The 230686-nt window shown below is 64.1% G+C and carries 215 protein-coding genes, 3 tRNA genes, 1 other RNA gene, 8 pseudogenes and 1 riboswitch (2 of these 228 running past the window's edge); of the genes and pseudogenes, 108 read left to right on the top strand and 119 right to left on the bottom strand.

The features are described from left to right. The 12 genes from IPK65_01425 to IPK65_01480 all read right to left on the bottom strand — a co-directional run. On the bottom strand, positions 1 to 430 hold the 5' portion of the coding sequence (locus IPK65_01425; GenBank protein ID MBK8161842.1) for an ABC transporter ATP-binding protein. 377 nt of this gene lie to the left of the window's left edge; 430 of the gene's 807 nt are visible here — the first part of the coding sequence; it begins with the start codon at positions 428 to 430; the stop codon falls past the left edge of the window. 30 nt (positions 431 to 460) lie between these two features. Further along, positions 461 to 1309, bottom strand: coding sequence for a carbon-nitrogen hydrolase family protein (locus IPK65_01430; GenBank protein MBK8161843.1), 849 nt, complete (start codon positions 1307 to 1309; stop codon positions 461 to 463). A 54-nt stretch (positions 1310 to 1363) separates the two neighbouring features. Beyond that, positions 1364 to 5215, bottom strand: a complete 3852-nt coding sequence (locus tag IPK65_01435) for a TIGR02099 family protein (protein ID MBK8161844.1) — start codon at positions 5213 to 5215, stop codon at positions 1364 to 1366. Between the two features lie 52 nt (positions 5216 to 5267). Beyond that, entirely contained in the window at positions 5268 to 6740 is a 1473-nt protein-coding gene (gene rng / locus IPK65_01440; GenBank protein MBK8161845.1) for a ribonuclease G, read from the bottom strand. Positions 6741 to 6844: 104 nt separating this feature from the next. Continuing rightward, positions 6845 to 7438 (bottom strand): septum formation inhibitor Maf, encoded by a 594-nt coding sequence (gene maf / locus IPK65_01445; protein ID MBK8161846.1) that lies wholly within the window; start codon positions 7436 to 7438, stop codon positions 6845 to 6847. Positions 7439 to 7591: 153 nt separating this feature from the next. Beyond that, positions 7592 to 8062 carry a 23S rRNA (pseudouridine(1915)-N(3))-methyltransferase RlmH gene (gene rlmH / locus IPK65_01450; GenBank protein ID MBK8161847.1) on the bottom strand — a complete coding sequence of 157 codons (471 nt, stop codon included), beginning with the start codon at positions 8060 to 8062 and terminating at the stop codon, positions 7592 to 7594. Positions 8063 to 8097: 35 nt separating this feature from the next. Further along, positions 8098 to 8439, bottom strand: a complete 342-nt coding sequence (gene rsfS / locus IPK65_01455) for a ribosome silencing factor (protein MBK8161848.1) — start codon at positions 8437 to 8439, stop codon at positions 8098 to 8100. Next, positions 8436 to 9089: a nicotinate-nucleotide adenylyltransferase gene (gene nadD, locus IPK65_01460; protein ID MBK8161849.1), complete on the bottom strand. Its 654-nt coding sequence runs from the start codon at positions 9087 to 9089 to the stop codon at positions 8436 to 8438. The genes rsfS and nadD overlap by 4 nt, the downstream gene beginning before the upstream one ends. Positions 9090 to 9183: 94 nt before the next feature. Continuing rightward, the gene (locus tag IPK65_01465; protein MBK8161850.1) at positions 9184 to 10440 is read right to left on the bottom strand and encodes a glutamate-5-semialdehyde dehydrogenase; all 1257 of its coding nucleotides are present in this window, start codon (positions 10438 to 10440) and stop codon (positions 9184 to 9186) included. Then, positions 10440 to 11477 (bottom strand): DNA polymerase III subunit delta, encoded by a 1038-nt coding sequence (locus tag IPK65_01470; protein MBK8161851.1) that lies wholly within the window; start codon positions 11475 to 11477, stop codon positions 10440 to 10442. Before IPK65_01470 ends, IPK65_01465 begins: the two co-directional genes overlap by 1 nt. Next, positions 11474 to 12016 carry a hypothetical protein gene (locus IPK65_01475; protein ID MBK8161852.1) on the bottom strand — a complete coding sequence of 181 codons (543 nt, stop codon included), beginning with the start codon at positions 12014 to 12016 and terminating at the stop codon, positions 11474 to 11476. Before IPK65_01475 ends, IPK65_01470 begins: the two co-directional genes overlap by 4 nt. A gap of 10 nt (positions 12017 to 12026) precedes the next feature. After that, positions 12027 to 14669: a leucine--tRNA ligase gene (locus tag IPK65_01480; GenBank protein MBK8161853.1), complete on the bottom strand. Its 2643-nt coding sequence runs from the start codon at positions 14667 to 14669 to the stop codon at positions 12027 to 12029. Positions 14670 to 14779: 110 nt separating this feature from the next. Here IPK65_01480 and IPK65_01485 point away from each other — a divergent pair, with 110 nt between their 5' ends. After that, positions 14780 to 15310: a zinc ribbon-containing protein gene (locus IPK65_01485; GenBank protein ID MBK8161854.1), complete on the top strand. Its 531-nt coding sequence runs from the start codon at positions 14780 to 14782 to the stop codon at positions 15308 to 15310. Between the two features lie 101 nt (positions 15311 to 15411). On the opposite strand, the gene lnt is transcribed toward IPK65_01485, so the two are convergent. The 6 genes and pseudogenes from lnt to IPK65_01515 form a co-directional block, all read right to left on the bottom strand. Beyond that, positions 15412 to 16929: an apolipoprotein N-acyltransferase gene (gene lnt, locus IPK65_01490; protein ID MBK8161855.1), complete on the bottom strand. Its 1518-nt coding sequence runs from the start codon at positions 16927 to 16929 to the stop codon at positions 15412 to 15414. Positions 16930 to 16942: 13 nt separating this feature from the next. Next, the gene (locus IPK65_01495; GenBank protein ID MBK8161856.1) at positions 16943 to 17833 is read right to left on the bottom strand and encodes a CBS domain-containing protein; all 891 of its coding nucleotides are present in this window, start codon (positions 17831 to 17833) and stop codon (positions 16943 to 16945) included. Next, positions 17830 to 18348, bottom strand: a complete 519-nt coding sequence (gene ybeY, locus IPK65_01500; protein MBK8161857.1) for an rRNA maturation RNase YbeY — start codon at positions 18346 to 18348, stop codon at positions 17830 to 17832. Before ybeY ends, IPK65_01495 begins: the two co-directional genes overlap by 4 nt. Before the next feature lie 16 nt (positions 18349 to 18364). Continuing rightward, complete coding sequence (locus IPK65_01505) at positions 18365 to 19369, bottom strand: PhoH family protein (GenBank protein MBK8161858.1); 1005 nt, start codon at positions 19367 to 19369, stop codon at positions 18365 to 18367. 21 nt (positions 19370 to 19390) lie between these two features. After that, positions 19391 to 20764: a tRNA (N6-isopentenyl adenosine(37)-C2)-methylthiotransferase MiaB gene (gene miaB / locus IPK65_01510; GenBank protein MBK8161859.1), complete on the bottom strand. Its 1374-nt coding sequence runs from the start codon at positions 20762 to 20764 to the stop codon at positions 19391 to 19393. 111 nt (positions 20765 to 20875) lie between these two features. Next, positions 20876 to 22071, bottom strand: a pseudogene (locus IPK65_01515) (ammonium transporter). Positions 22072 to 22461: 390 nt separating this feature from the next. Between IPK65_01515 and IPK65_01520 the strand changes: the two are divergent. The 5 genes and pseudogenes from IPK65_01520 (at position 22462) to IPK65_01540 (ending at position 28150) form a co-directional block, all read left to right on the top strand. Further along, on the top strand, positions 22462 to 23541 hold the full coding sequence (locus tag IPK65_01520; GenBank protein ID MBK8161860.1) for a porin: 1080 nt from the start codon (positions 22462 to 22464) through the stop codon (positions 23539 to 23541). A gap of 99 nt (positions 23542 to 23640) precedes the next feature. Further along, positions 23641 to 24517, top strand: a pseudogene (locus IPK65_01525) (ATP-binding protein). A gap of 135 nt (positions 24518 to 24652) precedes the next feature. After that, a riboswitch (cobalamin riboswitch) is annotated at positions 24653 to 24881 on the top strand. A 114-nt stretch (positions 24882 to 24995) separates the two neighbouring features. Further along, entirely contained in the window at positions 24996 to 26795 is a 1800-nt protein-coding gene (locus tag IPK65_01530; protein ID MBK8161861.1) for a TonB-dependent receptor, read from the top strand. Beyond that, entirely contained in the window at positions 26792 to 27505 is a 714-nt protein-coding gene (locus IPK65_01535) for an energy transducer TonB (GenBank protein ID MBK8161862.1), read from the top strand. The genes IPK65_01530 and IPK65_01535 overlap by 4 nt, the downstream gene beginning before the upstream one ends. A gap of 81 nt (positions 27506 to 27586) precedes the next feature. Further along, positions 27587 to 28150, top strand: a complete 564-nt coding sequence (locus IPK65_01540; protein MBK8161863.1) for a cob(I)yrinic acid a,c-diamide adenosyltransferase — start codon at positions 27587 to 27589, stop codon at positions 28148 to 28150. A gap of 298 nt (positions 28151 to 28448) precedes the next feature. On the opposite strand, the gene IPK65_01545 is transcribed toward IPK65_01540, so the two are convergent. The 5 genes from IPK65_01545 to IPK65_01565 all read right to left on the bottom strand — a co-directional run bounded on the left by IPK65_01545 (position 28449) and on the right by IPK65_01565 (position 32407). Then, on the bottom strand, positions 28449 to 29309 hold the full coding sequence (locus IPK65_01545; GenBank protein ID MBK8161864.1) for a cobalamin-binding protein: 861 nt from the start codon (positions 29307 to 29309) through the stop codon (positions 28449 to 28451). 29 nt (positions 29310 to 29338) lie between these two features. Next, entirely contained in the window at positions 29339 to 29923 is a 585-nt protein-coding gene (locus tag IPK65_01550) for an alpha-ribazole phosphatase family protein (GenBank protein ID MBK8161865.1), read from the bottom strand. A 10-nt stretch (positions 29924 to 29933) separates the two neighbouring features. After that, complete coding sequence (gene ampE, locus IPK65_01555; GenBank protein MBK8161866.1) at positions 29934 to 30833, bottom strand: regulatory signaling modulator protein AmpE; 900 nt, start codon at positions 30831 to 30833, stop codon at positions 29934 to 29936. Positions 30834 to 30842: 9 nt separating this feature from the next. Next, positions 30843 to 31415: a 1,6-anhydro-N-acetylmuramyl-L-alanine amidase AmpD gene (ampD, locus tag IPK65_01560; GenBank protein MBK8161867.1), complete on the bottom strand. Its 573-nt coding sequence runs from the start codon at positions 31413 to 31415 to the stop codon at positions 30843 to 30845. Positions 31416 to 31504: 89 nt separating this feature from the next. Continuing rightward, positions 31505 to 32407, bottom strand: coding sequence for a hypothetical protein (locus IPK65_01565; GenBank protein MBK8161868.1), 903 nt, complete (start codon positions 32405 to 32407; stop codon positions 31505 to 31507). 178 nt (positions 32408 to 32585) lie between these two features. Here IPK65_01565 and IPK65_01570 point away from each other — a divergent pair, with 178 nt between their 5' ends. Next, positions 32586 to 32843, top strand: coding sequence for a hypothetical protein (locus IPK65_01570; GenBank protein ID MBK8161869.1), 258 nt, complete (start codon positions 32586 to 32588; stop codon positions 32841 to 32843). Between the two features lie 190 nt (positions 32844 to 33033). Beyond that, complete coding sequence (locus IPK65_01575; protein ID MBK8161870.1) at positions 33034 to 34242, top strand: sodium:proton antiporter; 1209 nt, start codon at positions 33034 to 33036, stop codon at positions 34240 to 34242. A gap of 73 nt (positions 34243 to 34315) precedes the next feature. Here IPK65_01575 and IPK65_01580 read toward each other — a convergent pair. Continuing rightward, positions 34316 to 34391, bottom strand: a tRNA-Thr gene (locus IPK65_01580). A 121-nt stretch (positions 34392 to 34512) separates the two neighbouring features. After that, complete coding sequence (locus IPK65_01585; protein MBK8161871.1) at positions 34513 to 34932, bottom strand: transcriptional repressor; 420 nt, start codon at positions 34930 to 34932, stop codon at positions 34513 to 34515. A 316-nt stretch (positions 34933 to 35248) separates the two neighbouring features. Here IPK65_01585 and IPK65_01590 point away from each other — a divergent pair, with 316 nt between their 5' ends. Further along, positions 35249 to 35473, top strand: a complete 225-nt coding sequence (locus tag IPK65_01590) for a hypothetical protein (GenBank protein MBK8161872.1) — start codon at positions 35249 to 35251, stop codon at positions 35471 to 35473. 152 nt (positions 35474 to 35625) lie between these two features. After that, complete coding sequence (locus IPK65_01595) at positions 35626 to 36789, top strand: hypothetical protein (protein ID MBK8161873.1); 1164 nt, start codon at positions 35626 to 35628, stop codon at positions 36787 to 36789. 28 nt (positions 36790 to 36817) lie between these two features. Here the strand turns inward: IPK65_01595 and IPK65_01600 are convergent, their stop codons facing one another. From IPK65_01600 to thiO, 4 genes are all read right to left on the bottom strand, one after another. Continuing rightward, positions 36818 to 37102 (bottom strand): hypothetical protein, encoded by a 285-nt coding sequence (locus IPK65_01600; GenBank protein ID MBK8161874.1) that lies wholly within the window; start codon positions 37100 to 37102, stop codon positions 36818 to 36820. A gap of 1275 nt (positions 37103 to 38377) precedes the next feature. Next, positions 38378 to 38869 carry a hypothetical protein gene (locus IPK65_01605; GenBank protein MBK8161875.1) on the bottom strand — a complete coding sequence of 164 codons (492 nt, stop codon included), beginning with the start codon at positions 38867 to 38869 and terminating at the stop codon, positions 38378 to 38380. Positions 38870 to 38906: 37 nt separating this feature from the next. Further along, positions 38907 to 47156: a hypothetical protein gene (locus IPK65_01610; GenBank protein MBK8161876.1), complete on the bottom strand. Its 8250-nt coding sequence runs from the start codon at positions 47154 to 47156 to the stop codon at positions 38907 to 38909. A gap of 564 nt (positions 47157 to 47720) precedes the next feature. Continuing rightward, positions 47721 to 48800 carry a glycine oxidase ThiO gene (gene thiO, locus IPK65_01615; protein ID MBK8161877.1) on the bottom strand — a complete coding sequence of 360 codons (1080 nt, stop codon included), beginning with the start codon at positions 48798 to 48800 and terminating at the stop codon, positions 47721 to 47723. A gap of 208 nt (positions 48801 to 49008) precedes the next feature. Here thiO and IPK65_01620 point away from each other — a divergent pair, with 208 nt between their 5' ends. The 7 genes from IPK65_01620 to IPK65_01650 are packed head-to-tail and all read left to right on the top strand — an operon-like array spanning position 49009 to position 55947. Continuing rightward, positions 49009 to 49494 carry a GspH/FimT family pseudopilin gene (locus IPK65_01620; protein MBK8161878.1) on the top strand — a complete coding sequence of 162 codons (486 nt, stop codon included), beginning with the start codon at positions 49009 to 49011 and terminating at the stop codon, positions 49492 to 49494. Between the two features lie 14 nt (positions 49495 to 49508). After that, positions 49509 to 49985 (top strand): type IV pilus modification protein PilV, encoded by a 477-nt coding sequence (gene pilV, locus IPK65_01625; GenBank protein MBK8161879.1) that lies wholly within the window; start codon positions 49509 to 49511, stop codon positions 49983 to 49985. Positions 49986 to 49999: 14 nt separating this feature from the next. Next, positions 50000 to 51019 (top strand): PilW family protein, encoded by a 1020-nt coding sequence (locus IPK65_01630; protein MBK8161880.1) that lies wholly within the window; start codon positions 50000 to 50002, stop codon positions 51017 to 51019. Between the two features lie 23 nt (positions 51020 to 51042). After that, positions 51043 to 51555, top strand: a complete 513-nt coding sequence (locus tag IPK65_01635) for a pilus assembly protein PilX (GenBank protein MBK8161881.1) — start codon at positions 51043 to 51045, stop codon at positions 51553 to 51555. A 51-nt stretch (positions 51556 to 51606) separates the two neighbouring features. Next, a complete protein-coding gene (locus tag IPK65_01640; protein MBK8161882.1) occupies positions 51607 to 55137 on the top strand; it encodes a hypothetical protein in 3531 nt (1176 codons plus the stop codon). 50 nt (positions 55138 to 55187) lie between these two features. Then, positions 55188 to 55568, top strand: a complete 381-nt coding sequence (locus tag IPK65_01645; protein MBK8161883.1) for a hypothetical protein — start codon at positions 55188 to 55190, stop codon at positions 55566 to 55568. A 37-nt stretch (positions 55569 to 55605) separates the two neighbouring features. Then, the gene (locus IPK65_01650; GenBank protein ID MBK8161884.1) at positions 55606 to 55947 is read left to right on the top strand and encodes a type IV pilin protein; all 342 of its coding nucleotides are present in this window, start codon (positions 55606 to 55608) and stop codon (positions 55945 to 55947) included. Between the two features lie 103 nt (positions 55948 to 56050). Here IPK65_01650 and ispH read toward each other — a convergent pair whose 3' ends face one another. From ispH to murJ, 5 genes and pseudogenes are all read right to left on the bottom strand, one after another. Further along, positions 56051 to 56995, bottom strand: coding sequence for a 4-hydroxy-3-methylbut-2-enyl diphosphate reductase (ispH, locus tag IPK65_01655; protein ID MBK8161885.1), 945 nt, complete (start codon positions 56993 to 56995; stop codon positions 56051 to 56053). Positions 56996 to 57056: 61 nt separating this feature from the next. Then, positions 57057 to 57551: a signal peptidase II gene (lspA, locus tag IPK65_01660; GenBank protein MBK8161886.1), complete on the bottom strand. Its 495-nt coding sequence runs from the start codon at positions 57549 to 57551 to the stop codon at positions 57057 to 57059. Between the two features lie 35 nt (positions 57552 to 57586). After that, positions 57587 to 60461, bottom strand: a pseudogene (gene ileS, locus IPK65_01665) (isoleucine--tRNA ligase). Between the two features lie 51 nt (positions 60462 to 60512). Beyond that, positions 60513 to 61487, bottom strand: coding sequence for a bifunctional riboflavin kinase/FAD synthetase (ribF, locus tag IPK65_01670; protein MBK8161887.1), 975 nt, complete (start codon positions 61485 to 61487; stop codon positions 60513 to 60515). Between the two features lie 82 nt (positions 61488 to 61569). Beyond that, positions 61570 to 63156 carry a murein biosynthesis integral membrane protein MurJ gene (gene murJ / locus IPK65_01675; protein ID MBK8161888.1) on the bottom strand — a complete coding sequence of 529 codons (1587 nt, stop codon included), beginning with the start codon at positions 63154 to 63156 and terminating at the stop codon, positions 61570 to 61572. A 202-nt stretch (positions 63157 to 63358) separates the two neighbouring features. On the opposite strand from murJ, the gene rpsT reads away from it, so the two are divergent. Then, positions 63359 to 63625 (top strand): 30S ribosomal protein S20, encoded by a 267-nt coding sequence (gene rpsT / locus IPK65_01680; protein MBK8161889.1) that lies wholly within the window; start codon positions 63359 to 63361, stop codon positions 63623 to 63625. A gap of 75 nt (positions 63626 to 63700) precedes the next feature. Here the strand turns inward: rpsT and IPK65_01685 are convergent, their stop codons facing one another. The 4 genes from IPK65_01685 to rplU form a co-directional block, all read right to left on the bottom strand. Beyond that, complete coding sequence (locus IPK65_01685; protein MBK8161890.1) at positions 63701 to 64828, bottom strand: glutamate 5-kinase; 1128 nt, start codon at positions 64826 to 64828, stop codon at positions 63701 to 63703. A gap of 149 nt (positions 64829 to 64977) precedes the next feature. After that, entirely contained in the window at positions 64978 to 65997 is a 1020-nt protein-coding gene (cgtA, locus tag IPK65_01690; GenBank protein ID MBK8161891.1) for an Obg family GTPase CgtA, read from the bottom strand. Positions 65998 to 66162: 165 nt separating this feature from the next. Continuing rightward, positions 66163 to 66420, bottom strand: coding sequence for a 50S ribosomal protein L27 (gene rpmA / locus IPK65_01695; GenBank protein MBK8161892.1), 258 nt, complete (start codon positions 66418 to 66420; stop codon positions 66163 to 66165). A 21-nt stretch (positions 66421 to 66441) separates the two neighbouring features. Further along, complete coding sequence (gene rplU / locus IPK65_01700) at positions 66442 to 66756, bottom strand: 50S ribosomal protein L21 (GenBank protein MBK8161893.1); 315 nt, start codon at positions 66754 to 66756, stop codon at positions 66442 to 66444. A gap of 225 nt (positions 66757 to 66981) precedes the next feature. Between rplU and ispB the strand changes: the two genes are divergently transcribed. Together ispB and IPK65_01710 are read left to right on the top strand one after the other, a co-directional pair. Further along, the gene (gene ispB / locus IPK65_01705; GenBank protein MBK8161894.1) at positions 66982 to 67950 is read left to right on the top strand and encodes an octaprenyl diphosphate synthase; all 969 of its coding nucleotides are present in this window, start codon (positions 66982 to 66984) and stop codon (positions 67948 to 67950) included. 12 nt (positions 67951 to 67962) lie between these two features. Continuing rightward, positions 67963 to 68039 (top strand) — tRNA-Pro (locus IPK65_01710). Positions 68040 to 68265: 226 nt separating this feature from the next. Here IPK65_01710 and IPK65_01715 read toward each other — a convergent pair. Then, on the bottom strand, positions 68266 to 68475 hold the full coding sequence (locus IPK65_01715) for a hypothetical protein (GenBank protein ID MBK8161895.1): 210 nt from the start codon (positions 68473 to 68475) through the stop codon (positions 68266 to 68268). Between the two features lie 654 nt (positions 68476 to 69129). Here IPK65_01715 and IPK65_01720 point away from each other — a divergent pair. From IPK65_01720 to IPK65_01760, 9 genes are all read left to right on the top strand, one after another. After that, positions 69130 to 70569 carry a histidine kinase gene (locus IPK65_01720; GenBank protein ID MBK8161896.1) on the top strand — a complete coding sequence of 480 codons (1440 nt, stop codon included), beginning with the start codon at positions 69130 to 69132 and terminating at the stop codon, positions 70567 to 70569. A 2-nt stretch (positions 70570 to 70571) separates the two neighbouring features. After that, positions 70572 to 71903: a sigma-54-dependent Fis family transcriptional regulator gene (locus tag IPK65_01725; protein ID MBK8161897.1), complete on the top strand. Its 1332-nt coding sequence runs from the start codon at positions 70572 to 70574 to the stop codon at positions 71901 to 71903. Positions 71904 to 72321: 418 nt separating this feature from the next. Continuing rightward, positions 72322 to 72753: a pilin gene (locus tag IPK65_01730; protein MBK8161898.1), complete on the top strand. Its 432-nt coding sequence runs from the start codon at positions 72322 to 72324 to the stop codon at positions 72751 to 72753. A gap of 186 nt (positions 72754 to 72939) precedes the next feature. After that, positions 72940 to 74655: a type IV-A pilus assembly ATPase PilB gene (pilB, locus tag IPK65_01735; GenBank protein ID MBK8161899.1), complete on the top strand. Its 1716-nt coding sequence runs from the start codon at positions 72940 to 72942 to the stop codon at positions 74653 to 74655. 4 nt (positions 74656 to 74659) lie between these two features. Further along, a complete protein-coding gene (locus IPK65_01740; GenBank protein ID MBK8161900.1) occupies positions 74660 to 75883 on the top strand; it encodes a type II secretion system F family protein in 1224 nt (407 codons plus the stop codon). Positions 75884 to 75958: 75 nt separating this feature from the next. Further along, entirely contained in the window at positions 75959 to 76855 is an 897-nt protein-coding gene (locus IPK65_01745; protein MBK8161901.1) for a prepilin peptidase, read from the top strand. Positions 76856 to 76977: 122 nt separating this feature from the next. Next, positions 76978 to 77583 carry a dephospho-CoA kinase gene (locus tag IPK65_01750; protein MBK8161902.1) on the top strand — a complete coding sequence of 202 codons (606 nt, stop codon included), beginning with the start codon at positions 76978 to 76980 and terminating at the stop codon, positions 77581 to 77583. A 133-nt stretch (positions 77584 to 77716) separates the two neighbouring features. Beyond that, complete coding sequence (gene zapD / locus IPK65_01755; protein ID MBK8161903.1) at positions 77717 to 78481, top strand: cell division protein ZapD; 765 nt, start codon at positions 77717 to 77719, stop codon at positions 78479 to 78481. Further along, positions 78478 to 78675: a DNA gyrase inhibitor YacG gene (locus IPK65_01760; GenBank protein ID MBK8161904.1), complete on the top strand. Its 198-nt coding sequence runs from the start codon at positions 78478 to 78480 to the stop codon at positions 78673 to 78675. The genes zapD and IPK65_01760 overlap by 4 nt, the downstream gene beginning before the upstream one ends. 6 nt (positions 78676 to 78681) lie before the next feature. Here the strand turns inward: IPK65_01760 and IPK65_01765 are convergent, their stop codons facing one another. The 4 genes from IPK65_01765 to IPK65_01780 all read right to left on the bottom strand — a co-directional run bounded on the left by IPK65_01765 (position 78682) and on the right by IPK65_01780 (position 81556). After that, on the bottom strand, positions 78682 to 79698 hold the full coding sequence (locus IPK65_01765) for a Nudix family hydrolase (protein MBK8161905.1): 1017 nt from the start codon (positions 79696 to 79698) through the stop codon (positions 78682 to 78684). Positions 79699 to 79736: 38 nt separating this feature from the next. Next, complete coding sequence (locus IPK65_01770) at positions 79737 to 79961, bottom strand: hypothetical protein (GenBank protein MBK8161906.1); 225 nt, start codon at positions 79959 to 79961, stop codon at positions 79737 to 79739. A 154-nt stretch (positions 79962 to 80115) separates the two neighbouring features. Continuing rightward, positions 80116 to 80715, bottom strand: coding sequence for a hypothetical protein (locus tag IPK65_01775; protein MBK8161907.1), 600 nt, complete (start codon positions 80713 to 80715; stop codon positions 80116 to 80118). A gap of 139 nt (positions 80716 to 80854) precedes the next feature. Continuing rightward, complete coding sequence (locus tag IPK65_01780) at positions 80855 to 81556, bottom strand: ComF family protein (GenBank protein ID MBK8161908.1); 702 nt, start codon at positions 81554 to 81556, stop codon at positions 80855 to 80857. Positions 81557 to 81681: 125 nt separating this feature from the next. Here IPK65_01780 and bioB point away from each other — a divergent pair, with 125 nt between their 5' ends. From bioB to bioD, 5 genes are read left to right on the top strand one after another with little or no spacing between them, the layout of a single operon-like run. Beyond that, positions 81682 to 82716, top strand: coding sequence for a biotin synthase BioB (gene bioB / locus IPK65_01785; GenBank protein ID MBK8161909.1), 1035 nt, complete (start codon positions 81682 to 81684; stop codon positions 82714 to 82716). After that, positions 82713 to 83882: an 8-amino-7-oxononanoate synthase gene (gene bioF, locus IPK65_01790; protein ID MBK8161910.1), complete on the top strand. Its 1170-nt coding sequence runs from the start codon at positions 82713 to 82715 to the stop codon at positions 83880 to 83882. Before bioB ends, bioF begins: the two co-directional genes overlap by 4 nt. Further along, positions 83879 to 84646, top strand: a complete 768-nt coding sequence (gene bioH, locus IPK65_01795; protein ID MBK8161911.1) for a pimeloyl-ACP methyl ester esterase BioH — start codon at positions 83879 to 83881, stop codon at positions 84644 to 84646. Before bioF ends, bioH begins: the two co-directional genes overlap by 4 nt. Further along, the gene (gene bioC, locus IPK65_01800) at positions 84639 to 85556 is read left to right on the top strand and encodes a malonyl-ACP O-methyltransferase BioC (GenBank protein ID MBK8161912.1); all 918 of its coding nucleotides are present in this window, start codon (positions 84639 to 84641) and stop codon (positions 85554 to 85556) included. The genes bioH and bioC overlap by 8 nt, the downstream gene beginning before the upstream one ends. Further along, entirely contained in the window at positions 85553 to 86263 is a 711-nt protein-coding gene (bioD, locus tag IPK65_01805) for a dethiobiotin synthase (GenBank protein ID MBK8161913.1), read from the top strand. Before bioC ends, bioD begins: the two co-directional genes overlap by 4 nt. Before the next feature lie 54 nt (positions 86264 to 86317). Here bioD and rpoH read toward each other — a convergent pair whose 3' ends face one another. The 4 genes from rpoH to ftsY all read right to left on the bottom strand — a co-directional run bounded on the left by rpoH (position 86318) and on the right by ftsY (position 90112). Continuing rightward, positions 86318 to 87172 (bottom strand): RNA polymerase sigma factor RpoH, encoded by an 855-nt coding sequence (rpoH, locus tag IPK65_01810; GenBank protein ID MBK8161914.1) that lies wholly within the window; start codon positions 87170 to 87172, stop codon positions 86318 to 86320. Between the two features lie 171 nt (positions 87173 to 87343). After that, positions 87344 to 88402, bottom strand: a complete 1059-nt coding sequence (gene ftsX / locus IPK65_01815; GenBank protein MBK8161915.1) for a cell division protein FtsX — start codon at positions 88400 to 88402, stop codon at positions 87344 to 87346. Continuing rightward, a complete protein-coding gene (gene ftsE / locus IPK65_01820; protein ID MBK8161916.1) occupies positions 88399 to 89073 on the bottom strand; it encodes a cell division ATP-binding protein FtsE in 675 nt (224 codons plus the stop codon). Before ftsE ends, ftsX begins: the two co-directional genes overlap by 4 nt. A 76-nt stretch (positions 89074 to 89149) precedes the next feature. Next, positions 89150 to 90112, bottom strand: a complete 963-nt coding sequence (gene ftsY, locus IPK65_01825; protein ID MBK8161917.1) for a signal recognition particle-docking protein FtsY — start codon at positions 90110 to 90112, stop codon at positions 89150 to 89152. Positions 90113 to 90297: 185 nt separating this feature from the next. Between ftsY and IPK65_01830 the strand changes: the two genes are divergently transcribed. From IPK65_01830 to ggt, 6 genes are all read left to right on the top strand, one after another. Further along, a complete protein-coding gene (locus tag IPK65_01830) occupies positions 90298 to 91623 on the top strand; it encodes an insulinase family protein (protein ID MBK8161918.1) in 1326 nt (441 codons plus the stop codon). 46 nt (positions 91624 to 91669) lie between these two features. After that, on the top strand, positions 91670 to 93022 hold the full coding sequence (locus tag IPK65_01835) for an insulinase family protein (protein ID MBK8161919.1): 1353 nt from the start codon (positions 91670 to 91672) through the stop codon (positions 93020 to 93022). Beyond that, a complete protein-coding gene (rsmD, locus tag IPK65_01840) occupies positions 93003 to 93608 on the top strand; it encodes a 16S rRNA (guanine(966)-N(2))-methyltransferase RsmD (GenBank protein ID MBK8161920.1) in 606 nt (201 codons plus the stop codon). Before IPK65_01835 ends, rsmD begins: the two co-directional genes overlap by 20 nt. A 67-nt stretch (positions 93609 to 93675) precedes the next feature. Next, entirely contained in the window at positions 93676 to 94155 is a 480-nt protein-coding gene (gene coaD / locus IPK65_01845) for a pantetheine-phosphate adenylyltransferase (GenBank protein ID MBK8161921.1), read from the top strand. Between the two features lie 46 nt (positions 94156 to 94201). Beyond that, positions 94202 to 94456, top strand: a complete 255-nt coding sequence (locus IPK65_01850) for a YfhL family 4Fe-4S dicluster ferredoxin (protein MBK8161922.1) — start codon at positions 94202 to 94204, stop codon at positions 94454 to 94456. Between the two features lie 127 nt (positions 94457 to 94583). After that, positions 94584 to 96233 (top strand): gamma-glutamyltransferase, encoded by a 1650-nt coding sequence (ggt, locus tag IPK65_01855; GenBank protein ID MBK8161923.1) that lies wholly within the window; start codon positions 94584 to 94586, stop codon positions 96231 to 96233. 15 nt (positions 96234 to 96248) lie between these two features. On the opposite strand, the gene xth is transcribed toward ggt, so the two are convergent. Further along, entirely contained in the window at positions 96249 to 97022 is a 774-nt protein-coding gene (gene xth, locus IPK65_01860; GenBank protein MBK8161924.1) for an exodeoxyribonuclease III, read from the bottom strand. A 691-nt stretch (positions 97023 to 97713) separates the two neighbouring features. Between xth and IPK65_01865 the strand changes: the two genes are divergently transcribed. From IPK65_01865 to pyrE, 4 genes are all read left to right on the top strand, one after another. Next, positions 97714 to 98853 (top strand): AAA family ATPase, encoded by a 1140-nt coding sequence (locus IPK65_01865; protein ID MBK8161925.1) that lies wholly within the window; start codon positions 97714 to 97716, stop codon positions 98851 to 98853. Positions 98854 to 98899: 46 nt separating this feature from the next. Beyond that, positions 98900 to 99592: a hypothetical protein gene (locus tag IPK65_01870; protein ID MBK8161926.1), complete on the top strand. Its 693-nt coding sequence runs from the start codon at positions 98900 to 98902 to the stop codon at positions 99590 to 99592. Continuing rightward, on the top strand, positions 99577 to 100164 hold the full coding sequence (locus IPK65_01875) for a hypothetical protein (GenBank protein MBK8161927.1): 588 nt from the start codon (positions 99577 to 99579) through the stop codon (positions 100162 to 100164). The genes IPK65_01870 and IPK65_01875 overlap by 16 nt, the downstream gene beginning before the upstream one ends. A 94-nt stretch (positions 100165 to 100258) precedes the next feature. Further along, complete coding sequence (pyrE, locus tag IPK65_01880) at positions 100259 to 100912, top strand: orotate phosphoribosyltransferase (protein MBK8161928.1); 654 nt, start codon at positions 100259 to 100261, stop codon at positions 100910 to 100912. A gap of 618 nt (positions 100913 to 101530) precedes the next feature. On the opposite strand, the gene IPK65_01885 is transcribed toward pyrE, so the two are convergent. Beyond that, complete coding sequence (locus IPK65_01885; protein ID MBK8161929.1) at positions 101531 to 102286, bottom strand: sulfite exporter TauE/SafE family protein; 756 nt, start codon at positions 102284 to 102286, stop codon at positions 101531 to 101533. A 124-nt stretch (positions 102287 to 102410) separates the two neighbouring features. Here IPK65_01885 and IPK65_01890 point away from each other — a divergent pair, with 124 nt between their 5' ends. Next, entirely contained in the window at positions 102411 to 103019 is a 609-nt protein-coding gene (locus tag IPK65_01890) for a DUF4124 domain-containing protein (GenBank protein ID MBK8161930.1), read from the top strand. Between the two features lie 13 nt (positions 103020 to 103032). Here the strand turns inward: IPK65_01890 and argB are convergent, their stop codons facing one another. From argB to coaBC, 4 genes and pseudogenes are all read right to left on the bottom strand, one after another. Further along, a complete protein-coding gene (gene argB, locus IPK65_01895; GenBank protein ID MBK8161931.1) occupies positions 103033 to 103926 on the bottom strand; it encodes an acetylglutamate kinase in 894 nt (297 codons plus the stop codon). 91 nt (positions 103927 to 104017) lie between these two features. Further along, positions 104018 to 105450: pseudogene (locus IPK65_01900) on the bottom strand (phosphomannomutase/phosphoglucomutase). A 1079-nt stretch (positions 105451 to 106529) separates the two neighbouring features. Beyond that, entirely contained in the window at positions 106530 to 106985 is a 456-nt protein-coding gene (gene dut, locus IPK65_01905) for a dUTP diphosphatase (protein ID MBK8161932.1), read from the bottom strand. Beyond that, positions 106957 to 108168, bottom strand: a complete 1212-nt coding sequence (coaBC, locus tag IPK65_01910) for a bifunctional phosphopantothenoylcysteine decarboxylase/phosphopantothenate--cysteine ligase CoaBC (protein MBK8161933.1) — start codon at positions 108166 to 108168, stop codon at positions 106957 to 106959. The genes dut and coaBC overlap by 29 nt, the downstream gene beginning before the upstream one ends. A 147-nt stretch (positions 108169 to 108315) precedes the next feature. Here coaBC and radC point away from each other — a divergent pair, with 147 nt between their 5' ends. The 3 genes from radC (at position 108316) to rpmG (ending at position 109524) form a co-directional block, all read left to right on the top strand. Further along, entirely contained in the window at positions 108316 to 108990 is a 675-nt protein-coding gene (radC, locus tag IPK65_01915) for a DNA repair protein RadC (protein ID MBK8161934.1), read from the top strand. Positions 108991 to 109120: 130 nt separating this feature from the next. Continuing rightward, on the top strand, positions 109121 to 109357 hold the full coding sequence (rpmB, locus tag IPK65_01920; GenBank protein MBK8161935.1) for a 50S ribosomal protein L28: 237 nt from the start codon (positions 109121 to 109123) through the stop codon (positions 109355 to 109357). An 11-nt stretch (positions 109358 to 109368) separates the two neighbouring features. Beyond that, entirely contained in the window at positions 109369 to 109524 is a 156-nt protein-coding gene (gene rpmG, locus IPK65_01925; GenBank protein ID MBK8161936.1) for a 50S ribosomal protein L33, read from the top strand. A 75-nt stretch (positions 109525 to 109599) separates the two neighbouring features. On the opposite strand, the gene IPK65_01930 is transcribed toward rpmG, so the two are convergent. The 4 genes from IPK65_01930 to IPK65_01945 form a co-directional block, all read right to left on the bottom strand. After that, positions 109600 to 110781, bottom strand: a complete 1182-nt coding sequence (locus IPK65_01930; protein ID MBK8161937.1) for a transposase — start codon at positions 110779 to 110781, stop codon at positions 109600 to 109602. 143 nt (positions 110782 to 110924) lie between these two features. Then, complete coding sequence (argJ, locus tag IPK65_01935) at positions 110925 to 112148, bottom strand: bifunctional glutamate N-acetyltransferase/amino-acid acetyltransferase ArgJ (protein ID MBK8161938.1); 1224 nt, start codon at positions 112146 to 112148, stop codon at positions 110925 to 110927. Positions 112149 to 112261: 113 nt separating this feature from the next. Beyond that, a complete protein-coding gene (gene secA / locus IPK65_01940; GenBank protein ID MBK8161939.1) occupies positions 112262 to 114988 on the bottom strand; it encodes a preprotein translocase subunit SecA in 2727 nt (908 codons plus the stop codon). Between the two features lie 56 nt (positions 114989 to 115044). Next, positions 115045 to 115968: a M23 family metallopeptidase gene (locus IPK65_01945; GenBank protein MBK8161940.1), complete on the bottom strand. Its 924-nt coding sequence runs from the start codon at positions 115966 to 115968 to the stop codon at positions 115045 to 115047. A gap of 50 nt (positions 115969 to 116018) precedes the next feature. Here IPK65_01945 and IPK65_01950 point away from each other — a divergent pair, with 50 nt between their 5' ends. After that, positions 116019 to 116486 (top strand): DUF721 domain-containing protein, encoded by a 468-nt coding sequence (locus tag IPK65_01950; GenBank protein ID MBK8161941.1) that lies wholly within the window; start codon positions 116019 to 116021, stop codon positions 116484 to 116486. A 51-nt stretch (positions 116487 to 116537) separates the two neighbouring features. Here the strand turns inward: IPK65_01950 and IPK65_01955 are convergent, their stop codons facing one another. The 19 genes from IPK65_01955 to rsmI form a co-directional block, all read right to left on the bottom strand. Continuing rightward, positions 116538 to 117449, bottom strand: coding sequence for a UDP-3-O-acyl-N-acetylglucosamine deacetylase (locus IPK65_01955; protein MBK8161942.1), 912 nt, complete (start codon positions 117447 to 117449; stop codon positions 116538 to 116540). 189 nt (positions 117450 to 117638) lie between these two features. Continuing rightward, on the bottom strand, positions 117639 to 118802 hold the full coding sequence (gene ftsZ / locus IPK65_01960; GenBank protein MBK8161943.1) for a cell division protein FtsZ: 1164 nt from the start codon (positions 118800 to 118802) through the stop codon (positions 117639 to 117641). Between the two features lie 44 nt (positions 118803 to 118846). Further along, positions 118847 to 120082, bottom strand: coding sequence for a cell division protein FtsA (gene ftsA / locus IPK65_01965; GenBank protein MBK8161944.1), 1236 nt, complete (start codon positions 120080 to 120082; stop codon positions 118847 to 118849). After that, complete coding sequence (locus IPK65_01970; protein MBK8161945.1) at positions 120083 to 120889, bottom strand: cell division protein FtsQ/DivIB; 807 nt, start codon at positions 120887 to 120889, stop codon at positions 120083 to 120085. Beyond that, positions 120886 to 121863 carry a D-alanine--D-alanine ligase gene (locus tag IPK65_01975; GenBank protein MBK8161946.1) on the bottom strand — a complete coding sequence of 326 codons (978 nt, stop codon included), beginning with the start codon at positions 121861 to 121863 and terminating at the stop codon, positions 120886 to 120888. The genes IPK65_01970 and IPK65_01975 overlap by 4 nt, the downstream gene beginning before the upstream one ends. 4 nt (positions 121864 to 121867) lie before the next feature. After that, positions 121868 to 122794: a UDP-N-acetylmuramate dehydrogenase gene (murB, locus tag IPK65_01980; GenBank protein ID MBK8161947.1), complete on the bottom strand. Its 927-nt coding sequence runs from the start codon at positions 122792 to 122794 to the stop codon at positions 121868 to 121870. Beyond that, positions 122791 to 124191 (bottom strand): UDP-N-acetylmuramate--L-alanine ligase, encoded by a 1401-nt coding sequence (gene murC, locus IPK65_01985; protein MBK8161948.1) that lies wholly within the window; start codon positions 124189 to 124191, stop codon positions 122791 to 122793. The genes murB and murC overlap by 4 nt, the downstream gene beginning before the upstream one ends. A gap of 58 nt (positions 124192 to 124249) precedes the next feature. Then, on the bottom strand, positions 124250 to 125347 hold the full coding sequence (murG, locus tag IPK65_01990; protein ID MBK8161949.1) for an undecaprenyldiphospho-muramoylpentapeptide beta-N-acetylglucosaminyltransferase: 1098 nt from the start codon (positions 125345 to 125347) through the stop codon (positions 124250 to 124252). 1 nt (position 125348) lies between these two features. Beyond that, complete coding sequence (ftsW, locus tag IPK65_01995) at positions 125349 to 126509, bottom strand: putative lipid II flippase FtsW (GenBank protein ID MBK8161950.1); 1161 nt, start codon at positions 126507 to 126509, stop codon at positions 125349 to 125351. 14 nt (positions 126510 to 126523) lie between these two features. Further along, the gene (locus IPK65_02000) at positions 126524 to 127867 is read right to left on the bottom strand and encodes a UDP-N-acetylmuramoyl-L-alanine--D-glutamate ligase (GenBank protein ID MBK8161951.1); all 1344 of its coding nucleotides are present in this window, start codon (positions 127865 to 127867) and stop codon (positions 126524 to 126526) included. Between the two features lie 68 nt (positions 127868 to 127935). Next, positions 127936 to 129018: a phospho-N-acetylmuramoyl-pentapeptide-transferase gene (locus IPK65_02005; protein MBK8161952.1), complete on the bottom strand. Its 1083-nt coding sequence runs from the start codon at positions 129016 to 129018 to the stop codon at positions 127936 to 127938. A gap of 1 nt (position 129019) precedes the next feature. Next, entirely contained in the window at positions 129020 to 130444 is a 1425-nt protein-coding gene (locus tag IPK65_02010) for a UDP-N-acetylmuramoyl-tripeptide--D-alanyl-D-alanine ligase (protein ID MBK8161953.1), read from the bottom strand. Positions 130445 to 130476: 32 nt separating this feature from the next. Then, complete coding sequence (locus tag IPK65_02015) at positions 130477 to 132012, bottom strand: UDP-N-acetylmuramoyl-L-alanyl-D-glutamate--2,6-diaminopimelate ligase (GenBank protein ID MBK8161954.1); 1536 nt, start codon at positions 132010 to 132012, stop codon at positions 130477 to 130479. After that, positions 132012 to 133805: a penicillin-binding protein 2 gene (locus IPK65_02020; protein MBK8161955.1), complete on the bottom strand. Its 1794-nt coding sequence runs from the start codon at positions 133803 to 133805 to the stop codon at positions 132012 to 132014. The genes IPK65_02015 and IPK65_02020 overlap by 1 nt, the downstream gene beginning before the upstream one ends. Beyond that, complete coding sequence (ftsL, locus tag IPK65_02025) at positions 133802 to 134065, bottom strand: cell division protein FtsL (GenBank protein ID MBK8161956.1); 264 nt, start codon at positions 134063 to 134065, stop codon at positions 133802 to 133804. The genes IPK65_02020 and ftsL overlap by 4 nt, the downstream gene beginning before the upstream one ends. A 5-nt stretch (positions 134066 to 134070) precedes the next feature. Next, positions 134071 to 135012, bottom strand: a complete 942-nt coding sequence (gene rsmH / locus IPK65_02030; protein ID MBK8161957.1) for a 16S rRNA (cytosine(1402)-N(4))-methyltransferase RsmH — start codon at positions 135010 to 135012, stop codon at positions 134071 to 134073. 1 nt (position 135013) lies between these two features. Beyond that, positions 135014 to 135490 (bottom strand): division/cell wall cluster transcriptional repressor MraZ, encoded by a 477-nt coding sequence (mraZ, locus tag IPK65_02035; GenBank protein ID MBK8161958.1) that lies wholly within the window; start codon positions 135488 to 135490, stop codon positions 135014 to 135016. A gap of 360 nt (positions 135491 to 135850) precedes the next feature. Next, an RNA gene (gene rnpB, locus IPK65_02040) (RNase P RNA component class A) lies at positions 135851 to 136250 on the bottom strand. A gap of 118 nt (positions 136251 to 136368) precedes the next feature. After that, a complete protein-coding gene (gene rsmI / locus IPK65_02045; protein ID MBK8161959.1) occupies positions 136369 to 137229 on the bottom strand; it encodes a 16S rRNA (cytidine(1402)-2'-O)-methyltransferase in 861 nt (286 codons plus the stop codon). A 104-nt stretch (positions 137230 to 137333) separates the two neighbouring features. On the opposite strand from rsmI, the gene IPK65_02050 reads away from it, so the two are divergent. From IPK65_02050 to IPK65_02065, 4 genes are read left to right on the top strand one after another with little or no spacing between them, the layout of a single operon-like run. Then, complete coding sequence (locus IPK65_02050; protein MBK8161960.1) at positions 137334 to 139163, top strand: penicillin-binding protein activator; 1830 nt, start codon at positions 137334 to 137336, stop codon at positions 139161 to 139163. An 18-nt stretch (positions 139164 to 139181) separates the two neighbouring features. Then, positions 139182 to 139562 carry a YraN family protein gene (locus IPK65_02055; GenBank protein ID MBK8161961.1) on the top strand — a complete coding sequence of 127 codons (381 nt, stop codon included), beginning with the start codon at positions 139182 to 139184 and terminating at the stop codon, positions 139560 to 139562. A gap of 38 nt (positions 139563 to 139600) precedes the next feature. Next, the gene (locus tag IPK65_02060; GenBank protein MBK8161962.1) at positions 139601 to 140179 is read left to right on the top strand and encodes a BON domain-containing protein; all 579 of its coding nucleotides are present in this window, start codon (positions 139601 to 139603) and stop codon (positions 140177 to 140179) included. A gap of 4 nt (positions 140180 to 140183) precedes the next feature. Next, complete coding sequence (locus tag IPK65_02065; GenBank protein MBK8161963.1) at positions 140184 to 141587, top strand: FAD-binding protein; 1404 nt, start codon at positions 140184 to 140186, stop codon at positions 141585 to 141587. A gap of 61 nt (positions 141588 to 141648) precedes the next feature. Here the strand turns inward: IPK65_02065 and IPK65_02070 are convergent, their stop codons facing one another. From IPK65_02070 to IPK65_02085, 4 genes are all read right to left on the bottom strand, one after another. Next, positions 141649 to 142041 carry a ClpXP protease specificity-enhancing factor gene (locus IPK65_02070; protein MBK8161964.1) on the bottom strand — a complete coding sequence of 131 codons (393 nt, stop codon included), beginning with the start codon at positions 142039 to 142041 and terminating at the stop codon, positions 141649 to 141651. A gap of 36 nt (positions 142042 to 142077) precedes the next feature. Beyond that, entirely contained in the window at positions 142078 to 142704 is a 627-nt protein-coding gene (locus IPK65_02075) for a glutathione S-transferase N-terminal domain-containing protein (GenBank protein MBK8161965.1), read from the bottom strand. A gap of 133 nt (positions 142705 to 142837) precedes the next feature. Next, positions 142838 to 143608, bottom strand: a complete 771-nt coding sequence (djlA, locus tag IPK65_02080; GenBank protein MBK8161966.1) for a co-chaperone DjlA — start codon at positions 143606 to 143608, stop codon at positions 142838 to 142840. A gap of 70 nt (positions 143609 to 143678) precedes the next feature. After that, entirely contained in the window at positions 143679 to 144617 is a 939-nt protein-coding gene (locus tag IPK65_02085; protein ID MBK8161967.1) for a LysR family transcriptional regulator, read from the bottom strand. A gap of 219 nt (positions 144618 to 144836) precedes the next feature. Between IPK65_02085 and IPK65_02090 the strand changes: the two genes are divergently transcribed. The 5 genes from IPK65_02090 to IPK65_02110 all read left to right on the top strand — a co-directional run bounded on the left by IPK65_02090 (position 144837) and on the right by IPK65_02110 (position 151416). Beyond that, entirely contained in the window at positions 144837 to 146258 is a 1422-nt protein-coding gene (locus IPK65_02090; GenBank protein ID MBK8161968.1) for a form I ribulose bisphosphate carboxylase large subunit, read from the top strand. A gap of 98 nt (positions 146259 to 146356) precedes the next feature. Then, positions 146357 to 146713 carry a ribulose bisphosphate carboxylase small subunit gene (locus tag IPK65_02095; protein MBK8161969.1) on the top strand — a complete coding sequence of 119 codons (357 nt, stop codon included), beginning with the start codon at positions 146357 to 146359 and terminating at the stop codon, positions 146711 to 146713. A gap of 163 nt (positions 146714 to 146876) precedes the next feature. Next, a complete protein-coding gene (locus IPK65_02100; protein MBK8161970.1) occupies positions 146877 to 147686 on the top strand; it encodes a CbbQ/NirQ/NorQ/GpvN family protein in 810 nt (269 codons plus the stop codon). 32 nt (positions 147687 to 147718) lie between these two features. After that, the gene (locus IPK65_02105) at positions 147719 to 150049 is read left to right on the top strand and encodes a nitric oxide reductase activation protein NorD (GenBank protein MBK8161971.1); all 2331 of its coding nucleotides are present in this window, start codon (positions 147719 to 147721) and stop codon (positions 150047 to 150049) included. A gap of 134 nt (positions 150050 to 150183) precedes the next feature. Further along, complete coding sequence (locus IPK65_02110) at positions 150184 to 151416, top strand: TraB/GumN family protein (GenBank protein ID MBK8161972.1); 1233 nt, start codon at positions 150184 to 150186, stop codon at positions 151414 to 151416. A gap of 13 nt (positions 151417 to 151429) precedes the next feature. Here the strand turns inward: IPK65_02110 and IPK65_02115 are convergent, their stop codons facing one another. Both IPK65_02115 and IPK65_02120 read right to left on the bottom strand, forming a co-directional pair. Continuing rightward, complete coding sequence (locus tag IPK65_02115) at positions 151430 to 152152, bottom strand: pirin family protein (protein MBK8161973.1); 723 nt, start codon at positions 152150 to 152152, stop codon at positions 151430 to 151432. Between the two features lie 95 nt (positions 152153 to 152247). Beyond that, entirely contained in the window at positions 152248 to 152622 is a 375-nt protein-coding gene (locus IPK65_02120) for a DoxX family protein (GenBank protein ID MBK8161974.1), read from the bottom strand. Positions 152623 to 152813: 191 nt separating this feature from the next. Here IPK65_02120 and IPK65_02125 point away from each other — a divergent pair, with 191 nt between their 5' ends. Next, positions 152814 to 153566, top strand: a complete 753-nt coding sequence (locus tag IPK65_02125; GenBank protein ID MBK8161975.1) for a pentapeptide repeat-containing protein — start codon at positions 152814 to 152816, stop codon at positions 153564 to 153566. Positions 153567 to 153572: 6 nt separating this feature from the next. Here the strand turns inward: IPK65_02125 and IPK65_02130 are convergent, their stop codons facing one another. Next, the gene (locus tag IPK65_02130; protein MBK8161976.1) at positions 153573 to 154718 is read right to left on the bottom strand and encodes an FAD-dependent oxidoreductase; all 1146 of its coding nucleotides are present in this window, start codon (positions 154716 to 154718) and stop codon (positions 153573 to 153575) included. Between the two features lie 255 nt (positions 154719 to 154973). Between IPK65_02130 and IPK65_02135 the strand changes: the two genes are divergently transcribed. From IPK65_02135 to IPK65_02150, 4 genes are all read left to right on the top strand, one after another. Then, entirely contained in the window at positions 154974 to 155717 is a 744-nt protein-coding gene (locus IPK65_02135) for a ferredoxin--NADP reductase (GenBank protein MBK8161977.1), read from the top strand. Positions 155718 to 155727: 10 nt separating this feature from the next. Further along, positions 155728 to 156036, top strand: a complete 309-nt coding sequence (locus IPK65_02140) for a hypothetical protein (GenBank protein ID MBK8161978.1) — start codon at positions 155728 to 155730, stop codon at positions 156034 to 156036. A 55-nt stretch (positions 156037 to 156091) separates the two neighbouring features. Next, a complete protein-coding gene (locus tag IPK65_02145; protein MBK8161979.1) occupies positions 156092 to 156451 on the top strand; it encodes a hypothetical protein in 360 nt (119 codons plus the stop codon). 98 nt (positions 156452 to 156549) lie between these two features. Then, positions 156550 to 157089 (top strand): disulfide bond formation protein B, encoded by a 540-nt coding sequence (locus IPK65_02150; GenBank protein MBK8161980.1) that lies wholly within the window; start codon positions 156550 to 156552, stop codon positions 157087 to 157089. Between the two features lie 12 nt (positions 157090 to 157101). On the opposite strand, the gene IPK65_02155 is transcribed toward IPK65_02150, so the two are convergent. Continuing rightward, positions 157102 to 157902, bottom strand: a complete 801-nt coding sequence (locus tag IPK65_02155; GenBank protein ID MBK8161981.1) for a VacJ family lipoprotein — start codon at positions 157900 to 157902, stop codon at positions 157102 to 157104. 212 nt (positions 157903 to 158114) lie between these two features. On the opposite strand from IPK65_02155, the gene IPK65_02160 reads away from it, so the two are divergent. After that, entirely contained in the window at positions 158115 to 158465 is a 351-nt protein-coding gene (locus IPK65_02160; protein MBK8161982.1) for a hypothetical protein, read from the top strand. Positions 158466 to 158495: 30 nt separating this feature from the next. Here IPK65_02160 and IPK65_02165 read toward each other — a convergent pair whose 3' ends face one another. Together IPK65_02165 and IPK65_02170 are read right to left on the bottom strand one after the other, a co-directional pair. Next, entirely contained in the window at positions 158496 to 159737 is a 1242-nt protein-coding gene (locus IPK65_02165) for a L,D-transpeptidase family protein (protein MBK8161983.1), read from the bottom strand. Positions 159738 to 159744: 7 nt separating this feature from the next. Beyond that, complete coding sequence (locus IPK65_02170) at positions 159745 to 160170, bottom strand: rhodanese-like domain-containing protein (protein MBK8161984.1); 426 nt, start codon at positions 160168 to 160170, stop codon at positions 159745 to 159747. Positions 160171 to 160334: 164 nt separating this feature from the next. On the opposite strand from IPK65_02170, the gene IPK65_02175 reads away from it, so the two are divergent. Then, positions 160335 to 161105 carry a hypothetical protein gene (locus tag IPK65_02175; protein ID MBK8161985.1) on the top strand — a complete coding sequence of 257 codons (771 nt, stop codon included), beginning with the start codon at positions 160335 to 160337 and terminating at the stop codon, positions 161103 to 161105. On the opposite strand, the gene IPK65_02180 is transcribed toward IPK65_02175, so the two are convergent. Further along, positions 161102 to 161341, bottom strand: coding sequence for a hypothetical protein (locus IPK65_02180; protein MBK8161986.1), 240 nt, complete (start codon positions 161339 to 161341; stop codon positions 161102 to 161104). The genes IPK65_02175 and IPK65_02180 overlap by 4 nt on opposite strands. Before the next feature lie 104 nt (positions 161342 to 161445). Between IPK65_02180 and IPK65_02185 the strand changes: the two genes are divergently transcribed. From IPK65_02185 to rnd, 5 genes are all read left to right on the top strand, one after another. Beyond that, positions 161446 to 162339: an HDOD domain-containing protein gene (locus tag IPK65_02185; protein ID MBK8161987.1), complete on the top strand. Its 894-nt coding sequence runs from the start codon at positions 161446 to 161448 to the stop codon at positions 162337 to 162339. A 166-nt stretch (positions 162340 to 162505) separates the two neighbouring features. After that, a complete protein-coding gene (locus tag IPK65_02190) occupies positions 162506 to 165481 on the top strand; it encodes an insulinase family protein (GenBank protein ID MBK8161988.1) in 2976 nt (991 codons plus the stop codon). A gap of 30 nt (positions 165482 to 165511) precedes the next feature. Then, positions 165512 to 166339 carry a hypothetical protein gene (locus IPK65_02195; GenBank protein ID MBK8161989.1) on the top strand — a complete coding sequence of 276 codons (828 nt, stop codon included), beginning with the start codon at positions 165512 to 165514 and terminating at the stop codon, positions 166337 to 166339. Positions 166340 to 166373: 34 nt separating this feature from the next. Beyond that, a complete protein-coding gene (locus IPK65_02200; GenBank protein MBK8161990.1) occupies positions 166374 to 167009 on the top strand; it encodes a class I SAM-dependent methyltransferase in 636 nt (211 codons plus the stop codon). Between the two features lie 40 nt (positions 167010 to 167049). Next, entirely contained in the window at positions 167050 to 168219 is a 1170-nt protein-coding gene (gene rnd / locus IPK65_02205) for a ribonuclease D (protein MBK8161991.1), read from the top strand. A gap of 8 nt (positions 168220 to 168227) precedes the next feature. On the opposite strand, the gene IPK65_02210 is transcribed toward rnd, so the two are convergent. Beyond that, entirely contained in the window at positions 168228 to 170210 is a 1983-nt protein-coding gene (locus IPK65_02210; GenBank protein MBK8161992.1) for a cation:proton antiporter, read from the bottom strand. An 85-nt stretch (positions 170211 to 170295) separates the two neighbouring features. Then, a complete protein-coding gene (purT, locus tag IPK65_02215; GenBank protein ID MBK8161993.1) occupies positions 170296 to 171507 on the bottom strand; it encodes a formate-dependent phosphoribosylglycinamide formyltransferase in 1212 nt (403 codons plus the stop codon). A gap of 248 nt (positions 171508 to 171755) precedes the next feature. Between purT and IPK65_02220 the strand changes: the two genes are divergently transcribed. After that, positions 171756 to 172166: a hypothetical protein gene (locus tag IPK65_02220; GenBank protein MBK8161994.1), complete on the top strand. Its 411-nt coding sequence runs from the start codon at positions 171756 to 171758 to the stop codon at positions 172164 to 172166. A 7-nt stretch (positions 172167 to 172173) separates the two neighbouring features. Here the strand turns inward: IPK65_02220 and IPK65_02225 are convergent, their stop codons facing one another. The 5 genes from IPK65_02225 to IPK65_02245 all read right to left on the bottom strand — a co-directional run bounded on the left by IPK65_02225 (position 172174) and on the right by IPK65_02245 (position 177328). Beyond that, positions 172174 to 173541, bottom strand: coding sequence for a sensor histidine kinase N-terminal domain-containing protein (locus tag IPK65_02225; protein ID MBK8161995.1), 1368 nt, complete (start codon positions 173539 to 173541; stop codon positions 172174 to 172176). After that, entirely contained in the window at positions 173538 to 174200 is a 663-nt protein-coding gene (locus tag IPK65_02230; GenBank protein MBK8161996.1) for a response regulator, read from the bottom strand. Before IPK65_02230 ends, IPK65_02225 begins: the two co-directional genes overlap by 4 nt. A gap of 201 nt (positions 174201 to 174401) precedes the next feature. Beyond that, positions 174402 to 175709, bottom strand: a complete 1308-nt coding sequence (locus IPK65_02235) for an EAL domain-containing protein (protein MBK8161997.1) — start codon at positions 175707 to 175709, stop codon at positions 174402 to 174404. Positions 175710 to 175847: 138 nt separating this feature from the next. After that, positions 175848 to 176888 (bottom strand): tetratricopeptide repeat protein, encoded by a 1041-nt coding sequence (locus IPK65_02240; protein MBK8161998.1) that lies wholly within the window; start codon positions 176886 to 176888, stop codon positions 175848 to 175850. Beyond that, the gene (locus IPK65_02245) at positions 176825 to 177328 is read right to left on the bottom strand and encodes a response regulator (protein ID MBK8161999.1); all 504 of its coding nucleotides are present in this window, start codon (positions 177326 to 177328) and stop codon (positions 176825 to 176827) included. The genes IPK65_02240 and IPK65_02245 overlap by 64 nt, the downstream gene beginning before the upstream one ends. Positions 177329 to 177484: 156 nt before the next feature. On the opposite strand from IPK65_02245, the gene IPK65_02250 reads away from it, so the two are divergent. Next, positions 177485 to 178120 (top strand): TerC family protein, encoded by a 636-nt coding sequence (locus IPK65_02250; protein ID MBK8162000.1) that lies wholly within the window; start codon positions 177485 to 177487, stop codon positions 178118 to 178120. Here IPK65_02250 and IPK65_02255 read toward each other — a convergent pair. Further along, positions 178117 to 178587 carry an FkbM family methyltransferase gene (locus IPK65_02255; GenBank protein ID MBK8162001.1) on the bottom strand — a complete coding sequence of 157 codons (471 nt, stop codon included), beginning with the start codon at positions 178585 to 178587 and terminating at the stop codon, positions 178117 to 178119. The genes IPK65_02250 and IPK65_02255 overlap by 4 nt on opposite strands. Positions 178588 to 178706: 119 nt before the next feature. On the opposite strand from IPK65_02255, the gene IPK65_02260 reads away from it, so the two are divergent. The 4 genes from IPK65_02260 (at position 178707) to IPK65_02275 (ending at position 181046) form a co-directional block, all read left to right on the top strand. Further along, positions 178707 to 178940 (top strand): hypothetical protein, encoded by a 234-nt coding sequence (locus tag IPK65_02260; protein ID MBK8162002.1) that lies wholly within the window; start codon positions 178707 to 178709, stop codon positions 178938 to 178940. 373 nt (positions 178941 to 179313) lie between these two features. Further along, positions 179314 to 179508, top strand: a complete 195-nt coding sequence (locus IPK65_02265; protein MBK8162003.1) for a DUF4102 domain-containing protein — start codon at positions 179314 to 179316, stop codon at positions 179506 to 179508. Between the two features lie 82 nt (positions 179509 to 179590). Further along, entirely contained in the window at positions 179591 to 180640 is a 1050-nt protein-coding gene (locus IPK65_02270; protein ID MBK8162004.1) for a tyrosine-type recombinase/integrase, read from the top strand. Next, a complete protein-coding gene (locus IPK65_02275) occupies positions 180612 to 181046 on the top strand; it encodes a hypothetical protein (GenBank protein ID MBK8162005.1) in 435 nt (144 codons plus the stop codon). Before IPK65_02270 ends, IPK65_02275 begins: the two co-directional genes overlap by 29 nt. A 393-nt stretch (positions 181047 to 181439) precedes the next feature. Here the strand turns inward: IPK65_02275 and IPK65_02280 are convergent, their stop codons facing one another. The 3 genes and pseudogenes from IPK65_02280 to IPK65_02290 form a co-directional block, all read right to left on the bottom strand. Further along, positions 181440 to 182015: a DUF3883 domain-containing protein gene (locus tag IPK65_02280; GenBank protein ID MBK8162006.1), complete on the bottom strand. Its 576-nt coding sequence runs from the start codon at positions 182013 to 182015 to the stop codon at positions 181440 to 181442. A 238-nt stretch (positions 182016 to 182253) separates the two neighbouring features. Further along, positions 182254 to 182454 carry a hypothetical protein gene (locus IPK65_02285; protein MBK8162007.1) on the bottom strand — a complete coding sequence of 67 codons (201 nt, stop codon included), beginning with the start codon at positions 182452 to 182454 and terminating at the stop codon, positions 182254 to 182256. 3 nt (positions 182455 to 182457) lie between these two features. Beyond that, a pseudogene (locus IPK65_02290) lies at positions 182458 to 182839 on the bottom strand (HIT family protein). A gap of 208 nt (positions 182840 to 183047) precedes the next feature. Here IPK65_02290 and IPK65_02295 point away from each other — a divergent pair. Together IPK65_02295 and IPK65_02300 are read left to right on the top strand one after the other, a co-directional pair. Beyond that, positions 183048 to 183257 (top strand): helix-turn-helix domain-containing protein, encoded by a 210-nt coding sequence (locus IPK65_02295; protein ID MBK8162008.1) that lies wholly within the window; start codon positions 183048 to 183050, stop codon positions 183255 to 183257. A 466-nt stretch (positions 183258 to 183723) separates the two neighbouring features. Further along, complete coding sequence (locus IPK65_02300; GenBank protein ID MBK8162009.1) at positions 183724 to 184608, top strand: replication endonuclease; 885 nt, start codon at positions 183724 to 183726, stop codon at positions 184606 to 184608. 579 nt (positions 184609 to 185187) lie between these two features. On the opposite strand, the pseudogene IPK65_02305 reads toward IPK65_02300, so the two are convergent. The 9 genes and pseudogenes from IPK65_02305 to birA form a co-directional block, all read right to left on the bottom strand. Next, positions 185188 to 186128: pseudogene (locus IPK65_02305) on the bottom strand (protein kinase). A gap of 71 nt (positions 186129 to 186199) precedes the next feature. Further along, positions 186200 to 187252: pseudogene (locus IPK65_02310) on the bottom strand (serine/threonine protein kinase). A gap of 220 nt (positions 187253 to 187472) precedes the next feature. Next, positions 187473 to 187913 (bottom strand): hypothetical protein, encoded by a 441-nt coding sequence (locus IPK65_02315; GenBank protein ID MBK8162010.1) that lies wholly within the window; start codon positions 187911 to 187913, stop codon positions 187473 to 187475. Then, positions 187868 to 188506 carry a protein phosphatase 2C domain-containing protein gene (locus IPK65_02320; protein ID MBK8162011.1) on the bottom strand — a complete coding sequence of 213 codons (639 nt, stop codon included), beginning with the start codon at positions 188504 to 188506 and terminating at the stop codon, positions 187868 to 187870. The genes IPK65_02315 and IPK65_02320 overlap by 46 nt, the downstream gene beginning before the upstream one ends. A 222-nt stretch (positions 188507 to 188728) precedes the next feature. After that, positions 188729 to 188804 (bottom strand) — tRNA-Thr (locus tag IPK65_02325). A gap of 67 nt (positions 188805 to 188871) precedes the next feature. Next, positions 188872 to 189033: a hypothetical protein gene (locus IPK65_02330; GenBank protein ID MBK8162012.1), complete on the bottom strand. Its 162-nt coding sequence runs from the start codon at positions 189031 to 189033 to the stop codon at positions 188872 to 188874. Beyond that, complete coding sequence (locus tag IPK65_02335; GenBank protein MBK8162013.1) at positions 189024 to 189713, bottom strand: hypothetical protein; 690 nt, start codon at positions 189711 to 189713, stop codon at positions 189024 to 189026. The genes IPK65_02330 and IPK65_02335 overlap by 10 nt, the downstream gene beginning before the upstream one ends. Continuing rightward, on the bottom strand, positions 189710 to 190468 hold the full coding sequence (locus IPK65_02340; protein MBK8162014.1) for a type III pantothenate kinase: 759 nt from the start codon (positions 190466 to 190468) through the stop codon (positions 189710 to 189712). Before IPK65_02340 ends, IPK65_02335 begins: the two co-directional genes overlap by 4 nt. Further along, complete coding sequence (gene birA / locus IPK65_02345; GenBank protein ID MBK8162015.1) at positions 190465 to 191487, bottom strand: bifunctional biotin--[acetyl-CoA-carboxylase] ligase/biotin operon repressor BirA; 1023 nt, start codon at positions 191485 to 191487, stop codon at positions 190465 to 190467. Before birA ends, IPK65_02340 begins: the two co-directional genes overlap by 4 nt. 553 nt (positions 191488 to 192040) lie before the next feature. Between birA and IPK65_02350 the strand changes: the two genes are divergently transcribed. Next, positions 192041 to 192310, top strand: coding sequence for a hypothetical protein (locus IPK65_02350; GenBank protein MBK8162016.1), 270 nt, complete (start codon positions 192041 to 192043; stop codon positions 192308 to 192310). 412 nt (positions 192311 to 192722) lie between these two features. Here the strand turns inward: IPK65_02350 and IPK65_02355 are convergent, their stop codons facing one another. Continuing rightward, positions 192723 to 193151 (bottom strand): polymer-forming cytoskeletal protein, encoded by a 429-nt coding sequence (locus IPK65_02355; GenBank protein ID MBK8162017.1) that lies wholly within the window; start codon positions 193149 to 193151, stop codon positions 192723 to 192725. Positions 193152 to 193306: 155 nt separating this feature from the next. On the opposite strand from IPK65_02355, the gene IPK65_02360 reads away from it, so the two are divergent. Further along, entirely contained in the window at positions 193307 to 195442 is a 2136-nt protein-coding gene (locus IPK65_02360) for a VWA domain-containing protein (protein MBK8162018.1), read from the top strand. A gap of 67 nt (positions 195443 to 195509) precedes the next feature. Here the strand turns inward: IPK65_02360 and IPK65_02365 are convergent, their stop codons facing one another. Next, positions 195510 to 196109 (bottom strand): peroxiredoxin, encoded by a 600-nt coding sequence (locus IPK65_02365; protein ID MBK8162019.1) that lies wholly within the window; start codon positions 196107 to 196109, stop codon positions 195510 to 195512. A gap of 198 nt (positions 196110 to 196307) precedes the next feature. Between IPK65_02365 and IPK65_02370 the strand changes: the two genes are divergently transcribed. From IPK65_02370 to IPK65_02445, 16 genes are all read left to right on the top strand, one after another. Further along, on the top strand, positions 196308 to 197687 hold the full coding sequence (locus IPK65_02370; protein MBK8162020.1) for an adenosylmethionine--8-amino-7-oxononanoate transaminase: 1380 nt from the start codon (positions 196308 to 196310) through the stop codon (positions 197685 to 197687). 2 nt (positions 197688 to 197689) lie between these two features. Next, positions 197690 to 198433: a 16S rRNA (uracil(1498)-N(3))-methyltransferase gene (locus IPK65_02375; GenBank protein ID MBK8162021.1), complete on the top strand. Its 744-nt coding sequence runs from the start codon at positions 197690 to 197692 to the stop codon at positions 198431 to 198433. An 89-nt stretch (positions 198434 to 198522) separates the two neighbouring features. Beyond that, entirely contained in the window at positions 198523 to 199842 is a 1320-nt protein-coding gene (gshA, locus tag IPK65_02380; GenBank protein ID MBK8162022.1) for a glutamate--cysteine ligase, read from the top strand. 37 nt (positions 199843 to 199879) lie between these two features. Continuing rightward, positions 199880 to 200824: a glutathione synthase gene (gshB, locus tag IPK65_02385; protein MBK8162023.1), complete on the top strand. Its 945-nt coding sequence runs from the start codon at positions 199880 to 199882 to the stop codon at positions 200822 to 200824. Further along, positions 200821 to 201870 carry an FAD:protein FMN transferase gene (locus tag IPK65_02390; GenBank protein ID MBK8162024.1) on the top strand — a complete coding sequence of 350 codons (1050 nt, stop codon included), beginning with the start codon at positions 200821 to 200823 and terminating at the stop codon, positions 201868 to 201870. The genes gshB and IPK65_02390 overlap by 4 nt, the downstream gene beginning before the upstream one ends. Further along, entirely contained in the window at positions 201867 to 202226 is a 360-nt protein-coding gene (locus IPK65_02395) for a NusG domain II-containing protein (GenBank protein MBK8162025.1), read from the top strand. The genes IPK65_02390 and IPK65_02395 overlap by 4 nt, the downstream gene beginning before the upstream one ends. Before the next feature lie 7 nt (positions 202227 to 202233). Further along, positions 202234 to 202791, top strand: coding sequence for a Gx transporter family protein (locus IPK65_02400; GenBank protein MBK8162026.1), 558 nt, complete (start codon positions 202234 to 202236; stop codon positions 202789 to 202791). Then, positions 202763 to 203662 carry an energy transducer TonB gene (locus tag IPK65_02405; protein MBK8162027.1) on the top strand — a complete coding sequence of 300 codons (900 nt, stop codon included), beginning with the start codon at positions 202763 to 202765 and terminating at the stop codon, positions 203660 to 203662. The genes IPK65_02400 and IPK65_02405 overlap by 29 nt, the downstream gene beginning before the upstream one ends. A 54-nt stretch (positions 203663 to 203716) precedes the next feature. Next, positions 203717 to 204280, top strand: coding sequence for a YqgE/AlgH family protein (locus IPK65_02410; protein MBK8162028.1), 564 nt, complete (start codon positions 203717 to 203719; stop codon positions 204278 to 204280). Continuing rightward, complete coding sequence (gene ruvX / locus IPK65_02415) at positions 204277 to 204753, top strand: Holliday junction resolvase RuvX (GenBank protein ID MBK8162029.1); 477 nt, start codon at positions 204277 to 204279, stop codon at positions 204751 to 204753. The genes IPK65_02410 and ruvX overlap by 4 nt, the downstream gene beginning before the upstream one ends. A gap of 74 nt (positions 204754 to 204827) precedes the next feature. Beyond that, a complete protein-coding gene (pyrR, locus tag IPK65_02420) occupies positions 204828 to 205307 on the top strand; it encodes a bifunctional pyr operon transcriptional regulator/uracil phosphoribosyltransferase PyrR (protein ID MBK8162030.1) in 480 nt (159 codons plus the stop codon). An 8-nt stretch (positions 205308 to 205315) separates the two neighbouring features. Then, on the top strand, positions 205316 to 206299 hold the full coding sequence (locus IPK65_02425; GenBank protein ID MBK8162031.1) for an aspartate carbamoyltransferase catalytic subunit: 984 nt from the start codon (positions 205316 to 205318) through the stop codon (positions 206297 to 206299). Next, entirely contained in the window at positions 206299 to 207585 is a 1287-nt protein-coding gene (locus tag IPK65_02430; protein MBK8162032.1) for a dihydroorotase, read from the top strand. The genes IPK65_02425 and IPK65_02430 overlap by 1 nt, the downstream gene beginning before the upstream one ends. Before the next feature lie 57 nt (positions 207586 to 207642). Beyond that, complete coding sequence (locus IPK65_02435; GenBank protein MBK8162033.1) at positions 207643 to 208509, top strand: dihydroorotate dehydrogenase electron transfer subunit; 867 nt, start codon at positions 207643 to 207645, stop codon at positions 208507 to 208509. A gap of 13 nt (positions 208510 to 208522) precedes the next feature. Beyond that, positions 208523 to 209098 carry a sigma-70 family RNA polymerase sigma factor gene (locus tag IPK65_02440; protein MBK8162034.1) on the top strand — a complete coding sequence of 192 codons (576 nt, stop codon included), beginning with the start codon at positions 208523 to 208525 and terminating at the stop codon, positions 209096 to 209098. Continuing rightward, a complete protein-coding gene (locus IPK65_02445) occupies positions 209095 to 209364 on the top strand; it encodes a zf-HC2 domain-containing protein (GenBank protein ID MBK8162035.1) in 270 nt (89 codons plus the stop codon). The genes IPK65_02440 and IPK65_02445 overlap by 4 nt, the downstream gene beginning before the upstream one ends. 20 nt (positions 209365 to 209384) lie before the next feature. Here IPK65_02445 and IPK65_02450 read toward each other — a convergent pair whose 3' ends face one another. From IPK65_02450 to IPK65_02460, 3 genes are read right to left on the bottom strand one after another with little or no spacing between them, the layout of a single operon-like run. Continuing rightward, positions 209385 to 210755, bottom strand: a complete 1371-nt coding sequence (locus tag IPK65_02450; protein MBK8162036.1) for an NAD(P)(+) transhydrogenase (Re/Si-specific) subunit beta — start codon at positions 210753 to 210755, stop codon at positions 209385 to 209387. 1 nt (position 210756) lies between these two features. Next, positions 210757 to 211056 (bottom strand): NAD(P) transhydrogenase subunit alpha, encoded by a 300-nt coding sequence (locus IPK65_02455; GenBank protein MBK8162037.1) that lies wholly within the window; start codon positions 211054 to 211056, stop codon positions 210757 to 210759. Beyond that, on the bottom strand, positions 211053 to 212195 hold the full coding sequence (locus IPK65_02460; protein MBK8162038.1) for a Re/Si-specific NAD(P)(+) transhydrogenase subunit alpha: 1143 nt from the start codon (positions 212193 to 212195) through the stop codon (positions 211053 to 211055). The genes IPK65_02455 and IPK65_02460 overlap by 4 nt, the downstream gene beginning before the upstream one ends. A 267-nt stretch (positions 212196 to 212462) precedes the next feature. Here IPK65_02460 and galE point away from each other — a divergent pair. The 3 genes and pseudogenes from galE (at position 212463) to IPK65_02475 (ending at position 215904) form a co-directional block, all read left to right on the top strand. Then, positions 212463 to 213452 (top strand): annotated as a pseudogene (gene galE, locus IPK65_02465) (UDP-glucose 4-epimerase GalE). A gap of 76 nt (positions 213453 to 213528) precedes the next feature. Continuing rightward, on the top strand, positions 213529 to 215247 hold the full coding sequence (locus tag IPK65_02470; protein MBK8162039.1) for a proline--tRNA ligase: 1719 nt from the start codon (positions 213529 to 213531) through the stop codon (positions 215245 to 215247). A gap of 78 nt (positions 215248 to 215325) precedes the next feature. Next, entirely contained in the window at positions 215326 to 215904 is a 579-nt protein-coding gene (locus tag IPK65_02475; GenBank protein MBK8162040.1) for a lytic transglycosylase domain-containing protein, read from the top strand. 105 nt (positions 215905 to 216009) lie between these two features. Here IPK65_02475 and ilvD read toward each other — a convergent pair whose 3' ends face one another. Beyond that, positions 216010 to 217689 carry a dihydroxy-acid dehydratase gene (ilvD, locus tag IPK65_02480; protein MBK8162041.1) on the bottom strand — a complete coding sequence of 560 codons (1680 nt, stop codon included), beginning with the start codon at positions 217687 to 217689 and terminating at the stop codon, positions 216010 to 216012. A gap of 172 nt (positions 217690 to 217861) precedes the next feature. On the opposite strand from ilvD, the gene ttcA reads away from it, so the two are divergent. The 6 genes from ttcA to argA all read left to right on the top strand — a co-directional run bounded on the left by ttcA (position 217862) and on the right by argA (position 223421). After that, complete coding sequence (gene ttcA / locus IPK65_02485) at positions 217862 to 218698, top strand: tRNA 2-thiocytidine(32) synthetase TtcA (protein ID MBK8162042.1); 837 nt, start codon at positions 217862 to 217864, stop codon at positions 218696 to 218698. 240 nt (positions 218699 to 218938) lie between these two features. Further along, a complete protein-coding gene (locus IPK65_02490; GenBank protein ID MBK8162043.1) occupies positions 218939 to 219238 on the top strand; it encodes a DUF2282 domain-containing protein in 300 nt (99 codons plus the stop codon). Continuing rightward, on the top strand, positions 219235 to 220086 hold the full coding sequence (locus tag IPK65_02495) for a DUF692 domain-containing protein (protein MBK8162044.1): 852 nt from the start codon (positions 219235 to 219237) through the stop codon (positions 220084 to 220086). The genes IPK65_02490 and IPK65_02495 overlap by 4 nt, the downstream gene beginning before the upstream one ends. Then, the gene (locus tag IPK65_02500) at positions 220070 to 220855 is read left to right on the top strand and encodes a putative DNA-binding domain-containing protein (GenBank protein ID MBK8162045.1); all 786 of its coding nucleotides are present in this window, start codon (positions 220070 to 220072) and stop codon (positions 220853 to 220855) included. The genes IPK65_02495 and IPK65_02500 overlap by 17 nt, the downstream gene beginning before the upstream one ends. A gap of 2 nt (positions 220856 to 220857) precedes the next feature. Continuing rightward, complete coding sequence (locus IPK65_02505; protein MBK8162046.1) at positions 220858 to 221319, top strand: DoxX family membrane protein; 462 nt, start codon at positions 220858 to 220860, stop codon at positions 221317 to 221319. A 785-nt stretch (positions 221320 to 222104) separates the two neighbouring features. Continuing rightward, complete coding sequence (argA, locus tag IPK65_02510; protein MBK8162047.1) at positions 222105 to 223421, top strand: amino-acid N-acetyltransferase; 1317 nt, start codon at positions 222105 to 222107, stop codon at positions 223419 to 223421. A gap of 27 nt (positions 223422 to 223448) precedes the next feature. Here argA and accC read toward each other — a convergent pair whose 3' ends face one another. The 6 genes from accC to IPK65_02540 all read right to left on the bottom strand — a co-directional run bounded on the left by accC (position 223449) and on the right by IPK65_02540 (position 228985). Continuing rightward, positions 223449 to 224807: an acetyl-CoA carboxylase biotin carboxylase subunit gene (accC, locus tag IPK65_02515; protein ID MBK8162048.1), complete on the bottom strand. Its 1359-nt coding sequence runs from the start codon at positions 224805 to 224807 to the stop codon at positions 223449 to 223451. Positions 224808 to 224819: 12 nt separating this feature from the next. Continuing rightward, positions 224820 to 225281, bottom strand: coding sequence for an acetyl-CoA carboxylase biotin carboxyl carrier protein (locus tag IPK65_02520; protein ID MBK8162049.1), 462 nt, complete (start codon positions 225279 to 225281; stop codon positions 224820 to 224822). Between the two features lie 8 nt (positions 225282 to 225289). Next, positions 225290 to 225742 (bottom strand): type II 3-dehydroquinate dehydratase, encoded by a 453-nt coding sequence (aroQ, locus tag IPK65_02525; GenBank protein ID MBK8162050.1) that lies wholly within the window; start codon positions 225740 to 225742, stop codon positions 225290 to 225292. Positions 225743 to 225945: 203 nt separating this feature from the next. Continuing rightward, complete coding sequence (locus IPK65_02530) at positions 225946 to 226521, bottom strand: TlpA family protein disulfide reductase (GenBank protein ID MBK8162051.1); 576 nt, start codon at positions 226519 to 226521, stop codon at positions 225946 to 225948. Between the two features lie 16 nt (positions 226522 to 226537). Beyond that, the gene (locus IPK65_02535; GenBank protein ID MBK8162052.1) at positions 226538 to 228397 is read right to left on the bottom strand and encodes a protein-disulfide reductase DsbD; all 1860 of its coding nucleotides are present in this window, start codon (positions 228395 to 228397) and stop codon (positions 226538 to 226540) included. A 261-nt stretch (positions 228398 to 228658) separates the two neighbouring features. Further along, positions 228659 to 228985 (bottom strand): divalent-cation tolerance protein CutA, encoded by a 327-nt coding sequence (locus tag IPK65_02540; protein MBK8162053.1) that lies wholly within the window; start codon positions 228983 to 228985, stop codon positions 228659 to 228661. 55 nt (positions 228986 to 229040) lie between these two features. Between IPK65_02540 and IPK65_02545 the strand changes: the two genes are divergently transcribed. From IPK65_02545 to groL, 3 genes are all read left to right on the top strand, one after another. Further along, a complete protein-coding gene (locus IPK65_02545) occupies positions 229041 to 229478 on the top strand; it encodes an FxsA family protein (protein ID MBK8162054.1) in 438 nt (145 codons plus the stop codon). A 170-nt stretch (positions 229479 to 229648) separates the two neighbouring features. After that, positions 229649 to 229939: a co-chaperone GroES gene (locus tag IPK65_02550; protein MBK8162055.1), complete on the top strand. Its 291-nt coding sequence runs from the start codon at positions 229649 to 229651 to the stop codon at positions 229937 to 229939. Between the two features lie 48 nt (positions 229940 to 229987). Further along, positions 229988 to 230686: the 5' portion of a chaperonin GroEL gene (groL, locus tag IPK65_02555; GenBank protein MBK8162056.1), read on the top strand. The gene runs 933 nt beyond the window's last position; the window shows 699 of its 1632 coding nt (coding positions 1-699); the start codon lies at positions 229988 to 229990; its stop codon lies off the right edge, out of view.

Here is a 230686-nt window from a genome sequence, read left to right on the forward strand (position 1 = left end):
CGGAGGGCATCAGGTCGCGCGCCCCGCGCAGGCCCACCGCCTGCAGCTTGAGCAGGACCAGGTCGCGGATGAGCGACTCCGGCAGACGGGTGTGCTCGCGGAGCGGAAACGCAACATTGTTGAACACGCTGAGCGAGGTGAACAGGGCGCCGGTCTGGAACATCATGCCCATGCGTTTGCGCAGCTCGAACAGCGCCTTGCGGCGCAGTGTCGGCACCTCGGCCCCGTCCACACTGACGCTGCCGGAGTCGGGGCGCAGCTGGCCTCCGATCAGGCGCAGCAGCGTGGTCTTGCCGGTGCCGCTCGGCCCCATGATGGCGGTGACCGCGCCGCGCCGGATGTCGATGTCGACGTCGTCGAAGATCACGCGCCGCCCGAACCGGAACACCAGATTGCGCACGCTGACCAGGTTATCCGCGCCGCCGGTCATCGCCATGAAGGAAACCGCCGCATCGGGCTATTATCGACCCGGCTCGCCCGGCATGCCAGCGGCGATTTCCCGGCGCCGGTGCTGCAGGGCGGGAAAATTGCGGCGGATCCGCGCGAGGTAGGTGAGATCGATGTCGGCGCTGATCACGCCGGCGCCGCGCGGCAGGCGCTCGAGCACCGCGCCCCACGGGTCCACGATCATGCTGTCGCCGTAGGTCTCGCGCCCGCTGAGGTGATAGCCCCCCTGCGCGGCCGCGATCATGTAGCACTGGTTCTCGATCGCGCGCACGCGCACCAGCGATTCCCAGTGCGCCTTGCCGGTCAGCGCGGTGAAGGCGGACGGCAGGGCGATGATCTCCACCTTCTGATCCGACATGCGCCGGAACAGCTCGGGAAAGCGCAGGTCGTAGCATACCGCGAGACCGAGGCGGCCGAACGGCGTATCCGCCACCACCACCCGGTCGCCGGGCACGATGGTCTGCGACTCGGCGTAGCGCTCGCCGCTCTGTTCGAGCATGACGTCGAACAGGTGCACCTTGTCGTAGCGCGCCACCCGGTTCCCGCCCGCGTCGAACAACAGGCAGGAGGCGTACACCTTGTCGGACGCCGCGGCCGCGAGCGGCAGCGTGCCGCCGACGATCCAGATCCCGTGTTCACGCGCCTGCGCGGCGAGAAAATCCTGGATCGGCCCGCTCCCCTCCGCCTCGCGCGCCTGCACCTTGTCGCGCTCGGTCATGCCCATCAGCGCGAAATTCTCCGGCAGCACCACCAGCTCGGCGCCGGCGGCGGCGGCACGCGCGAGCAGGCGCCCGGCCTCCATCAGGTTGGTGGTGACGCTCGGCCCCGAGGCCATCTGTACCGCAGCGACTCGACTGTGCATCCCGTCTTCTCTCTGGTGATTCGGACGCCGGGGGAACACTCCGGCGCGCAAATATTACCTGTTATCGGAGCGCTCCGCATCCTGCAGGCGTTCGATCACCGGATCGCTCCAGCTCCCGGTGACGCGGTAGGTGATCCGCGTGAGCCGCTCGATGTTCGGCTTGAGCATCCTTTCCATCAGCAGGATCACGGCGCCGACCCCCACGCCGCCGGCGACGGCGCCGGCGACCGGCAGCCCCGAGGTGACGCTCGGCGTCACCACCACGGTCTGGTCGTAGGTCCTCCCGGCGAGGTCGATGCCGCCGTCGACCGCGATCTTCGCCGCCGGCCCGTCCATGGTGAGATCCTGCGTCTGCGCGCGGCCGTCCTTGACCATGAAGTTTCCCCGGATGCGGTCGAAACTGAATCCCTTGCGGAAAAAGTCGCTGAAATCGAGGCTCAGCCGGCGCGGCAGGTACTGCAGGCTGAGCAGGCCGAAGATGCGCCCCGCGCCCGGCTCGACGTCGAGCAGGCGGCCGTCCTCGACGGTCATGCGCATCGAGCCGTCCAGCTTTTCCAGCGCGAAGGCGGTGGGCGGGCCGTCCCAGCGCGCATTGATGTCGAAATGACCCTTGCCCTCGTCGATGGTATCGGCATATCCCAGGCGGGCGAGCGCCGCGCCGAAATCGCCGCTGTCGAACTCGATGGTGAACGCCGAGCTCTGGTCCTCGCCGGCCACCGTCCAGTCTCCCTTGGCCTCGATGCGCATGTGCCGGGAGGAGAGCAGCATCCGGTCGAGGTGCAGGCCGGCCTCCTGGCGCGAGGCGGTGAGGTCCATGCTGTCGAACGCGATATCGTCGTATTTGAAATCGCGGCTCCGGATCCGCACCGCCGGAAGCTGGCGCGGGTCCGGCGCGCGCGCGGGCGCGCCCTCCGCTTCCGCCTCCGCGGCGGGCGCCGCCAGGTGCAGCCGATCGAGATCCATGGTCCATGGCAGCCGCGGATCCGTCGGGACGACGATCTGGCCCTGCAGCTCGTCGCTGGACACCTGGAGCTCCCAGCCGGGCGGCTTGCGCGCCGCCGCGATGCGCGCCTGGTGGTAGGCGCGGCCGTAGAACTCCGCCTCGCCGGCGGACAGATCGAAGCTGCCGATGCGCGGCTGCCCGTCGGCGGCCGCGCCCTCAGCCGCCGGGCCGGCGGCGAATGCGTCCGCCCATTCCGCATACGACAGCCGTTCGACCCGCCCCGCGATGCGCAGGCCCTCGCCCTCCGGCAGGACCGCCTCGCCGCCGCCGACGCGCAGCTCGCCGCGGCGCAGTCGCAGGTCGTCGTCCACTTCGAGCACGCCGGACAGGCGGTCACCCAGCCGCATCCGCACCGGGCGTTCTCCGGCGTGCGGCACCGCGGCGTCGATCAGAAGGGCGAGCGGCTCGCCCTGCGGCTTGCCCAGCGGCGGCGGAAAATCCAGGTCCGCCTCGGTGAGATCGACGGCGATCGATAATGCGGGCAGGGCGTCCGCCTCGTCGCGCCCGGGGATGCGCAGCTCCGCGACCCAGGGCAAGGCGCCGCGGATGCGGGCGAGCGCCGGCGCGCGCGACCAGCGCGCGAGCGCGGCGGCGTCGGCCCGGCCCGCCGCGCTCACTCGCGTCGCCATGCCGTCCACGGCCTCTTCCGTCCGGACATCGACGGTGGCCGGCAGACCGAGGATCTCCGCCTCGATGTCCCGCGCGTGCAGCCCGGCCTCGGTGAACTGCAGTTCGCCGCGGATGTTCGTCATGTCGAATCCCCCGCCGGCGGTCGCCAGGCGGCTGCCGTCGAGGCTCAGGCGGCCGTCCACGCGCGTCGCGGACGCGTCGTTGAGCGGGACGGTGAGCTTGAGGTGGAGCCGGCTGTCGCCCTGCGCCGCCACACCCGCGACATACGGCCCGAAGCGTTTCCGCAGCGGGCTCTCGCCCAGGTAGCGCAGCACATCGTGCATCGGCCCCTGGATCCTGCCGTCCACCTCGAGCACGGCGGGGTGCCCGTTCATGTCTTCGATACTGATCACGGCCTCCGTCACCGTGGAGGCGAGACTGCGCCCGTCGGCGGCAAGGATCTCCATGCGGCGGCCGTCGAAGACCACGTTCGCCTCGATCTGGTCGAGCGGCGGCCAGTCGACGGCGTAGTCGAGCGTCCCCCCGCGCACATCGAAGTCGATGTGGAACCTGCCATCCCCGTGATCGAACGGAAACGACGCGGGCGGACCATAAAACAGCAGCGTCCCGCGCGGCACCGATCCGCCCGCGATCGCGCGGTCCAGCCAGCGCACCGTGCCCGGCGGCATCACGCCCACCGGCAGGTAGCGCGAGGTGTGTTCCGCCGCTTCCGCCCGGAAGCTGCCGAACACGGCAAGGGTCGGCGCCGCACCATCGCCGGGCGCCTCGAAGCCCCCCCACACCTGCATCTCCAGGTCCTGGTTGCGCAGGGCCAGTTGCGGCGCGGACACGCGCCAGCCGCCGGCGTCGTCACGCTCCCAGACCAACCCGCCCTGCAGCGCATCCACCGGCAGCGGGGCGCGGAACAGGCGCGGGAACGTCACCTCGGCCGCGGCGGTGTCCAGCTCGATGCGCCCGCCGCGTGCGTCGGCCGCGAGGCGGCCGTCGATGCCCGCCACGCCGGGCACGCGCTCCCAGGGCGAGGTGGTCAGGTCCTCGAAGCCCGCCCGCACCAGTGCAGGCCCGGCGCCCGCCCCGATGTCGAGCACGAGATCGAGATCGCGCAGGCGGCCGCGCGGATCGAGCCCTGCCAGCAGTTCCGACTGTCGCGGCGAGGGCAGGTCGCTCGCCGCGATCAATTCGGCCGCATCGCCCAGCTCGAGATACCCGGCGTGCAGGCGCAGGCTGGCCGGCCTCCCGGCCCCGGCGCCGAGGTACTGCAGGCCGATCGCGTCCGCGGGCCACGACCGGCCGGCGCGGGTGAGCGTGAAATCGTTGACATCGGCGCGCCACCCGTCCGCCTGCCGGCGCCAGGCGAAACGGCCGCCGACCGCTTCGATCTCCATGCGCCGGGCGTCCCCGCGCGCGCCGGCCAGTACGATATCGTAGGCGGAGACTTCGCCCTCCAGCCGCGTCATGCGGCCGCGTTCCCATTCCCCCCACAGGCGGACCCCGGCATCGCCGTGCAGCAGCTTCACGCCGGCGACGCTGGCGTCCTGCAGCAGTTCGGCCAGGCGCAGGCCGACGCCGTCGAGATAGACGCGCGCGTCCCAGTCCTGCAACCCGAGCAGGGCACCGCGCACGTCGATCGCGAAGGAGAAGCGCTGCCCGATCAGCCTGGGCAGGAAGGCCGATCCGGTGAGCTGGTGGCGCGCGCCGGCGTTACGCATCTCCAGGCTCACCCCGCTGAAGCGGAGCTCCGCCGGCTGCGGCCCGAGCCGGTCGATCCAGGTCACCTCGGCATCGTCCACCGCGAGGCGGCCTTGCGCGAGCAGCCAGGCCAGCAGCGGGTCGGAGCCTCCCGCGGGCGCATCCGGCGGCACGACCGGCACGCCGATCCCCGCGACGGTGAGGCCGCCGTCCTCGGCGCGGATCACTGTCAGATTCACCCCGGACACGGTGAGCCGGTCGACAAACCAGCCGCCCCGCAGCAGCGAGCGCAGCAGGTCGACGCCGAGCTCGCCGCGGGCGAAGCGCACCAGCTCGCGGCCGTTTTCCGTCTCGTACAGACGGATGTCGGTCATCTGCAGGCGTGGCCCGAATCCGCGCCAGGCGGCGCTGACGGCGCCGATCTCCACGCGCTGGCCGATCAGTTCCCCGACCTTCCGCTCGATGTCTCCGTGGTAGTCGGATGCGTAGGGCGCCAGCAGGCGCGCGACGGACAGCAGCACGGCGAGCAGGATGACCAGCCCCGCGCCGAACAACCACAGCCTGCTGTACAGAAGGCGGATCAAGGGGTCTCACCGCGTGCGGGATTACGGAGGCAATGCATGACGAAGGACCGCCTCACAGCATGACTACGTCGAACTGCTCCTGGGTGTACAGCGACTCGACCTGCAGCTTGATCGATTTGCCGATGAACGCCTCGAGCTCGGCCAGGCTGGTCGATTCCTCGTCCAGCAGCATGTCCGCCACGCCCTGGGAGGCCAGCACCAGGAACTGTTTGGCCTCGAACTGGCGCGATTCGCGCAGGATCTCGCGAAAGATCTCGTAGCACACGGTCTCGCGCGTCTTGATCAGCCCGCGGCCTTCGCACGCCGGGCAGGGTTCGCACAGCACGTGCTCCAGGCTCTCGCGGGTGCGCTCGCGCGTCATCTCCACCAGGCCGAGCGGCGACACCTCGGAGATGTAGCGCTTCGCGCGGTCCGATTCCATCGCCTTCTCGAGCGCGCGCAGTACCTGGCGCTTGTGATCCTCGGCGACCATGTCGATGAAATCGATGATGATGATGCCGCCGAGGTTGCGCAGGCGCAGCTGGCGCGCGATCGCCTGCGCAGCCTCGAGGTTGGTCTTGAAGATGGTCTCCTCGAGATTGCGGTGCCCGACGAAGGCGCCGGTGTTGACGTCGATGGTGGTCATCGACTCGGTCTGGTCGATGATCAGGTAGCCGCCCGACTTGAGCTGCACCTTGCGCCTGAGCGCCTTCAGGATCTCGTCCTCGACCGAGTAGAGGTCGAAGATCGGGCGCTGCCCGGGATAATGCTCGATGCGCGCCACCAGTTCGGGGATGAAATTGCGCGCGAACTCGAGCACCGCCTGACAGGTCTCGCGCGAATCGACGCGCACGGTCTCGATGCGGTTGCCGGGGCAGTCGCGCAGGATGCGCATCACCAGCGGCAGGGCCTGGTACACCAGCCCGCCCTCCCCGTGCTCCAGCGTGCGCTGGCCGATCGACGCCCACAGCTTGGCGAGGAAATCCATGTCCTCCAGGAGCTCGCCCCGCGCCGCCCCCTCCGCCGCGGTGCGCACGATGTATCCGCCGCGGGCGCCCTCGCCGCGCAGTTCGAGCAGCAGGTCGCGCAGGCGGGCGCGCTCCTCCTCGCGCTCGATCTTCTGGGAAACGCCGACGCCGTTCATGTCGGGCACGTACACCAGGTAGCGCGAGGGGATGGTGATATGCATGGTCAGGCGCGCGCCCTTGGTGCCGAGCGGATCCTTGATCACCTGCACCAGCACCCGCTGTCCTTCATGCAGCAGGCTGGCGATGTTCTCCGGGGGCTTGCGCGCCGCGCCTTCCTCGCCGGCCTCCCCCTCGGACTGGATGTCCGCAGCGTGCAGGAACGCGGTGCGCTCGAGGCCGATGTCCACAAACGCGGCCTGCATCCCGGGCAGGATGCGGCTGACCTCGCCGCGATAGATGTTGCCGACCAGCCCGCGCTTGCTGGCCCGCTCGACGTGCACCTCCTGCAGCAGCCCGTTCTCGACGATCGCGACACGGGTTTCACGCGGCGTCACATTGACCAGGACTTCGTCGCTCACGCTGTGGACCTTGCTCGGCTTGGCTCGGAATCGGACGGACGGACGCCCCGATTATGACACACGCCGCCGTCCCGGGTTCCGCGCGGCGCGGACCGGGCGACGCCTCATCCCGCCCGCAGGCGACAGATGTCCACGCCGCACAGCGCGAGCATCTCGGCCGTCTCGCCCAGGGGCAGCCCGACCACCCCGCTGTAGCTCCCCTCCAGGCGGGTGACGAACACCGCGCCGACGCCCTGGATGGCGTAGGCGCCGGCCTTGTCCGCCGGCTCGCCGGTCTCCCAGTAGGCCTCGCGTTCGCGCGCGTCGATCGTCCGGAAGGTCACCCGCGATTCACTCAGGCGCGTGAGCTCGCGGCGGCCCGCGACGGCGACGCCGCTCAGTACCCGGTGGGTGCGGCCGGACAGGCGCGCGAGCATGGCCAGGGCCTCTGCGCGCCCGGACGGTTTCAGCAGGACATCGCCGTCCAGCACGACCACGGTGTCGGCACCGAGTGCGAGCCGCGCATCCGGCCGCCCGGCCGCCGCCGCGCCGGCACGCGCCTTCTCCAGCGCCAGCCGGACCACGTAGTCCTCCGGCGCCTCGTCCGCACGAAGCCCCTCGTCGACCTCCACCGCAACGACCTCGAAGGGCACGCCGATCTGCGCCAGCAGTTCGCGGCGGCGGGGGGAGGTGGAGGCTAGCAGAACAGGCTCGATCATGGGGTGGTCAGGGGTGTGGCGTGAGGAGTGATGCGTGATAGATACATGATGCGGAGAACAACCCGGGCATATCCGCCCGATGCGAGGACATGACCTCGGTCTGTTGCTGGTGTTCTTTTCTCACCTCACGCCTCACGCCTGACGTCTGACCTGTCACGCCCTATGGTACGGATGCCCCTTATAAAGCGTCCACGCACGATAGATCTGTTCGGCGACGATGACGCGCACCAGGGCGTGCGGCAGGGTCAGCGCGGAGAGCGACCAGAGCGCATCGGCGCGCTGCAGGCATTCCGGCGCGAGGCCGTCGGGACCGCCGACCAGCAGGGCCACGTCCCGCCCGCCCTGCATCCATGCGGCGAGGCGGGCCGCCAGTTGCGCGGTGCTCCATGCGGCGCCGCCCACGTCCAGCGCGACGGTATAGGCGCCGCGCGGCAGGGCCGCCAGCAGGCGCTCACCTTCCGTACCGCGCAAACGGTCCGCATCCGCGCCCTTGGTGCGCCGGGCGGCGGCGATCTCCGTCAGGTGCAGCCGGCATTCGGGGGGCAGCCGGCGCGCGAAATCCTGATAGCCCCGTTCCACCCAGTCCGGAACGCGTTGACCGACCGCGAGAAAGTGGATGCGCATCGACTATCCGGCGCGGGAGCCTGGCCGCGCCACCTTCAGATCCGCTTCTCCTGGACGTCGAAACTCCACAGCTTTTCCAGCTGGTAGAAGTCGCGCGCCTCCGGCAGCATGACATGCACGACCACGTCGCCCAGGTCGACAAGCCCCCATTGGGCGTACTGCTCGCCCTCGATGCCGAGCGGTGTGACGCCATGTTCCTTCGCGCTGACCGCCACGGCATCCACCAGGGAGCGCACGTGGCGCGACGAGGTGCCTCCCGCGATGATCATGAAATCGGTGACACCGGTCATCGCGCTGACGTTCAGGACGCGGATATCGACCGCCTTCAGATCCTCGAGCGCCGCCACGACGAGGTTTTTCAGTGCCTCGGGCTTCATCGTTCCGCCTCCGCCGCCAGTGGTTCCCGGTACAGGCCCGCCTGCCGGATGTAATCCAGCACGCGATCGGGTGCCAGGTAACGCGCGCTCATGCCCTGCGCCACCAGCGCGCGGATCCGGGTGGCGGAAATCTCCAGGCGGGTGACCGGGCACAGGACGATGCGGCCCGCCGGCGCATCGTGCAGCGCCTGCGGATCCTCCACCTGGCGCCGCTCCAGCAGCGCGGCCACCTCGCCACCCGGCGCCTCGCGCAGCCCGGGCCGGGTCATCACCGCGATATGGGCCAGTTCGATCAGGCGTTCCCAGCGGTTCCAGGTGTGCAGCTGCACGAAGGCGTCGAGGCCGATGATCAGGCACATGGGCTGTGCGGGCAGTTCGCGGCGCAGGGAATCCAGGGTATCCACCATATAGGAAGGGCCCGCACGGTGCAGTTCACGTTCATCGATGGTGAATCCGGCCTGTCCCTCCAGCGCGAGGCGCAGCATCGCGAGCCGTTGCGCGGGGTCTGCCGCCGGGGCGGGGCGGTGCGGCGGCTGGCGGCATGGAACGAAGCGGACCTCCGCCAGGCGCAGGGCCTGCTGTACCTCCAGGGCACAGCGCAGATGCGCGCTGTGAATCGGATCGAAGGTGCCGCCGAGGATGCCGATCATGCGGATCGGGCGGGGCGTAAGGCGTGAGGGGTGAGGCGCCGCGTCGGCATGCAGATATGTCACTCAGTCCTGGCAGGGGCCGATCATCGTCGCCCTACGTCCGCACGTGCCCGTCGCCGAGGACGACGTACTTCTGCGAGGTCAGTCCCTCGAGCCCGACCGGGCCGCGCGCGTGCAGCTTGTCGGTGCTGATGCCGATCTCGGCGCCGAGGCCGTATTCGTAACCGTCGGCGAAACGGGTGGAGGCATTCACCATCACCGAGCTCGAATCGACCTCGCGCAGGAAGCGGCGCGCGCGCGCGACGTCCTCGGTGAGGATGGCGTCGGTATGGCCGGAGCCGTAGCGGAAGATATGGTCCATCGCCTCGTCCAGGCCGGCGACGACGCGGATCGCGAGGATCGGCGCCAGGTATTCCGTGGTCCAGTCCTCCTCCGTCGCCGCGGCGATGCCGGGCAGGATCGCCCGCGTGGCGCCGCAGCCGCGCAGCTCGACGCCCTTGTCCCGGTACAGGCGCGCGAGCGGCGGCAGCACCTGCGCGGCGACGCCCTGCGCCACCAGCAGCGTCTCCATGGTATTGCAGGTGCCGTAGCGCTGGGTCTTCGCGTTGAAGGCCACCGCGACCGCCTTGTCGAGGTCGGCGCGGTCGTCGATGTAGACGTGGCAGATGCCGTGGTGGTGCTTGATCACGGGGACCAGCGACTCGCGCATCACGCGATCGATCAGCCCCTGCCCGCCGCGCGGGACGATGATGTCGACATAGTCCTTCATCCGCAGCAGTTCGCCCACCGCCGCGCGGTCGGCGACCTCGACGACCTGCACCGCATCCTGCGTCAGGCCCGCCGCGCCGAGGCCGGCACGGATGCAGGCGGCGAGCGCCTGGTTCGAGTGCAGCGCCTCCGAGCCGCCGCGCAGAATCGCCGCGTTGCCCGACTTCAGGCACAGCGCGGCGGCATCGGCGGTGACGTTGGGGCGCGACTCGTAGATGATGCCGATCACGCCCAGCGGGACGCGCATGCGGCCGACCTGGATCCCCGACGGCCGGTAGGCCAGGTGGCTGATCTCGCCGATCGGATCCGCCAGCGCCATGACCTGGCGCAGGCCGTCGGCGATGGCGTCGATGCGCGCGTCGTCGAGCGCCAGGCGGTCGAGCAGCGCGGCGTCCAGCCCGGCGGCGCGCCCCGCATCGAGGTCGGCCGCGTTGGCGCGCCTGATCTCGGCGCGCGCGCGGTCGATGGCCGCCGCGATCTCCGCCAGCGCGCGGTTCTTCTCCGCCGTGCCGGCGCGCGCCATGGCACGCGCCGCCCCGCGCGCGCGCTGCCCCACCCCGATCATGTATGCCTGGATATCCATCACTGCATCGCCGGCTGCGCCAGCGCCTCGATCCGCACTCCCGCCGTAAGGAGGCACAATTGTAGCAATTCGTCCCATACATTGCCCGCGGCCTGCCCCTTGGTCACGCGGTCGAGGCGCGCGCAGAACCGCAGCAGTGCGCGCCAGCGCGCCAGGTCGTGCCGCTTCAGCGCCTGCTCCAGCAGGGGCTGGCGCTTCTCCCACACCCGGTGCTGCTGGTAGAGCGCAAAGGCCTTTTTGCCCTGCGCCAGGCCCTGGGACAGGGCGGCGAGCAGGCGGATCTCGCGCGTCAGCGCCCAGCCGACCAGCACCGGCTCCACTCCCTCCCCCTCCAGCCCGCGCAGGATGCGCGCGCAGCGTGCGGCGTCGCCGGCGAGCGCGCCGTCGACCAGGGTGAAGACGTCGTACCGGGCGCTGTCGGCCACCGCTTCCATGACGTCCGCCTCGTCGACCGCCCCCGGCCCGCGCAGCAGCAGCATCTTTTCGATCTCCTGCATGCAGGCGAGGAGGTTGCCCTCCACGCGCCCCGCCAGCGCCGCCGCCGCCGCGGGCGTCGGCTGCATGCCGCGCGCGCGCATGCGCTGGGTAATCCAGCCGGGCAACTGCGCAGGCGCGGGCGGCCAGAGCTGGAGCAGGACGCCGCGGCGCTCCAGGGCGGCGAACCACTTGGCGGACTGGGTCGCCTTGTCCGCGCGCGGCAGGCTGATCAACAGCAGATTCCCCTCCACCGGCCGTTCGGCGTACTCGGCCAGCGTCCGCGCGCCCGCCTCGCCGGGCTTGCCGCCCGGCATGCGCAGCTCGATGAGCCGCTGCGCCGCGAACAGCGACATCCCCGCCGCCGTCTGCGCCAGTTCGCCCCAGTCGAAACCGGGCTCGACGCTGAATGTCACGCGTTCGCCATAGCCCTGCGCGCGCGCCGCGGCGCGGATGGCGTCGCCGGCCTCCTGCAGCAGCAGCGGCTCGTCCCCGCTTATCAGGTAGATCGGGGCCAGCCGGCCGGCGAGGTGGCCGTCCAGTTGTTCCGGCCTGAGTTTCACGGCGCCGCCCCGGCGTCGACCGGGCCCGGGGCATCCGGACGGATCGCCTGCAGGCGCATCAGGACCTGGCGCATGACGTCATACTCCATGTCACGATAGAGATCGGCCTCCTCGTTGCTCTTGGCGTTGACGTCGGTGCCGTCGAAGGCATAGCTGCGCTGCACGGCGACGGACTGCTCCGGCGCGAGGCTCACCCCGGCGGGATCGTCGACGCGGAAGCGCACGGCATAATTGAGCTCGTATTCCTGCGCCCTTCCCGTGGTTCCCACCGCGGAGGCGCGGCGGTCGCGCCGGGCATCGATGATCGTCACGATGAGCCGGGCCTGGGAGGCGTCCCCGACCACCGGCGTGCCCCCGCTGCGCAGCGCGCGCGTCAGTTCCGCCGCCGCGTCGCTGTCGCCCCTCACCAGTACGGGCGGCAGCGCCGCCAGCTCGCCGTGCGAACCGCGCAGATGGAAGCCGCAGCCGCCGGCGGACAGCAGGAACAGCGCCGCCAGCAAGCCTTGCGCGATCCATCTTCCGTCCGCCTCACGCCTCACGCTTCACGCCTCACACAACGATATTGACCAGCTTGCCCGGCACCACGATGACCTTCTTCACCGCCTTCCCGTCGATGAAGCGCCGCACGTTCTCCTCGCCCAGCGCGGCTCGCTCGACCGTCTCCCGGCTCGCATCCACCGCCACGCTGACCTGCCCGCGCAGCTTGCCGTTGACCTGCACCACGATCTCCAGGGTGTCCCTGGCCAGCGCCGCCGCGTCCACTTGCGGCCAGGCGGCGTCGACCACGGAGCCTTCCCGGCCCAGGTCCTCCCACAGCACCTCGCAGACATGCGGCACCACCGGCGCCAGCAGCAGGACCGCGGCCTCCACAGCCTCGCGCATCACCGCGCGTCCGGCCGGCGAGGCGTCGTCGAAGCGGCCCATGGCGTTGACCAGCTCCATCACGGCGGCGATCGCCGTGTTGAAGGTGTAGCGACGTCCGATGTCGTCGCTCACCTTGGCGATGGCCTGATGCACCTGGCGGCGCAGCTCGCGCTGGGCGTCGGTCAGCGCGCCCGGGGAGACCGGCGCGGGCGCAGCGCCCTCCTCGATGTGCGCGGCGGCGAGCTTCCACAGCCGCTTCAGAAAACGCGCCGCGCCCTCGACGCCGGCGTCCGACCATTCGAGCGTCTGCTCGGGCGGCGCGGCGAAGATGATGAACAGGCGCACCGTGTCGGCGCCGTAGCGGCGCACCAGTTCCTGGGGATCGACGCCGTTCTTCTTCGACTTCGACATCGTGCCCATGCCGCCGTACTCGACCGGCTGGCCGTCCTTCTTCGCGACAGCGGACACGATGCGCCCCTGCTCGTCGCGCGCCACCTCCACCTCGTCGGGCGCGTAGTAGCTGATGCCGGAGGCGGCGCCCTTGCGGGAGAAGATGTGGTTCAGCACCATCCCCTGGGTGAGCAGCCGGCGGAACGGCTCGCGCACCGCGGTCAGGCCGAGGTCGCGCATCGCCTTGGTCCAGAAGCGCGAATAGAGCAGGTGCAGGATCGCGTGCTCGATGCCGCCGATGTACTGGTCCACCGGCATCCAGTAGTCGGCGCGTGAGTCCACCATCGTCTTGCCGTCGAAGCTGGCGTAGCGCAGGAAATACCAGGACGAATCGACGAAGGTGTCCATGGTATCGGTCTCGCGCCGGGCCGCGCCGCCGCAGCTCGGGCAGGCGCAATTCAGGAACGCCGCGGACTTCGCCAGCGGATTGCCGGAGCCGTCCGGCACCAGATCCTCCGGCAGCACCACCGGCAATTGTTCATCCGGCACCGGCACGTCGCCGCAGGCGGGACATTTGATCAGCGGGATCGGCGTGCCCCAGTAGCGCTGGCGCGAGATGCCCCAGTCGCGCAGGCGCCAGGTCACCTTCTTCTCGCCGAGATTCTTCGCGGCGAGATCGGCGGCGATGGCGTCGACCGCCTGGTCGAAATCAAGGCCGTCGTACTTGCCTGAGTTGGCGCAGACACCGTGCTCGGTCATGGCCTCGTGAGGCGTGAGGTGTGTGGCGTGTGGCGCACCGGCTGCGTCTTTACTCCTCACGCCTGACTCCTCACGCTTCACGATTACCGACCTGATCGGCAGCCCATACTTCGTCGCGAACTCGAAGTCCCGCTCATCATGCGCCGGCACCGCCATCACCGCGCCCTCGCCGTAGCCCATCAGCACATAATTCGCCACCCACAGCGGCAGTTGCTCGCCGGTGAGCGGGTGGGTAACGGTCAGGCCGGTCGCCATGCCCTTCTTCTCCTGGGTGGCGAGTTCGGCCTCGGTGACGCCGCCTCGCCTGCACTCCTCGATGAAGGCGGCGAGCGCGGGATCGGTCTTGGCCGCATGCAGCGCGAGCGGGTGCTCGGCGGCGACCGCGACGTAGGTCGCGCCCATCAGGGTATCCGCCCGCGTGGTGAACACCCACAACACGCCGCCGCCTTCGATCGCATGCGGGAAGCCGATGCGCACGCCGAAGCTCTTGCCGATCCAGTTCTGCTGCATCAGCCGCACCTGCTCGGGCCAGTCGCCCAGCGTGTCGAGGTCAGCCAGCAGCTCCTCCGCATACCGCGTGATCGCCATGTAGTACATCGGGATCTCGCGCTTCTCCACCACCGCGCCGGTGCGCCAGCCGCGGCCGTCGATCACCTGCTCGTTGGCGAGCACGGTCTGGTCGACCGGGTCCCAGTTCACCACCCCGGTCCTGCGGTAGACGATGCCCTTTTCGAGTAGGCGCAGGAACAGCCACTGGTTCCAGCGGTAATACTCGGGCCGGCAGGTGGCGAGCTCGCGCCGCCAGTCGATGGCGAAGCCGAGCGACTTGAGCTGGCCGCGCATGTAATCGATGTTCTCGTAGGTCCAGCGCGCCGGCGGCACGCCGTTGTTCATCGCCGCGTTTTCCGCCGGCAGCCCGAAGGCGTCCCAGCCCATGGGCTGCAGCACGTTCCTGCCCTGCATGCGCTGGTAACGCGCGATCACGTCGCCGATGGTGTAGTTGCGCACATGGCCCATGTGCAGGCGCCCGCTCGGATAGGGAAACATCGACAGGCAATAGTATTTCTCGCGCGCGGGATCCTCGGCGGCGCGATAGACGCCCGCCTCATCCCAGGCGCGCTGGACGCGCCCCTCGAATTCCGCCGGGAGGTAATCCCCGCGTGGAGTTACTTGCTTCATCGGCACTGACGGTCAGGGGAAAATATGGATGAACTAAATGGTGTTAGCATACCGTAGCGCGGGTAGAATGAACAACACGGACCCGATTGGCGAGGACGAGAGGCACGACCATGAGCGAGAGCGGCAGACACGGCGGCGGCGAACACCATATCCACGCCTACAACCGCATGCTGGAACACATCAAGCACCTCGGCGACCGGGCGGAAAGGCACGCGCGGCCCGCACTCCGTCACCTGATCGATGCCGCCGAGCTCAAGATGATCGAACTCAACGAGCTGACGCGCGAGGAGGCCGTGAAGATCGGCGCCTTCATCGAACGCGACATCGGGCACGCCGCCGCCTACCTGAACCGTCCGGAGAACCGCGAACTGATCGACTGGCTCAAGTTCGACGTCGGACTGATCGAGGCGCGCCTGCTCGAACTGTTCACCGGCGTCGCCGACCGGACCCGGGTCGAACTCCTCGCGCTGGAACAGCAGGCGCGCCGCGCCTCCGAATACCACACCGGCGAGATCACCGGCATCGGCACGCTGCGCTGCACCGCCTGCGGCGAGCTGCTGCATTTCCACGCCACCTCGCATATTCCGCCGTGCCCGAAGTGCCGGGAAACCGTATTTGTGAGGAGTGAGGAGGAGGAGTGAGGAGTGAGGAGTGAGGAGTGAGGAGTGAGGAGTCAAAAGCATACCCGCCCCACATCCCTTATCAAGCACTTTATGCCCTGATATTTTTTACCCCTAACGCCTCACCCCTCACGCCTCACCCTTAAGACCCCCAGCGCTACCATCACCCCCGCCAGCACCAGAAACGCCCAGTTCCCCACCCGCACGTAGGGCGTGGCGCCCTGGCGCGGCTGGACCTCGCCGCTCAGGACATGGACCTCGAACTGGGGCGAGGTGCCGAGCAGTTCGCCGCGGTGGCCAATCAGCGCCGAGACGCCGGTATTGGTGGAACGCAGCAGCGGACGGCCGGTCTCCAGCGCGCGCATGCGGGCAATCTGCAGGTGCTGAAAAGGGGCCAGCGAGCGGCCGAACCAGGCGTCGTTGCTGACATTGACCAGCAGCGTGGCGCGCGGCAGCATGCGGATCATCTCCTCGCCGAAGGCGTCCTCGTAGCAGATCGACATCCCGACCTGCTGGCCCGCCACCGCGAACGGCGCCTGCCGTGCGGGACCGGCGCTGAAATCGGACATCGGGACGTTCATGATGTCGACCAGGCCGGCCAGCGCCGCCTTCATCGGCAGATACTCGGTGAAAGGCACCAGGTGGTGCTTGTGATAGACCTGCCGGGGACCGGCCGCGCCGCCCACGCTGACCATGCTGTTGTAGTAATTGTCGGTGGCGGGATCCAGATAGATCAGGCCCACCAGCAGCTCGGTCCCGTGCGCGCGCGCCTCCTCGCCCAGCTCGTCCAGGTAGGGGACGGCCTGCAGGTAATACATCGGCATCGCGGTCTCCGGCCAGACAATCAGGTCGCTGCCCCAGTGCGCGCGCGACAATTCGCGGTACAGCGCGACGGTCGGCTCCATCATCCCCGGCAGCCATTTCATGTCCTGCGATACGTTGCCCTGCACCAGGCTGACGCGCAGCGGCCGGCCATCCGGCTGTGTCCACTCGACCGCCCCGGCCAGCGCAGCGCCCAGCCACAGCGCCGCCAGGACGACCAGGTGGCGCAGGCGGAAGCGGACAGTCCCGCGCCGCTCGAACGCGCCCAGCAGCAGCGCCCCGCTCAGCGCCACCGCGAGCGAAACGCCGTAGACCCCGACGAGCGGGGCGAGCCCCGCCAGCGGGGCCTCGACCTGGCTGTAGCCGAAGTTCAGCCAGGGGAACCCGGTCAGGAACCAGCCGCGCACCCATTCGAAGAGGGTCCACGAGGCGGGATAGATCAACAGCAGCGCGGGTGCCGGCCCGATGCCAGGCCGCCGCGACAGGCGCACCGCGGCGCAGGCGGCCAGCGCCGGGAATACGGCCAGCACAACCACGAGCAGGGCGGTCACGGCCACGGACTGCACCGCGCTCATGCCGCCGAAGTCATGCATGCTCACATACACCCAGTTCACGCCGAGGCCGAACAGCGCGAGGCCGGACAGGTAGCCGCGCCACAGTGCCTGGCGCGGCTCCGCGTCGCGCCAGGAGGCGAACAGCAGGGCGGCGCACACGACCGCGAGCGGATAGAAGTCGAACGGGGCGAACGCGAGCGGCAGCGCCGCGCCGGCGGCCAGGGCCAGCACGCTACCCCGCCAGCGGGACGACGCCAGGGTCATGGAGGGGCTGGGGTCAGCGCGGCTGCGCCGTGGCCGTGTCCGCCGCGGTCTCGCCGGCCTCGAGATCGACCAGCGTCAACTGCAGCAGGTGGATCCTGCGACTGTCGGCGTGCAGCACCTTGAAACGGAACTGGTCGATGTCGCGCACCTCGCCGCGCCGGGGCAGGCGGCCGAATTCGCGCATCACGAGCCCGCCGATGGTGTCGTATTCCTCATCGCTGAAATGGGTGTTGAAATACGCGTTGAAATCGCCGACCGGGGTGAGCGCCTTCACGGTGTAGCGCTTCTCGCTGTGCTTCATGATGTAGAGGTTGTCGTCGATGTCGTGCTCGTCGACGATCTCGCCGACGATCTGCTCCAGCACGTCCTCGATGGTCACCAGGCCATCGATGCCGCCATACTCGTCCACCACCAGCGCGATGTGGTTGCGCATCGAGCGGAACTCCTTCAGCAGCATGTTCAGCCGCTTGCTCTCCGGGATGAACACCGCCGGGCGCAGGATGTCGCGCACGTTGAACTCGTCTTCGCGCTCGCCGATCAGGTAGGGCAGCAGGTCCTTCGCCAGCAGGATGCCGACGACCTCGTCCTTGCTCTCGCCGATGACCGGGAAGCGCGAGTGGGCCGACTCGGTGATGATCGGCAGGATCTGCTGGAGGGTGGCGTCGCGCTCGACCACCACCATCTGCGCACGCGGGATCATGATGTCGCGCACGCGCATCTCGGAGACCTGCAGCACCCCCTCGATCATCGCCAGCGCGTCAATGTCCAGCAACCCGCGCTGCTGCGCGTCGCGCAGCATCTCGATCAGATCCTCCAGGCTGTGCGGCTCCCCGGTGAGCGCCTTGCTGAGCTTCGCCAGCCAGGAGCGGGGCGCCGCCTCGGAACCCGTATCCACTTCGCTCATTGTTCTCTGCCTGCTCCAGTGTGAATTGAGGTGCGGCGGCGGGCGGGCGCCGGCGGGCGCTCCGATGCATAGGGATCGGGATAGCCCAGCGTCGCCAGTATCTTCGTTTCCAGTCCTTCCATGCGCGCCGCCTCGCGCGCGTCCTCGTGGTCGTGGCCGAGCAGATGCAGCACGCCGTGCACGACGAGATGCGCCCAGTGCGCGCGCGGCGCCTTGCCCTGCGCGGCCGCCTCGCGCTGCACCACCGGGGCGCACAGCACGATGTCCCCGAGCAGCGGCGGCCGCATGCGGCCCGGATGTTCGAACGGGAAGGACAGCACGTTGGTCGGCCCGGCGCGGCGCCGGTAGCGTTCGTTCAGCGCGCGCCCCTCGTCCTCCGCGACGATGCGCACCGCGAGCTGCGCCCCGCGCCTGCGTCCGGCGAGCGCCGCCCGCACCCAGGATTCGATGCTGCGCCGCGCCGGCAGGCCGGCCGCGGAACCGGTCGCGTACTGCACATCCAGTTCGAGCGCCATGGGTTCCCCGCCGGACCTAGCCGCCATCCTGCCTGCCCTCGGCCCTGTCGTAGGCCGCGACGATGCTCTGCACCAGGGGATGGCGCACCACGTCGCGCGCCAGGAAAAACACGAAACTGATACCTTCGACGTCCTTCAGGATCTCGACCGCGTGGCGCAGGCCCGAGGCGCGGTCGCGCGGCAGGTCGATCTGGGTGACGTCTCCGGTCACCACCACGGTGGATCCGAAACCGATGCGCGTCAGGAACATCTTCATCTGCTCGGTGGTGGTGTTCTGGGCCTCGTCGAGGATGATGAAGGATTCGTTCAGCGTGCGCCCGCGCATGAAGGCGAGCGGCGCCACCTCGATCACATTGCGCTCGATCAGCTTGGAGACGCGCTCGAAACCGAGCATCTCATAGAGGGCGTCGTACAGCGGCCGCAGGTAGGGATCGATCTTCTGCGCCATGTCGCCGGGCAGGAAGCCGAGGCGCTCGCCCGCCTCCACCGCCGGACGCACCAGCAGGATGCGGCGCACCTCCTCGCGCTCGAGCGCCGCGACGGCGCAGGCGACGGCCAGATACGTCTTGCCCGTTCCCGCCGGACCGATGCCGAAGTTGATGTCGAAGCTGCGTATGTTCTCCACGTAGCGGCGCTGGTTCACCCCGCGCGGGGTGATGTAGGCGTGCCGCGTGGTGATGTCCTGCGGCTGCGCCGCGGGTTCCCCCGCCGCCGCCTCGGAGTCCGCCGACTGCAGCAGCAGATGCACGCGCGCGGGCGTCAGCGGCGGCGTCTTCGCGGTCTCGTCATAGAGCTGTTTCAGCAGGCGGCGCGCGGCCTGCGCGGGCGCCGCGGGGCCGCTGATGCGGAACATATTGCCGCGGTTGCTGATCTCCACGCCGAGTCCGCGCTCGACCTGCTTGATGTGCTCGTCGAGCTGGCCGCACAGATTGGCCAGGCGCTGGTTGTCGACGGGCTCCAGCACCAGGTCATTGGCCTGGGCGTGTACGCTCACGGGGCCGGTCGCGGGAGCAGGGTCCATCTCTGGAAGTCGTCGCGCCATTCAGATCCAGTTGGCCGCGGCCCGGCCCTTCGCCGCGGCGGGAAGCGGCGCCGCGAGTTCGCCGCGCAGGGAGCTGCCGGCGTCTGCGCTGATCAGGACGTCGGTCATGCCGCCGATCAGTTGCTCCGGCCCGGTGAAGTTGACCGTATTGTTGTTCGAGGTCTTGCCGGACAGCTGCGACCCGGAGCGGCGCGACCGGCCTTCGACCAGCACGCGCTGCACGCTTCCGACCATCGCCGCGCGGTAACCGGCGGACAGCCCGTTGATCCTGTCCTGCAGGCGCCGCAGGCGCTCCTGCTTCACGGCGGGCGGCACGTCGTCGGCACAGGCGGCCGCCGGGGTGCCCGGGCGCGGACTATATATAAAACTGTAGGAATGATCGAATCGCACCGCCTCGATCAGGTCCAGCGTGGCCTCGAAGTCGGCGTCGGTCTCGCCCGGGAAGCCGACGATGAAATCCGAGGAGATGCTGATGTCCGGGCGCACGGCGCGCAGGCGGCGCACGATGGACCGGTACTCGAGCGCGGTGTGTCCCCGCTTCATCAGGGCGAGGACGCGGTCCGATCCGCTCTGTACCGGCAGGTGCACATGATCCGCCAGCTTGGGCACCTCGGCGTAGGCCTGGATCAGGCTGGCGTTGAACTCGAGCGGGTGCGAGGTGGTGAAACGGATGCGTTCAATGCCCTCGATCGCCGCAACGTAGTGGATCAGCAGGGCCAGGTCGGCCTCGGCGCCGCCATCCATTGCACCGCGGTAGGCATTGACGTTCTGTCCGAGGAGGGTCACCTCGCGTGCGCCGCGCGCGGCGTGCAGGGCGACCTCGGCTAGTACGCCATCGAAGGGGCGGCTCACCTCCTCCCCGCGGGTGTAGGGCACGACGCAGAAGCTGCAGTACTTGCTGCAGCCCTCCATGATGGAGACGAAGACGCTCGGACCGGACACGGACGGCGCCGGCAGGCGGTCGAATTTCTCGATCTCCGGGAAGGAGATGTCGACGACCGGGGCGGCGGTCCGGGCGCGCGCCGCATCGAGTAGCTGCGGGAGCCGGTGCAGGGTCTGGGGTCCAAAGACCAGATCGACGTAGGGAGACCTCTGATGGATCGCGGCGCCCTCCTGGCTGGCGACGCACCCGCCCACGCCGAGGATCCGGCCGGGTCTCCCGCCTTTCCATTCCCGCCAGCGGCCCAGCTCGGAAAACACCTTCTCCTGGGCCTTGTCGCGCACGGAGCAGGTGTTCAACAGGAGGACATCCGCCTCTTCGGGGCGGGAGGTGAGTTCCAGTCCGTGAGACTCCGCCAGCATGTCAGCCATGCGGGCGGAATCATATTCGTTCATCTGACAGCCGAAGGTCTTGATGTATAACTTGCGTCCCATACCCCAATTAAAGTACTTGCCGACGGACTTCTTAAACTACTACGTTGGCGGCGTCTTTCCACTGAACGAATGTGACAACGGGGGCGGACTCCCCCGAGAATAACGCCTAAGCTATTCATTATAGGGAGATTCCGACTTTATCTTGTGGATGCTGAGATCCGCCCCCTGATACTCCTCCTCGGCGCCCAGCCGGATGCCGACCACGGCCTTCATTCCCCCATAGACCACGGCGCCGCCGATCAGGGCGATCGCGATGCCGAGGCCGGTCCCGATCAGCTGCGAGGACAGCGCGACCCCGCCCAGGCCGCCGAGCGCCGCCTGCCCGAAGATCCCGGCCGCGATACCGCCCCAGGCCCCGCACAGACCGTGCAGCGGCCACACCCCGAGGACATCGTCGATGCGCCAGCGGTTCTGCGTCAGGGTGAAGGTCCACACGAACAACACCCCCGCGATGACGCCGGTCACCAGCGCCCCGACCGGGTGCATCACGTCCGAACCGGCGCACACCGCCACGAGGCCCGCGAGCGGGCCGTTATGGACGAAGCCGGGGTCGTTCCTGCCCATGACGAGCGCCGCCAGCACGCCGCCGACCATCGCCATCAGCGAGTTCAGCGCGACCAGTCCGCTGACCGCCTGCACGCTCTGCGCGGACATGACATTGAACCCGAACCAGCCCACCGTGAGCACCCACGCGCCCAGCGCCAGGAACGGGATGCTGGACGGCGGATGCGCGCTCACGCTGCCGTCCTTGCCGTAACGCCCGCGCCGCGCGCCCAGCATCAGCACGGCGGCGAGAGCGAGCCAGCCGCCCATGGCGTGCACCACCACCGACCCGGCGAAGTCATGGAATCTGGCGCCGAACTGCGACTCCAGCCAGTCCTGGATCCCGAACAGCCCGTTCCAGCTGATCCCTTCGAACAGCGGATATATAAGAGCCACGAGCAGGAAGCTGGCGGCAAGCTGCGGATAGAAGCGGGCGCGCTCGGCGATGCCGCCCGAGATGATCGCGGGGATCGCCGCGGCGAAGGTCAGCAGGAAGAAAACTTCACCAGTTCATACCCGTTTTTCTCGGTCAGGGCACTCGCGCCCTGCATGAAATCGATGCCGTAGGCGATGCCGTATCCGATGAAAAAATAGGCGATGGTGGAGATGGAAAAATCGCTGATGATCTTCACCAGGGCGTTGACCTGGTTCTTGCGCCGCACCGTCCCGACCTCCAGGAACGCGAATCCGGCGTGCATCGCGAGCACCATGACGGCGCCCATCAACAGAAACAGGACATCACTGCCGGTCTGCAGGCTCTCCATCGTTCTCTCCTTTTTATATATGCTGCATCAAAATGGTGAGTTTTCAGCAAGAACCGCACCAGAACAGAAAACCATATAAGATACATATGCATAATGATTTTTTCGGCCGATAATGCGGGCCAAATGCGCACCATATTAGTGAATATGTCTTCAGACAGGCACTTTAATGGTGCCAAATATCGAGGCATCGGATCGGCATGCCCCATAACGCCCGGCAGGCGCGCGAAGCGGCAATGCATGCCAGGATCCCGGACCCGCACCGGATACATCCGCATGCAGAGCAGGCGCCCGACCCGCCCCTGATTCGCGAATGCAATCAGAATGATGGATTTCAGTTCGGACAACCGCACCGCTATAATGCCGGCATCGTCAACCGAAGGAAGCGCACTGATGAATGCACACCCTGCGAAAATCACCATCCCGGCCCTCGTTGCGGGCGCGGCGCTTGCCGTCTCGCCGTTCGCCGGCGCCGCCGTCCCGCTGGCCGGCCAGGCGCTCGAGGCCTATGGCAAGATCGACGTGTCACTCGATCTCAGCGACACCGACGCCCCCGGCGATTCCAGCAACCTGAGCCTGTCGAGCAATGAATCCGCGCTGGGCCTGAAAGGCCGGCACGACATCAATCCCGGGCTTTCACTGGTCTGGCAGCTGGAGCAGGAATACCGCACCGACGAGGGCGGCGGCGAATTCGCCACCCGCAACACGTTCGCCGGCTTCCAGGGGAACAACTTCGGCACCGTCCTGTTCGGCTATCACGACACGCCGTTCAAGAGCGTCGGCACGCGCTGGGGCGTGCTCGGCAATACGGTCGGCGAGCGCCGCTCCATACTCGGTGCGAGCGCCGTCGACGGCGACGTGATGAACCAGCGCGCCCGCAATGCCCTGCTGTACATGAACACCTTCCAGGCGCTGGAAGTCCAGGCCATGTACGCGACCGACGCGCAGGACGGCACCGGCGACAATGTCGACGACAATGACAACGACATGTTCAGCGCCGCCGCCTGGTACACCCTCGGGCTGCTCAGGCTATCGTTCGGCTACGAGGACTGGTCCAACCTGCAGGGCGGCGGCAACGTCGACGGTATCCGTCTCGCGGCGAGCCACCAGGTCACCCGCGACGGCCAGGTCGGGCTGATCTTCGAGACCATCAGCGCGGACGACATGCCCGACCTCGACCGCAACGTGGTCGGCGTCAACGGCAGCTACCGCATGGGCGCCTACACCTACGAGGCGCAGGTGCTGATCGCCGACAGCCATGACGGCCAGGGCGACTCCGGCGCGCTCAAGATCGGACTCGGTGTCACGCGCCAGCTCGATGAGCAGACGCAGCTCTATGCCGCCTTCGGCATGACCGACAACGAGGAAAACGCCCAGTACCGCGCCGTCGACGGCGGACATGGCGACGAGGTCGCCACCGTCCCGGGCGGCACGCCGAACGCGATATCCGCCGGTTTCAGCTTCGCGTTCTGACTTCCGGTCGTTTCTTCAATCTGAAGGCCAGGGGCGTGAACCGCCCCCGGCCTTCAGCCGAGTCTGCCCCGGGGCAGACATGCCCGGGACGGAGTTTCCATGCAGGAACCGGATCAGTTATTTGCCCGCATCGAACGCCTGGTCGAGCGACTCGATGCGCTGTATACGCCCCGATCCGCGACCATCGACTGGGAGAAATCCATCGCGTGCCTGTGGCGCCATCGACATGGACGCGGCGATCTCGAAGCCGTCCGGCATCCCCACCGTATCCGCCTTGCCGACCTGCACAAAATCGACGAACAGAAAAACGAGATCGATCGCAACACGCGCCAGTTCCTCGCGGGCCTGCCGGCCAACAACGCGCTGCTGTGGGGCTCGCGCGGCACCGGGAAAGTCATCGCTCATCAATACACTGCTGACTGAATATGCGGCGCGCGGGCTGCGCGTGATCGAGGTAGAGCCGCGCCATCTTGCGGATCTGCCTGATATCGTAAACCTTGTTCACGACCGCCCAGAGCGCTTCATCCTGTTTTGCGACGACCTGTCGTTCGAGGCGGACGACCCGAGTTACAAGGCGCTGAAGGCGGTGCTCGACGGCTCGCTGGCCGGGACGGCGGACAACGTGCTGGTCTACGCGACCTCGAACCGCCGCCACCTGCTGCCCGAGTACATGGACGAGAACGAACAGGCGCGCCTGCTCGGCGGTGAGATCCATCACGGCGAGGCGATGGAGGAGAAGATTTCACTGTCGGAACGCTTCGGCCTGTGGCTGTCGTTCTACCCGTTCAGCCAGGACCACTATCTCGACATCTGTTTCAGCTGGCTGCGGGGATTGGGCGCTCCATTGGACGAGGCCGAGGACATCCGCCGCGAGGCACTGCGCTACGCGCTGGCGCGCGGTTCGCGCAGCGGCCGCGTCGCCTGGCAGTTCGCACGCGACCGGGCGGGGAAGGCTGGACTGAGTGCCGAGGACTGAGTAAATACCAAAACATCCAGTCAAGGCAGACACGGCTTTTTCCTTTCACGCTGTCCTCGGCCCTGTGTTTTAACCCCGCCACACCCCTCGCCGCTACTCCCCTCAAACCGTTTGCCCTTGCACGGCTTCTCTTGTATCTTTGGGGCTCGTTCAGGTGTCCCGACGGCAAATCGCACTAGGGATGAAACGGGAAATCGGTGAGTCCGGACCAACGCGTCCACGACAATCCCGATGCTGCCCCCGCAACGGTAAGCAAGACAAGGGCTGACATCAGGCCACTGTGCGCAAGCACGGGAAGGCGTCAGTCCAGGATCGGAAGATCCGCTTGCGAGCCCGGAGACCGGCCCGAACGAAGCGATGCAGTGTCGCGGCGGGCGGCATGGTCAGGTCTCCATACTCCTGCCCGTAGTTCCGCCACGCACTGCCGGTCGACAACAAAAATCCGCGCGCGGGTGTGCGCGAACACCGGGAGTGTCACATGAAAAAATCCTTGCTCCGCTTCTGCGGCGGGCTGCTCGCCTGCCTGTCATCCCCTTTCATCATCGCCGCCGAGCAGTCTCCGCCGGTCATCGTTTCAGCGACTCGCACGGCGCAGATCGCCGACGAGGCGCTCGCGCCGGTGATCGTCATCACGCGCGCGGACATCGAGCGCAGCCAGGCGACGGATGTCGCCGACCTGCTGCGCTTCCACGCCGGGCTCGACATCGGCCGCAACGGCGGACCGGGTCAGCCCGCCTCGCTGTTCCTGCGCGGCACCGACAGCAACCACACGCTGGTCCTGATCGACGGCGTGCGCATGAACCCCGGCACCATCGGCGGAGCGGCGATCAACAACCTGACACCGGCCCTGATCGAACGCATCGAGATCGTGAAGGGCCCGCGCTCCGCACTGTACGGCTCGGACGCCATCGGCGGCGTCATCAACATCATCACCCGCGGCGCGCCTGAAGGTACACGCCTGGACGCGGCGGCCGGCGCGGGAAGCTTCGGCACACGCGAACTGAGCGGCGGCGCCTCGCATCGCGACGGGGACCGGCGCATCGGCCTCGCGATCGCGGCGCGCGACACCGACGGTTACGCCGCCCGCACCACTTCCGAGATCGAAAGCGGATACGACAACACCAGCATCAAGGCCTTTGCCGGGACGCGCCTTGGCGCACTCGACGCCGAGCTCAGCCATTTCCAGGCCGCCGGCAACGTCGAATACCTCGACTTCTTCCTCACCCCGATCGACCAGGATTACGAGAACGCCGTCACCGCGCTGAACCTGCGCGCCGAGCCCGCCGCCGGCTGGGCGAGCCACCTGCAAGCGGGCCGCGCGACCGACGAGATCGACCAGAACCAGGATGATGACCATGCGCACACCGAGCGGCTGACGCTCGACTGGCAGAACGACGTGCAGCTCGGCGCGGCGCAACTGCTCACCGCCGGCGTGCTGCTGTCTCAGGAGGACGTCAGCGCGCTCAGCTTCGGCACGCTGTTCGACGAGACGACCGACGTCAACGCACTCTACCTGCAGGATGCGATCGAGCTCGGCGCGCACCGCTGGCTGTTCGCCGCGCGCCACACCGACCATGAGACCTTCGGCGGCAATACCACCTGGGATGTGGAGTACGGTTTCCACATATCCGATGCAACGCGCGTGACCGCGGCGGCCGGCACCGCGTTTCGCGCCCCGGATGGCACCGACCGCTTCGGCTTCGGCGGCAACCCGGACCTCGACCCCGAGGAGGCGCGCAACCTCGAGCTCGGCCTGCGCCACAGGCTGACGCCGCGGCAGACCATGACGCTGAGCGCGTTCCAGAATGACATCGAGGACCTGATCGAGTTCGATTTCGGCGCCTCGCAGACGATCAACATCGGCGAGGCGAGGATACGCGGCGTCGAGGCCGGCTATGCCTTCGCCGGAGAGCGCTGGCACGCGCGTGTCGAGGCGATCGCGCAGGATCCGGAGAACCAGGTCACCGGCGACCCCCTGCCGCGGCGCGCACGCCACAGCCTGACGTCATCCGCCACGTACGACCTCGGCCGCTACCAGCTTGGCGCCGACCTGCTGTTGACCGACGAACGCAAGGATTCCGACTTCACCGACATCGTCATGAGCGGATACGGCCTGATGAACCTCACCGCCGCCGCGCGCCTCGGCGCGGACTGGACGCTGCGCGGGCGTATCGAGAACCTGTTCGACAAGGAGTACGTGATCGCCGACGGTTACAATACCGCCGAGCGCTCGGTCTTCGTGCAGCTTGCCTGGCAAGCGGCCGGAGCCGGCGAATGATGGATCGCGGCGGCGTTCCCGGGTTTGCCATCGCGGCCTCGCTCGCGCTGCACGCGGGCGTATTCGCGCTCGCCTGGCAACCGCCGTCACCGTTCCGGCCTGCGCAGCCGGCGCCGATCCAGGTCACCCTGCTCGCGCCGGCGCCAGTCGCGGCGCCTGCGAAAACCGCCGCCCTCACTGCCCCACTTCCGGAACAGGGAAATTCTGCATCCGGTTCCGAATCCACAGCAATGAATCCCGCGATGGATCCGGCCCAGCCAACGAAAGGCCAGTCCAGGGTTCCTGAGGCCGCAACAGAGACACAGGAGAAGAGCCTGGCGGACGCCTCATCCGGCCCCGAGTCATTCGAGACGGCATCGGCGGAGAGCACTCCGCACGCCGCACCGGATTCCATGTCTACCTCCGCTCACTACACCAGCGGGCAGGTGATGGACTCGCTGAAGGAGGCCTTCACCGTCCACTTCTATTATCCGATGCTCGCGCGGCGCAAGGGCTGGGAGGGCGAGGTCACCCTCGCCCTGCGCGTGGAGACGGACGGACGCCTGACCGGCATCCACATCGTCGGCAGCTCCGGCCACAGGGTGCTGGACAACGCCGCGATCGACAGCCTGTCACGCGCACGCGCTCTGCAGCTCCCCGGCGGCGCATTGGACGGCAGCGTGGACATGCTGCTGCCGGTTCACTACCGCCTGCTCGACGTCCGGGTCTGAACTTTCCGCATCCGCCCCGGCGTATCGGAGCGGCGCGGCGAATGGTTACAATAGATCACCGTTCATGAAGGACAAGGCGCCATGGGACATCGTCTCTCCAGAATTTTTACCCGCAAGGGCGACAAGGGCACGACCGGCCTCGGCGATGGCACGCAGGTCGGCAAGGACCATCCCCGCATCGAGGCCATCGGCGACATCGACGAACTGAACAGCATGATCGGCCTGCTGCTCAACAGCCAGGAGATGCCGAAGGACCTGCACCACAGCCTGACCGAGATCCAGCAGACACTGTTCGACATCGGCGGTGAACTCAGCCTGCCCGGCACCAGCGCCTTCAAGGCGAAGCCGGTCACCGGCCTGGAGAAACAGCTCGAGATGTACAACGCGACGCTGACGCCGCTGCGCGAGTTCATCCTGCCCGGCGGCAACGAGACCTCGGCGCGCTGCCACCTCGCGCGCGCGGTGTGCCGCCGCGCCGAGCGCCACGTCTATGCGCTCAGCCGCATCCAGCCGGTCAATGAACACATCCTCGCCTACCTGAACCGCCTGTCGGACCTGCTGTTCGTGATCTCGCGCGTGCTGACCCGGCTCGGCAACGGCCGCGAGACCTACTGGCGTTCGCCGCGCATCAAATCCGATTCGTGAGTCTGCCGGTGCGGCACGGCCATCCGCTGTCGCGTGCGGCGTATGGGGACAGATTTTTGATCCGGTGCATGGGGACAGATTTCAAATCTGTCCCCTTCCTGGCGCGGACATAAAGCTTGCCCTCGCGAAGGCGATGGCGGGAATCCGGTGATTCAAGGGCCTGGATGCCCGCCTGCGCGGGCATGACGGATTCGGTGTGCGGGGGCTGATTTTAGATCCGGTGTATGGGGACAGATTTGAAATCTGTCCCCTTCCTGGCGAAATCTGTCCCCGTACGACGCGTCGCCTGCCCAGGCAGCTATTGCCGGGTGTCGTTGCTGAGGCGGATGCGGGCGGTGTTGAGGATGTCGCACAACTGCTCCATGCCGTCGAGCAGGCGCGAGGTCGGGCGCGATATCAGGTCGTCGTGAATGATGAAGATATTGCCCAGGCGGGCCGCGGTGACAGTCGGCCAGCGGCGCCAGTTGTCGGGATCGCCGGCCGAGGCGTTGATCAGGATTGCCTGCGGGTCGGTCGCGATGACCGCCTCGAGATCCACCGCGGGCGCGAGCAGGGGCAGCGAATCAAAGACATTCCTGCCGCCGCACTGGCGCAGCACGTCGCTGATGAAGTGCGCGCCGTTGATGGTCATCAGCGGCCGCTCCCAGATCTGGTAGAACACCGACACCGGCGTGCGGCCGGCGTAACGCCGCTGCAGGTCGGCATACCTCCCGCGGAAGGCATCGGCGGCGCGGTCCGCGACGTCCCCCGTCCCCGTCAGGCGGCCGAGATCCTCGATGATGTTCGGGATGCGCGCGATCCTGTCAGGCTCGAGGACATATACCTTGAGCCCCACCCGCTCGAGTTTTTCATAGTCCTCGCGATTGTTGCCGGACATCCACGCGACAACCAGATCGGGCTTCATCGCCAGGATCTCCTCAATGTTCAGGCGCGAGGCCTCCCCGATGCGCGGCACGCGCCGCGCCGCATCCGGAAAGTCGCTGTAGGCCACCGCGCCGATCAGGCGGTCGCCGGCACCGGCCTCGAACAGCAGCTCGGTCAGGTTCGGTGCGAGACTGACGATGCGCGCGACCGGCTGCTCCAGCGTGAGTTCCTTGCCGCGGTCGTCCGTCAGCGTGACGGCCTGTGCCGCCCCGCACACCAGCGCCAGAACGAACATCACGGCGCGGATATGGAAAAGCTGTCTCATCAGTCAATCCCTTCTATGACCAGTGCAGGCGGGCGGTCGCCCTCGCTGCGGATGCGGATCCTCGCCGCATAGCCGATATTGATCCGGAACATGTTCTGCAGCGGCATCCCGAGCACCTGCCCGAGCACGGCGCGCAGCGTACCGGCGTGCGCGACCAGCAACACCTGCTCATTGGCGCACGCCTGCAGGATGTCCCGCCATCCCGCGAGCACGCGCCGCTGGAAATCCGCGAGCGGTTCGGCGCCGGCGGGCTGATGCGCGAGCGGATCGTTGAAGAAGCGCGCCAGCTGCCCGGGGTCCTGCCGGCGGATCTCCTCCGGCGTCAGCCCTTCCCACGCGCCGTAGCCGAGCTCCTGCAGGCGCGCATCCTCGTGCACCGGCACCTCCATGCGCGCGCCGAGCGCGCGGGCGAACTCGCTGCAGCGCCGCAGCGGCGAGGTGTAGATCCGCTGCCAGGGCGATGCGCCCGCCACGGCGGCCTCCATCTGGCGCCAGCCTTCCGCGGTGAGCGGATCGTCGGTCGCACCGCGGTAACGCCGCCCGCCTTCCGGTTCGCCGTGCCGGATCAGATCGATGATCGCCATCGCAGCTCCGTCAGCTCATCCAGCCGGCGATGGTGAGCAGTGCAAACGCCGTCAGCCACACGATCACGGTGCGGTTGACGAGCGCCTCGGTGTCGATGATGTCCTCGCGCAGCGCGTCGTGCTCGCGTCCTGACTCGAGATTGAACAGGCGCAGCGCGCCAAGCCCGCTGTTGATCAGCACCAGGCGGTTTCCGGCGTAGATGTCTCCGCCCCACTCCCTCATGCCCGCGCGCCATTGCTGCATCGACTCGACGAAGCTGCCGATGATGGCGTAACAGATGCCGGTGATGCGTGCCGGTATCCAGTCGAAGACTGCGTGGACGCGCAGCACGGCGCCGTGGAAGCCCGGGCTCGTCACGTTTCCGCTCTGCCGCACGCCCTTGAGCTGGCAGACGGAGCGGTACAGGACGGAGCCGACCGGACCGGCGAGGGCGAACCAGAACAGGATTGCGAGCAGGCGTTCGTTGTTGCGGATCAGCATGACCTCGATCAGCCTGCGGTTCATCTCGTCGGCATTCGCCGGCGGGCCCTCCGGCAGCAGATGGCGCACGTGCAGGTAGGCCGCCTCGGTGTCGTTCCGTTCGAGCGCGCTCCGGTAATTATCCAGCTCCGGTTGCAGGCCGCGCACGCCGATGCTGACGATCAGTACCGCCACCGCGAAGGCCAGCTTGATGATCCAGATGATGAATCCCTCGCCGCTCCACAGGACGAGCTGGATCAGGCCGACGGCGAGCACCCCGGGGGCGAGCGCGAGCGCCACACCGTACGAGCTTCCGAACCAGCGCTCCATGCCCATGCGCTGCCACAGCCAGGCGGCATAGTCGATCAGCCACTGGTAAGGACGCACGGCGCTGAAGGATTTCCACAGGCTTTCCGTACCCAGGACGATGAGCATGGCGATAAGATTCATGACGAGTCTCTAGGCTGGTCTCTGGTCCGCGCGGTCGAGCAGAGTATACAACCGTTTCCAGTCGAAATGGGGTCCGGGATCGGTCTTGCGTCCGGGGGCGATGGCGCTGTGTCCGACGATATTCCCGCGCGTGATTCCCGGAAAATACCGCATCAGGACGCGCACGATGTCGGCCAGGCCTTCGTACTGGACCGCCTCGTACGGATCGTCGTCCGATCCTTCGAGCTCGATGCCGATGGAGAAATCGTTGCACGCCGTCCTGCCCTGGAACGAGGACTCGCCGGCATGCCAGGCGCGCCGGTGGAACGGCACATACTGCGTCACGAAGCCGTCGCGCGCGATCAGCACATGGGCCGACACGCGCTTGTCATGGATACCGCCGAAGTACGGATGCGCGTGCGGATCGAGCGTATTGGTGAACAGGGCATCGATCCAGTGCCCGCTGCCGTATTCGCGCGGCGGCAGGCTGATGCCGTGCACCACCAGCAGGTCGATCCCGCAGCCGGCGGGCCGCTCATCCGAATTGGGCGAGAGCACGCGCCGTGCGGGGACCAGCCAGCCGTCGTTCAGGGAGTATTCCATCGGGCGCCCGTCCTGCCTGTATCGTCGATCAAGATACCGTAAAACCGCGGGGAAGTCCGTGGCGGGGAGCTCCGCCGCGACGCGCATGTTCAGGCCAGCGTGGCCGGATGCTGCAGCAGGGTGGCCTTGAGGTCGAAGGCGTCGATCAGTTCAAAGTCGCGCACATGGCCGTCCTTGATCTTGCCGTTCAGCGCGACGACGAAGTGGCCGGCATCGCGCCGCAGCACCTTGCCGGTCAGCGCGAAGCGGCGCGCCTGCGCAGGAAGATCGAGGGTGACGATCATCGTGCGCCGTTCGATGAGCGGTACCACGCTGGTCCCGCCCGATTCGTCCAGGCGGATGCGCAGTGCGGTTTCGGTGAAATCGACCAGCGTGCAGGGATAGTGCGGTGAATCCTCGGAGAACTGCATGCTCGCGGGGATGGACGTCCTTACCCGGCGCTGCTGGCGCTGGTCGATGTGATTCAGGGTGTCGAGCAGGACATCGAGCTGGATGACGGCGTGGTTGGCGTAATAGCCCTCGCGCATCAGGACACGCTTGCGCACCATGGTGTTGACATGCGGGATGCCCTTATCATTGAAGATCGACATCAGCGTCAAAATATCGCCGCGCCGGAAGCGGCCGTCCTGCGGCTTGTCCATCTGGCGGCGGTAATCCCGCGCATCGCCGACGGAAACGTCCGGGATCATCAGGCTGAAGTGACGCACCTGGCTGATCGGCCGGTCTCTCCAGCTTTCCTCGAGCACGAACACCGGCATGTCGCGTTCGGTGTCGATGCGGATGTCGCGCTGCGTATAGACGAAGTGGTGATTGATGCCGTAGCCGATAATGATGGATTCGAAGGTGATTTCCTTGTGATATTCCGGGTAGTAGCGGAACTTGCTGCCGATAGGAAAACAGCGCATCAACTCCACCAGGCGCTGCGTATCAAGCGCCGGCTCCATTTCGGCGGCTTTCCGCGCCGAACGGCCCGATCCCAGCATATTGGACATGAATCTCATCATGGCAGGCGAATCTGTGCAAAATCAGTGCCTACTTTTCGGGCTGGACACCGTCCTGGGCCGGAGCCGGCCAACGATGCGCCGATTCCAGCCCGCTCCGACCCCGGCGGCGGCGGTTACATCGTGCAGGAAATCTTGCACAATAGCGGGACGAGGCAGGAGGGCCGATATGAACAAGACCAAACGAGCCATTTCCTCTATATATATTGCCGCGATGTTCACCCTCGCCGGCTGCGCGGGGTCTGGCGCCATGAATAACGATGATTCATCGCCCGCATCCGGCGGGAACACCGCAGCCGCCAATGCCGAGATGCCGGCGTGCCGCTCGGCCATCGACGATGTCACGCGCCTTTGCACGGGCGACGACGCCAGCACCGGCAAGTGCAACGACGCCAAGGCGCGCACGCGGGAGCACTGCATCGATTAGTCCGGCCCGCGGAGACAATCCCCGCGCACACGCGGCCCGAATGCGTGCGCGCGCCGTCCGCCTCAGTCCGCCGCCGCTTTCCATACGCCAGCACTTCATACCGAATGTGTGTTGCCGTTCGCCGTCATCCGCGTTCGCCCGACTGTGAGACAATGGCGCATCGCGTACTTTGCGCCGCCATGAAGCCGCCATGACCTACCAGACCATCTTCGCCGCCTCGAGCTTTCTCCTGATCGCCTTCGCCATCGAGCAGGTGTGCCGCCAGCGCGGCATACCGTCCGTGATCGTGCTGGTGCTGGGCGGCCTGCTCGCCAGGCCGGTGCTCAATTACTACGGCTTCGAGCCGGACGGGATCAACACGCTGGTCCCGATCGTCGGCGCCGTCGGGCTCGTGCTCATCGTGCTTGAAGGCGCGCTCGACATCGATCTCCGCCGGGACCATCTCCGGGTACTGGCCACCACGAGCACCACGGCGATCCTGAGCATCGCGCTGTGCATCCTGCTTATCTATCCCTTCGCCGTCACGCTGCTGTCGCTGACCTTCGTGCAGGCCCTGCTGATCGCGACGCCGTTCGCGGTCATCAGCAGTGCGGTCGCGATTTCGGGCAGTTCTGTCCTGAACAAGGACGACCAGGAGTTCGTCGTCTACGAAAGCTCGATTTCCGACATCCTCGGCGTGCTGCTGTTCTTCGCCCTGCTCGGCTCGAACGGCACATTCAGCGGCATCCTGCTCAGCCTCGTCGGCGGCGGGCTGATCTCGATACTGCTCTCCATCATCAGCGCGGTCGTCCTCGTGCTGCTGCTCCTGCGCACCGACAGCCACATCCGCTTCACACCGCTGCTCGCCGGGCTGTTCGCCCTCTACGCGCTGGGCGAACTGCTGCACTTCTCTCCGCTGATCATGGTGCTGATGCTCGGCCTGCTGCTCAACAAGCCAACCGTCATCACGCGCTTCAAGGTCTTCCGCCACTGGGTACCCGCCGACTACAGCCTGACCCTGTCCGAATTCCGCACCCTCGTCCTCGAGCTGACCTTCGTCGTGCGCGGCTTCTTCTTCGTGCTGCTCGGCTACTGGACGGACCCGCGCGACTTCCTCTCCATCAAGGCCTGGCTCGCCACCATCATCGGCCTGGCGATCATCTACGCGGTGCGCGTCGTGCTACTGCGGCTGATCGTCGGGAAGGAACGCACCAAGGTACTGCTGTGGTTCGCGCCGCGCGGACTCATCACGGTGCTGCTATTCATCTACGCCAAGGAGTCCTTCGCACTGCCGCAGTATCTGACCGGGTCGGTGATGCTGATCGTGCTGATCAGTTCGTTCCTGATGATGCTGTCGAAGAGGTTTGTGCGGGAGGAAACTCAGGGACAGAAGGCCGATGTTCAAACTCAAAACACATAATGATCAACCGATCATCGCCATAGCGCGCACCGATTAATCACACTGGGCTAATAACGGTACAGATGCAGTCTCTTGGTGCCGGCGAGAGGAATCGAACCTCCGACCTACTGATTACGAATCAGTTGCTCTACCGACTGAGCTACACCGGCTAGGTGGGACTGATGGCGAGGGAAACACAAACCCGCGTGGGCGGGGGCAGTATAAAAGATCGCTCCGCGAGCGACAAGCGCGCCGCCCGCAAGAGCCGATTCAGAGGAATTACGCCGGACCTCAGTCGTTCGGGCGCACCCGGATCACGACGTCCACGCCGTCGATGCGCGTCCCCGCCGGCGGCGTCGGCAGGCCACCGATGTTGATCTCGTCGGCGTCGAGGTCTGTCAGCATCCCGGTGTCCACGTTGTAGATGTGGTGGTGGGGATGGGTGGTCGAGTCGTAGAACACCTTGGTCGAATTGATGATCACTTCGCGAATCAGCCCCTTGCGCGTGAACAGCCCGAGTGTGTTGTAGACCGTGGCCTTGGACACATAGGCACCGTGGAGAGTGTTGACCTGATCGAGGATCTGGTCTGCGGACAGGTGCTGCGGCTTGGCGAACAGCACGCCCGCGATCTGCATGCGCTGCTGCGTCGGTTTAATATCATGCTCATGGAGCATCTGGATCAGTTCGGCATTCGTTTGCGGATAAGTCATGTAGCACCACTGCGTTGGTATCGTAGTTTCAGCGTCCTGCCGCCGTAACTCATATATATAGAGTCATAAACAATAGCGTCCTACCGGTAGATTTTATGAAATCAACCGGCAGGTTTCATCTATTTTATTCGCGATCCAACTCCTGTCAACGATTAACTTTTTGATCGCTCAGTAAAAATATGGTTTATCCACATTGGCAGACCGCACCGCCGGGTGCCAATCCGCGTCCGGCTAAGGTTTGACCGCCAAAAAGCCGTTAACACGCACAGAGACGATTGTGACGGCCGTCACAGTTCTGAGCGCAGGGAGACAGGGCATGGAGATGAATCTGGTCGGCGCCGAGGCGGGTGGAGGCAGGGCGTTTTTCCGCAGCAAGCGCATCTTTTATCACAACACGCTGGATGCCAATTCCAGCGGATGGTGCTTCACGGTGCGCGGCGGCCTGGTCTACGGGCCGTTCGAGAGCCAGAGCTTCGCGGAACGGATGCTGTCGGGGCTGATCGAGAAGTTCAAACGGAGCGGCGACACCGGGGGACGCTGAGCCGGACCCCGCCGGACCGCCACCCCGCCCCGGTCAACTTTCAGGATGGCCGGCCGTTAACCAAGTGAGTTCAATAAGATAGGCCCAGACCCGCAGGTCAGGGTCTGCGCTGTTTCAACCCCACGCAACATTGGCGCACGAGGATGGAAAACTTGCCGCCCATACTCACCATCGTGCTGGCCCAGGTCACCATGATCCTGCTGGCCGCCCTCGGCATCGGGGCATACTTCCACCTGCGCAGGACCCGGCGCCACCGGAACGAGTTCAAGGCCGTGATGGACATCGCGCGCCACGTGGGCCTGTCGTCACCGCCGCGCCACAACGGCGAACACCCGGAAACAGATGCCGGCCACATGCAGTCCGACTCCCTCTCCATGCTTGTCGACGATGACTTCACCGAGCGCACCAACCGCAGCATCGGCGAGATCCGCGAGGCCATCGCGCGGCTGGACGTGAAGTTCGGCCAGTTCCACCTTGAGGACGAGCTGCGCGACCAGGACATCGACCACAAGATCGAGGAAGAGAACAGCCAGATACTCGGGATGCGCAAGGAACTGGGCGAGGTCACCGCGGCGCTGCACGAGCTCAGGACACACCAGGCGACGCTCAACCAGGAGCTGCAGTCCCTGCGGGTCGAGGCCGAACGGCGCGCGGCGCATGACGCAGAGACAGGGGCAAAGCCCGCGCCGGCGGTGAAGCCGGGGCACTTTGACGGCGAGGTGACGCTGATTGACGATTTCTCCCTGCCCGACTCCGTCCTCGATGAACTGGAGGAAGTGGTAAAGACCGCCGCCGAGGCACCGGCCACGCGCAAGGCGGCGCCGCGACACGTCACGGCGGTCAACTCCGCGCCCGCGCGGATGAAACCCAAAGTGCCGCGCACCACCTCAACACCCGCGCACAAGGCCGCGGCGATGTCGTCGCATGCGCCCGCCGCCAAATCCGCCGCCGTGGCGCAGGCGGTCGACGAACCGCAGTTCGCCTTCGATCCCGCGAAGATCGACGACCTGTTCAATGCGCCGTATTTCATTCCAGGCGCCGCGAACGCCGGCATCAATGTCGAAGAGCTCAACTACGAAGATTTCAATCTGGACCAGCCGACCGGAGAGGCGGACGGTCCGCAGGAGCAGCCGCACTACGACGCGGATCGCGTGTTCTATCAGTCCTCACCGCAGACCGGCCTCAAGGCGGGCTGGTATTTCTCCCTCCGCGGCGGCAAGACGCACGGGCCGTTCGGCACCAAGGAGGCGGGCGAGCGCGTGCTCCGGGAGATGATCGAGCATTTCAAACGCAGCGGCGACACCGGCGGTCGCTAGCCGGCACGCGCGCCTGACAATCCTTCTTCTACTGACCTTCCGCAGGCAGGTACTCGTCCCGGCACGCATCGCGCAGCATCTCTGCCGCGGCGTCGCTGCCGACCTGCGGCAGGAAACTGAACAGACAGCTGCGATAGTTGCGCTCCCTCTCCTCGTGCGACACGACGCCCGTCGCGGGCGCAGTGCGCAACATCCGTATGCGCTCGTCGAATGAACTGTCCGCGGCCACGCCCTCGCGCCCGGCCAACAGCGCCACGGCCAGCACCGCCGCAAGCGAGCCTGCCCCCAGTACAACAATTCGGTTCCTGTTCATCACTCCCCCTTTCAAGCCTGGTTCAGCACATGGGCGCGGCGACGCCACCTGAATGCCCGCGCGGCATCAGGATGACAAAGAACCGGGAAAAAAAGTACCCCGACGGACTCGTTTGGAGGGGGAGGGAGGAGGATTGAGCCGTCGGGGCAAAGCTTAAGGGGTCGGTGACATGAACGAGTTCACTATCACCATCTACAGTAGAACACTGCCGGCTTAATCCGGGCTTAATGCGGCAGGCCAGGGCGCCAGCGGGCAATTCCACAAAAAAAAGCCCACGATTCTGAAGAGGAAGTCGTGGGCCAATGATCAGGCAGGAGACAAATTGTTAACTAATGAGACCGGCCGGCACGGGAAAGGTTCCATGCGCGGGAAAAATCTCTGATGTGACTGATTTAAAGACAAAAAAAACCCCGCAGGGGGTGCGGGGCGAATGAGGGGATGTTGCCAGGAGAGAAACTATGAAGACCCATCCATAGGGGTACTGCTCCCTAACGCTAAAACCTTACTAAGCCCTTGATTTCAGGCATCCTTGAATCTCGCGATCGCCCAGGGGCCGCAGATACATGGCCGGGATATGCACCGTCCTGGCCGGGGCGCTGGCCCGCGGGTGCTCGATAACCTGTCCCCCTGCAAGCGTCTCCCGCAGGGAACCGGATTTACTAACCTTTGCGTGGCGTACCATATTCAGTCCTCCAAATTTCCGTTCGTCGCCAGTGTGCAGACTCACCTTATGTCTTGCATCACCCGTGCCAATAGCTGGAATATCAAGATATTTAATATATAAACAATGAGTTAGATCTACTCTCCAACACACTACCGAGTTTCGAAACCGCCAGAGAATGGTGCAGCCACCGATTAAGGGCCAATTAAACCAGCCCTTACGGTGCAAAAAACTGATCTGGGGCAAGATTCGGGAAGAAAGTGCGCAGGGATGGCGGAGGTGGGTCTCAATTCGGGTGTGATATGGCTATCAGTGGACAATATCAGGCCAGATGTGGAACTACGGTTGGCGAGGTTTCGCAACGCAATGCGGCTTGGACACAAGCTTGATTAAACGAAGAGGAGGAATAGCTCTGAGTGCAGTTGATCCGAATGACATAATGAAACTACGACCATCATTACACGATTGATGGAGTTCGCAGCCAGCAACATTCATCTCATTGCACGCTAGACTCGACGTATTTTCCACAGCCGTTCAATTCCGATGTATGTGCTCAGCCTAATCAACGATTTCTGCCGCTAGGTATTCGTATTTTATATGGACGATATTCTGCATTATCTCGACTCTGAAATTAACTCTTTAGCGGTATTTTCGTAGAACTGCGGATTCAGTCCTGCATTCCCTCCCTCATTGCCCCGAGTCAGCTCTATTCTTATTTGGGTACCTTGAGGCAAACCCGACCCATGCATCGAAACTTGATAGAAAACTCCACCAGACAATGCGCCTCTCTCTTGCCAAGCGCTCAATATTTTGATCTTTTGCCCCTTTGTGATCTGCCTCTTGAATGCGATCTCTGGGCCTGAAATTCCAACGCCAGGAAGTACAGTGATGTAGGCAACAGAATCTCGATTCATATCCTCATAAACCCCATATGCATAAAGATCAGTTGTGGTACGGAATTCTGCGCCTACGATGCTGGAATACGGGGCCGAATAACTTAATTCGTCTAATTTATTCTCGACACAAGCACTAGATACTACAGCCCAAAGGAAGAAGACGAGCCTAATAGAAAGATAACTTCCTTCACATCGCCTCTTGATGCCCATTATTTTTTTCCTATTTATAGGGAGGGGCTGAAAGCTGTTAATCACACATAAGCAATGGCTTCTTACCCACCAGCTTTAAGATGCTATTGTCAACTTCAGTAGCGACCGCGAGCACATACATACCCGGCATAGTAGGTATGTTAATGAGCCAATCAGGCAAACCAGCGGTAAGCCCAATATCTACAAGTGCATCATGGAGTATCCCAAAGGTATGACCTGCCGGGACATAATCGTCGATCAACTTTCCGATCCCTTTTCCTGGTTCAACGAGATTACTATTCTCTCTGCCAACAACGTACGGATTTGTATCGGGCCTGAACCAATCGAGGCCCGCTGGGTCAACACGATTAACAGGATTTTCCCCAACATAACCATAGAGATTCATATCCCCACTATTAAATAAGATTGGATCCTTCGCCATCCATCTCCCTAGCTTCGGGTCGTAGTCTCTAGCACCAAATCGTACGAGGCCTGTCTGTCGATCATGAATTCCACCAGCAAACCCAAACGGCTGAAAACCTGGATTGGTGTCATTCATGATATTGCCCCAGACGTCATAGTCGATGCGCTGGGCGATCGATCCGTCCTCGGTATTCACGATCAATCGCGGGCTCCCCAGATGATCAGAGAGGATGCGGTAGGCGGTACCGTTCTTGATCATATAGGACGGTGCGTTCGACTTTTCGGCGTAGACGAACCGGGACAGGACGTTGCCGGATTCGTCGAGTTCGGCAACAGGGTTTAGCTGGTCCTGGTAGAGAAGCCCCTGAACCAGATCACCGTTTACCTTCTTACCGATGCGGCGGTTCTGGCCGTCGATGAGATAGTCGATACCGGTACCGTCCGGCATTACCACCTGGCGCAGATTTCCGAATACATCGTAGTTGTAGGTAGTCACGCCCGTCGCATCCGTCCGGGTTAGGAGTTCCCCATTGGCTGTATAGGTAAAGCTGGCGGTTCCATCGCTGAGCAAGCGGTCCTGGGCGTCGTAGACTCCGCCGCTGCGATTCCCATTGGCGTCATAGCTGTAGGTGGCCGTAATCTGGCCGTCCTGTCTGACTTCGTTCAAGCGGCCGGCCATATCATATGTGTAGTCGTAAAGAATGGCCGATCCTTCAATCGTTTCTGACTTTCGAGTGATGCGCCCCAGAGCGTCACGAGTGTAGGCAACCGAGTAGAACGCCCCGCCCAAGGTACCGGAGAGGAGTAACTCTCCCTGTACGGGCGTCGTTGTCACGTCGATGAGGGAGGCGGCGCCGCCTGCCGCCCAGCGGTTAATATTGCCGCCTGAGTCTCCATGGTAGATAGCGCCGTCATCGCCGAGCACGAGTGATAGGGCATTGAAGGGCATGGCGATGATCGTTCCGTCCACCTGGCGGCAGTTTACGGGCATGGCAAGATCTGTCCAACAGATAGTGCCGTCATCATCGATCCCTACGGATCCTGCCTGACGCAGGCGGGTGCTGGTTTGAAACAGAGTGATGGCCGTGTCATCCGGCAGAATCCTGTCGAAGTAACTGCGATCTGTGCGAACAATCATCCCCCACGCCGAACTTGCCAGTATTCCTGCGCTGGCAATTGCGTCGTTTTCGCGGGGGAGAGGTATATTCACAAGTGTCGCATTTCCAGTTACCCGGAAAACCGCCGCCTGCCCGGGTCCTGTGGAACCCGTGACATAAACCGCGCCGTCGCTGCTTACTTCCATATCATTCACGAACATCAAACCGGCCGAGGCGAGGTCGGCAACCGGCGTTTCGCCCGTGCCGTCATAGATGGATATATTCATGTCCTTGAGCAGGTAAATACTCCCATTGGATCCCACAGCAACGTCCGCGGCCTCTGCCAGCCAGGCCGGCTGCTGTACAAGACCACTGCCTGCAGGGACCACCCAGGCGCCGCTCACATTTCCGTCATTGCCGAAGAAGTACACATCCCCTGAAGGCGACACCGACAGGACACGGTCCACTATGTATGGAGAACCGAGGGCATGACGATCAATCGCCGCAATGTCCTGCACGGCAAGTTGATCGCCGTCATAGACGTCTACCGTTACTGTGTTGATCCCGAGATTGGGCAATATAATTTCCCCGCTGACATCACCGTTCGGCGCCACAGTCATGGCCACGCCATTGACGGCTACCGCGCTCGCGCCGGCGAAATTTCCACGGATCAGCAGGATGTCGGAGGTAATGTTCTGACCGAGCACAGTCAGATCCAGGGCAACGTTACCCTCTGTATCCATCGAGATCAATTCACCGAATTCGTTATAACCATTCGCAGTAGACACGCTGCCCAGCATGCTCCCGGTCATGAGGCCATTCCGGATGTCCCGACTTAGGGAGAGCGCGCCTGCCGTCGTGACCAGGCCATCATCGTCGTAGCCATAGGCCACGGAATCGCCGTTGACATCGAGACTGGCGATCTGGAAATCGTCATTGAATTCACGGCTGACCGAGCCATTGATGTCGCCCGACCAGGTCTGCCCCGTCGGCAGAAACCCGGCATAGTCGAAACTCAGATTATTGCCATCGGGAGCGGTAATCTCATTATTCCTGCCCACGATGTCATAACCGTATAGATAACTGCCGCCGAGCGTAGCAATGCCTTGCAGACGGCCGCTCAGCGCATCATATATATAATCCACGCTTTGACCATCCGGGCGCTGGATCCTCATCGGCTGCCGGTCGAGGTTGTAACTGTATTGGGTGATAGTATTTCCCGTGGCAACATCCGGCGGTGTATAAACTCTTTCCTCATCCCTCGCGGTGTAATCGAACACATGGGCCGAGCCACCTGGCGGCGTGATTCCTGTCAGATTGCCATTGGCGTCATAACTCAGGTGAATTACCCGGTCATCGGGCAATATTTGTTCTATCACTCGTCCGGCGGCATCGTACCGGTACCGGTTCTGACGACCTGCGGCATCGGTGATTCCGGCGAGATAACCCGCCTGAATTCCGTTGTCGTGGTAACTGAAGGTTGTCGTACGCGACCCGGCCCCTTCGCCCTGGACCAGGGCGGTCACGCGACCATGTGTATCGTAGTTCAGGGAACTCGTGGCAAGGTTCCCGGCCTGCATCTCGATCGGGCGGGACAATGAATCAATTACTGTCGTTGCAACACGTCCGGCCGGCGTGGTCGCCGTCCAGGTCCGATCGGAAGCATCATATTCCTGGATGGTAGTTCTTCCGTTGCGAGTTGATGATTCATACCAATCGCCGAGACTGAGCAGGTCCGCAGGATCGGACAGACGGACTGTACGTGAAATGTTCGTGCTGGATATGATGCCCTGCGGAAGGGTGATGGTTGATTGCGTCGTCCGCGGGCTCAGCAGTCCAAATCTCGGATCAGGACCTTCCACTGTCTGCGATACCGTACCATCCTGAGCTGTCGTCGTCTGTGTCGTATCGGAGAAATCGCTCAGGGTAACGGTTCCATCCGCGCCAGTGTTGATCTGCCGGCGGATGCCGTTCGGGCGGTACTCGGTTCCGAACAGGATGACTCTGCCTTCTCCGCTTGTCATGGAAACAACTTGATTATTGGTGCTGGCGGTTCTGTGCAACTGCCAGCCGCCGCCGACCGGGTCGACGTCGCGCCTGAGACGGCCATCCGCCTCAAAGGCATACTCGGTACGGTTGCCGTTGCGATCCGTATAGGCGCTCATGAGAGCGCCCGGCGCATATTCCATCCGCCAGGCGTGCGCGGCCGGGTCGATGACCGTCTGCAGTTGGCCGCTCATATCAACGCCCAGTTCGGTGGTCTGCCCAAAGGGTGCGGTAATACGCTGTGGCCTGCCCGAGCTGTCGCGCGCAATCGCGGTCAGATCGCCGTCCACATCCTCGATGCCGACTAGCCGTCCACTACCGTCGTAATGGAATCGATAGACCACGGAGCCACTAACAGCATCGAGTGTCCGCAGATGCCGGCCATCGACTGAGAACTGAAATAACTGACTGCCATCCGTCGATGGAACCAGAAACTGGTCCTCACTGACGGAGGCGGAGGCGCGCCCGATCATTCGAATACGGTTGTTCCCTTCGTCTACAACGTACAGATCGCCGTTAGGGGCAAGCGCCGCACCTGCTGGAAAACGCAATTGTGCGAGCGCAACCGGCCCGTTGTCGCCGGATAATCCGATGTTGCCTGTACCTGCAATTGTAGTGATGAATCCATCGGAATGGACCATACGAACACGGTGATTGTCCGTGTCGGCGATGTACAGTCCACCTTCGGCCGCCAGCGCGATCTTCGCCGGTTCGTTGAGCTGCGACTGGGTCGCCAGCATCCCATCACCGTTATATCCTGCCGTCCCGGTACCCGCATAGGTTCTGATATTCCCGTCGACGTCCACTTTCCGGATGCGGTGATTATCACGGTCCGCTATATAGAATGAACCATCTTTACCTGGAATCACCGCCGAGGGACGATTCAGCCTCACGCTCCTGGCCGGCACACCTTCTCCAGGCTGGAAGCCATTTGCGCCATTACCCGCCACCGTGATCAGCCGGCCATCCGGAGTCAGTTGCCGGATTAAACCATTCCCCGTGTCGGCGATATAGAGGACACCATCCGTACCGATGCCGATCCCGGAGGGTGAGCTCAACTGTATGAGTCCTGCATCACCGTCGAATCCATTGAATCCCGCGGTACCTGTCCCGGCAACCGTCGTGATGATGCCGTTCGTGTCGATCCTCCGTATGCGGTGGTTATTCGTATCCGCGACATACACGGAACCTTCCGGAGAAAGCGCGATCCCGGCGGGACCACTCAATTGCGCCTGGGCAGCGGGTCCGTTGTCGCCGCTGAAACCGGCGGCACCGGTACCGGCGATGGTCGTGATCACCCCGTCAGGGGTGACGCGGCGAATGCGGTGGGAGCCGGTATCGGCGATATATATGGATCCGTCAGGTCCTGCTACAGCATCGAACGGCGAGGAGAGCCGCGCGGACACTGCTGGTCCACCATCCCCCGCGCCGGCTACCGATCCCCCACCGACTGCCGTAGTGATGACGCGGCTGGCATCCGACGCCGACAGTCTCGCCCCATCACCAAGCCAAAGCGACTTCGCCGCCGGATCGTAAGCGTGGTGAACATCCAGCGTCCATCCACCCAGGCCCGCCTGAGATATCAATGCAGGTGTATTGAGCAGCAAGCGAGTCCACTCGCGGCGCATACGAACCGGACCTGCGTTATAAGCGCCGACAATAGATATCGCGCCTCCCGTCATCATGCGTGCGAAGGCCCTGCTGCCCTTATACGGCCCCATGTAGATCAACTTATACAGATAATCAATCGCGACGTGTGCCGTTGCGGAGTTGATCGGCCGGCCGTAAACGTCAAGCCCATCCCAGACAAACGTGTATTGCTGGTGTGGTATCGGCAGAAATATCCGCCTGAAAATACGGCCCGCAATCTGTATCGTGACTTCTACAGGCAGCAGGCTTCCAGGCACGGTCGCACCGGTAACGGGAATCTGCAAGGTGGTCTTCGCGGTATAGCCCGGCATGTGTTTGCTCTGGTAGTAGAGCTGATAGGGCGTTCCCACAACCGGAATCCGCTCTCCGAGTGACTGACTCTGAGGCTGGATATCGCAGCCCGCACAGGAATCCTGGTCATCATCCGGCGGAGGGATGTCTTTCGGCTCGTGAGGAGGATTGATCGCATCGGGCGGAGGCCCCCACGGGAAATTGCAATCGAATGGTGTGAAATGAGTGATGGGCGCACGGAACAGACTGGTTCCTGGTGAATACATCATGCCCAGCTGGACACGTTCTGCCGCAGTGATGCCCAAGCCTGCGAGTTCGGCGGCTTCCGCCGGTTCTCCGCTGCCGTCCAGATCGATGTCGGCCATGCCCCCGGTCACTCCCAGGACCTCAATCACCTGGCCATCGTCCGAGGGTACCCAGATCGCCCGTGTTCGGTCATACCAACCGACGGGGACGATCTCACCCACCGGGAATTGCCGGACGTTTTCGACGTAGAACAAGACAGGCTGATTGAAATCCACACGCACGGCGCCTGCGGAGATCGCTTCGTCGGCACTCAGCTCCACGGCATAAGTGTAGGCGCTCGCGGGTGGCAGATCCGCAGGCATGGCGGCCGGACCCGATTGACCTACGGTATACTCTGTCGCCCGTACATGTATCACTTCAAGTCCATGTATGGTCCCATCCGGCAGCGCCATAGTTGCCGTGGTGCCCTGGGGGAACAGTATTGTTGCCTGTCGCGAACCGAGCTCATCCAAACTTACACTACCGCGAGCAACCTGCATCGGCGCCTCCGGAGCAAGGCTGATCTCGGTTACCCGCGTGTCGATGGGAATCATCACAACGTCAGGCAGCCATGCATAATCCTGCCATGGCGCATTCATAGTGCGTTGCACGCCGAGATAGCCGGCCTTGTTATACTCGACCGTGATCGGCCCGCCGCCGTTGACAGCCATGTCGAAGGCCCCATCGACTCGGGTCAGGGTCTGACCGTACTCCCCGTGATCGTGAATCGTGACTGTCACACCGGGCAACGGCCGGCCATTGCGTCCGGTGACGACACCGCGCAGCACCGCGACACGCTCCGGGACGATGATGTTCGGGATCACGCCAGTCTGAATCGGATTTGCGCCTGAATACAGGAAGCGAGTAGCGTCCGCGAAGGAGACGCTGACCGTAGAATCGAGTGGCGGGGCCACGGAGGCCGGATCCGGGGGCAACGAACCGGCCGGGGTGTCATTCTGTTGATTCGGGTCGCTACCGGCCTCCACCTCGGCTCCGTCATTGAAACCGTCCCCATCTGTATCAGCCAGGCGCGGATTGGTCAGGTGCTGATTAACCTCATCACCGTCAGAAAGACCGTCTCTATCCGAATCCGGATCGATCGGATCGGTATGATAGAGATTGACCTCGTCGCCGTCACCGAGCCCGTCGCCATCGGTGTCCGGAGAATTCGGATCGGTTCCAAGCTGATGTTCATTTTCATCTGAAAGCCCGTCTCCATCGGAATCCGGCGGAACATAGACGCTGATACTGATCTGCGAGGTGTCCGGGTCGCTTTCGAGCAGGTCATCGCTGACAATCAACTGAACAACATAAGTGCCCGCCAGGTCTGGAACAAAGGTCGGTGAAGTCGTCGCGTCACCCAGCAAGACCGCATTGCTGTCCGTCGGGATGCTGACAAGCGACCACTGAAAACTCAAGGGATCATAATCTGCATCGCTGGAAGCACTTCCATCCAGCACCACAATGTTGCCGATATATGCATCGAAATCGTCTCCTGCGTGAGCAACAGGTCGTGAATTCTGTGTGGTGATCACGACGCGATCAGGAGCACTGACAAGATTTCCGTCATCCACGATAAGATCGAATTCATATGTCCCCGGCCGGTCGACATAGAATGCGGGTCGATTCGTGAAGGCGTTATCCAGCGCGGCGGCGCTCTGTTCCGGCCTTGCAGCGAGTACCCACAGATAGCCCAGAGGATCGCCATCCGCGTCCTCCGATCCGGTTCCATCGAGCAGGACGGTATCGCCGACAAACACGGTCTGGTCCGGACCGGCATGGGCTGTTGGCGCGGAGTTCAACGTAGAGATTCGTATCGTATCCGGAACGCTGTCTGCCTGACCGTCACTGACAATGAGCTCGACGACATAACTTCCAGGGAGATCAACGACAAAGCTGGGTCTCAGCCCATTACTTTCCTGCAGTTCCGCCGAGCTCCCTGCCGGGACTGACTGGAAGCGCCATCGGTACGACAAGGTTTCTCCGTCCACGTCCGTTGAACCCGCGCCGTCCAGCACAACCGTCTCACTTACGTAAGCCGTGAGATCCGTCCCCGCATTGGCCACCGGAGGTGAGTTATGGGACTCGACCACCGGCAGGTAAAGTCTCGGCGTAAACGTCAGCACCGTGTTCCGTCTCGGTTTCTTGAATATAACAACTCGCGCGCGCTTCTCTCCTGGCGACAGCACGGGGTCCACAATGTGATGAAATGGTATACCCTCCGTACTTGCTGTCCCCGGCCAGATGACTGACACGGATGCAGGCGAAACATTCTCTACAGCGAGGTACATGGGACCGGACAATGGAACGTTCCCCGTGTTGGTGAATGTCACCACATAGGTTTCATAATTGTTAAATGGATTGAAATCGGTCTTTATGGATTTGAATGTTACGTGGCTCGGTATCCGGAGCAATTCAAGTGAAACAGCCGCGAAGGCATGGGATACCGTGACCAGCATTCCAAAGCATACGGCTATCCATGACCGCGCGATGACGATACGACTCTGTACGCTCATCTTACCCCCCGACCTGGACCTTCCTGAATCGTTGATAGCCATACGAGTCTTGGACCGATCACCCGAATCGATTCAGGGAATCCTTCCATGCGCACGATCGTGATCGATTCTGAATAATCTCCAAACGGACGATGCTGCAGCGCAATGCAGGACTTCCTGCTACGCCTGAAATCACGCTGCGGTGGACATTGAGTGGATGCGCCGCTCATGTCGACGCAAGCGGGATAAGCCAGGCTTATGAGCCTGGGGTACTGCGCAAAACGCGGGCGTGGTATTCCGCAAGTCCGGATGTGATTCATCAGATGACGCTCCTTCGTCTGCTCATCCTCATTCCTTGAGGATGGATTCGCACACAATCGTACCAGTGGTAATCAGGGGTTATTTATGCCGCGATTCCGCCCCAGGATCTATCCCCTATGCGTGCTAACCTTGATGATCTAGCGAATTAAGGGCAATGCCGCAGATGCCAGGACCGGCGCCACTGAGGTAATAACTGGGATTCGAGCGTATACGCCTCCCATTGAGGGGGACGGGTCAATGTTGAGACTCCGACTATGTCGAGGCTTATCGGTCGACCTTGTAGGCCGAGGGATCCACTTCACTGTCACGCCCCAGAATCAGATCCACCATCAGCCGCGCGCTCGCCGGCGCGAGCAGAAGTCCATTGCGAAAGTGCCCGGCGTTGAGGAACAGGCCCTGCACTCCAGGCACTGGACCTATATAAGGAATCTCGTTCGCCGCGCCGGGGCGCAGGCCGGACCAGTGTTGCTCGATCTCACAGCGCGCGAGTCCGGGGACCAGGGCTTCCGCCGCCTGCCGCAGTTCCTCGCGCGCATCCGGCGTGGTCTCCTTGTCGAAGCCGGTGTCCTCCACCGTGCTGCCGACCAGCACACGACCGTCGCGGCGCGGGATCGCGTAATGCCCAGCCTCGATCAGGATGTGCCGGATGAATCCTGGCTGGGCGAGATAGAGCAGCATCTGCCCGCGCACGGGCCTGACCTCGATGCGGATGTCGAGCATACCCAGCACTCGTGCGCTCCAGGCACCGGCGGCGACGATGACGGTGTCGGCGCGCAAGGTGTCGTGTTCGGTGCGCACGCCGACGATGCGGCCGTCGCGCTGCAGGACGTCGGTCACGGGACATTGCTCGCTCAGCAGCACACCACGGCGAACCAGATCGTCGCGCAGGGCGCGGATCAGGCGCGGGTTGCGGATCTGCGCCACCCCGGGAAACCAGAGTGCGCGCTTCGTCACCCTGCACGCGGGTTCGAGCGCGGAGATCCGGGCCGGATCCTCGATCTGTTCCAGCGCGACCTGATGCTGCACCGACCAGTTCGTCGCCGCATCGGCGTCCGCGGCGTCAAGCACGAGCAGTCCGCTGGGGTCCCACTCCGGATCGATGCCGGTATCGGAGATCAGTTCCCGCGCGAGCCCTGGATAATGACGCTGCCCCCAGTCAGCGAGAACCGTAACCGCCTCGGGCGACCGCCACGGATAAAGCGGCGAGAGGATGCCGCCGCCCGCCCAGGAGGACTCACCGCCGAGGGCGCCGCGCTCGACGATGCGCACGCGGCACCCCGCCCGCGCCAGCTCGCGAGCGCACAACATGCCGATGATCCCGCCCCCGACAACGATACATTCCATCGAAACTGACGCCTTCTGATCCTCTGGTCCGGGTACCGGACCGGAATATGAAATATTTCACAAATGCGGCCGATATGAAAGGGACGGAAGTTCCCGGTCTCCGTAGTTTTCATTGGAGATTCAAGCAATAAGGCCGTTTATCCGGCCGCCGGGACCGCCCGTCTGAATTCACATGACCCGATGCGGCGCGAGTGTTATCACTGTAACCATGAAAAAAGCACATACAGGTTTCACCCTGATCGAGCTGTTGATCGCACTGACGATCGGCGGGTTGTTGCTGGGGTTGGCGGTGCCGTCCTTCACCAACATGATGCGCAACAACCGACTGACCACCGAGGCGAATAACCTGGTGACCGCATTCAATATTGCGCGCTCCGAGGCCATCAACCGCCGCGGGACGATCACAGTCTGTCCCAGCACGAACCAGACGAGCTGCAACGGGGACAGCTGGGACGATGGCTGGATCGTTCTGGTCGACGCCACGGATGATGTGGTCCAGGTCTTTTCGGCGATGAAAGGCCATCCGACGATCGACAGTACGGCGGACAGCGTCCAGTACACGGCGGGCGGCTTCCTGAACGGAGGCGCTGCGGTATCCATCGGTATCTGCATGGAAGGAGTCGATCAGGGCCGCCAGATCAACATCACCGCCACCGGCCGGCCGAACAACGTGACGCCGTACCCGGAGTGTTAAGGAGGAACGCGAGGATGCTCTCACTGCGACTTCACAAACCCGCCGCGGGCAAGCAGCGCGGCTTCACCCTGATCGAGGTCCTGGTTACCGTGATCATACTCGCGATCGGCCTGCTGGGACTCGCCGGCCTGCAACTGGGAGGCTTGCGCTACAGCTTCAGCGCCTACCAGCGCTCGCAGGCGACGATCATGGCGAATGACATCGTCGACCGTATGCGGGCCAACCGCACCGTTGCCGAGGCGGGCGCCTATGACATCGATATCGGTGACGATCCCGACGATCAGGACTGCAGCGGCGTCGGCGCGAACTGCACCACGGCCGACATGGCGGACGCCGATCTGTTTGAATGGAAACAGGCGCTGGCAGATATCCTGCCCGCCGGCGACGGCTCGATAGTCAACAACGGCGGTACATTCACGATCACGATCCAGTGGGATGACACCCGCGGTGAGGAAGCGCCGAAGACCCTGGCCATGGAGACCGTGTTATGACGCCGGTTAAGTTCATGTCAGGATCGCCGCGATTCCAGCAGGGCCTGAGCATTGTCGAGCTAATGGTGGCGATCGCCATCAGCCTGATCCTGCTGACCGGGGTGGTACAGATCTTCCTCAGCAGCAAGACCTCCTACCGCCTGCTGGAGGCCACCTCCCGGGTTCAGGAGAACGGCCGCTTCGCCGTCGGATTCATCGGCGAGGACGTGCGCATGGCCGGCTATCGCGGCTGCTACCGGGACACCCCGGCGAACATCGAAGCGGGGATTAACACCCCCACATTATTCAACTGGGATTACGCGACCGGAATCCAGGGCAACGAATGGACCGGAGCGGGATGGACCCCGGGACTGAACGCCCTGATCGCGGGGCAGGTTGTCAATGGAACCGATGTGCTGGTCACTCGCGGGCTCGCGGACGACGGCGTCAACCTGACCAGCACATCGACCACGGCCCAGATATTTGCTGTCGATGCAGACAACTTTACCAACGGCGACATCATGATCGTCAGCGACTGCTCGCAATCGTCGATCTTCCAGGTCACCAGCCAGGCCAGCGCCGCCGGCATCGTGACCCTCGACCACGCCTCCGGCGGGGCATGGGTCCCGGGTAACATCAACACCAACCTGGCCAGGGTCTACGGCACCGATGCCCAGGTGGGCCGACTGGTCACCAACATCTATTACATCGGCACCGGGGCCAGCGGCTCGCCGGCGCTGTTCCGCCAGTCGACGCAGCCGGGCGGCGCCATGCAGGCGCAGGAACTGGCCGATGACGTGGAGAACATGCAGGTGCTTTACGGCGAGGACACCGACAATGACGGTGTCGCCAACCGCTACGTCACCGCCAACAACATCGGATCATTGAATAACGTAGTGAGCGTGCGCGTCAGCCTGCTGATCCGTAGCGAAGACAATATCGCCTCCGCTGAGCAGACCTATACCTACGACGGCGAAGACATCGAGGCGGGTGATCTGCGCGTGCGCCGAATTTTCAACACCACCATCAAGATCAGAAATAGAGGCGAGCTGTGATTATTAAGCAGACGGGGAGTGCCATGAAGAGTAGCCGTGATCGTCAACGAGGATCCACCCTGGTCATCAGCCTGATGATCCTGGTCGTGATGACCTTGATCGGCGTGACAGGCATCGCCTCCTCCACCCTGGAGGAAAAGATGGCCGGTAATACGCGCGACCAGGCGCTCGCCTTCCAGGCAGCGGAGGCCGCACTGCGGGACGGAGAGCAATACTGGACCAATATCGTATCGCTCGCGGCCGCCTTCAATGGAACCAATGCGGGACTCTATCCCGCTGACGAGCGCCCCGACGTGCTGGATGAGGACACCTGGGACAACTCCAGGGCGTATTCCGGTGCGATCGACGGTGTCAAACAGCAGCCGCGCTATATCATTGAACTTCTGGGCCAGATACAGACGGACACGGATGACCTGAACCTCGGCGGTTACGGCGAGACCAGTGGCTTGTCCACTCCATTCGTAGCGCGCGTCACCGCACGCGCTGTCGGAGGCACGAACAACACTATCGTCATCCTTCAATCAAATGTCCTTTAAGGTTATTGCCACACCCATGCGATACCGTCACTTCCTTTCAGGAGTCACGTCATGAACAAGATCAGACACACAATGCAGCGCTATCTGTCCGCCTTCAGCGTACTGGCCTTGACGTTCGCGCCAGGGATCCAGCAGGCCATGGCCGCACCGGGCACGATCTCGCAAGTCCCGCTCTATGTCGGCCCCTCGGTTGAGCCCAACGTGGTGTTCCTGGCCGATGACTCGGGCAGCATGGACTGGGGCCTAATGACGCCAGAGAGCGACGGCATCATGTATCTCGGCAGCCTGGATTACTACTACACCCATCCGGCGGCCAGTAACGACTGGACATGGGTGCTCCCTGCGGAAGAGTACATGATCAACGTTAAGGGTGTAGCCGCGCCCGTGCTCGGCGTCTGGCGCGCATGGAACCATAACTACAATACGATCTATTACAACCCGGGGGTGACCTACACACCGTGGGCAGGACTCAACAGCAGCGGTGTCGCGTACGGCAATGCCGACCCTACGGCCGCGCGCGTCAACCCCTATACATCGAGCGAAGGCACCGTTAACCTGACCAACAAAAATACGTCCTACGCGACCGACTATCCATCGATGGCCGCTTTCACGGTCACCAATTTCTATCCAGCGCGCTACTACACCTGGACCGACAGTGACAGCGACGGTGTCGTCGATCCTGCGGACGCACATACCCTGGTAGAGATCACCAATGTCACCACCAACATGACGGCCTCACCGCCTTCGAGTTATACCGGCAGCGCCAATCGCACCGACTGTGCCGCCGCACCCGTATGCACGTATGCGGAAGAGATCCAGAACTTCGCCAACTGGTTTTCCTACTACCGCAAGCGCGAGCTGACCAATAAGGCCGCGATCAGCCTGTCCGCCGCCGGAATCACGGGCGTGCGCATGGGCTACGCCACCATCAACAATAATAACAGCGTCAAGATCAAGGTCGCATCGATGAACCTTGATCCTACGACAGGAAATAAGAAAAAGCTGTACGAGAAGCTCTTCAAGTCGAATGCCAGCGGCGGCACACCTTTGCAGACGGAACTGCGCGACACGGGCAAGTACTTTGAATGCAAATCCGGCAATATCATGGGGGTCAGCGGCTCGAATTGCCCGATACTGCCCTCTGCCCAGGGTGGCCAGTGTCAGAAGAACTTTGCAATCCTGATGACGGACGGCTTTTATAACGGCAGCTCGCCGAGTCTGAGCCCGTCCAATACTGACGGCGACGACAACACCGACTTCGACGGCGATTCGTATGGCGACAGCGAAAGCAACTCGCTGGCCGACGTCGCCATGCACTACTATGAGCGCGACCTCTCCACCTCACTCGCGAATGACGTCCCGGTCTGGGAGGACTCCGAGGACCAGGCCCGGCATCAGCACATGAACACCTTCACCGTCGCCTTCGGCGTCAACGGCACGCTGGACCCCTTCGACACCAAGACCCCAGGTGATGCCACCGATACCGATCCGACCGCTGCGGGCTTCGAATGGCCCGATCCGGACGATGGCGATGCCGAGAAGATCGACGACCTCTGGCATACAGCGTACAACGGCCGCGGACAGTTCTACAGCGCGCAGGACTCGACAACCCTTGCATCGGGTCTGGCAGACGCCTTCGCCAGCGTCACACGCGGCACCAGTTCTTCTTCGGCCGTGGCTTTCAATACCACAACCCTCGACACCGGCAGCCGGGTCTACCAGGCGACCTTCAACCCGTCCGACAACTGGCACGGCGACCTGCTCGCCTTTGAACTTTCCATGGACGGCTCTATCGGAGACACCCCCGCATGGCACGCTTCGGACGTACTCGATGCCATGGTACCGTCGGAACGGGTAATATTCACCTACAATGAGACAAGCGAGCAGGGCATCGCGTTCAAGACCCTGTCTGATCTTTCTACCAAGCAGCAGAACGACCTGAACACGAGCCCCGCCGGCACTGCCGATGGGCTTGGGCAGGCGCGTCTGGATTATCTGCGGGGTATACGCACCGACGAGGATGCGGGTAACTTCTTCCGCGAACGCACCAATGTCCTCGGCGACATCGTCTACTCAAATCCGGTCTACGTCGGCCCGCCACAATCGGGCTACAGCGACGATCCGGCCTTCGGAGGCGGATCCTATGGCAGCTTCAATCCGTCGCGCGCCCCGGTCATTTATGTAGGGTCGAACGACGGCATGCTGCACGGATTCCGGGAATCCGACGGCCAGGAGGTCTTCGCCTACGTTCCGAACATGCTCTTCTCCAGCGCCGCCAGTGAAGGCCTGCACTACCTGACAGACCCGGCGTATGAGCATCGCTATTACGTCGATCTCAGCCCGACGGTGGCAGACGTATATCTTAACAGCAGCTGGAAAACGGTCCTGATCGGCGGATATCGGGCGGGCGCTCGCGGCCTGTTCGCTCTCGACGTCACCGATCCTGACGGAATCGAGGACGCTGATGCTAACTCCACCGTGTTATGGGAGTTCACCAGCGACGATGACAACAGCCTCGGTCATTCCTTCAGCAAGCCCACCATGGCGCTGATGGAAAATGACAAATGGGCGGCCGTAATCGGTAACGGTTATAACGATTTGGGCGACGGGCAGGCCAAACTGTTCATTCTCTACATGGATGAAGGTATGGATCGCACCTGGAGCAGCGGCGACTACAAGGTCATCACGACCGGCGTCGGCAGCTCTGGCGACCGCAACGGATTGTCCACGCCAGCCCTGGTCGACACCGACGGCAACGGAAAGGCCGACCGTGTTTACGCCGGCGACCTGAAAGGCAACCTCTGGGCCTTCGACTTGTCGGATCCCGACAACGACTCTACCTGGAGCGTCGCCTACGGCAAAGCGCTGTTTAATGCAACGGCAGGTTCGGCGCAACCGATCACCTCGAAGCCCGTGGTCGCACGCAATCCGGCGACCTCGCTCACCATCGACAACACTCCCAACATCCTGGTCTTCTTCGGCACTGGTCAGTACATGGTCAACGGAGACAAGACCAGCACCAGTACACAGACCTTCTACGGCGTATGGGACAACAACGACGTGGGCAGTGGATCGACCCTGACCCGCGCCAGCCTGGTCGAACAGGAGCTGGACGGCGACTCGACCGCGGACATCCGCGTCGTAACGGATCACGATGTCAGCTACAGCTCGCAGTATGGCTGGTATTTCGACCTGCCGACTTCGGGCGAGCGCGTCGTCGTCGATCCCAAGATCCGCGGCGAATATGTCTTCTTCAATACCCTGATTCCGGATCCCAACACCTGCAATACACAGGGCTATGGCTGGCTGATGGCGCTCAGGATGGTGAACGGAGGCGAACCGAACAGCCCCGTCTTCGACATCAATAATGATGGCGAAGTCGATGAGAACGACCAGGTTGGCGAGGACGACAACTTGAAGAACCCGAGCGGCGTGCGGCTCGACGGCATCCCAGCCGGTTCGAACTTCCTCGAGGACTACATGTATACGCCGGATGACGACGGTGACATCGACGTGCGTAAGATTGACGCCGGAGACAGCACTGACCGTGGTCGCCTGTCCTGGCGTGAGGTCAGCCAGTGACCGGCGCCGGCCCTGAGCCTGCATATCGGAATTGTAACGGAGACACCATTATGAAAAGCAAACTCCACATACTCATACTGCTGGCCGGTGCACTTTTTCTCTGCTTCCCGGCCTTCGCCGCCAGCCTGCCGGATTACTACCCGGAGAGATTCGACCGCTGGGGTGTGATCGACCAGATCAATCTTGACAAGCAGATCATCGTAGTTAACGACGTCAATGTCCGCGTCACGCGCGACCTGCGGATATATACGGTGAACACCCGCTTTGCCACGCTGCAGTCACTGAAACCGGGCATGAAGATCGGCTTCGGAACGACGGGCAGCCGCTCGCTCAGCGGCGCCGTCTCAGAGGTATGGATACTTCCCGCCGACTACACACCGCCACAGGTCAGCAACTCGGTGGCGAACGAAAGGAGAAAAGGCCGTGAATAAAAATGGAACCCGGGGGTTTACGCTGATCGAGCTTGTCATGGTAATCGCCATCGTCGGCATCCTGATGGCAATCGCGATTCCGTCCTATAACAACAGCACCACGAAGGCACGCCGCGCCGACGGCCAGACAGCGCTGATGGACGTCATGGTGCGGCAGGAGCGGTTTTATACCGAAAACAACACCTATTCGACGAACCTGGCCGCACTTCCGGCCCAAGCCGCCTCGCCCGAAGGCTACTACACGATTACGGCAGCCGCTTGTGGCACCGGCATCGACAGCTGCGTGATACTGACGGCGACGCCGGGAGCCGCTCAAACGAGCGATGGCGCCCTCACACTGAACTCACGCGGGCAGAAACTGCCGGCGGACAAATGGTGATGCAAAAGACAGGACTGAGAACTCAGGACTTAGGGCTGAGTACAAACAACATAAAGACTAGTATTAATCGAGGATAGATTCAAAAGCTGTCCCCGCCTTATTGTTAACCGTGCGCCGTTTGCAACTCGCGGGGCAGTGCGAAGATAACATGCTCCGGGTTGCCGTCGATGTTCTCGACCGTATCCGCACCCCACTCCCGCAGGCGCGCTATCACCTGATCGACCAGGATCTCCGGCACGGAAGCACCGGCGGTGACGCCGATTGCCTTCCTCCCGGCCAGCCACTCGCGCTGGATCTCACCCGCAGCATCAATCAGATACGCGGGCACACCGCATTTCTCGGCGATCTCGCGCAGCCTGTTCGAGTTCGAGCTGTTCCGCGAGCCGACGACGAGCATTAAATCGCAGTGGCGGACCAGCAGCTTGACCGCGTCCTGGCGGTTCTGCGTGGCATAGCAGATATCGTCCTTGCGTGGCCCGTGGATGGCGGGAAAGCGTGCGCGCAGGATGGCGATGATCTCTGCCGTATCGTCCATGGAAAGTGTGGTCTGCGTAACGAAGGCGAGGTCGGCGGGATTCTGCACCTGCAGGCGCCGGGCATCCTGCGCTGATTCCACCAGATAGATGCGCGCGCGCTGGCTGTCTGTGTATTGCCCGAGCGTGCCCTCGACTTCGGGGTGGCCTGCATGGCCGATCAGGATGCACTCGCGTGCCGCCTGGGCATGGCGCACCACCTCGAGATGGACCTTGGTGACCAGCGGGCAGGTGGCATCGAAAATCTTCAGGCCACGCCGCGCCGCCTCGTTGCGCACTGCCTGCGAAACACCGTGGGCCGAAAAGATCACAGTGGCGCCGTCGGGCACTTCATGCAGCTCCTCGACGAAGACGGCGCCCTTCTCGTGCAGGTCCTGCACCACGAAGCGGTTATGCACCACCTCGTGGCGCACGTACACCGGCGCGCCGAAGATCTCCAGCACGCGCTCGACGATTTCGATGGCGCGGTTGACGCCGGCGCAGAAACCGCGCGGATTGGCAAGGATAACCTGCATGAAAGACCGTGACCTCAAGTTGGCCGGCACAAAACGCGCTGCCGGAAAGCCGGAACGCTGATTATACCCCGCCCCTATTCCTGGCCACCAGCGCGTCCAGGATCAGCAGCGCGGCTCCGATGGTGATCGCGGAATCAGCGACGTTGAACGCCGGCCAGTGCCAGTTTCCATAGTAGACGTCGATAAAATCGACCACGTAGCCGAATTGCAGGCGATCCCACAGATTTCCGAGAGCCCCGCCCAGCACGAGCGCAAGGCCGGCGGCAAGTCTCTGCTGGCCGGCTGGCAGCCGCCGCAGCCAGAACAGGATCATCGCGCTGACGGCAAGCGCCAGCGCGGTGAAAAACCAGCGCTGCCATCCCGAGGCGGTACTCAGGAAACTGAAGGCGGCACCGCGGTTATGCACGCGCGTAATGTCCAGGAACGGCAGCAGATTGATGCGTTCATAGAGACTCAGGTTCGCTGCGATCCAGAACTTGGTGAGCTGGTCGAGGATCAGCACTGCGCCTGTCAGCCACAGCCAGCGCAGCCCGCCCGCCAGGTGGCGGCCGTTCATCACATCCCGGCCGGATCGCTCGCCTGTTGATTCACTCATGCGTAGCGGCGCTCCTCACCCGGACCCGCGACGTTTTCGATGCATCGGCCGCACAGCTCGGGGTGTTCTGCGTCATTCCCGACGTCCGCGCGGTGGTGCCAGCAGCGCACGCACTTGGGATGGGATGAAGCCAGCACCTTGATCCAGAACGGCTCGCCCCCGGCCGCCGCCTCGACGGCGTCGGCCGGCCGGTCTCCATCGGTGTGCACGCGCGCATAGGAGGTGATCAGCACGAAGCGCAACTCATCGCCCAGCCCGGCGAGGTGCGTATGGAGCCTGTCGCCGCAATACAGGTCCACCTCGGCATCGAGTGAGGAACCGATGGCACCACTGACGCGCAGCTTCTCCAATTCCTTACTGACTGCCATACGCGCTTCTATGATCTGTTCCCAGATTTGGTCCCAATCCATATGCTCTCCTACCCGCAGACCTGATTCATCAAAACCAAGTTTGTCAGTGCCGATTTTAATCTCGGCATGCCACCTGATACCATTCCGCCAGAAACACCGACTCGCCACGCGCGCCGGGTATATATTGCCAGATATCCTCGGCGGTAAAGCTCAGGATCGGTGCGATCCAGCGCACCAAGGCCTCGACCAGATGATGCAGCGCCGTCTGCGCCGAGCGCGCGCGCGGCTGTCGGTCTGGGTGGTGTACTGGCGGTCCTTGATGATGTCGAGGTAGAAGGCGCCGAGATCCATCGCGCAGAAGTTGTGCGCCTTTTGGTAGATGATGTGAAACTCGTAATTCTGATAGGCCTGACGTATCTCATTCTGTAATCGTCCAGCGCGTAGCACAATCCGTCGATCCAGACTAAGCATATCCCCCCAACCCACACGGTGCGCCGCCGGATCGAAGCCGTTAAGGATTGGCGAGCAGGAAGCGCGCGGTGTTGCGGATACGCCGGTAGGCGTCGGCCGTGCGCTTGAGAATCTCGTCGGAGACGTTCATCTCGCCGCGGTAATCGGTCGCCGCAACCCACAGGCGCAGTATGTCGGCGCCGAGGTTGTTCACCACCTTCTGCGGTGCGATCACGTTGCCGAGCGACTTCGACATCTTGCGCCCCTGCGCGTCCACCGTGAAACCATGGGTCAGGACTGCCTTATAGGGTGCGACACCGCGCATCGCGACCGAGGTGAGCAGGGAGGACTGGAACCAGCCTCGATGCTGGTCGGAACCCTCCAGGTAGAGGTCGGCCGGAAAAGGCATGTCTGTGCCCAGCACACAGAAATGCGTCACGCCGGAGTCGAACCAGACATCAAGAATATTGGTGACCTTGTCGTAGTCGCGCACCTCGACACCGAGCAGCTCCTCGGCCTTCAGGTCAAACCAGGCGTCGATGCCGCCCTGCGCGACGCGCTGCGCCACCTGCTCGATCAGCTCCGCCGTGCGCGGATGCAGCTCGCCGCTCTGGCGATGGACGAACACCGTGATCGGCACACCCCAGGTACGCTGGCGCGAGATGCACCAGTCCGGGCGCTTCTCGATCATCCCGTCGATGCGCGCCTGCCCCCACTGCGGGATCCAGTTCACCTGGCGGATGGCGTCCAGCGCCTGGCCGCGCAACCCGCTCTGTTCCATGTTGATGAACCACTGCGGGGTGGCGCGGAAGATGATCGGCGTCTTGTGGCGCCAGCAGTGCGGATAGCTGTGGCGGATCGCCTCGGCGTGCATCAACGCGCCGCGCGCCTTGATCTCCTCGATGATGTGGCCGTTGGCGTCGAACACGTGCTGGCCGGCGAACAGCGGCGTATCCGGCAGGAAGCAGCCGCGCGCATCCACCGGGTTGTCGATCTGCAGTCCGTAACGCAGGCCGACCACGTAGTCCTCCTGGCCGTGCCCGGGCGCGGTATGGACCGCGCCGGTGCCGGCCTCGGCGGTGACGTGATCGCCCAGTATCAGCGGCACTTCCCGTTCGTAGAATGGATGCCTGAGCTTGATACCCTCGAGATCGACGCCCTTGCAATAGGCGATGACGCGGTAGTCTTCAATGCCGTAGCGGACCATGGCATTCTTGAGCAGCTGGTCCGCCAATAGCAGGCGTTCGCCGCCCCGGGCCGTCTCGCACTGAACCAGTACGTAATCGAAATCGGGATTCAGCGCCACGGCCTGGTTGGCGGGCAGTGTCCACGGCGTGGTGGTCCAGATCAGCACCGAGACGGGGCCGCGTCCTTCATGCCCCGGAACATGACGGCAGCGCTCCAGCAGTGATTCCTCGTCGAGCACCTCGAAGCGCACGTCAATCGCCGGAGAGGTGCGCTCCTCATACTCCACCTCCGCCTCGGCCAGCGCCGAGCCGCAGTCGCTGCACCAGTGCACCGGCTTGAATCCCTTGTTGACGTGTCCGGCCGCGATGATGCGCCCGAGCGCGCGGATGATGTTGGCCTCGAAGGCATAATCCATCGTCAGATACGGCCGTTCCCAGTCGCCCAGGATGCCGAGACGTTTGAAGTCGGCGCGCTGCTGGTCCACCTGCTTCGCGGCATAGTCGCGGCACGCCTGGCGGAAGGCGCGCGCGTCCACCTTCTGTCCCGCCTTGCCGACCTTTTTTTCGACATTCAGCTCGATCGGCAGGCCGTGACAATCCCAGCCCGGAACATAGGGGGCGTCGTATCCGTCCAGGGTTTTTGACTTGACGATGATATCCTTCAACACCTTGTTGACGGCATGGCCGATGTGGATCTCCCCGTTGGCGTAGGGCGGACCGTCGTGCAGGACGAACTGCGGCCGCCCCTTGCGCGTCTCGCGCAGGCGCGCGTAGAGGTCCATGCGCTCCCACTCGGCGATGAATTCCGGTTCGCGCGCGGCCAGGTTCGCCTTCATTGCGAACTCGGTCTGGGGGAGATTCAGGGTGTCTTTGTAATCGGACATTCGGTAACCGCCGTTGGATATGATGCGTCAGTTTCTATAAAGCGCGGGCGCTCAGTTTATGCCGGCCAGGCGTCTCTGCTCGAGCATCCGGCGCTCGAAAAACTCGCGCGCGCGCGCCTCGTCGCGCCGGATCTGCTGCTTGAGCGCCTCCAGCGAGTCAAAGCGGGCCTCGTCGCGCAGCCGTATAAGAAATTCCACCTGGAGATGGCGGCCGTAGAGGTCGCCCTCGAAATCCAGCAGATGAACCTCGAGACGGCATTGGGCGCCGCCGACGGTGGGACGCGTACCGATATTCGCGATCCCGGGCAGCGGCTCACGCTCGAGACCGAAGACCTGCACCGCGAACACGCCGACGACGGGCGCGCTACGCGTTCCGCAGTGCGCGAGGGCGCGCCGGTTCATATGGATGTTCGCCGTCGGATAGCCAAGCTCGCGCCCGCGCCGGTCGCCCTCCACCACCCGTCCCGAAAGGCGGTAACAGCGTCCCAGCAGTTTCTCCGCAGCCGCGAGATCGCCCTGCTGCAATGCCGCGCGGATGCGCGTGCTGCTGACCCGCTCGCCGCCAATCTCGAAGGCACGCATCACCAGCACCTGGAAACCCGACTGCTGCAGCATGGCCACGTCTCCCTGGCGGTCGCGGCCGAAGCGGAAATCGCCCCCGATAACCAGGCAGCGCACGCCGAGCGAATTGACCAGCACCTCGCGGATGAAATCCCGCGCAGGCATGTCCGCCAGAGCCCGGTCGAAACGCAGGCACAGCACATGGTCGACCGCATAGCGGCGCAGTGTCTGCATTTTTTCGCGAAAGCCGGTCAGCCGCATCGGGGCGTTATCCGACCGGAAGAACTCTTGGGGATGTGGCTCGAAGGTAATCACCACGGAAGGCAGTCCAAGCTCGGACGCCTTCTCCGCCACCTGGCCAAGCACTGCCTGGTGTCCGAGATGGATACCGTCGAAGTTACCTATGGTGGCAACGCATCCGCTGTGGCGGAAATGCCGTTGCCGGAATCCTCGTATCAAATGCATGTCAGTACGCGCGCCTGGACCGTGACCCATCAATCAGGAATGGTCCATTATAAACAAGGTGATGCGGATTAACACGGCATCCTCAGGCCGCGCCCGGCGGATGCGCGATGTGGCGCCAGCGCAGTCCCAGCAGCCACAGGCTGATGAAATAGATGGCCATCCCGGCCGACGTGCAGATCCCCAGGCGAAGCGCGCGCGCCCGCCACTCCAGCCCCGTCCACGCGGCCGTGTCCGCCTGGATCAGCACGAGCGCAATCAGCATCACCGCTGTGGCGGCACCCACCTGCAGGAGGAGGCGACTCCAGCCGGGTGCCGGGCGGTACCATTGCACCCGGTACAGATGTGCATACAGCAGGGCCGCATTGAGAAACGCCGCCAGCGTCGTCGCCAGCGCCAGCCCCGCGTGCGGCGCGGGAAACTCCCATATCACCATCGGCACCACGAAGGCGACGTTCATGACGATATTGGCCAGCATCGCAACGATCCCGATACGAACCGGTGTCACCGCATCCTGCCGCGCGTAGAAAGCCGGCGCCAGCACCTTCACCAGGATGAAACCCAGCAGGCCGAGGGCGTAGGCCTGCAGACTCAGGGTGGCCATGCGCGCGTCGTGCTGTCCGAACTCGCCGTATTGGAACAAGCTGGCGAGCAGTGGACCAGCGAGCATGAACAGCCCGGCCGCTGCCGGCGTGCCGATCACGATCACCATGCGCAGGGCCCAGTCGAGCGTACGGGAGTAGTCGGCGGTCGCGTCCGCGGCGTGATGCCGGGACAGGCGCGGCAGTATCACCGTCGCAAGCGCGATGCCGAATACGCCGAGCGGGAATTCCATCAGACGGTCGGAATAATACAGCCAGCTCACGCTGCCGGTGACGAGGAACGATGCTGCCAGCGTATCGATCAGGAGATTGATCTGCACCACGGACGAACCGAAGATGCCCGGCAGCATCAGACCCAGGATGCGCCGTACTCCGGGATGGTCGCGCCGCCAGCGCGGGCGCGGAAGCATACGGACGGCGCGCAAAAAGGGCAGTTGGAATAGCAGCTGCACGATACCCGCGATGAGGACGCCCCATGCGAGCGCAGTCACCGGCTCCTCCAGCTGCGGAGCCAACCACAGCGTTGCGGCGATCAGGCACAGGTTGAGCAGCACCGGCGTGAAGGCCGGCACGGCGAAGCGCCCGAAGCTGTTCAGAATGCCGCCCGCCAGCGCGGTCAGCGAGATGAACAGGATGTACGGAAAGGTCAGGCGCACCATCTGTACAGTGAGGTCGTATTTCGCCGTGTCCGCCAGAAACCCCGGGGCGAACGCCAGCACGAGCAGCGGCGCCGCCAGGATGCCCAGCACGGTAACCGCAAGCAACAAGACGCCCAAGACTCCGGACGCGCCGGCGGCGAGATCACGCACCTCCTCCGGCGTATGCCGCGCGCGGTACTCCGCCAGCACTGGAACGAAGGCCTGCGAAAATGACCCTTCGGCGAACAGGCGACGCAGGAAATTCGGTATCTTGAAGGCGACGAAGAAGGCGTCCGCCGCGCTTCCCGCGCCGAACACGCGCGCGATGACGACGTCCCGCGCCAGCCCGAGCACGCGTGAAAACAGCGTCATCCCGCCCACGACTGTGGTCGACCTCAACAGGTCGTGACTCACTGCCTCCGCTCCGCCCATGTTCCGCGCGGCGCCACGCAAACCATCTTGATTGAATACATTTATTTATTATTATCAATCAGATATACACTTTCTTCCGCCCAGGCACACCGCCCAAACCACCTCCACGGCGGAGGACGGAAGTCGTCTTTCCGATTGACAAGGCAGGTAAAAATCAGCATAGTTGTGCGCCTTCCGGACAGTTAATCACAGGAGTCGATCGTTGGCTAACACAGCACAGGCCAGAAAGCGGGCACGCCAGGCCGAGAAGCACCGCACCCACAACACCGCGCTCCGCTCGTCGTTGCGCACGGTGTGCAAGAACGTTGTCAAGGCGCTCGGCGCCAAGGACAAGACCCAGGCCGTCGCCGCCTACGAAAAGGCCGTACCACTGCTAGACAAGATGGCGCGCAAGGGTTTCATCGACAAGAACAAGGCCGCCCGCCAGAAGAGCCGCCTCAACGCCCAGCTCAAGGCCCTGCAGGCCTGACCGTACCCGATTTTCTACTACTGCTGCTTGCAAGCCGGCTCATGCCGGCTTAATTTTGTCCGCCAGCCCGGCTGATCAGATCAGCACCAGATTGTCCCGGTGCACCAGCTCCGGCTCGTCCTCGTAGCCGAGCAGTTCCTTGATCCGCTCACTCGGCTGTCGCATGATCCTGCGTGCCTCATCCGCACTGTAATTGACCAGCCCGCGCGCGACCTCGCGCCCAAGCGGATCAATGCAGGCCACCAGCTCGCCGCGCTCAAAATCTCCCCTGACATCCACCACACCGACCGGCAGCAGACTGCGGCCGGATTCACGCAGTACGCGCGCGGCGCCGTCGTCGATCACCAGCTGACCACGCACCTGCAGCTGCCCAGCCAGCCATTGCTTGCGTGCGAGCAGCGGCTCCTGTGCCGGACGGATCAGTGTGCCGACCTCCTCGCCGCGCCGGATGCCGGAGAGTATCCCGGGCTCGCGGCCCCAGGCGATGAGGGTGGCCGCCCCGGAACGCGCGGCACGCGCCGCGGCGCGCACCTTGGTCACCATCCCGCCCCGGCCCCAGGTGCCGATGCCGCCGCCTGTGGCCATGCGTTCAAGCTCGGGATCGCCGGCCCGGCCTTCGCTGATCAGGCGCGCCTCCGGATGATGCCTGGGATCCAGGTCATACATCCCGGGCTGGTCGGTGAGCAGCACGAGTAGCTCCGCCTCGACCAGATTCGCCACCAGGGCGGCCAGCGTGTCGTTGTCGCCGAAACGGATCTCTTCCACTGCCACGGTGTCGTTCTCATTGACGATCGGCACCACGCCCAGTCCGAGCAGGGTGCGCAGCGTGCTGCGCGCATTGAGGTAGCGCCTGCGGTCGGCCAGGTCGTCGTGGGTCAGCAGCACCTGCGCCGTGTGCAGGCCGAATCGCTGGAAGCAGTTCTCATAGGCCTCGATCAGGCCCATCTGACCCACTGCGGCCGCGGCCTGCAATTCATGGAGGGCCTGCGGGCGGCGCGCCCAGCCCAGGCGTTTCACGCCCTCGGAAACTGCGCCGGAGGAGACCAGTACGACCTCGACGCCTTCACCACGCAGCGCGGCGATCTGCTCCACCCACTGCGCCATCAGGACACGGTCCAGCCCCCGGCCCTCGTTCGTCAGCAGTGAACTGCCCACCTTCACCACCCAGCGCTGGGAATGACCGAGTTGTACACGGGATTTCATCGAAATAGTTTCAAGTGTCTGACGTGAAGTTGCAAGCAGCAGAGACAGCAACAGGAGAACGATGCGCCCATCAAATGGAAGTGTGCTTCATGGCGCACGCTTCGATCAGTGTCATCGGCAGCCTCAGTTCCGCCGCCGCCCATGCATCGTCATTCATCAACCTTCCGCTCAAGTCGCGCCATCACCCGCTCGCAGAGCTCCCTCACCCCGAGACCGGACAGGGCAGAGATCATGAAATAGGGGCCTTGCCAGTCGAGCCTGCGGAGGACATCCTGGCATACCGCCGTGCTCACTTCCTCCGGCATCAGATCAACCTTGTTCAGAACCAGCCAGCGTTCCCGCGCTTCGAGTTCGGCGCTGAACTCGCGGAGTTCCCGCTCAATGCTGCGCACTGCGCGCACCGGTTCGTCGGCGGAATCGAGCGGGGCGATATCGACTATATGCAGCAGCAGGCGTGTACGCGCGAGGTGTTTGAGGAAACGCACCCCCAGCCCGGCGCCGCCTGATGCACCTTCGATCAATCCGGGGATGTCCGCCACCACGAAACTGCGGTGCGGCCCCACTGAAACGACTCCGAGATGCGGATAGAGCGTGGTGAAAGGGTAATCCGCGACCTTCGGCCGTGCGCCGGAGACGGCACGGATCAATGTGGACTTGCCCGCATTGGGTAGCCCCAGCAGGCCGACGTCGGCCAATACCTTCAATTCGAGGCGGAGCCGGCGGTTCTCGCCGGGCGTGCCCGCCGTGGCCTTGCGCGGCGCACGGTTGGTGCTGCTCTTGAAGCGGGCGTTGCCGAGTCCGTGGTAACCACCCTGCGCGACCCGCAGTTGCTGCCCCGGCGCGAGCAACTCGCCAATGCACTCGCCGGTCTCCTCATCGGTCACAATGGTGCCGACCGGCACCCGGATCAGCAGGTCTTCGCCGCTGCGCCCCGTGCAGTTCGCGCCACTGCCATTACCGCCCCGAGGGGCGCTGAAGGAACGCGCATGGCGGAAATCGGCCAGGGTGTTGATATTGGCGTCGCCGAGCAGAAAGACACTGGCGCCGTCGCCCCCGTCGCCGCCGTCCGGACCGCCCATTGGGGCGAACTTCTCGCGCCGGAAGCTCACGCAACCATTGCCGCCGTCGCCAGCCTTGGTCTGTATGGTGACTTCGTCGACGAATTTCATTTTTCAACCCGGATACAGGAGGCAAGAAGGGATTATGAGGATCACGATATCCCGGTAAAGGAATGACATTGGGCATCCAGCCCCATGTCGCGCCATATTTGCCTGTCCCCTAAACAAAAAACCCCGTCCTGGGACGGGGTCTCGTGCGCTACTTCAGCGCCAAGCTCAAGCCGGTATTACGCTGACATACCGGCGACTGTGCGGACCCTTGGTCTCGAACTGCACGGTACCGTCGGCGACTGCGAACAGGGTATGGTCGCGACCCATGGCCACGTGCCTGCCTGCATGGAAACGAGTGCCGCGCTGCCGGATGATGATATTGCCGGATATCACGCTCTCGCCGCCGAAGCGCTTCACGCCCAGGCGTTTCGACTCCGAATCACGTCCGTTGCGGCTGCTGCCGCCTGCCTTTTTATGTGCCATGGTGACCTGCCCCTAATTATTTCAGCTCGCCGATATCCCGGTGATCTGCAATTCGGTGTAGTGCTGGCGGTGACCCATCTCGCGATGGTAATGCTTGCGCCGGCGATGCTTGATGATGCGGATCTTGTCACCGCGGCCATGCGCCTTGACGGTGGCATTTACCTTGCCTCCGGCGACATAGGGCGTGCCGATCCGGATCGAGTCCCCGTCCGAGACCATCAGCACCTTGTCGATAGCTATCGAGGCCCCTTCACCCGCCTCAAGCTTCTCGACCCGGATGATATCGCCTTCCTGGGCCCGGTACTGCTTACCGCCTGTCTCGAAAACCGCGTACATATCCAGCTCCAGCCGTCAAAATGTGTCAGTAACCAACGGGAAGTGCGCAAAGCAGGGCATTCTAACCAATACCCCGGGACAGGTCAACGCCGCAATACCCGCTACTTGCCACTCCTGCGCGCGCGCTCTAAACTGGGTCGCTTCCCCTTGATTATCAACCACCATGCCATGCGTACGGGATCCTGACCGCCTGTGAACTCGCCGCTGAAAATCGCTCCGATCTCGATGGGCCTCGATGAGATCCAGTCCTGCGTCGCTGCGGACATGGAGGCCGTGAACGCGCTGATCCACGAGCGCCTGCAGACCCAGGTCGCTCTGATAAATCAACTGAGTTTTTATATAGTTAACAGCGGCGGGAAGAGGCTGCGCCCGATCCTGGTGCTGCTCAGCGCGCATGCCTTGGGGTACCGTGGATCGAGACACATCGATCTGGCTGCGATCATTGAATTCATCCATACCGCAACGCTGCTGCACGACGACGTCGTGGATGCCTCGGAGCTGCGTCGCGGCAAGGAAACTGCCAACGCGGTCTGGGGGAACGAGGCGAGCGTGCTGGTCGGGGATTTCCTCTATTCGCGCGCCTTCGAGATGATGGTGACCGTGAAGAACATGCGCGTCATGGAGATCATGGCCAGCGCCACCAACGTCATCGCCGAAGGCGAGGTCATGCAGCTGCTGAACAGCAATGACGCGGAAACCACGGAGGAGCGCTACCTGGACGTGATCCGCTGCAAGACCGCGAAGCTGTTCGAGGCGGCGGCCCAGGTGGGTGCCGTCGTCAGCGGCGCTACGGCCCAGGTGGAAGACGCCATGGCTGCGTACGGAAGACATCTGGGAACGGCTTTTCAACTGATCGATGACATGCTGGACTACTCAGCGAATTCCCAGCACATCGGCAAGAACGTGGGTGACGACCTCGCCGCCGGCAAACCCACGCTGCCCTTGATCCACGCCCTGCGCCGCGGCAACCCGCGGGAGGCGGAGATCATCCGGGACGCCATCGAACATGGCGGCCGGGAAAAGATCGCCGAGGTGCTGAAAGCCATTGAATCCACCGGAGCGTTGGCTTACACTGCGCGCTCGGCCCGGGATGAGGCTGCCAAGGCAGCTGCCGCGCTCGCGGTCCTCCCGGCGTCTCCCTATCGGGAGGCCTTGTACGCCCTGGCCGAATTTTCCGTCAATCGATCATATTGACCGATCCCGCCGCGGGGTGTAGCTCAGCCTGGTAGAGCACTGCCTTCGGGAGGCAGGTGTCGCACGTTCGAATCGTGTCACCCCGACCACTGTACTGTTGAAATCCTAGCCCCGAATTCCGAGCGGCGCTCTCCGCAACCATCACCCCAGCCATACTGCAATGAGCAGGCACACATCAGCACTGGCGGAGTGCGGTGTGTAATCATGACTACCCGGGAATTCTTGCTGCGGGCAGACTGCTCGGAACAGTCTTGCGATACTGAAAAAACCAGGGCCCTGCAAGAGGGCCCTTTGTGCGTGCATTTATTAAGCGTGTTACCTGTGACCGCCGCGATTCCTGTCTTTATCCTTTCCGCGATATTTGTCCTTGTTGTCCTTCTTGCGGCCTTTATTTTTATCGCGATCCTTGTGGTGAGAACCCTGGCCTGCAAGCGCCGGAGTGGCGCTCAAGGTCAGTACTACAGGCACAACGTATGTCGTCTTCTTCAGAAACTCGCGTCTTGAGCTGTCTTTCAACCCGTTCATGTCTAATACCCCATTAGCCTCTTCCCACATCCTGTGGCATTAGTAAATTAACCCGTTGCATACACCGACAACGCAAACCCATTCTAGCTCGCCGCCAATATTCCGGCAATCACTGGCGCGAAACCGATTTTGAATTGATCTAAATATCGCAACGACCGCCACGAGTCGTTCTCGAACGTGGGAATTATAACCAGTTGTTAATCCAACATAAATATACTTAACGGCCTGATGGCCCGGCATTAATTACCCACCTGCACCGTCAGATCGAGCCGGGGGCACGATCCAGATCAGAATCGAATCGCCCGGGCACCGAGCCGGCTTATTGACGCTGAATGCGCCAATTCATGCCTGATCAGTAGCAGCCCTAAACTTCACCCCCCTTTGTCCGAATACTTATCGATACCATCCCTATCGGTCAACGACACGCAAGATCCGTTTATGAAGGCTTCCGCCGATACTTCGGCTCAGCTTGGCCCCTCCCGGCCGAGCGATGTCTCCATTCAGCCGCGCGCCAGCGACTCGGACTGGAAACAGCTGCTCTATCTGAACTACTTCCGGGTGGCCCTTGCCGGCCTGTTCGTCATGCTCAGCCTCATCGACCGCCCGCGTCTGCCTGCGGTCGAATACAGCGGTACGCTCTTTTCGATGACCAGCATGGCGTATGCCCTGCTCGCCGTGTGCGCACTGTTCACGATCAAGTGGCGACGTCCCGGCTTCAACGCCCAGGCCTACGTGCAGATCATGTCCGATATTCTCGCGATCACCTTGCTGATGCACGCCAGTGGTGGCGTGCGCAGCGGCCTGGGTATGCTGCTGATCATCTCGATCGCCGGCGGCAGCCTGATCATGGCGGGCCGCACCTCGCGCCTGTTCGCCGCCATCGCAAGCCTGGCGGTGCTGATCGAACAGGTATATTCCTGGCTGGAAGGCGCGACGCTCACCACCAGCTACACCCACGCAGGCCTGCTCGGCGCAAGCTTTTTTGCCACGGCGATCCTGGCCCACGTGCTTGCGCGCCGGCTGCGCGAGAGCCAGGCGCTGGCGGAGCGGCGCGGCGTGGACCTTGCCAACATGGCACAACTCACCGAGTATGTCATCCAGCGCATGCAGACCGGCATCCTCGTGGTAGACGACAATTTCTCCATACGCCTGATCAACGCGTCGGCCACCCGCCTGCTCGAGCTTGCGTCCAGGACGGAAGGCAGGCCGATCAAGCAGGTCTCCACCGAACTTGACCGCCAGCTGCGCGAGTGGTGGAACAATTCGATCTATGAGCCGCAGAGTTTCCGCCCCACGGAGGCGGCGCCGGAAATCCTGCCGAAATTCGCCCGCCTCGGCATGGATCCCTCCGCCGGCACGCTGATCTTTCTCGAGGACATGGCGGCGCTGACCCAGCAGGCGCAACAGCTCAAGCTCGCCTCGCTGGGACGTCTGACCGCGAGCATCGCGCACGAGGTGCGTAATCCGCTCGGCGCGATCAGCCACGCCAGCCAGCTGCTGGCCGAATCGCCACACCTCGATTCCGGCGATGCACGCCTGACGGAGATCATCCAGGAGCATTCCGAGCGGGTGAACGCGATCATCGAGAACATCATGCAGCTCAGCCGCCGCCAGCGCGCCAGCCCGGAGGAACTGTTGCTCAAGCCGTGGCTCAATCAGTTCATCAACGAATTCACCAGCAGCGAGGAGCTCACCCCGGGCGAGATCCGGCTGGAGGTGACGCCCGGAGACACGCGTGTGCAGATGGATCCCGGGCAATTGCACCAGATCCTGTGGAACCTCTGCCATAATGGCGTCAAGCATGGCGCCGCCAACGGCCGCAACGGGCTGACCCTGCGCGTCGGCATCGTGGCGGACACGAACAATCCCTATCTGGACGTGGTGGACAACGGCCCCGGAATCGATCCGAAACTGCAGCAGCAGATCTTCGAACCGTTCTTCACCACCGCAGCGGATGGCACCGGCATGGGGCTGTATATCGCGCGCGAACTCTGCGCCAGCAACCAGGCGCGGCTGAACTATCTGCCGAACCCGGTCGGCGGCGGGCGGTTCCGCATCACCTTCGCCGATCCCCGGCGAAGACAGGTCGCCTGACCATGACGCGGGCGCTGGCATTGATCGTCGACGACGAGCCTGATATCAGGGAGCTGCTGGCCCTGACGCTCGGCCGCATGGAGATCGACTGCCGTTGCGCCGCGGATGTCACCCAGGCCAAAGACTTGCTCGGCCGCGAACACTTCGACCTCTGCCTGACCGACATGCGCCTGCCGGACGGCAACGGCATCGATCTGGTGGAATACATCCAGAATGCTTATGCCGACATCCCCGTCGCGGTCATCACCGCCCATGGAAACGTCGAATCGGCGGTACAGGCCCTGAAGGCGGGCGCATTCGATTTTGTCTCCAAGCCGGTGGACCTGCAGGCCCTGCGTGCCCTGGTCAATACCGCCCTCAAGCTGCGGCACAGAAACAAACCGGAGCGCTCGGCGCTCGCGCTGCTGGGCGACTCGGCGGCGATGCGGAACACCCGCGCCACGATTGCGAAGCTGGCGCGCAGCCAGGCGCCCGTCTATATCAGCGGTGAGTCCGGCACCGGCAAGGAACTCGCGGCACGCCTGATACACGAGCAGGGCCCGCGCTCGGACAAGACGTTCGTGCCGGTCAACTGCGGGGCCATCCCCGAGGCATTGATGGAAAGCGAATTCTTCGGCCACAGAAAGGGCAGTTTCACCGGCGCAGTGCAAAACAAAGAGGGCCTGTTCCAGGCCGCGCACGGCGGTACGCTGTTCCTCGACGAGGTCGCGGACCTGCCGCTGCACATGCAGGTGAAGCTGCTCCGGGCGATCCAGGAGAAGGCCGTCCGTCCGGTGGGCGAGCAGAAGGAGACCTCCATCGACGTGCGCATCCTGAGCGCGACCCACAAGGATCTTGCCGCACTGGTCAGGGACAACGCCTTCCGCCAGGATCTGTTCTACCGCATCAACGTGATCGAACTCCCCATGCCGTCGCTGCGCGAGCGGACCGAAGACATACCGCTGCTCGTCGAACATATCCTGCGGAAACTCTCGGCGCACGGCGAAATGGAATTCCCGCGCCTGGCCGAGTCCGCGCTCGCGGCGCTGACGCGCTACCCCTTCCCCGGCAACGTGCGGGAACTGGAGAATATCCTTGAACGCGCGATGACACTGTGCGAACAAGGGACCATCCGGGAAGAAGACCTGCAGCTCATCGCGGCCAGAGGGAATACAAACATCGCGCCGTCAACGGCCGGGGAGATACCGCTGGAGCCGTATCTGGGGAACATCGAAAAAGAAACCATCCTGCGCGCCCTGGAACAGGCGAAACACAACAAGACCGCCGCCGCCCGCCTGCTCGGCATCAGCTTCGGCGCCCTGCGCTACCGATTGAAGAAACTCGGGATGGAATAGCATAGATATCGGGGACAGATTTAAATCTGTCCCCGGATTTCCGGATTTCTGTAACCCTTGCTTCTTTCCTAGTACTTAGTCCTTATTTATCTGCGGTACACAATGTGCTGAAAATCAGCAACACCTGCTCAAGATCCGCAGGTCTTCAGCCGTAATCCAGGGAGGGAGCGCGGCGGTGAATGCGTATTCTCATGTACCGGTGACACATCGGCGGATCGTATTTGTGACACGGATCACGTTTCCGACCCGGCAGCCCCGGTATCCCTCCCGATTTTGCGCGCGGACTCCAACTTGGCATGCTTCATGCAAACTTTTGCGCAAGGCATGCATATAGCCCCCAGTTCGAATCAAACAGCAAAGTCATAAATAGTTTTCAGTGGCACGAGACACCGATCCCAATCTTTAGGAGAGATTCCCAATGAAGAAGATGCAAAAAGGCTTTACCCTGATCGAACTGATGATCGTCGTCGCGATCATCGGCATCCTGGCCGCGGTCGCAATCCCGGCGTATCAGGATTACACCGTTCGTGCGCGCGTTACCGAAGGTCTGAACCTGGCGGCTGCGGCGAAAGCCACAGTAGCCGAGAACGCTGCTTCTGGCGCGGCTACCTTGGATGCTGGTTGGACTGCTCCGTCCGCGACTAATAGCGTAACTTCTGTTGCCGTCACTGCCGCGACGGGTGTGATCACGATCACCTATACGGCCGCTGGTGGCAATGGCACTCTCCTCATGACTCCAAGTGCTGGTGGCGCCGCCCTTGCAGCCGGCACCATCCCGACCGACGCCATCACGTGGGATTGCACAGGTGGAACCTTGGTTGACAAGTACCGCCCGAGTAATTGCCGTTAATAACAAATACATTTCAAGCATTAATTACGAGGCACCCTACAGGGTGCCTCGTTTTTTTCATCCATAGTCGCCAGAGCAGGCCATGTGACAGAGATCACGAAGTGATATTCGTCCTAAAACCATCGAGATACAGGCCGATACTTTAGCTGTCAGGAAAAGGACTTAAGGGATCTGTAGATAATGAGCATGCCGGCCAGTCACACCTCCGTCCAGTTGAGCGGTCTCGCGCGCCGGCTGGTCGAGGAAAACCTTCTGTCCGCCGAGAAGGCCGCCTTGGCGTTTGAGGAGGCCGCCGGCAGCAAGGTACCGCTGGTCCGCCACCTGGTCGACAATAACGTCCTGGACAGCCGCGCCATTGCCTCCGCCGCCTCGCGCGAATTCGGCATCCCGCTGTTCGACCTCGACGCGATGGACCTCGACGTCTGCGCCTTCAAGCTGGTCAGCGAGAAGCTCATCACCAAACACAATGTGCTACCACTGTTCAAGCGCGGCAACCGCCTGTTCGTCGGCATGTCCGACCCGACCAACCTGCAGGCGCTGGACGAAATAAAGTTTCATGCCGGCGCCACCACCGAGCCGATCCTGGTCGAGGACAAAAAACTCGGACAGATCATCGCCCGGCTCGTAGAGGCGCACGACACCACCCTGGGAGGACTGCAGGACTCCGACCTGGACGATCTAGACATATCGTCCGGAGAGGAGGACAACGCCGGCACCGGCGATGGCGACTTCGAGGTCGACGACACCCCGATCGTGCGCTTCGTCAACAAGGTGCTGCTCGACGCCATCAACAAGGGCGCCTCCGACCTGCATTTCGAACCCTATGAGAAGACCTATCGCGTGCGCTTCCGCATGGACGGCATACTGAAGGAGGTCGCCGCGCCGCCGCAGACGCTGGCGCCCAAGATCGCGGCCCGCATCAAGGTGATGTCCCAGCTCGACATCTCCGAGCGCCGGGTGCCGCAGGACGGGCGCATGAAGATGAAGCTGTCGAAGAACCGCGCCATCGATTTCCGCGTCAGCACCTGCCCGACGCTGTTCGGGGAAAAGGTCGTGATGCGCATCCTGGACCCGAGCAGCGCCAAGCTCGGCATCGACGCCCTCGGTTACGAACCCGACCAGAAACAGCTCTATCTCGCTGCGCTCGCAAAACCCTACGGCATGATCCTGGTCACCGGCCCCACGGGCAGTGGTAAAACCGTGTCGCTGTACACCGGCCTCAATATCCTGAACACGGAAGACCGCAACATCTCGACGGCGGAGGACCCGGCGGAAATCAACCTGCCGGGCGTCAATCAGGTCAACGTCAATCCCAAAGCGGGGCTGACCTTCTCCAGCGCACTCAAGTCCTTCCTGCGTCAGGATCCCGATGTCATCATGGTCGGCGAGATCCGCGACAAGGAGACCGGCGACATTGCCATCAAGGCGGCGCAGACCGGCCACCTGGTCCTGTCCACCCTGCACACCAACGACGCGCCGAAGACCCTGACGCGCATGGTCAACATGGGCATCGCGCCGTTCAACATCGCCTCCGCCGTCTCGCTGATCATCGCGCAGCGTCTCGGGCGGCGCCTGTGCCCGCACTGCAAACAACCCGTGGACCTGCCCAAGGAAGCCCTGCTGGACGAAGGCTTCGCGGAGGACGAGCTGGGCAGCTTCACCATTTACAGGGCGGTCGGCTGCGACCAGTGCAACGACGGCTACAAGGGGCGGGTCGGCATCTACCAGGTCATGCCGATCTCGGGCGACATGGGCAGGATCATCATGGAAGGCGGCAATTCGATCGATCTGGCGGACCAGGCCCGGAAGGAAGGCATATCCGACCTGCATCACTCAGGACTCAAAAAGGTCAAGGCCGGTATCCTGGGCCTTGAAGAACTGCACCGCGTCATTACGGAGTAGAGACATGGCGGAAAAGGCACAGAAACTCTCCCTCTTCGCGTGGGAAGGCACCAACAAGAGCGGCAACAGGGTGCGCGGCGAGACGCGCAGTTCGAGCCTGTCCCTGGCCAAGGCCGAGCTGAGGCGCCAGGGCATCAACCCGACCCGCGTGAAAAAGAAGGCCCAGTCGCTGTTCGGCGGCAAGCGCAAGAAGAAGATCACCCAGGGCGATATCGCGATCTTCAGCCGCCAGATGGCCACCATGATGTCCTCGGGCGTGCCGCTGGTGCAGTCCTTCGAGATCATAGGCCGCGGCCACGAGAACCCCGCCATGGCTGAGCTGATCCTCGCCATCAAGGGCGACGTGGAAGCTGGTAACCCGCTGGCAGACGCCCTCGGCAGACACCCGTTCCAGTTCGATGACCTCTATTGCAATCTGGTCAACGCCGGCGAGCAGGCGGGCATCCTGGAGAATCTGCTCGACAAGATCGCCACCTACAAGGAAAAGACCGAGGCGATGAAGAGCAAGATCAAGAAGGCGATGTTCTACCCCCTCGCCGTCATCGTCGTGGCCTTCATCGTCACCACCATCCTGCTGCTGTTCGTGATCCCGCAGTTCCAGGATATGTTTTCCGGCTTCGGCGCCGATCTGCCGGCGATGACCATGTTCGTGGTCAATCTGTCCATCCTGTTCCAGAACTGGTGGTGGGCGATCTTCGGTGCCATCGGCGGCGGTATCTATGCCTTCTTCGAGGCCAAGAAGCGCTCGCGCAAATTCAGGCACATATTAGATCGACTCATGCTCAAGGTGCCCGTTTTCGGCGACCTGTTGACCAAGGCCGCCATCGCCCGCTTCGCCCGCACACTATCAACCATGTTTGCCGCCGGAGTGCCGCTGGTGGAGGCGATGGCGACCGTCTCCGGCGCCGCCGGCAACATCGTCTACAGCGAGGCCATCCTGCGCATCCGCGACGAGATTGCCACCGGTTCTCCGCTCAATCAGAGCATGAAACAGACCGAGCTGTTCCCCAACATGGTGGTACAGATGGTAGCGATCGGCGAAGAGGCCGGCTCGATCGACGCCATGCTCAGCAAGGTCGCGGACTTCTATGAACAGGAGGTTGACGACGCCGTTGACGGCCTGAGCAGCCTGCTCGAACCGATCATCATGGCATTCCTGGGTGTTGTGATCGGCGGGCTGGTCGTGGCAATGTATCTGCCGATCTTCAAGATGGGCCAGGTGGTTTAACTGCGCCCGACAAGGGGACGGATCTGAAATCCGTCCCCGCAACCGGCAACCCGTCCCCGACGGTGCGATTCCGAGATGGATCTTCTTTCACTACTAAAGGACAGCCCGCCCGCCCTCATTGCCGTCGTCGGCCTGTTCAGCCTGATGATCGGCAGTTTCCTCAACGTGCTCATCCTGCGCCTCCCGGTAATGATGGAACGCCAGTGGCGCACGCACTGCGCGGAATATCTCACGGACGCGCAGCAACCACATGCCGCCCCCACCTCAAAGGAGGCGGAACCGTTCAATCTCGCGACACCGCGCTCGCGCTGCCCGCACTGCGGGCATGCCATCACGGCGCTGGAAAACATTCCGATCCTGAGTTATCTGATACTGCGGGGGCGGTGCTCCTCCTGCGGGGCGAGCATCTCGGCGCGCTACCCGCTGATCGAGGCTGTGACCGCCGTCCTCTCCATGGTCGTCGCCTGGCAGTTCGGGTTTTCCTGGGAAACCGCGGCGGCACTGATCCTGACCTGGGCGCTGATCGCCCTCAGCGTGATCGACTTCGACCATCAGCTGCTGCCCGACGGCATCACGCTGCCGCTGCTGTGGCTCGGCCTCGCCCTCAGCCTGTTCGGGGTTTTCGCCGACAGCCCTGACGCCGTCATCGGCGCGCTTGCCGGCTATCTCAGCCTGTGGGGCGTGTACTGGCTGTTCAAGCTGCTCACCGGCAAGGAGGGCATGGGATACGGCGACTTCAAGCTGCTCGCCATGCTGGGGGCCTGGATGGGATGGACCTATCTGCTGCCGATCGTCCTGCTCTCCTCCCTGGTCGGCGCAGTCGTCGGTATCACTCTGGTGGTGCTGCGCGGCCGCGACCGCAATATACCCATTCCCTTCGGCCCCTATCTTGCCACGGCCGGCTGGATCACCCTGCTGTGGGGACGCGATATACTCGACGCGTACTGGGGCTGGATGGTCTTTCCGCCTTGAGACAAGGCATGCTGGCAGTTTAGCCAGGCCCCCGTCTTCCGTCCCCATCCAGGGGCCACCACGTGCTGACATCCCGCTGTTCCTCGGCGTATCATCCCGATCATGAGCGAGGCGCCCCCACCATGCTGGTCGTCGGGCTGACCGGCGGCATCGGCAGCGGCAAATCCACCGTCGCGGACTGCTTCGTGGCGCTCGGAGTCCCGCTGATCGACGCCGACGAAATCGCGCGCGAACTGGTCGCATCCGGCGGGGAGGCGCTGGACGAAATAGTCGACTGTTTCGGACCGGACATCCTCGACAGCCGCGGCGGCCTGGATCGCAATCGCCTGCGTCACCGGGTCTTCACCGACGACATACAGCGCCGCCGGCTCGAGGCGATCCTGCACCCTCGCATCCGCGCCGAGATCACGACCCGGATCCGGGGGCTGGATGCTCCCTATTGCCTCGTCTCCATACCGCTGATGATCGAAACCGCGCAAACCGACCTGGTCGACCGCGTGCTCGTCGTCGACAGTCCGCCCGAGCTGCAACGCGAGCGCATTGCGCGGCGCGACGGCTGGCCCGAGGAAGAAATCGACGGAGTCCTGCGGGTACAGGCGACGCGTGCGCAGCGCCTCCAGGCTGCCGACGACGTCATCGCCAACGACGGCGGCCTGGAGGCGCTGCGTCGCTCGGTGGCGACACTGCACCGGAATTACCTCGCGCTGTCCGACGCTGCGCCGCGCTGACCGCTGCGGGCGCACGTCGATTTGCCATCCACCCCGCCGTTATGGACAATGTGCCGGATTACGACCGCGAAGCCCGCGCAACGCGCGGCGCACGGGCGCATCCGTCACGAGGCAGCGCTTGACAGCAGCAGCGATGAACATCATCACGTACGAACAGCCCCTGAATGAGAGGATCCGGACCTTTCTGCGACTCGAATTCCTGTTCCAGCAGGCGAACCACGGCCTGCAGCATCGCTCGCCCTGGGACACGCGCGCGAGCCTGACCAACCTGATCGAGATCCTCAACGTCTTCGGCCGCACCGACCTCAAGACCGAGGTCATCAAGGAACTGGAACGGCTGACCGCCATCCTCTCCCGCCTGGAGGCGAACCCGGACGTCGACTCCACGAAGCTCAATGTGATCATGGACAAGATCGACCTCCTGGTCGACCGCCTGCACAGCTACCAGGGCCAGGTGGGACAGGAATTGAAGGACAACGAATTCCTCACGGCGATCAAGCAGCGCAGCAGCATCCCGGGCGGCACCTGCGACTTCGACCTGCCGGTCTATCACTACTGGCTGAAACACGCGGCCGAGGAACGGGATGCGCAGATGCGGCGCTGGCTGTCAGCCTTCGACACCTTCCGCACTGCCATCGATCTCGTCCTCAGGCTCGTGCGCGAAAGCGCCTCCACCAAACAGGAGACGGCGAGCGGCGGATTCTATCAGCAGTCCCTCGATACCGGGACGCCGTATCAGCTCATCCGCGTGAGCCTTCCCGTCGATGTCGACTGCTTCGCCGAGATCAGCGGCGGCAAGCACCGTTTCACCGTACGCTTCATGGAGATGAACGGATTCGACCGCCCGTTCCAGACCAACCGGGATGTCGCCTTCACGCTGAACTGCTGCGCGATATGAAGATGGTGCGCTGTCCACACTGCCAGCGGGAGATTGAATGGTCGACACGCTGGCCGCAGCGGCCCTTCTGCAGCGAGCGCTGTCGGTTGATCGATCTCGGCGCATGGGCGAGCGAGGAATACCGCATCGCCGGCAAGGACAACGCACCCGATCACGGGGAGAACGAATCCGGGACGCCCGCCCGGACGAACTGACCCGGCTCACCCCAGAGCGTCGACGGCCCGGATCAGGCCCGCGGGATCCGGCGCATCCCACAAGGCGCTGATCGCGGCTACCCCCTGCGCCCCCGCCTCCCAGGCCGTGCGGAGATCGGCGGGGCCGAGCCCGCCCAGCGCATACGCCGGCACGACGGCCGGCTCCAGCAGGTCACGCAACCCACCCCAGCCGAGCGGCGTCGCATCCGGATGACTCCGCGTCGCACGCACCGGCGCCACCGCGATGAAATCCGCCCCGATGCGCGCGGCGTGGTCGATCTGGCGCCGGTCGTGACATGAGGCCGCGACCCAACGGCCCGCCGGCAGGGGGCGCCCGGACAGACTCTGCAGGCGCTCCCCAGTCAAATGCACACCGTCCGCGTCCACGGCATGGCACAGATCAGGATCGGCGTTGAGCAGGATCCCGGCCCCGCGCGCCCGGCACAGCGTGACCACCTCGCCGGCGAGCCGGCGGTATTCATCCTTGCCCAGCGACTTCGCGCGCAGTTGTACCAGCCGGATGCCCGCTTCGAGCAGGCACTCCAGCCGGGAGAGGAAGGCTGTATACGGCGGCTTCGGTTCCGGCGTGATCAGATACAGGGAAGGCAGCCGCAGCGCCGTAATGATCGGCGGATTGGCCGCCGGGAAGTCCGCCGGATCCAGTAACCGCGGCGCCCGCCAGGCCAGTCGCTGGCCTTCGCGCCCGCGGGCCTGCCCGCGATACGCGGTCACCAGCCACACATCGAGCAGCACGGAGCGGGAAGGATAAGCATGCCGCAGGCGAATGAGCGGTCGGGCGGATTCTATGTGAAGACCCACCTCCTCCTCGATCTCGCGCTCCAGGGCCCGGCGCACGTCCTCGCCGGGTTCAACCTTGCCGCCGGGGAACTCCCACCGGTCGCCCTGGTCCGCGTGCGGCGGGCGCAAGGTAACCAGCACCTCGCCCGCGGCATTGCAGATCACGGCCACGGCGACATGAACTGCCGCGCGCCCGGAGGCGTCGGACTCTGCATGCTCAAACATACGGTACCGCGTCAGTGGAAACCAGGCGAAGGACGGGATCAGGCGTAGAGATCGACCGCGGCGCGGGCTTCTGTCCGCGCCGCGCTGATGAAGGCGGTATCGAGATAGCGGCTGATGGCCGCATGCGCGCGCGAGCTGTACAGATCACCGGCGCCGGCCGCGCCCTGGCGCTGCGCGTTGCCGAGCAGCCAGCGCCGCGCCGCATCGGTGTCTACCGCCCCGGAACGCTTGTCGAGCAACTCGCCTTCGATCACCCGCTCCACGGGCACCCTCCCGGCAGAATTTGCTTCATGATATGGGTGCACGCCGCCGGCGGGCCCGCGCGCCTCTCCCGCCGGAACGGACGGCAGGTTACCTGACGCCCCCAGCGGATTGACGCGCATCCCCGACCACCCTGCTGAAGTAATATCCAACAGCTCAGAACTCGAGCTGGAAACCGAGGTGACCGCCGCTCTCCACCGTCACGTTGCCCCCTTCCTCGAGCCCGGCGCGCATCTTGCGGTAGCCCAGGTAGACCATGGCCTGGGGCAGTACGCGGTACTCCAGCGCGGAGCTCAGGTAGGCGAACTTGTCTGCGTCGCCGAAGGTAACCACGTCCGGCGAAAAGAATCCCTCCAGCGATACTCCGATACGCGGCCACGGCGGAGGCACGAACCGGAGCTGTCCGCCCAGCGTCAGCGCGAACAGGCTGACGTCGTCCCGCCCGTCCACGTCGGCGTTGGCACCGAACAGTTTCAGGCCGAGACCGGCGTCGAGGCCCGGCGTACGGCTGCCCGCCTCCGCCACCAGCTGCGCCCCGAACATCCCTACGATAGCATCATCGGTGGTATAGACCAATCCCAGGTCGACTTCCTTGCTGCCGAATCCGCTGCTGTCGCGGTCCAGAATGATGTATCTGAACTGCGCGCTGTCATTACTGACGTTGAGATCGAGCGTCTGCGCCGGGACGGCCGCGGCGCAGGTCAGCAGCACGGCGGCAACCACGCTGCGCATAAGGGATGAAGCTGTTCCGTTCATTAAGTCGACCTTGGTTGGTGTTGCGCCTCGAGATGAGTAAACCTCTGCCCGAGCGCATGAATTTTCCCGACAAGCGCGCAATTTATCACAAGGTGCGGCGCATTCCAAAGCGCGCGGCCACCATCCGGGTGTTCCGGAATCAGCCGCGGATCGATGCCGCTCGCGCGCAGACCCACGCCGCCACGCGCCGCGCACCGGCGCGCCTCAATGCCAGCGCCAGCGCCTCAAGCGTGCTGCCGGTGGTCATCACGTCGTCGATCAGCGCAACATCCGCGCCGGCCAGTGCGGATGACACGCTGAACGCCCGCCTGACGTTCCGGCGCCGCTCGTCCGCCTTCAAACCGGTCTGTTCCGCAGTCGCACGCGTGCGCAGGCAACTGCTGCGATCGAGCGGGATCCCGAAATGCGCCGCCAGCGGTCGCGCAAGTTCCACCGCCTGATTGAATCCACGCTCGGCCAGGCGGCGAGGATGGAGTGGCACCGGAAGGATCACGTGTGGAAGACGAATCCTGCGCCGCTCGAGCTCAATCGCCATGATTTTCCCCAGGGTACGCGCGTAAGCCAGGTGGCCGTCAAATTTCAGGCGCCTGATCATGACGCCGGCCGGCTCCCTGTAGTCGAAGATCGCCACCGCCTCTTCATACGGTGGCGACGCCTCCAGGCAGTGGCCGCAAATCCCGTCCGACGACAGCGGTATCGCGCAGCGCGTACAGGCTGCACCCTGATACGGCAGGTCCGCAAGACAGCCCGGACACAGCCCGAGATCACCGCAGCCCTGGCCGCAGAGCGCACACCGGGACCGCCCGGAACCGGTGACGGCCCGCATCCATCCGTAAACCATCAGACTCCTCCCTGAGTTGACAGCCGGTGAATCTGCTCGCATATTCGCACTGCGCCGGGGCCGAGGCAAGCGGCATGCTGGACACACTTCAGACGGCATTACCTGAATCTTTGAGAGGGCATACGATGAACGAAGCCACCTATCAGCGCATCGACGAGATCACGCGACGCATCCTCGACGGCGGCGAGGCCGGCGCGGACGACGGCCGCTGGCTGATCCGGCTCGAGGACGACTACCTCTCCTGGCTGATGGCCGGCGCCGACCGCATCCGCCGTACGTTCCGCGGCGAGGCCATCGAGATCTGCGCGATCTCCAACGTGCGTTCGGGCAACTGTTCGGAGAACTGCAGCTTCTGCGCCCAGAGCGGACACTTTCGCACCAGCGCGCCGAAATACGATTACATCACCAGCGAACAACTGACCGCCCAAGCGCAACGCGCCCGCGAATGGGGGGCCAGCGACTTCGGCGTCGTGTCCAAGGGATGGGGCGTGCGTTCCGCCCGGGAACGCGGGCAACTGGCGGAATATTTCACCGCCATGCAGGGGGCGAGCGACATCGGCCGCTGCGCCAGCCTCGGCGTGCTGGACGAGCAGACCGCGCGTGAACTCAAGGCCATGGGCTTGGAGAATTACCATCACAACCTGGAAACCGCGGAGAGCCACTTCGCCCGCGTCTGTACCACCCATACCTACCAGGAAAACATCGACACCGTGCGGAACGCCGTGAACGCCGGCCTGCGCGTGTGCTCCGGCGGCATCCTCGGCATGGGCGAGAGCCTGGACCAGCGCATCGAACTGGCACTGACGCTGCGCGAACTCGGCGTCGAGTCGGTACCGCTCAACTTCCTCTCGCCGCAGGAAGGCACGCCGTTCGGCCAGCTCGAACCGCTGACGCCGCTGGAGATCCTGAAAAACATCGCCGTGTTCCGCTACCTGCTGCCGCGGGCGGAGATCCGCATCGCCGGCGGCCGCCAGTTCCTGCGCGACCTGCAGTCCATGATCTTCATGGCCGGTGCCTCCGGTATCATGATCGGCGACTACCTGACCACCAAGGGCCGCCAGGTGGAAGACGACCTCCAGATGCTGCGCGACCTGCAGCTGGCCCCGCGCGAGGATACCCAGCATCGCCGCCAGTCTGCGCCCGACGCCATGACGGCATGATCGATCTCGGCAGCCGCCTGCAGCAGCGACGGCTCGACCGGCTGTATCGCACCCGCCCCGTCCTCGACGGTCCGCAGGCCGCGCAGGTATCGATCGACGGGCGGCAGTACGTCGCCTTCTGCAGCAACGACTATCTCGGCCTCGCCAATCACCCGGCGGTGATCGCGGCGCTGGCGCGCGGCGCGGAACGCTACGGCGCCGGCAGCGGCGCCTCGCACCTGATCAGCGGACACAGTCGCGCCCACCAGGAACTCGAAGCGCAGCTCGCGGCCTACACCGGGCGACCGCGCGCGCTGCTGTTCTCGACCGGCTACATGGCGAATCTCGGCGTGCTGGGTGCGCTCGCGCAGCGCGGCGACCGTATCTACGCCGACCGCCTGAGTCACGCCTCGCTGATCGACGCCGCCCAGCTCGCCGGCGGGCGCCTGCGCCGTTATCCCCATAACGATGCCGCGCAACTGCAAACCTGGCTGCAGCGTGCGACCGACCGCGGGCAGCGATTCGTCGTCACCGATGGCGTCTTCAGCATGGACGGCGACCTCGCCCCGCTCGACCGCCTCGCAGCGCTCGCCCGCGAACGGCATGCCTGGCTCATGGTCGACGACGCCCATGGCCTCGGCGTCATCGGCCCCGGCGGCCGGGGTTCGCTCGCGCACTACGGGCTCGGCGTCGAGGCGGCGCCCATCCTGGTCGGTACGCTGGGCAAGGCCTTCGGCACCTTCGGCGCCTTCGTCGCCGGCGGCGAGGAACTGATCGAGACCCTGATCCAGTTCGCGCGCACCTACATCTACACCACCGCGCTGCCGCCCGCGATCGCCTGCGCCACGTCCGCCGCCGTGCAATTGGCGCAGACCGAAAGCTGGCGCCGTGAGCAGCTCTCAGCCCTGATCCAACGCTTCCATCAAGGAGCGCGCCAGCTCGGGCTCCCCGTGCAGATTCCGGTGGGTGATTCCCCGCTGACTCCCATCGTACCGCTCATCGTCGGCGAATCGGCGGCCGCGCTCGCCGCCAGCGCCGCGCTGCAGCAGCGCGGCCTGCTGATCAGCGCGATCCGGCCGCCGACGGTGCCGCGCGGCAGTGCGCGCCTGCGCATCACCTTCAGCGCCTCCCATACCGAAGAGCAGATCGACCGCCTGCTCGACGCCCTGGCGGAGATCCTGGCGTGACCGTGCATACGGATGCCCTGGGGACGGGGATGGCGTGCGCGCTGCTGCACGGCTGGGGCCTGCACGGCGGCGTCTGGTCGGATACGGCGCAGGCCCTGGCCGCGGACCATCACGTGATCAACGTCGACCTGCCCGGTCACGGTCGCAGCGCACCGTTGCCGCGCGCGTACACACTGCATGAACTCGCCGCCGCGGTCGCCGCTATCCTGCCGCCGCATTGCCGCGTGATCGGCTGGTCGCTGGGCGGCATGGTGGCGCTGCAGCTCGCGGCCCAGTATCCCGATCGCGTCGGGCAGCTGATCCTCGTCGCCGCGACGCCGCAATTCGTCGCGGGTCCGGCCTGGGAACATGGGCTCGCCCCGGAGGTACTGGAGGGATTTGCCACGCGTCTGCGCGCCGATCCGGCCGGCACCGTGCGGCAATTCCTTGCGCTGCAGGTCATGGGTAGTGAACAGGAGCGTCGCACGCTGGCCCGCCTGCGCACCCTGTTGTCCGCCGCCCCGCCACCGCATCCCGCCGCGCTCGAGGGCGGGCTCGGCATCCTGCGCGCGGCCTCGCTGCTGCCGCTGCTGGACCGGATCACCCAGCCCGTCACGCTGATCCACGGCCGCCGCGACACCCTGATTCCGTGGACGGCCGCCCAGGCCTTGCAGGAACGGCTGCCGCAGGCGCGGCTGCAGATCCTGCCGGGCGCGGCGCATGCGCCGTTTCTGTCGCATGCGGATGATTTTCTGCGCATCACGCGGGCGGCGCTCGATGGATAACTCCGGCTCCCCGGACAGCGAGGGCTTCCACGTCGACAAGGCGCAGGTGCGCGCGGCCTTCGACCGCTCGGCGCCGGACTATGACAAGGTCGCCGTGCTGCAGCACGAGATCGGCCGCCGCCTGCTCGAGCGCCTCGAGCTGATACGCCTCGCACCCAAGGTCGTGCTCGACATCGGTGCCGGGACCGGCCGGTTGAGCGCGGCGCTGGGCCAGCGCTACGGCGCAGCACGCGTGATATCTTTCGACCTCTCGCCGCGCATGCTGCGGCTGGCACGCCGCCGCGCCGGGTTGCTCAGACGACTGCGGCGACGCTGCGGTTTCGTATGCGCTGACGCTGAACGCATGCCGTGCGCGGACGCCAGCGCGGACCTCGTCGTCTCCAACCTGATGCTGCAGTGGTGCAACGACATCGACGGCGCACTGGCCGAGTTCCGCCGCGTACTGCGCCCGGGTGGCCTGCTGATGTTCACCACCTTCGGGCCCGATACCCTGCGCGAGCTGCGCGCGAGCTGGGCGGGCATCGACGGCCGTATCCACGTCAACCGCTTCATCGACATGCACGACCTCGGCGATGCACTGCTGCGCGTCGGCCTGAGCGAACCGGTGATGGACCGCGAGGACTTCACCCTGACCTATCCCGACGTCGCAGGATTGATGCGCGACCTCAAGGCGCTCGGCGCGCACAACAGCACCCTCGGGAGGCCGCGCGGCCTGACCGGGCGCGGGCGTCTCGCGCGGGTCATCGCCGCGTATGAACGCTTTCGCAGCCAGGGCCGCCTTCCCGCAACCTACGAGGTGGTCTACGGTCACTGCTGGTCGGGGCCGGAATCCGCACCGCACCACCCGCAACAAGGCGGAAAGATCGTGACGGTCCCGCTGTCGCAGCTAGTGCGGAAGCGGCCGCGATGACGCGCACCCGCGGCTTTTTCATCACTGGCACGGATACCGGCGTCGGCAAGACCTGGTGCGCAGCCGCGCTGGTCTTTGCCCTGCGCCGGCACGGCCATACGACCTTCGGCATGAAACCGGTGGCCAGCGGCTGCGCGCAGACTGCGAGCGGACCGCGCTCGGACGATGCGCTCCTGTTGCAGGAGTACGGTTCGCAACCCGCTCCACCCTATGAACAGATCAATCCCTACGCACTACCCCGGCCGATCGCCCCCCATCTGGCGGCCCGGCATGCGGGAGTGGATATATGTCTTGAGCGCATCATGGATGCCGTCAATCGCGTGCGGGAGCAGGCCGATTTCGTCATCGTCGAAGGGGTGGGCGGGTGGTGCGTGCCGCTCAACGCGCGGGAGACGATCGACGACCTGGCGCGGGCCCTCGGACTGCCGGTCATCCTGGTCGTCGGCATCCGTCTCGGCTGTCTCAACCACGCCCTGCTGACCGCCGCCGCCATCGAGCGCGGCGGGAACACGCTGGCCGGCTGGATCGCCAACCGGGTCGATGCGACCACCGAATGCGCGGAGGAGAACATTGCCAGCCTGCAAGAGCGGCTGTCCGCCCCGTTGCTCGGGGTATTTCCGCATCTTGCAGGATTCGAAGCGGAGCGGCTGGCGGGTGAGATCGATCTTGCGCAGCTGCCGGAATTTACGCGCGAAACCGTCCCCTGAAAACACGCGGGCCCGGAAATTCCGGGCCCGCGTCGAACTGCTTGGAATCAACCATCAGGCTTCGAGGCTGCTGCGCAATTTTTTGATCGCGCTCTTCTCGAGCTGGCGGATGCGCTCGGCGGAGACCTGGTACTTGTCGGCCAGGTCCTGCAGGGTCATCTTGTCGTCAGCCAGCCAGCGCTGCTGCAGAATGTCGCGGCTGCGCTCGTCGAGCCCGTCGAGGGCATGGTGCAGGCGTTCTTCGTTGTGCGACTCCCATTCGCTCTGTTCCAGCTGTACCGTCGGGTCGTTGCGCGTGTCTGTGAGATACGCCGCCGGCGCCAGGTTTCGCTCCGATTCCTCGTCGCGGTCGCCGTAGGGATCGAAGGAGGTGTCGTAGCCGCTGATGCGCGCCTCCATCTCGATCACGTCCTCGGGACGCACGCCGAGATCCTGGGCAACGGCGTTGACCTCCTCGCGCCCGAACCACGCCAGGCGCTTCTTGGCGCTGCGCAGGTTGAAGAAGAGCTTGCGCTGGGCCTTGGTCGTCGCCACCTTGACGATGCGCCAGTTGCGCAGGATGAATTCGTGGATCTCGGCACGGATCCAGTGCACCGCGTAAGACACCAGGCGCACGTTCATGTCGGGATCGAAGCGCTTGACCGCCTTCATGAGGCCGATGTTGCCCTCCTGTACCAGGTCCGATTGGGACAGGCCATAACCGCTGTAACCGCGGGCGATGTGCACGACGAAGCGCAGGTTCGACATGACCAGCTGCCGCGCGGCGCCCAGATCGTTTTCCAGCCGGTACTGCAGGGCGAGGCGGCGTTCCTCCTCGACGCTCAGGACGGGTATCGCACCGACGCTCTGGACATAGGCCTCCAGGCTGCCGCTGTGCAACACCAGTCCCATTTCATTAGCCTTCGACATTACGTGTACCCTCCCATGGACGCTCGAGGTCTTTAAAAATACTAGCACTCAGAGAGTATGAGTGCCAGAAAGCCTGGAAAGTTCCCGGACAGGAATAGTATTCCTTATTTCTTACATTGATAATCAATGGCTTATGATTCTAAGGTCCAAAACCAGGGGTATTACCCTGTCTCACGTCGGCTCAATGGTACGCAAATGGCGGTCAACCGCCAGCCAGGCCCCGATAAAGCCCAGCAAGACCCCGAACAGCATCAGGTAGAAGGTCGCCTCCAGTCCGAGGCCGCCCAGCTCAAAGCGACTGTCGTACAGTGCGGAGAGACGCTCCACGGGGGCGCTCAGGACCCACAGTGAGACATTGACCAGCAGCCATGCAATCATCGCGCCCAGCAAGCCGTGCCAGAACCCGCTGTAGAGGAAGGGTCGGCGGATAAAGGCGTCGGTCGCGCCGATGAGCTTCTGCACCTCGATCTCGTCACGCCGGTTCTGGATCGCCAGCCGGATGGTGTTGCCGACGATGAGGAGTACGGCCAGCGCCAGCACGCTGGCCAGCACCGCCACACCCCGCCTGGCGATCTCCATCATGGCATAGAGACGCTTGACCCATTCCATATCGAGCTGGGCGAATTCAACATCGGGATGGTTCCGGAGCCGGTTGAGCAGGGCCTCGACCGTGGCCGGCGCGCTCGCCGTAAGGCCGGGCTGCACGATCAACACCCCCGGAAGCGGATTCTGCTGCAGGGCGTCCACTGCCTCGCCGAAACCCGACATGCGCTGAAATTCCTCCAGGGCCTCGTCCGGCGAAACATAGGTCACGACCGCGACCTCGGGCATCACCTTCAGCTCTACGATCAATTTCTGGAGTCGATCCTCGCGCAGGTTCTTGCGCAGAAAAAGGGAAATCTGCGCGGCGTTCTCCCAGTCGGCGCTGACTGCCTGGACATTTTTCAGGACCACGTGCAGGCCCGTGGGCAGGGCGAGTGCGATACCGATTACCGCCACCGTCATCGCACTCGCCACCGGGTTTCGCGCCAGCCGCCCCAGGCTGTCCAGCAGGGACTGCAGATGGTGCTCGCCGTAGGCCTTGCAGCGCCGCAGCAGTCCCAGCCGGCGCGACCCGGAACGGGAACGCGGCGGCCCGGACGGCGGCTGCAGCGCGGTTTCCGCCGCATCCGGGCGGGCCTCGGCCGCGCCCGGCGGAAACAGGTCCGCCTCTTCTCCGCTATGCCTCATGCGGCGACCGGATCGCTGTCCGCCTGCATGCGCCCGCCATCCAGGGTCAGCATGCGGTAACCCATGCTTGAGATGAGATCGAGGTCGTGGCTGGCGATCAGCACTGTCACACCGACCCGGTTGAACTCCTCGAACAGGTGCATGATTTCCTCGGAAAGCTGCGGGTCAAGGTTGCCGGTCGGTTCATCGGCCAGCAGCAGCGGAGGTTTGTTGACCACGGCACGCGCGATGCCGACGCGCTGCTGCTCGCCGCCCGACAGCATGATCGGGTAGCGCCGCTCCTTGTCGAGCAGGCCGACCTTGTCGAGCGCGGCGCGAACGCGGCGCTGGATCTCGCGGTGTTCGTGTCCCGCGATGACCAGCGGCAGGGCGACGTTGTCGAACACGGTGCGGTCGTAGAGCAGCTTGAAGTTCTGGAATATGATGCCGATTTCGCGGCGCAGGTACGGGATGCCGCGGCGTCCGATGCCGGCGTAACTGCGGCCGCTGAAGAGTATCTGGCCGTAGCTCGGACGTTCGATCAGGGCGATCAGCTTGAGCAGTGTGCTCTTGCCGGCGCCGGAGTGACCGGTCAGGAACGCCATTTCCTGCACGCGCAGATGGAAGTTGATGCCGCTCAGGGCATCCTGGCCTCCGGGATAGCGCTTGCCCACATTAATGAACTGAAGCATAGCCCTCAGGACCGCCGCATGTCAGCCGCTCAGGTTAGCAAAGTTTGCCGCCTGCATGAATAGGCGCCGGTTCCGCTCAGGCCTCGAACAGGGCATTGACGAACTCCGCCGCATCGAACACGCGCAGGTCCTCGATGCCCTCGCCCACCCCGATGAAACGGATGGGGATGCCCGTCTTCTTGGCGATGGCGAAGATCACCCCGCCCCTGGCGGTGCCGTCGAGCTTGGTAAGCGTAATGCCGGTCAGGCCCACGGCCCCGTGAAACTGCAGCGCCTGCGTCACGGCATTCTGTCCGGTGCCCGCATCAACCACGAGCATGGTTTCGTGGGGTGCGGCCGGATCCGCCTTGGCGATGACACGCCTGATCTTGCCCAGTTCCGCCATCAGGTTGGCCTGCGTATGCAGGCGCCCCGCAGTATCGACTATGAGGACGTCCATCCCGCGCGCCCGCGCTGCCTGCATCGCATCGAACACCACGGAGGCCGGATCTGCGCTGCGCGCCTGCGCGATCACGGGTATCCCGTTGCGTTCGCCCCAGGCCTGGAGCTGCTCGACAGCGGCGGCACGGAAGGTGTCGCCGGCCGCGAGCATAACCTTGCGCCCCTCATCCTGCAGCCGGCGGGCCAGCTTGCCGATGGTTGTGGTCTTGCCCGCGCCGTTGATGCCGACCATCATGATTACGTAGGGAGCCGGCGCGGCGGCTGACACGGTCAGCGGCCGGGCGCAAGGCGCGAGCACGGCCTGAAGATCCTCGCGCAGCGCTGCGAACAGCGCCGGCGCGTCGTCGAGCTGATTGCGCGAGATTCGCGCTGCGAGGTCCGCGACGATCGCCTCGGTCGCCTCAACCCCGACGTCCGCCCGCAACAGCACGGTTTCGATCTCATCCAGCAGTTCCGCATCGATCTTCTTGCGGCCGAGTACGAGATTGGCCACACCCTCGACGATGCCGCTGCGCGTGCGGCTCAGGCGCTCCTTGAGACGGCCGAAAAACCCTGTCGCGCGGCCGGAAACTTTCTCGGGATTTTCCGATCCAATCATGGGTTTGAATTCGTGTACAATCGGGGAATTTTAACCACATCCCAATCCGGCAGGAGTGAAGCGTGAATCCAGGCAGGTATCCTACCATATCGAATCTGGCGCAACGAATCCGCCGCAGGTCCAAGCCGTCCGCCCGTCATGCGGTATCCATTGCCCTGCTCGCCTGCGCGCTGCTCGTTGCCTCAATGGCGCATGCGGCGCCCGGGGTTCACGAGTACATGCTCGACAACGGCATGAAGCTGCTGGTCAAGGAGGATCACCGTGCGCCCGTCGTCGTGTCGCAGGTGTGGTACAAGGTCGGCAGCAGTTACGAGCACGACGGCATCACCGGCATTTCTCACGCCCTCGAGCACATGATGTTCAAAGGCACGAAAAAACACCCGGGAGGTGAGTTCTCGCGCATCGTGAGCGAGAACGGCGGCCGCGAGAACGCATTCACCGGCCGCGACTACACCAGCTACTACCAGCAGCTGGAGCGCAGCCGCCTCGCCATCAGCATCGAACTGGAGGCCGACCGCATGCGGAACCTCACCCTGCCGCCGGAAGAGTTCACCAAGGAACTGAAGGTGGTGCAGGAAGAGCGCCGGCTGCGCACGGAAGACAACCCCGAGTCGATGACCCATGAACAGTTCAGCGCCGCCGCCTTTGTCACCAGCCCGTACCACCACCCGGTCATCGGCTGGATGAGCGACCTCGAGGCAATGGAGGTCGATGACCTCAAGCGCTGGTACCGGTCCTGGTATGCGCCCAACAATGCCACCCTGGTCGTAGTGGGTGATGTCGATCCCGCGGCGGTGCACAAGCTGGCGCGGAAACACTTCGGCGCGCTCAAGCCGGGCGACGTGCCCGCACTGAAACCGCGCCGGGAAATCACACAGACCGGTGAGCGCCGCGTCACGGTAAAGGCTCCGGCCCAGCTGCCCTATGTCGTCATGGGCTACAAGGTCCCGGCCTTGCGCACGGCGGACGATCCGGAAGAGGCTTACGCGCTTGAAGTGCTGGCCGGCGTGCTGGACGGCGGCGACAGCGCGCGTATCCCGACGCGGCTGATCCGGGACGCGAGCATCGCTGCGAGCGCGGGGGCAGGCTACAGCCTGTATGCCCGCCTCGATGACCTGTTCATTCTGGACGGCACTCCCGCACCGGGCCATGACGTCGCCGAACTGGAACAGTCCCTGCGCCGTGAGGTGCAGCGCCTGCACGACGAACCGGTCACCGCGGAGGAACTCGACCGCATCAAGACCCAGGTCATCGCCGCAGACGTATATCAGCGCGACTCGGTTTTCTACCAGGCCATGCAGATCGGCATGCTCGAGACCGTCGGCCTCGACTGGCGCCTGGCGGATGCCTATGTCGATCGCATCCGGGCCGTCACGGCGGAACAGATACGGGCCGTGGCGCGCAAGTACCTCACCCCCGACCGCCTGACGGTCGCGGTACTGGATCCGCTGCCCATCGATCCGTCCCGCCCCGCACCGGCCATAAACGGCGGCGGCCATGACATCCGCTGAGATGAGGCCGACTGTCCCCGGGACAACAAACAGAGTGACGCCAGCCATGACAGCCTACGCCGAGAATTCCGCCCCCACCCTCACCGCGCCGCGCCGTCTGGCGGCGCTCGCGCTGTGGGCCACATGTTTCGCGTTCACGCACAACGCCGCCGCCGCCCCGCAGATACAGCAGTGGGACACCGCGAACGGCGCGCGCGTCTATTTCGTTCAGGCGATGGAACTGCCCATGGTCGATATCCAGCTGGTGTTCGACGCGGGCAGCGCGCGCGACGGAGGCAGGCCGGGCCTGGCGCTGCTGGCCAACACCCTGCTCGACGACGGCGCCGGTGAGCTCGACGCCGACGACATCGCGGCGGGTTTCGAGGATCTCGGTGCGCAATTCGGCACCAGCTCCCTGCGCGACATGGGCTCCCTCACCCTGCGCAGCCTGAGCGACCACAGGTATCTGGATCCGGCGCTCGACCTGTTCGCCCTGATCCTGCGCTCTCCGACCTTCCCCGCCGACGCCCTCGAGCGCGAGCGCAACCGCATGCTGGTCGCGCTGCAGTCGCAGGAGCAATCGCCGGAGGATATCGCGGACAATGCGTTCTTCCGGGCGATCTACCGCGATCACCCCTATGCCTCCGATCCGCTCGGTACGCCGGAATCTCTGCAGACGCTCGACCGCAAGGATATCGAGAACTTCTATCGCGAATACTACGTCGCGCGCAACGCGGTCATCTCCCTGGTCGGCGCGCTGGAACGCAAGGATGCCGAACGCGTCGCGCAGCGCCTCGCCGACGGCCTCGCCGCGGGCAGCCGGGCCGCCCCGCTGCCCGCGGTCACTCCGCTCGAAGAAGCGGTGACGGTGCACGTCGAATATCCGTCTTCGCAGACCCATGTGCAGGTTGGTGCGGCCGGTATGACGCGCGACGACCCCGATTACTATGCCCTGTACGTCGGCAACCATGTGCTCGGAGGCAGCGGCCTGGTTTCGCGCATCAGCACGGAGATCCGCGAGAAGCGCGGTCTCGCCTACAGCGCCTACAGCTACTTCAGCCCGATGCGCGCCGCCGGCCCGTACACCCTGGGTCTGCAGACACGCGGGGACCAGGCGGCGCAGGCCGTGGATATCCTGGGCAGCACGCTCGCCGGCTTCATCAAGGACGGCCCCACCGCCGCGGAAATCACCGCCTCGAAGCGGAACATCACCGGCGGCTTTCCGCTGCGCATCGCCAGCAACAGCGGGATCGCGGGCAACCTCGCGATGATCGGTTTCTATGACCTGCCTCTCGATTATCTAGACCGCTTCAATGAACGCGTCGAGGCCGTCACGGCCGAGCAGATCCGGGATGCCTTCCAGCGCCGCGTGCATCCCGGCCGGATGGTGACGGTGACGGTTGGCACCAGCGCGCCCTAAACCAGGCGCCGCCGCAGGCGGCAGCGGGCGGCTGCGCATCATCGGCGGCCGGTGGCGCAGCCGGCGCATCGAATTCGCGGCCGCCGCGGGCGTGCGCCCGACCGCGGACCGCATCCGCGAGACCCTGTTCAACTGGCTGCGCGACATCATCCCGGGCGCGCGCTGCCTCGATCTTTATGCGGGCAGCGGCGCGCTCGGCTTCGAGGCGCTCTCGCGCGGCGCGCATCGAGTCGTCTTCGTCGATCAGGACGTGCGCGTCATCCAGCAATTGCAGGCCAACGCCGAATTGCTCGGGACGCAGGACGCGGAAATCGTCTGGTCCGATGCGCTGGAATACCTCGCGGCCTGCAGGAGCGGTCCGTTCGACGTGGTGTTCCTCGACCCCCCCTTCCGCGACGACGTGATCAAGGAAGCCTGCCTGAGCCTGGAACGTTACGGCCTGCTGTCCAGCCCGGCCTGGGTCTACCTGGAAACGGACCATCGGCTCCCGCCCCCCGGGTTGCCGGACAACTGGCGGCGGCTGCACGACAAATCCGCCGGGCAGGTCGCCTATCGCATGGCGCGCCGCGACGCCAAGGCCGGCTGAGGACGCACGCGCCGCGCGGATTTGCTGCTACACTTGCGATCAGCCGCCGCCAGTCCGCAGGGGAATCATGCAGCAGACCGCCATCTATCCGGGTACCTTCGACCCCATCACCCACGGCCATACCGATCTCGTCGAGCGGGCCACCCGCGTGTTCAACCGCGTGATCGTGGCCGTCGCCGCCAATCCGGTCAAGGCGCCGACCTTCACCCTGGCGGAGCGCATCGCCATGGCCGAGGCCGCGCTCGCCGGGCTCGGCGGAGTGGAGGTATGCGGTTTCGACCGCCTGCTGGTGGAATTCGCGCGCGAACGCCAGGCGTCGATCATCCTGCGCGGCCTGCGCGTGGTATCAGACTTCGAGTATGAATTCCAGCTGGCGGGCATGAACCGCAAGCTGGCGCCGGGCATCGAGACCCTGTACCTGATACCGGCGGAGCAGTACGCCTTCATCTCGTCCAGCCTGGTCAAGGAGATCGCCTCCCTCGGCGGCGACGTCTCCGCCTTCGTGCACGCCGATATCATGGCTGCGCTGTATAAAAAGATACGTTAAGCTGTCCCGTTCACCCCGCTGTCCAGTGTCATGAGGTTGCAGGATCATGTCATTAATCATCACCCATGAATGCATCAACTGCGATGTATGCGAACCCGAGTGCCCCAACGGCGCCATCTCGCAGGGTCCCGAGATCTATGTCATCGACCCCGCGCTGTGCACCGAGTGCATCGGTCACTTCGACAAGCCGCAGTGCGTCGAGGTCTGCCCGGTCGACTGCATCCCCAAGGATCCCGACCACGAAGAGACCCACGACCAGCTCCACCAGAAGTACCTCAAGCTGACCGGCAAGTCGGAATAACGCCGGCGTGACGTTGCCCGCCGCAGTTCCGCGCCTGCCAGTCCACGGAGGGGCGAAACGGTCCGGCGGCCCGGTGCCGCGCGGGCGCACTGCGCCTTGGTACGCACTTGCCGGCGTCCTTCTGTACATCGTGTCCGGCACCGGCGGACTGCCCGCCCGGGCCGCGGATACTTCCGTCCCGCCCGCGGCCGCCGTCGCCTCAGCCCATCCGCTCGCCACGCAAGCCGGCCACGAGATCCTGCAGGCCGGCGGCAACGCCTTCGATGCCGCAGTGGCGGTCGGCGCCATGCTGGCGGTGGTCGAGCCGACCGGCTCGGGTCTCGGCGGCGGCGGTTTCTGGCTGCTGCACCGGGCCGCCGACGGACGGGAAACCATGCTCGACGGCCGCGAGCGCGCGCCGATGGCCGCCGACCCCGCGATGTATCTGGGTGCCGACGGCGCGGTCATCCCCTCCGCGTCGATCGACGGCGCACTGGCGGCGGCCATACCCGGCACGCCGGCCGCGCTCGAGCATCTCGCCCGGCATTACGGGCGCCTGCCCCTGGTGCGGAGCCTGGCGCCCGCCATCCGCGCCGCCCGCGAGGGGTTCGCCGTCGATGCGCACTACCTCCGGCTGGCGCGCTTCCGAATCGAGGCGCTGCGCCGATCGCCCGCCGCCGCGGCCGTCTTTCTCGACCGTAACGAGGTGCCGGCGGAAGGCTTCGTCCTGCGTCAGCCGGATCTGGCCCAAGCGCTCGAGGCGATCGCCGAACACGGCCGCGAAGGCTTCTATGGCGGCGCGGTGGCGCGGCGCCTGGTCGAGGGCGTGCGCGCGGCAGGGGGGATCTGGACCCTGCGCGACCTTGCCGACTACCGTGTCGTCGAACGCGAACCGGTACGGGGCGAATACCGCGGCGTGCGCATCACCGCTGCGGCCCCGCCGTCCTCGGGCGGGATTGCGCTCGTCACCATGCTGAACATCCTCGCGGGATATCCGCTGGAGGAGCTCGCCGCCGCGGAGCGCAGCCACTTCGTCATTGAGGCCATGCGGCGGGCCTACCGCGACCGCGCCGTTTACCTCGGCGACCCGGACTTCGTCGAGATCCCGGCCGCGCAGCTGCTGAACCCGGCATACGCCGCCGGCCTGCGCAACGCCATACACCCCGAACGTGCCACGCCGAGCGCCCTGCTCCCTGGCATCGAGGCCGACGCAGCAGGGACGGACACCACCCACTTCTCCATCCTCGACCGCGCCGGCAACCGCGTCGCCGCGACGCTGTCGATCAATCTTCCCTTCGGCGCCGCGTTCGTCCCGCCCGGCACCGGCGTGCTGCTCAACGACGAGATGGACGATTTTTCCGTCAAGCCGGGGGTGGGAAACTCCTACGGCCTGATCGGCGCGCAGCCCAATGCCATCGCCGCGGGCAAACGCCCGCTCTCCAGCATGACGCCGACCTTCCTCGACGACGGCCGGAGGGTCGCCATCCTGGGCACGCCGGGCGGCAGCCGCATCATCACCATGGTGCTGCTGGCCGCCCTCGATTTCCAGCAGGGCGGCTCCCCGGAAGAATGGGTGAGCCGCAGGCGTTATCACCACCAGTATCTGCCGGACGCCGTCAGCTACGAGCCGGGCGCCTTCAGCGCGGACGAGGCCGCCGCCCTGGCTGCGCTCGGCCACCACCTCGAGGAGCGCACGCGCCCCTACGGCAACATGCAGGCGATCCTGTGGGACCGCGCGGGCAACCGCGTCAGCGCCGCGAGCGACCCGCGCGGCGGCGGGGCCGCCGAAACGCGCTGACACACATCCCCGGCGTCACAGTTCGTAGTCGTAGTCGATGGTGAGGGGGGCGTGGTCGGAGAAGCGCTCGTCCTTGTAGATGGAAACCTGCCGCACCCGCTCCTTCAGCCCGGGGGAGATCACCTGGTAATCGATGCGCCAGCCCACGTTCTTCGCCCAGGCCTGCCCGCGGTTGGACCACCAGGTGTACTGGTCCGCCTGCTGATTGACGACGCGGAAGGCGTCGACGAATCCGAGCGGGCCGAACAGCGCGTCCATCCAGGCGCGCTCTTCGGGCAGGAAACCTGAGTTCTTCTGGTTGCCGCGCCAGTTCCTGATGTCCAGCCTGGTGTGCGCGATGTTCCAGTCCCCGCAAATCACATACTCGCGTTTGCGGCGGCGGAATCCCTTCAGCACCGGAACGAAACGTTCCAGGAAATCGAACTTCACCGCCTGGCGCTCCTCGCTGCTGGAGCCGGAGGGCAGATAGAGCGTGATCACGCTGAGCGGACCGAAATCGGCCTGGAGAAAGCGCCCCTCGCGATCCATGTCCGGCCATCCCAGCCCCATGGTCACCCGGTCCGGCTCGCGCCGGCTGTAGAGGGCCACGCCGCTGTAGCCCTTTTTCTCCGCGTCGTGGTAATAGGCGAAATAGCCTGCCGGCCGCAGCACCTCATCGCTCAGCTGATGCTCCTGCGACTTGGTCTCCTGCAGGCAGACCACGTCCGCCCCTTGCCCGGCCAGCCATGCGAAGAATCCCTTGCGGGCCGCCGAGCGGATACCGTTGGCATTCAGAGTAATGATGCGCATCACTGTCACCCGTTCCGTGTGTCGAAGACATCGATGATACTGGAGCCCGCGCGCGCGGTGAATTTGGCTGAGCCGCGGTTATTCACCCGCCCACTTGACATCCACGGATTTCACCCCACACTAGGCACATCAGCGCTCCCGTCGCGGGAGCAGGGGGATGGAAACGGTCGGCAACAACCGTCAAGCATCCGCATCATCGGGACTGACCCGGCAACAGCGCTCACATCGCTGCAGCACGGATCAGAACTCCCGGGGACGATCTACCCTCCGCGCGCGCCTCTTCAGCGCCGGTATCTCACCGCAACTCTCCTTTCACGCACATGCATGCGTCGCCGGCGTGTACCGCCGCGCGCAACAACCGGCGTTTATCCCCGGGCAGGGATGTCCCGCGGGAAAACCGGCGCCGCCCGCCGGATATGATGCGGGCGGCACCGCGGTCCTTCCGATCAGGCGGGACGCACGCGACACACCGGGCGTACAGCCAGGGAGGCTGTCGCCCGTTCCAAATCCGCACCACTTCCGGAAATCACGCCGCCAGGGCGCCGCGGGCTCGCGACACGAACGGAAACGGATGCCCGTGCGCGAACGCGCGGCCGTCAGGAAGCGGCCCGACACGGAGAATGAAGCGGCGTCACAGCTGCTTTTTTATGCCCATAACAAAACCGTCACGACGGGTGGAGGGATATGACACATGATCACGATCGCCATAGCCAATCAGAAAGGCGGATGCGGCAAAACAACCACCGCCATCAATCTGGCCGCCGCGCTGGGGCGCAACAGCCAGCGCGTGCTGCTCGTCGACACGGATCCCCAGGGACACGCCTCGCTGGGGCTGGGACAGCGCTGCGAGAATGTGAGCGGGCTGTACGAGGTGCTCATCCAGGAGGCGACGCTCAGCGAGGTCATCATCCCCGATGTCGCGCCGGGACTCGACCTGGTGCCGTCCACCATCTCGCTCGCCGCGGTCGAACACCTGCTGGGGGACATGCCGCGCCGCGAGCGTCAACTCGTACAGCATCTGGAAAGCCTGCCCCTGAAGTACGACTTCATCATCATCGACTGTCCGCCCACGCTCGGCCTGCTCTCGTTCAACGCGCTGCGCGCCGCGGACCTGGTGCTGATCCCGGTCGAGATGAGCGTGTTCGCGCTGGACGGGATCGACCGGCTGCGCGAAACCATCGACCTGCTGGCGGAAAAATACGAACTCGACATCCCGGTGCGGATACTGCCCAACCTGGTCGATCACCGTACCCGCTTCACGCAGGATGTCCTGCGCCAGCTTAATGAACGCTTCGGCGATGAAATCCTCCCGGTCAACATTCACTATACCGTGCGTCTGAAGGAGGCCGCGGCGCGGGGTATGCCGATCATGGACCATCGGCCCGGCTCGGTGGCGAGTGAAAATTATCTCACGCTCGCCGCCGAGATCCTGCGCCGCTACGCGCAGACCTCCGCGGCCGCCGTGCCCGCGGCCGGCCGCACGGATCGGCCGCAGGCGATGGACAGGCCCGTCCACCCCGCCATGCCTGTCACGGAGGCAACGGAAGACGTGGAGGAAATCAGCCTGGTCTTCCAGGGTCCCGCCGGGCTCGACATCCGGCTCGCCGGCGACTTCAACGGATGGGTGCCGGACCGTGACGTCACGACGGAACGCCACGGCGATGTGCTGACCAAAACCCTGCGCCTGCGCCCCGGACGCTATCAATACCGCCTGATCGTCAACGGGGATTGGCGCGCAGATCCCACCAATCCGCGTTTCGTGACCAATGAATACGGTGAGATCAATTCCGTGCTCGAAGTGGAGCATACCCGCCACCTGGCAACCGTCTGACGCGGGGATGAACCGGGAGGCCGGCGAAACCGGGTCGAGGGCGCGGTTGCGCCGGATCAGCGGCCACTTCCTCAGCGAGGATCGTGAGCCTGTGCGGATCGCCGTGTTCGGAGATCCGGCTGACCCCTGCGCCCTGCCGGTCGACGGCCTCGCCCGCGCACTTGCCGTGCGCGGCGCCGCGGTCGCCGTCGACGACACGATCTCGGGAGTGGTCACCCTGGTCCGTCCGGCCCCCGACGGCGCCCGGGCCGGCGCGATCGAAATGCCCCCGCGAACGGGTTTCGAGGGGCTGCTGGCAAGGCTGCGCTGCGACCTGCCCCCAGAACTGATGCTCGTCACGGCATCACCGGCCGCAGCGGTCCCCTGCACCCTCGCCCTGTTCAGCGTACCTGTGCAAACTCGCGGCATGCGCTCAGCCTATCTCGCGCTCAAGACGCTCGCGCGGCACGATACCGCGCCCTTGGTCGGCGCAACGCTCACCGGGGCACGCACCCGCGGCGAGGCCGCAGAGGGCTTCATGCGCTTCGCCTCCGCCACAGAGCGCTTCCTCGGCATCAGGGTCGCCAGCTATTCGTATACCGCCGCCGGGTCGGCACGCGCCGCGGATGGCGCCGTGCTGGATAATATCGCGCGCATGCTGCTGGCTGACCTGTGTTCTGCGGACGACCACCGTGACACCGACGGCGATCCGGGGCCGCCGTCCGCGTACAACAAGGAACAACCATGGGCATACAGCTGAAAACCATCGCACTGACCTCGGATGAGATCCTGCAGGAGCTCGTCACGGACACGCTGCCGCAGATCCTCGGAGAATCCTTTGAGCTGATCACAAACGACCTTCCGTTCGAAGGCAACCACCTGCTGTGCCTGGACGCGGACAAACACCCCGCGGTCGTGTCCTACGACGGTCGCGACGGCGGGCGCGCCCTGCTTGCGGGGCTCGCAGTTATCGAGGGACTTTCCGACAACCGCGGCATGCTGTACCGGCTCTACCCCGCCCTTTTCCGTGGCCATCCGCCGGGCAACGGCGCCGGCTTCCGCAGCGAGGATCTCCGCCTCATCGTCCTCGCCCCCTTGGCGCTGCCCGGCATGGCCTATCTGAAACACGCCTTTCCCGCGCTGACCGCCCGCACCTTCCGCATCCTGGAGGTGGACGGCAATATCGGCCTGCTGATCGAGGCGCCGCAGCACGACGCAGGAGACGTCGCCGCCGGTACCGACGTCCCGGCGCCGGCCGCCCCGTTCCGCGGCGGCGTCGCGGAGCAGCCGACCCTGTCCGCGCAGGAAGAACGCTACTTCGCAGACACCTGATCACGCCGCGCACGCGACTGCGCGGCGACATCCCGGTTTCCCCGCCGGCGGCGGATCGCTACAATAGCGCCCACATCTCATGCAGGAGCGGTCGATGCAGGATTATCAGCAGGCGTTTCTCGACTTCGCCATCGCGCGCGGCGTACTGCGCTTCGGCGAGTTCACCCTCAAGTCGGGCCGCCTGAGCCCGTACTTCTTCAACAGCGGACTGTTCGACGACGGCGACGCCATCGCCGAACTCGGGCGCTACTACGCGGCGGCGATCCGCGGCTCCGGCCTTGCCTTCGACATGCTGTACGGCCCCGCCTACAAGGGCATCCCGCTGGTGGTCGCCACCGCGATCGCGCTCAGCGACCGCCACGGCGTCAACGTCCCCTACGCCTTCAACCGCAAGGAGGCCAAGGACCACGGCGAGGGCGGCATCATCGTCGGCCGCGCGCTCGCGGGCCGCGTGCTGATCATCGACGACGTGATCTCGGCCGGCACCTCGGTGCGCGAATCGGTGGACATCATCCGCCACGCCGGCGCGACCGTCGCCGGCGTCGCCATCTCGCTCGACCGCCAGGAACGCGGCAAGCACGCGCAGTCCGCCATCCAGGAGGTCGAGACGCAGTTCGGCATCAAGGTCGTCAGCATCGCCAACCTCGACACGCTGATCCGCTATCTGTCAAAGCGCGCCGATCTCGGGCCGGTGCTGGAGCGGATCGAGGATTATAGGAAACAGTACGGCGCAAAAGGCGCAGCCTGAGGAAATCGATAGTAGCCCGGATGAAGGCGCAGAGCGCCGGAATCCGGGAGTATTTACTAAGTCCATTCCCGGATTCCGCTACGCTTCATCCGGGCTACGTAACTCCGCATCAGCGTCGCAGGTCGGGCTGAATTAAATGAAGCCAAACATCCTGCCATCGATCGCAGCCAGCAGTTCTATCACGTTGCAAATGTTGGGCTTCAAAAAAACGTTCAGCCCAACCTATGCTTGCTAACTATTTAGTCTTCCCCGAATGCTATCTTCTAAAAGAACTATAAATAGAAAACAACATCACAGCAAAAGCAAACAGCGTTATTATACTGAACAATATTTTTACAAAGAACCGACCAAGCAAATCCTCATACTTACCTATATACCTCCATACAATTCCCGTGTTGCTCCTGTCTCTTAGGTAATTCGAAAACTCGAACATGAACAATAGAGCATAAAAAACGCTGCTATCTGAGATATTACGGGTTTGCCAAAAACAACGGATATTAAAAATGCCGCCAGCAAAAGCAGAAAAACCACTTAGTCTTTTTGATTCATATGGGCGGTAATATAATTCATTTAAAATAATGCGAGGCGCTGTAATTTTAGTTTAGTTTGAGCCTACTTTTATCCCATCACCAACTTCACCCCCACCAGCAGCGTCACCACCTCGAACGCGCGCTTGATCAGGCGGTTGCCCTGCGCGACCGCGATGTGGGCGCCGAGATAGCCGCCGACGAGTGAACCGAGCAGCAGCGCGGGCAGCCAGTCCCAGCGGACCGCCGCCTGCATGCCGAGGACAAGCGCACCGGCGCCGTTCCAGAACAGTCCGACCAGGATCAGGGTATAGGCCACCGCGCGCTTGTAATCCAGCCCGAACCAGCGCACCAGCCACAGGGTGACGAACAGTCCCGTGCCCGAGGAGAGTGAGCCGTTGACCACGCCGATCGCGAACAGTGCGCCGCCGCCGATCAGGTAGCCCTGCCGGTCGCGGTGCTGCGGGCGGTGCTCCTGGCCGAGACCCGGGCTGAACCAGGAGTATATCCCCAGGGCCATGGTGAGCAGACCGAGCGTTATCTGCGCCACCCGGTCGGGTACCTGGAGGATCAGCCGGGTCCCCAGCACCACCCCCGGCAGCCCGGTTGCCAGGATGAACACGGCCAGGCGCCGCTCCAGCCCGCCGGCCTTCAGGTAGCGCAGCGTCGCGCCGATACCCAAGGCGACGGTTGCAATCTTGTGTGTCGCTAGCGCCGTACCGAAGGGCAGACCGAGGAAGATCAGCGCCGGCAGCTGGATCAGCCCGGCCCCGCCCCCGGACAACGCCGAAAACAGGTTCGCCAGGAGCGAAATGACAAACAAGACCAGCTGGCTCAGCCAGTCCATGGCACATACTCAGATGAAGTCATCGCATCGTCCACCCACCACAGCGCCGGCCCGTTCGTGCATCCCCGACATAAGTCGGCCGTACCGGAGCATATCCCGGCGGTTCCGCGCGGCGCCGATCGTATTGTGTCTGTACCTGGCCGCCCCCGCGGCACTGGGCGCCTCCTATAAATGGACCGACGAGCAGGGCCGCGTTCATTACGGCGATACCATCCCGCCGGCGGACATCCACCGTCCCCACGAGAAGCTGGACAAGCAGGGACTGGTAGACAGGAAGGTCGACGCAGCGCCGAATCCGACGCAGCGCGCGGAACTGCGCCGGCGCACTCAGGAACAGGCGGCGGAACAGGAGGAGGCCCGTCGGCGCGAGATCCGCGACCAGTTTCTGATCGAGACCTACCAGGACACCACCCAGGTCAAGGCGGCATACGACGCCAAGCTCGCCAGCATCGACTCCTCCATCAGCCTCGCCACCTCGGTGGTGGATAAACTGACCACACGCCGCGCGGCCCTCGCCAGGAATGCCGCCGCCAATGAACGCGGCGGCGAGGCGACGCTCAAGCTGCAGCAGGGTATCCGCGACATCGACCAGCAGCTCGAGCACCAGCGCAACTACATCGAGGAACGCCGCAGCGAGCGGCGCAGCCTCGAGCAGACCGCCGCGCAGGACATCGCCCGCTTCGAGCAGCTGCAGGCCGAACAGCTCGAGGCGCAGCGCGCCGGGAACCCCTGATCCTGCGCGGGGATCAGCGCCGGATCAGCGTCCCCACGCCCTCGTCGGTGAACACCTCCAGCAGCACCGCATGCTCGACCCGGCCGTCGATGATGTGGGCGCTTTGCACCCCGCCCTGCACGGCCTCCAGCGCGCAGCGCACCTTGGGCAGCATGCCGCCGTAGATGGCGCCCTCGGCGACCAGGCGGTCGACGTCATGGGCGTTGATGCGCGATACGAGCTGTTCGCTCTTGTCCAGCACCCCGCGCGTATTGGTCAGCAGGATAAGCTTCTCAGCCTTCAGCACCTCGGCCACCTTGCCCGCCACCAGGTCGGCGTTGATGTTGTAGGACAGGCCGTCCTCGCCCAGCCCGATCGGCGCGATCACCGGGATGAAATCGCTCTTCACCAGCATGTTGATGACGTTGGCGTTGATGCTCGCGACCTCGCCGACATGGCCGATGTCGATGATCTCCGGCGCGTTCATCTCGGGCGCCTGGCGCGTGAACACCATCTTCCTCGCCTGGATCAGTGAACCGTCCTTGCCGGTCAGCCCGACCGCGGTGCCGCCGTGGCGGTTGATTAGGGCGACGATCTCCTTGTTCACGAGCCCGCCCAGGACCATCTCCACCACGTCCATGGTCTCGCTGTCGGTCACGCGCATGCCGTCGACGAACTGGCTCTGCTTGCCGATCCGCTCGAGCAGGCGTCCGATCTGCGGTCCGCCGCCGTGCACCACGACCGGATTCATGCCGACCAGCCGCATCAGCACCACGTCGCGGGCGAAACCGCTCTTGAGCCGTTCGTCGACCATGGCATTGCCGCCGTACTTGATCACGATGGTCTTGCCGGCGAAGCGCCGGATATAGGGCAGCGCCTCGGTCAACACCCGGGCGATGTTCATGGCGGAATCGGTATTCAGAGTCATGGACGCGCGTCTCCGCTGATCAGCCGGGCGGGCCGCCGCGGCCCGCCTGAGCGGATATTAAACCATGGCCCCATGCACGCATACAGCCGGCTCAGAAGGGCAGCACGAGCGCGGGGTCGATCGCGAACAGGGCGCGCCGGAACGCCTCCTGCACGCGCCCGAGGGCGGCGGCATCATCGGCCTCGAAGCGGATGATGAGGCAGGGCGTAGTGTTCGAGGCGCGCACCAGGCCCCAGCCATCGGGGAAATCGGCGCGCAGGCCGTCTATGGTCGACAGCTTCGCGCCGGGGAAACGGGTCGCGGCGAGAAACCTCTCCATGAACGCATGGTGCATCCCCTCGGTGAAATCCACCCGCAGTTCCGGCGTCGACACCGCGTCGGGCAGCCCGGCGAAGACCTCGGCCGCGGGGCGCGGCTGTCCCGCCAGGATCTCCAGCAGGCGCGCGGCCGTGTAGAGGGCGTCGTCGAAGCCGTACCAGCGTTCCTTGAAGAAGATGTGCCCGCTCATCTCGCCGGCGAGCGGCGCACCGGTCTCTTTCATCTTGGCCTTGACGAGCGAATGCCCGGTGCGCCACATCAGCGGGCGGCCGCCGTGCTCCTCGATCACGCGCGCCAGGTGGCGCGAGCACTTCACGTCGAAGATGATCTCGGCGCCGGGATTGCGTCCGAGCACGTCGATGGCATACAGCATCATCTGCCGGTCCGGCCAGATCACCCGTCCCGTGCCGTCGATCACGCCCAGGCGGTCGCCGTCGCCGTCGAAGGCCAGACCGAGGTCCGCCTTGTGCTCCCTGACGGCCTGGATCAGGTCCGCCAGGTTTTCCGGCTGGCTCGGATCGGGGTGATGATTGGGGAAATTTCCGTCCACCTCGCAGAACAGTTCGATCGGCCGGCACCCCAGTGCGCGCAGCAGATCGGGGCGATCGCCCCGGCGACCCCGTTGCCGCAGTCCACCACCAGCTTGAGCGGGCGCTTGAGACTGACATCGCCGGCGACGCGCTGGATATAGTCTGCGCCGATGGCATGCGTGCGGTAACCGCCTTCACGCTCGCCTGCGATCAGGTCACCCGATTCGATGCGGAGACGCAGACGCTGGATGTCATCACCCGCCAGGGTCTCGCCGCCGATCATGATCTTGAAGCCGTTGTACTCGGGCGGATTGTGGCTGCCCGTCACCATCACGCCCGAACCGGCGCCGAGCGTGTGCGCGGCGTAATACAGCAGAGGCGTCGGCGCCAGTCCGATGTCGATGACATCGGTGCCGGTGGCACGCAGTCCGCGGCTGAGCGCGGCGAGAAAGCCCGGACCGGACAGGCGGCCGTCCCGCGCCACCGCCACGGCGGACAGGCCGCGCGCGCGCGCCTCGCTGCCGATGGCGCGGCCGATCGCATACACGATATCCTCGTCGAGCGTCTGTCCGACGATGCCGCGTATGTCATAGGCCTTGAATATCGAGGCGGACAATGCGGGCAATTCGGTCACCCGGATGCCGCTGTCCTCCTGTGTCGATTTACCCTGTACCATTTCCGCTCCCCCAGCTTCACTGCCTTCCGGCGGAGAACCCGCCGCGATACGTTCGATCACCGGCGCGAATTCGCGCAAGGCCACCTGATACTGGTCGCGCACGGCACCGCGCCGCCACACATCATACGCCGCCGACTCGACCGTGCGCAGATCGCGTGAGAGCGCGCGTGCCAGCAGCCTGAAACCACCATAGAAGGCCAACCCCAGCAGCGCCAGCGCCGCGACCGCGACGGCCGCCACGGCGGCCCTCAGCCCAGCCGCTCCGGGCGCGGGCAGCGGCCAGTAGCTGAGCCGCCAACGCGTCCCGTCCAGCTCGACGTCCCGCGCCGCCGCCTGCCGCGGCTGTGCACCCGCGGTGCGCGCCAGCACCAGCATGCTGCCGTCGCCCAGGGCCTGCTGCAGTTCCACGTATCCGGCGACCAACCGCATCGCCTGCAGCGGTGCCTGAATGATGTCCACGTCGAGCGAGACCAGCAGGCTGCCGGCCAGTGTACTATCGCTCCCGGAAGGGCGTACCGGCACCACGATGTCGAAGTGCTGATCCGGGCTCTGGAACAAATGGACTTCGAGCAGCGGCGGGATGCGCTCGGTTTCCATGCGCGCGATCAGTTCGAGATCAGCGAAACCGAGCTGGGGAAAGGCGCCCGCGGGCGGCAATTCGCTGCCGGCGACGGTCAGGCTGACACGGGTGGCGCCGGGGATCAGGCGGGCGATCTCCTGTTCACGCGCGCGCCGTTCCAGCGCGTCACCGTCCTGCAGAACCCGCAGCGTCTCCGTTTCACCTGCGAAGGCCTCCACCTGGCGGCGGAGGTCCCCGAACCGCGTGTTCAACTGTCGCTGCAGGGCGTCGAGTTCGACGGCGGCGGCTCGCGCCTGCTGGTCGGCCAGCACGCGTGTCACCCTTTCGACGGCGAAATAGGCCGTCACGCCGAGCGCCAGCGCCGCGGCGGCGAACAATCCCGCAGCACAGCGGGCCAGGCTAAGCGTGTACCGGCGCGGCTCCGCCGCGCCGCCGGGGCGGGATTCAAGCATGAGAATGCCGGTTGCCTGTCATGCGGGTAGACCCGGGGCCGGGGCGGTCAATTGCGGCCGGAATGACCGAAACCGCCGGCACCACGATCGCTGAGTTCGAACTCATCCACGATTTCGAAATCCGCCTTCACGACCGGGACAAACACCATCTGGGCGATACGCTCGCCGACAATGATGGAAAACGGCTCGCGTCCGCGGTTCCAGCAGGAGACGAAGACCTGCCCCTGGTAATCGGAATCGATCAGGCCGACCAGATTGCCCAGCACGATGCCATGCTTGTGTCCAAGACCGGAACGCGGCAGCAGTACGGCGGCGACGTTGTCGTCGTCGATGTGGATCGCGAGCCCGGTCGGAATCAGGTGCGTCTCGCCCGGCCGGATCTCGAGCGGCTCGTTGAGACATGCGCGCAGGTCCATGCCCGCCGCCCCCGCGGTCATGTACTCCGGCAGAGGAATCTCATTGCCCAGGCGGGCATCAAGAATCTTCAGCTGCACCTTGTGCATGATATCTCTCCGCTATGTGCTTGATGATGTCGCGCGCCAGCTTCTGCTTGGATGCGCGCGGCAGGTCCGCCTGCCCCCCGTGCCAGAACACGGTCACCTCGTTGTCATCGGCTTCAAAACCGACGCCTTCCCGCCCGACCAGATTGGCGATCACCATATCCAGCCCTTTGGACTGCAGCTTCACCCGGGCATTGCGCGCCAGGTCTTCGGTCTCCGCGGCGAAGCCCACCATGAAGGGGGCGTTGGGCAATGCGGCGACCTCGGCCACGATATCCGGCGTACGCTCCAGCTCTAACACCGCGGACATCTCGTCCTTCTTCAGCTTGCGCGCGGCGACGTTGACCGGGCGATGGTCCGCGACCGCCGCGGCGGAGATAAACACATCGCAATCCGCATGTTCGAGCACACGGCCGCGCATCTCCGCGGCCGAAGTCACCTCGATGCGGCGGACCCCCGCGGCGAGCGCCTGGTCGACAGGTCCGCTGATCAGGGTAACGCGCGCGCCCGCCTCCAACGCCGCATTGGCCAGGGCGTAACCCATCTTGCCCGAGCTGCGGTTGGACAGAAAGCGTACCGGGTCGATCGCCTCCCGCGTCGGCCCTGCGGTCACCAGCACTGTCAGGCCCTGCAGGCGGCCGGACTGGAACAGCCCGGCGGTCAACCCGGCCAGTTCCTCGGGCTCCAGCATGCGCCCGGGGCCGGTCTCGCCGCAGGCCTGGTCACCGCTGCCGGGACCGAACAGGCACACGCCGCGACTCCCGAGTGTCGCCACGTTGGCACGCGTGGCCGGATGTTCCCACATCACACGGTTCATCGCCGGCGCCAGCGCCAGCGGTGCGGTGCTCGCCAGGCACAGGGTGGACAGAAGATCGTCGGCCAGCCCGGCGGCGAGCTTGGCGATCTGGTGGGCGGAGGCGGGCGCGATCAGGATCAGGTCCGCCCAGCGCGCCAGCTCGATGTGTCCCATCACGGTCTCGTCCTCGGGATCGAGGTGACGCGTGTGAACGCGGCGACCCGACACCGCCTGCAGGGTCAGTGCAGTGATGAATTGGGCGCCGGCGCGCGTGAGGACGACCTCCACCTCGGCGCCATCGGCGCGCAGCCGGCGCACGAGGTCGGGGATCTTATAGGCGGCGATGCTGCCGCTGACCCCGAGCAGGATCTTTTTATTTGCCAGACGCATACGGTATCGCTAAGCTTTGAAGCCGGACCGGGCGGAACGCGCCCGGGGGCCCATTAAGATAGCATTTAATCGCGCTGGGCGCGCGGGGATCCGGCCGCGGGATGCGACCGCCGCACAGCCTTTTCAGGACGACAAGGAGTGTCGACCATGGCGATCCCTCATTGGCCTGCATCCGAGCGGCCGCGTGAAAAGCTATGCGCGCAGGGCCCGGCCAGCCTGTCCGATGCCGAACTGCTGGCGATCCTCCTGCGCACCGGCGTGCGCGGCAAGACGGCCGTGGACGTCGCGCGCGAGCTGTTGCTCGAGTACGGGGGTCTGCGCGCCCTGCTCGAGGCGGACCGTGCACGGCTGTGCCGCAGTCCCGGACTCGGACTCGCCAAGTATGTACAGCTCCAGGCCATGCTCGAGCTCGGCAGGCGACACCTGCGCGAAACCCTGACGCGCGGTGACGCGCTCAGCAATCCCTCCGATACCAAGAACTACCTGATGGCGCAACTGCGCGACCGCCCCCATGAGATCTTCGCCTGCCTGTTCCTGGACACGCGCCACCGCGTGATCGCCTTCGAGGAAATGTTCCGCGGCACCATCGACGGGGCGAGCGTGCATCCGCGCGAGATCGTCAAGCGGGCCCTGAGCTATAACGCCGCCGCGCTCATCCTCGCCCACAACCACCCGTCCGGGGTGGCCGAACCGAGCCAGTCCGACCAGCGCCTGACCCAGCGCCTGCGTGACGCCCTCCATCTGGTGGATATCCGGGTGCTCGATCACCTCGTGATCGGGGACGGCAGGGTGGCTTCATTCGCCGAGTTGGGCCTGTTGTAAACAGCCTATCGCGATTTTTATAACCATATGATCCTGAAAGATATATCCAAACAACCCCGACGACACACTTGTGGCCGGCGCGGCGATTTGATATAAAGCTCCGTTTCCGTCGTTCATCGGGAGAGATGTCATGTCCAGGGTTTGTCAGATTACCGGGAAGCGGCCAATCGTCGGCAATAACGTTTCCCACGCCAACAACAAGACGAAGCGCCGCTTTCTGCCCAACCTGCAGACGCACCGTTTCTGGGTCGAGAACGAGCAGCGCTGGATCAAGCTGCGTGTCAGCACCCAGGGCATGCGCATCATTGACAAGCAGGGTATTGATAACGTCCTCGCCGATATCCGCGGCCGCGGCGTCAAGGTATAAGGGGCACAATCATGCGTGAAAAGATCAAGCTAGCGTCCTCGGCCGGCACCGGGCACTTCTACACCACGACCAAGAACAAGCGCACCATGCCGGACAAGATGGAGATCAAGAAGTTTGATCCGGTCGTGCGCAAGCACGTCGTCTACAAGGAAACCAAGCTGAAATAAGCTCTGCGCCGCAGCGCCGTGGACATAAAAAAACCCGCACCGCGGGTTTTTTTATGTCCACGGCGACCGAACCGATCACGCCGGCACGGGGCGCATCGAATAGCTGCGCAGCACGCAAACGAAATCCTGCAGGGCATGGATGCCCGAGGCCTCGGCCTGGCGGCACCACTCCTGCAGCGCGTGCAACAGGTGCTCGTTCGACTCCGCAGAGCGGCGCCACAGGGACTGCAGACGCTGCTTGAAACGGTATACCGTCTCCAGCCGCTGACTGTCACTCAGTATCGACTCCAGCTGGCGCTGGGCCTGTTCATCAATGAGCGTTTCGTCCCGCATCAGCAGGCGGCGAGCCTTCCGCAGCAACGGTCTCGCCGCGCCGGCGGCCCCGCGCATTTCATCACGGTGTACACGCTTCAGCACATCGCGCCCATAGCGCGACATGACCTGGAACCGGTTGTTGATGATCGCGGCCAGGGTGTCCATGTCCACGGCTGATTTGCTCGGATCGAGCAGCGGCCGCGCCGCAACCTTGCGCACTCGAGCCAGACGGAACAGCCCCAGCAGGCGTATGTACAGCCAGCCGATGTCGAACTCCCACCATTTGGATGACAGCCGCGCCGATGAGGCGAAGGTGTGGTGGTTGTTGTGCAGCTCCTCTCCGCCGATCAGGATGCCCCAGGGCACGATATTGGTCGATGCATCGGGCACCTCATAGTTGCGGTAACCCCACCAGTGCCCGAGGCCGTTGATGATGCCTGCGGCGAAGACCGGGATCCACAGCATCTGTATGCCCCATACTGCAATGCCCGCAATACCGAACAGGAGCAGATCGATCAGAAGCATCAAGCCGATGCCGAGCGCGCTGTGCGGAGTGTAGAGCCTGCGCTCGATCCAGTCGGCCGGGGTTCCATGCCCGTACTTGTCCAGCGTCTCGCGGTTTGCCGACTCGGCCTTGTACAGCTCAGCCCCCTCCAGCAGCACTTTTTTGATGCCGCGCACCTGCGGGCTGTGCGGATCCTCCGCAGTCTCGCACTTGGCGTGGTGTTTGCGGTGGATGGCCACCCATTCCTTGGTCACCATGCCGGTGGTCAGCCACAGCCAGAAACGGAAGAAATGGCTGACGACCGGGTGCAGCTCCAGCGCGCGGTGGGCCTGGTGGCGGTGCAGATAGATGGTGACTCCGGCGATCGTGACGTGAGTCAGTACCAGTGCCGCCAGCAGCGACAGCCAGAGAGAGAAATCCGTAATCCCGTCGATCATGTGGAAACAAGCCTCCAGTGTTTATTGATCACGGAGGGGGTCGCCGCCGTCGGGCACCGCATCCACCGTGGATTGACAGTATTATATGGGCGCGGGTGACTGCTTTCACCCAGTTACTTCGTGGATTTCGTGTATCTCACTGATCAGGTGCGATATTCCGCGTTGATGCGCACGTAATCATAGGAAAAATCGCAGGTCCAGACTCGGGCCTGCGCGTGGCCGCGCGCGAGTGCGATCCGTATCGTGATCTCGCTACCCTGCATGACCTGGCGACCCTGCTCCTCGGTGTAGTCGGGCGCCCGCCCCCCGCCGCGCACAATACAGACCTCGTCCAGATAGATGGATACACCATCGACGTCGAAATCTGCAAGACCGCTGCGTCCCACCGCGGCGAGAATGCGGCCCCAATTGGGATCGCTGGCGAAAAACGCAGTCTTCACCAGGGGGGAGAGGGCCACCGCGTACCCGACGGCGCGGCATTCTTCCCGGTCCCTGCCTTCGACCACTTCTACAGTTATGAATTTGGTCGCGCCCTCCGCGTCACGCACGATGGCCTGCGCAAGCCCCGCGCACACCTCTGTAATCGCCTCGCGCAGCACAGGGAAACGCTCGTCGTCCTCCGTGGACAGCGCCGGGGCGGATGACGTCCCCGTGGCAAGCAGGATGCAGGCGTCGTTGGTGGAGGTATCACCGTCGACCGTGATGGAGTTGAACGATTCCTCCGCCGCCGCCCGCAGGCAGCGACGGAGCAAGTCTGGGTTCACCCGGGCGTCGGTCGCAACGAAGGCCAGCATGGTGGCCATATCGGGATGGATCATGCCGGCACCCTTGGCGATCCCTGTAACCGTCACGGCATGTCCTCCGAGCTGTACGCGGCGTGACACGCCCTTGGGTACGGTGTCCGTGGTCATGATGCCGGCGGCCGCGTCCCCCCATCCGTCCGCGCGCAACGCCGCCAATGCGGCGGGCAGGCCCTGAATGATGCGGTCGACCGGCAACGGCTCGCCGATCACGCCGGTGGAGAACGGCAGCACCTCGGCGGGATCGCACCCGGCCTGCGCCGCAAGTGCGGCACAGCATTCCTCGGCACCCCGCAGGCCTGCCGGGCCGGTACCGGCATTGGCATTTCCGGTATTGATCAGTAGATACCGCGGCATGCGCCCCGCCAGGTTGCCGCGCGCAACGGTCACCGGCGCGGCACAGAAGGCGTTGCGCGTAAATATCGCGGCGCAGTCGGTGCCCGGCGCGATCTCGACCACGACGAGATCGCGCCGCCCGGTTTTGCGAATACCCGCCGCCGTGGTGCCTATACGGATACCGCCTACTGCGTACAGCGGCGGCAATTCGCCGGACAAGCCTACAGCCATGGTTGAGTCACCGGGGTCGCCTCGGCCGAAGAGAAGAACAGACGATAGAGAAAAGGGGATGGATATTCAAGCCGGCGCGCGCGAATCCGGAGGCGACCGGCGCGTGCCGGCTTTCACTCAAGCCGGCCGTGGCACTGCTTGTATTTCTTGCCCGATCCGCACGGGCAGGGGTCATTGCGCCCGAGCTTGGGCCCCTGGCGCACGAAGGGTTGCACAGCCGGCTCGACAGGGTCGCTGGCTGTGGCTGCTCCACCGCCGTCACCGCCCGCAGACGCGAGCGCGCTCGCTTCGGCGTGCTGGAATTGCATGCGGGCGTGGGAGCGGCGCTGCTCCTCGACTGCCTGCACGTCCTCCTCCGCGCGCACCTGGACGCGGGACAGGATCGTGACCACCTCCTGTTTGATGCGCTCCAGCATGGCGCTGAAAAGCTCGAAGGCCTCGCGTTTGTATTCCTGCTTGGGATTCTTCTGCGCGTAACCGCGCAGGTGGATACCCTGGCGCAGATGGTCCATGGTGGCGAGGTGGTCCTTCCAGTTGCTGTCCAGCACCTGCAGCATGACTGCCTTCTCGAACTCGCGCATGACCTTCGCGCCCGCCATCTGTTCCTTATCCGCGTATGCGCGTTCCAGCTCGCCGAGGATGCGTTCGCGCAGGGTCTCCTCGTGCAGGCTGTCGTCCCCGGCCAGCCATGCGGCGACGGGGAGATGCAGCCCGTACTCTTGCTCCAAGGCTTTTTCCAGACCGGGAATGTCCCACAGCTCGTCCAGGCTCTGCGGCGGAATGTAGACGTCGATGAAACCGTTGACCACGTCCCGGCGCAGGGTATGGATGGTCTCGGAGATGTCCGCCACCTCCATCAGCTCGTTGCGCTGCTCATAGATCACGCGGCGCTGGTCGTTCGCGACGTCGTCGTACTCGAGCAGCTGCTTGCGGATGTCGAAATTGTGGCCTTCGACCTTGCGCTGGGCGCCTTCGATCGCCTTGGTCACCCACGGGTGCTCGATCGCCTCGCCTTCCTGCATGCCGAGCTTCTGCATCAGCGCGGCGACGCGCTCGGAGGCGAAGATGCGCATCAGGTTGTCCTGCAGCGACAGGTAGAACCGGCTGGAGCCGGGATCGCCTTGACGTCCGGAACGGCCGCGCAGCTGGTTGTCGATGCGGCGCGATTCGTGTCGTTCCGTGCCGATGATGTGCAGGCCGCCTGCGGTGAGGACCTGGTCGTGGCGCAACTGCCATTCCTCGCGCAGACGCGGTCTGTCCGCCTCGGCTCCCTCCGGAAGCGCAGCCAGCACCGCCTCCAGCGAGCCCCCCAGCACGATGTCCGTGCCGCGGCCTGCCATGTTGGTGGCGATGGTAACCGCTCCCGGGCGGCCGGCCTGGGCTACGATCTCGGCCTCGCGCTGATGCTGTTTGGCGTTCAGCACTTCATGCTTGATGCCGCCCTTGCGCAGCAGCTTCGACAGGTACTCCGATGTCTCGATGGAAGTGGTGCCGACGAGCACCGGCTGACCGCGTTCATTGCAGTCGGCGATGTCTTTGATGATGGCATCGTACTTCTCGCCCGTCGTGAGATAGACCAGATCGCCCATGTCCTTGCGGATCATCTGCCGATGGGTCGGGATTACCACGACCTCCAGTCCGTAGATCTGCTGGAACTCATAGGCTTCGGTATCGGCGGTGCCGGTCATGCCCGACAGCTTGCCGTACATGCGGAAATAATTCTGGAAGGTGATCGAGGCGAGGGTCTGGTTTTCGTTCTGGATCGGGACGCCTTCCTTCGCCTCGATCGCCTGATGCAGTCCCTCGGACCAGCGCCGTCCCGGCATGGTGCGGCCGGTGAACTCGTCCACGATCACGATGGCGCCGTCCTTGACGATGTATTCCACATCGCGGTGGTACAGTATAGTCGCGCGCAAGGCCGCATTGAGGTGATGCATCAGGCGGATATTGGCGGCACTGTAGAGGCTGTCCCCCTCCTTCAGCAGACCGGTCTTCAGCATCAGGTCTTCGACCGTCTGATGACCTTCCTCGGTCAGATAGACCTGCCTGGCCTTCTCGTCCACCGTGAAATCGCCCGGTCCGCCCTCCGCCTCCTGCCGCTTCAGCTGGGGGATCAGCTTGTTGATCTCGGCATAAAGATTAGAACTCTCATCGACGGGCCCGGAAATGATCAGCGGCGTACGCGCCTCGTCAATGAGGATCGAATCCACCTCGTCGACGATCGCGTAGCTGAGACCGCGCTGGACCTTGTCCGCAGGGCGGAAGGCCATGTTGTCGCGCAGGTAGTCGAAGCCGAACTCATTGTTGGTGCCGTACGTGATGTCGGCGGCGTAGGCCGCGCGCTTCTCTTGCGACGACTGCCCGGCATGGATCACCCCGGTGGTCATGCCGAGAAAGCCGAATACGCGCCCCATCCAGTCGGAGTCGCGTCGTGCCAGGTAGTCGTTGACCGTGACGACATGCACCCCCTTCGCGGGCAGCGCATTCAGATAGGCGGGCAACGTCGCAACCAGGGTTTTACCCTCGCCGGTGCGCATCTCGGCGATCTTGCCCGAGTTGAGCACCATACCGCCGATCAGCTGAACATCGAAATGGCGCATCCCGAGTGCGCGCTTCGAGGCCTCCCGCACTGCGGCGAAGGCCTCCGGCAGGAGGTCATCTAACGCTGCGCCGTCAGAGAGACGACGGCGGAATTCATCCGTCTTGGCGCGCAGCTCGTCGTCCGACAACGCGGCAAACGTATCTTCCTGAAGGTTGATTCGCTCGACAACGGCGCGGAGGCGTTTCAGCAGGCGTTCGTTGCGGCTACCGAAGATTTTGCTGAGAAACTTGCTTACCATTTAGCGGTGACGGGAAATCAAAAAAGGAAGCCACCCACCGCCGGCAGCGCGGCGGCTTACTTGGCCGCGTAAACGAATTTCGCGGGATCTACCACACGGCCGTTCTTGAGGACTTCAAAATGGACATGGGGACCCGTCGAGCGTCCACTCGACCCCATCAAAGCGATGCGCTGCCCTTTGGTAACTACGTCCCCGACCTTAACCACATTCGCCCTGTTATGGGCGTAGCGGGTAATATAACCGTTGCCGTGATTGATTTCCACCATCTGGCCGTAGCCATGGCGATCCGCCGACCATGTCACCAGCCCGGCGGCGACGGCCTGGATTTCCGTACCCTCTTTCCCGGCGAAATCGATTCCCTTGTGGTATTCGCGCCGGCCCGTGAAGGGGTCGGTCCTCATGCCGAAGTAGGATGAAATCCAGCCCCCCTGAATCGGTCGCCCGGTGGGAAGGATCTGAGCATCCAGACTGCGGTTCATGAAAAATGATTCCAGCACGCGCAACTGCTGTTCGCGGCTGTCCATCTCCGCCGCCAGCTGATCCAGGGACTGCATGAAGTTCGGTGTATCGATCTCCTGCAGCAACTCCACCTCCGCCTGCGGACCACCCTGCGCCGGCGGAGCGGCGAAATTGAATTCAGCCTTGTCGAGCTTCGCGACCTCCACGAGGCGCTGTCCCAGTGCATTGATGCGCACGGCCTGCGCCTGCAGATGGCCGAGACGGGTTGCCAGCGCGTTCACCTCGTCGCGCGCCTGGTCCGAGGCACGGCTTATTTCCGCCCGATACTGAACCAGTTCCTGCGCCCACTCCTGCGGGATCAGCGCGCTGTGAGCGCGGGACTTGCCGAGATACACTCCGGTGAGTACGGCGGCTACGGGGATGAGCACCAGAACAGCGGCCAGGGTGGCGGCCAGCCTCCAGCCGTCCAGCTGGAAATTGGCCGGCTTTCCTGAGCGCCTCGTAAATACGATAATGTTCATTGGTTCAATCCGGTCACTTACCCGCCACGCGGAATCATGGGGTCATCATTGTGAAAGCTGCGTACACCAACCAGCGCCCATCCGGAAAATCCTGCGCTGCCTTGCTGAACGGCGCCGGCGGAGAACTCGGTTACCTAATAGAACACTGCAAACGGCTGGAATGCATGTCGCGCCTGTTGCGAGACAGGCTCCCGCCCCAACTCGGACCGCACTGCCAGATCGGTGGCATCGTGCGGGAGAGCCTGATCCTGCATGCAGACTCGGCCGTCTGGGCGTCCAAGCTACGCTATTATTGCCCGCAGTTGCTCGCTGATCTGTGTCAGCAGCCCGATTTCAGGCAGATTAGCGAGATCCGCGTCAAGGTTGTACCACAGCAGACAGTGCAATCATCGCGCCAACCGGTACGACGGCGAATGCCCTCGTCTGCAACTCGACTGCTGCTCGCCGTCGCCGCCGCGACACCGCCCTCACCGCTCAAGGAGGCGCTGTTACGGCTGGCAAGCCGAGAGCATGATTAGTTAATAAAAACAATCCGCTACAGAATCATCGCCGGCCGGATAATAGCCCGGTCAGCTCGCGGATACCGGCTGCATGTACGAAATCGGCGCCGGCTGGTCGCCCGAAAACGTCACCAGTTCCCAAGCTTCCTGTTCGGCCATCAGTCTGCGCAGAAGCATGTTATTAAGGGCATGCCCCGATTTGTAGCCGCTGAAGGCACCGATCAGGCTATAACCGAGCAGATAAAGATCACCGATCGCGTCCAGGACCTTGTGTTTGACGAACTCGTCCTCATAACGCAAGCCGTCTTCGTTCAGAATCCGGTAATCGTCGACCACCACGGCGTTGCTCAGGCTTCCACCCAGGACGAGGTTCATCTCGCGCAGGCGTTCGTAATCGCGCATGAAGCCGAAGGTGCGCGCGCGGCTGATCTCCTTGACAAAGGAGGTGGTCGAAAAATCGATGCAGGCTTCCTTGGTGCGGCCGCGAAAGGCGGGGTGGTTGAAATCTATGGCGAAGGAAACCTTGAAGCCTTCAAAGGGATCGAACCTCGCCCATTTGTCGCCGTCCTCAACCTGTACGGAGCGCTTGATCCGGATGAAGCGCTTGGGCGCGTTCTGTTCTTCGATACCGGCCGACTGGATCAGGAACACGAACGGGCCGGCGCTGCCGTCCATGATCGGCACCTCGGGTGCGCTGAGATCGACATAGGCGTTATCTATGCCCAATCCCGCGAAGGCGGAGAGCAGGTGCTCAACGGTTGAGATGCGCACATCTCCTTTCACCAGGGTCGTGGAAAGAGTTGTTTCGCCGACATTTTCCTCGCGCGCCGAAATCTCGACGGGCTCATCGAGATCCACCCGCCGGAAGATGATACCGGTATCCGCCGCCGCGGGCCGCAGCGTGAGAAATATCTTTTTTCCGGTATGCAGCCCGACACCCGTAGCCCGGATGACGTTTTTCAACGTGCGCTGTCTTAACATCAAGCATGTCCCTGATATTGCCGCGGGTACCCACCCGCAAAATTGCGGCGACTATAGCACGTCACCATACGCCTGCCTAGAAATAACCGCAATGGTTATCGACCGCGCCTGAGCATCCTGTAACAACAGGTCAATACTTCAAGAGCGGTCGATTCCTTAATAGTATACATATGATCTTTCCCTCCCCCATCAATCGGCCTGTCTCCGCAGGAAGGCCGGGATATCCAGATAGTCCATATTGGTCGTGCCGTCCTTGAGCGTGGCCGCCTCGTCGAGGGTCCGGTTGCGGGCGAACGCCGGCCGCTCCAGCGGGGCATAATCAACTTCGCCGCTCGCCTTGCGCACCGGCGGCACCACCTTGAGGTGATTTTCCTCCGGCTTCTGCACCCGTTCCTGCGGCAGTCCGAGTCCTGTGGCAACGACGGTTACCCTGAGCTCATCGCCCATCTCGGGGTCGATGACGGTACCCACCACCACGGTCGCGTTCTCCGATGCGAACGCCTTGATGGTGTTGCCGACCTCCTCGAACTCTCCGATCGAAATGTCCAGACCGGCCGTGACGTTCACCAGGATGCCGCGTGCGCCCTGCAGATCGATATCCTCCAGCAGAGGGCTGGCGATGGCTGCTTCAGCCGCCTCGCGCGCCCGGTTCTCGCCGCGATGACTGCCCGAGCCCATCATGGCCATGCCCATTTCGGACATGACGGTGCGCACGTCGGCGAAGTCGACGTTGATCAGGCCAGGGCGAGTAATCAGGTCCGCAATACCCTGCACAGCGCCGAGCAGCACATTGTTCGCAGCCTTGAATGCGTCCAGCAGGGTGACCGTCCTGCCCAGCACCGAGAGCAGCTTCTCGTTCGGAATCGTGATCAGCGAATCCACGTACTGGCTGAGCTGGCGGATTCCTTCCTCAGCGATCATGGCGCGTTTGCGTCCTTCGAATGAAAACGGCTTGGTCACCACGGCGACCGTGAGGATGCCCATCTCGCGCGCGGTCTGCGCCACCACCGGCACGCCGCCGGTTCCGGTGCCGCCGCCCATGCCCGCCGTGATAAAGACCATATCGGCCCCCTGCAACACCTCGATGATACGTTCGCGGTCCTCCAGAGCGGCCTGCCTGCCGATGTCGGGATTGGCTCCTGCGCCAAGCCCCTTGGTGATACCCGCCCCCAGCTGCAGCGTGGTGCGCGCGGACGAGGCCTTCAAGGCCTGGGCGTCGGTATTCGCACAGATGAAATCAACACCGTCGATCTGCGCCGACACCATGTGCTCGACGGCGTTGCCGCCGCCACCGCCCACGCCGATGACTTTGATCACGGCGTTCTGACTATAGGAATCCATCAGTTCAAACATTGTTATTACCTCCTCTTCTTTGATATATAAAATCCGTCATTGACTCAGAAATTGCCCTGAAACCAGCCTTTCATCCTGCCCCACACCCCCTTGACCCCGCTGTTCATGCGCACCGGGGCCTTCCTGCCGTAACGCTGCTGATGCCCGTACAGCAACAGTCCCACGCCTGTGGCGTAGATCGGGTTGCGCACCACGTCGGCAAGACCGCTCACCTTCTGCGGCAAGCCAAGCCGTACCGGCATATGAAACACCTCCTCGGCCAGCTCGATCACGCCCTCCATCTTCGCGCTGCCCCCGGTTAACACCACCCCGGAAGCGATCAGGCTTTCAAAGCCTGAACGGCGCAGCTCCGCCTGGATCAGCGTGAACAGCTCGTCGTAACGCGGCTCCACCACCTCGGCCAGCGTCTGGCGCGCCAGGCGGCGCGGCTTGCGTTCGCCGACCCCGGGCACCTCGATGGTTTCGTTCGGGTTCGCCAGCTGGGTAAGCGCGCAGCCGTACTTGATCTTGATGTCCTCGGCGTACTGCGTCGGCGTGCGCAGCGCGACCGCGATGTCGTTGGTGACCTGGTCGCCGGCAATCGGTATAACCGCCGTGTGGCGGATCGATCCGTCGGTGAAGACCGCGATGTCGGTGGTGCCGCCGCCGATGTCGACCAGGCACACACCCAGCCCCTTCTCGTCCTCCGTAAGCACTGCATAACTCGATGCGAGCTGCTCCAGGATGATGTCGTCGACCTCGAGACCGCAGCGGCGCACGCACTTGATGATGTTCTGCGCCGCGCTGACCGCGCCGGTGACGATGTGCACCTTCGCCTCCAGGCGGACACCGGACATGCCGACCGGCTCCATGATGCCTTCCTGGTTGTCGATGATGAATTCCTGCGGCAGGATGTGCAGCATCTTCTGGTCGGCGGGAATCGCGACGGCGCGCGCAGCATCGATCACGCGGTCGACATCGCCGGGCGTGACCTCCTCATCGCGGATCGCGACGATGCCGTGGGAGTTGATGCTCCGGATGTGACTGCCGGCGATCCCGGTGTACACCGAATGGATCTCGCAACCCGCCATCAACTCGGCCTCCTCCACTGCGCGCTGGATGGACTGCACAGTGGATTCAATGTTGACCACGACGCCCTTCTTCAGTCCGCGCGATGGATGTGACCCGATACCGATGATCTCGATCTCGTCGTTTTCGGTCACCTCGCATACGATCGCCACGACCTTCGAAGTGCCTATATCCAGCCCCACGATCAGATCTTTTCCGTCTCTCTTTGGCATCTACGCTTTGTCTCCCGTATTCTTCGTGCCCGGCCTGCCGGCCGCGCCGTTCCCGGACAGGCGCCATTTCACGGCAAAGCCGTTGGAATAACGCAGATCCACTTCCTCCACCTCGGCGCTGCGCTCCGCGAGCGTGCCAGGATAAAACCGCACGTAACGCCCGAGCTGCTTCTCACTGTCCTTGCGGCCCAGCGTCAGGCGCATGCCGTTGTCGAGCATCAGTCGCCATGAGCGCCGCGCATCCATGCTCAGGCTCGTGATGGCGACTCCGCGCGGGGCAAGCTGGTCACCCATCCTCAGGTAAGCGTTCATGACCAGCGCCGAGGTACGCGGCGGTCCCTCCAGCATCGGCAGTTTCCGCGCCTCCGCGTCGAGTTCCGCGGGATGAAACACCTGCCCGGCCGGATTGACCAGACCCCCGTCATGCCACCGCGCCACCGCCTGTTCCTCCGTCACGGTCACATGAAGCACGTCCGGCCACACACGCCGCACCGAGGCGCGCTCCACCCAGGGTAGCCCTTCCAGCGCCTGCTTGATCGCACGCACATCGGCCTCAAAGAAACCCGCTGCCGCGTACGGCGCGACGATCGCGGACAACTCCGGCGCGTTTACATGCGCGAACGTTCCCTCCACCCGCAACACCTTGAAGGGGAAACTGGTGCGCTCCATCCGGGCCACTCTTTCCCACAGGCTATGGGCCGTGAAGACCACCGCGAGCACTACGAGCCCCGCCAGTCCCCGGCGCACGTGGCGATGACGCCATACGGCGCCCCATGTCCGCGCACGTTGCCGCCCGCGGCTGCTCATGACACCACCACCCCGGTGTCTCCGCGAGGATCGAGTGTCTCTTCCAAAATGCGCCATACCAGGTCGTTGAAGCTGATACCCACGGCGCGCGCGGCCATCGGCATCAGCGAATGTGAGGTCATCCCGGGCACCAGATTCGCCTCGATCAGCCACGGCTCGTTACGCTCGTCCATGAGGAAGTCAATGCGGCCCCAGCCGCGCGCGCCCAGCAGTTCGAAGGCTTGCAGGCAAAGCTCCCTGACACGCACCTCCAGTGAATCGGGCAGGCCGCTCGGACAGAGGTAGCGCGTATCATTGGAGATGTATTTGGCGCGATAGTCATAGAATTCGCCGTCGGGTTCGATGCGGATCGTCGGCAGCGCGCGCTTGCCCAGGACGGCGCAGGTGAACTCGGGATTACCCGCACCGCAGGAGATGAACTTCTCGGCCATCACGACGCGTGCCGTGTCGCCGCGCGCGAGCAGGAAGGCCGCATCGATCTGGTCGGCGCTCTTCACCTTCGTAACACCGACGCTGGAGCCCTCTTCCGACGGCTTGATGATGAACGGATAGCCGAGGCTGTCCGCAGCCGCGTATGCCTCATCGACCGATTCCACGAGAAAGTAATCCGGCGTGGGCAACCCCTCCGACTGCCACATGCGCTTCGAGCGCAGCTTGTCCATCGCCAGCGCCGATGCGAGCATGCCGCTGCCGGTGTAGTGCAGGCCGATAAGATCGAGCACCGCCTGCAGGGTGCCATCCTCGCCGACAGTTCCGTGCATAACGTTGAATGCGCGGTCAAAGCCTTCGCGACGCAGCCCGAACAGGCGCTCGCGGTCGGGATCCACCTCGTGGGCATCGACGCCGCGTTCGCGCAGCGCCCCGAGCACGGCCTTGCCGCTCCACAGCGACACCTCGCGCTCCGCCGACCACCCGCCCATCAGCACGCAAACCTTGCCGAACGCGGCCGGATCGCTCACCCTGGCGGCACCCATATGCTCAACCATGGCCATCCCCCGCCTCCGGATCGGGCTCCCCGACGATGCGCACCTCCGGTATCAACCGCACACCCTGCAGGCGTTCAACGGTTTCACGCACGCGCAGGATCAGGGCCTCGATGTCGGCGGCGGAGGCTCCGCCATCGTTGACGATGAAGTTTGCATGCTTGTGCGACACCTCCGCACCGCCGATACGCGCGCCTTTGAGACCGCAGGCCTCGATCAACCGTCCGGCGTAATCGCCGGGCGGATTGCGGAACACCGAGCCGCAGCTCGGCTGCCCCGTCGGCTGCAGGTCGGTGCGGCGTGCGAGCAGCTCCTTGATGCGCGCGCGCGCCTGCCCGGCATCACCGGGCTGGAGCTGCAATTGTGCTGCGATGAACCATTCGCCGGCGGGGCCGCGCACGCTGCGGTAGCCGATTTCGTACTCGTCCGGCAGGTGCCGTGTGAGCCTGCCGCGGCGATCTATGGTGTCGACCGCCGTCACCAGGCGCCAGGTTTCGCCGCCGAAGGCGCCCGCGTTCATCGCGAGTGCGCCGCCCATGGTTCCGGGGATCCCGACCAGAAACTCGGCCCCGGCTAGGCACGCATTGGCGCAAAAGCGCGCGACCTTGGCGCAGGGCGCGCCGGCGCCGGCCTGGATTGCAGTGTCGGATACGTGCGTGATTGCATCGAGCACGCCGTTGGTCACGATGACGCTGCCCCGGATCCCGCCGTCGCGCACCAGCAGGTTACTTCCGAGACCGACCCACAGCACGGGCTCGTCCGGCGCAAGAGTGCCCAGATAGACCGTCAAATCCTCCAGATCCGCGGGCTCGAAATAGTGTTGGGCCGGCCCGCCCACACGCCACGAGGTGTGCCGCGCCATCGGCTCGCCGTGGCGCAGGATACCGCGCAGCGCTTGCGACGATCTGTCGAGCGCCATCATGACGGCCGCCCTGCGCTCAGCTGTTCAGACAGCCGCCCGGCGAGCGCACCGATGTCTCCCGCGCCCATGACGAGCAGGATGTCGCCTTCGACCAGGGTCGCCCGCAGCACGCGGGCAAGTTCAGCCCCATCCTGCACGAACACCGGCTCGAGGCGCCCGCGCGCACGGATCGCGCGGCACAGCGTGCGGGCGTCGATACCCGGGATGGGCTGCTCGCCCGCCGCGTAGATCTCCAGCATGAGCAGCTCGTCGGGTTCCGACAGCACCGCGCTGAAGTCCTCGAACAGGTCGCGCGTGCGGGTATACCGGTGCGGCTGGAAAACCAGCACCAGGCGCCGCCCCGGCCAGCCGGCGCGGATCGCCTGCATCACCGCCTGTATCTCGCGCGGGTGATGGCCGTAATCGTCGATCATCATGATGCGACCGCCCGGCGCCGTGATCTCACCGTATAGCTGGAATCGCCGGCCGATGCCCTGAAAGCCCTGCAGCCCGCGCAGCACGGCTTCATCAGGCACGCCGAGCTCATGCGCCACCGCCATCGCGGCGAGCGCATTCAGCACATTGTGGCGCCCGGCGAGATTCAGCCGCACCTCGATGCCGGCCTGAACGCCTGGACGGGTGACTGTAAAGCGGGACGCCGCTCCGGCATACACGACGCCGCTGGCACGAAAATCCGCCTGCTCGGACATGCCGTAGGTGACAAGCGGGCGCGAGATCTCGGGCAGCATCGCGCAGATCACCGGATCGTCGACGCACACCACGGCCAGGCCGTAGAAAGGCAGGTTGTGCAGAAAATCGATAAAGGCCTGGCGCAATTGCGCGAAATCACCGTGATACGTCTCCATATGATCGGCATCGATGTTGGTGACCACCGCCAGCAGCGGCTGCAGGTGCAGGAAGGAGGCGTCGCTTTCGTCGGCCTCGGCGACCAGATAATTGCTTCCGCCAAGGCGCGCGTTCGCGCCGGCGCTATTGAGGCGTCCGCCGATAACGAAGGTGGGATCGAGCCCGCCCTCTGCCAGCAGGCTGGCGATAAGACTGGTCACGGTAGTCTTGCCGTGAGTACCGGCCACCGCCACGCCGTAGCGGAAGCGCATCAGTTCGGCGAGCATGGCGGCGCGCGGCACAATCGGTATGCGGCGTTCCTGTGCCGCGACGATCTCCGGATTGTCGTCACCGACGGCGCTTGACCTGACCACCACGTCGCAGCCTTCGATCAGACCGGCGTCGTGCCCGCACGCAACCCGGATGCCACACTGGCGCAGGCGGCGGGTGGCGGCAGTGTCGGACATGTCTGAACCGGTGACCTCATAGCCGAGATTGTGCAGTACCTCTGCGATGCCGTTCATGCCGGAGCCGCCGACGCCGACGAAGTGAATGCGGCGCACCCTGCCCATACGCACCGCCGCCGGGACTCCCGCTGCCCGCGCCGCCGGCACGGCATCTTTCTCATGCTCAACCACGGGCGGCCTCCAGACACAGGCGCGCCACCTGGCGCGCAGATTCCGGCTGCGCCAGCCGCCGCGCAGCCTGAGCCATCTGGAGGATTCTGTCGCGCCCGGAGTAACCGGCGGCGCCGCGGCAGAAGCCGCCCAGCAGATCGAGCAGGCGTTCCGACAAGCGATCGTCCTGCGCCAGCAGGATTCCCGCGCCTGCATCGACCAGATAGGCGGCGTTGCGCGTCTGGTGATCGTCCGCCGCGTGGGGAAACGGCACCAGGATCGCGCCGATGCCGGCGGCAGTCAGCTCGGCGATGGTCAGCGCCCCGGCGCGGCATACCACCAGATCCGCCCATGCGTAGGCCGCCGCCATGTCGTCAATAAACGGCACCACCTCGGCCACCGCTCCAAGCGCGGCGTAACGCTGCCCGACCTCGGCATCCTGCATCCGGCCGCTCTGATGCCGTACCTGCGGGCGCTCCGCCGCGGGCAGCGCCGCAACCACATGCGGTAGGCTGTCGTTCAGGGCCCGGGCGCCCTGGCTGCCGCCGAGGACGAGCAGCCGCAATGGACCCACGCGGCCGTGGAATCGCTCCGCCGGCTCGGGCAGGGCGGCAATCTCGCGACGCACAGGGTTGCCGATCAGCAGCGGATGCCGCCGCGCCGGCAGCGCTCCGGGAAACGCGACCATACAGCGGCTGGCGAGCGCGGCCAGCCAGCGATTGGTCAGCCCGGCGACGGCATTCTGCTCGTGCACCAGCAGGGGTTTGCGCAACAACCAGGTCATCAGGCCACCGGGTCCGGCCGCGAAACCGCCCATCCCGAGCACCGCCATGGGCCGGAACTGCAGGAGGATCCGCAAGGCCTGCAGCATCGCCCGCACGAGCCGGAAAGGCAGCAACAGCCATTGCAGCGCACCCTTTCCGCGAAGTCCGCCGATGGCGATCGTCGCAAGGATGAATCCCGCCCGGGGCACGATCTCCGCCTCGAGACCGACGTGCGTGCCGAGCCACAGCACCTCGGCGCCTTCGGCGCGCAGCTCGCGCGCCACGGCGAGCGCGGGGAAAACATGGCCCCCGGTGCCGCCCGCCATGATCAGGATGCGCGCCGCCACGTCAATACGTCCCCATATGGCGCTGCAGGGCGCGGCGCGATTCATGGTCGACCCGCAGCAACAAACCCATGGCCATGCACGCCGCCAGCATGCTGCTGCCGCCGTAACTCATGAGCGGGAGCGTCAGACCCTTGGTGGGCAGGAGCCCCATGTTGACCGCGATGTTGGTATAGGCCTGCAGCCCGAACCACAGCCCGAGCCCGTGGGCCAGATAGGCGGCGAAAGGCCTGCCGGCGGTCTCGGCGCGGCGCGCGATCATGAAGCTCTTCGCCACGATGAAGGTGAACAGCGCGATCACCGCAATCGAGCCGGCGAGACCGAGCTCCTCGGCGATGACTGCGAACAGGAAGTCGGTGTGCGCCTCCGGCAGGTAGAAAAGTTTCTGTATGGACCCGCCCAGGCCGACGCCGAACCATTCTCCGCGCCCGAACGCGATCAGGGCCTGCGTCAGCTGGAAACCGCTGGCGAAGGGATCGGCCCAGGGATTGAGGAAGGCGGTCACCCGCGCCATGCGGTACGGCGAGGAGATCGCCAGGCCCGCGAGCGCCAGCAGCACGAACACCAGCAGCACGCCGAACTGCCAGATGCGCACCCCGCCCAGGAACATCATCCCCATCGCGGTACCCATGAGCACCGCTGCCGCCCCGAAATCCGGCTCCGCCAGCAACAGCACGCATAGCAGCGCGAGCACCGCCATCGGCTTGATGAAGCCGCGCACCGCGCTGCGCACCTCATCGCCGCGACGCACCAGATAACCGGCCAGATAGATGATCGTGAAGAGTTTGGCAAACTCCGATGGCTGCACCCTGGCGAAGCCGAGCGACAGCCAGCGGGTGCTGCCGTTCACCTCTTTGCCGATCCCGGGGAGCAACACCACAACCAGCAGCGCGATGGCTGCGATGAGGAGCAAACCGCTGTGCCGCTCGAGAAAGTCCAGCGACAGGGAAGCGAAGACCAGATAGCCCGCCAGCACGCTTACGCCGATATAGGCGAGCTGGTGCATCAGATAGTAACTCGGCTGCCCCAGCTCGCGCTCGGCGACACCGAACGAGGCAGATGCCATCATCACCAGGCCGAAACCCAGCGCGATCGCCACCGCGTACGCCAGCCCCAGATCGACGCCCAGCGGCTCGCCGTCACTCGCGGCGCGCTTCCCCCGCATCAGCAGGCGCGCGATCATGGCGTCAACTCCTCGAAGGCTGCAACGAAGCGCCGGCCGCGATCCTCGTAACCCTTGAACATATCGAAACTCGCGCAGGCGGGCGACAACAGCACGCTGTCGCCCGCGCGTGCAAGGGCGGCGGCGCGCGCGACTGCCTCGCGCATGTCGCCGGCATAATGAATCGAGGCGACGTTGTGCAGTGCCGCCTCGATCAGCGGCGCGTCGCGCCCGATCAGCACGACGGCGCGCGCCTTTGCGGCGGCCAGATCGCGCAGCGGCGAAAAATCCTGTCCCTTGCCGAGCCCGCCGGCGATCAGCACCACCCGCCCGGGCAGCCCGCCCAGCGCCGCCAGCGTGGCTCCGACGTTGGTCCCCTTGGAGTCGTTGAACCAGCGCACGCCGCGCCGCTCGCCGACCATCTGCATGCGGTGCGGCAGGCCGGTAAATGCGCGCAGTGCGGCAAGCGTGCCGGTGCGGGTCAGGCCGACTGCCGCGCCGAGCGCGAGCGCGGCCAGCGCATTGAGCGCGTTGTGGCTGCCGCGCAGTCCGAGCTCGTCCACGGCGATCATCCGCTCATCCCCGTGCGCCAGCCAGGTCTGCCCGGCAGCGACAACCAGGCCGTAATCCCCTGCCGCGGGAATGCCGGCGCCGAAACTCACCACGCTGCGCTGCTCCGGTACGCATGCGCACAGACTGGGGTCGTCGCGGTTCACAACCACGGCACCGTCGCCGGCATAAACACGCAGCTTGGCTTCCAGGTAGGCCTGCATATCGGGATAGCGGTCGAGATGATCCGGGCTCAGATTAAGGATCACGGCGGCGCGCGCATTCAGGCTCGCCGTGGTCTCCAGCTGGAAGCTCGAAAGCTCCAGCACGTAGAGTTCCGGCGGCACCACCTGCAGCAAGTCCAGCGCCGGCGTGCCGATGTTGCCGCCCACACGCACGACGCGGCCGTCCGCCTGCGCCATCGCGCCCAGCAGCGCGGTCACCGTGCTCTTGCCGTTGGAACCGGTAATGGCCGCCACCGGCGCGTCCGTGCACCGCGCGAACAGCTCGATGTCGCCCAGAATCGGCACGCCGCGCTCACGCGCGTGCAGCACATACGGTTCATCGGATGCAACGCCGGGACTGAGCAGAATGCGCGCGCAGTGTTCCAGCGCCGGCACGGAGAAGCCGTCCAGATGCAGCGGCACTTCCGCGAGCTCACGCCGCGCAGCCTCCAGGCCGGGCGGCTCAGCCCGGCTGTCGGTGATCTCGACCGGCAGGCCCAGGTCGCGCAGGATGCGCGCGCACGACAGGCCCGTGACCCCGAGCCCGACCACGAGGGTCATGCCGTCGAAGCCAAGGCGCGTGCGCATCTCGCGGCGCCACGTCGGATCGGCGCGCGTCATGGCGGTGAAGCTGTCGATGCCGGGCTCTGCATTCATCAGCGTATCTTCAGGCTGGCGAGTCCGATCAATACCAGGATCACGGTGATGATCCAGAAGCGCACGATCACGCGCGGCTCCGGCCAGCCCTTCAGTTCGAAATGGTGGTGCAGCGGCGCCATGCGGAAGATGCGCCGCCCGGTCAGTTTGTAGGACGCCACCTGCATGATGACCGACAGCGTCTCTACCACGAACACCCCGCCCATGATCATCAGCACCACCTCCTGGCGCACGACGACGGCGAGGATGCCGAGCGCCGCACCCAGCGCCAGGGCCCCGATGTCGCCCATGAACACCTGTGCCGGGTGGGTGTTGAACCAGAGAAAACCGAGCCCGGCGCCGACGATCGCGCCGCAGAACACCACCATCTCGCCCGCACCGGGGACATAAGGGATCCCGAGATACTCGGAAAAGCGCGCGTGCCCGGTGGCGTAGGCGATGATACCGAGCGCCCCCGCGACCATCACCGCCGGCAGGATGGCAAGACCGTCGAGTCCGTCGGTCAGGTTGACCGCATTGCTGGTGCCGACGATGACAAAATAGGACAGTGGAATGAACCACCAGCCCAGGTCGAGGGAGACATCCTTGAAAAACGGCACGATGAAACGCGTCTCGATCGGCGACACCGCGCTGTTGAAGAGGTATGCCGCCGCCGCGATCCCGATCAGCGACTGCCAGAGGAACTTCTGGCGCGCGGACAATCCTTTCGAGTTCTTGAGGATGAGCTTTTTATAGTCATCCACGCCACCGACGAGGCCGAACAGCAGGGTCACGCCCAGCACCAGCCAGACATGGCGGTTCGACAGGTCGCCCCACAGCAGCGTGCTGATTCCTATAGCCACCAGCAGCATCGCCCCGCCCATGGTCGGGGTGCCCGCCTTGCTGAGATGGGTCTGCGGTCCGTCCGTACGCACCATCTGGCCAATCTGATAGTGGGCCAGCTTGCGGATGATCGCCGGACCTACCATGAAGGAGATCAGCAGCGCCGTGAGTATGCCCAGTATCGAGCGCAGTGTGAGGTAGCGGAACACGCCGAAGCCGCTGTAGATCTGCGTGAGGTAGTCGGTCAGGTAGAGCAGCATGTCAGCCCCCCATCCCGATCTGCCGCGCCTGCGCGGTACCGCCGGGGCCGCCACCCGCCGCAGCGGCGCCTTCAGTGTCAACGATGGCATCCACCACGCGCTCCATCCGCATGCTGCGCGAACCTTTGACGAGTACCGTGACCGGGGCCTGCGCAACGGCGGCAAGATCCGCGCGCAGTGTGGCGAGCAGGGCGTTCTGATCCGGGAAATGAGTGGCACCCTTGCCGAAGGCTCCGGCGACGGTGCGCGCCAGTTCGCCGACTGCGTAGACGCGGGTGACGCCGATCGCGCGCGCCTGGCGGCCGACCTGTTCGTGCAGGGCCTGTCCGGCGTTTCCGAGTTCGCCCATATCGCCGAGCACCAGTATCATCTCCCCGCCGGCGCCGCTCACCGCCAGCACCTCCAGCGCCGCCTTCACCGATCCGGGGTTCGCATTATAGGTGTCATCGATGACGCGCACACCGCCGATGCCGCGCTTGAGCTGGAGGCGTCCGTCGACCGCGCGCATCGCCTCCAGGCCGTGCACGATATCCGCCATGCCCGCGCCGGCGGCGTATGCCGCCGCGGCTGCGGCCAGGGCGTTCATCACATTGTGGCGGCCGGACAAGGCGAGTTCGACCGCCGCCTCGCCCGCCGGCGTGGCCAGCGTGAAGGAACAGCCGAGGGCAGTGTTGAGGTGCAGGTCGCGCGCCGTCACGTCGGCGGCGTAACGCAGACCGAAGCTGACGATGCGGTGCGGCGCGGCCATGACACGCCAGAGGCCCTCGCGCGGGTCGTCGGCATTGATCACGGCAAATCCGTCCGGAACCAGCCCGGAGAAGATTTCGCCCTTGGCGCGCGCCACGCCCGTGATGTCGCCGAATCCCGCGAGATGCGCTGGCGCGGCGTTGGTGATCAGTGCGACCGTGGGACGCGCAAGCCCTGTGAGGTATCCGATATCGCCGGGGTGGTTGGCACCCATCTCGATCACCGCGCTGCGGTTCCCGCTGCGCAGGTTGAGCAGCGTGAGCGGCACACCGATGTCGTTGTTCAGGTTGCCGCGTGTGCTGAGGCAGCTCCCCCGTGCGGCCAGGATGGCGGCCAGCATCCCCTTGACCGTGGTCTTGCCGTTGCTTCCGGTCACCGCGACCAGCGGGATGGCGAAACGGTCGCGCCAGGCGTGGGCAAGGCGACCCAGCGCCAAACGGGTATCCGCGACGCGCACGACGGGCAGTCCGGAGGTGCCGTCGCGCTCGACCAGTGCCGCGACCGCGCCACGCGCCGCCGCGGTCGCAAGGAATTCATGGGCGTCGAAATTGAGTCCCCTGAGCGCGACGAACAGCGTCCCGGCGCCCAGTGTCCGGGAGTCGGTGCCGACGGCGTCGAAACGCCGGTCCACCCCGTGCAACTCCCCGCCGACCAGCCGGGCCAGTTCGCTCAGCATCATGCCGCCTTCAAGCGTCACATCCTGCAGAGTGGTCATGCCGCCTCCCCGATCAGGCGCCGCACCTGGTCGCGATCGCTGAACGGCAGGCGCGCTGCGCCGATCTGCTGATAATCCTCATGCCCCTTGCCTGCGACCAGGACGATGTCCTCGGGCAGCGCAGCCTCGATGGCATGCCGGATCGCGCGCGCGCGATCCGGCATGCGCGTCACGGCGGCAGGGCGGTCGATGCCCGCCAGGATCTGCTCAATGATGGCATCCGGATCCTCGTGGCGCGGATTATCGCTGGTCACGATCACGCGGTCGGCGTAACGCTCGGCCGCCGCGCCCATGAGCGGACGCTTGCCGCGATCGCGGTCGCCGCCGCAGCCGAATACGCACCACAGCAGACCCGCGCAGTGCGGACGCAGGGTCTGCAGCGCCTGCTTGAGGGCATCCGGGGTATGCGCGTAGTCCACGATCACCAGGGGCCTGGGCCCGGCGCCGCCGAACCGCTCCATGCGCCCCGGCACGGCGCGCAGGTCGCCGAGACGCGCCAGCGCGTCCTCAAGCGGAAGTTCTATCAAAAGCAGCATCGACAGCACCGCGAGCAGGTTGCTGGCGTTGAACTCTCCGAGCAGCGCGGTGCGCAGTGTTCCCTCGCCCCAGCTCGAGCTCACCCGCAACTCCATGCCGGAAATGTCGCGCCGCATGATGATCCCGCGCACATAGCGGGCGCCATCCGCACGCGCCACCTCCGCGCCGAGACCGTAGCGCACCCCGACAATCGGCCGCGCCAGACCGGCCAGCAGCTCGCGCCCGAAGGCGTCGTCGTCGTTGATTGCGGCGTAACTCAGGCCCGGCATGAGAAACAGTTTCTGCTTGGCGAATGCGTAGGCGGTCACGTCACCGTGATAATCAAGATGGTCGCGGGTCAGATTGGTGAAGATCGCGCCGTCGAAGGACACCGCACGCGTGCGCTCCTGTTCCAGCGCGTGCGAAGAAACCTCCATCACGACGCGCCGTACGCCCGCAGCACGCATGGCGGCGAGCTCTCCCTGCAGGGTGACCGCGTCAGGCGTGGTGTGGGCGCCGGGGTGCAGCGCCCCGTAGGCGCCGTAGCCCAGCGTGCCGATGACGCCGCACGGCGCCCCGTCCTTGAGGAGGGCCTGCGCCAGATAGTGGCAAACCGATGTCTTGCCGTTGGTTCCGGTGATGCCGATCACCAGCATGTCGCGCGACGGGTCATCGAAAAACCGCGCGGCGATGACACCGAGCTGGCGCCCCAGGCCGGCGACACCCACGAGCGGGATGCCGGGCGGGTAACGCTGCGCCATACGCTGATCTGCGCGTGAGTCCAGTTCGTAGGCGACGGCGCTGGCGCCCGCGCGCACGGCATCGTCGATGTAATCCGCGCCATGCGCGCGCTGGCCAGCGCAGGCCAGAAACAGGTCACCGGGGACCACGCGCCGGCTGTCGGTCTCCAGTCCGGCGATCTCGCGGTCGCTGTCCGCGTCCACGGCGGCGAACCCCTGCAGCAAGGAGCTCAGCCACTGCGGTTTCCGGGCCGCTGCCAGACCCTGCGCAGACATCACATCACCTCCTGGCCACCGGCCAGTACCGGCCGCGCATTCGACTCGGCGGCGGTACTGACCGGGACGTCAGCATCCCGTCCGCCCGCGCCCTTGCGTGCGCCCGCATCCGCCTGCCACTGGCGCGGCAACTCGTCCGGCATCACGCCCAGGACGCGCAGCGCACCGGTCATCACGCGTGAGAATACCGGGGCCGCCACAAGTCCGCCGTAGTATTCCTCTCCGCGCGGCTCGTTGATCACGACCACCATTGCGAGCCGCGGGTCGCTTGCCGGCGCGAGCCCGGCGAACACCGCCACGTAATGCTGGTCCGAGTAGCCGTCGGCGCCCAGCTTCTGCACCGTGCCGGTCTTGCCCGCGACGCGGTAGCCCGCCACCCGGGCCAGATTGGCCGTGCCCTGCTCCGAGACCACGGTCTCCATCATGCGCACGATCTCGCCCGCGGTCTTCTCGCTCATCACTTCCCGGGTCTCGACTGCGCCCGTGACCGGGACGAAGGAAACCGGTTTCAACCGCCCCCCGTCGCCCAGCACTGCATAGGCCAGGGCAAGCTGCAGCGGAGTCACCGAGAGTCCGTAGCCGAAGGACAGTGTGGCGCGCTCGATCTCTTTCCAGCCCCGGTAATCGGCCAACAGGCCGGTGACTTCGCCGGGGAAGTTGCCACCCGTCGGCTGGCCGAATCCCACGCTGGAAAACATCCGCCACATCTGTGCCGGGTCGATTGTGAGCGCGATCTTGCTTACGCCCACGTTGCTGGATTTCTCGATCACCGTGGTGACGTCGATATAACCGAGATTATGTTTGTCGCGCACCAGATGCCGGCCGATCTTGTAATAACCGGGCGCGGTATCGATGTAGGTGCCAGGGCGGTATTTCCCGGATTCCAGCGCAGCCGCCACAGTAAAAGGCTTCATCGTCGAACCGGGCTCGAACAAATCGGTCACCGCGCGATTGCGCAGCAGATCGCTGCGCATGCCTTCGCGATTGTTCGGGTTGTAGGAGGGCTGATTCACCATTGCGAGCACTTCGCCCGTCGCGACGTCGAGCACCACCGCCGACCCGGAGCGCGCGCGGTGCAGCTGCACCGCCGCCTTGAGTTCGCGATAGGTGAGATACTGGATGCGATTGTCGATGCTGAGCACGAGGTCCCGGCCCGGATCCGGATCCTTAATCCCGGCCACATTCTCGACCACGTGCCCGAGCCGGTCCTTGAGCACCCATTTCGACCCCGAGGTACCGCGCAGCCAATTCTCATAGCCGAGCTCGATGCCCTCCTGACCGGCATCGTCGATGTTGGTAAAACCCACCAGGTGTGCCGCGACCTCGCCCAGCGGGTAATAGCGACGGTATTCGCGCTGGAGAGAAACACCCGGGATTTCCAGCGCCATCACCCGCTGCGCCAGCGCGGGATCCACGTGGCGCCTGAGGTAGACAAACTCGCGGTCGGCGCGTTGCACGACGCGGTCGCGCAGTTCCGCCACGTCCATATCGAGCAGGCGTGCCAGCGGACGCCAGCGTTCGCGCTCGAGCGCAAGCTCCTTCGGGTTCGCCCACACCGAATCCACCGGCGTGCTTACCGCAAGCGGTTCCCCGTTGCGGTCGGTAATCATGCCTCTGTGCGCGGGCAGCGTGAGCGCGCGCAGATGACGCGCGTCGCCCTGGTCCTGCAGAAAATCCCGATTCATCACCTGCAGGTCGACCGCGCGCCACACCAGCGCAAGGACGATCAGGCCGAGCAGCGCCAGCAGGAACACCAGCCGCATCGAGTGGCTGAGCGGAACGGCGCGGCTCATGGCATCACGATGCGGATGGTATCGGAGGGCGGCACCGTCATCCCCAGCCGCTGGCGCGCGATCAGTTCGACCCGGGTCGGCGTGGCCCAGGTAGCCTGCTCGAGCATCAGCTGTCCCCATTCGATGTTCAGATCGTCCCGCTGCGCCTTCAGGCTCTCGAGCTCGACAAACAGCTGGCGGCTGCGGTGCTTGGTGTACACAGCCGCCAGGGCCGATGCCAGCACGGCCACGGCCAGGATCAGGATGACTCCGTGCCTCATGCGCGTCATTGCAGTCTTTCCGCCACGCGCAGGACCGCGCTGCGCGCGCGTGGATTGGCCGCCACTTCCTCCGCGCCCGGGTGGACGGCGCCGCCCACGGGCCGCAGCCGCGGCTGGCGCATGGCGTCCGGCACCGGCAGCCCGGCGGGAAACGGATCGCCGCGAGACTCGTCGCGGATGAACCGCTTCACCATGCGGTCCTCGAGCGAGTGAAAGCTGATGATCGCGAGCCGGCCGCCGGGCGCAAGCAGCCCGACGAGCTGATCCAGGCACAGGCGCAGATCCTCGAGTTCGCGATTGATGTGGATGCGGATGGCCTGAAACGTACGCGTGGCCGGATCCTTGCCCGCTTCCCAGGCGGGATGGGCGGCGGCAACGATGGCGCGCAATTGCCCGGTGGTGCGGATCGGATGCAGGCGGCGCTCCGCTGTTATCGCGCGCGCGATGCGCGCGGAGAAGCGCTCCTCGCCGTATTCACGCAGCACCCGGATGAGCTCCTGTTCCTGAACGCGCGCCAGCCAGTCGGCCGCGCCTTCTCCGGCGGCTGGGTCCATGCGCATGTCGAGCGGACCGTCGTTGCGGAAGCTGAAGCCGCGCCCGGGATCATCCAGCTGCGCCGAAGACACTCCCAAATCCATCAACACACCGCTGACCCGTCCACGCACGCCGAGTTCATCAGCCACCCGGCCGGCGCCGGAATACGAGCCGGGCCGGATCTCCACACGGGCATCCTGCCCGGACTGATCCCGCGCCGAGCGGATCGCCGCCGGATCCTTGTCCATGACGATCAGGCGCCCGCGCGCACCCAGGCGCTCCAAGATCGCGCCGGCATGCCCGCCGCGCCCGTAGGTCAGATCCATATATGTCCCGTCGGACACGATGGCCAGCGCGCCGATCACCTCGGCCAGCAGCACCGGCCGATGTGAATACTCGTCCACCGCCGTCATGTCATATCGAAAACGATCGCAATTGCTCCGACAAGGGTTGCTCATGCTCGTTACGGGCCAATAATTTCGCGCGAAACTCATCCCAGGTCTGCTCATCCCACAGCTCGAACTTGTTACCCTGCCCGATCAGGCAGATGCGCTTTTCCAGCCGGGCGACGCCGCGCAGCGCCGGCGGCAGCAGGATTCGGCCGTGTCCGTCCATCTCGCAGTCCGAGGCGTAGCCGAGCAGCAGGCGTTGCAACTGGCGGGTCTGCACGTCGAGATTCGGCAGGCTGGTCAGGGTTTGCTGAATCGCCTCCCACTCCGGCAGGGGGTAGAGCAGCAGACAGGGATCGCTGTCGACCGTAATTACCACCCGGCCCTGACAGGATTCCGTCAGGATCGAACGATACTTGGTCGGGATAACGATCCGGCCCTTGGCATCCAGACTCAAGACGCTGACCCCGCGAAACGAGGTGTGTTCCCTCTCCGCCCCCATACTCCACTACACCCCACTTTTTCCCACTTCGTGACACTATATACCGCGAAATCACACTGTCAAGCCAAAACCGCCTCCACAATTAACAATTTTCTCTCTATGGCACAGCAACTTAGGTCAACAGGCGGGGTGCGGCGTCCACTCTTGGCGGCGCGCAGTTACAACGAAAACAAAAAAATCATGAACTTGCCCCTGAATAGTGCGGTGATTTATAAGATCAGGAGCATTGCCGGCCGGCCGGCAGACCTGCGGAGGGTGTTACGATGCAGTCGGAACCAGGACCGTAAAGATCGGACCTTTTCCCCAGTCGCGCTCAAAACGGCGGCGCGACAAAACCGCCATGACGAGAAATGAAATTAAGGTGGGAGCCGGCCTGTAAGCCGGGTTCTGTCGAGGACAGTCATTCATCTGGGACGCGCGTCGCCACGCGTCTCAAGCGACCTACCCGGGAACAGTGCGGGCCGCACTGATGTTCCCCTATTTGGTCTTGCTCCGGATGGGGTTTACCCTGCCACTGGTGTTACCACCAGCGCGGTGCGCTCTTACCGCACCATTTCACCCTTACCCGCTACCCGAAGGCGACGGGCGGTATATTTTCTGTGGCACTGGCCGTCGGCTCATGCCGCCCAGGCGTTACCTGGCATCCCGCCCTATGGAGCCCGGACTTTCCTCCTCCCGCCGTCACTCGATCAGACGCCGCGGCCTGTCCCGTACGGAACGTGATCGAGTGACGACGGGAAGCGACTGTCCGGCCGACTCCCGGGGCCTAAGATACAGGATTGACGCAGGACGAGACAAGGGAGCGCGTCCTCCATACACATATATGCCGGCCAGAGAGCGCGATCCGGCCTCCTGCCGGCATACCCCTTCGACCGAACCTATCCCGGCCCGGTATCCGATTCTTTTTCTCGCAGCCTCAGCGCCGCCTCATAGAGGCGGTTCCGGTTGACGCCCGTCAGTTTCGCCGCCAGCGTTACCGCCTGCTTGAGGGGCAGTTCCCCCAGGAGGATGCCCAAGGCGTCTTCCCCCGCCCTGGCATCGGACTCGGGCGCCGCCTCCGCGCCCCGCACCACGATGACGATCTCGCCCTTCTGCTGCATGGGGTCGGCGCGCACCCAGTCGAGCAGTTCCGCCATACGGGTCAGGCGCGCGGTCTCATACAGTTTCGTCAGCTCCCGCACATAGGTCACCTCGCGATCGGCACCGAACACCTGCACCATCGCCTCGAGCGTGTCCACCACGCGATGCGGGGCCTCAAAAAACACCAGGGTCCGGCTCTCGTGGCGCAGGATTTCCAGCCTCTGCAGGCAGGCCGCCGGTTTCGCGGGCAGGAAACCCTCGAACACGAACCGTTCGGCCGACTGCCCGGAGATGGACAGCGCCGCGATTACGGCGCTCGGGCCGGGGACCGAAACGACGCGGCAGCGCGCCTCGTGCGCGGCACGCACCAGGTGATAACCCGGATCGCTGACGACCGGGGTACCGGCGTCGCTCACCAGGGCGAGCGTCTGCGCTGCGCGCAACCGCTCCACCAGCTGCTCCACCTGGGCGCGCTCGTTGTGTTCATGCAAGGCTACGATCGGCCTGTCGATGCCGAAATGGCGCAATAGCTGACGGCTGTGCCGCGTATCCTCGGCCGCCACCACGTCCACACCGGACAGTATCTCATGCGCGCGCGCGCTCAGGTCTCCGAGGTTTCCGATGGGTGTCGCCACCACATAAAGTGTGCCCTTAGCAATTGACACTGCCCGCCCTCATCGAGATACTTGTTGCTCCCTCACGCTTGAATCTTCCATTCGCTGATCGCATGCGCCGCCCCCCTGTACTGCCCCGTCTTGCACCCGTGATCATAGCACTCGCCCTTGCGGGGTGTGCTCTGGATACGCAGAGAAGCGGCGCGAGTCCGGAGGAACACGGTGCGCTGCAACGGGCCCAGCGCGCCGAACAGGCCGGCGATTACGAGACGGCGGCGCGGGAGTACACCGTGCTGGCAGCACAGTTCTCCGAACTGAAGCGCCCGGCCTACCTCCTGCGCGCGGCGGGCGCGCTGCTGCGCGGCAACCACATCGATCAGGCGCGACGTGCGATCGAGGCGATTGATGCCGGCACGCTGAATCCCCACCAGCGCGTACAGCATCGGGTCTTCGCTGCGCGCATCGCGCTGGCGGACAACAGGCCGCAGGAGGCGCTCAAACTGCTGCAGACAGAGGCCCCCGCAGACACCTCCGCCAGCGTGCGCTCCGAGCTGCACGAGCTGCGCGCCGACGCTTACCAGCGCCTCGGCAGGCTCGCCGAGTCGGCGTATCAGCGCGTCCTGCGCGAACCCTACATCGATCGAGACGAGCGGGAGGCATTCGCCCGCAACCAGCAGGCCATCTGGCAATCCCTGATCCGCATGCCGCTCGAAGCCCTGAAAGCAATCCGGACCGAACCGGCTCCTGACGTCTTCAGCGGATGGGTCCAGCTGGCCAAGATCGCCAAATCAACCCCGCCGTCCAATGTATCCGCGCAGGTCAGCCACTGGCAGACACTCTATCCGCAACATCCGGCGGCGCGCGAGATCATCGAGCTGCTGCTGGCCCGCGAGCAACAGGAAACCCGGCGTCCCGCCCGGATCGCACTGCTCCTGCCGCTGAGCGGCGCCGTGAAAGAGACCGCGGAGGCGCTGCGCGACGGATTTCTCGCCGCCCACTATCAGCGCGACAACCCCGACTACACACCGACCATTCACGTCTACAACTCCGGACCGGAGCCGGATGACGCCGTACACGCCTACAGCAAGGCGGTGGAGGACGGCAGCGATTTCGTGGTCGGCCCCCTGATCAAGCAGTCCGTCAACCAGATCATACGCAACGGCCGCTTCCCGGTACCCACCCTGACCCTGAATTACGCCGATACGGACCGCCCGGCGGGAGACCGCCTGTTCCAGTTCGGCCTGGCGCCGGAGGACGAGGCGCGCCAGGTCTCGGAACGGGCCTGGCTTGACGGGCACAACCACGCCCTCGCGATCGTCCCGGAAGGTGAATGGGGCGATCGCGTGCTGCAGTCCTTCACGGACGACTGGCAGCAGCATGGGGGCGTGCTGCTGGAGGTGCAGCGCTATCCGGCGGACAACAACGATTTTTCAGACCAGATCGAACCTCTGCTCGATCTTGACGAGAGCGTAAGCCGGCGCCACAGCCTGGAAAAGCTGCTGCAGCAGACGCTGAAATTCGAGCCGCGCCGGCGCCAGGACGCCGATGTCGTCTTCATGGCGGCATTTCCCCGCCAGGGACGCCTGATCCGGCCGCAGCTGAAATTCCACTACGCGGGGGATCTCGCGGTATACAGCACCTCGCACGTCTTTACCGGCGTGCGCAACCAGAATGCGGATCGCGACATGGACGATGTGATCTTCTGCGACCTCCCGTGGGTGCTCGCCGAGGATGGCGGAAATACCCTCAAGGCCAAGGCTGCCCGCCTGTGGCCTGACAGCTTTCAGCAATACACCCGTTTCTACGCTCTGGGCGTCGATGCCTATAACATCATTCCGCATCTCGACAACCTGAGACAGTACCGATATGAACAGTACAGCGGCGTAACAGGCATGCTGCAGCTCAGCGAAACCAACCGCCTGTACCGGCAGTTGCAGTGGGCGCGCTTCGGCAACGGGCTGCCCAGGCCTTATAACTGAACCGTCGGCAACGCGCATATGAGGCCGGCCAGCGACCGATCCGACGCGCACACTCTCGGCCGACGGGCCGAGGAGGCCGCCTGCCGCTACCTGCTCGACCGGGGCCTGACGCTGCTGGAACGGAACTACCGCCACCGCCGCGGTGAGATCGACCTGATCATGCTGGAGAAAACCTGTATCGTATTCGTAGAGGTGCGCTGCCGCAGCAGCGCACGCTATGGCAGCGCGCTGGAGAGCGTAGATCGGCGGAAACAGGAGAAACTGATCGTCGCGGCCCGGCAATACCTGCAGACCCACGCGCACGCAGCAAAACATTCCGCGCGCTTTGATGTCATATCCGTCGTGCCAGACGGGGAACGCGCGGCCATTCAATGGGTCAAGGATGCATTCGGCGCCTGAAGGCGATTATGATTCAACGCACAGAGGAACGCAGCACTATGACACGCAACTGGTTGACACTGTTCGTGGTCGCGCTCGCGCTCGGCCCGAGTGCCGGCTGCGTCGCGCCCGTACTCGTGGCGGGGGCGGCGGCCGGGGCCTCCATCGCCACCGACAAGCGCACGACGGCCGCCGTGCTCGACGACCAGGCGATCGAACTCAAGGCCGGCGGCGAGATCAACGCGGACGACACGCTGAAGGATGCCCATATCTCCGTCACGAGTTACAACCGGGTCGTACTGCTGACCGGACAGGTACCGTCGCAGGCGACGCGCGAACGCGTGATCACCCACGTCAATACCGTGGACAAGGTGCGCAGGATTCACGACGAGCTGGCAATCGGTCCGGCCATATCCATGAAACAGCGCGGCATCGATTCCCTGACCACCGCCAAGGTCAAAAGCCGCCTCCTCGGCGAGCAGGGATTGCCCTCCGTCCACACCAAGGTGGTCACCGATAACAACGTGGTCTATCTGATGGGCATGGCCAGGCGCAACGACGCCCAGTACTTCGCGCGAATCGTTCAGCAGGTCGACGGCGTCGAGCGTGTCGTGCTGGTGGTCGAGTACCTCGACTAAGAGGATGATCGACGCGGGGTTCATCAGCGAACTCGGCCGCATCGTCGGAGACCGCAACGTACTGCGCGACCCCGCCGACTGCTGGCCCTACGGATACGACAACAGCCGCCGCCACAATCCGCCCGAGGCCGTCGCCTTTCCCACCGCGCATGATCAGGTACGCGACGTCCTGCGCCTGTGCAACCGGGCGGGCGTCTGCGTCGTGCCGCGCGGTCGCGGCACCGGTACCACCGGTGCCACGGTACCGACACGCGGAGGCCTGGTGCTGTCATTCGAACGCATGAACCGCATCCTGCGCGTCGCTCCCGAGGACCGCCTGATGGTGGTCGAGCCGGGCGCGACCAACCAGGCGGTGCAGGATGCCGCCGCGGCGGCCGGCTTCTTCTGGCCGCCGGATCCCACCAGCGCGGCCTACTGCACGATCGGCGGAAACCTCGCCTACAATTCCGCCGGACCGCGGAGCGTAAAGTACGGCACGCCGCGCGAAAACGTGCTCGGCCTGCGCGCGGTGACCGGGGCCGGAGAGGAGATCCGGACCGGGGTCTCCACCAGCAAGGGTGTGGTGGGTTACGACCTGACCCGGCTGCTGATCGGATCGGAAGGCACCCTCGCCGTGATCACCGAAGCGACCCTGAAACTGACACCGCTCGCCGAGGCCCGCCGCACCATGCAAGCCGTGTACGATTCCATCCACGCGGCGGCGCGGGCGGTTTCGCGCATCATGGCGCAGCCGGTCACGCCCTGCGCGCTGGAATTCATGGACGCGCGCGCCATCGAGATGATCCGTGACTATTCCAGCGCCGATCTGCCGGCCGGCGCGGGCGCAATGCTGATGATCGAGACGGACGGCCCGGCGGTGGCGATGGATGCGGCGGTCGATGCGATCCGCGCGGCCTGCACGCTGCCGGGCCTGGTCGACTTCAAGGCAGCGGCCGGCGCGGCCGAGACGGCGGAACTGTGGACCACGCGTAAGGCGCTGTCCCCTGCCCTGCGCAAGGTCGCCCCCAAGAAGATCAACGAAGACGTCGTGGTGCCGGTCTCCCGCATCCCGCAGCTCATCGCCGGCCTGGAGCGTCTGTCGGCCGAATTCGGCGTGACCATCGTGAACTTCGGCCACGCCGGCAACGGCAATATCCACGTCAACCTGCTCGTCGACCCGGACGATCCGCGCCAGATGAGCCAGGCCCATGCCTGCCTGTCGCGGCTGTTCGACCTGGTGCTGGAACTCGACGGCACCCTCTCGGGCGAACACGGGGTGGGGCTGGAGAAACGCGATTACGTCGGACGCGAGATCGACCCGGTCACACTGGATCTGATGCGACGTGTGAAACGGGAATTCGATCCGCGCGGGATACTCAATCCGGACAAGATGTTTCCGCTGCAGAACGAACGACCGGTGACCCCGTAGACAAGCCCAGTGGAACCGCAGGGATGTCAGCCGTGCCGAACCTGTCCGCCTCTTCCCCCGGTCACTTCACCACCTGCAGCCGCGGCTTGCCCGGCTTGGGCGTGCCGGCAGGCGGCTGCGGAGGGGGAGCATCGCCGCCGCCGTTGTCGTCCTGTCCGAACACCATGCCCTTGCCGTTCTCCTTCGCGTAGATCGCCAGCACGGCAGCTACCGGGATGACGATCTCCTGGCTGCGCCCGCCGAAGCGTGCCTGGAACATGACCCAGTCGTTGTCCTGGTGGTAATCACTCACAGCGCGCGCGCTGATGTTCAGGATGATCTTGCCGTTCTCGATATATTGTTCAGGGACGCGCGTCCCCGGAAAACCGGAGTTCACCAGCAGGTGCGGAGTCATGCCGTTGTCGACAATCCACTGATGGATGGCGCGCAGGATATAGGGCCGGCTGGAGGTCATGGCGGTCATGGTGGAGGCCAGGGCGACGGAACCGCGCTATTTGACGAATTCCTGCTCGACCTCGGTCAGGCTCGCCATGAAAGAATCGCGCTTGAAGATGCGCTCCGCGTAGCGCAGCACGGGCTTTGCCTGGACCGGCATCTCCACGCCGTAATGCGGCAGGCGCCACAGGATCGGGCCGATGCTGCATTCGATCAGACCGAACTCGTCGCTCATGAAATAAGGCTTCTTGAGCAGCATCGGCGCCAGCATGGTCAGGTCGTCGCGCAGTGTCTTGCGCGCCTTTTCCGCCCTGTCGCGGTCGCTGCCGGTGAGGTCGGCGATCATGCTGTACCAGTCAACGTCGATGCGGTGCAGCATCATGCGCGTGCGCGCGCGCGACACCGGATCCACCGGCATCAGGGGCGGGTGCGGAAAACGCTCGTCGAGATACTCCATTATGATAAGCGAGTCGTACAGCACGAGGTCACGGTCCACCAGCGTTGGAACCGTGTTGTACGCATTGATGTCGATCAGATCTTCCGGCGGATTGTTGATATCAACATCGACGACGTCGGCGGAAATACCTTTTTCGGAGAGAACGATGCGGACGCGGTGACTGAGCGGGCAGTCCGCCCGCGAATAGAGGGTCATCACGGGTCTGCGCGCGGCTGATATCGCCATTAAGATAGATCTCCCCAATATGATTTACGCGGTAGAACCGACCGGCCAAATATAGCACAGACGCCGGAGGGCCGTCACAAAACCGACGGCCGTACGCAGAGTACCGCCGGACGACCGCAGCGCCTCTGCGTGCCTAAAAGCCGCGCGCCGCGCGTATGCATTCATAAGCCTTGCGGATTTCATGCGTCTTCTCGCTCGCCAGCTTCATCATCTCTTCCGGCAGCCCTTTCGCCACCAGCTTGTCCGGATGATGCTGATTCAACAGGCGCCGATAGGCGCGCTTGACCTCGTCGTCACCCGCCTCAGGCGACACATCGAGAATCGCGTAGGCGCGGGCAAGCTCGTTTCCGCGGTCGCCATTCCCGCGCATGCGGCGCCCGTGAGCACCGCGCACTATCGCGTCCAGGTGGTCGAATTGCGCGGGCGAGATGCCCAGCCGGGAGCAGATATGCAGCAGGATACCCCTCTCCGCCGGGTGCAGCACGCCGTCCACATAGGCCGCCTGCAGCAGGATCTCGATGAACATCTGCAGCAGCATGCGACTGCGATGGCATTCCCGCTTGAACTGGTCGAGCACCGCATCGAGATCGAAGCCAGGCTCCTTGCCCCGGCGGAAGAGGCTTTTCGCCAGCTCGCGTACTTCCGCCCCGAGCTGCATCTGCGCCATGACCGCCTCGGCAAGACGGATCTCATCGTGCGTGACGCGGCCGTCCGCCTTGGCAAGGTGGCCCAGCACGGAAAACGTCGCGGTGAAAAACGCGGTCTGGGTGCGTTCGCGCCCGCCCGTGGACCCGCGGCGGCGGGCGTCGACTGTGTGGCCCAGGGCCGCGCCGATCAGCGCGCCCAGGGGTCCCCCGAGCGCAAAACCGACGCCGCCCCCGAGAAGCTTGCCCCACCAGCTCATCGCTCCTCCCGCCGGACCGCGAGACGGCCCGATCGACCCTTGGTTCCACCGGAGAACATTGCCTCCCCCCTCATCCTGTGCGCGGCGCGGCCGCCATGCCCTGCCCGGGCAGGCGCCACAGCGTAGCGGCCTCCTGCAGTACGAACGACTTGAACGCCTGCGCCACGGGAGAGAGGCGTTTCCCCACGCGGTGGACGATGTACCACTGGCGCATGATCGGGAAACCCTCCACATCGAGCAGGGCCAGACGCCCGGTGTCAAGCTCCAGTTCCAGAGTATGGATGGACACTATGCCCAGGCCCAGCCCCGCCTGCACCGCCTGCTGTACCGCCTCGTTGCTGCGCATTTCCATTCCGGTCCGTAGCCGCACCCCTCTTTCTGCGAAGAAACGCTCCATGGCGATGCGTGTCCCCGAGGCGGGCTCGCGCACGACAAAGGTCTCGCCCTGGAGATCGACCAGCGGAATGCTCCGGCGGCCGATGAACGAATGATCAGGCGCGGCGATTATGACCAGGGGATTGTCCATGAACGGCTCGGCGACCAGACCCAGCTCCTCCGGCGGCTTACCCATGATCACCAGATCCGTCTCGTTGTTTTCCAGATCATGCAGCAGCCCTTCGCGGTTGGTGACGTCGAGGCTCACCGTCAAGTGCTCCACCCGTCGGCTGAAGGTCGCGATGAGGCGAGTGGCGAAGTAATTCGCCGTGCTCGCCACGGCCAGATTGAGCCGCCCGCGCTGCATCCCTTTCATCTGCTCCAGCGCCGCATCGGTATCGCCAAGCTGCTGCTGGATCACGCGGCTGCATTGATACACCTCCTGCCCCGCCTCGGTGAGATGAATACCCCGGCCCAGCTGCTCGAACAACGGCAGGCCCATGTTCTCCTCCAATTGTTTGATTTGCATGGAGACCGCGGGCTGCGAAAGGTGGAGCTCCTCCGCGGCGCGGGTGTAGCTCAAGTGGCGCGCCACGGAGGCAAAGACCTTGAGTTGTCGAAGGGTCACATGCATAAGGAAAAAATATATAAGGTTTAACTTATACAATCAATTAATAATATTGATTTTACATTATGAATGGGCCTTTTATAATCCTCGCCATCCAGCCACGTTGAGGGGGCGCAAGCCGGCTGGAGGGGGTGCCAAGCACCCGTACCGCGAGAGCGCGGGCATGGAAGCATCCGGTCGCGCCAAGCCGCACAACATTATCAACCAGCTCTAGGAGATCAGGCCATGGCAGTGAAAACCTATAAAGCGGGAGTGAAGGATTACCGCGAAACCTACTGGATGCCGGAATACACCCCGGCCGCAACCGATATCCTCGCCTGTTTCAAGATCACCCCGCAGGCCGGCGTGCCGCGCGAAGAGGCCGCCGCGGCCGTCGCCGCCGAGAGTTCGACCGGCACCTGGACCACGGTGTGGACCGACCTCCTGACCGATCTCGACTATTACAAAGGCCGGGCCTATGCCATCGAGGACGTGCCGGGCGACGACGAGTCATTTTATGCCTTCATCGCCTACCCGATCGACCTGTTCGAAGAGGGTTCGGTCGTCAACGTATTTACCTCGCTGGTCGGCAACGTGTTCGGCTTCAAGGCCGTACGTCACCTGCGGCTGGAGGACGTACGCTTCCCGATCGCCTACGTCAAGACCTGCGGCGGCCCGCCCAACGGCATCCAGGTCGAGCGTGACATCATGAACAAGTACGGCCGTCCGCTGCTCGGCTGCACCATCAAGCCGAAGCTCGGCCTGTCGGCCAAGAACTACGGCCGCGCCGTGTACGAGTGTCTGCGCGGCGGTCTCGACTTCACCAAGGACGACGAGAACGTCAACTCCCAGCCCTTCATGCGCTGGCGCCAGCGCTTCGACTTCGTCATGGACGCCATTGACAAGTCCGAACGGGAAACCGGCGAACGCAAGGGGCATTACCTCAACGTAACCGCGCCGACCCCGGAAGAGATGTACAAGCGCGCGGAATACGCCAAGGAAATCGGCGCGCCGATCATCATGCACGACTACATCACCGGCGGCTTCTGCGCCAACACGGGCCTGGCCAACTGGTGCCGCGACAACGGCATGCTGCTGCACATCCACCGCGCCATGCACGCCGTGCTCGACCGCCACCCCAAGCACGGTATCCACTTCCGCGTGCTGGCCAAGATCCTGCGCCTGTCCGGCGGCGACCACCTGCACACCGGCACCGTCGTCGGCAAGCTGGAAGGCGACCGCGCCGCGACCCTGGGCTGGATCGACCTGCTGCGCGACCGCTACATCAAGGAAGACCGCTCACGCGGCATCTTCTTCGATCAGGACTGGGGCTCCATGCCCGGCGTCTTCGCCGTGGCCTCGGGCGGCATCCATGTCTGGCACATGCCGGCGCTGGTCACCATCTTCGGCAATGACTCGGTGCTCCAGTTCGGCGGCGGCACGCTCGGCCATCCGTGGGGCAACGCCGCGGGTGCGGCGGCCAACCGCGTGGCGCTCGAGGCCTGCGTCGAGGCCCGCAATCAGGGCCGCGCCCTCGAGAAGGAAGGCAAGGAGATCCTCACCACGGCCGCCAAGAGCAGTCCCGAGCTGAAGATGGCGCTGGAGACCTGGAAAGAGATCAAGTTCGAATTCGACACCGTGGACAAGCTGGACGTGGCGCACAAGTAAGACATGTAAGGAGTGAGGGGTGAGGAGTTAGGCGTTAAACCTATCCGCCTCACACCTCGCGCCTAACACCTCACCTATTCAACATTAAGGAGCATGCAATGAGCGAAATGCAGGATTACAAATCGAGTCTGACCGACTTCACGAGCCGCAAATTCGAGACCTTCTCCTACCTGCCCGAGATGAGCAAGGAGAATATCCGCAAGCAGGTGGAGTACATCGTGAAGCAGGGCTGGAACCCGGCCATCGAGCACAGCGAGCCGGAGAACGCCTTCGATCACTACTGGTACATGTGGAAGCTGCCGATGTTCGGCGAGACCAATGTCGACAGGATCCTGGCCGAAGCCGATGCCTGCCACAAAACCCACCCCATGAACCACGTGCGCCTGGTCGGGTATGACAACGCAGCCCAGTCGCAGGGCACATCGATGGTGATTTACCGCGGGCCGATGAACTGATCCCGCCGCAGGTTATGCTGTAGCCAGCACCCCCTGCCCGGGATCGCCGCGCAGGGGGTTTTTTTTGCCGGATTTTATCGGCAATGCTGAGCACGACGGACAGGTGCTGCCCGCGCATCCATCCTTGACCTTACCTCTTAGTCCTTGACTGGAGCGAGACATGATGAGTAAAGCCGACAACGCACAATATCAGATCAAGAAGGAACCGTATTACCTCCCGGTCCACGACGAGGTCGGGCTGTTTGAGGCGGCCTATGCCGCCCGCATGCCGATCATGCTCAAGGGACCGACCGGCTGCGGCAAGACGCGCTTCGTCGAGTACATGGCCTGGAGGCTGGGACGCCCCCTCATCACGGTGGCATGCAACGAGGACATGACGGCCTCCGACCTGGTCGGGCGCTTCCTGCTCGATGTGAACGGCACGCGCTGGCAGGACGGGCCGCTCACCACGGCGGCACGCATCGGCGCGATCTGCTATCTCGACGAAGTGGTCGAGGCGCGCCAGGACACCACCGTGGTGATCCATCCGCTGACCGACCACCGCCGCACGCTGCCGCTCGACAAGAAGGGCGAACTGGTGGAGGCGCACCCGGACTTCCAGCTGGTCATCTCCTACAACCCCGGCTACCAGAGCCTGATGAAGGACCTGAAGCAGTCGACCAAGCAGCGCTTCGGCGCGCTCGACTTCAACTATCCCGCCGCCGAGATCGAGACCCGCATCGTGCAGCACGAAACAGGCATCGACGAAGCGGCGGCAGGCAGGCTGGTGCAGATCGCCCAGCGCGCGCGCAATCTCAAGGGCCATGGCCTCGACGAGGGCATCTCGACCCGCCTGCTGGTCTACGCCGGCCAGCTCATCACCAAGGGGATCGACCCGGTGGCCGCGTGCCGCATGGCGCTTGTGCGGCCGCTCACCGACGACCCCGACATGCGCGACACGCTCGACGCGGCGGTGCACACCTTCTTCGGCTGAACGCACGCCCGCTCAACCGGTGGTGAGCTGACATGAGCCTCAATCTCGACGAATATCGCGCGAACCTCGCCCAGTCGGCGCCCGAACTGGCCGCCACCCTCGACGGCATCTTCCACGAGGCAGCGCGCGTGATGTCGCCCGCCGGCCTCAGAACCTACCTCGACGGCGCGCGCGGACTTGCCGGGCTCGGCCGCGGGACCGACCTTGTCATCTCCTATCTGGAAGAGATGCCGGCGGTGGTGCAGGAGTGCGGCGAGGATGTCATCCCGGACTGCATCAACGCGGCCCTCAAACTCTCCTCGATGACCTCGGGCGAGGTCATCGCGCTGCTGTTTTCGAGCCTGCCGACGGCTGCGCAACGGCTCGGTGATCCCGAACTTCTGCGCAGCTATCTCAACCTGATCCACCAGCTTTCCGCCAAGGCCCCGCGCGGACTGCGCCCGCTGCTCAAGCACATCGACGAACTGCTCTCGAAACTGACCCTCAGCGGTCTGCGGCGCTGGGCCAACTTTGGCGCGCAGGCCTACCGGCAGGACCTGAACAAGCTGGTCGATTATTTCAGCCTGGCGACCGAGGACAGCCGCGCCGTCCTGCAGCAGGAACGGCGCGGCACGTTGTTCATCGACAGCCAGCGCAAGCTGAACTTCTATCTGCGCGCGCTGTGGGGCCGCGATTTCCAGCTGCGGCCGACGGCGGCGGACCACGCCGATTTCCGCCCCTACATCGAGGCGCGCATGCTGCACCTGCCCGACGCCGTCGACGACCTGGCCGGCGTGGGCGGGCTCGAACTGTACCGCGCGACCGCCGCGCACATGGCGGCGCACATCTGCTATACCGACCGGCCGCTGAGCGCAGAACAGCTCAGCCCCGCGCAGATGTTCTTCATCGGCCTGCTGGAGGATGCGCGCGTGGAATACTGCGCGGCACGGGAATTCCCCGGGCTGCGCAAACTGTGGCGCGCGTTGCATGTCGCCCGGCCCGACCAGCCCGCCGAGCATCCGGCCCTGAACGACCTGGAACGGCTGGCCCTCTGCCTGCTCGACGCCGACGCTCGCACCGGTGACGCCGGACTCGACGCGCTGGCGGCGCGTTTTCACGCAGAGATCGAAACACGGCGGCGCGATGCGCGCCTCTCATGGGATTTCGGCCTTGAGCTGTATCACCTGTTTGCTGAGCGCCGGTCGGTCCCCGCACTGCGCATCCTCCAGGCCATCCGCATACCGTACCGCGACGACAACCGGCACTGCTGGAGTTTCGAGGAATTCGCCTGGTCGGACGTCGAACGCCTCGCGGCTGCGCAGCGCCAGGTGCGGCGCAGGGTCTCGATCATGGAGATGGTCAACGAGGTCGATTGCGAGCTGGCGGGCGACGACGCCCAGGAGATCTGGACCCTCGCAAGCGAATTCTTCCGTGATGGCGATCCCGAGGGCGTCAGCATGAACGAGCTGGAAGGCAAGGAGCCGGTCTCCGACCCCTTTCACTATCACGAATGGGATTACCAGGTGCAGCTGCACCGCCCCAACTGGGCCACCGTCTACGAGCGGCGCCCGCCCGCGGGCGACCCGGCGAGCGTCGAGCAGATCCTGCGCGAGCACAAACCGGTCGCCGCCCGCATCCGCCAGATCGTCGATCTGCTCCGTCCCGCCGGCGTGACCCGCCAGCGCAAACTCGAGGACGGCGACGAGATCGACGTCAACGCGGCGGTCGAGGCGATGGTCAACCTGCGCCTCGGCCTGTCGCCCGACCCGCGCATCACCCTGCGCAACGTGCTCAACACGCGTGACCTCTGCGTGCTGCTCCTGCTCGACCTGTCGGAATCGACCAACGAGCTGGTGGCGGACTCCGGCAAGTCGGTACTGTCGCTGACACGCGAGGCCTGCACGCTGATGGCCACCGCCATCGAAGGCATCGGCGATCCGTTCGCGGTGCACGGCTTTGCCTCGGACGGACGCCACGACGTGCGCTATTTCCGCGTCAAGGATTTCAACCAGCCGTTCGATGACGCGGCCAAGGGCCGGATCGCGGGCATGCACGGCGGACTATCCACGCGCATGGGCGCAGCCCTGCGCCATGCCGCCCGCCACCTGATGCAGCAGCCGCAACGGCGCAAGCTGGTACTGCTGGTCACCGACGGCGAACCCGCCGACGTCGACGAACGCGATCCGCAATATCTGCGCTACGACGCCAGGAAGGCGGTCGAAGAACTGCATACCCGCGGCATCGTCACCTACTGCCTGTCACTCGATCCGCAGGCCGACGGCTACGTCCGGCGCATCTTCGGCGAAACCAACTACACCGTCATCGACCACGTGCAGCGTCTGCCCGAAAGATTACCCGTACTGTTCGCAAGCCTGACCCGCTGAACGCGGGAAGCTGTCATCAGCCGGGGTTTGCTGCTAGACTCGCCGAAGGTTTCGTCCTTCATCGCGCAGGATCCGGCACCGCCCAGGGATCGGCAGGTGCGGACCTGCGCAAACCACCCGCTTACCGGACCGGCATGAACTCTAGCGAATCCCGCCCTGCTGCGGACAGCGAGCCGCTCTATACGCTCGAACACGGCGGCGCCCGCATCACCCTGCTCGGGACCGCGCACATCTCGCGCGCCAGCGCGGAAAAGGTCCGCGCGCTGATCGAGACCGGCGCGTACGACGCCGTGGCGATCGAGCTGTGTCCCAGCAGGCATAATGCCATCGTAAATCCTGACGCACTTGCCAAGATGGACCTCTTCGAGGTGATCCGCACGCGCAAGGTCCTCATGGTAACGGCGAACCTCGCGCTCGGCGCCTTCCAGCAGCGCATGGCGGAACAGCTCGACATCACGCCCGGCGCGGAGATGCGCATGGCGATCGACTGCGCCCGCGCAATCCACCTGCCCGTGCTGCTGATCGACCGTGAAATCGCGGTAACCCTCAAGCGCTGCTACCACGGCGTCTCCTGGTGGCAGCGCATCCATCTGCTGGCCGGCCTCATCGCCAGCGTCCTCGTTCACCGCAAGGTCACCGAGGACGAGATCGAGCGCCTCAAGGAAGGCGACATGCTGGAATCGGCCTTCACCCAATTCTCCGAACAGGCGCGTGGGCTGTACCACGGGTTGATCGACGAGCGCGACCGTTACATGTCGGCGCGGCTGATCAACGCGGCCGACCGCGGCGACTGCCGCAACATTCTCGCCGTGGTGGGCGCGGGACACCTGAAGGGCATCCGCCGTTACCTGCAGGAATACCGGGATAAGCCCCCGCCGGAAACGCTCTCCGGGATCATCGCAAAGCTGGACGAGATGCCCGCGCCGAGCCGCTGGCCGGCGCTGGTCTCCTGGCTCGTGGTCGCGCTGATCCTCGGCGGCTTCATCGTCGGCTTCACGCACGGCGCGGAAATCGGCTGGGGCATGGTCACCGACTGGATCGTGATCACCGGAGGACTCGCGGCGCTCGGCACCGTGCTCGCCGGCGGCCATCCGGTCACCGTGATTGGCGCGTTCCTGGCCGCGCCGCTGACGACGCTGAATCCGCTCATCGGCGTGGGCATGATCACGGCGGCGGTCGAGGCCTGGCTGCGGCGGCCGAGCATCGGTGATTTCTCGCGCCTGCGCGCGGATGTTTCCCGCCTGAAGGGATGGTGGGGCAACCGCGTCGCGCGTACCTTGCTGGTGTTCCTGTTCAGTACGCTCGGGGCTGCCTCGGGGACCTATCTGGCCGGCGCGCTGATCATCCGCCAGCTCGCGCAGCAGTAGGCACGGCTGCGGCTCAGTCCACGTAGGGGCCGTTCTGGCGGATCGGCTCCCCATGCGGGCGCCCGAAGCAGAACATCAGCAGGCTTTCCTGCCACGCCTCCACATGGACGCTGCCGGGGTTTTCCATGAAGCAGGCCTCGCCGGCATCGAGTCCGCGACCGTTCACAGCGGCGGCACCATCAGCCACATACACGAAACCGCGGTAATCCGCCGGGATCTGGCCGCGATAGACGGCACCGGGTTCGAGATGCACCGCGAGGTACTCGACGGGGGTATGCAGCCGCAGAGGGGACGCCTTGCCAACAATCTCGACCTCGTGCCCGCCGGTGAAGCGGCGCACGGGAAACATATCGGCGTCGACCTGCTGGTAGTCCGGCGCGATGGCCTTGAGCCGTTGCGGAAGATTGATCCAGAGCTGGATGCCGCGGATCGTGCCGCGGCCCACCGGCAGCTCGGAATGCGCGATGCCCGCGCCGGCGGTGAAACGCTGGGCCCCTCCCGCGACGACTGTCGAGCTGTTGCCCAGATTGTCCTCGTGGCGCATCGCCCCCGTGAAGAGATAGGTGACCGCCTCGAACCCGCGATGGGAATGCTCGGGGAATCCCGTCTCCGGGCTGATGGCGAAATGGTCCCAGAACACGAAGGGATCGTAATTGAGCCAGCCGGGCACCGGCATCAGGCGCTGCACATCGACGCCCGCCCCTTCCTTCATTTCGACTGCGCGCCGCATCGTCATCGGCACCTGCGCAGGCGCCCCCCCGGCGCGCGCACCCGGCGCGGCGGCCGCCCCGCCCTGCCCGCCTCCCGCGCCTTCCGGCCTGCCGTCCCAGCTCATACGCGGCGGACGTCCAGGGCATAGGCGCCGGCGCCATGCGCCGCGATGAACAGCAGGCCGCCCGCTATGCTGAGATTCTTCATGAACATGATCATCTGTGTCCCGTCCGAAAAATTGGTATGGAAAAATACCGCGCTCAGCAGGCAGAACAGCGCGAGCCCAGCCGCAGCCCAGCGCGTCTGCCAGCCCACGATCAGGGCGAGGGCCCCGCCTACCTCGGCCAGGATCACCAGCGGCAGCAGCATGCCCGGAACGCCCATCGACTCCATATAGCCCTGGGTGCCGGCATAGTTCCCGATCTTCTGCACCCCGGCCAGCAAAAAGATATGCGCGACCAAGACCCGACCCGCAAGATACATGAACTTTTCCATGGTAACCTCCGTCTGTATCGGCGCTGTGATATCGTGGCTTAATTATCCACGCTTTGCGCCGGGATGGCAGCGAATTTCACCGGACACCGGCATCCTGACCCGCGTGGCGCTACCTGGCCTTCGAAGGTACTCCGGTGGCCGGCCAAACCAGGCCTCATACCCATATGAACGTTATCGGAATTTGGTGACAGATGAAGCTGCTCGCGCTCCCGGCGGGATTCCTGCTGATACTTCTGACCCACGCAGCGCCAGCGCTGGCCGCTTGCGACACCCCCCCTGCCCGGGATGTTATCTGGATAAACTGCGACAAGAAAGGCGCCGATCTCAGCGATGCCGATCTTCGCGGCGCAATCCTCACCCGCACCAACCTGGAGGGTGCAAACCTGAGCCGGGCGCGCTTGTCCGGCGCCGATTTCAACTTCGCCAATCTGCGTGCGGCGCGCCTGGCAGACGCCCGGCTCGACAAGGCGCGCTTCGTCAGTGCCGACCTGACCGGCGCGGATCTCTCCGGCGCCATACTGGACGGCAGCTCCTTCGACCGGGCGGTCCTGACAGGCGCCACCCTCGACCGCAGCCGGCTGCGCGCGGCCACCTTCTATCAGGCCGATCTGAGCGACGCCACGCTGCGCGGCGCCGAACTGCAGAAGGCCAACCTCAGCCAGGCCGACCTCAGCGGCGCGGATCTCACCGCCGCGGACCTCACCGGCGCCTCCCTGGAACAGGCGTCCATGGAGGATGCGCGGCTGGTGAAGGCCGTGCTGCGAGGCGCGAACCTGGAGAAGGCGGACCTGTTGGGCGCCGACCTCAGCGAGGCCGATCTCAGCGGCGCCAACCTCGTCAACGTGGAGCTGTCCAGGGCGCGGATCGAGGGCGCGGTGCTGGACGACGCCCAATGGATCAACCGGCGCCGCTGCCGTCCCGGCTCGATCGGCGAGTGCCGCTGAGCGCGCTCAGGCTAGCACGGGCGGCAACTGCGCGGTCAGACTCTGTTTCTCGGCAACCGCCGCGCCGGTGAGGGCGAAGCCGAGCAGTGCGCCGTCCGGCGCGATGAACCGCGCCCGCACCCCGCCCTCGACGGCCTCCTCCCGCCATTCCCCCGCCGCATCCGCCGGGGCGGGCGACACCACAACCGGACAGGACGGCGTCTTGACCAGCACCGGCATCGCCGGATAGCTGACCGGCGTCGGTTCGCCGCACAGCGTACGCGCGAGCGCGCGGGCGCCGTGCATGATCGGCATCACGAACGGCAACACCCGTCCTTCGACCTCCGCGCAATCGCCGAGGGCATATACGTCCGCGGCGCTCGTCCGCAGGCAGCGGTCGACCACGATGCCGCGCCGGACCGCGAGACCGGCCGCGCTTGCCAGCACGGTATCCGGCCGCAAACCGATCGACGAGAGGACGAGGTCCGCCTCGAGTATCGAATCGTCGGCCAGCGCGATCGCCCATGCGCCGCCCTGACGGGTGATGGAACGCACCGTCGTGCCCAGCCGCCAGGCTACGCCGGCGTCCTCGAGCGCGGCCCGGAACGCGGCGCCCGCGCGCGGCGGCAGCAGCCGTCCGAGCGGGGTCGAGTCCGGGCCGACGACCGTCACCCGCTTGCCCGCGCTGCGCAGATCGTCGGCGAACTCGCAGCCGATCAGACCGGGACCGATCACGGCGACGCGTTCCGCGCGCGCGACAGCGGCCCGATAGCGTGCGTAGTCGTCCAGTGAGTTCACCATGAACACGGTATCTGATGCATCACCTTCGGCGGACAGCACGATCTGGCGCGCCCCGACCGCAAGTACCAGGCGGGAGTACGGGATGCGCGCACCATCCACCTCGATCGAACGACCGGCAGCATCGATGGCGGCAACCTCCGTGCCGGTGCGAATCACCGCATTGAGCTGTTCCGCCATGCGCGCGGCATCCGCGCTGGCGAGCCGGCCAGGGGACATGTCATGCGCGAGCGCATTGGAAAGCATCGGCTTGGAATAAAATTCACCGCCGTCCCGCGTGAACATCATCACCGGGGTCGTCGTGTCGAGCTTCCTGAATTCCCGTGCGAGCGTGTAGCCGGCGAGGCCGGTCCCGACGATGATGACAGGATTCATGGCCGGTAGCGCGCCGGGATCCGTGGCCGGTTCACGCCGGAATTCGCCATCTGCTGTAACCGTGCTGCCTTCATGCCCGAGCGTTAGATGTTATACTTGGCCGTCATCCGCGCGTCACGGCCTTTCCGAAGCCGCCAGTATATCCGGTTTCCCGACGCATTAACCCGGACAATCGCGCCCGGCGGAGCAGCGAGGTCCGGACCCTGGTCCGCGCGGCTGCCGCCACTCAACATCCGCAAGCTGAAAACAGGCAACATGAGTCATTGGATTCAAGGACACGTGGTCGGAAAACGCCACTGGACGGACGAGCTGTATTCTCTCCGCATCGATGCCCCTGTCGAACCATTCCGCGCCGGCCAGTTCACCCGTCTCGCACTCGACATCGACGGCGAGCGGGTCGGGCGACCCTATTCCTACGTCAATGCCCCGGACGAACGCCCGCTCGAGTTCTATTTCATCACCATCCCGCACGGACCGCTCACCGACCGCCTGCGCCAGCTGCGCATCGGCGACCCGATCTGGGTGAGCGCGCGTGCGGGGGGATTCTTCACGCTGGCCTCCGTTCCCGATGCGCGTCACCTGTGGCTGTTCGCCAGCGGGACGGCACTCGGCGTGTTCCTGTCACAGCTCAAGACGGAGGAGCCCTGGCGGCGTTTTGCCAGAGTCGTACTCGTGCATGGCGTGCGCACCGCCGACGAGCTCACCTACCGGGACGATATCGCGCGTTTCGCCGAGAACCGCGGCGAGCAATTCGTCTACATCCCGTTTGTCAGCCGCGAGGAAACCGACTTCGCCCTGCGCGGCCGCATTCCCGAAGCCATCCGCGATGGCCGGCTCGAGCAGCGCGCGGGAATCCGCCTTGACGCAGCGACCTGCCAGGTCATGATCTGCGGCAATCCCGATATGGTGCGCGACACCACCGCGGTGCTCGAGGATCGCGGCTTCAGGAAGAATCGCCGCACCGAGCCCGGGCAGGTCACCACCGAGAACTACTGGTAGACTGTCACGCATGAACATCACGCAGGAAGGCGGTTACATCGGCATCGATCACGATGACTTCGGCGGGATGAGTCCCGCCGGCACCATCATCCGGGACGCCCGCGTTTTTGGTCTTCTGCCCGACCATGAGACCTGCGCCGGCTGGTCGCCCGCGCAGATGCAGCAGCTCTATGACCGGGTGTATGTCGCCTGGGAACCCTACGGCCACCTCGTCAGCCAGCTGCCGCCGGAACTGGCGGCACGCCACGAGCATATACATGGCGCGGCCATCGCGCATGCGCGGGCGCACGGCTGGACCCCGCTGATGGAAGACGATTGACCCGCGGGCACGGTGGTTGCGCTACAATTGCCCGGGTGTCCACGGATCACCCTGCATGACATCGATCACACCACCCCGTGACGACGCAGGCCGCCTGCGGCCTGCCGACGCAACCCGGGTCGACAAGACCCGTCGCAGCGCGCCGAAGCCGGCCCCGCGCGCCGTCCGCGGACGCGCGGACGAGGTGGCGCGGGACCGGGACACTCCGCCGCTGCAACGCACGCGCGGCCCGGAGCGCCGGGTGCAGGAACGCCGGCGGCGCCGCGAGGGCGTCCTGCTCGACACGCGCAGCGCAATCGGTAACCGGCGCCGCGGCGCGCGGCGCGGAGAGGATCTCAGTTCACCCCGGCGCCGCGCAGACGACACGGACGACCCGCCCGGCGGCGCGGTGCTGGGCGATGATGTCCGCGCCTGAGGCCTCAGGACAGATCACGCGGCGGCATCCGTGCCGGCCACCGCGCTGACCCGAAAACAATCCGCGCCAGATCCGCGAGGGCAAACCTGGAATACGCCATGAATGCAACGACCCTGCTTACACCCCGCACCCTCAACCTGCTCGGCTTCGCTGCCTGCGCGGGCCTGATGGCTGCGGCGCTCGTGCTGCAGTACGTCGCAGGGCTGGAACCCTGCCCCCTGTGCATACTGCAGCGGGTGGCCGTCATGCTCCTCGGCGCGGTGCTTCTGCTCGCCGCACTGCACAACCCGGGCGCCGTCGGGCGCCGCATCTATGCCGCCTTCTCGCTGGTGATCTCGGTCGCCGGCGCCGCCGTCGCGGGACGCCACGTCTGGCTGCAGCACCTGCCCCCGGATGAGGTGCCACCGTGCGGCCCTGCGATGGACTACATCCTGGATACCTTCCCTCTCTCCAAGGCCCTCGGCATCATCCTGCGCGGTTCCGGAGACTGCGCCGCACTCGACTGGACCTGGCTCGGACTGAGCATACCGGGCTGGACTCTGGTGGCGTTCGTCGGATTCAGCGCGCTTGCGCTTGTGCTGCTGGCATACCGCTTCCCCGCGCCCGGCGGACTGCGCTTCAGCACGCGGATGCGCTGAAGCGGCGGCGGATCATTTCTCGACCTTGCCCGCGCGATTCTGCGCGTAGGCGTTCTTGACAAAGGTGTAGGGATCGAGCGACTCGCGCTTGATGACCTCGTAGGTGTCCTTGTCAAGCGACAGGTAGTTCACTGCATCCAGCGCCTTCAGCGCCACGACCTCCGCGGTCTCATCGGGCACGATCACTACCGGATCGAAGTAATTGCCGTCGACGAAACGTCCGATGCCGTCGCGCGCGCTGCTCGGCCCGAGCGCGGGGAGCACCAGATAGATCCCCGGCCCGACCCCGTAGCGCCCGAGGGTCTGCCCGAAATCCTCCTCCTTTTCGCGCAGGCCGAGATATCGCCCCGCCGGGTCGAACAGGCCGCCGAGGCCTGCCGTGGTGTTCACGCCGAAGCGCAGCAGTTCGTCCCCGGCGTCGAGCAGCTTGAACTGAAACAGCGCGTTGACCATGCGGATGGGCGCGCCAAGGTTGGAGAAGAAATTCGACACCGACACACGCACCCCCTGCGGCAGCACGCGGTAGACGCGCGCCGTCGGCTTGAGCACGTAAAAATACAACTTGTCGTTGAAGGCGAAGATCGCGCGGTTCATCGGCTCCAGCGGGTCCGCGATGAGCTCGCCCTCGTCTTCATATTCATCCTCATAGAGGGACGCCTCGTCCTGTGACGCGGTCTCGTCTCCCGCCGGCTCCGCGGCAAGAACCTGTTTGTGGAGCAGGACGGCGCCCAGGCACAGCACCGCGGCGAGCAGCCGCAAATGCGCCGCCGGAAAATTCCCCGCGTTGTCGGTCGCCCGCCCGTGCATGCCCATACGAAACTCAGAATGATCCCGCGTCGCCGTGCAGCGGCATCCCGCCCCCGGCGCGGTTCTGCGCAGTGTGACACCGCGTCCGCCGGAATGGTAGACCCGCGAACTTCGTCCGCCGCTCATGCGCGCGACATCTCTCGTGACAAACGGATCCGGATCCATTACCTTAGGCGTCTTCAACTGATGGGCGCGTTTGAAAAGGAGGTTCATTCACCATGACTACTCGCAGATCCCTTGCTGTCTTCCTGCCTGGCGTAATCCTGCTCGGGCTCGGCGGCTGCGCAACCAATTCGACGGAGCTGCAGCGCCTGTCCGACGCAGTCGCGACAGCACAGCGCAGCGCGGACGAGTCCATGGGCGTCGCCCAGGAAGCGCTCGACACCGCCAAGAAGGCCCGCAGCGAGGCCGCCAGCACCAGCGCCACGGCGCACAACGCGCTCGACACCGCCTCGCAGGCCATGACCGTCGCCAACAAGGCGCAGGAAGAGGCCACCGCCGCCCAGGACGCAGCCGCGCGCGCCGAGGTCAAGGCCGAGCGGATGTTCAACAAGGCGGTCAGCAAATAACCCGGCGCCGCCGACTACCGTCCGGACCGATCAGGGCTGGCATTCGGCCAGCGCACCCGGGCGATCCGCCGCCACGACGCTGCCGGTGTAGCCGGTGGTCTGCCTGATTTCCTCCATTGCCGCCAGCGCCCCGTCCCGTCCGGGATAAGGGCCGACCAGCACGTGGCAATAACCGTCGCCGAGGTTGGCGGACACGGTCACCGCGGCGCCCTGCGCCCGTAATTCCTCCGCCAGCCGTGCGGCATTACCGCGCTCCGCAAAGGCCCCCAGCTGCAGCATCCATCCCTGCGGCAGGGTGGCGTCCACCGCCGCCAGTTCCGCCACCGGCTCGGGCATCCCCGATTCGCGTTTCACGATGCCGGCGGCGAGTTCGTGCAATTTCTCGTGATCGGCCGCGCGGCTGACCGCCGCCGCGGCTGACACCAGCGGAGTGAAATAGTCGGCCGGAGGATGGTCCGCATCGGCGACCGGCGCATGCGCCTCCAGTACGAGCGTGCTGCCGTCACGTCCGAGCTTGTACGGCTGGTCGATGATCCATACCGGCGTGGGGACGGTCACGTGCCGGAACAGAGTTTCGATGTCTTCCGGGTACAGGCGTATACAGCCGTGACTGGCGCGCCGGCCGATGCCGTAGGGCTTGTTGGTACCATGGATCAGGTAGCTGGTCAGTCCGAGCCGCAGGGCATGGGCGCCGAGCGGATTGTCCGGACCGGGCGGCACGATTCCGGGCAGGGGGTCCCCCATGCGCTCATGCTCCGCGCGGATCGACGCCGGCACGGTCCAGGACGGATCCTTGATCTTGCCGATCACCTCGGTGACGCCGAGCGGCGTGCCCCAGCCTTCCTGTCCGATCCCGATGGGGAAGGTCATCACCACGGCTCCGCTCCCGGCCGGGGCCGGATAGTAATACAGACGCATCTCGGCGAGATTGACGATGATGCCCCGGCGCGGGGCGGCGGGCAGTACGAATCGCGCGGGCAATATCACCGCACCGCCCGGCGGCGGCAGCCATGGATCCAGCCCCGGGTTGGCGGCGGCGATCTCGTTATAGCCGAGGTCATGGGCGCGGGCGATATCGAGCAGGGTCTCGCCCTCGGCAACGATGGCGGTGCCGATCTCGCCCACCACATCCACGCCGGGCGCAGGCAGGGCGAAGGTTGCACCTTCGGCCGCGCCGCACATGGCCAGCCCGGCGAATAACGCCGCGCCATCCCGGTGGAAACGACGCGCCCGCGTCCGGCGGCCTCCCGCCGCGCGCCGCATCAGACGCACAGGCGACCTATGGCTGCGTATCCGTCGCGGCCTGCTCGACCGGAAGCCCCGCGGCGATCCAGCCCGGCATGTCGCCGGCAAGATGGCGCAGCGGGCCGAATCCCGCCTGGGCCAGCACCTCCGCAGCGAGCCCGGCGCGCCGACCCGATTTGCAATACAGCACGATCGTCCTGTCCCGATAAGGAGCGAGCTCCGCCAGCCGCCCGGCAGCCTGGTCATGCGGCAGGTTCAGCGCCCCCGGAACATGACCGGCGGCATACTCCTCCGTCGTGCGCACATCGAGCACCAGCGGCGGCGCGGCGGCGCCGAGTTGCGCCTGCAGTTCATCCCGGCTGATATCGTCCACTTGCGCGGCCGCGGCCGCGCCGACAAGACCCCACAGGGCCAAGATCAGAATGCCGGCCTGGGCGGCCGGGCTCATGTTCGCGCGCATGCTTCACCTCCTGTCATCAGGCTCCAACTATATCACGCGCCCAGGTGCGGCCGGGCCCCTCACAGCCGTCAATATTCCATCGCTGCGGTCGCTATAGAACATGGCGGTGATTGAAGTATTCTGCACGCCGCACCCCTGTTATCCACTTACCCCGGCCGGCAACGATGGCGAAACGATTGCGCATAGCTCTGCTGAGCTTCATCCTGCTGCTGGTCGCGCTCAACGCGTGGTTCACGCGCCAGGACATCACCGGCTGGGAGCAGCCGCTGCGGGTCGTGATCTATCCGATCAACGCGGACGGTAGCCCGGCCGCGGAGCACTACATCGGAGAACTGCGGGCGGACTCTTTCCGCGCCATCGAGGACTTCTTCCGCCGCGAATCACGCCGTTTCGGCGTCGACCTATCCGCGCCAGTGGAGATCGACATGGCGCCGGCGCCGGCGTCGGCCCCGCCGCCCGATCTGCCGCGCGAACGGAATGTGCTGCAGGTGATGCTGTGGAGCCTGCGTCTGCGCTACTGGGCCTGGACGGCGGACGAATACCCGGGCCCGACGCCGCAGGTGCGCCTGTTCGTGCAGTATTATGATCCGCAGCGCTTTCCGCGCCTGGAGCATTCCGTCGGGCTTTCCAAGGGGGCATTGGCCCTGATCAAGGCCTTCGCGAGCCGGACCATGGGCGCGCAGAATAACGTCATCATCGCCCATGAACTGCTGCATACCCTGGGCGCCACCGACAAGTACGATCCGCGCACCAATCTGCCGCTCTATCCGGACGGCTACGCGGAGCCGGATCTCGCACCGCGCCATCCGCAGTCGCGGGCGGAAATCATGGCGGGACGCACACCGCTTTCCCCGACCCGGGCGGAAACGCCCATCGGCCTGCACGCCGCAGTGGTCGGCGCCGTCACGGCGCGGGAGATCGGCTGGCTCGACTAGCGCACGAGCGCGATCAGCAGCAGCACGAAGATCACGACGGCGCCGACCGGCAGCACCACGCCGCGCCAGTCGCGCCGGTCCGCACGCCGGCCCTTTTCCAGGGCCGCCTTGACCCCGGGCAGGGTCCACCACAGCACCAGCACGACCACCAGGGCCAGCACCGCCTGCTGCCACCACGTCATCGACGGCATCATGATCCGCTCCGCAAGGTGTTCCGCGTCGACCCAGTCTAGCATGCTGCGGCGGGCGGACCCGGCGCGGCGCCGCTCAACAATTCGCCGCTGTGAACGCTAACTAAGGAAATTCCATTTCCCGTCATCCGACCACCGTGGGGCCGGCCGTGAACACAAAAACAGAAGTCGAAAAAGAGGCGGCGCGAGACACTGCGCTCCGCTGGATCAAGGACGTCTCCAGCCTGGTCTCTCCGCCGGACATCTGCATCCGGGTGTTCGAACTGGTGGAATCGAACACGGCCACCGCACAGGGACTGGGGGAGATCATCAGTTGCGACCCCAGCCTGACCGCCCGCCTGCTCCGGCTCGTGAACAGCTCCTTCTATCAGTTTTCGCGCCGCATCGACACCGTCTCGCGCGCCATCACTGTGGTCGGCATCAGCGAACTCTACAACATGGTGATCGCGGTATCGGCGGTCAAGTCGTTCTCGCGCATCCCGAGCTTCGTCGTCAATATCGACACCTTCTGGCGCCACAGCGTCTCCTGCGCGATCATCGCACGCATGCTGGCGAAGCGCTGCGGGGTGCTTCACCCGGAGCGTCTGTTCGTCGCCGGCCTGTTGCACGACGTCGGCAGCCTGCTCATCTACAACCGGGTTCCGGAAACGGCGCGGGATCTGATCCTGGCCGCGCGCGGCAACGAGGGCATCCTGCATCGGACCGAACAGAAGGCGCTCGGGTTCAGCCACGCGGAACTCGGCGGGATGATGCTCGATCAGTGGCACCTCCCGGACGCGCTGCAGCAGGCTGTGCGCCACCATCACGATCCGGCGGCGGCGACCGCGCATGGACGCATGGAGGCAGCGATCCTGCACATCGCCGACGCCCTTGCCAATCACGGCGAGCAGGGCGCCTTCAGCGCCGAAGCGTCGGCGGATGTCTTCATCGAGGACGACGCCTGGCAGACCACGGGCCTCGCCCCGACCCCCGCCCTGCTGAACATGCTCGTCGAGGAAACCCGGGAACAATACCGCGACGCCGTCAACGTCCTGGGCGTCTGAGGCCGCGCCGCGCGCGGCCGCGCGACTGCAGATTCAAGTTCCACCGCTTGTCTTTGGCATTTCTCCCCCAATATCAATAACTCAGACCCTGCTGATGCGCATTGGCGGCGGCGGGCCTGAACACGTAGAATGCCCTTGATTAGCAGCCGAGAACGGAAACGAGCACATGAAGACCGCAATCCCAGCGACCAGCCGGACCACCCCGGACGCGAGCGCCACCGGCCAGGCCCATGACGCCTTCGCCTGGATCCGCAGCGAACGCATCGAATCGCTCAACCTGACGGTGGAGGAGTACGAACACCGGCGCACCGGCGCGCGCCATTATCACCTCAGCGCGGAAAATCCCGAGAACGTCTTCCTGGTCGCCTTCCGCACCGTGCCGATGGACTCCACCGGCGTCGCCCACATCCTCGAACACACCGCTCTGTGCGGCAGCGAGCGCTATCCGGTGCGCGACCCCTTCTTCATGATGATCCGGCGTTCGCTCAATACCTTCATGAACGCCTTCACCAGCAGCGACTGGACGGCCTACCCCTTCGCCAGCCAAAACCGGAAGGATTTCTACAATCTGCTCGACGTCTACCTGGATGCCGCATTTTTCGCCCGGCTGGACGAGCTGGATTTCGCGCAGGAGGGGCACCGCATCGAGTTCGAGGACGCTGCCGATCCGCGCAGCCGCCTGGTATACAAGGGCGTGGTCTACAACGAAATGAAGGGGGCGATGAGTTCCCCGGTCAGCGCCCTGTGGCAAAGCCTGAGCCAGCGCCTGTACCCGACCACCACCTACCATTACAACAGCGGCGGCGACCCGGAACACATCCCCGACCTCAGCTATGAGCAGTTGAAGGAGTTCTACCGCACGCATTACCACCCGTCGAACGCCGTCTTCATGACCTACGGCAACATCCCCGCGCACGAGCATCAGGCACGCTTCGAGGAGCGCGCCCTGGCCCGCTTCGGGCGGCTCGACGAGGCCATCACCGTGGCGGACGAGGCCCGCCGTGACCATCCGCACGGCGTAGAGGACAGTTACGCGCTGGAGGAAGGCGACACCGGCGGCAACAAGACCCACATCGTGCTCGGCTGGCTGCTCGGCCGCAGCACCGAACTGGAAGATCTGCTCAAGGCCCACCTGCTCTCCAACATCCTGCTCGACAATGGCGCCTCGCCGCTGCGCCATGCGCTGGAGACCACGAAGCTGGGCAGCGCCCCCTCGCCCCTGTGCGGGCTGGAGGACTCCAACCGCGAGATGGCCTTCGTGTGCGGCGTCGAAGGCAGCCGGCCGGAACATTCCGAGGCGGTCGAGGGCATGATCCTCGACGTGTTGCGCGACATCGCCGAACACGGGGTACCGCAGGAGATGGTCGAGGCCGCACTGCATCAGCTCGAGCTGCACCAGCGCGAGATCGGCGGCGACTCCTATCCTTACGGCCTGCAACTGATCCTGAGCGCGCTGCCGACCGCCGTCCACCGTGGCGACCCGATCGCAGTGCTCAATCTCGAGCCGGTGCTGGAACGCCTGCGCACGGAGATCCGGGATCCCGGCTTCATCAAACGGCAGGTGCGGTCACTGTTGCTCGACAATCCGCACCGCGTGCGTCTCACCCTGAAACCCGATCCGGAACTGAGCCGTCGCCGCGGCGCGGCCGAGGCGGAACGACTGGAGGCGATACGCGCCGCGCTGTCGGCGGAGGAGAAGGAGCGGATCGCGGCGCGTGCCGCCGAGCTGTTGCAGAGACAGGCACGCCACGACGATCCGGAGATCCTTCCCAAGGTGGGCCTGGACGACATCCCCGCCGACCTCTACATCCCGGAGGGCGCGCGTGAGCCGCTCGGCCCGTGGGAGGCGACCTTCTACCCGCAGGGCACCAACGGACTGGTATATCAGCAGATCGTGATCGAGCTGCCGCAGCTGGACGATGAACTGCTCGCCTGCCTGCCGTACTACACGCGCGCCCTCTCCGAACTCGGCAGCGGCGGGCGCGATTACCTCGCCACGCAGCTGCGCCAGTCGCAGGTGTGCGGCGACATCAGCGCCTATACCAGCCTGCGCGGCCGCATCGACGACGTGCAGGACATCCGCGCCCATTTCATCCTCTCCGGCAAGGCACTCGCCAGCAGGCACGCGTCATTCAGCGAGCTCATGCGGGAGACGCTGGAGGACGTCCGCTTCGACGAACTCGACCGCCTGCGCGAGCTCATCGCCCAGGAGCGTGCTCGCATGGAGCAGAGCGTCACCGGCCGCGGCCACTCGCTCGCCATGAGCGCCGCCGCGAGCGGGATGAGCGCGGGCGCCGCCATCAACCACCGGCTGCGCGGGCTGGCCGGCATCCGCGCGCTGAAGCAGCTCGACGATTCGCTCGGAGCGCAAGACCGTCTCGCGCACTTCGCGGGGCGGCTGGCGCGCATCCATGAACTCGTCCTGCGCGCACCGCGCCAGTTCGTGCTGATCGGCGAACGCGAGCGCCACGAAGAGTTGCGGCGCGACCTGGAGGCCGCGTGGAACGGAGCGTCCGCGCCCGGCAACGACGGCTACATGCCGTTCACCCGCGCGCCGGTGCGCCATCCGGTGCGGCAACTGTGGACTACCAGCACGGAGGTGAATTTCTGCGCCAAGGTATATCCGACTGTGCCGATCGATCATCCGGACGCCGCGGCGCTCGAGGTACTGGGCGGATTCCTGCGCAATGGCTTCCTGCACCGCGCGGTGCGCGAACAGGGTGGGGCCTACGGCGGTGGTGCCGGCCACGACCCCGACATTGCCGCCTTTCGCTTCTATTCCTACCGCGACCCGCGCCTCGAGGAAACACTGCGGGACTTTGACCGTGCGATCGACTGGCTGCTTGATACCCGCCACGAGGCGCGCCAGCTGGAAGAGGCGATCCTCGGCGTGATCGGCGCGATCGACAAGCCGGGCTCACCGGCGGGCGAGGCAAAATCAGCCTTCCACAACAACCTCTACGGCCGCACGCCGGCGCAGCGCCAGCGCTACCGCATGCGCGTGACGGGGGTCACGCTCGGCGATCTGCGCCGGGTGGGCGAAACCTACCTGAAGCCGCCGCAGGCCAGCCAGGCCGTCATCACCAGCGCCTCCGCCGCGCAGCAGCTCGGCGATCACGGCATGGAAGTACTGCCGCTGTAACCGGCCGGCCACCGCGACTCCGGAGGACCTGTGAACAGACGATCGTTTCCGCTGTTTTGCACCCTTGCCTGCGCCGCATGGACGACGGCGCATGGCGACATCGTTATCGAGGGCGCTGACGCCGCCGGCCGGGACAGCCGCGTGACGATCGGGGCCGGCATGGCCAGGATCGACGGGGCGGATGCGGGCCTGCACATGCTGCTCGACCTGGAGAGCGGGCGCGTGCTCGCGGTCAACACGCGCGAGCATTTCGCCATGGATCTCGCCTCGCCCCGGCAGCGACGCTCCGAACACGCGGAGATGGCGGCGACCGGCATCGCACCGCCGCGCGTGCGCCTGGAGGACGCCGGCGCCGGCCCGGATATCGCCGGCTATCCGACGGTGCGCTACCGGGTTCTGATCGACGACGCGTACTGCCGCGACGAATTCCTCGCCGCCGCACCGCTCGCCGAACCCGGCATTCGCCGCTTCATCGAAATCATGGCCACCGCCTCCGAGGACCAGGACCATCGTGTCCTCACCCTTCTTACCGAACCGGAACGCCTGTGCGATGTCGCCGATGACCTGATCGACGACCACTATACACAGCTCGGCATCCCGCTGCGGAGCACCGGCGAAGGCGGCAGGGTGACCCACGAAATCCTCCGCATCCGGCTCGATGCCCCGGCTCAACCCGCGTTGCTCGAGCTGCCGGCGGACTATCCCGTGCTCACCCGAGCACAGGTGCTGGAACGCTCGGGCGGGGGCGACTCGGATGAGGCGGCGGTGGCGGAACGGCAGCGCCGCATCCAGGAGCGCATCGAGGAGATCGAAGGCCGGACCGGCATTCCCGCGAATCCGCCTGCACCGGCGCCATGACTCCGCAGCCGATCCCGACCGGCGTGGCGACCCGATGCTGAGGGAGGACGAGCTCACCGCCATCGCGTGCCGTACGCTGCGCCACTACGACGACCGCGCCGAGCGATTCTGGGAGGCCACGCGCGACCACGACGTCAGCCAGAACCGCGCCGCGCTGCTGCGCCACATCCGGTCGGCGCCGCCGCTGCGCCTCCTCGATCTCGGCTGCGGTCCGGGACGCGATCTGATCGCCTTCCGCGCGCTCGGCCACCTGCCGACCGGACTGGAAGGGGCGCCGCGCATGTGCGCCCTGGCGCGCCGCCTGTCCGGTTGCGAGGTGCTGTGCCAGGATTTTCTTAACCTGGACCTTCCGGCGGACTTCTATGACGGCATCTTCGCCAACGCCACGCTGTTCCACGTCCCGGCGCAGGAGCTGCCGCGCGTACTGCTCGAACTCCGCGCCAGTCTCAAGCCGGACGGTGTGCTGTTCAGTTCGAATCCGCACGGCGACAACCAGGAAGGCTGGCAGGGCGAGCGCTACGGCTGCTACCACGATCTCGCGCAATGGCGCCGCTTCATGCACGGCGCCGGCTTCGCGGAACTCGAGCACTTCTACCGCCCGCCCGGCCTGCCGCGCGCACAGCAGCCGTTCCTCGCCAGCGTCTGGAAAACACGGGAGGCGCCCGCCTGACGCGGGCCCTCCTTCCCTTCACTCAACCGGCGGAGCAACCATGAACCGGCAGACCTATTACGTTGACGGCGCGGCTGCGCTGGATGAACTGTGTGCACGCATCAGGAACAAGCCCTGGCTCGCGCTCGACACCGAGTTCATCCGCGAGAGCACCTACTATCCGCGCCTGTGCCTGCTCCAGCTCGCCACCGACGACGTCATCGCCTGCGTCGATCCGCTCGCGCTCGCGCATCTCGACCCGCTCGCCGAGATACTGTTTGATCCCGCCGTCATCAAGATATTCCACGCCTGCAGCCAGGACATGGAGATTTTCTATCACGCCTATGGAAAGCTGCCGGGACCGGTATTCGACACCCAGCTTGCCGCGCCGCTGCTCGGCATGCAGAGCCAGCCGAGCTATGCGGGCGCGGTGCAGGAGCTGCTGGGTACCGCGCTGTCCAAGTCGCACACGCGCACCGACTGGTGCCGCCGCCCGCTCTCCCCCGCGCAGATCGAGTACGCGCTCGACGATGTCCGCTACCTGGGCCCGCTCTATCTGAAGCTGCGCACTGAACTCGAAGCCCGCGGACGCCTGGCCTGGCTGCTGGAGGACTTCGCCGCGCTGTCCGATCCCGAGCGTTACCGCAACCCGCCCGAGCTGGCCTGGCGCCGCATCCGCGCCACCGGCAAGCTGACGGGCAAGCGGCTGGCGACGCTCAAGTCACTGGCCGCCTGGCGTGAGGAGCGCGCGCGGAGGGAAGACCGTCCGCGCGGCTGGATATTGGCGGACGAGGCGCTGGTCGACATCGCGCGCATGGGCCCCGACGACGCAGAACAGCTCGCCAGCCTGCGATCGGTCAAACGCCAGACCATGCAGGATTACGGTTCCGAGATCCTTTCGCTCATCCGCCTGGCAAAGGCCGCGCCGGCGGGCGGCGCAGACCCTTCCCCCGCCGGCGAGCGCGCCGGTCCGCTCGATCCGCGCCAGGAGGCGCTCGCCGACATCATGATGGCGCTTGTCCGCGTGCGCGGCGCGGAGAACGCGATCAATCCCGCGATGCTCGCCTCGCGCGACGAACTCGCGCGCGTCATCCTCGGAGAGCGTGATGCGGAGGTCCTGCACGGCTGGAAAAAAACCCTGATCGGGGACGACCTGCTGATGCTCCTGGCAGGGCGCCTTCGCCCGCGCATCGTGGACGGCGTGCCCAGATTCGACCCCGTCCACGACTGAGTCGCGGCTCAACCGCGCAGCAGGCGGTTTTCCGCGGCCTCGATCGCGCCGGCGGTGCCGAACAGCACCAGGGTATCGTCGCGACGCAGCCGTGTCTCCGGCACAGGCGCCTCACTGCGGATGCCGTTGCGCAACAGGGCGGTCGCCTCGACGCCGAACTGCTCCAGCCGGATCTCGGCCAGCGTCCGCTCGACGGCGTGGGCGCCTGCCTCGAGCTTCACGATCTGCAGGCGCTTCGCGCCGCTGTCCGCCTCCTGCCCGGAGTCGACGTCACCCCGGCCGCGGAAATACTCGCGCAGCAGCTGGTAACGGCTGTCGCGGATCTCCTTCACTTCGCGCAGCACGCGCGACACCGGGACGCTGAGCAGCAGCAACAGATGGGACGACAGCATGAGGCTCGCCTCCAGGGTTTCCGGCACCACCTCGGTCGCGCCCGCGCGCTGCAGCCGTTCCAGATCGGTGTCGTCGCGCGTGCGCACCAGGATCGGCATGTCCGGGCGCAGGCGCCGGGCTTGCGGCAGGATCTTCAGGGCCGAGGTCACGTCGTCGAAGCTCACCACCAGCGCGCGGGCCCGCGCCAGGCCGGCGGCCTCGAGCATCTCCTGATGGGTCGAATCGCCGTAAAAGACGCGTTCACCCGCGGTGCGGGCGTCGCGCACGCGCACCGGATCGAGGTCGAGCGCAACGTGGTCGAAACCCTCCTTCGCCAGCAGCCGCGCGATGTTCTGGCCGATGCGGCCGTACCCGCAGATGATCACGTGACCCTTGAGTTCGCGCGCGTCCTGCACGACCTCCTGCAGCAGCTGTTCGCGCTGTTTCAGATAGGTGCCGGCAAACAGACGTTTCACGATGATCCCGTTGTAATTGATCATCAACGGGCTCAGCGCCATGCTGAAGATGAGCGCGGCCAGGATCACCTGGGCGTCGTGATGATCGAGCAGGCGTTCACCCAGTGCGAGCGACAGCAGCACCAGACCGAATTCACCGCCCTGTGCAAGCACAATGCCGGTACGCACCGCCACCCCCGGCTCCGCCCCCATCAGCCTGGCGAGCGCAACGATCAGCACGAGCTTGAAGGCGATGATGGCTACCAGGAGCAACACCGTCCAGTGCAGTATGCCCGGCAGGGAGGAGAGCTCGAGCAGCATGCCGATAGTGATGAAGAACAGCCCGAGCAGGACATCGCGGAATGGGCGGATGTCGGCCTCGACCTGGTGCCTGAACTCGGTCTCGCCCAGCATCATGCCGGCGAGAAAGGCGCCGAGCGCGAGCGACAGGCCGGCGTAATGCGTGATCCAGGCGGCCGCGAGGGCCATCAGCAGTGCGGTTAGGGTGAAAAGCTCGGATGAGCGCGAGGAGGCGATTTCGTGAAACAGCGGGCGCAGCAGCCAGTGTCCGGCCGAGAACATGAGCACGACCACCACGATGCCCTTCGCCAGAGCCCATAGCAGACTCCACATCACCATTTCCTGGTCGCCGCCGGCCAGCACCGGGATCAGAATCAGGAACGGGATCACGGCGAGGTCCTGGAACAACAGGATGCCCACCGACAGGCTGCCATGGCGAGAATTCAGCTCGAGGCGCTCCGTCATCTGCCTGATCACGATCGCAGTGGACGACATCGCAACCGCGCCGCCCACCACGAAGGCAGCCGCCACCGACAGGCCGAGCGCCCAGGCCGCGCCGCCCGCAACCAGTGTCGTCAGCACGACCTGGGCACTACCCAGACGAAGCACTTCATGCCGCATGGCGATCAGGCGCGGCAGCGAAAATTCCAGACCCACGGTAAACAGCAGGAACACGACGCCGTATTCAGCGAGCAGGCGCGTCGCCGCGCTGTCTGGCACCCATGCCAGCCCGTTCGGCCCCACCACGACGCCGACGCACAGGTAGGCGAGGATGGCGGGCAGCCTGAATCGGCGGAAGATGGAAACGGTGAGTACGGAAACAACGAGCAGCACCAGGACCGCTTCGAGCACGCCCAGGTTCATCGTCGTGGTACCGGACAGTACGGGTTGCTCGGTCCGATCACGGCTTGTCCCGCCTGCATGCGGGCGGGTCGGATTTCTCGCCGGTTCAAGCCGGCGCTACCACCGGCCGCACCCTCGCGGCGGCCTGGCGCGCGCGCCGGCGCGCGTCATCCACGTCTTCGCCGTAGGCGAGCGCCACCCCCATGCGGCGGCGCACGAACGCCTCCGGTTTTCCGAACAGGCGCAGGTCGCTGCCGGGCACGCGCAGCGCCTCATCCACCCCGTCGAAGGCGATTCCGGCCGCCTCATGCCCCCCGTAGATGACCGCGCTTGCGCCGGGACAGAGCAGTCCGGGATCCACCGGCAGGCCGAGGATGGCGCGCGCATGCAGCTCGAATTCACTCTGGCGCTGCGTCGCCATCGTCACCATCCCGGTATCGTGCGGGCGCGGGCTGACCTCGCTGAACCAGACCCGGTCGCCCTTGATGAACAGTTCGACGCCGAAGATCCCGCGGCCGCCCAGGCTGGCGGTGATCCGGCCTGCGATCTCGCGGGCGCGTGACAGCGCCGCCGCCGTCATGGGCTGCGGCTGCCAGCTCTCGACATAGTCACCGCGCTGCTGCAGGTGGCCGATCGGCTCGCAGAAGAATGTCCCGATCGCGCCGTCGACGCCCGCGGCCCGCACCGTCAGCTGGGTGATCTCGAAGTCGAAGTCGATCATCTCCTCTACGATGACACGGCCCTGCCTGACGCGCCCGCCGCTCTGCGCATATTCCCACGCCGCGGCAACCCCATCCACGCCGTCCACGGTCGATTGCCCCTTGCCGGAGGACGACATCACCGGCTTGACGATGCAGGGAAATCCGATCCCGTCCCCGATCGCCCGGCGCAGTTCGTCGAGACTCCGGGCGAAGGCGTAGCGCGAGGTGGGCAGCCCGAGCTCCTCTGCCGCGAGACGGCGGATCCCTTCACGGTTCATGGTGAGATGCGCGGCGCGTGCGGTCGGAATAACCTCGGCGAGGCCGTCAGCCTCGATGTCGAGCAGCGCCTGGGTGGCGATCGCCTCGATCTCCGGCACGATCAGATGGGGGCGCTCGCTCTCGACCAGCGTGCGCAAGGCGCGCGCGTCGGTCATGTCGATCACATGGGCACGGTGCGCGACCTGATGACCGGGCGCACCGGCGTAGCGGTCGACGGCGATGACCTCCACGCCCAGCCGCTGCAGCGCGATGATGACTTCCTTCCCGAGCTCACCGCTGCCGAGCAGCATCACCCTCACGGCGGTCGTGGACAACGGTGTACCCAAACGATATGTCATGGTGCTGCGCCCCGGATCCCGCTACCCGCTCAAGTCTCTCTCATAAACCCACGCGATTCTCTCACAACGGATCGGCGGAATGAATATGACGCGGCATACGGGATTGCGCCGGGACGGTGGGCGCCGGGATGTGATACATTCAGCCTGATCGCGCGGGAAAGACGGCTGCGGCATGCTTCAGAACGGGCCCTCCATGCCGTTAATATGGAAGACATACCGGGATCATCCGCACCATCCGAGCATCTGCAATGAAATCAAGAATCGACGAAGTTCCCAAACTGAAGACGCTGGCCACCGTGGTGGACGGACGACGTTACAACCAGGTTACACTCGGAGTGCGGCGCCTGAAGAGTCCCCTGCGCCTGCCTCTCACCGGGCTGCGCGGCATGGACCTGCTGGTGGACAAGGAGGCATGGGTGTGCGTCGACCGCACCCTGTACGATCTGCCGGTCATCGCATGGACCGACTTCAGGCCGGCCTCGCGCCGCGCGATCCACGAGGTCGTACCCTGCCTGCTGCACTACTACCACATCAATGCGGAGCTCATCACCGAGAGCGTGCTGGCCACCGCGATCAAGGAGATTCAGAAACGGCTGTGCAACCGCACACCGGCCACGCCCGCCCGCATCCGCACCCTGCACCCTGACGCCGGCGCCTGACGATCGCTCAGACGCCGGCCCCGAATATCACCTCTACCCTTAAGCCTCCCAGCTCCGCCTTCTCAAGCCGCACCGCCGCGTGATGCAGATCGGCGATGCGCTTGACGATGGAAAGCCCGAGGCCGCTGCCGGGCGCGAGCGTGCCGACCTGGCGATAGAATCGCTCAAATACACGGCTGCGCTCCTGCGGCGGAATACCCGGACCGCTGTCGTCCACGCGGAGCATGATACCGGCTCCATCCCGCTCGACGCGCACCTCGATCTTCCCTCCGGGCGGGGTGTATTTGATCGCGTTGTCCACCAGGTTGCGCAGCATGATGCCGAGCATCGCGCGGTCGCCCTGGACAGTGGCGCCGGTATCCGCTTCCAGGCTGAGATCGGCGTCCTTGGCGAGCGCAACCGGCGCAACCTCGGCCAGGACCTCAGACGCCAGCCCCTGCAGATCGACCTGGTCGCGCCCGACCCACAGGGTGGGATCGATGCGCGCAAGCGTGAGCAACTGCTGTGACAGATGGGTGGCACGGTCGACGCCGGTGATTACCTGATACAGCGCCCGGCGGCGCTCGTCGTCCTCCGTGGAGCGCAAGGCGACCTGCGCCTGGGTCTTCAGTGCCGCCAGCGGCGTGCGCAATTCATGGGCCGCATCGGCAGTGAAGCGGCGCTCGGTCTCGAAGGCCTGCTGCAGGCGCTGGAACAGGGCGTTCAGCGCATCTACCAGCGGCTTGGTTTCGACCGGAACCTGGGTGTCAGGGATTGAGTGCAGATTGTCCGGCCGGCGGTTCTTGACGTCGGCGGCGATGTTGCGCAGCGGCAACATGGCCCGGCCGACGCCGTACCAGATCATGACAGCGAGCAGCGGTATCGACAGCAGTATCGGGATCAGCACGCGGGATGCAATGAAGTTGCGCAGTTCTTCCCGGCGCTCGGCGCTCTCCCCCACCTGCACCTGGAGGTTCCCTGTCGTGTCGGTCAGGACATAGACACGCCATGGACTGCCTTCAATGACCCGGTTCTCGAAACCCGCGTTGCGCTCCGACATGCGGTATCTAGGCGCGCTGTCGGTGCGCAGCCAGATGCGGTCCTCGGGCAGTATCCACATCTGAAAGGCGAGGCGCTGTTCGTACTTATGCGAGAATTCGGTGAACTGCTCCGCGATGTCGTCGTCACTGCTGTAATCCGGGGTCGAAGCCTGTTCCTTCAGCTCGTGTCCCATGAGATTCAGCAGCAGGCGCGCCGACTGGGCGAGCTGGGCATCGATCAGCTCGTCCACCTCGCTCTGGGTGGCGGCGTACATGACCATGCCTACGATTGCCCACATCGCCAGGGTAACCGGCAGAAGGGTGAACAGCAGGCGGTTACGCAGGGAAGGGTTCATGTTTCCTTGTCGATGACGTAGCCGACGCCGCGGATGGTGCGGATCAGTTCTGGCCACAGCTTCCTGCGCAGGTGGTGGATGTGGACCTCCACCGCGTTGCTGTCGACTTCGTCCTTCCACGAATACAGGTTCTGTTCGAGCTGGGCGCGCGATAATACCCTGCCGCGGTTTTCGAGCAGCTGCAGCAGAACGGCGAACTCGCGCGGCGCCAGCTCCACCGGCTGGCCGGCTCGGGTGACCGCGTGCGAGGCGGGGTCAAGGACGATATCACGGTGGCGGATCACCGGCTCGCTGCGCCCGCTGCGCCGGCGCAGCAGGGCGCGGATGCGGGCGGTCAGCTCGTCCAGGTCGAAAGGCTTGACCAGGTAATCATCGGCCCCGCTGTCCAGTCCGGAGACCTTGTCTTCCACGGTGTCGCGTGCGGTGAGCAGCAACACTGGCAGGCTGCTGCCGCCGCTGCGCAGCGTCCTCAGCACTTCCAGGCCGGAACGCCTGGGCAGGCCGATATCGAGGATCATGAGGTCGTAGGCGCCGGCGCCGAGGAACAGTTCGGCAGAGTGCCCGTCCTTGACCCAGTCCACGGCATAACCGCTCTGCTGCAATCCGACCTGCAGGCCGTTGCCCAGCAACTCATCGTCTTCCACGAGGAGAATACGCATGCGCCCCCTGATTACGCACAGCCACCGCAGCATAGCCCCGTGCGGACATCATTGTATATCTTCTATTTTGCGGGCCAGCGGCAGCAAGAGTCCCATGCCGCTGCATCGTACGGATCATTACACCAGAGCGTCCTTAAGCCTGGCTTAATGGCCGGTGTGGGGCAGGAAAGGGGCGCGTCGCGCCGGGCGGAGGGAACGGGCTCAGTGCGAGCCGTGGGCCTCGTCCCAGCGGAGGTCGCCGCACAGTACGCGGCGCTCGCCGCGGACCTTGAAGGCGATCGATATCGTGATGCAGGGCGTGGCGGTCGCGGCAGAGAGATAGGGGCGCGTTACCTGGACCTTGTCCGGGCGTGAGATGGCGCGGCGGAAATAGTGCCGGCGCGACCAGTTCGCCCCGGCGGCATCGCGCAGGGGTGCGAAGCGCGGATCGGATTCCACCTGGGCGTGCGGTGAATTGATGTTGGCGCCGATCTGGCGGCCATCGCTGTCGAGGAGGAAGCAGCGTTCGGCGCGCGGCAGCTCGAGGAAACCCTTGCATGCGATCTCGAGCGGATGCGACGACTGGAGCAGCACGGAGGCATAACCCATGCCGTTGAGATAAGGCGCAATCTCGGTCCGATAGCCGGTGCGCTCCTGCAGCGTCATGTCCCTGAACTGGCCGAAGAGCTGGCCGAACGCCGGCACCTGGGTCACGGCCGCCTGCGGTGCGGGGCGCGCGAAATAGTAGCCCTGCACGAAATCGGCGTCGGCGTCCATCGCCACCATCGCCTCGTACTCGGTTTCAATGCCTTCCATCACCACCAGGGATCCCGACTCGTGCAGCAGCGACACCATGCCCGGCACGATGGAACGGATGCCGGGGTCGACGGCCGCCTGCATGACAATGGAGCGGTCAAGCTTCACGATATCCGGGCGCAGACGGCAGATGCGGTCGAAGTTGGAGTGGCCGGCGCCGAAATCGTCGATCGCGATCAGACAGCCGAGATCCCGGTAGTGGCGGACGGAATCCACCAGCGGCGTTTCATCGGCCAGGGAGGCCTCGACGATCTCGATCACCACCCGCTCGGGCGGGAATCCCAGCTGTTCAAGCTTGGCCTGCAGGAACGATCCCGAGCGCCTCCCTTCGGCGATGACGCGCGGATTGATGTTGAGGAACAGCCAGGCGGCGGCCGGGGCCTGGCGGGCGAAATTGTACAGATGGGTCGCACGGCACAGGCGGTCGAGCAGTACGGTATCGGTATAACCGCGCGTGCTGCCGAACACTTCTTGGGGACTGCGCGGACGCCCGTCAGCATCGGTGGCGCGCATCAGCGCCTCGAATCCGATCACGCGCTGATGGGCCAGGCTGAAAATCGGCTGGTAATGCGAGTCCAGCCTGAGCCCTTTGAACATCGCGTAGGTACACTCGGCACCCTGATACAGCGCGGAGTCCGTGGCTGCGTGCGCCTCCTCGCGGAAGTTGCCGTCCGTGGCTGTTTGCGTAGGATTGAGATTAGATATGCTGCCCATGGCGCCGCCGCTATTCTTATTCCAGTTTAACGGCAGACCGGCAGGCGGCTTTAGAAGATAAGTGCTGAATTCTTCGTGTGAATCCGGCTGCGGCGCACCAGGACGGCACCCTGCATGCGGACCCCGGCTGTCGCCCGCTCAGCCGCCCGCCGCGACTTCGCGATAAAACGCGGTCAGGCGCTGCACCGCGCCGGCGGCGGGATCCTGCTGCCGCAGGCGCTCGATGCATTCGTGTGCCTGGCGCAGATATTGATCATTGCGTCCGTCGCGCTTCATCCTCAGAAGCATGACCTTGGCCGTATTCATATTGATGGTGCGATTCGCCGGCAGGTCGCGTATCGCCTGCTGGAACAATTCAGCGGCCTCCTCCAGTCGCCCCTCCTCCGCCAGATGGACACCGTCGTTATTGAGCCGGACCACTTCGTCCCGCACCCGCGCGATGAGCCGTTCGCCCTCTTCCGCCATGCCGGCATCGCGGAATACTTCCCGCACCTCCTGCAGCAGGCCCTCGTCCTCGTGGCGGTTGCCGATTGCGCGCTGCATCAGTTCAACGGCGGTCGCGTGTTCACCGCGCGCGAGCAGCATGCGCGCCAGCTCCACCATGGCCTCGGGCGAGACGTCGTCATCCATGCCGGCATAGATTTTCATCGCTTCCTCGCAGGAAGCCTGCGCACCGGCCTCCTCGCCCAACAGGCGGTGCACCAGGCACTCCGCCGCCGCCGCGCGCAGACGTGCCTCGGGATCGGTGCTGAAGTCGCGGCGCAGATCGCGCAGGACGCGCAGCGCGCTCCCGGCGTCGAACTGCATGAGGGCGCGCGCCTGCTTGATGTAACTGGACGCGGTGCGGTACACGGAGCGACTGCCCAGGGCGACCGCCGCGCCGAAGGCGCGCGCTGCGAGCCGGTAGTGTCCGTCGCGCAAAGCGAGCTCGCCGAGCGCCATCTGCCGGCGTATCGAGCGTGGCGAAAGTTCGAGGGCGGTGCCCAGCGATTTCCGCGCCGCGTCGTGGTCACCGAGCAGGGTCCGCACCCTGGCCAGCCAGTCGTAGGCCTCGAGCTGGCGCGGATGCGCCGCCAGCGTCCGTTCGAAGGCGACCGCCGCGCCCGCGTAGTCTTTCACCAGAAAACGCACGCGGCCGCTGCCGAGTCCCGCCCACACGGCCTTGCGGCGCGTGAACACCTGGGCGTATATCGCCTCCGCCTGGGGGAACTTCTCCAGCGCTGGCGCTGCATGCGGGCGGAAAACTGCTCGCGGGTGAAGGGCAGGGAGAGATAATCGTCGGGACGGCATTCCAGCACCCCCATCACCACCTGCGCGGTATTCTCCGCAGTCACCATGACGAAGAGTGTGGACGCCTTGAGAATCCCCTTGAAGCGCGCCTCCTCCAGCAATTGCTGTCCGTCACGGCCGGCGCCCAGGTGGAAATCGCATAACACAACGTCGTAGCCGACCTGCGCCATCATCCCAATGGCCTCGGCTGCGTATGCGGTCTCATCGATCTGTTCCGCACCGCTCTCCGCCAGCATCATTTTCAACAGGCGGCGTGTATCGGCGGACTCATCGACGATCAGAAAGCGTGCGCGCTTGAAATCGCAGGATGTATCAACGGGCTTACTCATGACTATTAACCGCGCAGGCCAACCCCCTAGGGGGCGATCACTTCCGCGCTCCAGACGGAAGTCCATGGTGTTAACGGACTTTTATCAGGTTAACTTTAAGGAATTCGCCCCCGGCCGGCTGACAATCACCCCCGGAGTGTGCTATTAAGACGCGCGATGGATCTGTTCTCTTTGATTTCCCCCTCGGAGTTGTCCGCGCTCGCCACTGTCATCATGACCGACGTGGTGCTCGCGGGCGACAACGCCATCGTGGTCGGCATGGCGGCGGCGGGCCTGCCCGCCGAACAGCGCCGTCGCGCGATCCTCTACGGCATCATCGCCGCCACTGTGATGCGCATCCTGTTCGCCTTGGCTACCACCCAGCTGCTGCAGATCATCGGGCTCATGCTCGCCGGCGGCATCCTGCTGCTGTGGGTCGGCTGGAAACTGTATCGAGAGCTGAGCACGCCCCGCGCACATGCGGAGGAGGAGGGCGAGGCGGTGCTGGAAGGCAAGGACGTCACGACGCGTAAACCCAAAACCTTCCGTGATGCCGTGACCCAGATCGTCGTCGCCGACATCTCCATGTCGCTCGACAATGTACTCGCTGTCGCCGGCGCCGCACACGAACACCCCTGGGTGCTGGTATTCGGACTGGTGCTGTCGGTGGCCCTGATGGGGGTGGCTTCGACTGTCATGGCGCGGCTGCTCGTACGCCACCGCTGGATCGGCTACGTCGGCCTGCTAGTCATCCTGTATATCGCGCTCACCATGATGTGGGACGGAGCCCATCAGGTCGCGCAGGCAGTTTAAGCCGGCCCGAGTGATGGCTCTCCCGCGTCACCAAGTGCAGTGGGCCTGGAGCCGGCAGGATTGCTCAGACAGGCGGTGGTGTTCATCTTGTCCGCAAGGAATCGGTAACCCGCCGCTATAAGCCGCTTGATCAGCGTTTCATACTGCTCATTCGTCATACAGGAGTTTTCGAAGTGGATAATGGCCGGCCGACACCGCCCCAGATCAAGCATCGACAACACCTCGTAATCGTAACCCTCGGTATCGACCTTCAAGACATCCGGCATCTTAGGCGACAGCGCGAGTAATTCACTGAGGGTGATACAGGAAACCTGTTGTTCGACAATTGCCTCCTCACCCAATCCGATGCGGCGGGCATGCCCCAGGACATGCCTCCGGTCAAAGCTGGCCACACCGTTGGTGCGGGCCCAATGGGGCAAGTCATTCCGCACCTCGATCAGCTGCGGATCCAAGCGGTACAGCGTCATCGCATCGGCATCCGAATGGATCGCCTTGTTAAGCAGGGTAATCCCGGGATAGGCGGCGAAGTTTTTTGCAGAATGGCGAAAACGTCTGGCTGGGGCTCCACCATGAGACCGGAGGCGCTATGATTGCGAACATAGCGAATGAGGTCATCGGCCCTGCTGACACCGTCATTGGCGCCGATCTGAATGAAATGAAGCTTGCCGCCATTACGGAAGACTTCATGCTGGATAAGGAAATCAAGATCAGCGGAAAAGAGCACATTCTCCCGCAAAATAACCGGCATCGTCCGCTCGATGCGATGCCCCTTTCCTGCAAGCAATTTGTTCAACAGTTCCCGGGCGTTCATACTACCTGATTCATTTAGATGAGCCTTATCGCCTCTCGCGCTGGTCGTTCAGTACGTAAAAATACCGCGTACGACTAATCGTATCTTTTACATACAGAAGGTCTACGAAGGTCAATTCGCAGTTTACAGACAAAGGCGCTCAGGGTTGCCGCGAATCCAGAAACAACAATTGTAACTGCCGTGCAATGTAATAAGTATTTCGTGTATATGGAGCTGGCGAGAGGAATTGAACCCCCGACCGGCTGATTACAAATTCGATTTTTCCCAGTTTGACTGAATTTGACCTACTTTGCATAGGTATTATAACTACCTGTCCTATATTGACATTTCTTTGAATTGCTCCGTACACTCATGACACACTTTGACGTGCGGTGCCTACATAGTGCCTACAAATTCGGTCAATCAGTCGGTCAAGCTCACCAAGTCGGTGGTGGATAAACTTGCCCCGCCGACAACGGGTCAAGTGTTCTATCGCGACACCGAGTTGAAGGGCTTTGGGCTGCGCATCACCGAGAACGGCACCAAGTCTTTCATCCTCGAAAAGCGCATCCAGGAAAGATGCGCCGGATCACGCTAGACGATTTGGTCCCCTGACGGCGGAACAGGCGCGCCAATATGCGCGCCAGGAGCTCGGCAAGATCGCGCTCGGACGAAACCCGGTGCACGAGCGACAGGCGACCAAGCTGCAAGCGACCAGTCTCAAACACGCATATACCGAGTTCATGAAGGCCCGGAAGACCCTGCGGGCTAGCACGCGCAAGGACTATACGCGGATCTTCAACACGATCTTTACGACCTGGCACGACAAACCCCTGACCGCCATTACCAAGAAAATGGTCTTGGATCGGCACCAGGAGTTGACCGAATCGCGAGGCAAGGCGCATGCCGATCTGTGCATGCGGTTTCTGCGCTCGGTGCTCAACTTTGCCAAGGCTGTCTACGATGACCCCTACGGCCGCTCCGTGCTGCCGGAAAACCCCGTCCGGGTCCTGACGGTGACTCGCTCCTGGAACAAGATCGAACGACGCCGGACCTTCATTAAGCCGGTGGATCTGCCGCGGTGGTATACAGCCGTGCGCGCCTTACGCCTGTGTGAGCTCACCGACCCCAACTTGCCGGGGGAGGTGGACTATTCGCTGTATGAAACGGTGGCGGACTTCTTGGAGCTGCTGCTGTTTACCGGCCTGCGCCGGCAGGAGGCCTTAACGTTGCAGTGGCAGGACGTGGATCTGCGATCCCACCTGCTGACCATTCCCACGACGAAAAACGGGGTGCCCTTACACCTACCCCTCTCCGATCATCTGTTGCGCCTCTTGGCAGGACGGCGCGAGGCGGCCATCAACCCGTACGTCTTCCCCGGCAAAACCGGCCACGGCTATTTAATCGAACCCAAGCGGCAGATGAAAAAGGTGGTGGAGGCCTCCGGCGTCCCCTTCACAGCGCACGATCTGCGCCGCACCTTCATCACCGCCGCGGAAAGTCTCGATATCTCCGCCTACGCCATTAAGCGGCTAGTCAATCACAAGGTCAACAATGACGTGACCGAGGGTTACATCGGGTGGGATATCGATCGACTGCGCGAGCCGATGCAGCGGATTACCGATTTATTACTCAGACACGCACGCGGGGACGATCCCGGCGCGAACCGTTCTCCTATAGGCTCAAGCAAGCGTCCCCGCCATGCTGCATTATCACTTGTTCGAGTTTGATCTGGCGTTTGATCTCAAAACCGGGAGACTGCCCGATAGCCTGCATCTGTTTTTCGGGGACCAGCTCACCCGAGCACGCGCGTTACTTGCCGACCGAACACCGACTCAAATCGATTTCCTCATCGATTCCCTAGATTGGATCTTAAGAGAAAGCGGGCCAAAGGAATTTGAAACGGCAATAGCTGCTACCGAACGCGATGGCGAGTGCTTCATCAGCCGGGTGAAAGCACTAAAACTGCGCCGGGAAGAGTTTGACATTACTGGGCAACCCTCACTGCCGGATGCCTCCTGGGTGGATTATTTCGCAGTACTCACCCTCGCCTACGTCAGTGAATATCTCTACGAATCTAAAGGCAACCCCATACACCAGGCCCTCAACACAGCGGTGAGTATAGCGGTAACATGATCGACTGGGCCCTGGAAGCGATGGATGCGGGCTTACGCCCGAACACCTAAAAGTGCTGGCACTCCAGAAACCGAGTTGAATGCGCAGACCAAGGTAAATTTAGAGACAGCGGTTCAAACCGAATTGCAAGCACGCGGCCGGAAGGGGAGGACTAAAGCGAGCGGCACGTTTTTCTGAGCTACGAGAGAAAGTCCCTCACCTATATGCGACGAAATATCCTAGAAAATCCGCGCGCGCAGCTGCACACTTGATCTATCAAGAACTCAAATCGGATGTTGATGAAATTCTCAACACCGATGATCCCGAGAAGCGGCTCGAAATTTGGATTGGAAAATATAAGCGTAGGTTACACGCACAGCCGACCTCGGCAGATGGATAAAACTAAAACCCAACTTACACCTTGGCGCGGTATTGCAGTGGCTCTAACTCAAAATGGGCGTCCAGGGCGCCCGTCACGATAAAAAATTTCCCACGCCCTATATCGATATCAAAATGAAACACGCGGTACAGATAGTAATGAGCACTCTGTTTTGAAAACGCGAGCTCCGTACTTGTCAGATAAAACCCGGTTTCTGAACCGCCACGGGTAGTTTTGACTTCAATATATTTAGGCTCTCCCTCCGGGGTGTACGACAAAACATCATTGCCCGGCCCCATCCCTTCAAGCACGGCGACATGACGCACTTTCGCGGCAAGATCGGGACGCCCGTTCTCTTGTAGTGTCTTACGCTCATGGGCGAGCACCTGTACTTCCCCTGCCAGCCCCAATTTTCGATTCATCGCATCGCGCGATTCATAGTCAGGAGACTTACGCGTGCGAAATGTCTTAGTCGTCACACCGCCACGCGTAACACGTACAGCCGGCGCCGGTGTTTCCGTTAACTCTGTTGCTAGGACAGTAAGAGGTTGTTGCTCTGAGTTAGAAAGTGTGTCGGTGTCCGGATCAAGCTTCAAACCAATATTACGCAACGTCGCCTGATCAATCTGCCAGTCGAGAATTTGCCACTGGAAATAGACGGGTCGCTACGGTCTTTGTCGTGAGACAGGTATTTCAACTTGCCGAGATAGGTATACGGACGATTGTCCTTTGTCCGCAAAAATAGGTAGATTGAATGCTTAAATTCATTGTGGGCGATGAATTGCTGGATGATGCGCGTATCAAGCCCTGTCGCGGCTGGGATTGCCATGACAGAAATTCCACTCTCCGTCACCCTTCATCAAAGATGTGCTCCCCTGAGCTGACCAAAAGGTCACGAAAAAGACAAAATCCTTCACGCTCCGGAATCTGAATAAATCCATGAAGTCCCCACGTACCGGCCTGCGGTGTAAAGGGCACGTCCGGCGCGAAAATGTCATGGACATCCTCACGGGTATAAGCTTTATAGCGTTCAAGTGGTCGTGCAGTCATCGCTCAATAGCTCTGCTTCGCGGGGATAACGCCACGGACCCCGCCTCTGGGCACAGCCACGTCGCCGGTATATCGGGGAAATGATATGAATATGTGCATGCATGACGGTCTGTCCGGCGTGCTCCGATGTTGAGTCCAATGTTATAGCCATCTGGGGCGTACTTTTTATCGAGATAGTCTTTTACGTCAGCGACCAGCGTCCACAGCGCGGAACGCTCCTCCTGCGTAACCTCAGAAAATAGTCCGAAATATGCCGTCTTGGGATCACCAGGGTATGGCCGTCACTCACGGGATAACGATCCAGGCGCGCGTAGGCCAGCTCGCTAGAAAGATAGCCCGGCTCGTCATCACAAACGGGCACAACCGCTTCCGTCGTATTCACCATGTATCGATCGCCCAAATTCCAGAAACGGATCTTCATATCACTCAAATCGAGAATTTCATAGATCTTCATATTACTAAAGAATATATCCCAAGCACTTCGAATATATCGCAAGCACCATAGATATATCTCAAGCCGCTTGCGCCATTCCAGCACATTCAAACAGACCGTATTCCTTGTCCTCGGTATCACATGGACAAGGAGTACCACGATGACTGACTCGCTGTTAACAACCGAACAGGCCGCTCACTATCTTGGCGTAAGCAAAGCCTTTCTAGAGCGTGACCGTTGGGCCGGGGCCAAAATACCGTTTATCCGGGTAGGGCTCCGCGCTGTCCGGTATCGTAATGCGGACCTTAACGCCTATATCACGAGCCGTGTTCGGCGATCGACCTCCGATCCCGGACCCAAGGCCGCATGACTGCCGTCACCCGGCCGGTCCTCGGGCCGAGCCCGGCAGAGCGTCTCCTGTGGGAACTCACGACCCCGGATGGGGCCGACCGGAAATTCCGCCGGCCACTCCTGAACGGTCTTCGGAAAAGTTCCGGATACCCACCGCGCGGAATACCGGACCATCGCCCAGCGACATGGCCGGGGGGAGGCCAATCTTTGGCTCTTGGATCGTGCAAAACGGTTATCCCCACGCGTTTATCGACTGGCCAGCGACGAGGATGCGCTGAGAGCCGCGACCCGGCGACAGACGGCCGATTTCAGGCGATTGGCCATCCAACATACCCACGAGCGGGCCTATCGCCTGATTTGCCCTTACGTCGCCGCTCTGGGGGCGAAACCTCCCATCCCCAGCAGCACCGTCTCTCTCCAGGCGCCATTGCCCGGTTGGGCGATGAGGCTGGCGACGCCTTCTGCGACGGGCCTGCGGGCGGAAAGTGGAATCCTTCGCCATCGAGATTGGACAAGTTCACCGCGGCGCCGGGATCTATGCCAGTGATGAAGCCGTGGGCCGCGACGGGCGCAGAAAGCCCGAAATCGCGCGCGCTCTGGAGGCCACCACAGCGGTCAACGAACTGGACCAGGAATACACCCTCCAGCAACTCGCAGATCTCAGCGTCTCAAACCCTCATATCCGACGGTCTGAGCTGATGGCCCGAATCGTTGGGTTTGAAACCCTCGCCCGGCAGAGGGGACATGAGTCTGTATTCATCACGATTACCTGCCCCTCCCGGATGCACGCCTGGCGGTCGGTGGGTCAGAAGAATTCCACCTATGACGGCACCACTCCCCGAGAAGCGCAGTCGTACCTGAATAAGCAGTGGGCTAAGATCCGGGCAGCACTCCAGAGACGAGGCATTCACCCGTATGGTTTCCGGATTGTTGAGCCTCACCACGACGCTACCCCCCACTGGCATTTATTACTGTTTATCGAGCCAGGTCACGTCGAATCGCTCCTCGCCGTAATACGACGCTACGCGTTGGAAATTGACGGCGATGAACCAGGGGCAGAGCAGCACCGCGTTAAGGTCGAACGGATCGATCCGGCGAAAGGCTCGGCCGCGGGTTACGTCATTAAGTATGTGAGTAAAAATATTGACGGTCATGGACTCGACCAAGACGTTTACGGGAATGACCCCGTTAAGGGCGCCGAGCGTATCGAGGCTTGGGCTTCAACCTGGGGGATTCGACAATTCCAGCAAATTGGGGGCCCGCCTGCCACTGTATACCGGGAGCTGCGTCGGCTTAACACGGAGACTGCGGGATCCTGGAAGAGGCCCGACGATCGGCGGATGCGGGAGATTGGGCCAACTATACCTTAGCGATGGGAGGCCCACAGGCCCGCCGAAAAACTCACCCGATTCGACCAGCCAAATGTATAACGACAAGCCGGGCCGGTATGGGGACCCGGTGGGCTGGCAAGTGCACGGGGTCGAAGCGGGCCCCGTAATAGTACCGACCCGGCTTCATGAGTGGCGTATACGTAATACGAGCTCTGCCCAGCCGCTTGTGCCCAAGGATCTTGCTGGACAAGTTAACTATACGTATGGACTTCCCCCGTATACGTATAACAGGGTCTCGGTCTTAACGGACTTAACGTTAACCGAACACCCCTGTATTACGGGGGTGCCCCTGTATAACGGGGGCAAGAATCAATTACCGGGTAGGAGTTCCTGTATAACAGGGGGCGGGGCTTCCACAGGGGCCGCCCTTCGATAAATGGGTTCCTTGGAGTTCTGTCAATAACTGTACGCGAATCGGCGCGCTTTTATAGCGTACCGATGAATTCTCTAACTTAGAATCAATGCGCCAAGATCAGAAGAGAACACCGGATCTCACTTCACGTACAGCTGTAACCTATTTCAATTTCATGACAGGCGGTACGCGGGGCACCACCTCCATCATATGGAAAAAAGTACACGATCTCCAATGTCGGGGATCGAACCATAAACGCACTCTCGGTGAAAGAATACGTTCCCTTCTGGAGTGGATATAAAACCCCCAGGCTCCGTAGCGAAAATCAGCAACTACTCCTTGTAACGAGGCGAAGATGTGTAACAAAGTTTGGAACACTTTTGAACTAACTGATCCGCTGTTGGACGCAATGCCACGTCCTTCTTAAGACAAGAAAGAGCAATATCCATCACTTCCTTTGCTAACGGCGCAAACTGCGGATTCGTTGTCAGGAATGCCGGTATTGACGGTTGTACGGCTGCGATAATTTTTGGCACCGCCTTCAAGCCTTGCCCAAGGGATATTCGCCAGAAAGAAGGTGATAAATAATTGCACCGATTGACCAAATGTCTGCTGGCGATCCTACATTATCTGCCCGCTCAATCGCCTCCGGAGCCATATACGGAAGAGCTCCGACTGCCGTTTGCGATGTAGACAGACTCGCATCCCCCTCAACTGCCTCCTTTATCTTTCTTCACCAGCCATTTTTGCGATACCAAGTCAGTGACCTTTAGTTCGCTCAATGAATAACCTCAACGACCATGATGTTTGTTGGCTTGAGATCTCGATGAACTACACCTGCGTGATGCGCAGCAGCTACGCCCTTGGATAAATGGTGAAGTATTTTGGCAATGAGGTAAGGATCCAAAATGGAAGCATCGTTAAGTAACGCTGCTTTCAAGTCCTGTCCATCAATTAATTCCTCGATTAGATAGCGCTGATCGCCACTCCTGACATAGTCCAAGGTTTTAGCCACATTCGGATGGTTAACTTTGGCAGCTACGATTGCGCTTCTTCGAAAACGCTTTTGCGCTGATTTATTCTTAGGTGTCTTCAGTGCAACAAGCCGATCGGTCAAATGATCTCGAGCCACATATACAAACTGCATACCACCTTCGCTTAAATATCGAATTATTTCATAGCGCGTTCCAATTATATCGCCCGGTACCAACGGCCCACTCACAACACGATCTCCGGATGAGAAAGGTCGAATGTTATATACCTCCGCCTGTTCATTTCCTCGGGCTGACCCAGCGCGACGACACACGCTCCGGGCAGAACGTCGCCCATACCAACCTCGCCGGTTATTCACAAAAACATCCCCACTGATGTTTTGCACACGGAAGGAGAATCCATCGTAGTAAATTTCAACCATTCCCATAGAAGCAAGGTTGAGGCGTACTGACCGACGTGTAGCATCTAGGTAAGACGCTCTCCCCTGGAATACAACCAGAGCTCTATGCTGATCGTGCAGCAAGTGCTTAGCTAATAAATCTCTAACGTCTCGCATTAGTGGCCTATTCATGGGATCACGCGCGAGACAAGCGTTTAAGCTCTCAATCAGCTCCGGATCTAGATCAAACGGGACTGTTGTGAAGTAATCTTTTCCTGAAAGCGCGGGAGGCTTGTGCATGAGTTCGGCGGGCAAGTCCTGAAGGCCTAAGAAAAGAGCTGTTGCCCCATAGGCATAAGTGTCTACAGCGGGCGTGAATTTTACGCGAGAGGAATAAAGCTCAGGAGCTGCGAAACCAGTGCCCACAAAACCAACCGTAGAAGCCTAGGCCCTTCTTCCCTAGCTAATCCAAAATCGAATATCTTGACCACACCCTCCGGGTCAATTTTCATGTTGTTGGGCTTAATATCGCGATGAATTACTCCAAATTCGTGGATATCTGCTATTCCGGAGGCAACTTGCCATATCAGTTTCAAATATTCAGTCGTCGACGAAGGAAAAATTTTCTTATCAAAAAGATCTACACCCTCAATAAACTCTTGCACAATGGCGAGGTTATTTTCACCAATTTTCAACACGTCATACACTTGCACGACATGTTTGGATCGCATTCTTAATAGCGCTGCGAGTTCATCATGTATGCGACGTTTCTCAGCCCCACCGGGGAGTACCTTGATCGCTACTCGTCTTTCGAGAATCTTATCTCGAGAAGGTAAGACAACTGCCATGCCACCAGCTAGCGCACTTCCGTTTACCTCATAACGGCCGTCTATTATCATCGCCAGATCGTGCAGTCACTTGGTCTTGGGAGGGAATTCGACGAACAGTTCTGGCAATTCCGGTTTGGAGCTTCCCTTTGACTTAGCACGTACTTTTCTAGGTGACTTCTTGGGTCTTCGTGTCGACTTGCTACGACGCTCTGACTTCGACAGTTTGCTATCCCCTCTCTGCTCGGGTGCACTGACAGTTACTATTCCTCTCAAGGCCGGAGGCTCTTCACTAGGAAGCCCTTTGCGAGGTAAGTCTGTTGCGGGATATCTCTTGTCCTGGCTCGCTGGCGATGATGTTGATTTCGCCAAACGCATCCCAAACTTCGAACCACTTGTAAGGTTTACTATCAGGATTGTTATGTATGAACAGTGGAATCACGGCGACCGTAGAATTGTCATATCCTCCACACCATTTTGATAAATCAACAAGGCGCTTTGCGCATATTCCCGCGTCTGGTGCGTTTGCAACAATCTGCCCCATCCAACCAGGCGTAGGCGCCAGATAGTGAACACCGTCAGTTGTGAGGACGAAGAGATCATTTGACACACCATAGATTTCACCAATATGCGGCTCTAAGTCATCACCCATGCCAATAAATTGAAGTAGTGATGATTGGTCAAGACTCACATCAGATGTCTTTCCGAGTTGACCGGCGATGGTATCATCCACCGAAACTTGTTTAAGAACTTTTCAGATGAGATATAAACGCGACTATCACCGACGCTAAGCCAACACGCAGGAAAACCAGATCGCACTAAAACGGCCACTAAGGTAGAGCCACCATCTCCACGATACTTGGTGAAAACTGCCTGATTAGCTGCGTTCGCCGCTCGCCTAATCCAGTCTTCAGCGTTAACAGTTCCCGACTCCGCATGCTGCCGCAAGTTATCGAGAAACGTCCCGAGCGAAATAGCGGCGCACGCAGCACCATCACGCATTCCACCTATACCATCGGCCACTGCGGCAACTGCGTATTCATGCCCTAGGCTGTCTCTTCCACGGGCAATGACTCCACGATCCTGATTGTCTCCACGCACGCTCCCAACATCGGTCGCAATAGCAGCTGAAAGGAAGGCCCCTGCCACCGCAGTTCGACGTAGTAACCAAGCTGTTAGCTGTGTCTGAATCGCCGAGTTAAGAGGGTTCATATTTCGATGGAACAGCTGATCTTTTGAGAGCAGTGGGATCGGAAGATCACCTTCACGCATTTTCCCATCATAATCATCCCTGCCCAATTGCGTGCGTGTGTGCGTTTTGGCCATGACATTTTGTGGGCACCTCCGGCCTGTGGGATCCTACGAAGCTGATATTGATATTTCAAACTATCCGACTAAATAGTATTTTGCGAATCTGATTACCAGCAATTGCGATCACCAATTTAGAAAATTATAGATTTTGCAATAGAACCTTAAATCATCGCCCGCCTACATAATGCCTACATAGCACACATGATCCCGAGTAAAAAATATAACTTATTGATTTTATGGAGCTGGCGAGAGGAATTGAACCCCCGACCGGCTGATTACAAATCAGCTGCTCTACCGACTGAGCTACGCCAGCGTATTCGGATGAAGTTGCGCGGATTATAGCAAACCCCGGGCGGATTCCGACCCGCGGGCGGAATTCCCTACTGACATGTGACTTCCTGCATGGGAATCTCAGGGGAATCTATCCCGAGGTTCCGCAGTTGATCCTGCAGCGGGGCGGATTCAGCGGCCTCGAATTCAAATGCCAGGGTATAAGCCATGGTGTCACGCATACGCTCTTCGATCAGCGGCGTTACGCCCATGGCGAGGATCTCATTGCGGCGATCCTCCACCGTGTCCTTTCTTTTTTATAGACACCCAACGAGATGAAATAGCGCTTGTCGGGCAGCGCTACTATAGCTATGTCATCGACTCCCACCCGCTGCAATTCGCGATAACGCGCGCGCGCCCCGGCATAGGTGAGGTATTCGGGCAAACGCACCCAGTAGCCATCCGCAACGCTTTGCACGGCCTCACGGAGGCTTGTCTGCCCACCCGCCTGCCGTACCGCCGCCTGCGCCCGTTCGATCGACGCGCGATCCGTGGAAGGTCCGAGTTCATAACATCGTCTGGTGACCGCGGGCGCGGCAGCGACTTGCCGGGGCAACTGTTCATCGTCAGGCTGCCCTTGAGGCACTGCGCCCATATTCTGGCCGGACTCGGCAGGGTCATCCTCGACCATATCTGCTATCGGTTCCGGCGTCGCGTCACTATCCTCGTCCGCCGCTGGCGCCAGGGCCATGACTTCAGCTGCGCCCGCAGATCCCGGTTCCGTCGACGCCGCATCGGGACGCTCGCTCAACAGCATCAGTGGCGTTGTCCCTGGATCGGTGGCCCGGAAATTTTGGAGTGCGGCGTCATGATCGTCGAAGCCGCGTGCCTGGTACTGCCAGGCAAGGAAGGCGATATTGGCCAACAGCAGCACGATGAACAGGAGTCTCACGGACCAGCCTCTGCAACAATGGCCAGTCCCTGCAGTACCAGTTCCGGTTCAAAACGGAAGTCGGCGGACAACAGCGGACGTATGGTGACCGCGTCGCCGCCGGTGAGGATGCAGGTCATCCCGCCGCCGACAGACTCATCAGCGTCCCTGACAACACGCTCGATCAAGGAGGCAGCCGCGTACAGGGTACCGCCCATCACGCCACCGCGGGTATCCTGCGCCAGCTGAGGGATGTCCCGCGATGGTGAGTTGCCCATGGCAGGCCCGATGTCCGCCGTCTTATCGAACAGCGCGCGGCGCATTAGGACGAGGCCTGGCACGATGAGCCCACCGAGGTGTTCGCCGTTCTTCTCCATCACGTCGATGGTAAGTGCCGTGCCGCAGTCGACGACACAGACGGGACCCTTGACGAACCGGCGTGCGGCGACGAGCGCGAGCCAGCGATCAACCCCGAGGCGCTGCGGTTCGGTGTACCCGTTTGTGACTCCGAAACCTTTCGCCTGGGCGGAAACGAACTCGGCGTCCAACCCCCAGGCCCGCTGCGTCCATGCGCCGAATGACGCTGCGAATTCCGCACCTGCGACGTTTGCGATGAGCAGGCGTCGCGGCGGCGTCAGGGCGGCCCATGGCGTGGACAGGAGGTCGACACCATCAGCGCCGCCGCGCCTCAGGATGGCGCCCCCCGAGTGCAGCACCCCATTTTCAAGCACCGCCCATTTGATACGGGTGTTACCCGCGTCCACCAGCAGGATCATGCCATCGTTCCAGCGCGCGTGCCGGAGGACTCGCGCGATGAATCAACATCGAGGGCACGCAGGCTGACATCCCCGGAATGATAGCGCTTGATGACACTGCCTTCCTCGACAAGCAGCGCGCCGCCGCCGTCGATGCCGCGCGCTATGCCGAACTCCTCGCCGTGGATCGTGGTAATGGCCACTGCCCGGCCCAATACGATATCGTGGCGGCGCCACTCCTCGAGGAAGGCATCGGGACCCGCATCCTCGAACTCGCTCAGCATTTCGATCAGTTTTCCGAGGAGCATGCCGGCCAGGCTGTTACGTGAGACATTGCGCCCGGTGATGGTGGCCAGATCGGTCCATGCCTGGTCAATGGTGCCGCCGAGCTGCCGCGGCATGTCGACGTTAACACCCACTCCGATCACCACTCTGGAACTACCGCCGGCTTCTCCGCTCATCTCGATCAGGGCTCCGGCGCATTTCGCGCCGCGCCAGAGCAGGTCGTTGGGCCACTTGAGGCCGATACCGTCCGCACCCATGCCCTGAAGTGCGCGCAGCACGGCAACACCTACAGCGAGACTGAGACCCGAGAGCGCGTCTGGACCGGCATTGAAGCGCCACAGCAGCGAGAGATAGAGGTTGCGCGCATACGGCGACACCCACGCGCGGTTGTTGCGTCCGCGCCCGGCGGACTGGGTCTCCGCGAGGCATGCATAGGCGGAGGGAAGTCCGGATGCGCGACGGCGCAGTTCGCTGTTGGTGGAATCGATCTGCTGGAACAGTTCGATCCCGCCCAGGCGCGCTCGCGCTGCGTCGCTGAGCCCGGCGCGGATCTTCATCTCGGAAAGGAACTCAATGCCGCTGGCCAGTCGGTGCCCCTTGCCGGGGACGGAATGTATTTCGATGCCGCGCGCCTTGAGCACCCGCAGATGCTTCCATACCGCGGCGCGCGTGATTCCCAGCGCCTCTCCCAGTACCTCGCCGGAATGGAAATGGCCGTCGGCGAGGATGCTCAGTAATGCGGTCCCTTGCGGCATCGCGATAGTGTAGCAGCTCGCTATTGTACGCAGCGACCGTCAACACAGAGCGGTCATATGAACAGTTCAGTTAAATAAAAAAGCCGGTTCCCATAGCGGGAACCGGCTTGTGCGGATGTGAGTTCTGCGCTGGGCGGCCGCAGGCAGCCAGGAAAGGCTTCAGCCTGCCAAGGCCATAGCGACAAAACCGCAGATCAATGTAATCACGGTTATACCTATGCAAAGCACGCCATCATCTGTTGCCGCATCTCTCTTGCTGGCCATGGTCACCTCCTTCATTAGTGTTGTTCCGTATTAACGCAGTCGCACCATTGCACTGCCACTGCATCAATACCATATTACTTACAAGGTATTTGGTCAATATAGCGCCATAAACCATAATATTATCAAGGATTAATGCGGGCCATCATACGGATGCTTGGCCGGGTAACCGATGCGGCCGCACTGATATAACTGCATATTTCAATGAGTCCTGCGGGAAGAATTTAAAGGCCTGCCGAGGACTTGCCGTTAGTGGCTGGGTGTATCAGAAGCTGCAATGGGGAAGGGACTCATGCTGAGCTTTATATATCGCCATGCACTCGATTTCGAACGCGTGCACGGTGAAAAACCGAACATGCTGTACCTGAATCGATTTCATTTCGAATATCTGCGGGACAATTTCGCGGATCCCGAGGACATAGAAACGATGATGCGCCTGCTCGGCATGACCATCATGATCTCCGAGGACGCCGTCAATCCGCGACTCGCGCGCATCGGGAGGCCGGTGCCGCCGCTAGTCTCCGGCGCTGCGCGCGCGACACAGCGGCGGACAAGGACCTGAACACACCGGAACCCGGGTACCTGGCCGAAGGCCGATACGGGACCTGATCGTCCCGCATCGGCGCATCGACTGTCCCGACTGTGTAAAACAACCCTAAGCTATTGAATGGGAACTGCCTGGGCGCAAACGGTCAGCGCCGCGCTAGACTGTTTACCCAACCAATACGTAGTTGGCGAACAACCCCAGCCCCAGGACGATGACACAGAGAGAGATCACAAGAAATGCATCGTGATCGCTTGCAGACTTGACGCGACTTGACATGCCTACCTCCACTTCAGTGGCTATCATTGAGCTTGTATGTATTACCCCCACGTCAATCGTCTCGGACCGGTGCGACGGCGGAGCGAACTGACTGTGATACCCTAGCAAAAATCTCGGGATTAAGGCAAGCCGCGGTGAGAGGATTCCGGGATCAGGGAGCCGAATCTGGAGATACCTTGCGCTTTTCCTGGAAACTGGACACCGCGGCGCCCTCGCGAGTCATCCTGATGCCGCCCTGATGAATGGCCCCTTCGGCCATCGCTACAACCGGGCTGGTGATTGTGCCGGTGACACGGGCGGACGCACTCAATTCCAGCTTATCGCGGGCCACGATGTCGCCGTTGACATCGCCGGAGATGATGACCGTCGCGGCTGAGATGTTCCCACGCCAGCGTCCCTGCTCACCCAGCACCAGCAATCCATCGATTTCGCAATCGCCCTCGACGGATCCGTTGACGATACAGTTCTCGCTGCCGCGCAGGGTCCCGGCCACGCTGGTCCCGGCACCGATCAGGGTGGTGAACTGCCTGGCGCTGTCGAGCGCGCGGCGGCCCTTGCCGCCGGTGAACAACGATTGCATACCCCTACGTCCCCCCAGTCCCCACCGGCCGGTTCAAGTGCCGGTTTACGTTGATAATCGAACCCGACCGCGCGCGATTATAACGCACTTAAAGAATCAATGAGTTAATTCCGATAACCCGGGTAGAAACCCTCTGGCATCCGGATATACGGACAGTGAAAAAACACTACTCGATTCTGAGCCTGCTGCTGATCCTGTGCTTGGGCGGGACGGCCGCCGCCGCCACGCCGCCCGATGTGGCCACGCCGACGCACGACATCCGTGTCCTGATCGATGTGTCGGGCAGCATGAAGCAGAACGACCCCGCCAATCTGCGCAAGCCGGCTCTGCGCCTGCTGACCGGTCTGCTGCCATCCGGGACGCGGGCAGGTGTATGGACCTTCGCGCGCTACGTCAACATGCTGGTTCGCTTCGGCGAAGTGGACACGGCCTGGCGCACCCAGGCCGTGGAGGCGGCGGAACGGATCAATTCGGCCGGACTGTTCACCGACATCGAGGCGGCCCTCATGACGGCGGCATGGAACTGGGCTGCCGATGCGCCCGGCGTGCGCCGCAGCATCATCCTGCTCACCGACGGGCTGGTGGACGTCTCCGAATTACCGGAGTCGGACCGCCTGTCACGCACACGCATAACCGACGAGATTCTGCCCCGCCTGCAAGACGCCGGAGTCGATATCTATACGATCGCCCTGTCGGACGGAACGGATCAGAGCCTTCTCCAGCAGCTCGCTGCAGCCACCGGGGGCTGGTTCGAGCGTGCCGAAAACGCCGATCAACTCGAGCGGATCTTCCTGCGCATGTTCGAGAAAGCGGCCAACCCCGATACTCTGCCGCTGATCGACAACCAGGTCCTCGTCGATGACAGCATCGGAGAACTCACCTTGCTCGTCTTCCGCAAGGACACTGCCCCGGCAACCACGCTGACCATGCCGGACGGCCTCACGTTCGGCTCGGCGCGCCTGCCACCCAACGTGCACTGGCACAGCGATGCGCGTTACGACCTGGTCACGGTGGATAAGCCGGCAACGGGCCCCTGGCACGTCAACGCCGACACCGATCCCGACAACCGCGTGATGGTGGTAAGCAACCTGCGTGTCGTCGCGACGCAACTCCCCAACCAGATCCTGGAAGGGGACACGCTGGATTTCATGATACGTTTCACGGAACAGAATCAGGCCATCACCAATAAGGATTTCCTGCACTTCCTCACGGTCAAGACGCTCGAGAGCTCTGCCGAGGGCGCCACGGCCGAACGGCTGCTGCTCGATAACGGCCGCGACGGCGACATCGTCCCCGGCGACGGGATCTTCGGCACACAGCTGACTGCGTCCGGCGAGACCGGGGCGCATACCGTCGTCGTGGACGTCGACGGCACAACCTTCAGACGCCAGCACAGGCAGGACATCGAGGTGGTCGAGAGCCCGGTGATCGCGGACATCCGCGCGGACGAGAACGGAACCACCCTGTCCGTGATCCCGCGCGCGGGCATCATCGACCCCGAATCGCTGGAGGTGACCGCCACGATCATTGATGACGCGGAGCAGTCCGACACACGGCGCCTGGCGCGAACCAGTCCCGGCGAGTGGCGGCTTGGACTGGATGAATTTCCTCCGGACGCAGCGTATCGGGTGACTCTCGACATCGTTGCCGAGCGCCCGAACGGCAAACCGTTCAGCTATCAGAGCAATCCTTTGCGCTTCGGGCATGCCGCAGCGTTGCACGAGGAACCCCCGGAGATCGCCGAGGATGCTTCCGAGGAAGAACTGGTCGATGCAGAAGGGGACATCCTCGAGGACGCAGAGGCAGGGGAGGCCATCGATTCCGAGGAGGAGCCGGAGCAGACCAGCTGGGCGCTGGTCATCACGGTTGTGATCCTGCTGAACGCGCTCCTGGGCGGCGGGATGTTCCTGGTCTACCGGAAGCTCTTCGGGAGCAGCGTGAAACCCGTCGCAGAGGAAGAAGCGGAGGATAACGACCGGTCCGCGGCGACTCCCGACGCGCCGAGCGCGGTGGCGACCCCCTTCGATGACTCCAAACCGTCTGTAGTCACGCAGGTTGCGGAAGCGGCCGCCGCTGCGGAAACCAAGGCGGTCGCGGACGTCGCGCCCGCGCAAGAGGACGCCCCGGCGGAGCTGGATGTGGAGGCAGCGGCAGACACATCACCCGAACTGGTGATGGAAGGAGACGCGGCCTCCACCAAGGCGTCCGGAGAGATCGACGACCAGTTGAAGAATCTCAACGTGGATGACATCGACCTCGGTTTCGAGGAAAAGGCCCGCAGCACCGGTTAGCGATTGACGGGTACTACTCGGAGGGCGGCGATCTGCCGCCCTCCGCTGTTTCTGGCGGCCGTCTCGGCTAAAGCGCCGCCGCCTCCTCGGCCAGGTAATCCGCCACCCCGCTGGTGGAGGCCTTCATGCCCTTCTTTCCCTCCTGCCAGCCGGCGGGGCATACCTCGCCATGTTTCTCGGTGAACTGGAGGGCATCGACCATGCGCAGCATCTCGTCGATATTGCGGCCGAGCGGCAGGTCGTTTACCACCTGGTGGCGCACGATGCCTTCCTTGTCGATCAGGAAGGAACCACGCAGCGCGACGGCGTCGTTTACGAGCACGTCATAATCCCGCGCGATACCCTTGGTGAGATCGGCGACGAGCGGATACTGTACGTTACCGATACCGCCCTTGTTGACCGGCGTGTTCTTCCACGCGAGATGGCTGAAATGCGAGTCTACCGAACAGCCGATCACCTGGACGTTGCGCTTCTGGAACTTGTCCAGGCGATGATCGAAGGCAATCAGCTCGGACGGGCACACGAAGGTGAAATCGAGTGGATAGAAGAACAGCACCACATACTTGCCGCGGTAGTGCGACAACTTGAAGCTTTCATTGAAACTGTTGTCCGGCATCACGGCGGTCGCGGTGAAATCTGGGGCCGGCTTCGCCACCAATACGGTCATTACATTTCTCCTTGAAGATATCTGCTGAAACGATAATCCGACATTTAAATGATAACAAGTCTCATTTAGTTTAACGATTTCCGGTAGGCTTGCAAGTACCCGTTCGTTACCCCGAACATAATACTAAAGTGCCGTTGCAGATAAACCACTTCTAAACGGACATTTTCGAATGGCATCAAACGAGGGCATCGCAAAATCATGAGTCCGGCCGCTGAATCGGGACCAGAATCAGGCAATGCCGCAATCGCCGGGCGCGACCTCGCCGTCCTGTGGCATCCCTGCACCCAGATGAAGGATCATGAATTCGTGCCGCTGGTCCCGATCCGACGCGGTACCGGTGTCTGGCTGGAGGATTTCGAAGGCCGGAGATACCTCGACGCCATCAGCTCCTGGTGGGTCAATCTTTTCGGGCACGCCAATCCGCGCATCAGTGCCGCCGTCCAGGACCAGCTTGCATCGCTCGAGCACGTGATGCTGGCCGGCTTCACCCATCTCCCTGCACTGGAACTGGCCGAGCGCCTGGTGGGGATCGCACCTCCCGGTTTGGTACGCTGTTTCTTTGCGGACAATGGATCATCCGCCGTGGAGGTCGCCCTCAAGATGAGCTTCCACTACTGGCGCAATCTCGGGCACCATAAGAAGACAAAATTCATCAATTTGACAAATAGTTACCATGGTGAAACGCTGGGCGCACTGGCCGTGGGCGACGTAGCCCTTTACAAGGAAACCTACCGCCCGCTTTTGATGCAGGCCATTTCGGTGCCTTCTCCCGATTGTTATTGGCGGGAAAACGGACAGAGCTGGGCCGATCATTCGGCGCACCGTTTTGAGGCGATGCGTGAAGCACTGGAGCGCCACCATGATGAGGTATGCGCGGTGATCGTCGAGCCGCTGGTGCAATGCGCGGGCTCGATGCGCATGTACGATCCGGTCTATCTCAGCCTGCTGCGCGCCGCCTGCGATGACTACGGGGTGCACCTCATCGCCGACGAGATCGCCGTCGGCTTCGGCCGCACCGGCACGATGTTCGCCTGTGAACAGGGCGGCATCAGCCCGGATTTCCTCTGTCTGTCCAAGGGGCTGACCGGGGGTTACCTGCCGCTGTCCGCCGTGCTCACGCGCGAAGAGGTATATCAGGCCTTTTACGATGACTACCAGAACCTGACCGCCTTCCTGCATTCCCACAGTTACACCGGCAACCCGCTCGCCTGCCGCGCGGCGCTCGCGACCCTGGACATCTTCGAACAGGACCGCGTGATCGAACGGAACGTCGCGCTGGCAGAGGCGCTTTCCGCCGCCGCCGCCCGCTTCGCCGACCACCCCAACGTCGCCGAGGTGCGCCAGCGCGGCATGATCCTCGCCATCGAGATGGCGCAGGACCGGCGCACGCGCGAACCCTATCCCTGGCAGGAGCGGCGCGGCCTGCGCGTCCACCGCCATGCCCTGGAACAGGGGGTACTGCTGCGGCCGCTCGGCAATGTCATCTACTTCATGCCGCCCTACGTGATCACGCCGGAAGAGATCGAACTGATGACAGGGGCCGCCTGGACCGGCCTGGAACTGGCGACACGGGACTGATCATGCGCCTGCCCCGCATCCACCTGACCCTCGCGCTGGCCCCAGGCGCCCGTCTCGCGCTGGACGAGGCCGCCTCCGGCCATGTGCTGCGCGTGCTGCGGCTGAAGCCCGGGGCGGCATTGATCCTGTTCAACGGCAACGGCGGCGAATACGAGGCGACACTCGTCGCGGTCGAGAACCGGGCTGCGATGGTCACCGTGGGAAATTTTATTGCTGCCGGGCGCGAATCACCTATCGCCATCACCCTGGCGCAGGGGATCTCGCGCGGGGAACGCATGGATTACACCCTGCAGAAATCGGTGGAGCTCGGGGTCGCGCGCATCGTACCGCTGCAGACCGAATTCAGCCAGGTCCGTCTCGACGGTGAACGCCTCGAACGGCGGTGCCAGCACTGGAGCGGCGTGATCGCGAGCGCGGGCGAGCAATGCGGACGCACCCGCCTGCCCGAACTCATGCCGGTCATCTCACTGGCCGGCTGGCTGGAGTCATCGGCGGAGGCGGATCAGGGCCGGCGTCTCGTGCTCGATCCGGCCGGGGCTGCCACACTGATGCAATTGCCCGCCCCGGAGACGGGTAACATCACCCTGCTGGTCGGTCCGGAAGGTGGCCTGAGCGACCGGGAGATCGAGTTGGCCAGGCGCGCAGGATACCTGGGATTGTGCCTCGGACCGCGCATCCTGCGTACCGAGACCGCGGGGATCGCCGCCCTCGCCGCGCTGCAGACCTTGTGGGGCGATCTCGGCTAGGCAGAAGATGGCGCTGCGAATCTAAGCCTCTATTTGGAAAGAGGGTTTTAAGTTACCATAGCTGATTCGCGAGGGTGAACAGGGAATACATGTCGATCCAGCATCTCCAACCCGTACCCCATCTGACGACCGTCCTGAACGGGCCTCTGCTCCTGCTCGAACAGCACCTGCTCGATCAGCAGACCGAGATCGAATCCTGGTTCCGCCAGGAATGGAAGAAGACGGCGGCACCGTTCTATGCCTCGGTCGACCTGCGCAATGCCGGCTTCAAGCTGGCCCCGGTCGATACCAACCTGTTTCCGGCCGGCTTCAACAACCTCAATCCGGCCTTCATCCCGCTCTGCGTTCAGGCCCTGCAGGCGGCGATCGAGCGGGTCTGCCCCAGCGCCAACCAGATCATCCTCGTGCCGGAGAGCCATACACGCAATCCCCATTACATGGAGAGCCTCGCCACACTGCAGGACATTATCACGAAATCCGGTTTCGAGACCCGCATCGGGTCCCTGCTGGAGGACCTGGAAGCGCCGCGCGAGATCGAACTGCCCTCCGGCCGAAGGATCCTGCTCGAACCGCTGCGGCGCAGCGGCGACAAGGTGCATATCGACGGCTTCACCCCCTGCATGGTGCTGCTGAACAACGACCTCTCCTCCGGGCGCCCGGCGCTGCTCGAAGGGCTCAGGCAGCCGGTGATCCCCGCGCTCAGGCTCGGCTGGTCCAACCGCCTGAAGTCGCAGCACTTCGCCCACTACAAAACCGTCGCGGAGGAATTCGCCGCGATCATGGAAATCGATCCCTGGCTGATCACCCCGCTGTTCCTCAAGTGCGGGGAGATCAATTTCATGAAGCGTGAGGGTGAGGAATGCCTGGCCTACACCGTCGAATCACTACTCCGGGACATCCAGCGTAAATACGATGAATACGGGGTGAAGGATCGTCCCTTCGTGATGGTGAAGGCCGATGCCGGCACCTACGGCATGGGGATCATGACGGCGCATTCGCCCGACGACGTACGCTCGCTCAACCGCAAGGAACGCACCCGGATGGCGGCGACGAAGGGAGGAGCGGAAACCACCAAGGTGATCGTGCAGGAAGGGGTGTACACCTTCGAAACCTGGGGTGAGGGCCAGGCGGTGAGCGAGCCGGTCGTGTACATGATCGACCACTTCGTGGTCGGCGGATTCTACCGCGTGCACACGCGGCGCGGCGCAAATGAAAACCTCAATTCCCCCGGCATGCACTTCGAACCGCTCGCCTTCGCCAACTGCTGCACCATGCCCGAACGGAACCTGGCGCCGGACGCCCATCCCAACCGGTTCTATGCCTACGGGGTGATCGCCCGCCTGGCGCTGCTCGCCGCCGCGCGCGAAGGGGCGGCGCTGGCCGCGGGAGACCCGCTCGCATATCCATGACGCCGATCCCATCGTTCCCGCATCCCCGTTCGCACCCATGATCAGTCTCGGTGTTGTCATGGATCCGATCGCCGCGATCAAGCCCGGCAAGGACAGTACGCTCGCCATGCTGCTTGAGGCACAGGCGCGCGGCTGGCCGCTGTGGTACATGGAGCAGGGCGACCTCTACCTGCGCGACGCCCGGCCGCGCGCGCGCATGCGCCAGCTCGCCGTGCGCGACGACAAGCGCGACTGGTTTACGCTTGGCGCGGAGCGCGACGCCGCGCTGGACGAGCTCGACGTCGTGCTGATGCGCAAGGACCCGCCGTTCGATATCGAGTACGTCTACACGACCTACCTGCTGGAACTGTCCGAGGCGGCCGGCGTGCTGGTGGTCAACCGTCCGCAGGGGCTGCGCAACACCAACGAGAAACTCTCCCTCGCCTGGTTCCCCCAGTGCAGCGCGCCCTCGCTGGTGACCAGCGACAGCGCGCGCCTGCACGCCTTCCTGCGCGAACAGGGCGACATCATCGTCAAGCCGCTGGAGGCGATGGGCGGCGAATCGGTATTCCGTGTCACCCCCGACAGCCCCAACCTCAACGTGATCTTCGAGGTGATGACCGGCCGCGGCACACGGCTGACCATGGCGCAGCGCTACCTGCCCGAGATCAAGCAGGGCGACAAGCGCATCCTGATGGTCGATGGCGAGCCGGTGCCCTATGCGCTGGCGCGCATCCCGGCGCCGGGCGAGACGCGCGCCAACCTGGCCGCGGGCGGCCAGGGCGTCGGCGTACCGCTCACCGAACGCGACCGCTGGATCTGCGCCCAGGTCGGACCTGAACTGCAACGGCGCGGACTCCTGTTCGTCGGCCTCGACGTGATCGGCGACTACCTGACCGAGATCAACGTCACCAGCCCGACCTGCATCCGCGAACTCGACGCCCAGTTCGGCCTCAACATCAGCGCCCTGCTGATGGACCGGATCGAGATACGGCTGTCATGACACGGCCCGGGACACGCGCAGCCCTGCTCTGCCTGCTGCTGGTTCTGGCTGCCGGCTGCAGCCGTCCTCCGCCGGAGGTCTACAAGACGCAATTGATGACGCTCGGCACCATTGTCGATATCAGCCTGTGGGACGTCGACGACGCCAGGGCGCAGCAGGCGGTAAAGGCGATCGAGGACGTGCTCAATGAGGCCCATGTGCACTGGCATGCCTGGGAGCCGGGCATGCTGACCGATCTCAACACCCGGCTCTCAGCCGGCGAGACGGTAGCGCTCGCCGCAGGGGATGCAGCCTCGCTGCGCCAGGCACAGGAGCTTGCGCATAACGGTGACGAACTGTTCAACCCGGCCATCGGCCGCCTGATAGGCCTGTGGGGTTTCCACAGCGACGACCCGCCGCTCGGCCCGCCGCCCGCCCCGGACCAGATCCGCCGCCTGGTCGACGCCCACCCCACCATGGATGACCTGATCTTTGACGGCGACCGGGTGCGCAGCGTCAATCCTGCACTGCAACTCGACATGGGCGGTTCCCACAAGGGGTATGCCGTCGACCAGGCGATCGCCGCCCTGCGCGCAGTCGGCATCGAAAACGCAATCGTCAACGCCGGCGGCGGGCTGCACGCGATCGGCACCCGCGGCGACCGCCCCTGGCGCGTCGGAATTCGCCATCCGGCACAGCCCGGTATCATCGCCTCGCTGCAGATCCGCGGCGACGAGAGCGTGCACACGGCGGGCAACTACGAGCGCTTCTTCGATTACCAGGGCAAGCGCTACCACCACATCCTCGACCCGCGTACCGGCTACCCCGCCGAGGGGGTGCTCGCGGTGACCGTAGTACATCCGGACGGCACCGTCGCCGACGCCGCTGACGACGCGCTCTTCGTCGCAGGCACCGCCGGCTGGAAGGAGATCGCGCGCCGCATGGGGCTCACTCAGGTGATGCTGATCGACGCCGATATGACTGTACACATGACCCCGCAAATGGCCGAGCGTCTGCGCATGGAAATCGATCCGCCCCCGAAGATCGTCGTGGAAGCGCCCGGATGACCCGCGCCGATTACCTCGTGCTGGCCGGCGCACTGCTGCTTCTGCCCTGGCTGTATGCCAGCTTCTGGCACCGCGGCGGTGCGGGGGAAGAGGTACGCATCGTCGGCATCGGTGGCGAGGAGACCATCGCCTCCCTGCGCGAGGACCGCGAGCTCCGTGTGCAGGGACCGCTCGGCACCAGCGTGATCGAGATCCGCGACGGCAAGGCGCGCTTCGTCTCCTCACCCTGCCACGGACAGCACTGCGTACATGCCGGCTGGCTCCACCTGGGAGGCGAATTCACCGCCTGCCTGCCCAACCGTATCAGCCTGGCGGTGATCGGGCGCGAACTGCGCTACGACACCATCAATTTCTGACTCTATCATGCAAGACGATACCGGCCTGCGCACCCTCACGTTCACCGCCACGCGGGAAGACTACCGCATCGCCTGGCTGGCCGCGCTCGCCATCACCATCCATATCGCCGAGAGCATGCTGCCGACCCCGCTGCCCGGGATCAAACCCGGCCTCGCCAATGTCGTCACCATCGCGGCGCTGCTCCTGTACGGCTGGCGCGCCGCAATATGGGTGTCCCTGCTGCGCGTGGTGGTCGGCAGCATCCTGATCGGGACCTTCCTCACACCGACCTTCGTGCTGAGCCTTGCCGGCGCGGTGGCGGCCATCGCGGTCATCGGCCTAGGGTGCCTGCTGCCGGGGCGCGGGCTGGGCCCGGTCGGTTACTCCCTGCTTGCCTCGATGGCGCACATCGCGGCCCAGTTCTATGTCGCCTACCGGCTGTTCATCCCGCATGACGCACTGTTCGGCCTGCTCCCCGTGCTGATGACTGCGGCGGTCTGTTTCGGAGTGGCGAGCGGGCTCCTAGTCCAGGCCATGATGAAACACCTCAAACCTGATGCAAGCCCCAGCGATCCCGCCACCTGAGGAGCCGGTGCTGGCGACGGACCGCTTCGGCCTGACCCTGCTGGTCGCGGCCGCCCTGCATGCCGTGATCATCCTCGGGGTGACCTTCAGCCCGGGATTGCTCGAACAAACACCGCAGGGGAAACAGCCGCCCTTGCAGATCACCCTGGTGCACCAGCGCAGCGACAAGTCGCCGGAGGACGCGGAGTTCCTTGCCCAGACGAACCTGGAAGGCGGCGGCAGCGCCGCGGACGATTTACGCCCTCAGAGTCCGGCCTACACACCACTCCCGCAGCCGAGCACCGGCGCCGGGATTGCGGTCACACTCCCGGCGGCTCCGCCGCCTTCCCCGCAGTCGGCGCGGGAGTCTCCAATGACGCAGCGGGAGTCCGCCCGGGCGGTCCAGAAAACCGCGGCGCAGGCGGAGCGGCCGCGTCAACCCATGACGGCGGAAGAGCTGGTGGCGCGCAGCATGGAGATCGCCACCCTGAGCGCCGAGATCAGCCAGTCGATGGAGTCCTACGCCAAACGCGACAGGCACCGCTACATCTCGGCGCAGGCGCGCGAATACCGCGACGCCGCCTACCTCGACGCCTGGCGCGCCAAGATCGAACGCATCGGCAACCTGAACTATCCCGAGGAGGCCAAGCGGCGCAATATCAGCGGCAGGCTGCTGCTCGATGTCGCTATCAACACCGACGGCAGCCTGAACAGCATCACCCTGCTGCGCTCCTCCGGCAGCAAGATCCTCGACGACGCCGCCATGCGCATTGTCAAGCTGGCCGCGCCGTTCGCGCAATTTCCCGATGAATTACGCAGTGATACCGATGTGCTCCACATCACGCGCACGTGGGAGTTTCAGGACAGTCACCGCCTCGACGCCTCGCGCTGACCGCGCCTCGACTCACTTGTAAACACTCCCGCATTCGGCCGATACTAGTACACTATGATTAATTCCATGCGCATGATCGACCAGTTCCTGATCGCGATGCCCGCCCTGCAGGACCCCAATTTCTTCCATGGCGTGACCTATATGTGCGAGCACACCCCGGAGGGTGCCATGGGGATCATGGTGAACCGGCCCCTCGACATCAGCCTGGGTGAAGTCCTCAGCCAGATGAACATCGAGACCAGCATCGACGCGGTCATCCGGCAGCCGATCTTTCTCGGCGGCCCGGTGCAGTGCGAACGCGGCTTCGTAATCCACAGACCGCACGGCGACTGGGAGGCCAGCCTGAAGGTGACCGACGAGATCGCGGTCACCTCCTCGCGCGACATACTGGAGGCCATCGCCGCCGGCCGCGGCCCGAAACATTGCCTGGTGGCGCTCGGTTATGCGGGATGGGGACCCGGCCAGCTCGAGCGCGAGATGAAGGAAAACGCCTGGCTGAACGTGCCAGCCGACGACCGCATCTTCTTCGACGTCCCCTATGAGCAACGCTGGGAAGCCGCCGCCGCGCTCACCGGCGTCGACCTGAACCGCATCTCCAGCCACATCGGCCACGCATGACGGGATCCGGCCGTACGCTGCTCGGATTCGATTATGGAACAAAGCACATCGGCGTCGCAGTCGGCCAGGAACTGACCGCCACCTCCGCCCCGCTGGCGACCCTGCCCTGCCGCAATGAAACCCCCGACTGGGATGCCATCACCCGCCTGATCGAGGACTGGCGCCCCGCCGCCCTGGTGGTCGGCATCCCGCTCAACATGGACGGCACGGAACAGCCGATGACCGAGGCGGCCCGGCGCTTCGCCCGCCGCCTCGAAGGCCGCTACCGCCTGCCCGTGTATCTCGCGGACGAGCGGCTTTCCTCGGTCGAGGCCGGCCGGCTCCTGCATGAGCCCGCCCCGGACAGCGGCACGCGGAGAACGCGCCGCCGGCGCGAACTGGACGAGGTGGCGGCGCACCTGATCCTGCAGACCTATTTCAGCCAGCACGCGCGGGAGGGGATCCCGCGCCAGGACGCGGCGGAAGAATCATAGTAAGATATGCACCCGACGACGGTAGCGCCTGAGTGAACATCGACACCCTCAATCCGGAGCAGATCATCGCCGAAATGGCCGCGGCGCTGCGCACGCTGCTTGACGGCCAGGACATCGCCGACCCGGTCATGGTGGGCATCTACACCGGCGGCGTATGGATCGCCCAGCGGTTGCACCAGCTGCTGAGGCTCGAATGTCCACTCGGAACCCTCGATATCTCGTTCTACCGCGACGACTTCACCCGTGTCGGGATGAACCCGCAGGTGAGACCCTCCCTGCTGCCGGTCAACATCGAGGGCCGCCACATCATCCTGGTCGACGACGTGCTGAACACCGGCCGCACCATCCGCGCCGCCCTCAACGAGCTGTTCGATTACGGCCGGCCGGCCTCGATCCTGCTCGCCGTGCTGGTCGAGCGCGGCGGGCGCGAGCTGCCGATCCAGGCCGACGTGGTCGGGACGCGCGTCAAGGTCGCGCGCGACCAGCACATCAAGCTCCACGGGCCCGCACCGCTGCGCCTCAGCCTGGTCGAGTCTGCGCGGCCGAAGGTCTGAACCTGGCGATGGACAAGCGCAACCTGCAACTGGATGACAACGGGCAGCTGCGCCATTTCCTCACCATCGAAGGCCTCAAGCGCCAGTTGCTGATCGACATCCTGGACGCTGCCGAGTCCTTCAGCTCGGTCACCGAACAGACGGTGAAGAAGGTGCCGCTGCTGCGCGGCAAAACCATCGTCAACCTGTTTTTCGAAGCCAGCACCCGCACGCGCACCACCTTCGAGCTTGCCGCCAAGCGGCTCTCCGCCGACGTGCTCAACATCAACATCAACGCCTCGGCAACCTCCAAGGGCGAAACGCTGCTCGACACGCAACGCAACCTGGAAGCGATGCACTGCGACATGTTCGTCGTGCGCCATGCGGTCAGCGGAGCCGCCCATTTCATCGCGCGCCACGCCGCCGCCCACGTCAGCGTGATCAACGCCGGCGACGGCCGCCACGCCCACCCGACGCAGGCGATGCTCGACATGTTCACCATCCGCCACCACAAGGGCGATTTCCACCGGCTGCGCGTCGCCATTGTCGGTGACATCCTGCACTCGCGCGTGGCGCGCTCGCAGATCCATGCGCTCTCGACGCTGGGGGTGGAGGAGATCCGCGTGATCGGCCCCAAGACCCTGATCCCGCCCGAGGCACACACGCTGGGCGTGCACGTCCATCACGATCTGCGCGCGGGGCTGCGCGACATCGACGTCGTCATCATGCTGCGGCTGCAGCACGAACGCATGCTCGGCGCGTTCCTGCCGAGCGAGCACGAGTACTTCCAGCTCTACGGACTGACCGAGGCCAAACTCGAGCTGGCAAAGCCCGATGCGATCATCATGCACCCGGGGCCCATCAACCGCGGCGTTGAGATCGATTCCGCCGTCGCCGACGGACCGCAGTCGGTCATCCTGAACCAGGTGGCGCATGGCACCGCTGTGCGCATGGCGATCATGGCCAAGGCGATGCAGCGCCTCCCGTCCCCTCCTGCCCGGGAGCTGCACTGATGCGGGTACGGATCAGCGGCGGCCGCGTCATCGATCCCGCCAACGACGTCGACGGGCGCCTGGATCTCTTCGTCGCTGACGGAAGGGTCGCCGCCCTGGGCCGCGCGCCGGACGGCTTCGAGGCCGACCTCGTCATCGACGCCGCCAACCGCGTCGTCTGTCCCGGCCTGGTCGATCTGCGCGCCCACCTGCGCGAGCCCGGACATGAGCACAAGGCCACCATCGCGAGCGAATCCCGCGCCGCCGCGCACAGCGGCATCACCACGCTGTGCTGCCCGCCCACGACCCTGCCGCCGGTGGATACACCGGCGGTTGCCTCGCTGATCATGCGCCGCGCGGAGGCCGCCGGCCTAGCCCGCGTCGTGCCGCTCGGTGCCCTGACGCGGGGACTGGACGGCGAGCACCTGAGCGAGATGGCCGCGCTCAAGCAGGCAGGTTGCGTCGGCGTAAGCAACGACTTTCATGCGGTCGACAACCCGCTCATACTGAGCCGGGCGATGGAATACGCCGCCACCTTCGATCTCACCGTGTTCATCAACCCGCAGGATCCGCGCCTCGCCAACAACGGCACCGTACACGACGGTGCGGTGTGCAGCCGGCTCGGCCTCTCGGGCATACCGGCGGCGGCCGAGACGGTGGCGGTGGCGAGCTGCCTCGCCCTCGTGGAGCGCATCGGCGTGCGCACCCATTTTTCGCTGTTGTCGACCGCGCGCGGCGCGCAGATGATCGCGCGCGCGCAGCACGACGGCATGCCGGTGACCGCCGACGTAAGCGCCCACCACCTGCATCTGACTGAAAACGACGTGCTCGACTTCGACAGCCAGTGCCATGTAATGCCCCCGCTGCGCACGCTGCGTGATCGCGACGGCCTGCGCCAGTGGCTTTCGCGTGGCACCATCGCCGCGATCTGTTCCGATCACCAGCCGCACGAGGCCGACGCGAAGCTGGCACCGTTCGGGGAGACGGCGACCGGCATCTCCGCGCTCGAAACGCTGCTGCCGCTCAGCCTGCGCCTGGTCGATGACGGGGTGATGACCTTGAACGAGATGATCGCCAGCCTCACCGTGCGCCCGGCGCGCATCCTCGGCATAGAGGCGGGCGATCTTGCGCCGGGCCGGCGGGCCGATGTCTGCGTCTTCGATCCGGACCACTACTGGGTGCTGAACCGGGACCGCCTGGTCAGCCGCGGCCACAACACCCCGTTCCTGGACTGGGAACTCAAGGGGCGTGTCACGCACACCCTGCTCGCCGGCATTCCGGTGTACGCGCTCAAGCCCGGCGACTGACATCGCACACGCCGTGCTTTCCGGCCCGGCGCCGGATCTGCTATCTTGCACGACACGATGACGCACCGGGACACCATCCTGCTCGAAGACGGCGAGATCCTGAGCCAGCAGGCCCACGCAGGTGGACAGTACATCCTGCGACTCCAGGCTCCGCGCATCGCGCAGCGCGCGCGAGCCGGCAGCTTCGTCCACCTCGAATGCGATCCCCAGCTGCCCATGCGACGCCCGTTGTCGATCATGCGCGCGGACGCGAAGGCCGGCTGGATCGAACTGCTCTACCGGGTCTTCGGCGCCGGGACGCGCCTGCTCTCCCGGCGCGGTGTCGGGGCCCGGCTCAGCCTGCTGGGGCCGATCGGACGCCCGTTTTCACCGCATCCGGAACGGCCCCGCGCCCTGCTGCTCGGCGGGGGTGTCGGCATCCCGCCGATGATCTTCCTGGTGGATGAGATGCGCCGCGGCGGCGGTTACAGCCCGCTGGTGCTGATGGGTTCGGAGGTGCTGTTCCCGTTCACCACGCGCCCCTCGCAGATCCTCGTATCCGGCATGCCGGAAGGGACCATCGCCGCCATGCCGCTGATGGACGACTGGGGCATTCCCAGCCGGCTCGCCTCGCTCCAGGGCTATCCCGGCTGCTTCCACGGCTATGTCACCGACCTCGCGCGCCACTGGCTCGACGCGCTTGCGCCGGCGGAGCGCGAGGAAGTCGAAATCTTCGCCTGCGGACCGCATCCGATGCTGGAGGCGGCCGCGCGGCTGGCGCACGACTACACCCTGCCGTGCCAGGTTTCGCTGGAGGAATTCATGGCCTGCGCGGTGGGCGGCTGCGCGGGCTGCACGGTGCGCATTCGGACGCCGGACGGGCTGGCGATGAAGCGGGTGTGCGTCGACGGTCCCGTGTTCGACGCCGCCAGCGTGGTGTTCTAGGCCCGCCACCCCCGTGACGACCTCGGACCCCTCCACCTGGGTGGAACGGCACGGCAACGTGCTCTATCGATACGCCCTGTTGCGAACGCAGGACGCGGCGCTGGCCGAGGATCTGGTGCAGGAAACTTTCCTCGCCGCGCTCGGGGCCCGCGCACGGTTCTCCGGCCAGTCTTCCGAACAGACCTGGCTGATCGGCATACTCAAGCACAAGATGATCGATCATTTCCGCGTCCAGGCCGGCGCGCGCACGGAACAGGCACTGGCGGACGACGCGGACTACCTCGACGGTCTGTTCAGCTCCACGGGCCACTGGGCGCAGCCGCCCGCGGCCTGGGCCAGCCCGGAGGGCGCGCTCGAAACGGAGGATTTCTGGCGCGTGTTCCGCGCCTGCATCCGCAACCTGCCGGACCACCTGGCGGACCTGTTCATCCTGCGCGAGATCAACGACCTGCCGAGCCAGGACCTGTGTAAGGTTCTGGAGATTTCGACTACTAACAATATGTGGGTGATGCTCTCGCGGGCGCGCATGCGCCTGCGCGAGTGTCTCGATAAACACTGGTTCAACAAGGCCGGAGCCCGAGGCGCATGATATCCTGCCGCAAGGCGAGCGAATTGATCTCGCTGTCCCTGGACCGTCCGCTCGCCCTGCGCGAGCGGCTGACCCTCGGCCTGCATCTGTGCGGCTGTTCGATGTGCCGCGCCTATCGCCGCCAGGCGATGTTCATCCGGAATGTGGCGCAGGCGATGCTCGCGCGCATGCGGCGTCTTGCGCCCGGCGAGATGGAGCTGTCACCCTCCGCGGTCACTCGCATAACCCGTGCGCTGGATGCGGAGGACGGCGGGTCCGGTCCGTAACGCGGCGGAGCGGACCGGGCTCAGTGCAGCTGCTTGAACTGGTGGATGAGCTCGCCCACCACGCCCTGGGCGTCGCCGTACAGCATGCGGGCGTTGTCCTTGTAGAAGAGCTGGTTTTCGATGCCGGCGAAACCGGTGCCCTGGCCACGCTTGATCACCAGCACGTTCTCCGCCTTGTCCACGTTGAGGATGGGCATGCCGTAGATCGGGCTTGAGGTGTCGGTGCGCGCGGCGGGATTCACCACGTCGTTGGCGCCGATGACCAGGCCCACGTTGGCGGAACCGAACTCGGCATTGATGTCCTCCAGATCAAACAGCCGGTCATAGGGGACACCGGCCTCGGCGAGCAGCACGTTCATGTGGCCGGGCATGCGTCCTGCGACCGGATGAATGGCGAATTTCACCTCGACGCCGATCCTCTCGAGCAGGTCCATCAGCTCACGGATCTTGTGCTGGGCCTGGGCTACCGCCATGCCGTATCCCGGCACGATGATCACCTTGGCCGCGTAGCGCATCATCACCGCAGCGTCCTCGGTCTCGATCTGCCTGAGGCTGCCCTTGATCTCGCCTGCCTCGCCCGCGACGACCTTGCCGAAACCCCCGAACAGGACGTTCGAGATCGGCCGGTTCATCGCCTTGGCCATCAGCTGGGTGAGCAGCGTGCCGGCGGCGCCGACCACGGTGCCCGCCACGATCATCGCCGCGTTGCCGAGCGCGAAGCCCTCGAAGGCAACGGCCATGCCAGTGAGCGCGTTGTACAGCGAGATCACCACCGGCATGTCGGCGCCGCCGATCGGCAGGGTCATCAGGATGCCGTAGGCCAGCGCGGCAACGAAGAACAGCACGATCATGATCGTGATCGGATCGCCGCCTAGCAGGGTTGCACCCAGCAGTAGCGCCACCACCAGCACCACCAGGTTGAGCGCGTGCTGGGCGGGGAAGGTGATGGGCCGCCCTCCGATCAGTCCCTGCAGCTTGCCGAAGGCGATCATGCTGCCGCTGAACGCGACGGCTCCGATCAGGCCGCCGACCACACTGAGCAGGATCATGCCGGTCTGGTCCATCTCGCCGCGCAGCAGCTCGACCGCCGCGATCGCGGCGGCCGCGCCGCCGCCCATGCCATTGTAGATGGCAACCACCTGCGGCATGTCGGTCATCGCCACCTTGCCGCCGGTGTACCAGGCGACCCCCGCGCCGATCAGGATCGCCAGCAGCATCAGGCCGATGTTGTGCAGGCCCGGCGTCAGCATGGTGATGACGATGGCTAGCCCCATGGCCACGCCCGCCCATTTGATGCCGCTGCGCGCCGTCGCCGGCGAGCTCATGCGCTTGAGGCCGAGGATGAACAGGAATACGGTGAGGAAATACGCCGCCTGGATCAGGTGCTCCACGTCAGGTCCCCCTGCCCTTTTTCTTCGCCTCGAACATCTCCAGCATGCGCTCGGTCACCACGTAGCCGCCGACCGCGTTCATGGCGGCGAGCAGCACCCCGACGAAGCCGATCACCTGCTCGAGCGCCGTATCCGCATGCCCCAGCGCAACCATGGCGCCGACCAGCACGATCCCGTGGATGAAGTTGGATCCGGACATGAGCGGGGTGTGCAGGATGACCGGCACTCGACTGATGACCTCGTAGCCGGTGAAGGCCGCCAACACGAAGATGAACAGCGCCGCCCAGATGCCTTCGATCATCTCACGCCTCCCTCTATGCGTTCGCGCGTCGCCGCGTGGCGGATAGCGCCGTCATGGGTGACCGCACTGCCCGCCAGGATCTCGTCCGCCCAGTCGATGTGGAGCCCGCCGTCATCCCCGCGCAGCAGGCTAATGAAATTCTGGATGTTCTTGGAGTACATCGCGCTGGCGTGTACCGGCAGCATGCTCGGCACGTTCAGCGGGCCGTACACCGTCACGCCATGGTGCTCGAACTTCTCACCCGCGCGGGTCAGCGCACAGTTGCCGCCGCTCTCCGCCGCCAGGTCGAGGATCACGGCCCCCGGCTTCATCGCTTCGACGGTCGCTGCGGCGATCAGCTGCGGCGCGGCGCGACCCGGGATCTGAGCCGTGGTGATGACGACGTCGGCCTGACTGATGGAACGGCTGAGCAGCACCTGCTCGCGCTCCTTCTCCTCGGCGGTCAGTTCCCGCGCGTAGCCGCCCGCCGCCTCGGCGTCGAGCTCGACCTGGAGAAACTTCGCCCCCAGAGACTCGACCTGTTCGCGCGCTGCGCGCCGCACATCGTACGCTTCCACCACCGCGCCGAGCCGGCGCGCGGTGGCGATCGCCTGCAGCCCCGCCACGCCCGCGCCCAGAATCAGCACCTTGGCCGGCCGGATGGTGCCCGCCGCGGTGGTCAGCATGGGGAAAAACTGCGGGCACAGGTCGGCGGCGAGCAGCGCCGCCTTGTAGCCGGCGACCGTGCCCTGGGAGGACAGCGCATCCATGGACTGGGCGCGGGTGATGCGCGGCACCAGCTCCATGGCGAAGCTCGTCACGCCCTGGTCGCGCAGACGGCGGATCGCCTCGTCGTTGCGATGCGGCTGCAGATACCCGATCAGCACCAGGCCACGCCTGTACTGCGCGATCTCCTCCGGCGTCGGGGCCTGCACCTTGACCAGCACGTCCGCCTCGCGGCACAGCCCGCCGCGGTCCGCCACCAGGCGTGCTCCGGCTTCGGCATAGGCCCAGTCCAGGCAAAAGCTCGCGGCCCCGCTGCCGGGTTCGATCAGCACCTCAAAGCCCTGCTTGCTCAGGCGAGCAACCGTTTCGGGCACCAAGGCGACCCGGCGCTCCCCGGGGATCACTTCCCGCGTCACGCCCACGCGTATCGGCATTGCTTGTGGCTCCGCTCTTGCAGATTTCTGAAAAGTATCTGATTCCGTTGATCTTTGGTCGACCGGCCGGATTAGGCAACAAAGTGCGCCATTTTACGAGAGTTGGCGACGGCGGGCAACCGAGAAGATTGGATCAGGGGCGACCGTCTGCCACCTCGCAGGGGCGGTACCGGCTCAGCGTCGTGCTACAGTTGTCGATAATCCCGTTCAAGGGCGGTCCGCAGACATCGCCGCGAGCGGGCAGAATTTATCAACGGACGGTACAGCATGAGCAAAGCGGGTATCTTGGTCACCGGCGGGGCGGGCTACATCGGCAGCCACGTCGTCAAGCAACTGGGTGAGCGCGGCGAGCGCGTGGTGGTGCTGGACAACCTGTGCACCGGTTTCCGCGAGTCCGTGCTGTACGGCGAGTTCGTCGAGGGCGACAGCGGAGACATGGCGCTGGTCGAACGCCTGCTGCGCGACCATGCGATCACATCGGTCATGCACTTTGCCGCACATATCTGGGTCCCGGAATCGGTGGCCGACCCCCTCAAGTATTATCGCAACAACACCAGCAACACGCGCAACCTGCTCGAATGCTGCGCCCGGACCGGCATCGAACACTTCGTGTTCTCCTCCACGGCGGCAGTCTATGGCACACCGGCGGTGGACCTCATCTCGGAAGAGATGCCGACCGTACCGATCAATCCCTATGGCACCTCCAAGCTGATGAGCGAATGGATGCTGCGCGACCTCGCCCGGGCGAGCGATCTGCGCTATGTCATCCTGCGCTATTTCAATGTGGCCGGCGCCGATCCCGGCGGACGGATCGGCCAATCCACTCCGGAATGTACCCATCTGGTCAAGATCGCCTGCGAGGCCGTCACCGGCAAGCGGTCGCAGGTCCATGTCTTCGGCACCGACTACCCGACCACGGACGGCAGCGGCGTGCGCGATTATATCCATGTGGAAGATCTCGCCAGCGCCCACCTCAAGGCGCTGGATTACCTGCGCGGCGGTGGAGCCTGCACGACGCTCAATTGCGGCTACGGCCACGGTTACAGCGTGCGCGAGGTACTGGATGCGGTACAGCGGGTCACCGGTGCCAGGCTGAATATCGTCGAAGTCCCCGCGCCGCCCCGGGGACCCGCCGACGCTGGTCGCCGATTCGGCACATCTGCGCAGCAACTGGGATGGGAACCGCGCCACGATGACATGGAGTTCATCAGGACCGCGTTGAACTGGGAACGCAAGCTGCGCGCACGCGCGAGGTGATCCGCGCGCTTCCGCTATCGCGGCCGCCGATGCATAATGGCGCCCAATCCATCCGCCAATGCACGGCAGCAAATCCATGAGACTCGCACGCTACCTGCTCGCCACCGTCAAGGAAACCCCCTCCGACGCCGAGATCGTCAGCCACCAGCTGATGCTGCGCGCCGGCATGATCCGCCGCCTCGCCGCCGGACTGTACACCTGGATGCCGCTCGGCCTGCGTGTGCTGCGCAAGGTCGAGGCGATCGTGCGCGAGGAGATGGATCGCGCCGGCGCGCAGGAGGTGCTGATGCCCGCAGTACAGCCGGCCGAGCTGTGGCAGGAATCCGGACGCTGGGAATTCTACGGCCCCGAACTACTGCGCCTTAGGGACCGCCACCAGCGCGATTTCTGCTTCGGCCCGACCCACGAGGAGGTCATCACCGACCTGATCCGGCGCGAGATCCGCAGCTACAAGCAGTTGCCGGCGAACTTCTACCAGATCCAGACCAAGTTCCGCGACGAGATCCGCCCGCGCTTCGGCGTGATGCGGGCGCGCGAGTTCCTGATGAAGGATGCCTATTCATTCCATCTCGATCAGGCCTCGCTGCAGGAAACCTATGACGAGATGTATCGCACCTATACGCGTATCTTCACCCGGCTGGGGCTCGAATTCCGTGCCGTGCGTGCCGATACCGGCGCGATCGGCGGCAGCCACTCGCATGAATTCCACGTGCTGGCCGCCTCCGGAGAGGACGCCATCGCCTTCGCCAGCGACGGCGACTACGCGGCCAATGTGGAGCTGGCCGAGGCCATGCCGCCGGCGCAGGTGCGTCCGGCCGCGCGCGCGGCGATGCGCGAGGTATCGACGCCGCAGCAGCATACCATCGAGGACGTGAGCGGATTCCTGGGCGTGGCGCCGCAGCTTTGCCTGAAAACCCTGCTGGTGAAAGGCCGCGACGGGGGTGTCGTCGCGCTGGTGCTGCGCGGCGACCACGAACTGAACGCGATCAAGGCAGGCAAGCTGTCCGAGATTGCCGAACCGCTCGCCTTCGCAGGCGCGGATGAGATCCGCGCCGCGGCAGGCAGCGGCGCGGGTTCGCTTGGGCCTGTCGGCCTCAAAGTGCCGCTCATCGTCGATCGCAGCGCGGCGCAGGCCGCCGATTTCGTGTGCGGGGCGAACCGCGACGGCTACCACCTGACCGGCGTCAACTGGGGACGCGACCTGCCGGAACCGCGCACCGCCGACCTGCGCAATGTCGTCGACGGCGATCCATCGCCCGACGGCAGAGGGACACTCGCGATCCGGCGCGGCATCGAGGTCGGACACATATTCCAGCTCGGCCAGAAATACAGCTCGGCAATGAACGCTGCCTGTCTGGATGAACAGGGGCGGAGCGTCACCATGACGATGGGCTGCTACGGCATCGGGGTATCGCGCATCGTCGCCGCCGCGATCGAGCAGAACCATGACGAACGCGGCATCGTCTGGCCGGAGGCGCTTGCCCCGTTCGCGGCCGTGGTGCTGCCGCTCAACGCGCATAAATCGCATCGCGTGCGCGAGGCGGCGGACCGCCTGTACCAGGAACTGCGGGAAAACGGCATCGAGACCCTGTACGACGACCGCGGCGAACGTCCGGGCGTAATGTTCGCCGACAGCGACCTGATCGGCATACCGCACCGCCTGGTCGTCGCCGAGAAGGGCCTGGATGCCGGCACCGTCGAATACAAGCACCGGCGCGGCGCGGAAGTACGGCATATTCCGCTGTCCGAGCTGATTCCCCTCCTCAAGTCCGCCCGCGCCGCAACCGATATTTAGAGGGTATCCGCACCGCACCCCGTCAGATTGAACGGGGCAGCGGGCCGGCAACCGGGCCCCTGTGCCCCGACCCTCGCCATGTATCGACACCTTGCCATCCTGCTGCTCCCCATCCTGCTGATCACCACGGCGCACGCCGCGGTCGTCGAGCAGCGGGACGACTCCGAACTGCGCAACGCCCTGCTCGCGGCGATCCAGGACAACAACAGCTTCGAGGATCGCTTCGAGGCCGAGGTGTGGCTGTTGGACATGTCCAACCGGCTGCGCAAAAAGGTACCGGACGCCGGGGAACGCATCGAGCTGCTGAAAATGATCCACCACGAGGCCGCCCGCGTGAACGTGCCGCCCGAACTCGTGCTGGCGGTCATCGAGGTGGAGAGCAATTTCGACCGCTGGGCGGTCTCGAGCGCCGGCGCGCAGGGACTGATGCAGGTAATGCCGTTCTGGCTGGCCGAGCTCGGCCGGCCCGACGACAGCCTGCAGCAGCCGCACATCAACCTGCGCCTCGGCTGTACCATCCTGCGACATTATCTCGACCGCGAACGCGGCGACCTCAGGCGCGCGCTGGCACGCTACAACGGCAGCCCCCTCATCAACATGAACAGCTATCCGCAGCGCGTGCTGGACGCGCTGCGGATACGCTGGTACCGGCAATAAATCAGCATGGGGACAGATTTGAAATCTGTCCCCATGCATTACTTCCAACGCGCTGACCGAAACTGAAAAATGGGAACGGATCGGAAACCGTCCCCGATGACCCTTCTATTCATCCGTTACACAGCCCTGCGAGGCGTCCTTGACGTTCTTGATGAACTTGTAGAGTGTTCCCCGCATAGCCTTGTAGGGCGGCATGCGCCAGACGGCGCGGCGGCGCTCCAGTTCGGCGGCGTCGAGCGCGACCGACAGGGTGTTCGCCGCGGCGTCGATGGTGATACGGTCACCGTCGCGGATCAGGGCGATCGGACCACCCTCCTGCGCCTCCGGCACCACGTGCCCGATGATGAAACCGTGCGAGCCGCCGGAGAACCTGCCATCGGTCACCATCGCAACGTCATTCCCCAGGCCCGCGCCCATGATGGCCGAAGTCGGCGTCAGCATCTCCGGCATGCCCGGCCCGCCCTTGGGACCCTCGTAGCGGATCACCACCACGTCGCCCTTGGCGATGCGGCCCTGCTCGAGCGCGGCGAGCATGTCCTCTTCGGCGTCGAACACGCGCGCCGGACCGGAGAATTGCACGCCCTCCTTGCCGGTGATCTTCGCGACCGCGCCTCCGGGCGCGAGGTTGCCCTTCAGGATGCGGATATGTCCGCTCGGCTTGATCGGACGCTCGAGCGGCACGATCACCTGCTGTCCCGTTGCCAGTCCGGGCAGGTCCGCGAGGTTCTCGGCAAGGGTGCGCCCGGTGACTGTCAGGCAACTTCCGTCAAGCAGTCCGTGCGCGAGCAGGTACTTCATCACCGCCGGCGTGCCGCCGACTGTGTGCAGATCCTCCATGACGTACTTGCCGCTCGGCTTGAGGTCGGCGATTAGCGGGATGCGGTCGCTCACCGACTGGAAGTCGTCGATGCCGAGCTCCACGTCTACCGCGCGCGCCATTGCGATCAGGTGCAGCACTGCGTTGGTCGATCCGCCGAGCGCCATCACCACCACCATCGCGTTCTCGAACGCGGCGCGCGTCATAATGTCACGCGGTTTGATGTCGCGCTCGAGCAGTACGCGGATCGCGGCCCCGGCGCGGCGGCACTCCTCGATCTTCCGCGCATCGACCGCCGGCGTCGACGAACTGTACGGCAGGCTCATACCGAGCGCCTCGATGGCGGCGGCCATGGTATTCGCGGTATACATGCCGCCGCAGGCGCCCGGACCGGGGCAGGAGTTCCGGACGATGCCCTCGCGCGTCGGTTCATCGATGCGCCCGGCGATGAACTCGCCGTAGCTCTGGAAGGCCGACACGATATCGAGCGTACGCTCCCCGCTGTGCCCCGGCTTGATCGTTCCGCCGTAGACCATCAGGGCCGGGCGGTTGAGGCGTCCTATGGCGATCATGCAGCCGGGCATGTTCTTGTCGCAGCCCGGGATGGAGATGTTGGCGTCGTACCACTGGGCACCCATCACGGTCTCGATCGAGTCGGCGATGATCTCGCGCGATTGCAGCGAATAGCTCATGCCCTCGGTGCCCATCGAGATCCCGTCGCTGACGCCGATGGTGTTGAAGCGCATGCCGACGAGCCCGACCGCCTGCACCCCCTCCTTCACGTAGGCGGCGAGGTCGTTGAGGTGCATATTGCAGGTGTTGCCCTCCCACCACACGCTGGCGATGCCGACCTCGGCCTTGGCCATGTCCTCCTCGGCGAGGCCGGTGCCGTAGAGCATGGCCTGGGAGGCCCCCTGGGACTTCGGCGCGGTGATGCGGCTGCTGTACTTGTTCAACTTGCGGGACATCGTCTTCTCCAATCCTCTCGCGGGCATTTGACCGTATAATAGGGGCCCTACAGCATAGCAAAGTGTGGTGCGGAATCTCAGCGTGCGAACCGCCCTTCCCGCGCGACCGGCCGTGCGGGATCCAGGCACCCGCCGGATTGCACCTCAAGCCATTGTTATCCCGGGGAATCGGATGAACGCGGAAAAGATCGAACGCAAGCTGCTGAACTATCTGGGCAAGGCCATCGCCGATTACCATATGATCCAGCGCGGCGACCGCATCCTGGTCTGCCTCTCCGGCGGCAAGGATTCCTACACCCTGCTCACACTGCTCAACAAGCTGCGCCTGCGCTCGCGCGGCCGCTTCGAGATCTTCTCCTACACGCTCGACCAGGGTCAACCGGGCTGGGATGACCGCGCCATGCGCGAGTGGCTGCTCGCGAGCGGAATCCCGCATGCCATCGAAGGGCGCGACACCTATTCCATAGTCATGGAAAAGATCCCGGAGGGAAAGACCTACTGCTCGCTGTGCTCGCGCCTGCGGCGCGGCAATATCTACCGCTACGCGGCCGAGAACGGCTTCAACAAGATCGCCCTCGGCCATCACCGTGACGACCTGATCCAGAGCCTGTTGATGTCGATACTCTACAGCGGTGAGATCCGCTCCATGCCGCCCAAGCTGCTGACCGACAACAAGCGGCATATCGTCATCCGGCCGCTGGCCTATTGCCAGGAACAGGACATCATCGCCTACGCCCAGGCGCAGAACTTTCCCATCATCCCGTGCAACCTGTGCGGCTCGCAGGAGAACATGACACGGCGCAAGATCAGGCAGCTGATCCAGGATCTTGCCCGCGACAACCCCAAGGTCCCGAGCAACATCCTCAGCGCCCTCGGCAACCTGCAGGTGAGCCAGCTGATGGACCGCGCCCTGTGGAATTTCCGCGAGCTCGAATCCTGCCTGGAGATTCCCGCTGCCAATACGGAGCCGACAGATACCACCGGCGAGCTCTCGCCGGCCTTGTGGTAAGACACACCGGCGCAGCATCCGATAACGACGCCCATTCACTCCACCCCTCGCCCCGTCTCACCATCGGCCGGACCGGTCGTCCGGACAATTTGCATCAGTCGTGTAAGCAATCCCGGGGACACCCGACTAACTGTCAGTAACGCGTGAGCCGGCGCGCTGTCGCCGGCCACGTGTTGCACGACGCGGGGACCGCGCAGCGGCGCCCCGCACCCTCTGTCATGACTTACGAAGGAGCTATCCATGAACAAACAGATCGCACTGCGTTCCGCCATCGCGGGCCTCATCGCCCTGGGCATGTCCGGTGCCGGCAGCCTGGCTGCGGCGGACGACGCCATGAAAATGGCCGGGCCGGGCAAGATGGCGAAGGGCGCTGAAAAATGTTACGGCATCGCCAAGGCCGGGATGAACGACTGCGCCGGCAAGAATGCGCCCCATGCCTGCGCCGGGCAGGCCGAACAGGACCGGGCATCGTACGATTTCGTGTATGTGCCGTCCGGCACCTGCCAGAAGATCGCCGGCGGCTCAACCACCTCATCATGACACCGCTCCTGTCGAGGCAAGATACGATCCCGGCTCGCGCCGGGATCGGTTTACGTTCCCGGCATGTACGGGAATTCCTGGAGACCCGGCCACAGGTTGCCTGGTGCGAGGTGCACAGTGAGAATTATTTCGCCGACGGCGGTCCGTCGCTGCGCGCGCTCGAACTCGTCCGCGCCGACTACCCGCTCAGCCTCCACGGCGTCGGCCTGTCGCTCGGTTCCTGCGACCCCCTGGATATGCGCCACCTGCGCCGCCTCAGATCCCTCATCGAGCGCAGCAGCCCCGCCCTGGTATCGGATCACCTGAGCTGGAGTTCGATCGCAGGACGCTTCGCCAACGATCTGCTGCCACTACCCTATACCGAGGAGGCGCTGATCCACCTGTGCCGGAGGATCGACGAGACCCAGGGGTACCTCGCGCGGCAGATCCTGATCGAGAACCCGTCGACCTACCTGCAATACGCGGATTCTGTGATGCCGGAATGGGAGTTCATATCGGAGCTCGCTCGCCGCACCGGCTGCGGAATCCTGCTCGACGTCAATAACGTCTATATCAGTGCCGTCAATCACGGCGACGATCCCGCCGCCTACCTGCGGAACATCGATCCGCAGCGGATCGAGGAGATCCATCTCGCCGGCTTCGAGGACAACGCCGAACTTCTGATAGACACTCACAGCAGGCCGGTGCACGCGGAGGTCTGGGAACTCTTTCGTCTGGCACTGCAGAGATTCGGTGACCGTCCCACCCTGATCGAATGGGACATCAATCTCCCGCCGCTGGATGTGCTGCTCGCAGAGGCCGGCAAGGCACAGGCGATCCTGGAGAGGGACAATGCCGTCGCTGCGTGAGCTACAGCAGGAGTTCATGCGGGCATTGTTGATGCGCGGGAACGGGGTAATTCCCGGCTTAGTCAAACAGGGCGCCGCGCGCGGCATCTCAGCCTATCGCAATACCTCACATGCCAACCTGCACAACGCGCTGCGCGGCGTCTACCCAGTGATCGAGCGACTTGTCGGCCGGGAGTTTTTCGCCTATGCGGCGGACGCTTATATGGAGTATGCCCCTTCGACCAGCGGCGACCTCAATCATTTTGGAATGAGATTTCCCGAGTTCCTGCGCTCATTCCCGCCGGCACGGGCATTGGCGTACCTTGTGGACGTGGCTGTGCTGGAGCGAGCCCGCCATGAGGTGCATGACGCCGCCGAGGCGGATCCGGTGGTTCCCCGGCACCTCGCGACTATGGCACCGGAGGATTACGGGCGGCTGGTCTGCATACCGCATCCCGCCACGCGCCTGGTGGGATCACCTTATCCGGTCCTCTCCATATGGGAAAGAAACCAGGCTTCGTATAGCGGAGACCCGTCCGTTGATCTGCGCCAGGGGGGCGACGACCTGCTGGTGCGGAGAGCGGCGTCGGGCCTTGTTGTTGTCGAGCGTCTGGCCACAGCCGACTGGCTACTTCTCTCCAGGCTCGCGCAGGGGGCGTGCCTGGAGGAGGCGCTCAATACCCTGCCGGACTCTATTCAGAATTTCGACTTCACCGCCGCGCTGCAGCGATTCTTCGGCGATGGCGTGCTGATTGATGTCTATCTTCCGATCTCCAGGAGGCAGAAATAGCCATGCGCACCTTCGACCGCATCGCCCGCATCAGCTCACAGGCAATCGAACTGCTGGAGTACACCAGCCCTGCGATGGACCTCCTCGTCAGGCTGTGGCTGGCGAATGTCTTCTGGAAGGCCGGCCTGGTCAAGCTGAGCAGCTGGTCCACAACCGTCATGTTGTTCAGCTACGAATACCAGGTACCCCTGCTGCCTCCGGAAGTGGCGGCGGTGCTGGCGACCGCCGTCGAACTGGGCGGCGCGGCATTGCTCGCGCTCGGCCTGGGCGCCCGCGCAGGGGCCATCGCGTTATTTGTCCTGAACGCAACCGCTGTGATCTCGTATCCGGAACTATCCGAGGCGGGGTTGAGAGACCATTACTTCTGGGGAATCCTTCTGGCCCTGTACCTGGTGCGCGGTCCGGGCAAGCTGTCGTTCGATCATCTCATACGCACGCGTTACTTCAAGACGCGTGCGGGTTAAATGCACCCCCATGCAAACAGAAAGGCCGGCACAACCTGTGTACCGGCCTTTCTATCCCTGACGGTCTGTCCGCGGTATGCGCACAAACCCTTCCGGGAGATACCCGAAATCAGAGATGGACCACGAAGAGCGACACTGATACCGCGATCCCGAACACACCCAGCAAGACAGACATCTTCTGCTCGAACATTATCAGCTCCCCCTAGTTCAGACCTATGATTCTCGACAGCGTACGCATCGCCCACATGTACGGGGCAATGCGAGGTCTTACCTTATCAAATTACTAAGGATATAGGAATGGGGGCGCCCGGATCCGCGCCCTGGGAATCCCGCGCCATCCGGTTCATCACCGGATCCGCAGTAATCGAGCTGATGCCTTCCCTGGCATCAAGTGTTTATTTATTCCAAAGAATTATCTGCGCGCCGATGTCCGGTATCACGACAGGTGGCCGGCAAAAAGTACCAAAGCCATACCAAGCAACACCAGGCTCAGCAGAATCGAAGCTGTGTTTTCCATGAGGCACCTCCATCAACGTCCATTACGGTTCATGTGACAAAACCTTTGTCGCCCGATTTCACGATCAAAACGAATACGACGGGCATATTTTATTCCTAATTTTTATAATTGTATATTTTATAAGGATTTCTGAGTATTCCAGTCGGATTTGATCGCGTGTTTCGTTGCCCCTTATCTCTGCTCTACCTCGCCGTAAATCCGGAGGGAGATAACTGAACTGCTTATGCCTTAGAATGCTGATGATCCATTTCCGGGAGACCTCCACCTGATGTACGCCGACAACACACAGTTCGTCGACTGGTTCCGCAGCTCTTCACCCTATATCAACGCCTTCCGCGGCCGGACGTTCGTCATCGTCTTCGGGGGGGAAGTCATTTCCGAGCGGCGCTTCACCGGCCTGGCGCACGATGTCGCCCTGCTCAACAGCCTGGGTATCCGGCTGGTGCTGGTCCACGGCAGCCGTCCCCAGATCGAGCAGCGCCTGCGTGAACGGAAAGTGCGCATCCAGTACGTACTCGGCAGGCGTGTCACCGACAGAGATTCGCTCGAATGCGTCAAGGAGGCAGCCGGCTCAGTCTCGGTCGACATCGAAGCCATGCTGTCCATGGGCCTCTCCAACACGCCGATGGCGGGCGCACGCATCCGCGTTGCCTCGGGAAATTTCGTCACAGCCCGGCCCCTGGGCGTATTGGAGGGCATTGATCATCTGTACACCGGCAAGGTGCGACGCATCGATCATCAGGCGATCCAACAGCAACTCGACGGCGGCGCCATCGTCCTGCTCTCTCCGATCGGCTACTCACCGACCGGCGAGATTTTCAACCTGACGGCGCTTGAGGTTGCCTCGGCGACAGCGGTCGCGCTGAAGGCGGACAAGATCCTGTGCCTGGTCGAGGCGTACGGGCTGGAAAACTCCAGCGGGCAACTGCTGCGCGAGCTGACCCCCGCCGGGGCGGAACGCGAGCTTGCCGCCAAACCGGAACTCCCCCATACCATGATCGAGGTGCTTCGCCATGCGATCGAGTGCTGCCGCGCGGGGGTGCGGCGTGCGCACCTGATCGACCATCGCCGCGACGGCGCCCTGCTGCTCGAACTGTTCACCCGCGACGGCATCGGCACGATGATCACGACGGACATCTACGAAGGCACCCGCCAGGCGACCATCGAGGACGTAGGCGGCATCCTGAATCTGATCGCCCCGCTGGAACAGGAGGGGATACTGGTGCGGCGCTCGCGCGAGCATCTGGAGATCGGCATCGGACAGTTTACGGTGATCGAACGGGACGGGATGGTGATCGCCTGCGCGGCATTCCAGCCCTTCGCGGAGGAACGGGTGGGAGAGCTCGCCTGCCTCGCCGTACACCCGGACTACCGGCACAGCGGTCACGGCGAGGCCTTGCTGAGGCTGATGGAAAATGAGGCGAAAAAGCGGGGAATAGACCGGCTCTTTGTGCTCACCACGCACGCGTCACACTGGTTTCAGGAGCGCGGGTTTCAGGCGGCAGACATCGGCATACTGCCGGTTGCGCGCCAGGCGATGTACAACTACCAGCGCAATTCCCAGGTATTCATCAAAACGCTGTAGGCACCGCGGACACAGCCAACAGACGGGCTACTCCCGCGCCGCCGCGGCCGCGGCCAGCTTCTTCTCGAGATAGTGGATGTTGGTGCCGCCGGCCTGGAATGCGGCATCATTCATGAGATCGCGGTGCAGGGCGAGGTTGGTCCGGATTCCCTCGATGACGAATTCCGTGAGCGCCATGCGCATGCGCGCGATGGCGGTGTCCCGCCTGTCGCCGTGTGCGATGACCTTGCCGATCATGGAATCGTAAAAGGGCGGTACGGTGTAGCCGTTGTAGATATGCGAATCGATCCGGATCCCCGGCCCGCCCGGCGGATGATACTGCGTGATGGTGCCCGGCGACGGGGTGAAGTTGCGCGCGTCTTCGGCGTTGATGCGGCATTCGATCGCATGACCGTTCGGCTTGACGTCCGACTGCCTGATGGTGAGCGGATGACCCGCGGCGATGCGGATCTGCTCCTTCACGATATCGACGCCGTAAACCATCTCGGTCACGGGATGCTCCACCTGCAGACGGGTGTTCATCTCGATAAAATAGAAATGCCCCTTTTCATAGAGGAACTCGAAGGTGCCGGCGCCGCGGTACCCGGTATCGAGACAGGCCTTGACGCACTGGGCGCCGATCCGTTGCCGCTGTTCCTCGGTGATGCCTGGCGCGGGGGATTCCTCGATGACCTTCTGGTGGCGGCGCTGCATGGAACAGTCGCGCTCGCCGAGATGGATTGCATTGCCCTGTCCGTCGGCAAGCACCTGGATCTCGATGTGGCGCGGATTCTCGAGGTATTTCTCCATGTATACTGTGGCGTTCCCGAAGGCGGCCTCCGCCTCGGAGCGGGTCATATTGACGGCATTGGCGAGCGCAGCATCGCTGTGCACCACGCGCATGCCGCGTCCGCCGCCGCCGCCCGCCGCTTTGATGAGCACCGGGAATCCGATGCTGCGCGCGATTTCCAGGTTGCGCTCCGGATCCTCACTCAAGGGTCCGTCCGACCCGGGGATGCAGGGGATACCCGCCGCCTTCATCGCCCTGATCGCCTCGATCTTGTCTCCCATAAGCCGGATCGTCTCGGGCCGGGGACCGATGAAGACAAAACCGCTCTTCTCGACGCGGTCGGCGAAGTCGGCGTTCTCGGACAGAAACCCGTAGCCGGGGTGAATGGCCACCGCGTCGGTGACCTCGGCGGCGCTGATCAAGGCCGGGATATTCAGGTAGCTTTCCGCCGATGCCGGCGGGCCGATGCAGACGGACTCGTCCGCCAGGCGGACATGGATCAGATCGCGGTCGGCCGATGAATGCACTGCCACGGTCCGTATCCCGAGCTCGTTGCATGCACGCAGTATCCGCAGCCCGATCTCACCACGATTGGCGATGACGATTTTCTCAAACATGAAGCCCGGTGCCTATTCGATGATAAACAGCGGCTGGCCGTATTCGACCGGCTGGCCGTTCTCGACCAGGACGGCCGCCACCACGCCGGACTTGTCCGACTCGATCTGGTTGAGCATCTTCATCGCCTCGATGATGCACAGGGTGTCGCCGGAGTTGACCCGCTGGCCGACCTCGACGAAGGGCGGCGATCCGGGGGCCGGTGACCGGTAGAAGCTGCCGACGATGGGAGAAGTGACGGTGTGCCCCTTGGGCACCGGAGCCGCCGCGGGCTCGCTTCCGGCCGCAGCGACAGGAACCGGGGCGGCCTGGACGGCCATGGGAGCCGGGTACATCTGCGGCGCTCCCATAAAGGTCTGCATGGCCTTGCCGTGTCGACTGATACGCACCGACTCCTCGCCCTCCTGCACCTCGATTTCTGCGAGATCGGATTCCTCCAGAAGTTCGATCAACTTCTTTATTTTTCGTATGTCCATACGGGCAATTATGGGTCCTTGTGCTTGTCTAGATGCTGTACCGCCGCCCGCAGGGCGAGCTCATAGCCCGCGGCGCCGAGTCCGCTGATCACGCCGGCCGCGATATCGGAAAAATACGAGTTCCGGCGAAATGCCTCGCGCGCGTGGATATTGGAAAGGTGCACCTCGATGAACGGCACCGCGGCCGCGATCAGGGCATCCCGCAGGGCCACGCTGGTGTGGGTGAGGGCAGCGGGATTGATGATGATGAAACGCACCGGCTCCTCCATGGCCTTGTGCACCCTCTCGACCAGCTCGTGCTCCGCATTGCTCTGGAAACACAACACCTGGGTCCCCAGCTCCTTCGCCAGCGCGGTAAGCCGCTTGTTGATCGCCGCGAGCGACTGCGTACCGTAGTGGCCGGGTTCGCGTTGACCCAGGAGGTTCAGATTGGGGCCGTTGAGTACGAGGATCGTCGCCATTCGTTTTGTGCTATTTCCCGGCACGATATGAGCTGATAGAGGCCTGTTAGGGGAAAGTCACCCAGATCAGCCGAAGTCTATACCCGTAATGCCGGTTATTGTGCAACGTTGCTTTGGAAATGTCCATCTGACCCGGAATTATCATCCCGATCGACGAAGTTAGAACCCAATATGTGAAATGTGCGCGACCCGGAGCGTATCGCTTACAGCAGATTCAGGATCATCTGCTCAGCGCTGTCGCGGGTCAGCTCGCCGTACTGGGCGTACGCAATCTTGCCAGTCCGGTCAACCAGCACAGTGTAGGGGAGGATGCCGATGGAGTTCCCATATGCCTCCGCCACGGCGATCGCGTTCGTGCCACCGATCAGGCTCGGATAATTGAGCACGAACCCGAGCCTGTCGAAGAACGCCTCCACCTGCTGAGGGGTATCCAGGGCGATCCCGACGAACTGCACACCCTGTCCGGCATATTGTCCTTGCAATTCGACAAAGGCCGGCATCTCTCGCACGCAGGGTTTGCACCATGAAGCCCAGAAATTCACAATCAGCACCCGGCCGTCCCACTCGCCCACATCATGCGATAACCCAAGTGAGTCAGGCAGGGTGAAATCGGGCCTTATCTGACCGAGGACGGCGCTGGCGGAAGTACCGGCTTCCGCCTGTTCCAGCGGCTCGTGCTGCAACTGCTGCCTGTAGAAAAAGTTTACCGCCACTGCGACCGCGGCGAACACCGCGATAATCAGCAGGATGATATTGGGACGCTGCAACCAGCCCGCCATGGGGATAATCGGAGGATTACATCAATGCCTGTCGTATATGGCGCGTAAATGCCTCGGGACCGGTATTAGTGGAACCGATCACGCGGAATGATCGCAGCTCCTTGCCGTCCGCGCTGAAAAACAATATCGCAGGCGGCCCGAAAAGTCCAAGCTGCCTGAGCAGTTCCTGATCGACCTCATCATTGGCCGTCACATCCGCGCGCAGCAGCACAGTACCAGCCAGCGCGGCTTGCACACCGGGATCGATGAAGGTGCGGCGCTCCATAATCTTGCATTCAACACACCAGTCGGCGTAGAAATCCAGCATAACCGGCCGCCCCGCCGCGCGGGCCATGGCCTGATTCAGGCCCTCCACGCCTTTGACCGGAGCGAACTCCAGCGCTCCCTCCGCCGGTCCCTTCCCCCCGGTGATCGAGGTCCCCTGCAAGGGCCGCAGCGGATCATTGCCGCCACTGGCGGCGCCGATGATCAGCAGTACGCCATAGATGAACACGATCAGCCCCGCGCCCTTCCACAATCGCCTCCAGCCCGAGACCCCGGCTTCCATGCGGTCGAAGGCACCCAGATAGACGGCCGCGCCTACCAGCAGAACCGCCCATAGCATCATGCTGAGCTGGGGGGGAATGATCCGCTCGAGAAACCAGGCTGCGACCGCGAGCATGAGCACGCCGAACACTGACTTGACCGTCGTCATCCAGCCCCCCGCCTTCGGCAGGAGCTTGCCGGCGGACGTGCCGATCACCAGCAGCGGCAATCCCATCCCCAGGCTGAGCACAAAGAGCGATACGCCACCCAGCACGGCGTCCCCGCTCATCCCGATATATAAGAGTATTCCGGCCAGGGGAGCGGCCACGCAGGGCCCTACAACCAGCGCCGACAGGAACCCCATGACCGCGGCCCCGGCGTACGTCCCGGCGGACTGCCGGTTGCTCAGATCATTCAGGCGTGCCTGCCATGACGCCGGCAGCTGGAACTGGTAGACATCGAACATGGCCAGGGCGAGCAGAACAAAGACTACGCTGATGCTCCCCAGCACCCAGGGACTCTGGAACGCGGCCTGCAGGTTATTGCCAAACAGGCCCGCCGCGACCCCGGCCAGGGTATAGGTCAAAGCCATGGCGAGCACATAACTCAGGGACAGCAGAAAGGCGCGGCGCGTCGTCACCTGGGTGCGTTGCCCGATGATCAGGCTGGAGAGAATCGGGATCATCGGAAACACGCAGGGGGTAAATGCCAGCAGCAGTCCGAAACCGAAAAAACCGGCGAGATTCACCCACAGGTCGCCCTCTGCAAGGGATTGCGCAATCTGGTCCTGGAGCGGCGCAACCTCTGTTCCCCCGGCCACCGCCGGGTCCAGACCGACGGTACCGCTCGAAGGCGGCAGCTCAAGGCTGACAGTCTGCTTCATCGGCGGGTAGCAGAACCCCTGGTCCGCGCACCCCTGATAAGCCACCTCGAGCACCACCACGGCCGGCACAGCGCCCGGCTGGACCACCGGCACCGCCGCCTGAATCCGACCGTGATACACCTCCATGCGGCCGAAGAATTCATCTTCCTTGAACTCACCGCGCGGGTACTCCGCCGCCCCCAGTGTCACGCCAGCAGGGGACTCCACCAAGCGGAAGCTGAACTTGTCCCGATAGAGGTAATAACCGTCCGCGATCTCCCAGCGCGCGGTGATCGCGCCGGGACCGGGAGCTTCGGCGGAAAAGACGAATGCGCGCTCCGGTTCGAGAAAGACCGGCTCCGACTTTATCAGGCCGAGTCGCTCGCCGACGGATGCGATCGATGAGGACAAGCCGCCGCCGTCGGCGGCGAGGCCGGCGGAGCAGAACAGCAGCAGCAAGGCCAGGACGCTGGATCTGTGGTAATTCATCATCGTATGCATGAAATCCGGCCGTGATCAGAAGAATTCAATGTGAGGAGATCTGCAGCCGGGCTTCCCGCCGGCGTGGCGTCAGTAGCGCGGCCGCGCTGTCGGACAGCGTCGAACGAAGCGCCCATATACTAACATGCGCATCGAAACAGCCTCTATACGGCCAGAGTGACCACTGCGCCCCGGAATATGATGTCGGAGTCGTTCGTCAAAAACTTGATGTCACCGCACTCGATCTGCCAACCAGCGCACACCCGCCCTTCATTCGCTACGGCAGTTCTCCGTGATCCAGGCGAGGTAGGCCGCCGAGCCGGCGGTGACATCAAGGGCAATAACCTCGGGGAGCTCGTAAGGGTGGGACGCCCGGATCCGCTGTTCGAGCTGCGGAAAGCATGCCTTCGCCGTTTTGATCAAGAGCAATACTTCGCCACCCTCCTCGATCCTGCCTTTCCAGCGATAGATCGAGCGCAGACCGGGAACAATGTTGATACATGCCGCGAGCCGTTCGCCAAGCAGGGCCTCGGCGAGTTCGCGCGCCGCCGCCTCATTCGGACACGTGGTCAAAACCAGAGAGTGTTCCGCGAACATGCGCATCACCTTACACCATCGGTTGCGGCCGTCAAAGGTGCTATAGTGTCCGCAGATGCTTTATGTAATCCTGCCACTGATCATTGCACTTCCGCTGCTGGAGCTGTATCTCCTGATCAAGGCGGGTGGCCTGTTCGGCGCGATACCTACCATTGCCCTTGTGGTGTTCTCGGCCGTACTGGGAACCCTGGTACTGCGCTGGCAGGGATGGATCGTCCTGCAACGCTTCCGCGCCACCCTCGCCCGCGGCGCCATACCCGCACGGGAACTGCTTGAGGGGATGATCGTGCTGGCAAGCGGGGTGCTCCTGCTGATCCCCGGCTTCATTTCCGACCTCTGCGGGCTGTTCTGCCTGATTCCCGCGGTACGCCGGCTCATCATCCGGAGTATCGTAAATGACCGGCATACCGGCGGCGGTCCTGGCGCATCCCACCCCAGCCGTGGCCCCCACATAATCGAAGGGGAATTCTGGAAGGAACGGATCAAGGATTGATCCCCCGCGACACCCGCCATCCCCATTGACGACCAAGCGCCCCTTGACTCTGGCGTCAGCGACCCTATTATAACTGGCACTCACAGGGAATGAGTGCCAACTATCTCGCGAAAATCACCTCGCAACAATCATAACTAACTGTTTTAAATAAAATATGGAGGCAATCTCACATGAAAATCAAACCGCTACATGATCGCGCCGTGATTCGCCGGCTGGAAGAACAACGCACCAGCCCGGGTGGCATCGTCATCCCCGACTCCGCGGCGGAAAAGCCGATCCGGGGTGAAGTTATGGCAATCGGCAAGGGCAAGATCATGGAAAACGGCGACATCCGTCCCATGGACGTCAAAGTGGGCGACAAGGTCCTGTTCGGCAAGTACGCCGGCACGGAAATCAAGGTTGACGGCGAAGATCTGGTCGTGATGCGCGAAGACGACATCATGGCCATCATCGAAGGCTAACCGCCGCCCGGCGACCCAATCAGACAAGAATTCAAGAGGACACTCACCATGGCAGCAAAAGAAGTCAAATTCAGCACCGACGCCCATCACCGCATGCTGAAAGGTGTCAACATCCTGGCCGATGCGGTCAAGGTCACCTTGGGCCCCAAGGGCCGCAACGTCGTTCTGGAAAAGAGCTTCGGCGCCCCCACCATCACCAAGGACGGCGTCTCGGTCGCCAAGGAGATCGAGCTGAAGGACAAGTTCGAGAACATGGGCGCCCAGATGGTCAAGGAAGTCGCATCGCAGACCTCCGACATCGCCGGCGACGGCACCACCACCGCGACGGTGCTGGCCCAGGCCATGCTGCGCGAAGGCATGAAGGCCGTCACCTCGGGCATGAACCCGATGGATCTGAAGCGCGGCATCGACAAGGCCGTCATCGCGGCGGTCAAGGAGCTGCAGAAGATTTCCAAGCCCTGCACCGACAACAAGGCGATTGCCCAGGTTGGCTCCATCTCGGCCAACTCCGACGCGGACATCGGCGGCATCATCGCCGATGCGATGTCCAAGGTCGGCAAGGAAGGCGTGATCACGGTGGAAGAAGGCTCCGGGCTTGCCAATGAACTCGAGGTTGTCGAGGGCATGCAGTTCGACCGCGGCTATCTGTCGCCGTATTTCATCAACAACCAGCAGAACATGTCATGCGAGCTGGACAGCCCCTACATCCTGCTGCACGACAAGAAGATCTCCAACATCCGCGAGCTG

Source organism: Gammaproteobacteria bacterium (genome assembly GCA_016712635.1).
In the GTDB taxonomy this organism is placed as follows: domain Bacteria; phylum Pseudomonadota; class Gammaproteobacteria; order SZUA-140; family SZUA-140; genus JADJWH01.

Excerpts from the sequence above, each read along its gene's own strand:
- IPK65_02540 (MBK8162053.1), bottom strand. The coding sequence starts at position 228,985 with ATGTTCGCGGAACACTCTCTGGTTTTGACCACGTGTCCGAATGAGGCG.
- IPK65_02445 (MBK8162035.1), top strand. The coding sequence starts at position 209,095 with ATGATATCCTGCCGCAAGGCGAGCGAATTGATCTCGCTGTCCCTGGAC.
- IPK65_02545 (MBK8162054.1), top strand. The coding sequence starts at position 229,041 with ATGCTTTATGTAATCCTGCCACTGATCATTGCACTTCCGCTGCTGGAG.
- IPK65_01605 (MBK8161875.1), bottom strand. The coding sequence starts at position 38,869 with ATGGGCATCAAGAGGCGATGTGAAGGAAGTTATCTTTCTATTAGGCTC.
- IPK65_01725 (MBK8161897.1), top strand. The coding sequence starts at position 70,572 with ATGACGCGGGCGCTGGCATTGATCGTCGACGACGAGCCTGATATCAGG.
- IPK65_02145 (MBK8161979.1), top strand. The coding sequence starts at position 156,092 with ATGACATCGATCACACCACCCCGTGACGACGCAGGCCGCCTGCGGCCT.
- IPK65_02140 (MBK8161978.1), top strand. The coding sequence starts at position 155,728 with ATGAACATCACGCAGGAAGGCGGTTACATCGGCATCGATCACGATGAC.
- IPK65_02120 (MBK8161974.1), bottom strand. The coding sequence starts at position 152,622 with ATGGAAAAGTTCATGTATCTTGCGGGTCGGGTCTTGGTCGCGCATATC.
- argA (MBK8162047.1), top strand. The coding sequence starts at position 222,105 with ATGTACGCCGACAACACACAGTTCGTCGACTGGTTCCGCAGCTCTTCA.
- IPK65_01830 (MBK8161918.1), top strand. The coding sequence starts at position 90,298 with ATGGCGCATGCGGCGCCCGGGGTTCACGAGTACATGCTCGACAACGGC.
- IPK65_01585 (MBK8161871.1), bottom strand. The coding sequence starts at position 34,932 with ATGACTTATCCGCAAACGAATGCCGAACTGATCCAGATGCTCCATGAG.
- IPK65_01565 (MBK8161868.1), bottom strand. The coding sequence starts at position 32,407 with ATGTCCAATATGCTGGGATCGGGCCGTTCGGCGCGGAAAGCCGCCGAA.
- IPK65_02340 (MBK8162014.1), bottom strand. The coding sequence starts at position 190,468 with ATGATCCTGCTGGTGGACGCGGGTAACACCCGTATCAAATGGGCGGTG.
- rsfS (MBK8161848.1), bottom strand. The coding sequence starts at position 8,439 with ATGAAGCCCGAGGCACTGAAAAACCTCGTCGTGGCGGCGCTCGAGGAT.
- ampD (MBK8161867.1), bottom strand. The coding sequence starts at position 31,415 with ATGGAATACTCCCTGAACGACGGCTGGCTGGTCCCCGCACGGCGCGTG.
- purT (MBK8161993.1), bottom strand. The coding sequence starts at position 171,507 with ATGACATATCGTTTGGGTACACCGTTGTCCACGACCGCCGTGAGGGTG.
- ftsY (MBK8161917.1), bottom strand. The coding sequence starts at position 90,112 with ATGATTGGATCGGAAAATCCCGAGAAAGTTTCCGGCCGCGCGACAGGG.
- IPK65_01505 (MBK8161858.1), bottom strand. The coding sequence starts at position 19,369 with ATGGACCCTGCTCCCGCGACCGGCCCCGTGAGCGTACACGCCCAGGCC.
- ribF (MBK8161887.1), bottom strand. The coding sequence starts at position 61,487 with ATGCATTTGATACGAGGATTCCGGCAACGGCATTTCCGCCACAGCGGA.
- IPK65_01620 (MBK8161878.1), top strand. The coding sequence starts at position 49,009 with ATGAAAAAAGCACATACAGGTTTCACCCTGATCGAGCTGTTGATCGCA.
- IPK65_02375 (MBK8162021.1), top strand. The coding sequence starts at position 197,690 with ATGCGCCTGCCCCGCATCCACCTGACCCTCGCGCTGGCCCCAGGCGCC.
- IPK65_02060 (MBK8161962.1), top strand. The coding sequence starts at position 139,601 with ATGACACGCAACTGGTTGACACTGTTCGTGGTCGCGCTCGCGCTCGGC.
- IPK65_01835 (MBK8161919.1), top strand. The coding sequence starts at position 91,670 with ATGACAGCCTACGCCGAGAATTCCGCCCCCACCCTCACCGCGCCGCGC.
- IPK65_02070 (MBK8161964.1), bottom strand. The coding sequence starts at position 142,041 with ATGACCTCCAGCCGGCCCTATATCCTGCGCGCCATCCATCAGTGGATT.
- IPK65_02395 (MBK8162025.1), top strand. The coding sequence starts at position 201,867 with ATGACCCGCGCCGATTACCTCGTGCTGGCCGGCGCACTGCTGCTTCTG.
- IPK65_02095 (MBK8161969.1), top strand. The coding sequence starts at position 146,357 with ATGAGCGAAATGCAGGATTACAAATCGAGTCTGACCGACTTCACGAGC.
- IPK65_02470 (MBK8162039.1), top strand. The coding sequence starts at position 213,529 with ATGAGACTCGCACGCTACCTGCTCGCCACCGTCAAGGAAACCCCCTCC.
- ftsE (MBK8161916.1), bottom strand. The coding sequence starts at position 89,073 with ATGCTTCAGTTCATTAATGTGGGCAAGCGCTATCCCGGAGGCCAGGAT.
- bioC (MBK8161912.1), top strand. The coding sequence starts at position 84,639 with ATGGATAACTCCGGCTCCCCGGACAGCGAGGGCTTCCACGTCGACAAG.
- secA (MBK8161939.1), bottom strand. The coding sequence starts at position 114,988 with ATGGTAAGCAAGTTTCTCAGCAAAATCTTCGGTAGCCGCAACGAACGC.
- IPK65_02285 (MBK8162007.1), bottom strand. The coding sequence starts at position 182,454 with ATGACTGCACGACCACTTGAACGCTATAAAGCTTATACCCGTGAGGAT.
- IPK65_02550 (MBK8162055.1), top strand. The coding sequence starts at position 229,649 with ATGAAAATCAAACCGCTACATGATCGCGCCGTGATTCGCCGGCTGGAA.
- IPK65_02250 (MBK8162000.1), top strand. The coding sequence starts at position 177,485 with ATGGATCTGTTCTCTTTGATTTCCCCCTCGGAGTTGTCCGCGCTCGCC.
- IPK65_01975 (MBK8161946.1), bottom strand. The coding sequence starts at position 121,863 with ATGGGTGCCGCCAGGGTGAGCGATCCGGCCGCGTTCGGCAAGGTTTGC.
- IPK65_02180 (MBK8161986.1), bottom strand. The coding sequence starts at position 161,341 with ATGCTAGACTGGGTCGACGCGGAACACCTTGCGGAGCGGATCATGATG.
- rplU (MBK8161893.1), bottom strand. The coding sequence starts at position 66,756 with ATGTACGCGGTTTTCGAGACAGGCGGTAAGCAGTACCGGGCCCAGGAA.
- IPK65_02255 (MBK8162001.1), bottom strand. The coding sequence starts at position 178,587 with ATGACGCTGTACCGCTTGGATCCGCAGCTGATCGAGGTGCGGAATGAC.
- IPK65_02155 (MBK8161981.1), bottom strand. The coding sequence starts at position 157,902 with ATGGGCATGCACGGGCGGGCGACCGACAACGCGGGGAATTTTCCGGCG.
- IPK65_02490 (MBK8162043.1), top strand. The coding sequence starts at position 218,939 with ATGAACAAACAGATCGCACTGCGTTCCGCCATCGCGGGCCTCATCGCC.
- IPK65_01545 (MBK8161864.1), bottom strand. The coding sequence starts at position 29,309 with ATGTTCGTTCTGGCGCTGGTGTGCGGGGCGGCACAGGCCGTCACGCTG.
- IPK65_02075 (MBK8161965.1), bottom strand. The coding sequence starts at position 142,704 with ATGGCGATATCAGCCGCGCGCAGACCCGTGATGACCCTCTATTCGCGG.
- IPK65_02245 (MBK8161999.1), bottom strand. The coding sequence starts at position 177,328 with ATGAGTAAGCCCGTTGATACATCCTGCGATTTCAAGCGCGCACGCTTT.
- IPK65_01685 (MBK8161890.1), bottom strand. The coding sequence starts at position 64,828 with ATGAAATCCCGTGTACAACTCGGTCATTCCCAGCGCTGGGTGGTGAAG.
- IPK65_02085 (MBK8161967.1), bottom strand. The coding sequence starts at position 144,617 with ATGCATGTGACCCTTCGACAACTCAAGGTCTTTGCCTCCGTGGCGCGC.
- IPK65_01760 (MBK8161904.1), top strand. The coding sequence starts at position 78,478 with ATGAAGATGGTGCGCTGTCCACACTGCCAGCGGGAGATTGAATGGTCG.
- IPK65_01650 (MBK8161884.1), top strand. The coding sequence starts at position 55,606 with ATGGTAATCGCCATCGTCGGCATCCTGATGGCAATCGCGATTCCGTCC.
- IPK65_02230 (MBK8161996.1), bottom strand. The coding sequence starts at position 174,200 with ATGCGTATTCTCCTCGTGGAAGACGATGAGTTGCTGGGCAACGGCCTG.
- IPK65_02225 (MBK8161995.1), bottom strand. The coding sequence starts at position 173,541 with ATGAACCCTTCCCTGCGTAACCGCCTGCTGTTCACCCTTCTGCCGGTT.
- rpoH (MBK8161914.1), bottom strand. The coding sequence starts at position 87,172 with ATGTCGAAGGCTAATGAAATGGGACTGGTGTTGCACAGCGGCAGCCTG.
- IPK65_02530 (MBK8162051.1), bottom strand. The coding sequence starts at position 226,521 with ATGGCGGGCTGGTTGCAGCGTCCCAATATCATCCTGCTGATTATCGCG.
- gshA (MBK8162022.1), top strand. The coding sequence starts at position 198,523 with ATGTCGATCCAGCATCTCCAACCCGTACCCCATCTGACGACCGTCCTG.
- IPK65_01550 (MBK8161865.1), bottom strand. The coding sequence starts at position 29,923 with ATGGCGATCATCGATCTGATCCGGCACGGCGAACCGGAAGGCGGGCGG.
- IPK65_01495 (MBK8161856.1), bottom strand. The coding sequence starts at position 17,833 with ATGAGCGAAGTGGATACGGGTTCCGAGGCGGCGCCCCGCTCCTGGCTG.
- IPK65_02150 (MBK8161980.1), top strand. The coding sequence starts at position 156,550 with ATGAATGCAACGACCCTGCTTACACCCCGCACCCTCAACCTGCTCGGC.
- IPK65_01885 (MBK8161929.1), bottom strand. The coding sequence starts at position 102,286 with ATGGACTGGCTGAGCCAGCTGGTCTTGTTTGTCATTTCGCTCCTGGCG.
- bioD (MBK8161913.1), top strand. The coding sequence starts at position 85,553 with ATGACGCGCACCCGCGGCTTTTTCATCACTGGCACGGATACCGGCGTC.
- IPK65_02235 (MBK8161997.1), bottom strand. The coding sequence starts at position 175,709 with ATGGGCAGCATATCTAATCTCAATCCTACGCAAACAGCCACGGACGGC.
- mraZ (MBK8161958.1), bottom strand. The coding sequence starts at position 135,490 with ATGGGGGCGGAGAGGGAACACACCTCGTTTCGCGGGGTCAGCGTCTTG.
- IPK65_02505 (MBK8162046.1), top strand. The coding sequence starts at position 220,858 with ATGCGCACCTTCGACCGCATCGCCCGCATCAGCTCACAGGCAATCGAA.
- IPK65_02260 (MBK8162002.1), top strand. The coding sequence starts at position 178,707 with ATGATTGCGAACATAGCGAATGAGGTCATCGGCCCTGCTGACACCGTC.
- IPK65_02455 (MBK8162037.1), bottom strand. The coding sequence starts at position 211,056 with ATGATCGAAGGCATCTGGGCGGCGCTGTTCATCTTCGTGTTGGCGGCC.
- IPK65_02160 (MBK8161982.1), top strand. The coding sequence starts at position 158,115 with ATGACTACTCGCAGATCCCTTGCTGTCTTCCTGCCTGGCGTAATCCTG.
- IPK65_02365 (MBK8162019.1), bottom strand. The coding sequence starts at position 196,109 with ATGACCGTATTGGTGGCGAAGCCGGCCCCAGATTTCACCGCGACCGCC.
- IPK65_02275 (MBK8162005.1), top strand. The coding sequence starts at position 180,612 with ATGCTGCATTATCACTTGTTCGAGTTTGATCTGGCGTTTGATCTCAAA.
- ttcA (MBK8162042.1), top strand. The coding sequence starts at position 217,862 with ATGAACGCGGAAAAGATCGAACGCAAGCTGCTGAACTATCTGGGCAAG.
- IPK65_01955 (MBK8161942.1), bottom strand. The coding sequence starts at position 117,449 with ATGTTAAGACAGCGCACGTTGAAAAACGTCATCCGGGCTACGGGTGTC.
- IPK65_02295 (MBK8162008.1), top strand. The coding sequence starts at position 183,048 with ATGACTGACTCGCTGTTAACAACCGAACAGGCCGCTCACTATCTTGGC.
- ispH (MBK8161885.1), bottom strand. The coding sequence starts at position 56,995 with ATGCAGGTTATCCTTGCCAATCCGCGCGGTTTCTGCGCCGGCGTCAAC.
- IPK65_01535 (MBK8161862.1), top strand. The coding sequence starts at position 26,792 with ATGATGGATCGCGGCGGCGTTCCCGGGTTTGCCATCGCGGCCTCGCTC.
- IPK65_02005 (MBK8161952.1), bottom strand. The coding sequence starts at position 129,018 with ATGCTGCTCTACCTGACCGACTACCTCACGCAGATCTACAGCGGCTTC.
- miaB (MBK8161859.1), bottom strand. The coding sequence starts at position 20,764 with ATGGGACGCAAGTTATACATCAAGACCTTCGGCTGTCAGATGAACGAA.
- IPK65_02460 (MBK8162038.1), bottom strand. The coding sequence starts at position 212,195 with ATGCCGATACGCGTGGGCGTGACGCGGGAAGTGATCCCCGGGGAGCGC.
- argJ (MBK8161938.1), bottom strand. The coding sequence starts at position 112,148 with ATGGCTGTAGGCTTGTCCGGCGAATTGCCGCCGCTGTACGCAGTAGGC.
- rpmG (MBK8161936.1), top strand. The coding sequence starts at position 109,369 with ATGCGTGAAAAGATCAAGCTAGCGTCCTCGGCCGGCACCGGGCACTTC.
- IPK65_02425 (MBK8162031.1), top strand. The coding sequence starts at position 205,316 with ATGGACAAGCGCAACCTGCAACTGGATGACAACGGGCAGCTGCGCCAT.
- murJ (MBK8161888.1), bottom strand. The coding sequence starts at position 63,156 with ATGGGCGGAGCGGAGGCAGTGAGTCACGACCTGTTGAGGTCGACCACA.
- maf (MBK8161846.1), bottom strand. The coding sequence starts at position 7,438 with ATGATCGAGCCTGTTCTGCTAGCCTCCACCTCCCCCCGCCGCCGCGAA.
- pilV (MBK8161879.1), top strand. The coding sequence starts at position 49,509 with ATGCTCTCACTGCGACTTCACAAACCCGCCGCGGGCAAGCAGCGCGGC.
- IPK65_01745 (MBK8161901.1), top strand. The coding sequence starts at position 75,959 with ATGGATCTTCTTTCACTACTAAAGGACAGCCCGCCCGCCCTCATTGCC.
- IPK65_01875 (MBK8161927.1), top strand. The coding sequence starts at position 99,577 with ATGGGCATACAGCTGAAAACCATCGCACTGACCTCGGATGAGATCCTG.
- IPK65_02320 (MBK8162011.1), bottom strand. The coding sequence starts at position 188,506 with ATGGCCAAAACGCACACACGCACGCAATTGGGCAGGGATGATTATGAT.
- thiO (MBK8161877.1), bottom strand. The coding sequence starts at position 48,800 with ATGGAATGTATCGTTGTCGGGGGCGGGATCATCGGCATGTTGTGCGCT.
- IPK65_01635 (MBK8161881.1), top strand. The coding sequence starts at position 51,043 with ATGAAGAGTAGCCGTGATCGTCAACGAGGATCCACCCTGGTCATCAGC.
- IPK65_02500 (MBK8162045.1), top strand. The coding sequence starts at position 220,070 with ATGCCGTCGCTGCGTGAGCTACAGCAGGAGTTCATGCGGGCATTGTTG.
- IPK65_02090 (MBK8161968.1), top strand. The coding sequence starts at position 144,837 with ATGGCAGTGAAAACCTATAAAGCGGGAGTGAAGGATTACCGCGAAACC.
- argB (MBK8161931.1), bottom strand. The coding sequence starts at position 103,926 with ATGACTCTGAATACCGATTCCGCCATGAACATCGCCCGGGTGTTGACC.
- IPK65_02110 (MBK8161972.1), top strand. The coding sequence starts at position 150,184 with ATGAACTCTAGCGAATCCCGCCCTGCTGCGGACAGCGAGCCGCTCTAT.
- rpmA (MBK8161892.1), bottom strand. The coding sequence starts at position 66,420 with ATGGCACATAAAAAGGCAGGCGGCAGCAGCCGCAACGGACGTGATTCG.
- IPK65_02055 (MBK8161961.1), top strand. The coding sequence starts at position 139,182 with ATGAGGCCGGCCAGCGACCGATCCGACGCGCACACTCTCGGCCGACGG.
- radC (MBK8161934.1), top strand. The coding sequence starts at position 108,316 with ATGGCGATCCCTCATTGGCCTGCATCCGAGCGGCCGCGTGAAAAGCTA.
- ispB (MBK8161894.1), top strand. The coding sequence starts at position 66,982 with ATGGGCCTCGATGAGATCCAGTCCTGCGTCGCTGCGGACATGGAGGCC.
- zapD (MBK8161903.1), top strand. The coding sequence starts at position 77,717 with ATGAACATCATCACGTACGAACAGCCCCTGAATGAGAGGATCCGGACC.
- coaD (MBK8161921.1), top strand. The coding sequence starts at position 93,676 with ATGCAGCAGACCGCCATCTATCCGGGTACCTTCGACCCCATCACCCAC.
- IPK65_02065 (MBK8161963.1), top strand. The coding sequence starts at position 140,184 with ATGATCGACGCGGGGTTCATCAGCGAACTCGGCCGCATCGTCGGAGAC.
- IPK65_02190 (MBK8161988.1), top strand. The coding sequence starts at position 162,506 with ATGAAGACCGCAATCCCAGCGACCAGCCGGACCACCCCGGACGCGAGC.
- IPK65_02330 (MBK8162012.1), bottom strand. The coding sequence starts at position 189,033 with ATGGGCGTAACGCCGCTGATCGAAGAGCGTATGCGTGACACCATGGCT.
- IPK65_01640 (MBK8161882.1), top strand. The coding sequence starts at position 51,607 with ATGAACAAGATCAGACACACAATGCAGCGCTATCTGTCCGCCTTCAGC.
- IPK65_01430 (MBK8161843.1), bottom strand. The coding sequence starts at position 1,309 with ATGCACAGTCGAGTCGCTGCGGTACAGATGGCCTCGGGGCCGAGCGTC.
- IPK65_02130 (MBK8161976.1), bottom strand. The coding sequence starts at position 154,718 with ATGAATCCTGTCATCATCGTCGGGACCGGCCTCGCCGGCTACACGCTC.
- murC (MBK8161948.1), bottom strand. The coding sequence starts at position 124,191 with ATGGGCAGGGTGCGCCGCATTCACTTCGTCGGCGTCGGCGGCTCCGGC.
- murB (MBK8161947.1), bottom strand. The coding sequence starts at position 122,794 with ATGATGGCGCTCGACAGATCGTCGCAAGCGCTGCGCGGTATCCTGCGC.
- IPK65_01520 (MBK8161860.1), top strand. The coding sequence starts at position 22,462 with ATGAATGCACACCCTGCGAAAATCACCATCCCGGCCCTCGTTGCGGGC.
- IPK65_02010 (MBK8161953.1), bottom strand. The coding sequence starts at position 130,444 with ATGATGCTGAGCGAACTGGCCCGGCTGGTCGGCGGGGAGTTGCACGGG.
- IPK65_01600 (MBK8161874.1), bottom strand. The coding sequence starts at position 37,102 with ATGAACAGGAACCGAATTGTTGTACTGGGGGCAGGCTCGCTTGCGGCG.
- ruvX (MBK8162029.1), top strand. The coding sequence starts at position 204,277 with ATGACGGGATCCGGCCGTACGCTGCTCGGATTCGATTATGGAACAAAG.
- IPK65_02350 (MBK8162016.1), top strand. The coding sequence starts at position 192,041 with ATGCTGAGCTTTATATATCGCCATGCACTCGATTTCGAACGCGTGCAC.
- birA (MBK8162015.1), bottom strand. The coding sequence starts at position 191,487 with ATGCCGCAAGGGACCGCATTACTGAGCATCCTCGCCGACGGCCATTTC.
- IPK65_02135 (MBK8161977.1), top strand. The coding sequence starts at position 154,974 with ATGAGTCATTGGATTCAAGGACACGTGGTCGGAAAACGCCACTGGACG.
- ftsL (MBK8161956.1), bottom strand. The coding sequence starts at position 134,065 with ATGAGGCACGGAGTCATCCTGATCCTGGCCGTGGCCGTGCTGGCATCG.
- accC (MBK8162048.1), bottom strand. The coding sequence starts at position 224,807 with ATGTTTGAGAAAATCGTCATCGCCAATCGTGGTGAGATCGGGCTGCGG.
- IPK65_02355 (MBK8162017.1), bottom strand. The coding sequence starts at position 193,151 with ATGCAATCGTTGTTCACCGGCGGCAAGGGCCGCCGCGCGCTCGACAGC.
- IPK65_01645 (MBK8161883.1), top strand. The coding sequence starts at position 55,188 with ATGAAAAGCAAACTCCACATACTCATACTGCTGGCCGGTGCACTTTTT.
- IPK65_02495 (MBK8162044.1), top strand. The coding sequence starts at position 219,235 with ATGACACCGCTCCTGTCGAGGCAAGATACGATCCCGGCTCGCGCCGGG.
- IPK65_02210 (MBK8161992.1), bottom strand. The coding sequence starts at position 170,210 with ATGAACCTGGGCGTGCTCGAAGCGGTCCTGGTGCTGCTCGTTGTTTCC.
- gshB (MBK8162023.1), top strand. The coding sequence starts at position 199,880 with ATGATCAGTCTCGGTGTTGTCATGGATCCGATCGCCGCGATCAAGCCC.
- IPK65_02115 (MBK8161973.1), bottom strand. The coding sequence starts at position 152,152 with ATGACGATGCGGCGCGCAGTCGAAATGAAGGAAGGGGCGGGCGTCGAT.
- dut (MBK8161932.1), bottom strand. The coding sequence starts at position 106,985 with ATGCACAAGGTGCAGCTGAAGATTCTTGATGCCCGCCTGGGCAATGAG.
- rnd (MBK8161991.1), top strand. The coding sequence starts at position 167,050 with ATGAACCGGCAGACCTATTACGTTGACGGCGCGGCTGCGCTGGATGAA.
- IPK65_02170 (MBK8161984.1), bottom strand. The coding sequence starts at position 160,170 with ATGCGCGCGAACATGAGCCCGGCCGCCCAGGCCGGCATTCTGATCTTG.
- lnt (MBK8161855.1), bottom strand. The coding sequence starts at position 16,929 with ATGACCCTGGCGTCGTCCCGCTGGCGGGGTAGCGTGCTGGCCCTGGCC.
- IPK65_01970 (MBK8161945.1), bottom strand. The coding sequence starts at position 120,889 with ATGAGCAGCCGCGGGCGGCAACGTGCGCGGACATGGGGCGCCGTATGG.
- ybeY (MBK8161857.1), bottom strand. The coding sequence starts at position 18,348 with ATGGCGCTCGAACTGGATGTGCAGTACGCGACCGGTTCCGCGGCCGGC.
- coaBC (MBK8161933.1), bottom strand. The coding sequence starts at position 108,168 with ATGCGTCTGGCAAATAAAAAGATCCTGCTCGGGGTCAGCGGCAGCATC.
- IPK65_01750 (MBK8161902.1), top strand. The coding sequence starts at position 76,978 with ATGCTGGTCGTCGGGCTGACCGGCGGCATCGGCAGCGGCAAATCCACC.
- ftsW (MBK8161950.1), bottom strand. The coding sequence starts at position 126,509 with ATGCGGGGGAAGCGCGCCGCGAGTGACGGCGAGCCGCTGGGCGTCGAT.
- ilvD (MBK8162041.1), bottom strand. The coding sequence starts at position 217,689 with ATGTCCCGCAAGTTGAACAAGTACAGCAGCCGCATCACCGCGCCGAAG.
- IPK65_01590 (MBK8161872.1), top strand. The coding sequence starts at position 35,249 with ATGGAGATGAATCTGGTCGGCGCCGAGGCGGGTGGAGGCAGGGCGTTT.
- IPK65_01540 (MBK8161863.1), top strand. The coding sequence starts at position 27,587 with ATGGGACATCGTCTCTCCAGAATTTTTACCCGCAAGGGCGACAAGGGC.
- rpmB (MBK8161935.1), top strand. The coding sequence starts at position 109,121 with ATGTCCAGGGTTTGTCAGATTACCGGGAAGCGGCCAATCGTCGGCAAT.
- rsmH (MBK8161957.1), bottom strand. The coding sequence starts at position 135,012 with ATGACGGCGGTGGACGAGTATTCACATCGGCCGGTGCTGCTGGCCGAG.
- pyrE (MBK8161928.1), top strand. The coding sequence starts at position 100,259 with ATGCAGGATTATCAGCAGGCGTTTCTCGACTTCGCCATCGCGCGCGGC.
- IPK65_01465 (MBK8161850.1), bottom strand. The coding sequence starts at position 10,440 with ATGGATATCCAGGCATACATGATCGGGGTGGGGCAGCGCGCGCGCGGG.
- IPK65_02125 (MBK8161975.1), top strand. The coding sequence starts at position 152,814 with ATGAAGCTGCTCGCGCTCCCGGCGGGATTCCTGCTGATACTTCTGACC.
- IPK65_01740 (MBK8161900.1), top strand. The coding sequence starts at position 74,660 with ATGGCGGAAAAGGCACAGAAACTCTCCCTCTTCGCGTGGGAAGGCACC.
- IPK65_01720 (MBK8161896.1), top strand. The coding sequence starts at position 69,130 with ATGGCGTATGCCCTGCTCGCCGTGTGCGCACTGTTCACGATCAAGTGG.
- rlmH (MBK8161847.1), bottom strand. The coding sequence starts at position 8,062 with ATGCGCATCCACTTTCTCGCGGTCGGTCAACGCGTTCCGGACTGGGTG.
- IPK65_02410 (MBK8162028.1), top strand. The coding sequence starts at position 203,717 with ATGATTAATTCCATGCGCATGATCGACCAGTTCCTGATCGCGATGCCC.
- IPK65_02175 (MBK8161985.1), top strand. The coding sequence starts at position 160,335 with ATGGCGAAACGATTGCGCATAGCTCTGCTGAGCTTCATCCTGCTGCTG.
- IPK65_01780 (MBK8161908.1), bottom strand. The coding sequence starts at position 81,556 with ATGGTTTACGGATGGATGCGGGCCGTCACCGGTTCCGGGCGGTCCCGG.
- IPK65_01610 (MBK8161876.1), bottom strand. The coding sequence starts at position 47,156 with ATGAGCGTACAGAGTCGTATCGTCATCGCGCGGTCATGGATAGCCGTA.
- IPK65_02400 (MBK8162026.1), top strand. The coding sequence starts at position 202,234 with ATGCAAGACGATACCGGCCTGCGCACCCTCACGTTCACCGCCACGCGG.
- IPK65_02105 (MBK8161971.1), top strand. The coding sequence starts at position 147,719 with ATGAGCCTCAATCTCGACGAATATCGCGCGAACCTCGCCCAGTCGGCG.
- IPK65_02020 (MBK8161955.1), bottom strand. The coding sequence starts at position 133,805 with ATGAGCCGCGCCGTTCCGCTCAGCCACTCGATGCGGCTGGTGTTCCTG.
- bioF (MBK8161910.1), top strand. The coding sequence starts at position 82,713 with ATGATCGATCTCGGCAGCCGCCTGCAGCAGCGACGGCTCGACCGGCTG.
- IPK65_01570 (MBK8161869.1), top strand. The coding sequence starts at position 32,586 with ATGAACAAGACCAAACGAGCCATTTCCTCTATATATATTGCCGCGATG.
- IPK65_02430 (MBK8162032.1), top strand. The coding sequence starts at position 206,299 with ATGCGGGTACGGATCAGCGGCGGCCGCGTCATCGATCCCGCCAACGAC.
- ftsZ (MBK8161943.1), bottom strand. The coding sequence starts at position 118,802 with ATGTTTGAACTGATGGATTCCTATAGTCAGAACGCCGTGATCAAAGTC.
- nadD (MBK8161849.1), bottom strand. The coding sequence starts at position 9,089 with ATGATCGGCATCCTCGGCGGCACCTTCGATCCGATTCACAGCGCGCAT.
- xth (MBK8161924.1), bottom strand. The coding sequence starts at position 97,022 with ATGCGCATCATTACTCTGAATGCCAACGGTATCCGCTCGGCGGCCCGC.
- IPK65_02015 (MBK8161954.1), bottom strand. The coding sequence starts at position 132,012 with ATGTCTGCGCAGGGTCTGGCAGCGGCCCGGAAACCGCAGTGGCTGAGC.
- IPK65_01480 (MBK8161853.1), bottom strand. The coding sequence starts at position 14,669 with ATGAAGCAAGTAACTCCACGCGGGGATTACCTCCCGGCGGAATTCGAG.
- IPK65_01485 (MBK8161854.1), top strand. The coding sequence starts at position 14,780 with ATGAGCGAGAGCGGCAGACACGGCGGCGGCGAACACCATATCCACGCC.
- IPK65_01775 (MBK8161907.1), bottom strand. The coding sequence starts at position 80,715 with ATGAACGGAACAGCTTCATCCCTTATGCGCAGCGTGGTTGCCGCCGTG.
- pilB (MBK8161899.1), top strand. The coding sequence starts at position 72,940 with ATGCCGGCCAGTCACACCTCCGTCCAGTTGAGCGGTCTCGCGCGCCGG.
- IPK65_01865 (MBK8161925.1), top strand. The coding sequence starts at position 97,714 with ATGATCACGATCGCCATAGCCAATCAGAAAGGCGGATGCGGCAAAACA.
- IPK65_02200 (MBK8161990.1), top strand. The coding sequence starts at position 166,374 with ATGCTGAGGGAGGACGAGCTCACCGCCATCGCGTGCCGTACGCTGCGC.
- IPK65_02100 (MBK8161970.1), top strand. The coding sequence starts at position 146,877 with ATGAGTAAAGCCGACAACGCACAATATCAGATCAAGAAGGAACCGTAT.
- IPK65_01945 (MBK8161940.1), bottom strand. The coding sequence starts at position 115,968 with ATGAACATTATCGTATTTACGAGGCGCTCAGGAAAGCCGGCCAATTTC.
- bioB (MBK8161909.1), top strand. The coding sequence starts at position 81,682 with ATGAACGAAGCCACCTATCAGCGCATCGACGAGATCACGCGACGCATC.
- IPK65_02535 (MBK8162052.1), bottom strand. The coding sequence starts at position 228,397 with ATGAATTACCACAGATCCAGCGTCCTGGCCTTGCTGCTGCTGTTCTGC.
- IPK65_01765 (MBK8161905.1), bottom strand. The coding sequence starts at position 79,698 with ATGTTTGAGCATGCAGAGTCCGACGCCTCCGGGCGCGCGGCAGTTCAT.
- IPK65_02475 (MBK8162040.1), top strand. The coding sequence starts at position 215,326 with ATGTATCGACACCTTGCCATCCTGCTGCTCCCCATCCTGCTGATCACC.
- aroQ (MBK8162050.1), bottom strand. The coding sequence starts at position 225,742 with ATGGCGACGATCCTCGTACTCAACGGCCCCAATCTGAACCTCCTGGGT.
- djlA (MBK8161966.1), bottom strand. The coding sequence starts at position 143,608 with ATGAGCTGGTGGGGCAAGCTTCTCGGGGGCGGCGTCGGTTTTGCGCTC.
- ftsA (MBK8161944.1), bottom strand. The coding sequence starts at position 120,082 with ATGCCAAAGAGAGACGGAAAAGATCTGATCGTGGGGCTGGATATAGGC.
- IPK65_02520 (MBK8162049.1), bottom strand. The coding sequence starts at position 225,281 with ATGGACATACGAAAAATAAAGAAGTTGATCGAACTTCTGGAGGAATCC.
- lspA (MBK8161886.1), bottom strand. The coding sequence starts at position 57,551 with ATGAACGGCCGCCACCTGGCGGGCGGGCTGCGCTGGCTGTGGCTGACA.
- IPK65_01715 (MBK8161895.1), bottom strand. The coding sequence starts at position 68,475 with ATGAACGGGTTGAAAGACAGCTCAAGACGCGAGTTTCTGAAGAAGACG.
- IPK65_01730 (MBK8161898.1), top strand. The coding sequence starts at position 72,322 with ATGAAGAAGATGCAAAAAGGCTTTACCCTGATCGAACTGATGATCGTC.
- IPK65_01850 (MBK8161922.1), top strand. The coding sequence starts at position 94,202 with ATGTCATTAATCATCACCCATGAATGCATCAACTGCGATGTATGCGAA.
- IPK65_02405 (MBK8162027.1), top strand. The coding sequence starts at position 202,763 with ATGCAAGCCCCAGCGATCCCGCCACCTGAGGAGCCGGTGCTGGCGACG.
- ftsX (MBK8161915.1), bottom strand. The coding sequence starts at position 88,402 with ATGAGGCATAGCGGAGAAGAGGCGGACCTGTTTCCGCCGGGCGCGGCC.
- IPK65_01575 (MBK8161870.1), top strand. The coding sequence starts at position 33,034 with ATGACCTACCAGACCATCTTCGCCGCCTCGAGCTTTCTCCTGATCGCC.
- pyrR (MBK8162030.1), top strand. The coding sequence starts at position 204,828 with ATGGCCGCGGCGCTGCGCACGCTGCTTGACGGCCAGGACATCGCCGAC.
- IPK65_01930 (MBK8161937.1), bottom strand. The coding sequence starts at position 110,781 with ATGATCGACGGGATTACGGATTTCTCTCTCTGGCTGTCGCTGCTGGCG.
- IPK65_02000 (MBK8161951.1), bottom strand. The coding sequence starts at position 127,867 with ATGCGCACGCGCCTTGGCTTCGACGGCATGACCCTCGTGGTCGGGCTC.
- IPK65_02435 (MBK8162033.1), top strand. The coding sequence starts at position 207,643 with ATGACGCACCGGGACACCATCCTGCTCGAAGACGGCGAGATCCTGAGC.
- IPK65_01630 (MBK8161880.1), top strand. The coding sequence starts at position 50,000 with ATGTCAGGATCGCCGCGATTCCAGCAGGGCCTGAGCATTGTCGAGCTA.
- IPK65_01530 (MBK8161861.1), top strand. The coding sequence starts at position 24,996 with ATGAAAAAATCCTTGCTCCGCTTCTGCGGCGGGCTGCTCGCCTGCCTG.
- ampE (MBK8161866.1), bottom strand. The coding sequence starts at position 30,833 with ATGAATCTTATCGCCATGCTCATCGTCCTGGGTACGGAAAGCCTGTGG.
- IPK65_02220 (MBK8161994.1), top strand. The coding sequence starts at position 171,756 with ATGAAATCAAGAATCGACGAAGTTCCCAAACTGAAGACGCTGGCCACC.
- cgtA (MBK8161891.1), bottom strand. The coding sequence starts at position 65,997 with ATGAAATTCGTCGACGAAGTCACCATACAGACCAAGGCTGGCGACGGC.
- IPK65_02390 (MBK8162024.1), top strand. The coding sequence starts at position 200,821 with ATGACACGGCCCGGGACACGCGCAGCCCTGCTCTGCCTGCTGCTGGTT.
- IPK65_02370 (MBK8162020.1), top strand. The coding sequence starts at position 196,308 with ATGAGTCCGGCCGCTGAATCGGGACCAGAATCAGGCAATGCCGCAATC.